Source organism: Promicromonospora sp. NPDC050880 (assembly GCF_044456525.1).
Taxonomy (GTDB): Bacteria; Actinomycetota; Actinomycetes; order Actinomycetales; family Cellulomonadaceae; genus Promicromonospora.
On the sequence record NZ_JBITFV010000003.1, the window covers coordinates 1 to 225,699 of the forward strand.

A 225,699-nucleotide genomic window follows, 5' to 3' on the forward strand; every position below is an offset into this window, starting at 1 on the left:
ACCATCCAGCAGCACGATCCGAAACAAGAGAGTCAAATAATTGGCATTGACTATCAAGCACACTGTTGAGTTCTCAAACAACCGACGCACACCGTTGCAGTCATCATCCTGTGGATGCTGACCCCATCCGGGGCAACCTCTTCAACTTACCAGGTCCGAATCCGCCTCGCAAACTCGCAGTTCCTGAAGAACTACTCGTTGCAGTAGGACCCGCATCTGATATCCCGCAGAGCAGTGTGAACTGCTCTGCATCAGAGATGGGATCCAGCCCCGGCGCGGCCACTCGGTCCGTTTCCGGCCCCTCGTGTCCGTCGGCCCGTCGGGCTGACATCCAGAACACTACGTCAGCCGCTGGGGTGCGTCAAAGCCAGGGTCCGTGACAGCGGACACAGAGGCGCTGTTCACCGGCTGTTTTTCCAAGAAGCTCTCAGGTCGGGGCGGTCCAGAGGCCTGCCGAACCGCCGTCGGCGCGCTCCGACGCGGCTCGTCGGCCTGTGATCGACCAAGAACCCTCTCGCTCGGCCATGTCTTCGTAATCTTTGATTCAGATTTCGCCAGACTCGCCCCTGAACGTCGGCTCGCACCGCAGGGCACTCACCGGGAGCCCCTGAGCACGCCGGCGATGCCTCAGCGATCACCCACCGCTCGCCCTTGCTGCGCCGATCCCCCCGGGACCAGCGCACCGATGTCGTCCGTGACGGCATCGGCACCCGCTCGCCGCAGCTCGATCCCGCGTCGTCGCGTCGTGGCGTAGCCGATGGAGCGGACGCCCGTTGCCCTAGCGACCTCGATGTCGGACACCGAGTCACCGATCAGGACCGCTCGCCGCGCGCCGGCCCCGGCGATCGTCAGCGCGCGCTCGACCGTGTGCGGATGCGGCTTCATCAGGTCCGGCCGCACGGCAGGCCGGCCGACGACGTCGCGCACCCACGAGGTCAGGCCATGCCGTTCGAGGTAGGCGTGGATCGCCGCCGCGGCGTTGTTGCTGACGACGACCACCGGGACACCGACACCGTCGAGCGCGGCGAGGAGTGCGTTCGCCCCCGACGTCGGTGCGCACGTCCGGGCCGAAGCCGTCTCCGCGGCCGCGCACGCATCGTCCACGGCGCCGAGCGCCTCACGCGCGTGCTTCCCTGTCCAGCGGATCACAGCGAGGTGGTCGGACGTCGTCGCGACGGCGGCGGGTACCGCGATACCGCAGGCCTGGAGGGCGCGGCGACCGTCATCGGCGACGTGCAGGTTGACCGGCCTGGGCAGGAGTGCGGTGACCGGGCCGTCGAAGTCGAGCAGGACGGCGGCCGAGTCGTCGAGGAGCTGGGCGGCATCGATCACCGAGGCACTGTGTCACCCGCTCGTCCGGCGAACCGTCGGACAACGACGAGGCCCCGGCCAGCGTCTCCGCCGGCCGGGGCCTCGTTCCTGATGTGCGCCCGGAGGGATTCGAACCCCCAACCTTCTGATCTGTCGCCTCTGGAGGACCTCCTGGCGATCGCCGCGGCGGCGGCCGACGAGTGCTGGTGCTCCCGCGAGGGGTGCACGGAGAACTACCTGGTCCCCTGCGCCTGCCCGTGCCACGGCGACGTCGACGCGTGGGAGCTGGCCGCATGATCCCCGCCGGATACTTCCCCGCGGCGCCCGTGACGTGCGTCCACGTCGGGTGCGCCGGCGACGTCTGCCGGTACGTCCCGCCGGCGATCGGCCCCGAACTCCCGCGGCGGATCACCACGGCCGACGGCGCGGTGTGGACGCGCCACGGGGACCTCTACTACGGGCCGAGGAACGGCGAGGGCGGGCTGGTCGCCACATGGAAGGCGGTCGCCGGCGCTGGCGCTGGGCGGCCGATCTTCGGCGCCGTGTTCCCCGCCGGGGCGTGGGAGGTGGCGGCATGAGCGCCCGCCGGAGCACGGTCGAGCGGCGCGCCGAACTCGTCGCCGAGTTGGAGCAGCTCGCGGCCGCGAAGTCGGCATGGTGGGACGCACTGCGCCAGGCCAACGCCGAGGGGGTCGACGGCCGGCGCATGAGTCGCCTGCTGGCCGAGTCGGCCGAGGTCGACGAGCGCGCCGAGCAGCTCCGCCAGCGCTACTTCCCGCGCGCCGGGAAGCTCTGCATCACGGCCGACGAGACGATCGGGCAGACCGCGAGCGCCTTCACGATGTCGCCGCGCGGCCGGAGCATCCGGACGGTGTGGACCGCCGCGGATGGGCTCGCCGCATGAGCGCCGTGCTCGACCGTGACGACGTCGTCGTGGTCGTGGCGGAGGAGCTGGCCAACGGTGCGCCGCACCCGTATGCCGGCCGCGTTGGGCTCGTGGTCGAGGTCCGCACAGCCGGGCGGTACCGGGTGCGCGTGGCGATCGACGGGCGCGAGCTCATGTTCGCGGCCGACGAGCTGGAACGTCACCCCGGCGCGGTTTCGCATGATGAAACCGCTGTCCGGGATGTCCGTTGAGCACGATATTCGCGCCCTATGACGTTTTCATGACTGAACGATGGGAATGTCACATGGCGGACTGGACTCTGTGGCTGCGCGCGGTCGGGCGTGCGTCCACGACGATCAAGACGCGGGTCGAGCACATTCGGTGGCTCGCGCGGGACACCACGGCCGACGAGCCGTGGACCCTCACGACGGGGGACCTGGTCGCATGGCTCGGCTCGCACGACTGGGCGCGTGAGACGCGCCGCAGCGTGCGGGCGAGTCTGCGCGGCTTCTGGCGCTGGGGCGTGCTCGACGGGCGCGCCGGCGAGGATCCGACGACAGCGCTGCCAGCGCCGCGTCCCAGCGTGCCCGCGCCGCATCCGACGCCGGAGCATGCCTACGCGGCCGCGCTTCACCACGCCTCGCCGGCGGCCCGGCTCATGCTGCAGCTCGCGGCCGAGTACGGGCTACGCCGCGCGGAGGTGGCACAGGTGCACGCGCGCGACGTCGTCGAGACGAACGACGGCTGGACTCTCACCGTCCACGGCAAGGGCGGCCGCGAGCGCCCGGTACCCCTCGCGCCGTCCATGGCGTGGGACCTGCGCACGAAGTGCCAGGGCTCCTTCGCGTTCCCGGGCCGGATCGATGGCCACGTGTCCGCGCGGTGGGTCGGCGTGCGGATCAGCCGGCTCCTGCCGCCCGGTCTGAGCATGCACGGGCTGCGGCATCGGTTCGCCTCGAACGCGTACCGGCTGTCCAACGACCTGCTGGGCGTGCAGAAGCTGCTGGGGCACGCGTCTCCGACCACGACCCAGGTGTACGTCCTGGTCCCCGACGAGCGTCTACGGACGATCGTCGACGCCGTCGCGGGTGAACGTGGCCGAGCACTCTCCCATCCACCTGATACGGGCCGCTACGGTGCCGCGCATGGCTGACGACGACCTGAAGCGGATCCGTGAGCTCCTCGAGGTGCAGGAGGCCCGGCGCGCTCGCGCGCGCCGGGCCTGGTTGCGGTGGTTGCCGGTGCTGCTGGTCGTGGCGGTCGTCGCTGTCTGGGGTGGGGTCGCCTGGTCGAACCACGTCGAGGACCAGCGCAAGACGGACCTGATCTCCTGCCAGTACCTCAAGTCCCTGACTGGCGGCGACATGGACGACTGCCTAGCTGACGGGCGGTAGCCGGCGCTCGACGTCGGCCTTCCAGGCGGTGTCCTGGGTGACGTGGTCCTCCAGCAGGAGCCGGACGGCGGTGATCTCGTCGCGCTGGGTGGATCCGCCGTTGTGGCGCGTCTGGCCGGCGGCCGTCGCGGCGTCCTGCCGGACACGGTGGGTCATGACGAGCTGGACGACCTGGAGCGCGGCGCCGACCAGGACGACGACGATCGCGACGGCGGCCGCGGGCCAGGACACGATCACGGTGGGGTCGATCATCGGTGGTAGACCTTCCTGGCGAGCTGGTAGGCGCGGTCGGTGGTGGTGCCCCACCTGCCGTCGACGACGACGTCCAGGGCCCGCTGGACGTCCATGACGGTGTCATCGTGGGCGCGGCGCGAGGCCAGACCCCAGACGCCGTCATCGGGCGTCCCCACGACGCGCTGGGTGTAGGCGATGCCGTACGGGAACCGGACGCCGGCGAGCACGGACGCCTGCTGGACCGCGCGGAGCCGCTTGTCGGTGTCCGGGCCCCAGAGGTTGTCCCGGCCGGCGGCCGGCGTGTGGACCGCGCCCTGCAGCTCCCACACCTTGAGGTCGCCGGCACGCCGGCGCACGTCGCCGGCACCGTAGTTGGACCACTCCCCGACGTCGACGTGGAGGTGGTTGCGGTGGTTCGCGGCCACGCCGGCGACGCCGTCGCGCGCGAAGATCAGGGCCAGGCCCATGGACTCGGCCACCTCGAGCGCGACGACCAGGTGGGCGCGCTCGCCGGGCGGGTTCCCGGTGCCCCAGTTGAGGTCCGCGGCCAGGCCGTCGTAGTGCCACGAGCCGGCCGCGTGCACCCCGCGCGTCACGCCGCCGTACGCCGGGTGCTCCCCCACGCGGTAGCCGGCCGCCTGCGCCCACGCGAGGAACCGCAGGAGCGAGCTCGTCGGGGTGACCTGCTTGGACAGTGCCATCGTCGGGTCCTCTCAGGGGGTAGCGGTCAGCTGCACGACGGAGGTCCCGTCGGTCAGGTTGTGCATCACGGACCGGACCATGTACTCGACGCCGTTCGGGTCCGGGTAGACCTGGTACGGGACCAGGCGCAGGTCCATGGGCACGGTGACGGTCTGTGCCCGACCGAGCGGCGCGCGCCGGGACAGGTAGTAGCCAGCGCGCGTGTTCCGGTCACCCTGCGACGTGTCCGGGTAGGTGCGGGTCGAGACCTGGACCTGCTTGCGCAGCGCACTCGTCGAGCCGGACAGACCCCGGTTGCTGAACTCGTAGTTGAACGTGGTGCCCGCGGTGATCAGCGTCGCCGTGCCGGTGGCCATGCGGCGCGGGAACTCGAGGTACATCGCGTTGCCCCACTCGGGCACGTCGCGGGACCGCTGAACAGTCCACGCGGTCGGCTCGACGTCTCCTGGGTCCAGGCTGGCATCAGGATCCGGGTAGGCGGGCACGACCCACGAGTGCGCGGGGGTGCGTTCGTAGGTCGGCGCCGACAACAGCCACTCCAGCGAGTCGCCGCCGGACGTGCCCCAGCCGAAGTGCTGGACGGCACCGCCCGGGGAGGTGCTCACGGTCTGCTGCACGTACTCCCAGACGTTTCCGCCCGGGACGACGAACCGGCCCTCGTACGCGGCCGGCACGCTGCCCGTGCTCGGCGCTGTCCAGCCCGCACCGACCGTCGTCCCGACCGCCGTGTTGACCAGCGACTGCACCATGGAGAGCGCCGTCGGGTAGATCGACGTGTCGGACAGGTTGATGCTGTTCTGGGTGCTCCCGTAGTCCTGCACGAGGGCCTCGTACGACGCCAGGACCAGGGTCAGGGTCTCGGCACGGGCGTCGATCGTGTACCCGCGAACGTTCAGCTCCCATAGGGCCTGCCGTCCCGTGACGGCGTCCACGAGGAACAGCTGCACGAACTGCGCGATCGACGGGTCGACGAGCTGGAGAGACGTGGCGTCGAACTCCCGGAACGGGAACACGAACTCCGCGCGGACCGCCGGCGCCCACGTACGGTCCATCGTGATCGTCCCGCGCAGCGCCGGGATGATCGCCAGAGCCGGGCCGCCGGGCACCGTCCCGGTGAGCTGCACGAAGCAGTCGAACTCACCGATCATGGGGCGACCTCCTGGACGCCGAGAACGGACACACGCCAGTAGCTCGTCGCGGTCGGGGTAGGCAGGCCGGCGCCGCCCACGGGGACGTACCAGAAGTCCAGCGCGTAGTCCGTGTCCTCCAGCCGGAGCAGGCCGCCCAGGTGTGCGTCGTAGACCGCTTCGGCGTTCGCCTTGGACGGGCACAGCAGCTCCAGGTTCCCGGCCAGGCCGCCAGGATCCTTGAGGACCACGTAGGGCAGACCGCCCGTCACGGGGTCGTGCACGATGTCGGTCCGGCGTTGCATCAGGCTCGACTCCAACAGCACCGTGAAGCCCGTGGCGATCGCGGAGTCGGCCGCGTCGTAGAGGGTCGCCATCACACGGCCGCCTGTCCGAGACGAACCTGAACCTGGATCGCGGGGAGCCGGATCCCGTTCACCGTGTTGTAGACGTCGTTGATGGACGACTGCGGCACGTACACGTTCACCGGAACGTCCCTTCCCCTGATGCGGTCCACCTCGCGTTGTGTGCGGCCAGCGGTGCCGCGGTCGTCGACGTCGACGTCGACGTCCTTGCCACGGATCCCACGCACCGCGCCATCGACCTTGTTCGCGGAGCTCACGCCCTCGCGCCCGAACTTGCGCGAGGCGCCCTCCAGAAGGTCGTACTCCCGCTCGGCGTTGGAGATCCCGTCCTGGAGGTTCCCGGTCTCGTCGGTGACTACCGAGGTCTGGTCGCGCAGCATCTTCAGCGCGGCCTGGCCGTCCAGGGTGAGCGGGCCGCCGTAGTTGTCTGCGGCGTGCTCGATCGCTTCGCTGTACGCCTCCGAGACGATGCGGGTCGACTCGGTGTCGCCGGCCATCGCGGCCAGGGCCTCCGCGGCGGTCACGCCGAGACGCTCCGCGGCAGTCTCGATCGCTTCCACCCCGTACTGGGTGAGCAGCGCCTCCGCGCGGACCTGCTGGTACGCCTCGCGGGCCTCGGCCGGGAGCTGGTCGAACGAGCCGGTGCTGTTCTCGATCAGGATGTCCCGCACTTCGGTGCCGATCGCCTCGACGGCTTCCTTGGACTGCTGCCACTGCCCGACGAACGACTGGATCAGGGTGGAAGCGACCAGGGCGCCCGCGATGCCGGCCGGCCCGCCAACGGCTCCGACGGCGACCAGGGTGTCGGTGAGCGCGTCGGTGATGGTCTCGATGTCCTCAGAGTCGAACCCGTCCTTGAACCCGCGCACGACCTCAGCGCCGGCCTCCGAGAAGTTGGACACCAGCTCGGCCTTGATCTCGGCCTTGTACAGGTCGTCCGCGTCGATCGCGTTGTCCTCGACGGCGCGCTTGATGCCGTCCAGGCCGTCCTGGACGTCGTCGCCGGCCTGCTTCCCCGCGTCGCCGGCGTCACGCAGCGCGGTGCGCATCTTCTCGATCTCGGTGGGGCCCTGCTCCCCGATGCGGCGGGCGGCCTCAAGCAGGTCGTCCCGGGCGCCGGCCTCCCGCAGCGCGTCCTCGACCTTGGCGGCGGCGGCCTCCCAGTCGCCGCCCATGCCGTCCGCTTCGCGCTTGACCTCCCGGCGCAGGTCAGAGAACTCGCGGCGGGTCGCTCTCGTGTCGGTGTCGACCTCGATCCCCAGGCGCATGTCCGCCATCAGGTGTTCCTCCCGTCCAGGGTCTCGTGGATCGTGCGGACGATCGTCTGGGCGTACGCGGACAGGACCCGGCGCACGGCCTCTTTCCCGTACCGGAACAGCACGCGGCCGGGGCGAGAGCGGGCCGGGAGCTGGCGCTGGGTGTGCCGGCGCACCGGGAACCTCGTCGAGCCTCTACGGCCCGTGTACGTGGTCACCTTCTGCCCGGTCGATCCGAACTCGACGGCCGGCCAGTCGTCGCCCAGCCGGGAGCGCGTCGCGCCCGTGAACCTCGTCGAGCGCGCCGACGCCCGCACCCGGGACCCGGACAGAGCCATGCGGTCCTGGGGTCCGGTGGCGTACTTCAGGACCGTGGAGTCCGACCAGACGGCGGACGCGATCGTGGGGACGTGGGCGCCGAGAGCCTTCGTGACCTCGGTGCCCACGTCCTCCATCTGCGCGGCCCGCTGGTAGAACGCGTCCCAGTCCCGGAGCCGGAGCTTGGACGGCATCAGGTCCGGAACCCGTCCAGCGCGGCGCGGACGGCCGCGTCCTTCGCCTCCAGGAGCTTGCGGAGCGCCGTCGACTTCTCGGCGCCGTCGGGCAGGCTGTTGTCCACCTTGATCGCGAGCACGCGGAACTCCTCCGACGTGTCGCGCATGATGCCGTACGGCAGGTGCGAGAACTCGAAGTAGCGCAGGATCGGCGCGGCCATCAGACGGCCGGCACAAGCGTGGGCTTGCCGGTGCAGGGCAGGGACACGCTCCCCGTGGCGACCGTGTTGACGGCGCCACCGATCGCACCGGGGGCGATGATCAGCGGCACGGTGAACGCGGCTCCGCCGTCGACGGGCTCCAGCTCGACGGTGATTGTCGTGCCCTCGTTCGCGTGCAGGTACTGGGACAGGCTGTTGGCCGTCTCCCAGTCCTGGGCGTACTCGATGGCACACACCCAGGTCGCGGTGCCCGCGGCGTTGAACGTGTTCCCGGCCAGGCCCGTCCAGGAGAACGTGGGCGTGGTCGGGGTGATGGTGACCGACGAGACGTGCGCGGCGTAGTTGTCCGTGGGCACGAGGAATCGGGCCTTCTTCATGACGATCGGGGCGACAGCGATATCAACCATGGCGGGGGCTCCTAGCTCTCGGTGGCGACGATGTTGGACGGGACCTGGACGGCGACCTCGAACACCGGGACGGTGTCGTTCAGGACCTTGTACGTGGCCGACGTCCACGTGACGTTGTGGAGGGTGTAGAGCGCGACCAGGACGTCGTCCAGCGCCACGTCCAGGGCGTCCAGCGCGGCGGACCCCACCTGCTTGGCCGTGGCGACGTACAGGGTGATGGTGTGCGTCATGTGCGTGTCCGGTGCCTCCGGCGTCGGGACGACGGACGAGCGGTAGAACATCACCGTTGGACCGGACGGCGTGATCGTGCTGTCGTACGTGATGAGCGTCCAGCCGTCGTCCAGCTCTGTCCTGAGCCCGGCTTCGAGCCAGGTGCGCATGTTCGTCACCAGATGCCCGCCTTCCCGGACTTGGGCTTGAGCAGCTGCTTCACGGCCCAGTCGAGCGGATGGACCGTGATGGGGAAGTCGGCGCCGATGTTCTCTGCGCCGCCGGCGACCAGGGACCGGTACCGGCCGCGGGCCTGGACGATCACGGCCTGCTTCCAGGACGTGGCCACGAACGTGTCCGTGGACAGCGCGGTGTCCGTGGGCACCTCCAGGAACGCCATGCAGTCCCGCTGGGCGGACGTGAGCAGCGCGGCCAGGACGACGTCCGACTGGGGCGCGTCAGCCCACAGGACTTCCAGCAGCTCCGCGTCGTCCGTCACGTCCACCCAGGCGGGCATCAGGCGGCCGTGTCGATCGTGACGAGCTGGAACGACTTCGCGTCGCCGGTGTGCAGCGCGTAGTACCCGAACAGGCCCGTGGACACGGAGCCGTCCCCGACGTTCACGGACTCGACGCGCAGCTCGCGCTCGCCGAACTTCTCGTGAGCGCCGGTCGCGCCGACCAGGACCTTCTTGTCGCCGGTCGCGGTCTCGATCGCCGTGTTCGTGGTCGGCACGATCTTGAACTGCTCGATCCGCCCGTCGGTCGGGTCCAGGCCCAGGGACACTGCGAGGTACCCGAGGATGTCCTGCTGGCGGAGCATGAGCAGCTCCTTGTACGCGGTCAGCGGGACGATCGCGAAGTCCGGCACGGACCGCTCCTCGATCGCGAGGATGCCGTCGACGATGCCCCCGATGACCTTGTCGACGACCGTGGTGCCCGTCACGGCCGACGCGGTCAGCGCCGTGTAGTTCGCCGCCGTGACCATGTGGGCGATGGCCGCCGCGTCCAGCTTGCGCGAGACGTTGTTCGCCTGCTCGCGGTAGTACGCCGTCCAGAACTCCGCGTTCGGGAAGTCCACGTTGATCCGGTCGACCTTGTTGCCGCCGGCGTACCGGACGGCGTCGATCTCGACCGACGTGGTCGAGAAGTCGCCGGTGGGGATGGCGGCCATCTCGCCGGCGTAGTCGTCGACGGTGCCGCGCTCGGCGTCGGTCACGACGAACCCGACGGCCTTGGGGCCGGTGAGCGGGCGGCCCGTGAACAGCGACGCGAACTTCGGGCGGTGCGTGCGCTGGGCCCACACCTCGCCCAACCAGGTCGGCTGGATCGCTGCTTCCGAGTCGGTGAGCAGGATGTCACCGGTGGCCGCGGTCAGCCGCGTTGCGGCCATCTCCTGGACCAGCTCGCGCTGGGCCTGCTCGGGGCCGACCTCGAACGCGCGAGCGGTCAGCCGCCGGGCGACGTCCTCAACGGTCCTCGGGACGCCGACGCCGGCGGCCTTCGTCCTCAGGACGTCGCCCAGCGAGCGCGGGGCCGACGCCGTCAGGTTGTCCGGTGCCGTCTCGTCGACGGCGGTGTTCTCGGGCACGGTGCCCTCCTCCTCTGCCGCCGCGGCGGCCTCGTCCTCGGCCTGGTCGGCGTCGGCAGTGTTGGGGTCCTCGGTGTCCGCGGCGACGAGCTGGGCGGACGGGAACGCGGGGTTGGTGACGAAGCCAGCGCCGTCGAGCACGCCGGCCTGTAGAGCGCCGGCCTTGATCACCGGTGCGTCGATCTCCACGGAGATCCCGGTACGCACGCCCTCGGCGGCCTCGACCAGGAGGTCATTGCCGGCCGACGTCGCCAGGACACGGACGACGGCGTCCAGGCCGTCGTCCGACTCGGTGACCGATACGAACTTCGCGACAGGCCGGGTGCGGTCGTGCTCCAGGTTCGCGGACATCGCGGTCACGTCGGCCGGGAGTTCGACGACGCCGGGGGACACGGTGACCGTGCCCAGGCTCGTGCGGCCGGGCTCGCCGAACGGGAGCAGCCGGTAGGTCAGGGTCCGGTCGTCGGTGCTCGCGGAGAGCAGCGTGCCGGCCACGCGTATGGCGGTCATCCCTCGCCCCACTGCTCACGGATGTAGTCGAGCGCGTCCCGCGGCTGGTCCGGCTCGACGTCGGGCTGCGCCTTCGGCTCGACGTCGGGCTGCGCCTTCGGCTCGACGTCGGGCTGCGCCTTCGGCTCGACGTCGGGCTGCGCCTCCGGCTCGACGTCGGGCTGCGCCTCCGGCTCGGGCGTGGTCTTCTTCGTGGCCATCAGGTGGTCTCCGTTCCTGCGGTTGGTGCCGGCCGGACGCCGGGTGCCTGCATGGCACCGCGGTAGGACAGCGCGTCGTCGAAGTTCATGCGGATGTCTGTACCGGCGGCGGCGGCGAGCGTGAACGCGTCCTCGAACCCGACGCCGTAGAGGTTCTTGATCGCGTCGACCAGGTCGATGCGGCCGGCCTCGACGGTCGAGTACTTCAGCGAGCTCGCGACCTGGGAGGCGTCCAGCTCGGAGGCGGGGATGCCGGTGTGCCGGGCGACGTCGAGGGTGACCGCGTTGCGGCCGTTCTCGAACAGGGACACCGCGGCCTCGCCGTGGGTGCGCAGCTCGACCGACGACGGCGTGACGGTGACCATGCCGCCGTCGCTGTCTCGGCGGTTGGCGACGTAGTTCGTCGCGAGCTTCTTGCGCGCCGTGGCGGCCTCCTCGTCGTCGCCGTCGTACAGCGACGAGGGGTCGGTCACGTGCAGCTCGGTGACCGGCACGGGGTTCTTCACGCGCGCCTGCCACTGGGTGTCCAGGTCGATGGCGCCGCGGATCGTGCGAGCAGCAGAGATCAGCAGCCCCTCGAACGGACCGCACACGAGGATGACCTCGCTGCGCTTCGGGGCGTACCCGTCGCCCACGATCACGTTGTTCGCGGCGTCGAACGTCCACGACTCCTTGGGCACGCGCCGCGCATCCTCGATCTCCCCGTCGGCGTCGCGCTTGGTGTGCACCAGCGCCCAGCCGTAGAAGAGCGCGTCGTCAGCGAGCGCCATCATGGAGGTGCGGCGGCCGACGTCGCCGCCCATGTTCACCAGCCAGCGCGGCGCGTCGACGTCCTGCCCGTCACGGACGCCGACGAACTTCGCCTGCGCGAGCGTCGAGCACACCAGGTGGCGCGCCTTCGCGACGGCCGGGACCTGCATGGCCATCTCGCGGGTGACCAGGAGCTGGTCCGGGCGGCCCCAGATGTCTGCGAACGCGACCTGCGCGAGGGTGTTCTCTCCCGACCACGGCGACTCGATCTGCATGGTCTGCCCGTAGGAGGGCGACGGCGGCGACGGGATGCGGCGGGTCAGCCAGTCCCCGAACCAGCTCATGCAAGCCTCCCCACACGTTCGAACATTCATCCGAACTGTAGCCGTCACACAACGGTTGGTGGAGGTTGGTGTGCAGGTGGCGGTGTGTGTAGGCGGATTACTCCTACGCGAAGGTGAGAGCGCCGGCGGTGCGGGCCGGCATCTGGTCGAACTGGTACAGGGCCAGGCTCGCGGCGACGAGCGGGGCCGTGTCCGTCGTGGCGAGCCGGCGGGCGAACAGCCGGGCGCCCTCGGTCTGCCGCCACGCCGCGCCTTCCGCGGCCGCGTTGAGGGACGACTGGTCGAAGTGCACGAGGATCCCGTCGCCCAGGTTGGACACGAGCAGCTGGGCGGCGGCCGCGGCGTCCTTGAGATACCCGGGCGCGAGGGTCACGCCTCCGCGCCGGCGGCCGATGTCGCCGGCGGGACCGTGGTTGGCGCCGATGCCGTCGTACCGGACGGGCACGCGGTACTTGCGTGCGACGCGGTGCACGACATCGGGCACCCAGGACATGCCGGCGCGGTAGTCGAGGATCGCGACGTACGCGAGACCGGCGGGGTCGCGCCATGCCGCGGCGACGGCCGCGGTGGACCCGTCCGGCGCGACGTCGTACGCGAGGCCGAACCGAGCCGGGAGCTCTTCGCGAGGAGCCGCGGCCGCGCGCCAGGCGTCCATATCGATGGCCGCGGTGGATCCGTCCGTGGGCCACAGGCACAGGTACTCGCGGGCGAAGCGGACCGGGCCGAGCCGGTAGCGGCGTTTCTCCAGGGTGGCCATGGTGACCATCCCGGACGACACGCCGGGGTGCACGCGGCGCCACACCTTGCGGTCCTCGGGGTCGTCGCCGTCGGCCGCGGAGTAGTCCAGGATGCCGGGCGCCATGGGCCCGCCTTCGCGACCCTCGGACAGCAGCTCCCAGAACATCCCGTCTCGGAACTTGCCCGGGGTCCCGGACACGACGAGCTGGGCGAGCGGGCCGCGGGTGTCCATCAGCGGGAGCACGCCGGTCAGCAGGTCCGTGCCGACGTTGCCGTCGAGCTCGCCGGCCTCGTCGATCCAGATGTCGTCCGACGCCTGGGAGCGCACGGCGCCGGCGTCCGGGGGAACGGCCCAGACCTTCGAGCCGAGACGGATCCCCCGTTCCTCCAGCTCCTCGGGGGTGACGTCGTCGAACTCCTCCTGCGACACGTCGATCACGTTCCCGTCGCGGTCCGTCGAGGGCCACTCCAGCCGTTCGCGGCCGCCGTTCGCGTAGTACACGATCCGGCCGGGCCGGCGCCGGCGGGAGCGGGACTCGACGGCGTACCCGCGCGCGAGCAGGATCTGCGCGTGCTCGCGCATGATCTGCGAGGCGATGTTGCCGGACTGGGCCGTCACGACGACGCGGTGACCCGGTCGGGTGTCCGCGCGGCCGAGCATCGTCGACATGATCGACGTGGTCTTGGTGCTGCGGCGGGGGATCTGGACGACGAGCTCCTGCCGGAGCGCCTCGTCCGGCCGGCGCCGCCGGCGGGCCTCCAGGAGCCGGGCGACGCGCTGGCCCTGGTCCTTGAGGTCGAGGCCGAGCATGGTCGCGCCGCGGAGCGCGGCGGTGATGTCGGTGTCGCGGGGGACCGGGGTCGCGTAGCGGGGCCGTGCCATGGGGCCAGTGTGCGACATCGCCGCTGGTCAGGGCCGCTGCCCACACACACGGAGGCAGGGGCATACATGCGTGGGTTGCCAGCGAAATTCAAAACGGCCGGCCCCGCGTCCCGTGAGGAGACGCGGGGCCGGCCGCGGTGCATGACGGACACCTTGGGGGTGCTGGGTTCGAGATCCCTGTGCAGGTCACCAGGCTAGCGGCCGCTCCTCCAGCTTGCGTGTCCTGGCCGTGGTGCGTCGTACATTCGTTCGAGGTGCGGCGCGGCCGCCCGACGCGTCCGAGCACCCGCGGTGGGAGACCCCCACCTCAGCCCAGGCGGGGATCACCCGGACCCCCTGGGCCCGGAACCAGCGCCGCGGTGGGTCGTGCTCGACGACCCACGCGCCGCCGGTCACCGGCCGCCCGCAGAGGTAGCACGGGAGGGGGAGCCGCGAGCGCCAGCGGTCGCGCGAGCTCGCGACCTTCCGCCCGTTCCAGTCGTCAGCCGCCATCGGGGCCCGGGATGATCCCGTCCCGCACCGCGCGGCGGAGGATCGCGTCCAGCATCCCGTGCCACGCGAGGTGACGGTGGGCCTCGTGTGCGGCGGCCCGCGCGGTGGTGTGGCCGCCCGTGCGCTCGCCACAGACCAGGCACCGCGTGCGCCAGCGCGTCCGGAGCCAGGCGCGCCACGAGCGGTAACGGATGACGTCGACGCTCATGATCTCGCTCACTGGTGGAGCCATGCGTCGAGGCCGATACCGCCCGCCACGCCGACGACGACGGCGGCGAGGTACGCGAGCGCCGTCCGGACCTCGCGGCGCCGCTGGGCCCGCGCACGGCGCGCGTCACGTGCGCGGCTCATGTGCGGATCACCCCCCGGGTGTCGCCATGCAAGATCCGGCGGATGTGGGAGAGCACCGCGCCGAGCGTGAGGAACGTGAACTCGGGACCACGGGCCACGATGCGGTTCGTTGCGGCCGCGAGCGCCCCGGCCTCGTTGAAGTCGTCGTCCGCGAGAACGAACGCGCACCCGAGGTTGACGAGCTCGCCGGCAGCGAGCTCGAAGCCGGCGGTGTCGTCGGCCGGCATGGTCGTGTGCGTCCGGACACTGAACCTCGCGCGCTCGACGGGGTCGTCCAGGTCGACGCCGGCGGCCTGGAGCGTCGCCATGCCAGCGGTGGTGCCCACGGCGCCGAGCACCTTGGCCAGGTTCGGCCCGCTGAGGGGCAGCGAGTACAGCAGGCCGAACAGCATCGGGTCCGGGTCCGGCTCGCGGAGGATGGCCAGCATCTCCTCCGTGGTGGCAAGCACCTCGGCGTCGGTCAGTTCTCGAGTCATGCCTGGACCTCCTGGTAGAGCGCGTGCGCTGTGCTCTTCGGGATGTGGAGCTCCTGGCCGATGGCCTCGAAGCTGGGAGGGGGGACCTGGGCGCGCAGCTCGCGCACCTTGGCCGCGAGCGCCTGGCGGTCGGGCGTGCGCGTCCGGCGTCGACGTGGCGGCCGCGCGTGCCGGCGGCCGGCGAGCGACTGGCGGACGGCGCCCAGGTCGACGACGCGGGACACGACGGGCGTCGGGGTCGTGGCCGTCTCGTCGACGCGCGAGACGCGCTCGGTGAGGAGCTGGGCGAGCGTGTGGGTGGCCAGGAGCATGGCGAGCGGGGCGAGGCCGACGACGGCGGTCCCGACGATGCGCTGGACGGCCTCTGAGGGCTCCCAGCCGTGCAACGTGTTGCCCAGGGTGCTCACGGCCGTGAAGAGCGCCAGCGACACCCAGGAGAGCCACACGGACTCGCGGCGGGCCCGCTGGACGAGCCAGGCCAGGGTGTAGCACAGGACGGCGGCGTCGATCATGACGGGCACGAGCCAGGCGAGCCAGAGGGGCACGCGGCCCCAGGTCGCGACGTCGCGCAGACCGTGGAACGAGAGCACGAACGACGCGGCGGCGATCGTCACGCCGAACAGGATGGTCAGGACGACGACGGGCGCGCGGTCGGCGTCGAGCCGCCGGGCCGCCATCAGAGCGCCTCGATCGCGTCGACGATCGCCTGGAGTGCCGCGAGGACCTCGTCGACGTCGGCGCCGGGCGCGCGGACGAACGGGCGGCCGTCGTGCACGCCGGCCATGAGCGAGTAGCCGGCGAGCTCGAAGGTGTGCGGCTCACCGGCGGGCGGGACGAGAGCCGCGGGGAGACGGTGCGGGAGCGGGGCGCCGAAGTCGACGTCGACGGGCGGCTGGTAGGTCGTCATCACGCACGCTCCCCGACGACGATGGCGGCGCGCACGGACTCCGCGTGGTGGCGCATCCCAGCCGCCCGGATCCGTCCGGCGTCGGACTCCTCGATGGCGAGGTTCTCGTCCAGCTCGGGGTCGTCGAGCACGTGCGCGCGGCAGTCGGTGCAGACGATGTACGGGCCGTTCTTGCTCAGGAGCGACAGCTCCCAGTTGATGCATCGGTCGAGGAGCTTGGTGAGCTCGTCGACGTCGAGCGCGGCCGCCAGGCCCGCGCGGACCGTCGCGAAGTCGCCCAGCTCGTCGTCGTGGGCCAGGTCCTTGCGGAAGTCGGCGCGCATCGCCCGCGCGGCGCGCTCGACGGCGGGTGTGGCGGTGGCGTTCAGCAGGTTCATGGGTCGTCTCCTGGTGTGTCGTGGGCCGCGAGCGCCGCGTAGTCGAGGGCGGGCGGCCGGATGTTGGCCAGAGCGTTCGTGGTACGTCGATAGGTCAGCCGGCACAGGGGGCAGAGCGGTTCGCCGGCGCGGGTGTGGCGTGTGCGGTCGTCGCCGTGTTCGCACTGGTGTTCGGGTCGCATACCTCCCAGAGTGACACCCGGTCTCACATGAGGCCGGGATTCCGGCGGAGCGGATCCCGCCGGCGGCGGGAGCTCTTCCGGAGCGGTCCCCTCCCCCAAAGCGGCCCAAGATCCATGCCCCGATATCTCGTCTCGGCCAGCACCCGTAGCGCCCTCACCGAACGTGAGCGCGCTCCTGTACTGGACCGGGACGGGATCTCGAGCTCGCGCGTGCCGGTGCCGCCGGGCCCCCACCAGCGGACTGAGGAAAGGGAGGCCGTCAGCCTGGTTTGGTACCCGGCGGGGCGACGTGAAGAGGAAACGCCGGGTGCTGGCCCGCTGGGCCAACACGGAAAGGCCGGCCCCCGGTGCGGGGGCCGGCCTGATCAGACGGCTACGTCGTCGAGCCGCTGCTGGACTCGTACGTCGTCGAGGGGCTCGGTCAGCGTGAGCTCCAGGTCGTCGTCGACGGGCGCCAGGATGGAGGTCAGGTCCATCTCCAGCGTGACGGCGGCCGCCTCGATCTCGTTGAGGCGCCAGGGGATGTGCCCGCTGGCGCGGTCGGACAGGGACTGCTGGGAGATGCCCAGCTGTGCGGCCGCCCGGCGCTGCGAGAGCCCCAGCTCTCCCATGCGGCGCTCGATGTTGCGCCGTGCGCGATCTGCGAGCGAGCCGCGCGGGACAGCAGCGTGGCGAGCGGTCGTGACTGACATGGCTGTAGTTCTAACCGACATACCCGGTCACTCGCAACAGCAGTAGGTCACCAGGTGCGGGTGAAGTCGCCGAGGGACCTTCTGTCGCCCTCTGGACACTACCGAGTTTCCCGGTAATGTTGGCGGCATGACGACACAGGAGCTGGTCGCGCCGGCCTACACGGCGCCGACGACCTACAGCGAGATCATCCGGGACGAGATCAAGGCGGAGTGCGGCCGGCGCGGCATCAGCCAGCGTCGGCTGTCACGCGTGATCGGCATTTCCCAGCAGTCGCTCTCGGACCGGTGGCGCGGACGGATCCCCTGGACCCTGGACGAAGTAGAGCGCCTCGAACCAGTCCTGGGACTGGATCGAGGCGCTCTGTTGTTCCGGTGCGCCCGAAGGGATTCGAACCCCCAACCTTCTGATCCGTAGTCAGATGCTCTATCCGTTGAGCTACGGGCGCCTGCTGTACTGCACGACTGTCGGTTCGCCGCTCGTGCGGCCGACCGACGAGAACACTACCGCCTGTTCGGCGCGGGCCCAAACTCAAACCGCGCTTCCCGGAGAGAACTCCGTCACAGACCGTCCGGAACCGCCGCCCGACGAGTCGCACGAGAGTTCCGACAGAAAAGGCCCCGGGCGTCACGCGCGGCCGGGACCTTCCTGGCGGAGACGGAGGGATTTGAACCCTCGAACGGGTTGCCCCGTTACCACCTTAGCAGGGTGGCGCACTAGACCTGACTATGCGACGTCTCCTCGCGACACCCCACGCCCAGACAGGGCGATGCCGCGCGGCCCAGGGTACCTGCCGCACGGCGGCCTGAGCAAAGCGGAGGGCCGATCAGTACTGCTGCGCGCTCCGGAACCGCGTCATCCTGCGGTTCCTCAACCGCGCGCACGCTGGAGCGACCGGCCCGCGGAGGCCGTGCGAGAACTCCCACCCGGCATATTTCACCTGGCGTCAATAGCGGGTACATTCGCGGACATGGACTACGACGTCTTGGTCATCGGATCCGGTTTCGGCGGCAGCGTCGCCGCCCTCCGGCTCACGGAGAAGGGCTACCGCGTCGGCGTGCTCGAGGCCGGCCGCAGGTTCGAGGACCACGAGTTCGCGAAGAACTCCTGGCACCTCAAGCAGTTCCTGTGGGCTCCCGCGCTCGGCTGCTACGGGATCCAGCGGGTCCGCCTGCTGCGCAACGTCCTGTGCCTCACGGGCGCAGGCGTCGGCGGTGGGTCGCTGGTGTACGCCAACACGCTCTACCGCCCCTTGGACCCGTTCTACGCCGACACCGCGTGGTCCCACATCACCGACTGGAAGTCCGAGCTCGCGCCGTACTACGACCAGGCGGAGCGCATGCTCGGCGTGGTGCGGTACCACGGGCGCTCCCCGGCCGACGAGATCGTCCGCGGCGTGGCCGACGACATGGGCGTGGGGCACACCTTCCGGCCCACCCGCGTCGGCGTCTACTTCGGGCCCGGCGGGGCCGAGGCACCGACACCGGGACGCCGGGACCCCGATCCGTTCTTCGGCGGCGTGGGTCCCGAGCGGTCCGGCTGCACGGAGTGCGGCGAGTGCATGACCGGCTGCCGTCACGGCGCCAAGAACACCCTGGTGAAGAACTATCTCTATCTCGCGGAACAGGCGGGCGCCACGGTGCACCCGCTGACCACGGCCGACGTCGTGCGGCCGCTGGACGGCGGCGGGTACGAGGTGCGCACGCACCGTACCGGGAGGCGGTGGGCCGGCGGACGACGGTTCACCGCGCGGCAGGTGGTCTTCGCGGCCGGCACGCTCGGGACGCAGCGGCTGCTGCACGCCATGAAGGACGCCGGCACGCTGCCGCGGCTGTCGGCCCGGCTCGGGCATCTCACGCGCACGAACTCCGAGGCGCTGCTGGGGGCGATGACGCACAAGGTCGGCTCGACCGACTACTCCCGCGGGGTGGCCATCACGTCGTCGTTCTACCCGAACGAGAGCACGCACATCGAGCCCGTCCGGTACGGGCACGGGTCCAACGTCATGGCGGCCCTCCAGCACATCCTCGTGGACGGCGGACCGCACCGCTTCGTGCGCTGGCTCGGCGAGATGGGCAAGAACCTGAGATGGCTGCCGGTGCTGCTGGACTGGCGCCGCTGGTCGGAGCGGACCGTCATCGCCCTGGTCATGCAGGCCCAGGACAACTCGCTCGTCACCCTGACCAGGCGGTCACCCTTCGGACGTTTCATGACGTCGCGGCAGGGCACCGGGGTGCCGAACCCGAGCTGGATCCCGGAGGGGCACGAGGCGGTGCGGCGGATGGCCGACAAGCTGGGTGACGACGGTGTCGAGGGCATCGCGGGCGGCACGATCGGCGACCCGTTCAACATCCCGCTCACCGCGCACATCCTCGGCGGCTGCGCGATCGGGTCGGACGCGGAGAGCGGCGTCGTCGACCCGTACCTGCGGGTGTTCGGGCACGAGGGGCTGCACGTGATGGACGGTTCGGCGGTGACGGCGAACCTCGGGGTGAACCCTTCGCTGACCATCACGGCGCAGGCGGAGCGCGCGTGCGCGCTGTGGCCGAACGCCGGTGAGCCGGACGCCCGGCCCGCACCGGGCGGCGCGTACGTGCCCGTCCGGCCGGTGCGACCGACGGCGCCCGTGGTACCCGAGGCGGCACCGGCCGCGCTGCGGCTCCCCATCGTCGGGATCAGCTAGATCGTCGGGACCAGCCCGCAGGAGCGGTCTGGACGACAGAGGGCGCCGGCCCGGAGGCGAGTCCCCCTGGCCGGCGCCCCGTGACGTCGACGTTCCTGAGCGGAGGGCGAGGGATTCGAACCCCCGGTGCGTTGCCGCACAACGGTTTTCAAGACCGTCACATTAGGCCGCTCTGTCAGCCCTCCTCGCGCGCCCGGCGTCCGCCGTGCAGACGACAGGACCGCGCGGCCACACAGTCTAGCGCCAGCACGGACGGCGACGGCGGGCCGCCTCGAAAGGTGGCCCGCCGTACGCGAAGTGCTGGAGAGTGACTCAGCCCTGCGCCTGTGCGCCGGACCGGAGCTGACGCATCGCGAGCTGGACCAGCGCGATGAGCGTCTGCTTGGTGGCCGCGCGCGAGCGTGCGTCGGTGTACAGCATCGGCACGTGGGAGGGGATCTGGAGCGCCTCGCGCACGTCCTCGAGCCGGTGCTTGGCCACGCCGTCGAAGCAGTTCACGCCCACGACGAACGGGATGTTGCGGGACTCGAAGTAGTCGATCGCCGGGAAGCGCTGCTCCAGGCGGTCCGTGTCCACCAGGACGACGGCGCCGATCGCGCCGCGCACCAGGTCGTCCCACATGAACAGGAAGCGGTCCTGACCCGGCGTGCCGAACAGGTACAGCCACAGGTTGCCCGGCAGCTCCACGCGGCCGAAGTCCATGGCCACCGTGGTGGTGGTCTTGCGGTCGGTGACACCACCCGCGTCGTCCACGCCGACCGAGTGCTCGGTCATGGCGGCCTCGGTGTTCAGCGGCTCGACGTCGGAGATGGAACCGATGAACGTCGTCTTGCCCACGGCGAAGCCACCGGCGACGACGATCTTGACGACCGTCGGAGCCGTGCGCTCGGACGCGGGCTGCGCGCCGGGAGCGGGCTGCGCGCCCGCGGTGCCGGCAGGTGCCTGCTGCATCACCGGCGGCGCGGGCTGGGTCTGCGCGGGCCGGGATGCCTGCGCGGTGGGCGCCGGGGCGCCGCCGCCACCACCGAGCACGCTCTGGCGCGCAGGCGTGTTCGAGGAGGCCGTCGCGGTGCCGGCGTTACCCGAGACCGGGGCCCAGTTGGGGCCGCTGCGGGCCCCGCCGTCAGAGGGCGGAAATGCCATTCAGAACACTCTCCAAGACGCTCAGCGACAGGCCCGAGTTCGAGCTGCCGTGGCCTGTGTGGACGTTAACCGGTGTCGAGGTGTGCACGGTGACGTGCCCTTCCTCCTGCATGTCCGCCACCAGGATCCGGACGACCCCCAGGGGCAGACGCAGGAGGGCCGACAGCTCGGCGATCGACACGTACGTGTGCGCGGCGTGCTGGAGGATCGCGCGCTTCTCGGGCGGCAGGCCGTAGCTGCTGACCGCGCCGGGAAGAACCTCCACGAGGGCCTCGAGCGGCAGGTCGGACAGCTCCGACCGCACCCGGCCTCCGGTGACCGCGTAGGGACGCACGGTGGACGTCTCACGGACGTCCCCCTGCCCCTGGGAACCGAAAGGTGCGTACGTCATGGTCGAGTCCTCATCCCACGCTGGCTGCTCGGGTCTGCCCATCGACCGGGAGGCTGCCCCGCATCTCCGAGATGAGCTGCGGCGTGAGCGTGGCCTCGGTGCGGGACACCAGGAGGGCCATCTCGTAGCCGATGAGGCCGATGTCGCAGGTGGCCTCCGCGACCACGCCGAGCACGGACCCGTTCGAGACGTTCATCAGGAAAAGGAACCCGTTGTCCATCTCGATGATCGCCTGACGGACATTACCGCCGTTGAGCTGCCGGGAAGCTCCACGCGTAAGACTTGACATACCCGAGACGATTGCCGCGAGCTGATCGCCGCTGGTGCGGTCGAGCTGGTCGGACATCGCCATGAGCAGGCCGTCTGCCGATACCACGAGCGTGTGCCGGCTGCCGGGAACGGTACGCACGAAGTTGTCGAGCAGCCACCCGAAATTCGTTGCTTCGGTGCTGAGGGTCACTCTCTGTTCCTCCTAGTCAGAATCCACAGACGCGTCTTGGTCACCGCGACTGCGGCGCTGAGTCAGGGACATGATTCACGGTCGAGGGTGCCCACGTCGAGTCCCCATCGCCGTTCTTGCCGTTCTCGTGCTCCGACTTGCCCTCGTCCACCGACTCCGACCGGCCACGCGCGGTGGCCGACTGGAACGCCGAGAGACGCGAGCGAAGCTGCTCGGGATCACGATCGATGCGAGCTGAGAGGCGCTCGACAGTCGGGTCCGCCCCGGTGCCGGAGGCACCACGCGTACGACGGGTCAGACCGCCGCCCACGCTCTCGGCGCTGACCGATGCCGGGCGGTACGAGTCGTTCTCCTTCACGTCATCTTCCTGGAATGCCCCCCGCCGAAGCAGGCTCGTCATCTCCTCGTAGAGAACCGCCGAGGCCGTCCACTCCGAGCGAGCCTCCACCGAGTCCCGCACGTACTCCGGGTCGAGTGGGTCCTTGCCGTCACCGTCCGTACCGGCGGCACGCTTGGCGAGCGGTGCCGGCGAACCGTACGTCGGGTCGTACACAGCGCCGGTCGGGTACGGCTCGCTGAACTCGCGGACCGGGGACTGGACGGGCTGCTGCGCGGTCGCCATCGGCACGGCCTGGGTGGCCGGCGCCGACGCGAACGAGGTGGGCGCCTGCTGGGGCGCCGGGGCCGGAGCGGCCGCGGCGCGCGGGGCCGCGTCGACGAACGGGTTCGTCCCCTGCGCCGGCGCCGCGGTCTGCGCGGTCGGCACGGGCACCGTGCCGCCCGCGGGTGCGCTGGGCACCGACGGCATCGCCGACGTCATCGACTCCTGGACCGCCCGCTGGTAGCCCTCCTGGTAGCCCCGCTGGTAGGTCGGGTCCTCCAGGGGCGGCTGAGGTGCGGCGGGGGTCTGGGCCGGGAAGGCGCCGGTCCTCGGGCCGCTCGCCTGCGGGGCGGGGGCGCCCTGCGGCTGGATCAGCGACTGGAAGTCCTGCGGCTGGTTCGGGACGTAGACGTCCTGCGCCTGGTTGGGGACGTAGAAGTCCTGCTGCTCCGGCGCCTGGAAACCCTGCGCCGGGAAGCTCTGCGTCTCCACGCCCGGGGCGCCGAAGCTCGGCACGCCGGCCACCGGACCGCTCACGGCCTGGACCGGACGCGATGCCGGACGCTCCTGCGGCTGGTAGGCACGCAGCTCGCCGGTGGCGGGCTGACCCGGCCGGCGGCCGAACAGCCCACGCTTCTGGGCGGGCTTGCCGCCCTGCGGGGACGCACCCGTCGAGCGACGGCTCGGGAGGTCCGCCATGAGCTCCTCGAACGCGGGCAGCGCCTCGAAGGACGAGTCGGGCCCTTCCGGAGCCTCGGCCCCGAAGCCCTGCGACAGCCCTCGGTCGCCCTGGTCCTGCCGGCCGAAGCTCTGGGCCGGGGCCGGCGCCTGCGGGCCGTTCGCGGCCGGGAAGCGCATCACGTCGGTGTCGGACATCCCCGGCAGCGCGGCCGGGTCCTGGGTGACCGGGTCGAGCTGCAGCGACTGGGTGCCGCCGCCGTCCGCCGGGTCGATGGTGCTCAGCGAGCGGAAGCTCGAGAAGAGGGCGCTGCGCTGGTCCACGTCCACCGCGGCGGGCGTGGTGTCCTCGAAGACCGGCGCCACCGGCTCCGCCGGCTGCGGCGCACGCTGCCGGCTGGGGAGCGAGCTGCCCTCGGAGACGTTCGACGGCGGGGCCCAGGCGTTGTCGTCACCCTGGTACTCCTGCGGGAGCGACGGCGTCTGGATCTCCGGGAGGACGATCGATCCGGTCGGTGTGGTCTCCGCGACCGGCTGCGCCGCCGTCGAGCTGCGGCGCCGGGCCAGGCCGAGCGCCGTCGTGCCGTCCGTGAGGGACTCGATGTCCACCTGCTGGGCGACGGGTGCCGGCTGGGCCGCGAACGCGGCGGCCGCGATCTGCGACGTGCCGGTCGGGACGGGCAGACCCTGCTGGGGTACGGACGTCGTAGCCGGGCCGGCCGAGGTCACGGCGGGCGAGCCGAAGCCGCTCGTCGGCGCCCCCGCGCCACGCATCGCACCCGTGCCGGGGCCGGTGGCGACCGGGCCGTTGAACTGTGAGGCGGCCTGCTGGGTGTTGGCCTCCAGCGGGTCCGTGGGCATCGGCAGCGGCATGGCGTTGTCCGGCATGAACAGCACCGCCGGGAATCGGACGGTCACCTCGGTGCCGGTACCGCCCTCGCCCGCACCGAACGCCACCTGGGCGCCGAGGCGGTCGGACAGGCGGCCCACCACGTAGAGGCCGAGCCGCTGGGCGCCGACGGCGTCGGACGCGGAGTGGCTGAGCACCTTGCGGTTCGCCTCGGCGATCTCCTCGGGGTTCATCCCGAGGCCGTGGTCGCGGACCACGACGGTGACGTACTGCTCGTCACGCGCCGTGGTGACCTCGACCGGCGTGTGCGGCTCCGAGAACATCGTCGCGTTCTCGAGGAGCTCGGCCAGCAGGTGCGCGGCGTTCAGCGCGTTGTGGCCCAGCATCATCGGGTCGACGACGAGGTTGAGTCGCACGCGGTCGTACAGCTCGATCTCGGAGGACGCGGTACGGATCACGTCGGAGACCGGCATCGGCTGGCGCACGCGACGACCGGAGTCGATGCCGGCGAGGACGAGCAGCGACTCCGCGTTGCGGCGCATCCGGGTCGCGAGGTGGTCGAGGCGGAACAGGTTCGACAGCGTCGACGGGTCCTCCTCCGACCGCTCGAGGTCGTCGAGGAAGGCGAGCTGCCGGTTCAGCAGCACCTGGTCGCGGCGGGCCACGTTGACGAACATCTCGGCGATGGAGCCACGCAGGGCGGCCTGCTCGCGGGCGACGTCGATCGTGGTGCGGTTGACGTCGTTGAACGCCGCGGCGAGCTGACCGATCTCGTCCGACGACTCGACGGTGATCGGGTCGAGGTCGATGCTCGGACCCTGGCCCGGCACCGACACCTGCTCCACCAGGGTGGGGAGGCGGTCACGGACCACGCCGGCGGCCTGCGTGAGGCGGCGCAGCGGGGAGACGAGGCGACGGGCGATGACGAGGGCCATGATGACCGAGAAGCCGAGGGCCGCGATCGCGACGCCACCGGTGAGGTACGCGCGGTTCGCGGCGACGTCGGCGCGCTCCTGGGCGAAGGCCGCCGTGTCCTCGCGGACGGCGTCGCGGACGATGCGGCCCTCCTCGACCCACTTGGCGGACTCGTCCTGGAACGCCTGCACCTGGGCCGGCTGGATGGAGGCGAGGTCGCCGCGCGCGACGTACCCGCGCACGGTGCCGTAGACGCCGTCCATCCCCGGCACCTGGTAGTCGCCGGGGATGCGGTCGAAGAGGTCCTGCGTGCTGTCCCACTCGCGGTCACCCAGGTTGACCAGGTCCGCGGCGCGCAGCGCGAGCGAACGGGAGGCGGCCTCGGCCTGGTCGTCGGGGTAGGCGTTGAAGATGCCCAGGGCCAGCGAGACGATCGGCCGCTCGTACGTGTTGGTCAGCATGAGCTGGTCGATCGCGTAGTAGGCCTCGAGGCGGGTACCCAGGTCGCGGTCCTCGGAGGTGTCCGCGATGGCGTCCATCACCTCGAGCGCACCGTCGATGTACGTACCGTAGGCGTCGGTCGCGACCTGCTCCGTGAGCCGGCCCTCGGCGACCTTCTTCTGCACGTCGGTGATGGCGGCGCGGTCCTCGATGGTCTGCGTGACGGCGTCCTTGACGCGCTGGTCGAGCATCGAGATGTCGATGTCCAGCAGCTCGTCGTCGCGGGCGTCGAGCGCCGTGATCGTCTGGGCCTGGGCCGCCGGGGCGGCCCACACCGGGTTGCCGTCCTTGTCCGTGACCGGCTTGCCGTCCTCCCCGATCTCCGGGGTTCCCTGCAGCAGGGCGAGGCGGGCACCGTCACCGGACTCGGAGTCGTCGATCATCGCGACGATGTTGTACGCGCGCTCCTGCGCGAACGCCGTGCCTGCCTGGTCCTGGTACTCGAGCGCGGCGACGAGATCAGCTGTCTGCTGCGCGCGCATCGCGTCGGCCACCGAGAGGCCGATGATGTACGCCGCTGCGATGACCAGGACGACGGCAGGCGTGACCAGAGTCGCAAGAACTTTCCCGCGCACTCCCAACCTGCGGAACATGCGTACCTCTCTCCATCACTGATCCGGAAGGGTGTGGCGTGCGTGGTGCCCGCCGCGCATCCCTCGGTGCTGCGTACAAGTTACCGGCACCCGGTTCCCGCTGACGACCCTCGTGAGGCCACGCGGAAGTAGGCTTCATCGATGTGCGAGCCGTCACGATATCCGGACCGGGGCCCTCAGGGAAACTCTCCCTCTCCTCGCTGAATCACCCGAATACTGGCCAAAGCGACGTGCTGATCGAGGTCGCCGCTGCTGGCGTCAATCGCGCTGACCTGCTCCAACGGGCCGGATACTACCCCCCTCCGCCGAATGCCCCGGACTGGCCGGGTCTGGAGATATCCGGAACAGTCAAGCGTGTCGGGCGCGGCGTGTCGCGCTGGCGGGTCGGAGACCAGGTGGTCGCGCTCCTCGAAGGGGGCGGGTACGCAGAGCTGGCGGTGGTCCGCGAGACGCAGGTGCTCCCGGTGCCCGACGGCATCGACCTGGTGGACGCCGCAGCTCTCCCCGAGGCGGCCTGCACCGTCTGGAACAACCTCGTGGACGTCGGCCGGCTGCGCGCCGGCGAGTGGGTGCTGGTCCACGGCGGGTCCGGGGGCATCGGCACCATCGCGATCCAGGTCGCCAAGGCACTGGGCGCACACGTGGTCACCACGGCGGGCGGGCCCGAGCGCACGGCCCGGTGCGCGGAGCTCGGTGCCGACGTCGTCGTCGACCACCGGACGCAGGACTTCACGCAGGAGGTGCTGCGCGCGACGGACGGGCGCGGCGCCGACGTCGTGCTCGACCTGCTCGGCGGGGGCGCGCTGGACGCCAACGTCCGCACGCTGGCCCGCGGCGGCCGCCTGGTCGTCATCGGGATGCAGCAGGGGCGGCGCGGGGAGCTCGACCTCAGCGCGCTGCTGGCCCGGCGCGGCACCGTCACCGGCACGCTGCTGCGCTCGCGCCCGCCCGAGGAGAAGGCCCGCATCGTCGCCGACACCGAACAGCACGTGTGGCCGCTGTTCGCCGACGGGCGCGTCCGGCCGGTGGTGCACGCGCGCATCCCGTTCGCCGAGGCGCAGTCGGCCCACGACCTCCTGGAGTCGGGAGAGGCCTTCGGCAAAGTGCTCCTGACTCCGTGATCAACCGATGCCTATATATAGGCATGGCCGGTAATTTCGTTCCGGCGCACAGAATGCCGTGCGGGTGTCAGCCGAATGAGGCAAGACTGGGTCCATGACCGACGAGCGAGCAAACCCCGAGACCGACGAGCGATCTGCCGGCACGCCCGGCCGCCCCGGCGGCCCGACGCCGGTGCACCCCCAGGTGGTGACCCCCGACGGCGCGGCCGTGCCGCCCGACCGTGCGGCCGAGCACGCCGAGGAGGAGAAGGTGGACGAGGCGGAGGCCGTGGTGGGCCAGGTGGAGGAGCCCGCCAAGGTCATGCGGATCGGCGGCATGATCAAGCGGCTCCTCGACGAGGTCCGCGACGCCCCGCTGGACGAGGCGGCACGCACCCGGCTCGCCGAGATCCACGAGCGCTCCATCCACGAGCTGGAGGACGGCCTCTCGCCGGACCTGGTCGACGAGCTGCACCGCATCACGCTGCCGTTCACCGACGACTCCGCGCCGTCGGACGCCGAGCTCCGCGTGGCCCAGGCACAGCTCGTGGGCTGGCTGGAGGGTCTGTTCCACGGCATCCAGACGGCCCTCGTAGCTCAGCAGATGGCCGCCCAGGCGCAGCTCTCGCAGATGCGGCGCGCACTGCCGCCCGGTACGGCCGCATTCGGCCCCGGCGGGCCGGGCGGCCCCACCCTGCCGGGTGCCCAGGACGACGAGGGCGGCGAGCGCCGGACCCCGGGCCAGTACCTCTGAACCTGTACTTCTGGACCGCTACCGCTGGACGGGGCGGTCAGAGGTCGGTGGGATCGACGAGAAACCCGTCCTCGTCGGCGATCTCGCCGCCGGCTGCGCCGTGGATCGCCGCGGCCAGCCGGGCCACCAGCTCGGCCGCGCGCTTGCGCGCGACGCGCAGCTCCATGGCGGGGAACTCGCGCTGCGACTCGACGAGGTCGTGCGGCGCCCAGTGCACCCAGTAGCGCACCGCGCCCTGCTCCGCCCACGGCAGGCCGCGCAGCAGGCGCGGCAGCTTCTCCTCACCGCTGATCTCGATCGACACGATGCCGTCGACGCCGAGCTCCACGACCAGGCCGTACCCGTCGAGCACGCGGGGGCCGGTCAGGGCCTTGATGTCGTAGTCGTCGGCGGCGTCGTGCAGCCGCTTGCGCAGGTCCGGGTCCAGCGGGTCGCCCGGGTACAGCGGCTTGTCGGCGATGCCCTTCGGCGGGCCGCCCCACTCCTGGCCCTCCATGTGGAGGCGGGCCCGCGGGTGCACCTGCTGCAGGATCGTGTGGGCGGCCTGCGGGTCCAGCCAGACGTCGGAGTACACGGTCATGTCGATGGCGGCGCCGGCGTCCGGGGTGAGGACCACTCCCGCGCCGGGCTGCGCCGTCGGGCCGCCCGGGCCGTCCCACAGGCCGCCGACGTCCAGCCGGAGCGAACCGCCCAGCCGACGCGCCACGGCGACGAGCCACTCGACCAGGCGGCGCTCCTCACGTTCGGGCATGCCGCCGGCAAAGGCCCGCCCGACGCCGTCGCGGTCGCCACCGCCCGGGAAGGGAACCTCGCCGCGCTCGCGGTGGCAGACGATGTCGAAGGCCATGGCGGCGCCCGGCGGGACGCCGAGGTCGAAGCCGTCGCCGGCGGGCTGGTACGGGCCGTTGATCACCGCGTGCCGCGAGACCCGCAGCACGCCGACCTCCTTGCCCTGTGCCCGGCGGCCCTGGGGTGCGCCGGCCACGTTGCCCGGGAGGATGCCCGCCGGGACCACGTCCCATCGGGTGGCGGAGAACCGGGAGAGCGCGAGGACCTCGATCTCGTCCAGCTCCACGTCACCCGGCACCGTCAGGACGTGCCGTGCCTGGTGTGCCTGCGCGGCCGTGCGCGGCAGGAGCGGGAGCTGGGGAGAGGCCATCGGGGTCCCTTCTGACGTCCGGATCGCCCGGTCCGTGCCGGGCACCCGGAGCCTACCTCCCGCCGCTGACCTTCCGGACGCCCCGCCCGGCCCGCGGCCGTCACACCGCCGTGCGGTGGAAGTTCTGCGCGGAGCGGGACGCCGTGGGGCCGCGCTGGCCCTGGTAGCGGGACCCGTAGAGGTCCGAACCGTAGGGGTGCTCCGAGGCCGAGGAGAGCCGGAAGAAGCAGAGCTGGCCGATCTTCATCCCGGGCCACAGCTTGATCGGCAGCGTCGCGACGTTGCTCAGCTCCAGGGTCACGTGCCCGCTGAAGCCGGGGTCGATGAACCCGGCCGTGGAGTGCGTCAGCAGGCCCAGCCGCCCGAGGGACGACTTGCCCTCCAGGCGGGCGGCGACGTCGTCGGGCAGGGTGACCGTCTCGTAGGTGCTGCCCAGCACGAACTCGCCCGGGTGCAGCACGAACGCCTCGCCGTTGTCCGCCTCCACGAGGCGCGTCAGCTCGGGCTGGTCCGCGGCGGGGTCGATGAACGGGTACTTGTGGTTGTCGAAGAGCCGGAAGAACTTGTCGAGGCGCACGTCGATGCTCGACGGCTGCAGCATCGACTCGTCGTACGGGTCGAGGACCACACGGTCGGCCTTGAGCTCGGCGAGGATGTCACGGTCGGAGAGGAGCACCCGGCTACGGTACTGGGCCTCCCCGGGCGGCGCCGCCCCGTCCCGGGGAGGCGCCGCGGGCGTCACCGGGCGCCGGTCACCACTGGAGCGGCCGGTGCTTCGCGTCGACCGACCAGTAGCCCTTGCGCATCACGAGGAACAGGACGCCCTCGATGGCACCCCAGATGGCGGGCACGAACCACGCGTTCCCGAGGGACACGGCGGTGATCAGCAGCATGACCCAGCCCAGTCCCTTGTAGCCCAGGTAGAACCGGTGCGCGCCCACCACGCCGAGCAGGATCCCGAGCAACCCTGCGGTGAGCCGGGACTTGCGCCCCGGGACGTGCGCCGGGGGCGGGGTGGGGCGGTCGTAGTCGTACTGCTGCTGGTAGTTCGCCGGGGGCTTCGAGGGCCGCATGGCACGCGTCTCGCGTGCGGGTTGCGCGGGTTCCGGCGGCTGCGGCGGCCGCGGAGGAAGGGGCTTGGTCTCCTGGTAGATCGGCTCGGTCGGCTTCTCGCTGGGGTGCTCGCTCACTGCTGCTCCGGCTGCTCGGCGACACTCGCACGGGAACCGGTTCGGGCATCCGGGCGAGGTTGGGTATGATCAGGTCGCGCGCCAGGTTCACGGGGCGCTGTTGCGGAACCCTAGCGGGATTCGCAAACAGCAGATACCCGGGCAGAACCGGACGATGCGGGTGTAGTTCAATGGTAGAACTTCAGCTTCCCAAGCTGACAGCGCGGGTTCGATTCCCGTCACCCGCTCCACAGGCTTCGCCCCAGGTCAGGATGCAGATCCGGACCTGGGGCATTCTTGTCTCCTGTCACAGGCGGGCGACGCGCCCGGTCTCCAGGGCATGAGTCGATCCACGACGCCGAAGCCCGGCATCGCCCGGGGCACCCACACCATCCCCGTCACCCACGACGGCGCGACCGTCGAGCAGCGCTACCACGTCGCCGGCACCGGACCCGTCTGCGTCGTCCACCCCGGCGGGCCGGGGATCGGCTGGGACTACCTGCGCATGCCGGCGCTCGAAGAGCACCTGACCATGGTCTACGTCGAACCCGTGGGCACCGGGTCGTCCGGCCGGCTCGCCGATCCGCGGGGGTACGACCTGGCCACCTACACGCACTTCCTGCACGCGGTGGTCGAGCACCTGGACCTGCCCTACGTCATGGTGCTCGGCCACTCGCACGGCGGGTTCGTGGCCCAGCGCTACGCCCTGGACCACCCCGACCGCGTCGCCTCGCTGATCCTGTACGACACGTCCCCGGTCACCGGCGGCGACTTCTGGCCGACGGCGGTCGCCGGCATGGAGCGGTTCGCGCGGCGCCACGCCGTCGACCACCCCGAGGTGGCCCGCTACGTCGCCGGCCTGACGGGCCGGTCCGCGCCGTCCGACGACGAGGGGGCGACCCAGGTGCTCCGCCTGATCACCCCGGCCTACTTCCACGACTACTGGGGCCGCGAGGACGAGTTCGCCGCGGGGCGTCAGGCACTGCACATGTACGCGGCACCGGCCTGGGGCGAGGGGCCTGCCTTCGACGTCCGCGCGGAGCTGCCCGGCCTGGCCGCGCCGACGCTGGTGCTGGTCGGCGACGACGACTTCATCTGCGGTCCGCGGTGGGCCCGGATGATCCACGAGGCGGTGCCGGGCTCCCGCCTCGCCGTCCTCGACCGGACCGGGCACCTGGGGCACATCGAGAGCCCCGTGCAGCACGCGGCGGCGGTGCGGGGGTTCGTCACCGCGGTGACGGGACCCGCAGCCTGAGGCGACCGGCCGACGCGGGCGCTGCCCGGCGGCAGCGCCCGCGGTCCGCTACGGCTCCTGGACCCGTTCCCCGTCGACGTAGACCTCCAGGTCCGCGTTCTTCTCGGGCCAGAAGCAGACCAGGCCCGCCACGAGCAAGCCCTCGCGCAGCGGGTTGTCGTACCCCCAGGCGACGTCCGTCAGCTCCAGGCCGCCGGCCCGCACTGTCCAGTACGCCGCCGTGCCCTTGTACGCGCAGTAGCTCACCGTGCCGGTCGGGGTCAGCAGGTCCATCCGCACGTCGACCCGCGGCAGGTAGTACCTCGGCGGCTGCCCGGACTGCACCAGGACCACCGGCCGGCTCGACTCGGCGACCACCTGCCCGCCCGCCACGACCCGCACGTGCCGGCCCGAGGGCATCGCGTCCACCCGTACGTACGGGTCACGGGCGTGGGTGTGGACCACCTCCTCCTCCGCCAGCCAGGTGTCGAGCGCGGACCAGTCGAACGTCACCGTGTCGCGCACCTCCTCGACCGGCGCCTGCGGGTACCGCCGCGCGGCGCCGTCGAGCACGGCATCGCCCACCACGACGTCGAGCATCTCGCTCGGTCCGAGGCTCGGGGACCGGGGTCCCGGCCCCGCCGGGCGCAGCTCGACCCGTACCTGCCCGGGCGAGAAGAAGTACTGGGGGTAGAAGCGGTGCTCCCACACCAGCAGGGGCGGGTCCGCGTCCGCGACCAGCACACCGGAGCGATAGCCACGCACCCGGACCGACCCGGGCTCCACCGTCCCCGGCTCGATCGTCACTGCCCTGCGTACGGCGTCAGCCATCTCTTCGTCACCTCTCGCGGTCGGACGTGGCCCGGATGTCCCGTGAGCCCCCCGTCACGACCTCGACCGGTGAGGGATGTCGCGTGTGACAGGCCGCCTCATCCCTGGCGCGGCGCGGTCACGTGCAACGAGACCGGCATCCCGCGGTCCGCCGCCGGGACCCAGCCGCACCAGCACCGCCACGCCGACCCGCCGTCGTGATGCTCCAGGCGCTCGCCCAGGTGCAGCAGGCCGGCCAGCTTCACGGCGTCCGGCACGCGCGCGGCGACGACGTCGACCGTCAGCACCCGCACCATGTCGTCCTCGAGGTCGAGGTGGTCCACGCCGGCCCGGACGTCGAGGGTCCGGATGTCGAAGACGTGCGCGATCAGCGCCGTGACCCCGACGAGCTCCGCGAGGTGCGCCCCCGGCACGACTCCGGTGACGGCGTCGTCGTGCGCGCCGCCCGTCACGTCGGCCATGCCCGGAGCGGGCGTGCGGTTCTGCGGAGCTCGCCGTAGACGAACGTCTCCATCCCCCGCCAGTAGCCGGTCCAGATCGTGAACCCCGGCCGGGTCGCGGGATAGTCGGTCGCCGACGTGATCTCGAGCTGGGCTGCGATGGCCGCTCCCTCGCTCAGCTGCTCCGGGTGCACGACCAGGTGGTCCCGGAACACCTCGACCCACTTGACGCGCGCGTCCCCGATCTCCTCCAGCAGCGCGCTCGCGCCTGCCGCCGACGCGGTCAGGCTGGCTGCGGTCGCCCCCATCTCCCCCACCTCTCTGTGCCTACCTCTGTACCTGCCTCCGCGCCCTACCTCTAGGCGCATAGACAGCCTCCGGGGCGCCGGAAGACGGCCGCAACCCGTACGCCGAAAAGTTGCGTATACGCACTGGCTGCGGGTTAGGTGGGTTCCGTGTCTAGAGAGGGACGTGTGACTGCCGCAAGCATCGCCAAGGATCTTCGTGCCGCGATCCGCTCCGGGACCTACAAACCGGGCGACCGCCTTCCGAGCGAAGCCGCGCTCATGTCGAACTACGGCGTGGCGCGCATGACCGCGCGCCACGGGCTGTCGATGCTGAAGGACGAGGGGCTCACCGTGACCCGGCACGGCTCCGGCGTCTTCGTGCGGTCCTTCGAGCCGATCGTCCGCGACACCACCGGCGCCCCGGCCGACGCGTCCACCGTGACCGCCGAGACGGACGAGACCGGGGCCGGGCTCGTCGTCCGCACCCTCGCGGTCACCGCCGAGGCCGAACCGCCCGAGAAGGTGCGCACGACGCTCGGGCTCGCCGAGGGCGACAAGGTGACCGTCCGTGAGCGCCTGCACCTGCGGGAGCGCAAGCCGGTCCTGTTCGCCACGTCGTACCTGCCGGCCTCGATCGCCGCAGGGACGCCGATCGCCGCCCAGGAGGCCGGGCCGGGTGGCACGCACGCGCGCCTGAGCGAGGCCGGGTACGCGCCGGTGCGGTTCCGCGAGGACGTGGTGGCCCGCATGCCCTCGATCGAGGAGATCGAGGAGCTGCGCATCGAACCCGGCACCCCGGTGCTGTCGGTCACGCGGACGGCGTTCGCGAAGGACGACACGCCCGTCGAGGTGAGCTACGTGGTGCTCGACGCGGGCGAGTTCATGCTCCGCTACGACATCTAGCCGGCCCGGGGCCCGCTAGGCGGGCCGCGTCCGCGGCTTGAGGCGCAGGTCCGGCAGCGCGGGCGCCCGCAGCGGCCCGCTCGGGTAGCCGAGCACCTGACCGAACCGGCGGCCGGCCGCACCGTCCGCGTACCCCGTCGACCCGTCGTCGAGCTCGGCGATCTGGGCCATCCAGTCGTCGCGGGCGCGGACGACGTCCTCGTGCGTGCGGCCCATGAAGTTCCACCACATGATGACGTCCTCGGCAAACGGCTCCCCGCCGATCAGGACGGCGCGCGCACCCGACCCCGCACCGGCCCGCACCACGAGCCGGGCGCGGCCCGGAGCCACGTAGCCCAGGGCCGACGGCGGTACCGCACTGCCCTCGAACGTCACCTCGCCGGCGTCCACGAGCAGGGCGTGCTCGTGCCCCGGTTCGACGTCGAGCGACACCTCGGCACCCGGCTCCAGGTCGATCTGCGCACCCACCAGCGGCGTGTACGTCGTCGCGGGCGAGGCCAGCTCCTCGCCTCCCGCCCGCAGCCTCCCGACGAACACCTGCACGACGACGCCGTCGTGCCCGACCGAGGGAAGGTCGCCGTGGTGCTCGAAGTGCGGGTCGACGCCGAGCGCCGAGCCGGGGAGCGCCGTCCAGAGCTGGACCCCGTGCAGGCGGGGCGGGCGGCCCTCGGCGGGCGACTCCTCGGAGTGCGAGATGCCCGCACCCGCCGTCATCAGGTTGAGCTCGCCCGGGCGGACCGTCTGGAGCGAGCCCACGGAGTCGCGGTGCAGGATCTCGCCCTCGAAGAGCCAGCTCACCGTCTGCAGGCCCGTGTGCGGGTGCGGCGGCACCTGCATGCCCTCGCTGGTGGAGACGTCGTCGGGGCCGTAGTGGTCGCTGAAGCACCAGGCGCCGACGAGCGACCGGACGCGCTGGGGGATGGTGCGGCGCACGTTCATGGCACGGGGGCCGCCCAGGGGGACGTCACGCGGTGTGAGGAGCTCGACGCCGTCGCCCCGCTCGCCCGCGGCGCAGACCTGCTCGGCCGGCCGGGTCTCCAGGTTGCTCATGCCCTGAGCCTAGGGCCCGGGAACGGGCCAGGACCCCCGGGGCAGGCCGGGGGCCCTGGCATCACCGCGCACCGTGGACCGCCGGAGCGGGACAGGGCGTCGTGTCGACGTCACGACCCCGAGGTGCCCGTCAGACCCGGGCCGCCGGGTCTGCGTCTGGGTGAGCACCTCGGACGCGGGTGGTCTTCCGGCCCCGTACAGGCACCTGTGGCGTCATCCACAGCCCGCACCGCGGTACGGGACGTCCTGTCGTTCTCCGGTTGACCATGTATCCGATGTTCGGAACCGGTCGGTACTGCTGCAGCGCACCGCGTCGATTCCGAATCGTCGAACCATTGCCACGTTTCTATCCGCGTGTCGTGCACCCGGCAACCGCTCCACGGTTGTAATTTTCACCCTTTTCTTGCCCACAGTTCTGTCCACAGGGAGAAGCCCGAGTTTCCCGTGCCACACACAGGGCTGTGGACAAAATCTGTGGATAACATTGCGGATCAGACCCAGGCCCGTGCGCCCGGTGCACCGCCCGACGTCGGGTCGTTGCGACCCTCGAGCTCCTCCGCGCCGGCGATGAAGCCGCCGTCGTCCACGATGATTCCCGCGATGCGGCTCTGGAGGCTGACCGCGAGACGCGCCAGCGAGACCCGCATGCGTGCCCGGGCGATGACGTGCAGCCCGGACGGCTGCGCCAGCTCGAGCTCGTACGGGTCCGCGGGCAGCCAGGTCATGCGGTAGGCGAACGGTCCGTAGCTGCGCCAGTCGAGCGTGCCCAGCGCGCGCGGCACGCGGTCGACCCGTTCGACGTCGATCACGATCGACCCGTCGTACGCGGTGCTGCCCATGAGCGTGTAGCGGGGCGACCCGTCGGGCGTGGGCTGGTCGGCGGTGACGTCGGCGGTGGCGATGAGCGACCGCAGCATCGGCAGTAGGTCGCCGGGCTGCAGCGGATGCGCGGAGTAGAGGCCCAGGTCGACCGAGGCGGCGGGATCCGGCACCAGGGGCTGCCGGCCGTCGGCGAGCACCCCGCCGCCGGTCTTGCGGGCGGCCGCGACCATCCACTGCACGAGGCGCAGCTCCTCCCCCTGCGGGAGCGCATGGGCGAAGGCCCGTGCGATGCCGTCCCGGTCGTCGTAGGACGTGGGGGCCGCGCCGCGGACGTCGCGCAGGCCGTCGTCACGCGTGATCGAGTACGCCTCGGCCTTCGCCGCGGGGATCTCCAGCTCGGCGAGGTGGGCCTCGCCCACCTCGAAGGGTCCGGTGGCGACATACCCCGGCCCGAGACGCAGGACACCGGGAACCAACGAGTCGGGCTGCGCCATGCCGCGGAACCGGGCCCCCGCCATCCGGCGTGCCCCCGCGGCGCGAGAAGGTTCTCGGAGCCACTCGACCTCCGGGAACCACGCGGCGGCGAGCTCGCTGACGGCCACGGGGCCGTGGGTGCTCGGCAGGATCAGAATGTGACCCGAGACGTGTTCCGCTGGAATCACGCCCGCCAGAAATGTCATGCGGGAACTTTACTGCCGGTCACTTTCCACGATGATGCAAGCATGTTACAGATCGGAAACACGCAGGTGACAGTGGGCACACACGGCTGCGCTTTCCGGTCGGCCTGTTTCTTTGCGCAGCACAAATGTATGTCTATGGATATTCATGGCGACTGAGTCTCAGCACAAGAGGCGTGAGCCCGACGGCGGATACCCGCAAAGACGGCGGGCGGCGCGGATGCCCGATCCCGGGTTCCAGTTACCTGACGGCAAGAGCATATGATGTCAGCATGCCCAAGATCATCGGCAAGAGCCTGCACGAGCACCGCCAGATGACGAGGCACAAGCTGTTCACCGCCCTGTCCACCCTCATGGCGGAGCGCGGGTTCGACACCATCACCCTGGCCGACATCGCCGCGGCGGCGAACGTCGGCCGGACCGCTGTCTACAACCACTTCCACGACAAGGAGGCGCTGCTCCTCGGGTTCATCACCCACGAGACGGAGCAGTACGCCCACACGCTGGAGCGGGCCCTCGACGGCGTGGACGACCCGGTGGAACAGCTCCGTACCTACATCCGCCAGCAGGCCCAGCTCACCCGTGTCTTCCACCTCGCCCCCGGCCCGGACCTGCGCACGGTCCTGTCCCGCGCCACGCAGCAGCGCCTGCGCGAGCACGCCGACATCGTGGAGGCGATCCTGCGCCGGATCCTGACGGCCGGGATCGAGGCCGAGACGTTCCCGCCCCAGGACATCGAACCGACCGTGCACCTCGTCAACGCGTGCCTGTCCGGTCGCCTCATCCCCGACGAACCCGTCGCCCGCGAGCGCACCATCCGCGCGGCAGAGGCGTTCGTGCTGCGCGCGGTGGGCGCCCGCGTGCCGGACCCGGTGCCGGCCTGAGCCGCGGCCCGGGCCCGGACCTGGACCTGGACCTGGACCGGGACCGGGCCTGAAGGACCTCGCCGCCGAGACGGTAGCCTCGGGCGCGTGTCTTCCGCCGCCGTGAGCCCTGGTTCCGCGCCGCTCGGGCGCGCGTTCGGCCGCGTGGTCGCCGCCAACCTGAGCTCCAGCCTGGGCGACGGCATCGCCCGGGTGGCGGCACCGCTGCTCGCCGCGCAGCTCACGGACGACCCGCTGCTCGTGTCGCTCGTCGCGGTCGCCGCGCTGCTCCCCTGGTTGCTGTTCGCGATCCCCGCGGGCGTGCTCGTGGACCGCGTCGACCGGCGCGTCGCCCTCTCCCTGGCCGGCGGCGTCCGGGCGCTCGTGGCCGGCGGCCTGCTCGCCCTGCACCTGACGGGCACGCTCACGATCTGGTGGCTCCTGCTGGTGGTGCTCCTGTACGGCGCGCTGGAGACGGTGTACGACGGTGCCATCCGCGCCGTGGTCCCGTCGATCGTCGGCAGGGGCGACCTGCCGCGGGCGAACTCCCGCATCGAGGCCACGGAGATCGTGGTGCAGCAGTTCCTGTCCCAGCCGCTGACGTCCTGGCTGCTGGCCTTCTCGGCGTTGTGGGCGCTCGGCCTGAACGCGGGGGCCTACGCCGTCGCGGGCGGGCTGGCCCTCACCCTGCCCGCCGTCGCGTCGGGCGTCGCCGCGCGGCGTTCCGGCCGACGGCCTGCCGAACCGGGTCCCACGCCGGAGGCCGCCCGCGCGGCACGACACCGCGCCGAGCTCGCCGCCGGCTTCCACTTCATCTGGTCCAGCCCGATGCTGCGCCCGCTGTGGATCGTCAGCGTGCTGATCGGCATCTGCCACGCCGCGATCACGTCCACGCTGGTGCTGTTCGTGCTGGAACGGCTCGACGTGCCGGAGGCCTGGTACGGCACCTTCATGCTGGCGGGAGCCGTGGGGTCCCTGACGGCGGCGGCCGTCACGAACCGGCTCAAGACGCGCTTCGGGACGGGGCCCGTCATGGCGGCCGTGAACGCCGCCGGGCTCGGTGCCTGGTTCCTCGCCGGTGCGTTCCCGCTGGTGTGGGTGGGGGCCGTCGCGATCTTCGTGTCGTTCGGCTGCACGACCACCTGGAACGTGCTCGTCATGTCGCTGCGGCAGGCAGCGGTGCCGAACCACCTGCTCGGCCGGGTGCACGGGACGTGGCGCACCGCGCTGTGGGGCGCGATGCCGCTGGGGTCGCTGGCCGGCGGGCTCCTGGCCCGGACCGGCTACAGCACCCCGCTGCTCGTCGGCGCCGTCGCCGGCCTGGTGGTCGCCCTCGTGGGGCACCGGTACATCGCGTCGCTGCCCGACCCCGAGACCCTCGACCCGGAGCCCGGCGACCCCGCCTGATGCGGGGCCGCCACCGGGCTCAGATCCAGCGCTTGAACCGGAAGACGCCGAAGAGCCCCACGCTCACGGCGAGCATCGCGACCAGGGCGGCCGGGTAGCCGTAGGCCCAGTCGAGCTCCGGCATGACCTCGAAGTTCATGCCGTAGACCGTGCCGACGAGGGTCGGGGCGAAGAGGATCGCCGCCCAGCCGGAGATCTTCTTGACCTCCTCGCCCTGCCGGATGCTGACCTCCGACAGGTGCTTCATCTCCTCGTTCTGCCGCTGCGCGACGAGGGTGGCGGCCACCGTCAGGATGTCCCGCAGCGCGGCGCGGAACACCTCGATGCGGTCGGCCGCCTCGGTGAGGTGGTCGGCGACGTCGCGCAGATAGGCCTGCAGCTCCGGGTCCACGCCGTACTTGTCGGCGCCCTTGGCGAGCGAGGCGCACAGTGCCTGCTCGGGGCGAACTGCGCGCTGGAAGTCGATGACCTCGCGGGACAGCTCGTAGATGCGCCGGGAGACGTCCGGGGCACCGCCCCAGACGTCGGACTCGATCTCGTCGATGTCGTGGTCCAGACCGGCGACGACGGGCGCGTACCCGTCCACGACGCTGTCGAGGATCGCGTACAGCACGGCCTCCGGACCACGGGCGAGCATCTCGCGGTCGGCCTCCAGCCGGGTGCGGACCGCGGCCAGGTCGGGCGAGGCACCGTGCCGCACGGTGACGACGAAGTCGGGGCCGACGAAGACGTGGAGCTCGCCGAACTCGACCTCCTCCGCGGCGTCCAGGTAACGGGCGGCGCGCAGCACCACGAACAGCGTGTCGCCGTACCGCTCGATCTTCGGGCGCTGGTGCGCCTGGATCGCGTCCTCGATCGCGAGGGGGTGCAGGTCGAACTCGCGGGCGAGGGACGTCAGCTCGGCCTCCTCCGGCCGCTCCAGCCCGATCCAGGCCATGCCGCCCGGCCGCGAGCGCAGCGCGCTGAAGGTCTCGGCGAGGTTGTCGTAGCCGGCGGTGCGCACGCCGTCGTCGTAGATGGCGGCGGCGACCACGGACGAGCGGGGTTCGGGGGCGGCGACGGGGCGCGGGGCGGCCTCGGGCGCGGGGCCGCCGGCGCGCCGCTGGCGCAGGGCACCGAGCAGCGGCCGGACCGGACGAGCGGGACGGGAGGGCAGGAAGGTAGCCATGGGGAAACTCCTGGGGTCGAGCGCAGGGAAAGGACTGCGAACGGACACCGCAGCAGGGACGGCCGACCGACCGGTGGATCTCACGCCCCTGGACGAAGGGGCGGAGCGCACCGGTGCGCGAGAACCCGCGGGCACGCGGGTGGGGAACCGTCAGCTCAGCTGCGGTTCGGACTACTCGGAGGCTCGCTACGGGTCATGCGCGCCACCTCCCTGGTCCGTGCGGCGGATCGCCGCTGCCGTTTCTCGACGGGGTCCAGTCTAGACCCGCCGACGGGGCCGATCGAAACCGTTCGAGACCAGGATCACACTCACCAGGCGTCGTGCGGCCGGTGGTGCGCGCCCGGCGGCGTGTGGAACTCGTGCGGGGCCGGGGACAGGTAGGCCCGCGCGAACTGGAGGGAGGCCGCCAGGTCGTCGTGCCGCTCGGCGGCGGTACGGGCCGCGCGCGTCGAGATCTCCACGCAGACGTCACCGCTCCAGCGCCGGGCGACGAGCTCCTGGAGCACCTTCTCGGCCTGCATGCTGCCGCGCCCGGGCACCAGGTGCTCGTCGCGCGCGCCGTGGTTGCCGTCCGCCAGGTGCACGTGGCGCAGGCGGTCGCCGAACGTGTGCAGCAGCACCAGGGCGTCCTGCTGCGCCACGCTCGCGTGCGACAGGTCGAGGGTCACGGCGTCGTAGTCGTGCTCCGCCGGGTCCCAGCCGGGCAGGTAGGCCTGGAACTCGCGCCGTCCGCCGCGCCACGGGTACATGTTCTCGACGGCGATGGTCACGCCCGTGGCCTCGCTCAGCGAGCGCACCTGGTCCTGGAACTGCCGCGCGTACTTGTACTGCCAGCGGAACGGCGGGTGCACCACCACGGTGCCCGCGCCGAGCTCGAGGGCCATGTCCGCCGTCCGCTCCAGCTTCGCGACCGGGGACCGGCCCCAGACCCGCTGGCTCACCAGCAGGGTCGGCGCGTGCACCGACCGCACCGGCACGCCGGTGTCGGCGGACAGCTTCGCCAGGGACCGGGGGTTCTGGGTGACCTCCTCGGACCAGACCATGACCTCGACGCCGTCGTAACCGAGCTCGGCCGCCGACTCGAACGCGAGCGGCACACGGCGGGGGAAGACCGACGCCGTCGACAGCGTCACCCGCACGTCGGGTGCTGCGGGTTCCTGCGGATCGGTCCGGATCGGTTCGGGCATGCGGGCCACCTTAGAGCGCCGACGTGACTGGGATGTGACTGGTGGGTTCAGATGACGTTCAGGGAAGAAGTCTTTCCCGTGCCACGTCGCGTGCGGCCTGCGCCGTCGGACACCCGAGGACCACGCGTGCCAGCTCCGCGCACTCGTCGCGGGACACGCGTGCCAGGGTGTCTGCGACCTCGGCCAGCGCACGCGGCGTCATGGACAGCGAGGTGACCCCGAGACCCACCAGGACGGGCGCGAGGAGCGGGTCGGCCGCCGCCTCCCCGCACACGCCCACCGGAGCACCATGCACCGCACCACCTTCGCACGCCACCCGGACGAGCTCCAGCACGGCGGGCTGCCAGGGGGTGGACAGGGCTGCCACACCGGCCAGGTCGCGGTCGGCGGCCATCGTGTACTGCGTGAGGTCGTTGGTGCCGAGGCTCGCGAACCTGACCTCGGCCAGCACGTGCCGTGCCTGGAGCGCGGCCGCGGGCGTCTCGATCATCACCCCGGGGTGGTCCAGGCCGTGCGCGGCGCACGCGGCCGCGAAGTCACGGGCCTCGTCGACGGTCGCGACCATCGGAGCCATCACCCACACCTCCGCCGTCTCGGCCGCGGCGGCCCGGGCGATCGCGTCGAGCTGGCGGTCGAGCACGTCCGGGTGCGCGACGGCGGTCCGCAGCCCGCGCACGCCCAGCGCGGGGTTGTCCTCGTGGTCCGGCGTGAGGAACCGCAGGGGCTTGTCGGCGCCGGCGTCGAGCGTGCGGACCACCACCCGGCGTCCCGGGAAGTGGGACAGTACCGCCCGGTAGGCGGTCACCTGCTCCTCCACGCTGGGCTCCTCGCCCCGGCCGAGAAAACAGAACTCGGTGCGGAACAGGCCCACCCCGCGTGCGCCCGCCGCAGCCGCGGCCTCGGCTGCCGCCGGGTCGGCGACGTTCGCCACGAGCTCCACCTCGAACCCGTCGCGCGTCGCGCCGCGGCCGTCGAAGGTGGCGGCGACGACCCGCCGCCGGGCCCGTTCCACGTCCGCCGGGGTGGGCGAGCGCAGGACGGTGCCGCCCGTGCCGTCCACCACGAGCTCCTCGCCGTCGACGAGGTCGTTCGCCTCGGGCAGCGCGACGACCGCCGGGATGCCGAGGGCCCGCGCCAGGATCGCCATGTGCGACGTCGGCCCGCCGCGGGCCGTGACGACGGCGACGACCACGGCCGGGTCGAGCATCGCCGTGTCTGCCGGGGCGAGGTCGCTCGCGACCAGCACGAACGGATGCCCCGGATCCGGTACGCCGGGCGGGGCGGCACCCGTGAGGGCGGCGACGATCCGGTCCCGGACGTCCCGGACGTCCCGGGCGCGCTCCGACATGGGCGGGCCGAGCGACTCGAGCTGGGAAGCCACCGAGCCCGCGGCGTCCCACACCGCGCGCTCGGGGGTGAGCCGGTCCTCGCGGACCCGCCGTGCGGCACCGGCGGCGAGCGTCGGGTCGGCGGCCATCGCGGCCGTCACCGCGAGCACGTCGGCGGCAGTGCCCGACGCGCGCCGCGCCCGCTCGGCCAGGTCGGCCTCCACCTGGGCCGCGGCCTCCTCGACGGCGCGGACGGCGGCGTCGGCGTCCCCGGTCAGGCGGCTCGTCCGTGGTTCGGGGACCCGGGCCGGCATCCGCACCACGATCCCGGCCGCCCGCCCCGGGCTCGCCGGGACCCCCGTGAGCCTCTCGCTCGTCATCCGTACGCTCCCCACCGGCTCGTCGTCGAGTGCGCTGGGAACGTTACACGCGAGCGCCTCAGGGGGCGAGACCCCGGGGCGGCGCCCCCTGCCCGCTGCGGGCGGTGGCACCCGGACGGGTCGTCCCACCCCGTGGCACGGCAGTCGGTCTGACAAGATGACGTCATGGCCGAGGCCCTGTTGGTCGGATCGCCCGTGGCGGGACGCGTGGTGGCGATGCGCGACGTGCCCGACCCGGTCTTCGCCGAGAGCATCGTCGGCCCGGGGCTGGCCGTCGACCCCGACCCGGAGACCGGGGGCCGTGTGGTCGCGCCGTGCGCCGGCGTCGTGGTGAAGCTGCACCCGCACGCGTTCGTCCTGCTGGCGCCGTCGACGCCGGGCGCTCCCGACGGAGCCGCGAGCTCGCCCGGCGCACCGGCTCTCGCCACCGGGCGGGGTGTGCTGGTGCACCTCGGCATCGACACGGTCCAGCTCCGGGGCGAAGGGTTCACGCTGCTGGTCGCCGAGGGCGACGCCGTCGAGGCGGGTCAGGAGCTCGTGCTCTGGAGCCCCGCCGCGGTCGCCGACGGCGGTCGCTCACCCCTGGTGCCGGTCGTCGCGCTGGACCTGAGGCCCGGGGACCTGGTCGAGCTGGCCCGGCCGGGCGACCGGGTGCAGGTCGGTGACGGGCTGCTCAGCCTCCCCTGACGCGGCGCGCGGGTCTTGTGCCGTCCAGGCTCGGTCGGATCCCGTCAAGAACGGATGCTGTTCGGTCAAGAACGGATGCTGTTCGGTCGCTTGCCTCGAGATCGGTCCGGTGATGGACCGATCTCGAGGCAGGCGACCGAACCCGCCGTTCCTGCGGTGCAATGGACCGAATCTGGAGGCATAGGGTCGGGGCCATGGTGCGCACGGTGGTGTTCGACGTCGGGGAGACGCTGGTCGACGAGTCCCGGATCTGGCTCCGGTGGGCCGAGCGGCTCGGTGTTCCTCCGCTGACGTTCCTGGGTGTGCTCGGCGGCTGTGCGGCCCTCGACCTGTCCCACCGGGAGGCGTTCGAGCTCGTGCGGCCCGGCGTGGACGTCGAGGCGGAGATCGCCCGCTGGGCCGTGGACGACCCCGACGGCCTGCGCAACGGGTTCGACGCCGACGATCTCTACCCCGACGTGCGGCCGGCCCTGGGTGCGCTGCGCGAGGCTGGGTTCGACGTCGTCGTCGCGGGGAACCAGCCACCCGAGGCGCGCGCCGCGCTGGAGGCGATGGACCTGCCGGTGAGCGCGATCCGCACCTCGGACGAGTGGGGTACGCAGAAGCCGGAGCCGGAGTTCTTCGCCCGCGTGGCGCAGCTCTCGGGCGTCGCGCCCGAGGAGATCGCGTACGTGGGCGACCGGCTGGACAACGACGTGCTCCCCGCCGCCGACGCCGGGATGCGGCCGGTGCTGCTGCGCCGCGGTCCGTGGGGGTACCTGCACGCGCGCCGTCCCGAGGCGGCCCGCACCACCGTCATCGACTCGCTGACCGAGCTGCCGGCGGTGCTGGCGGGCTGACCTGTCGGACTCTCGCGAAGGCGTCAGACGCACAGGTCACCAGAGGGACCTGTGCGTCTGACACGTCAGCCGCGCAGCGGCAGCGTGAGGCCTGCCTCGCCGTCCGGCACCACGCGGACCGGCACGCCCCAGTCCTGCTGCGCCAGGTGGCAGGCCGGGAACACGTCGGGGTCCGGCTCGCCGTTCGGCAGCAGCGGCACCTCGTCGCACGACGCCGCCTTCGCGGTCACGTGCAGCACGCCCTCGGCCACCTCCGGGTTGATCACCAGGTCGCGGAACAGGTCGGTCCCGGTCCCCGCACCCGACAGCAGCAGCTCCGGCGGGGTGGCACTGACCTGGAGCGTCGTCGACGGTCCCCAACGGTCGTCGAGCTTCTGGCCGGGCGCCGGTGCGAACGGCACGTCGAGGCGCAGCGCGCCGGAGCCCACGTCCGTGGCGGGCCGGGCGACCTTGTGCGCGCCGCCGTCGAGCACCTCGCCCGCGAGGGTGGCCGGGAGCGCCACCCGCGTGAGCCGGTGCGCGGCGGACTCGACCACGAGCAGGTGCACGGCGTCGTCCGCCACCTCGACGAGCACGTCGGACGGTTCCGCGAGGTCCTGGGCCAGGGTGGTCACCTCGCCGGAGGCCGGGTCGTACCGGCGCACCGCGCCGTTGTACGTGTCGGCGACGACGACGCTGCCGTCCGGCAGCACGGCGACGCCCAGCGGGTGCTGCAGCAGCGCCTGACCGGCGACGCCGTCGCGGTGCCCGAAGTCGAACAGCCCCTGCCCGACAACCGTCTCGACGGTCACGTCGGTCTCGTCCACCGGCACGAGGCGGCGCAGCGCCGAGGTCTCGGCGTCGACGAGCCAGAGCGCGCCATCGGCCGCCGCGGCCAGGCCGGAGGGCTGGGCGAACCAGGCGCCCTCGCCCGGGCCGTCCTCCAGACCCTCGTTCATGGTGCCCGCGAGCAGCGAGACCACGGGCAGGTGCGGGCCGGGGTGGAAGTCCCACAGCGTGTGGTTCCCGGCCATCGCCACGACGAAGGCGCCGAGCTCGGCGGACCACTCGACGTCCCACGGCGAGGAGAGCCGCACGCTCAGCGCGTCGTACGACTCGCCGGGCTCGAACGCACCGACCGTGCCCGTCACGTTCTCCTGGCCGCCCACCATGAACTGCTCGCCGGTGCCGGCCAGCGTCGTGACCACGCCGTCCGAGAGCCGCACGCCGCGCAGGGCGTGGTTGACCGTGTCGGCGACCACGACGTCGTACCCGAGACTCGCCGTCAGGTCGGAGGGCACCAGGCACAGCCCGTTCGGCTCGGAGAACCGCGCCTCGCCGGGCGCGCCGTCCACCAGCCCGCGCTCGCCCGAGCCGATGCGGCGGACCAGGGTCTCGCCGTCGGGCGCGAGCTCCGCAAGGGAGTGGTGCCCGGCGTCCGCGACCAGGAGGTTCCCGTTCGGCAGCGCGAGGGCCTTGGCCGGGAACCGCAGCGTGCCGGAGGCGGGGGCGGGCGGCACGTAGGGCCCCGAGCCGCGGTGCAGGGTGCCCTTCACGGCGTGCTCGGCGATCAGGTCGGACACGAGCGCGGCGATCGCGGAGCCGTGCCCCTCCCCCGCCATCTGCGCCACGATGTAGCCCTCGGGGTCGATGACCACGAGCGTGGGCCACGCCCGCGCGGTGTACGCGCCCCAGGTGACCAGCTCAGGGTCGTCGAGCACGGGGTGGCGCACCTCGTACCGTTCGACGGCGGCCGCGAGCGCGTCGGGGTCGGCCTCGTGCTCGAACTTGGGCGAGTGCACCCCGACGATCACGAGCTCGTCGCGGTGCTGCTCCTCGACCTCGCGCAGCTCGTCCAGGACGTGCAGGCAGTTGATGCAGCAGAACGTCCAGAAGTCGAGGACGACGACCTTGCCGCGCAGGTCGGCGAGGGTGACCTCCTGCCCGCCGGTGTTCAGCCAGCCGCGCCCGACGAGCTCGGAGGCGCGGACACGGGGAAGGTTCTGGACTCCTGTGCTCACCGGCCCATTGTCACTCGCGCGTCGCGGTGTCCTGCTCCGTGTCCGGCTTGCGGGCACGCCACTGCTCGACCAGCGCCTTGTCGGCGCGGCGACGGGTCAGGTCGCTCTTGCTGGAGTGCACGGCCGCCCGGTGCGCGAGCAGGGCGTCACGGTCCCGCTCGAGGGCCCACATGAGAGCCTCACGCACGTCCGCACGGGTCACCCGCGTGCTCCGCGTCTCGTCCATCGTCCCGATCATTCTCGCCGTTCCGTGATCACCGGCGCCCAGGTCGGACGCCGCCATCGATTCAGGAGGCAGCCTGGAGATGTTTGTGACATCCCAGGTCTTCCTGGCTTTCACCCGGCCATGGTTGGGTGTAGCAGAGGAACGTACCGCGCAAACCTGGCAGGGTGATATCCGTCTTTCGGATGACTTTGTGGGACAGACCGGCGTGTCGGTAGGGGTGTGCCGTGTCGTGTCGGTGGGTGAGGAGAGGATCAGGGCATGGACCGCGACCAGGCCAGGAAGATGAAGGAGCAGCTCGCAGCGTTCGCCCGGGAGCTCGCCGAGCGCCACGGGGTCGTGGCGACACCGCGGTCCCTGGAGGGGCACACGACCGGAGAACGGGTGTCGGAGGCGGCCGACGTCGTGCGGGCGCCCACCCTCGCGCTCGGGCTGGTGCCGCAGGGCGAGGGCGGTTTCGGCATCGCGGTCCGCTACCGGCTCGGGGTCCCCCGCGCCCGTTCGATCGTGCGCAAGGTCACGGCGGAGATCGGGCCCGACGCCGACGTCCGGCGCACCGGCCGCATCCGCCCCGTCAGCGAGCTGGGCCCGCGCCCGCCCGCACCGACGTCGCTGGCGTCCGGCGACACCGACCGCCGGCGGCCGATCCGGCCCGGCGTCTCCATCGGCCACGTCGCCGTCACGGCGGGCACCCTCGGCGCCTTCGTCACGCGCACGACACCCGGCAGCGACGGCGCGCTGTACGCCCTGTCGAACTACCACGTGCTGGCCGGGTCCCCCGAGGCCCGCCCGGGCGACGTCGTGCTCCAGCCCGGGCCCGCCGACGGCGGGCTGGCGCCCGGCGACCGGATCGGGGAGCTCACGCAGGTGGTGGACCTGGACGCGCTCGAACCGGCCGCGACGGACGCCGCGATCGCGCGCCTGGACCGGGTCCCCGTCGACTTCGACTACCCCGTGGGCCGGGTGGTGAAGACGGCCCGTGCCCTCGGCGGTGAGATCGTCGGCAAGGTCGGCCGCACGACGGCGATCACGCGAGGCCGGGTCACGGCCATCGAGCTGGACGACGTCATCGTGGGGTACGAGGACCTCGGCGCGCTGAGCTTCGACGACCAGATCGAGATCGAGAGCCTGGACGACGGCCCGTTCTCCCGGGGCGGTGACTCCGGGGCGCTCGTGTACCGGGAGGACGGCGTGGCGCTCGGCCTCCTGTTCGCCGGTTCCGAGTCCGGCGGGCGCAGCGGGAAGGGCCTCACCTACGCGAACCCGATCGACCAGGTGCTGGAGATCCTGGGGATCGAGCTGGCGCGGGAGGCGACGCACCCGTTCGGGTGACGTCCGGTGCGCGCACCAGCGTTTCCCCCGCCCGGGCGTGTCGCGGGAGACGGGGAACCTCGTGGGCGTGTCCGCACGGCGTGTCAGGCGCCGTCACCCCGCTGACCTGCGGTGCCGCGTGGCGGTCGGCGACGTGGTCCAGGACACGCCCCGGCCCGCTGGAAGGGGGTAGACACGGGGGACACAATGGATGACCAGGAGGTGATCGGGATGGCAACACTCGACGAGGCTCGGTCCGCAAAAGCCGCATTGCGGGAAAAAGTGACCGGACTGGACGGTGTCATCGGCGTCGGCGTCGCCCCTGAGTTCACGACGTCCCTCGACCAGCCACTTCGCGAGCACCGTGCGCGCAAGCACGCGGAACCCGGCACGTCGCCGGTGGAGGTGCTCACCGAGGAGGTCTCCGTGGAGCAGGTGACCGGCCCCGGCGGGAGCTGGGTGCTCCAGGTCAACGTGACAGACCCTCGCCTGGTGGACAAGGTCCCCGAGGAGATCGACGACGTGGCCGTGCGCGTCCGCGTCGTCGGCGCCGTCAAGGCAGGCTGAGCGCGACCTCCGCCGGGGTGGGACGCGAACGTCCCGCCCCGGCGGACGCGTGTCAGCCCAGGGTCGCGGGCAGCTCCGGCGTCTCGCCCAGCACCCGCTCGGCCAGGAAGGCCGAGACCACCTGGTACCAGACCTTGGCGTTCTGCGGCGTGAGCACCCAGTGGTTCTCGTCCGGGAAGTACAGGAACCGGTGCTCCGTCTCGCCGTCGTCCGAGGCGGGCAGCCCCGACCTGGTCAGCAGCTCGAACCAGAGCCGCAGCCCCTCACCGACCGGGACGCGGTAGTCCTTGTCGCCGTGGATCACGAGCATCGGCGTGCGGATCTCCCCCACCGACAGGTGCGGGCTGTTCTCCAGCGCCATCTCCGGCGTCATCTCGCGCGCCCAGTAGTAGCCCGCGTCCGTCGTGGGGCCGAACTGGTCCAGCGCCCACAGGCTCGCGTGCGTCACGACCGCCTGGAAGCGGTCCGTGTGGCCCGCCACCCAGTTCGCCATGTAGCCGCCGAACGAGCCGCCCATCGCCGCGGTGCGCGTCCCGTCGATCTCCGGCAGCGCCTCGGCGGCGTCGGTGATCGCCATGAGATCGGTGAACGGCGCCTTGCCCCACGCACCCCAGCCGCGCTGGACGAACTCCTGCCCGTACCCGGTGGACAGCGCGGGGTCCGGCAGGAGGACCGCGTAACCCTGGGCGACCATCAGCCACGGGTTCCAGCGCCAGCTCCACGCGTTCCAGGAGCCGAGCGGGCCGCCGTGGATCCACAGCAGGAGGGGTGCGGGGGCGTCCGGGCCGGCGTCGGGCGGCAGCGCGAGCCAGGCGCGCACGCGTGAGCCGTCCTCGGCCGTGGTCTCGATCTCGGTGAGGGTGCCCGGCAGCGCCGGGGCCGGGACGGGCGAGCGCAGCAGCGTCGCCGCGACCGGCGTCCGCTCCCCCGGCGCGCCCGAGGCGACGAAGCCCGCCAGGTCGATCCGGACCGGTTCGGCCGGGGCCGCGTAGGAGGACCGCAGCGCGAGCACGGCGGCCCCGTCGGGCGTCACCGACAGGTCGGAGAAGACGGCGTCGTCCGAGGTCACCTTCTCGACCACCACGTCGGTGCCCGGCAGGGCGCCGGTGAACGTGAGGAGGAAGACCGGGCCGCGCCCGTCGTCGTCCGCCTGGACCAGCAGGCCGCTGCCGTCCGGGAGCCACGTGGGCCGACCGGGCCAGCGGTCCCAGTCGTCGGCGAGGACCACGGGCTCGGCGGAGCCGTCGGCCGGCACCAGAGCCAGGCGGATCACCGGGGCCTCGTGCGGCGTCGAGATCGACTCGGTCACGTACGCGACCCAGGCGCCGTCGGGCGAGACGCGGGGCGCCGTCGCGTCGGCGTCCGGGTCGTCGACCAGCACCCGGCGGTCGCCGGTGGCGGTGTCCACGGCGACGAGCGTGCTGCGGGTGGCCGCTCCGGCGTCCGGCACCGCCCAGGTCAGCACGAGCGTGGTGCCGTCCGCGGACAGGTCGGCCGCGTGCTCCTCCAGGTGGCGGCCGGGGCCCGTGAGGTCGCGCAGGTCGAGGTGCCGGCCGTCGGCGGGCTCCGTGCCCGACGGCGTGGCAGCCGTCTCCGTGCCCGACGGCGTCGCGGCCGGCAGCGGGGACGCCGGCTCGTCGGTGAGCGCGGCGAGGTCGCCCACGAGACGCCGGTCCTGGTCGGGCCCCAGGTCGTGGTCCCAGAACCGGACCGGGTAGCCCGTGTGCAGGATCGCCGACACCTTCTGGTCTTTGCGGGCCTTGCGCAGCCCGGCGTCCTGCGTCAGGTCCTTCGCGGACGGCAGCAGGCTCGCGGCGACGCTCACGACGTCGGCGCTGCGGGCCGCGAGCGCCCCGGACACGCCACCTGGCGCCGTCGCGACCACGCGGGCCTCGCCCCCGTGCGCGGGCAGGAGCCAGAGGGCGGGCACCGGGTCGTCGCCGTCCTTGCCGTCGGGGTCGGGCCGGGCGGAGGTGAACAGGAGGTCGCCCGACCGCGTGAAGACGGCGGACGACTCCCCCTTCGCGGACCGGGTGAGCCGTCGGGCGGGGGCCGCACCGGTCGGGTCCACCTCCCACAGGGCCGTGCGGTAGGCGGTGCGCTCGCCGTCGAGCGTCTGGACGGTGGCGACGAGGCGGGTGCCGTCCTGGCTGGCCGCGAGGCCGGTCAGGCGCGGGACGGCGACGTAGTGGTCGAGGTCGTGGAACGGGGTCTGCGCGGTTTCGCTCACCGCCCACGTCTACCACGCCCGCGGCCCGTCGTGGGCCTGATTTTGGTCAGCGCTCCGTGCGCCTGGCCTGTTCCGCCTTCTCGGCCAGCATGGCGTTGTACGCCTCCAGCTCGGCGTCGCCGTCCCGCTCCGCCTTGCGGTCTGTACGCCGCGCCTCCCGGGCGTCGGACCGCGTCCAGGAGATCGCCACGCCGACGGCGAGCAGCAGCGTCGGCAGCTCCCCGATCCCCCAGGCGACGGCGCCGCCCTTCTGCTGGTCCACGATGGCGGACGGCCCCCAGGGCCGGCCCATGAGCCCGAACCAGTCGGGGACCAGCAGCGCGGTGCCCGAGGTGAGTGCGACACCGAAGAACGCGTGGAACGCCATGGTGGCGAACAGGAGCACCAGGCGCAGCGGGTACCCGGGACGGGAGGGACCGGGGTCGACGCCGATCAGGGCGTTCGCGAAGAGGTAGCCGACGAGGGTGAAGTGGGCGACCATCCACAGGTGGCCCGCGTAGGTGGTCAGGGCGAGCTCGAACAGGGGCGTGAAGTAGAAGACGATCATGCCGCCCGCGAACAGGACGGCGGCCACCACCGGGTTGGCCATGAACCGGCCCCAGGGCGAGTGCACCAGCGCGAGCACCCATTCGCGGGGACCCCACGAGTCGTCCTTGCGCGCCGGGACCGCCCGGACGAGCAGCGTGACCGGCGCGGCCAGCACGAGGAACAGCGGCACCACCATCGCGAGGATCATGTGCTGCACCATGTGCGCGCTGAACAGGACGTGCCCGTAGGTGGCGGCGCCGCCGTTCGTGGCCCAGAACAGGACCAGGATGCCGAGGCACCAGGAGATGGTGCGGCCCACGGGCCAGGCGTCGCCACGGCGACGCAGCCGCAGGGTCCACCGCACGTAGACGAACAGCGCGGCCGCGCAGGCGAAGGCGAGGACGACGTCCCACTGGAACTCGGTGAACCAGCGCACGAGCGTGGGCTCGGGCGGCAGCGGGTGACCGGTCACGAGCTCGGCCGGGGTGGGGTCGGTGATGGGCTCGTCGGGCACGGGCGGCGCCGTGGAGCCGAGGGCGACCGCCACGCCGGACACCGCGCCCATCACGCCGACCTCGACAGCGGTGAGCCGCCAGAACAGGCCGATCGCCGCCTTCCGGGTGGTGCCGGCGGAGAGCCGGGAGACGACGGTGCTGCGGTGCAGGTAGCCCAGGCTGCCGAGGACCACCAGCAGCGCGACCTTGACCACCAGGAGGATCCCGTAGTCGGTGCCCAGCCCGTCGAGGGAGCCGATGCGGATCCAGGCGCTGACCAGCCCCGAGACCGCGACCGCGACGAAGCACCAGAACGCGATCTCCGAGTAGCGCCGGATCACGTCGGGCGTCGCGGCGTACCGCAGGCCGACGAGCGCGACGGCCGCGAGGCCACCGATCCACAGGGCCGCGCCACCGAGGTGCAGGAACAGGGCCGAGATGGCCAGGTCGTGGCTCGCGGCCCCGGCCGCGTGCCCGGTGGAGGACTGCATGCCGAGCGCGACCACCGGCAGCGCCAGGGTGCACAGGGCCCCCACCGGGCCGCGCACCAGCAGGGCGACGGCCGCCGTCAGCGCGGCGACGATGACGATGCCCAGGTAGGTGCGGCCCACGGTGATGGTCGAGACGTACTCCATCAGCGCCGGACCGAACCCGCCGGCGTCCAGCGGCAGGTAGGTGGACCACGAGAAGCGCAGGACGAGCTGGACCAGGGCGGCGAGCGTCCACAGGCCCGCGGCCACGCCGGCCACGCCGAGCGCGCGGTCCACGAGCGGACCGCGCGGCAGCACGAAGGCCGCCAGCGCGAGCGCGCCCACGGTCACGGCCAGCGCGAGCTCGGTGACCACCGTCGCGACGGGTGCCCCCCAGCGCACGAGCGCGCCCGGGTCGGTGAAGTTCGTGAACGCCGTGAAGGCGCCGGAGAAGGCGCCGGCCGCGACGAGGGCCGCGAGCGCCACGAGGGCCGCCGCCGGCAGGGCGACGGCGAGCCAGGACGGGCTGGCCGGGCCGCTCGCGGTGCTCGTCCGTGCGGTTCTGCTGGTCCTGTTCCGGGCGTCGGTCGGGGTCACGCGGTCCAGCCTAGGCGTGCCACGGCGCGGTTCTGACCGTCCGCGGGTGTCCGGTTGACCACGGCGTGAGCAGGCCCGAACCGGGCATTTCGACGAAGTTCAGGAAAAGTTCGGCCGGATTATGCACCAAACCCAACCCTTTAGCCCTCTTCTGCGTTGTGACCAGTGTGGACCTCGCGAACATCATCACCGAGACCGACGACTCCGTGCCGTGCTCGGAACAGCCCGAGCTCTGGTTCGCGGAGCATCCGGCGGACCTGGAGGCGGCCAAGCGCGCCTGCGCCGAGTGCCCGCTGAAGGCGCAGTGCCTCGCGGGCGCTCTCGCCCGCCGCGAGCCCTGGGGCGTCTGGGGCGGCGAGATCGTCGTCGACGGCACCGTGCGCAGCCGCAAGCGCCGGCGCGGCCGGCCGCGGTCGATCGGCGGTATGCGCGTGGCATGACGCCACGCGGCCCGGGTGGCGGACCGCCACCGGGCACCGGACCTTGCCCGGGGCACGGCGATCGAGTCCAGTCGCCGTGAGCTGCCGGGACCGCGCGCCCTTCGCACCGGGATCTCCCAGACGGATCCGGGGGCGCACGGCCCCGGTCGCACGACACGTCAGGCCCTCAGGTCGGTGACCTGAGGGCCTGACGTGTGCGGTCGTCCGGTGGATCAGCCCCAGACGAGGCCGCGGGCCGGGTCCTCCAGCACGCGCGCGACGTCGGACAGGAACCGGGCGCCGAGCTCGCCGTCGGCCAGCCGGTGGTCGAAGCTGAAGCTGAGCGTCGTCACCCAGCGCGGCTTGACCTTGCCCTTGTGCACCCAGGGCTGCTGGCGGATCGCGCCGAAGGCGAGTATCCCCGACTCCCCCGGGTTGAGGATGGGCGTGCCGGTGTCGATGCCGAAGACGCCCAGGTTGGTGATGGTGATGGTGCCGTCGGACATGTCGGTGACCGAGGTGCGCCCCGCTCGTGCGGTCGCCGTCAGCCCGGCCAGCGCCTTCGCGATGCCGAGCAGGTCGAGCGTGTGCGCGTCCTTGATGTTCGGCACCACGAGACCCCGGGGCGTGGCCGCGGCGATGCCCAGGTTCACGTAGTGCTTGTAGACGATCTCCTGGGCCGCGTCGTCCCAGGAGGCGTTGATCTGCGGGTGGCGCTTGACGGCGAGCAGCACCGCCTTGGCCGCCACCAGCAGCGGCGTGACCTTGACGTCCGTGAAGTCGCGGTCCTCCCTGAGCGCCGCCACGAGCTTCATCGTCTTCGTGACGTCGACCGTGTGCAGGACCGTGACGTGCGGTGCGGTGAACGCGCTGGCGACCATGGCCTCCGCGGTGCGCTTGCGCACCGAGCGGACCGGCACGCGCGTCTGGCGCCCGTCCGGCGAGACCACGCCGGAGGCGAGCCAGGGCTCGTCGTCCGGGTAGTGCGTCAGGGTCGTCACCGTGGAGCGCTCGGCGTGGGCCACCACGTCCTCACGCGTCACGATGCCGCCGGGACCCGTCGCGTGGACGCCCGCCAGGTCGACCCCGAGGTCCTTGGCGAGCTTGCGGACGGGCGGCTTGGCCAGCACGCGCGCACGGGCGGCCGTGGTCACCCCGTTGTCGGACGGCGGGGTGGCCGCCCTGGGCGGTGCGGGTGCGACGGGCGGTGCCGCAGGTGCGGGGGCCGCCGGGGCGGGGGTCACCGGCGCGGGGGGCACCGGCGCCGGTGCGACGGCGACCGGGGCCGGGGCTGCCGGGGCGGAGGCCACCTGGTGGCGGCGACGCCGACCGGTCGCCTTCGCCTCGGCCGTGCCGTACCCGACGAGCACCGACCCGGAACCCTCGTCCTGCGCGCCCTCGGCCGGCACCGCGGCGCCCTCGGGCGACGCACCTGCGGGCGCACCGCCGGCGTCGGGCACCGCGATCTCGATGATCGGGGTGCCGACGTCGACCGTGGTGCCCGCCTCGACGAGCAGGGCGGCCACGGTCCCGGTCCACGGCGACGGCAGGTCGACGAGCGACTTCGCCGTCTCGATCTCGACGATCGTCTGGTTCACCTCGACGGAGTCGCCGACGGCGACGCGCCACTCGACGATCTCCGCCTCGGTGAGGCCCTCGCCGACGTCGGGGAGCGGGAACCTCTGGTTCTTCGAGCTCACTCTCGGTTCACTCCTGGCTCAGTGCGCGAAGGCACGGTCGACGGCGTCCAGCACACGGTCCACGCTCGGCAGGTACTCGTGCTCGTGCTTCGCCACGGGATACGGGGTGTGGAAGCCGCCCACGCGGAGCACCGGCGCCTCCAGGGCGTAGAAGCACTCCTCGGTGACGCGGGCCGCGATCTCGGCGCCGGCACCGAAGAACACGGGGGCCTCGTGGATCACGACGCAGCGCCCCGTCTTGCGGACGCTGGCCACGACGGCCCCGGTGTCGAGCGGCGAGATGGCGCGCAGGTCGACCACCTCGGCCGAGCGGCCCTCCTCCGCGAGCGCGGCCGCGGTCTTCAGCGCCGTCTCGACGGACGGCCCGTAGGCCACGAGCGTCACGTCGGTGCCGGACCGGACCACCTGGGCCGCGTTCAGCGTGGCCGAGCCCACCGTGACGTCGAGGTCGACCTCACCCTTGGCCCAGTAACGGCCCTTGGGCTCGAAGAAGATCACCGGGTCCGGGGAGGCGATCGCCTCCTGGATCATCGTGTAGGCGTCCTGCGGGCTGCTCGGGGAGACCACGCGCAGGCCCGCCGTGTGCGCGAACAGCGCCTCCGGGCTCTCGCTGTGGTGCTCGACGGCGCCGATGCCGCCGCCGTACGGGATGCGGATGACGACGGGCATGTCGATCGCTCCGCGCGTGCGGTTGTGGATCTTGGCGAGCTGGGTGGTGATCTGGTTGAACGCCGGGAAGACGAACCCGTCGAACTGGATCTCGCAGACCGGCCGGTAGCCGCGCATGGCCAGGCCGATGGCGGTGCCGACGATGCCGGACTCCGCCAGCGGCGTGTCCACGACCCGCTGCTCGCCGAACTCCGCCTGCAGGCCGTCGGTCACCCGGAAGACACCGCCCAGCGGGCCGATGTCCTCACCCATGAGCATGACCTTGTCGTCGTGCCGCATCGCGGCGCGCAGACCTTCGTTGACCGCCTTGCCGAGCGTCAGGGTCTTCGTGCCGGACGCACCGGACGTGGTGTGCGTACGTTCCGCCATGGTTGTCATCGTGCGCCTCCCTGGGCCGTCTCCGCGATCGCGTACTGCTCGGCCGGCGGGTCGCCGGCCTCGTATGCCTCGTACCAGGCCCGCTCGGAGGCGACGATGCCGTGCGGGGTGGCGTAGACGTCGTCGAAGGTCGAGACGGGCGCACCGCCGTCCAGGGCCCGGACGCCGGAGCGCAGGCGGACGCCGAGCTCGTCGGCGGCCGTCTGGACCTCGACCACGAACTCGTCGTCGAGCTCGCCCTCGGCCCGGAGGAGCGCGACGAGGCGGTCGATCGGGTCGCGCCGGCGCCACACCTCCTCCTGGTCGGTGGTGCGGTAGCGCGTCGGGTCGTCCGACGTCGTGTGGGCGCCCATGCGGTAGGTGAACGCCTCGATGAAGCTGGGGCCCTCGCCCGCGCGGGCCCGCTCCAGCGCCTCCTGCGTCGCGGCGTAGACGGCGAGCACGTCGTTGCCGTCGACCCGCAGGCTCGGCATGCCGAAGCCCTCGCCGCGGCGGTAGAGCGGGGTCCGCGTCTGCCGGGTGGTCGGCTCGGAGATCGCCCACTGGTTGTTCTGCAGGAAGAACACGACGGGCGCCTGGTTGACCGCGGCGTACACCATGGCCTCGTTGACGTCGCCCTGCGAGGTGGCGCCGTCGCCGAAGTAGGTGACCACGGCGGTGCCGTCGTGCTTGTCGAGCGGGGTGCCGTCGCGCTGGACGCCCATGGCGTAGCCGGTGGCGTGCAGGGTGTGCGCGCCGATGACCACGGTGTAGACGTTCGCGTTGTGCTCGTTCGGGTCCCAGCCGCCGTGGTCGGACCCGCGGAAGAACCGCAGCCGGTCGACGGTGTCCACGCCGCGGACCTGCAGCACGCCGTGCTCCCGGTACGACGGGAACACGTAGTCCTGCGGCCGCAGGGCGTAGGCGCTGCCGACCTGCGCGGCCTCCTGGCCACGAGAGGGTGCGTACAGGGCCAGCTCGCCCTGGCGCTGGAGCGACGTCGCCTCTTCGTCGAAGCGGCGGGTCAGGACCATGTCGCGGTACATGCCACGGAGGTCTTCCGCGGTCAGGTCCGCTGCGCGGTCGCGGTACCCCTTGGTGCCGCGTGTCGTGACGCGGTGCCCTTCGGGGTCGAGTAGCTGCAACGTCGGGATCGCCTCGTTGGAGCCGTTGGTCGTAGTCACGCTTTCCTCCTTCGACTGCGGACGCGAGCGCCCGCAGTTGCGGAGACGCCCGGCCCGTTCCGGGGACCTTTCCATCCTGGCACGGGTCCAGCCGGAAATATGGCCGATCCGCAACCTACGCTCTCGTAGCCTACGCAAGCGTAGGCTACGGCTCCGTAGGTTGGTCTGCCGCGATCCCGCCCAATCTCTCGCCGACGCGTTTGTCGGGTTCCGCCAACACCCGCGACGCAGTCTCGGCGCCCTGACCGGAGTCTCGCGCGGGGCTGGCCCTCCCAGGGCGAGTGGTCGGTAAGAGGTCAGGTGATCGGCACCCCGGGGTGCCGATCACCTGACCTCTTACCGACCACGCTGCCGACCACGCTGCCGGTTGCGATGTCTCACGCAGTCGTGTGGCGCACCACCCGGGAGGCCAGCAGCGCGAAGACGACGGCGCAGGCCGCCTGCGCGGTCACCGCCGTGACCAGGCCGACGGTGAGCCCCGAGCCCGGTCCCGTGGCTGCTGCCAGCGGCGTGCCGTCCGCCGCACCCGCCACCGCGTGGAAGAGCCCGCCCAGGAGCGCCACGCCCAGGCCCAGGCCCAGCTGCTGCAGCGTGGTGAGCAGTCCGCCCGCGACACCGGCCGCCCAGGTCGGCGTGCGGGAGAGCACGGTCTGCAGCGCGGGGCCGTACATCATCGCCTGGGCCGCACCCAGCGCGACCAGCAGCGGCTGCAGCACCACCGGGGCGGTCCCGCCGCCGTCGCGCCCCACCACCAGAGCGATGCCGAACAGCACCACGGCCTGCCCCGAGGCGGCGTACACCATGATCCGCGGCCCGACCCGCCGCAGGATCCGGGGCAGGGCGAGCGCCGTGACCACGAACGCCCCGCCGAACGCGAGCAGGAGCACGGCGGCGCCCCAGCCGTCGGCGCCCCACACCGTCTGCGAGTACTCCGAGATCTCGTACAGGAACGCGCCGTAGGTGACGAAGAAGAGCATCGTCATCAGCAGTCCGATCCGGACCACCGGCACGCGCAGCACGCGCGGCGGGACCACGGGCAGCAGGCCGCGGCGTTCGGCGCGGCGCTGGGTGAGCGCGAACAGGGTGAGCGTCACGGCAGCGACCACCAGCAGGCCGACCGCCCAGGCGGGCCAGCCCGCGCCGGGGCCGGTCGTGAGCGGCACGACCAGCGCCACCAGGCCACCGCCGAGCAGCGCGGCGCCCGGCAGGTCGAGCGCGAGGGGCGCCTCGGACCGGGACTCGGGCACCGCCCGCAGGCCGAGCAGGGCGCCGAGCGCGATGATCGCCGTGACGATCTGGACGGCGCGCCAGCCGAGGTGCGCGGGCAGGGCGACCACGAGAGCTCCGGCGGCCACCTGCCCCACGATGGTCGCCACCGCCCCGGCCGCCGTGAACAGGATGATCCCCCGGGACCGGAGCGCGTCGGGCGCCGTCGCCTGGATGGTCGACAGCACCTGCGGTGTGAAGAGCCCGGCGGCCAGGCCGAGGGCGGCGCGCAGCACCACGAGGTCCGTCAGGCCCTGGGCCAGTGCGGTGAGCACCGCCAGCACGCCGAAGCAGGCGAGACCGACGGCGAAGAGCCGCCGCCGGCCGTACCGGTCGCCCAGCCGGCCGGCGACGACCAGGCCGGCGGCGAACGTGGTCGTGTAGGCCGACAGCACGAGCGCGCCGCCGGCCGGGCTGACCGCCAGGTCCGCGGCGATGGCCGGGACCAGCAGGTTCACGGCACCGAACGTGAAGTTGACGGGGACGAAGCCGAGCAGCAGCACGGCCAGCCCGCCGCCGGTCAGGGCGCGGGTGGTGTCCGGGGCGGGCGATGTCGCACCGTCCGCCGGTGCGGCGACGGCCGGGCGCACGCGGGAGTCGACGGCCGTGGGGAGGGATGGCGTCATGCTCCGACCATGCGCCGTCGGTCATCCTGGTACCAGGAGCCTGTTCATACGGGTACCGGCGCCACCTGGTTGTGCGGCCGCCGCGGGGTGACACTGGTTCGGTGACCACCACCGACCCCGACCACAAGGCGCTCGGTGCCTTCCTCCGGGAGCGCCGCGGTCGCGTCACCCCGGCCGATGTCGGGCTGCCGCAGTCCGGCCGCCGGCGGACACCCGGGCTCCGCCGCGAGGAGGTGGCGCAGATCGCCGGCGTCGGCGTCACCTGGTACACGTGGCTCGAGCAGGGGCGCGCGCCCAACCCGTCCGACCAGGTGCTCGACGCCGTGGCCCGGGCACTGCGGCTGCGGCCCGAGGAGCGGCGGCACCTGATGATCCTCGCCGGGCGGGCGGCCGACACCGACGCCGGCGTGCCCAACCCGCTGATGCGGGTGCTGCCCGAGCACGTCCTGCTCCTGGAACGGCTGCTCCCGTACCCGGCGGCGATCCAGACCGCCGCCTACGACCTGGTCGCCGCCAACCGCACCTACCGGTTCCTGTTCGGCGACCTCGACGCCGTGGACCCCGCCGACCGGAACTGCGCGTGGCTGCTGTTCACGCACGACGACTGGCGTGACAGCCTCGTGGAGCCCGAGGTGGTGCTCCGCGACCTCGCCGGGCGGCTGCGTGCCCGCGAGGCCGAGTTCCGGCACCACCCGCGATGGGAGGGGCTGCTCGGCGGCCTGCGCGAGCGCTCGCCCGAGTTCGTGCGCTACTGGGGCGAGCACGAGGTGCGCGGCGACCGGCCGGGCCAGCTCCGCCGCTACCGGTCCTCCCGGGTGGGCCGGGTCGACGTCGTGTTCCAGAGCCTGTGGCTCGACCGGGACCGCGGTGAGCGCATCGTGGTGCTGACGCCGGCCGACGACATGGCCGCCCGCCGGATCGAACGGCTCGACTCGCTCGTGGGTGCGGCCCCGGCCTGGACCGCACGGGACGGCGTGCTGGCGGACGCGCTCATCGGCTGAACGTGCCCGGGCCGGCCCCGGCGTCAGGTCAGTGTCAGGTCAGCGCCAGCCCGCCGCGATCCGCAGGAACGCGTCGTTCGCCGCGACCTCGCCGATGGTCACGCGGAGCCCGTCACCCGCGAACGGACGGACCAGGACGCCGCCGGCGGTCGCCTCGGCGGCGCGCTGGACGGTCTGCTCGCCCAGCCCGAACCAGACGAAGTTGGCCTGCGTCCCGGGCAGGTCCCAGCCCTGGTCGCGCAGGGCGTCGGTGACGCGCGTGCGCTCGGTGACCAGCGCGTCGACCCGCTCCAGCAGCTCGCTCTGCGCGGCGGGCGCCAGCGACGCGAGCGCGGCGACCTGCGCCAGGTGCGAGACGCCGAACGGCGTGGACACCGACCGGATACCCGCGGCCAGCCGGGGTTCGGCGACCGCGTAGCCGACGCGGAGACCCGCCAGCCCGTACGCCTTGGACAGGGTGCGCAGCAGCACGACGTTCGGGTGCCGGCGCAGCACGTCGACGCCGTCGGGCACCTCGGGGTCACGCACGAACTCCAGGTAGGCCTCGTCCACGACCACGAGCACGTTCCGCGGCACCGCCGCGAGGAACGTCTCCAGCTCGTCCGCGTGCACCGCGGGACCGGTGGGGTTGTTGGGCGTGCAGACCAGCACCACGCGGGTGGCGGACGTGACGGCGGCCGCCATCGCAGGCAGGTCGAGGCGGCCCGTGCGCTCCTGGACCGGGACGGTCACGGCCTTGCCGCCCGCGACCGCCACCGCGATCGGGTACGCCTCGAAGGACCGCCACGGGAAGACGACCTCGTCCCCGTGCTCGACGACGGCCTGGAGCACGTGCGAGAGCACGGCCACCGAACCGTTGCCGACCACCACGTTCTCGGCCGCCACGCCGGTGTGCGCCGCGAGCACCTCGACGAGCTCGCCGGCGTACATGTCCGGGTACCGGTTCACCTCGGCCGCGCCGCGCGCTATCGCCTCCAGCACGGACGGGAGCGGCGGATAGGGGTTCTCGTTCGACGAGAGCTTCCAGGCCTGCGACCCGGTGGCGACGCGGGCGCCGGGAACGTAGGCGGGCAGGGCCGACACGGCGGCCCGGAGCGGTACGGATGCTTCTTCCACGGGGGTCAGCATGCCACGATGGCCGGATGAAGCTCGTGGCGCGCATCCTCATCACCGCACTCGCGATCGGGCTGTCGGCTCTGATCCTCGGTTCGCACATGGACGTCGTGAGCGACGGCACGACCCTGGGCACGATCCTCGCCCTGGTGGTGGTGGCCGTCGTCTACGGCCTGGTCCACATGGTCGTGAAGCCGATCGTCCAGCTCATCTCGCTCCCCCTCTACATCCTGACGCTCGGCCTCGTGTCCGTGCTGGTCAACACCCTCATGCTGTGGATCACCACTCTCATCACGAACCAGTCCTGGTTCTCGGACCAGCCCAACTGGGGGCTCGAGGTGACGGGCGGCTTCTGGTGGTACGTGCTGGCCGCGCTCGTGATCTCGGTGGTGCAGACGATCCTGCTGGCCCTGCTGCCCAACCGGGTCTCGGACTGAACCCGCGGCCGGACGGGCCGGTCACGGGCCGGCCCGTTCGACCCGGTAGTACGAGGTGGTCACGCTCTCCCCGGCCAGCCGTGGTCCGATCCGGCCGGTCACCTCGGCCACCCGCGGGTCGCCCGTCGCGAGGGCGAGGTCCAGCGTGCGGACGTGCGTGGCGACCGAGTGCGCCGCCGGCAGACTGCCCGACGCCGCGCGGTCGCCCGGGTCGGCCGAGTCCTGGAGCGACCGGACCACGGTGACCCGGTCGCGGGTGCGAGGGTTCTCCGCACCGGACCGGCCGTCGGTGTTCGAGACCAGCTCCTCCGGGGTCTCCAGGTGCAGCACCGGGACACCGGGCGGCGCCGGGATCAGCCCGGTCGGGGAACCGGCGGTGACCAGGCCACCCACGCGGTAGCGCGCCGTGAAACCCGCCCGGGACACCAGCGCCGCCGCGGCGATCCCGCCCAGGCTGTGGCCCACGAGGGTGACGGGCTCGTCGGGCCCGACGCCGGAGTCCGCGAGTGCGCGCTCGATCGCCGCCGTCGCACCGTCGGGCTGCCCGGCCATGAGCTCGACGTCGGTCCGCCCGTCCCAGGGGTGCCCCGCCGGGAGGGCCGACTGGGTGCCGGGCACCAGCACCGTCCAGGACACCGCGCCGTCCTGCCCGGTCACCCTCTGGACCGCGATCGTCGCCGGGGGCGCGCCACCCGGGCCCGGGTAGAGGTCGTCGACCCGGGCCAGTGCCTCACGGACGGAGCGCGCGCCGGTGGCGGACCAGGCGGGCACGGCGCCGGACGCGAAGTCCTCCGCGCCGAGCCGCGTGAGCCGGACCCCGGCGTCGTCGTCGCCCAGGAGGGGTACCTCGCGGGCCACGTGCGCGAGGACGCCGGCCCCGCCGGCAACCCCCGGCCGGCCCCCGGCCGGCCCCGGCTGCGCGAACGCGACGCCGCCGCCCAGCCCGGCGACCACCTCGTCCGACCACGGGGCCAGCCCGCGGGTCGCGGCACCGGCGACCGCTCCGGCCACGGGCGTCAGCGCGCCGCCCGTCGCCCCGGCGCCGCCCAGCCGGCCGGCGGCCTCCGCCGCTCCCAGCGCACCCACCCCTGCCAGGCCCAGCCACCCCAGGCTGCCGAGCGCCGCCCCCGTGCCGAAGGTGCCCGCGGTCACGAGCCCGCCGACCAGCCGCTCGGCCGTCGACTCGGCCTCCTCGTACAGGCCGGCCACGCGCAGCAGCCGCCAGGCCAGGAGGTCGCAGGCCCGGGCACGCTCCGCGAGGCAGCGGGCGACGTCGCGCGCCAGCGATGCCGGGCCCGACGCACCGATCCCGCCGGCGCCTGCCCCGGTGTCGCCAGCCCCACCGACACCCGGCAGCGCGAGGTCCCCGCTGACACCCAGGCAGCGCACCGACGCGGCCCTCAGGTCCTCGGCGACGCGCGCCAGCCGTGCCGCGGCCCCGCGCACGGAGTCCGTCTCGGCCGAGGACAGGCTCGTGCCTCCGTACACGGCCACGGTGTCCTCCGGCGCCAGGCTCACCGCGCCCACCCGCCGTAGGGCTCCCCCGGCACCGCCTGCACGCCCGGCACCGCCACCTGGGCCGCGGCCCGCACCGTCTCGTCCAGCAGCGTGCGGTCCCGGGCGAGGGCCCGGGCCTCCTCGGCCACCGCCGCGCGGTACAGGTCGGCCGCCCGCGCCCGCCACTCGACGTGGCCGGCCGCGCCCAGCTCCGCGGCCGACCGCTCCACCAGGGCCACCACCTCCGCGAGCGCCGCGGGCGCCCCTCCCGTCAGCACGCGGCGCGGCCCGTCCGTCGTGCTGTCCCGTCCACGTCGGGTACGCACGTGCCGCCTCTGCTCATCGGCTCCACTCCGTCCGGTCCTGTCGGTCAGGCCTGTCGGTCAGACCTGTCGGTCAGGTCCTGGAGACCGTAGGCCGGGACGAGGTCCGGGCACCCGGCGGTGGCAGGCTCCTGTGCACGAACGACCGTGGAGGCCACCTGTGGTCACCCTCGCGCCCGCAGTGTGCTGTCCCGAGAGGCCGTGACGCACCTGTCACAGACGCACGGCGTGCCCCGCGTGGACCAGCCCGTCCACGTGCCGCTCGATCGCGTTGAACTCCGGCGACGACGCGTCGCGGTCCGCCGGCAGGTCCACGTCCACGATCTCGCGCACGTGACCGGGCACGCCGTGCGCCGTCCCGCCCGCCATGACCAGCACGCGGTCGCCGAGGTACACGGCCTCCTCGATGCTGTGCGTCACGAACAGCACCGTGATGCCGGCCGCACGCTGGATGCGCTGCAGCTCGTGCTGCATCTCCACGCGCGTGAGGGCGTCGAGGGCACCGAAGGGCTCGTCCATCAGCAGCACCGACGGCTTGTTGGCCAGCACGCGGGCGATCGCCACGCGCTGCTGCATGCCGCCGGAGAGCTGATGGGGGAACGAGCCCGCCACCCGGGTCAGGCCCACGGCCTCCAGCGCCTGCTCGGTGCGCTCCGCGACGAGCGGACGCTGCAGCCGCGCCTGCCGGGGACCGTAGGCGATGTTCTCGGCGACGGTGAGCCAGGGGAACAGGCCGTAGTCCTGGAACACGACGCCGCGGTCGGGACCGGGGCCGGCGACCGGCTCCGTCGCGACCGTCAGCGTGCCGGAGGTGACCTCCTCGAAGCCCGCCACCATGCGCAGCACCGTCGACTTGCCGCAGCCCGACGCCCCCACGATGCACAGCACCTCCCCCGCGGCGACCGTGACGTCCACGCCCTCCACGGCGGCGACGGCGGCGCCCGGGTACTGCTTGCCGAGGCCCTTCATGACGATGTCCGCCGGGAGGTTCTCCCGGATCCGACCGATCTTCACCATGCTCCTGCCTCCTTCGGTCCAGCCATCACTTGAGGATCGGACGCCGGCCGAACGCCACGCGGAAGACCAGCCCGAGCAGGCGGTCCGCGACGAAGCCGGCCAGGCCGATGACGATCATGCCGACGATGATCAGGTCGGTGCGGGACTGCTCCCGGGCCTGCGTGATCATGGCGCCGAGTCCCGTGTCGATGCCCACCGTCTCGCCGACCACGAGGATCACCCAGGCCAGACCCATGGCGATCCGCATGCCGCCGACGATGCTCGGCGTCGCCGCGGGGATGACCACCTTGTACAGCGCCTGCGCCGGCGGGGTGCCGAGCATCGCGGCCGCCTCCAGGAGCCGCCCGGACACCTGCCGCACGCCGCTGATGGTGTTCAGCAGGATCGGGAACACCGCGGCCAGGAACACCAGGAAGACCGTCGAGCGGTCGCCGAAGCCGATGATCAGCAGCGTGAGCGGCGCCCAGGCCGTGACCGGGACCGGCCGCACGAGGTTGACGGTCGGGTCGAGCATCCGGAACACCAGCCGGGACCGGCCCATGAGCACGCCCAGCGGCACCGCCACGGCCACCGCCAGCAGGAATCCCTGGAGCACCCGTGCGGCCGACGCCCCCAGGTGCGTCCACAGCGTGCCGCTGAACGAGTCGTCGTACACACCCCCGACGGCGAGGTCCACCAGCCGCAGGCCGACGTCCGCCGGAAGGGGCAGGAACGTCATCTGGATGCCGAACGGGAGCACCCACGCGCCCTGGACGCCCACGTGCCACAGGAGCAGGCTCAGGACCGGCACCGGCAGCGCGAGCAGCCAGGCGCTCCAGGCGGAGCGACCGCGCGTCCGGGCGCTCACGGGGTGTCCACGGCGTCGACGAACGTGGTGTCCGTCAGCGCCTCGGTGTCGGCGGGCTCCGCGACCTGGTCGAAGGCGACCATCTCGTCGTTCATCGCCCGGAGCGTCTGCTCGTAGTCGGCGTCGATCTCCCAGCGCGGCCACGTGTTCTCGATCGCCGTGGCGACCACGGCACGGTCCACCGCGAACTCCTCGACCATGCGGTCGGCCCACTCGTCCGGGTGGGTGGCCAGGTGCTCGGTGGCCTGGGCGTGGGTGTCGACCACGTCCTGCACGAGCTCGGGCTCGTCCTGTGCCAGAGAGGCCGTGGTGGCGAGCACGATGTTCGTGCGGCCGATCCCGGTCTCGTACGGGGACGTCAGCTCGTGCGCGTCCTCCTGCATGGCGATCGACGGCCCCACCTCGGCCGAGATGAACGCGTCGATCTGACCGGACGAGTAGGCACCGGCCATCTCGGCGAACGGCAGGTTGACGAGCTCGACGTCCTCCTCGGGGTCGATGCCCAGGGACGCGAGGGTCTCCTTGAGCAGGATCTCCTGGGTCGCGCCCATCGGGTAGCCCACCGTGGCACCCACCAGGTCCTCGGGGGTCGCGATGTCCGGCGAGGCGACGATGCGGGTGCCGCCGTCGGCGGACGACGCGACGACGGTCACGTCCTGCTGCTGCGAGACGCCGGTGATCACCGACGCGGCGCCGGTGACGCCGAAGTCGACCGACCCGGAGACGATCGCGTTCTTGATGTCCGAGGAGGTGTCGAACAGGACGATCTCGAACTCGACGCCCTCGGGGGCGAAGTCGTCGTAGAAGTAGGGCGTGAACAGGTGCGGCTGACCGCGCAGCGTCCCGATCGTCACGGTGCCGTCGTCGGCACCGTCGGCGGCGGCCCCGGTGCAGGCGGTGAGGCCGAGGGCGAGTGCGGCGGCGCCGACGGCGGCCAGGGCAGGCTTGAGCAGGGTCATCAGGGTCTCCTCGTTCGATGTGGGGTCAGGCAGGCGTGGCGGCAGCGGTCCGGTAGGCGCGCCACCCGCCCAGGTGGGTGATGTCGGGTTCGGTGCCTGTCGGCGCCCCGGTGAAGCCGACGACGGTCGACCCGTCGGACAGCTCGACGGGGCCGAGGGCCAGGGGCGCGGCGATCGAGGTCAGGAGACGCGCGAGCGACGCGGGCGAGAGCCGCCACAGCTCGCCCGGCACCGAGGCCTCGCCCCCGCGGACGACGGCGGGACGGTCGACGGCCCCCTCCACGAGCAGCATGCGGAACGCCGGGGCCGTGGCGACGTCGCGCAGGTACCGTCCGCCGAGCGCGTCGAGCTGGGCGTTCAGGGGCTCGCCCCGCAGGTGCGCCCCGAAGACCGCGACGTCGACCCCCGGGGCTCCGAGGAGGGGCGCCTCCTCCCCCTCGCCCAGGAACCGCGCCGCGAGGTCGGCGGCCACCTGGTCGTGGAACGCCGGGACGACGAACGTCACGCCGAACTGCCCCTCGCCGTCGACCTGGCCCGCGGGGACGGCCACGGCGGCCAGGTCCATGAGGTTCACGAAGTTCGTGAAGGTGCCCACCGTCGAGTTCACGCCGATCGGGTCGGCGGCGACCTGCGCGAACGTCGGGTGGATCGGCGCGGTGGGCACGAGCAGCGCGTCGGTGCCGTCCAGGAGCCTGCGGCCCTGCCGCGTGAGCCCGGCGAGACGCTGCTGGTCGGCGACCACCCGCGTGCCCTCGACGCCGCTCGCCGCCGTGGCGATGGCGGCGACCGACGGGTCGGCCTGCTCGGGGTGGCCCGCGAGGAACTCGCCGTAGGACCAGGCGCGCTCGGCGACGAGGCCGCCGTCGTACAGCAGACGTCCGGCCGCGAGGAACGGGGTGAGGTCGATGCGCCGCACCGTGGCACCGGTGCCCTCGAGCCGGCCGATGGCGGCGGCGAAGGCCGCGCGGACGGCCGGGGAGAGCGTGCCCAGGTCCTCGTCGCGCGGCACCGCCACGACCGGGTGCGCGGGCGCGCCCTGCGGCGCGTCCGCGGGCCAGGCCCGTGCGTCCGGCGCCCGGGTCGCCCCGGCGTCCTGAGGGTCTGGCACGTCGCCGGTGGTGGGTGCCTGGCAGACGGTCAGCACGCGGGCCGCGAGCGCCACGTCCGCGGCGAAGACCGACACCGTGTCGTAGGAGGGACAGGCCGGGACCACGCCGTCGGCGGGCAGGAGCCCGACCGTCGGCTTGAGCCCGACGACGCCGTTGAACGCGGCCGGCACCCGCCCCGACCCCGCGGTGTCCGTGCCGAGCGCGAAGTCGACCAGGCCCAGCCCGACCGCGGCACCCGAGCCGGAGCTGGAGCCGCCTGCCACCCGGTCCGGGTCGACCGCGCTCGCGACGGGACCGTAGGGGCTGCGGGTGCCGACCAGGCCGGTCGCGAACTGGTCCAGGTTGGTCTTGCCCACCAGCACCGCACCGGCGGCCCGCAGGCGCTCGACGACAGGGGCGCTCGTGGCCGGTACGAAGGCGAACTCCGGGTGTGCCGCCGTGGTCGGCAGGCCGGCCACGTCGATGTTGTCCTTGACCGCGAACACGAGACCCGCGAGCGGGAGGTCCACGCCGGCCGCCGTGCGCGCCGCGACGTCCCCGGCGTCCGCCAGGGCGTCCTCCTCGGCACGCAGGTGGATCCAGACGTGGCCGGGCTCGGCGGACCGGATCCGGGCGTAGGCGGCCCGGACCGCGTCCGGTGGGCTCGTTCGGGTCATGCGGGTCTCCTCCTGGTCGGGGGCGGGACGTGGTGAGGGGCGGGGCGGGCTCCCGGGCCGGGCGGGACGGCACGGCCGCGTGGTCAGGGGGCGAGCTGCATGAGGTGCATGGCCCGGGCCGCCCGCGCGCGGACGATCGACTGGGACTGGCCCACGTGCGTGCGCAGCGAGTCGCGCGCCTCGCGCAGGCGGCCGGACAGGACCAGCTCACCGATGGCGATGTGCTCGCTGATCGTCGCGTCGACCCGGTCCTGGGTGAGGTAGTCGTGCATGCGTACCGGCCGGATGCGGCGGTTGACCCGCTGCAGCGCCCCGACCAGCTCGGCGTTGCCCGCGGCGCCCAGGAGCACGGTGTGGAACTGCTCGTCGGCCGTGACGAAGCCGGCGTCGGGCTGGATCCCGGAGTCGGCGCGCTCCTGCCACACGGTCAGCTCGGCCTCGATGGCGCCTGCGTCGTGGCGGATCGTCGGGTCGTCGATGGCCCGGTCCAGCCCGCACGTCTCCAGGAGCACGCGCAGCTCGTAGAGGTCGGTGAACTCGGTGACGGTCGGGGTGTAGCGGAAGAGGCCGCCGTCCCGCTTGACCAGGAGCCCGTCGGCCTCCAGCCGCGCCAGCGCGTCGCGGACCGGGGTGCGGGAGACCCCGAACCGCTCGGCGACGTTCTCCTCGGTGTAGCGGGCGAACGGCGACACCGCCGTGGAGAGGAGCTCACCCCGGAGCGCCTCGTACACCCGCACGCGTGCCGTCGTGCGGCGGCCTCGCTGCGTCCCGGGCTCCTGCAGCACCGGATCCTGCGTTGTATCCATAGTTGGACATCGTTCTGGATCCCCTGTGACAGCCGTGTTGCGTGGACGCCTCCGCTGTTTCCACGGCGTCACCCCCGGTGAAATGTGCGTGTCGTCCGCATTGCTCGCCGGCCGGAGGCCCTGTGGACAACCAGCCGGGGGCAGGACGCGCCCGTGGGAGAATGGAGCACGTGCCAGAGACCACCACGCCCAGCCCTGCCGCCCGCGTCACGCTCGCGGACGTGAGCCCCGCCATCGCGCTCGGCCCCCTGGACGGCCGGTACCGCAAGGCCGTCGCACCGCTCGTGGACCACCTGAGCGAGGCCGCGCTGAACCGCGAGCGCATCCACGTCGAGGTGGAGTGGCTCATCACGCTGTGCAACGGCGCGGACGGCGTCGCCGCGCCGGTGGTGCCGGGGGCACCCACGCTCACGCCGCAGGAGATCGAGTACCTGCGCGCCATCCCCGCGACGTTCGGCGCGGCCGAGATCGCCGAGCTGGCCGAGATCGAGCGCGAGACCGTGCACGACGTCAAGGCGGTCGAGTACTTCATCAAGCGGCGCATCGCGGCCGCCCCCGAGGCGCTGGGCGAGACGAGCCTGCCCGCCGCGAGCGAGCTGGTGCACTTCGCCTGCACCAGCGAGGACATCAACAACCTGTCGTACGCGCTGATGGTGCGGGGCGCGGTGCGCGAGGTGTGGCTGCCGGCCGCGACCGCCGTCGTCGACCAGCTCGCGGGCATGGCGCGCGAGCACGCCGCGGCGCCGCTGCTGTCCCGCACGCACGGCCAGCCCGCGACGCCGTCCACCCTGGGCAAGGAGCTCGCCGTGCTGGCGCACCGGCTGCGTCGTCAGCTGCGCCGCGTGGACGGCGCGGAGTACCTGGGCAAGCTGAACGGCGCCACGGGCACCTACGGTGCGCACACGGTCGCCGTCCCGTCGGCCGACTGGCCCGCGGTCTCCAAGGCGTTCGTCGAGGGTCTCGGGCTGGACTGGAACCCGCTGACCACGCAGATCGAGTCGCACGACTGGCAGGCCGAGGTCTACGCCGACGTCGCCCGGTTCAACCGGATCCTGCACAACCTCGCGACCGACGTGTGGACCTACATCTCGCTCGGCTTCTTCACGCAGATCCCGGTCGCGGGCGCCACGGGCTCGTCCACGATGCCGCACAAGGTGAACCCGATCCGGTTCGAGAACGCCGAGGCCAACCTCGAGATCTCGTGCTCGCTGCTGGACACGCTCTCGGCCACGCTCGTGACCTCGCGCCTGCAGCGCGACCTGACCGACTCGACCACGCAGCGGAACATCGGCCCCGCGTTCGGGCACAGCCTGCTCGCCATCGACAACGTGGCACGCGGCCTGGACCGCCTGGCCGTCAACGAGACGCTGCTGCGCGAGGACCTCGACGCCAACTGGGAGGTGCTGGGTGAACCGGTCCAGTCGGCGATGCGTGCCGCATCGGTCGCAGGTGTGCCCGGCATGGAGAACCCGTACGAGCGCCTCAAGGACCTGACACGCGGGCAGCGGGTGGACGGCGCGCGCATGCGCGAGTTCGTGGCGGGCCTGGGCCTGCCCGACGACGTCGCCGCGCGCCTCGCCGCCCTGACCCCGGCCACGTACACCGGGCTGGCCGAGCAGCTCGTGAAGGACTACCTCGACTGATCGGGGCAGCCGCGGCGCACCGCACCCGGTGCGCCGCGGCGCCGGTCACTCCAGGAAGATGCCGTTCCCGGGGCCGACCGGCAGGTCGAGGAAGAAGAACACCGACAGCACCGCCGCCCACACCAGCCAGAACGCGATCGTGAAGGGCAGCAGCCGAGCCATCACGGTGCCCAGGCCCGCCTTCGGCTCCCAGCGCCGCAGGAACGTGAGCAGCACGATCATGTAGGGGTTCAGCGGCGTGATGATCTGGGTCGCCGAGTCGCCCACGCGGAACGCGGCCTGCACGAAGCCGGGCTCGTACCCGATGAGCGCGAACATCGGCACGAACACCGCCGCCATGATGGTCCACAGCGACGAGCCCGAGATGATGAACAGGTTCAGCAGCGACGCGAGCACGAGGAAGCCCAGGATCGCCCCGTAGCCGGTCAGCCCGGCCGACTCGAGCCCCTCGGCGCCCGCGACGGCGATCCACTGGCCCACGCCGGACCAGTTGAAGACCGCGATGAACTGGCCCAGCACGAACGCCAGCACCAGGAACCCCGCCATGTCGCGGATGGACTGCTCCAGCAGCCGCGGCACGTCCTTCATCGAGGTCACCGACCGCGTCACCACGCCGTAGACGATCCCGGGCACCAGGAACAGCACGAAGACGACGAACGTGATCGAGCTGAGCAGCGGCGACTCCGGGAGGAACCCGCCGTCGGCGTTGCGCCAGGGCGAGCCCGGCACCACGAAGGCGACCGTCAGGACGACCGCCACCAGCAGCAGGGAGCCGACGGCGAACGCCAGTCCGCGCCGCTCGGCCCGCGAGAGGGTGGCATCCCCGGCGTGCTCGTCGATGCCCGCCGGGCCGGCGCCGGGCACCACCGCGCCTGCCTGTCGCACCTGGTCGACCGGAACGTCCTGCCGGACCAGGCGCGGCTCCAGCACCTTGTCGATGAGGAACCCGGCGAGCACGGACAGCAGCACGGCCGAGACCACGTTGAAGTACCAGTTCGACAGCGGGTTCACGGGATCGCCCGGGTTGGGCAGGATCTCCGTCACCGCCGTGGTGATCCCGGAGAACAGTGCGTCGAGGCTGGTCACGGCGATGTTCGTGGAGTATCCGGCGCCCGCCGCGGCGAACCCGCCGAGCAGACCCGCCACCGGGTGCCGGCCGGCGGCCTGGAACACCAGCGCCGCCAGCGGCGGGATGACCACGAAGGCGCTGTCCGACATCACGCTGCCCATCACGCCGACGAACCCCACGGCATACGGCAGCGCCCAGCGCGGCGCGGAGCCGAAGACAGCGCGGATGCCCGCGGCGAGCAGACCCGTCTTCTCGGCCACGCCCACGGCGAGCCAGATCGTCAGCACCGTGACCAGCGGCGGGAACCCGATGTAGTTCACCCCGATGTTCTGGGTGAACCACGTGAGCCCCTCGGGCGTGAACAGCCCCTGGATCCGGGTGACCTCCTCGGCGCCCGGGATCTGCACCGTCACGTCGGCGAGCGCCATGAACGTCGACACGAGCGCGACGGCGAGGAACAGGATCAGGAAGAGGGTGAACGGCTCGGGCAGCCGGTTGCCGACGCGCTCGACGGCGCCCAGGAACCGGTCGGCGCGGGACGGGCGAACGGGTGGTGCTGCGGTGCTCATGCGGTCTCCCTCGGCCGGGCGGTGATCGAGCGACGTCGGGCCGTAATCTAAGGGGTGAATTTTCCGGTCGTGTTACGGCTTCCATACGATGGACCGCATGAACCGCCCTACCCCGCCCAGCACCGCCTATCTCGACCATCTGGTCGCCGAGACCGCAGTGCGGCGGGAGGCGCTGACCGGCCCGTCCACGGGTGAGGACGCCGCCGGGCCGACGGGGACGGCCGGGTCCGGGGCCGGCGCCCCGGTCGCGCTGGTCGCCGCCGCCGAGCGGGCCGCCGCCCGGTTGGCGCCGGAGCTCGCGGAGATCGTGCACCGCCTGCACGAGCACCCCGAGCCGGCGTTCGAGGAGCACCGCAGCGCGGCGACCCTGGTCGAGGTCCTCGCACGGCACGGCGTCGAGGCCGAGCTGGGCGCGTACGGGGTGGACACCGCGTTCCGCGCCGAGGCCGGCGATCCGGCCGGGCCGACGATCGCGATCTGCGCGGAGTACGACGCGCTGCCCGGCATCGGCCACGCGTGCGGCCACAACGTGATCGCCGCGTCCGGCGTCGGTGCCTTCCTCGCCGCGCGCGAGGCCATGGCGTCCGGCGGCGCACCCGCCGGGCGGATCGTCCTCCTGGGGACGCCCGCCGAGGAGGGGCACTCGGGCAAGGAGGTGCTGGCCCGCAACGGGGCGCTCGAGGGCGTCGACGCCGCGATCATGGTGCACCCCTACGGGCTCGACGTCGCGGACCAGGTGTGGCTCGGGCGCCGCCTGCTGACCTGGACGTTCACGGGCCGTCCCGCGCACGCGTCCGCCCAGCCGTACATGGGGCGCAACGCCCTGGACGCGGCGACCCTGGCGTACCAGGGCATCGGCCTGCTGCGCCAGCAGATGCCCCCGGTGGACCGCGTGCACGCCACGATCGCGGAGGGCGGCACGCGGCCGAGCATCATCACGGAACGCGCCGTCGTGCACCTGTACGCGCGCTCCAAGTACCCGGACACCCTGCGCGACCTGTCCCGGCGCCTCGACGACATCGCGCGGGGCGCGGCCCTCATGACCGGCACGGACGTCGAGATCACCTGGGACGACGGCGCCCACCCGAGCCTCCCCGTCCGGACCAACCGGGTGCTCACCGACCGCTGGGTCGCGGCGCAGCGTCGTCTGGGACGCGACCCGCTGCCGGCGGGGGTGCTGTCGGAGACGCTGGCGGCGTCCACCGACTTCGGCAACGTGTCGTTCCGGGTGCCGGGCATCCACCCGCTCGTGCAGGTCGCGGACCCGGACATCGCGCTGCACACCGCGGAGTTCGCCGCCGCGGCCGCGACCCCTGCGGCGGTGACGGCCGCCGTCGACAGTGCCGCCGGTCTCGCGGCGACCGCCCTGGACTACCTGTACGACGCCGGGCTGCGCGCCGCCGTCCACGAGGAGTTCGCCGAGGAGGGCGGACCGGTGGACGTGGAGCACTACTTCGACTGATCGCCTCCGGAGGGGGCCGCAGGCGGAGGACCGGGCGACCTACGGAGGGCAGGGCCGCCGGCGGCGGACCAGGGGCCCCGGAGGGCGGCGGGCGAGGCCTGGGGCGACGGGCGCGTCGACCATGCGGTTGCTGCCACGTCCGGGCACGCCCTGGCAGCAGCCGCATGGTCGCTGTCGTAACGACCCGCACATCCGGGCGAAATCTCCGCTCCCTAGCGTCGGTCTGGCGCGGTGCCGGGCCGCGCGCGATCTCGAAGGAGCGTGGTCCTGTGACTCATGGCGGACACCGAGACGGACGTACGGCCGCCGAGACCCTGGTCTCCGCCCTCGGCCGGCGACGGTTCCTGCAGGCGGCGCTCGGCGTCGGGGCCGGGTCCGCGCTGGCGGCGGGGCCCGCGGCGGCGGCCTCGGCCGCATCCGGGACGAGCCGGGGCGCTGGCGGGGCCGGACGGTACTCCGGCGTGCTGCAACCGGGCCGTGGCCGGATCCCCGGCGACGTCTACCTGGGTTCGGACGTCGACGACGTGCTGTGGGGCTACGTCCCCTCCGTGCACGCCCGGGGCGTAGCGCGGGTGCGGTCCGGCCAGACGATCACCATCGACTCCGTCTCGCACGAGGGCATCCTGGAGGACCAGGGCCGCGATCCCGTGGCGTACTTCGCGGAGCACGGCGTACGACGCCGCGACGTGCTCGACGACGCCGTGGCCATCGCCGCCGGGTACTCCCGGACGGTGCGCAACTTCGACGTCGACGGTCCGCACGTGGTGACCGGCCCCGTCTTCGTCGAGGGCGCCGAGCCCGGTGACGTGCTCAAGATCGAGACGCTCGCAGCCACCCCGCGGGTGCCCTACGGCGTGGTCTCGTCCCGGCACGGCAAGGGCGCGCTGGGCGTCACGGCAGCGGGCGCGCCCGCCGGGATCAGCCTCGACGAGGTGATGCCGCCCGTCGGCACCGACGGGCGGGGGTCCGGCATCCCCACCGAGTACGGCAACGTGTCCGTGTTCGCCGGGGTGCGCGGAGACCACGCCGTGATGGGCTCGGGCGCGGGCCGGGTGCGGTTCCCGCTGCGGGCCTTCTTCGGGATGATGGGCGTCGCGTTCGCGGGCTCGACGGACCTGACCGCCCCGGAGGCCAACTCGATCCCGCCGACGCTCGGCGGCGGCAACATCGACATCCGGCACCTGGGCGCCGGGTCCACGTTCTACCTGCCGGTCAGCGCCGAGGGTGCACTGTTCTACGTGGGTGACCCGCACATGGCCATGGGCGACGGCGAGGTGGCGCTCACCGCCATGGAGGGCTCGCTGCGCGGCACGTTCCGGCTCACGGTCTGCAAGCCCGGCTCGGGGGACGCTCCGTCGGTCGCCTACTCCTACCCGTTCGGGGAGACGGCGGACGCCTGGATCCCCATCGGCCTGTCCGACCCGGACGGCTCCGTGGGCGGTCAGCTCAGCGACCTGGACGTCGCCATGCGGCGCGCCGTGGTCAACGCGCTCGACTTCCTCCAGCACGACCACGGGCTGGACCGGGCGGTCGCGTACGCCTACCTGTCGGCGGCGGGCGACTTCGCCGTCTCGCAGGTCGTCGACCGGACCGTCGGGGTGCACGGGCTGATCCGGAAGGCCGACCTGGGCTGAGGCCGGTACCGCTGGCCGACGTGGGCGAGCCCGGCCCGTGCCGGACGCCGGCGCGGCCACCACCGGCCCGGGCCGTGCGCCGGCCCGAAAATCCAGCAGGCCCGAGCCGGCCCGGACCGTAGGGTCAGAGCATGACGACGCCAGAGATCGCACCTGTCGACACCTGGCTCGCCGTCACGCGGGAGGACGGCGAGACCGTGGGCTACCTCGAACCCGTGACGGACGACTACTCCGATGTGATCCCCCGCAACCGGCTCGGTCATGCCGTCGGCGGTGTGCAGGACTACCACGCGGGCGAGGAGCTCGTGCTCGGCCGTGGGCTGCACGAGCTCGCCGAGCACTGGCTGCTCGACGGCGAGGGCACCGAGCTCACGATCAGCGAGCTCTCGCCCCAGGGCATCGTGCTGCGCGACGCGTTCCTGTCCAAGGCGCTGGTCCCGCTGGAGCCGACCCACGTCCCGTGGCCCGACACCGCGGAGCGCCTGCGCCGTGCGGGCGACCGCTGAGCTCAGGCGCAGCCCTTGCCGAACGATGAAGCCCCGGCTGCCGTCCTCCTGATCAGGAGGACGGCAGCCGGGGCTTCGTCGTGCCGCAGGGGCGTCAGGCCGTGCGGAGGTCGCCGATCCGGGCCGTACGCCGGCTCGCGACCACGAGGGTGCTCACCACCAGGCCCGCGAGGGCCCACAGCACGACCGAGGTGATGGCCATCCCGAGGCTCCCGGTGCCGGGCTCGACGAGCCGGCCCAGTCCGACCGTGGCGGGCCCGACCGGCAGGAACGACGTGATCCCCTCGAGGACGGCCGGCACCGTCGACACCACACCGGTGGCGATGACGAGCACCGCGATCAGCAGGCTCACTCCTCGCCCGACGTGGCCGAGCGCGGCCGCCAGCGCCTGGTTGGCCGCGACGAAGGCGACCGAGACGAGCGCACCGAAGCCCATCGTCGCGGCCCAGCCGCCGACGTCGAGCCCCTCGATACCCGCCAGGACGGCGCCGGTCGCCAGGCCCGTGACCACACCGATCGCCGCGGGGACCGCAAACGTCTCCAGCGTGAGCCGCAGCGCGCCGCGCGTCGAGCCCCGGGCGTGCAGCGGCACCGGCGGGAACACGATCATCAGGGCGAGCGCACCGAGCCAGAGCGCCAGGACCGCGAACATCGGGCCGGTGGCCCCCGTGTCGAGGTCGGTGACCTCACCGTCGGTGGCGACCGGGTCGGCCACCACGGACGCGAGCGACTTCCGCTCTTGTTCCGTGTACGCCGGGATCTCCTCGGTGGCCTGGTCCAGGCCGCTCGACAGGTCCTGGGCACCGCCGGCCAGCTCACCGACGCCGTCCGCGAGCCCGCCGACGCCGGTGGCGAGCTGGGAGGTGCCGGTGCCCAGCTCGGTGACGCCGGACGCCAGGCCGTCCACGCCGGTGGCGAGCTGGCTGGTGCCGGCCGCGAGCTGACCCGCGCCGGAGGCGAGCTGGTTTGCACCGGTGGCGATGCCGCCGGCAGCGCCCGAGAGCTCACGTGCGCCGCCCGAGAGCTGGGAGACACCGACCGCGGCCTGGTCCGCGCCGGTCTGGAGCTCGCCGAGGCCGTCGGCGAGCTGGTGGGTGCCGCCGGCGAGCTGGGTGACGCCACCAGAGACCTGGGTGGCGTAGCCGGAGAGCTCCTGAGCCCCTTGGGAGAGACCGGAGATTCCAGCGGTCAGCTCGTACAGGCCGGTCGGCTCCTTGCCTGGGGTGCCAGCGAGGCCTGTGGCGCCGGCCGCAACCTGCTCGGCGCCGGCCTGCAACGCCTCCAGCTCGGCGATCTGCTCGGGGCCGCACATGTCGGGGGGCGCCACGATGCCGAGCTCATCGCAGGTCGCTTTCAGCTCCGTCACCAGTTTGGTCACACCGCCGGACACGCCCGTAGCTCCGTCCGCGAGCTTGGTAGCAGCTGCGGCCGGTCCCGGCACACCGCCAGTTCCCTGCAGCTTGGCGGACGTCTCGGCAAGTCCGCCCGCGAGGTTCTGCGCGCCTGAGGCAACGCCTTCCGCACCGGTCGCAAGGTCGTCCGCCCCAGACGCCAGATCTCGCGCCCCCGCAGCCGACTGCCCCGCGCCAGCCGCGAGCTGGTTCACACCCGATGCCGCCTGGTCGGCACCCGCTGCCCACTGGTCGGCGCCCGCCGCCCACTGGCCCGCCCCGCCGGACAGGCTGGACACGCCGGCCTGCACCCCGGACACGCCGTCGGCGGTCTGGTGGGCTCCGGCCGCCAGCTCCTGCGCTCCCGCGCCGGCCTCGGTCGCACCGTTCGCGAGCTCGCCCGCGCCGTCCGCGAGCTGCTGTGCGCCCTCGCCCGCCTCGTTGGCACCGTCGGCGAGCTGCCCGGCGCCGTCAGCGGCCTTGCCCAGCTCCTCCGACAGCGTGGAGAAGCCGACGAGCACGTTGTCCACGTAGGTCTCGGTGAGCGTGCTGCCGAGCACGCTGGTCGCGGTCTGTGCCACGACCTGCGCGAGAGCGTCGTCGAGCACGCGGCCGTTGGTCGGCGTCGCGACGTCGATGGTGGCCTGGCGTGCCTCGGCCGGGTCGTCGCCGCTGAAGGACGTCGCCGCGGCCGAGAAGTCCTCCGGGATCGTCACGACGGCCGCGTAGGTGCCGTCGGCCAGGCCGTCGGCCGCGGCCGACTCGTCGGTGATCTCCCAGTCGTAGCTCGCGTCGGAGGCGGGGACCGCCGCAGCCTGACCGGCCTCGGCGTCGGCGGTCTCGCCGCCGCTCACGAGGCCCGCGGCGAGCTGGCGCCCGAGCGGGACGGTCTGGCCCTGGACCTCGACCGGCTCGTCGAGGTTCACGATCGCCGCCTTGACGGTGTCGAGGCGCTCCTGCGGGTTCCACAGGGCCGAGATGAGCAGCCCGAGGATCATCAGCGGGAGAAGAGCCACGGCCACGGCACGCCACGGGTTGCGGAAGGGCTCGGGCCGCAGCCATCTTGTCGCGGTGCTCATGCCCGCACCTCCTGCTCGGTCACGTCGGACTGCTGGTCACGTTCTGTTCTGGGTGAGCCGGCACGCGGCCCTGGGCTGACATCGAGCATCGGCGTGCCGGCCGGCGCCAGGTCGGTCGCCGCCACGCCGGTCGAGCCGAGCAGCACCGCGACGCCGTCGCGCTGCGCCCCGGCCAGGGCCTGCGCCAGCTCGGCGCGCGCCGCCAGGTCGCCGACCGTCTCCGTGGCGTCGACCACGAGCACCGCCGGCTTGTCCCGCAGCGCACCACGGACCGCCTCGGCGGGGTGCCCGCCCTCGGCGGCGGAGTCCACCACCGCCACCCGGTGCCGCACCGAGGACGCTCGTTCCGGCAGCACGAGACCGGTCGTCTTGGCCACGCCGCCCGTCATGGCGAGCCGGCCCGACACGGCCAGCAGGAAGGCGCTGACCGGTGCCGTGGCGTCGCCGCGGACGAGCAGCGCGCCGCCGTCGGGCACGCGCACGCTCACGGGGCCCACCACCACGCCGGACCGGCCACGCACCTCCAGGTCCTGGGCGGCCACGGCGTCGGTGGCACCCGGCTCGGGCCAGTCCGCGAGCGACAGCTCGCGCGCCAGCCCCTCACCCTCGACGTCGAACGACGGCAGCACCCGGTCGAGCCACTTCGGCATGTACCAGGCCTTCTCGCCCAGCAGTGCGAGCACCGCGGGTACGAAGACCATGCGCACCACGAAGGCGTCCACGGCCACGCCCACGGCGAGGCCGAGGGCGATGGGCTTGAGGTTCATGTCGCCGTGCGGCACGAACGCGACGAAGACCGCGATCATGATGATCGCCGCCGCGGTGACCACCTTGGCGGAACCCTGGAACCCCGTGGTGATCGCGTGCCTGGCGCTGCCCCCGTGGACGTAGTCCTCCCGCATGCGGGACACGAGGAAGACCTCGTAGTCCATCGCGAGTCCGAACAGGATGCCCATGAGGACGATCGGCATGAAGCTGATGACGGGCCCGGTGCGGGTCACGTTGAGCGCCTCGGCGAACACGCCGTGCTCGAACACGAGCGAGACGACACCGAACGCCGCGCCCACCGAGAACAGGTAGCCGATCGTCGCCTTGATCGGCACCGCGATGGACCGGAACACCATGGTGAGCAGGATCAGCGACAGACCCACCACCACGAACGCGAACGGCAGCAGGGCGTCACCGAGCTTGTCGGAGACGTCGATGCCGACCGCCGTGAAACCGGTGACGGCCAGGTCCACGCCGTACTCGTCGAGGAAGTGGTCGTGCAGCCCGCGGATCTCGCGGACCAGGTCCTCCGTCTCGGCGGAGGTGGGGCCGCCCTCCGGCACGACCTGGATGATCCCGGTGTCGGCCGTCGGGTTGGGGGTCGCCAGCGGCACGTCGGCCACGCCGGGCAGGTCGGCGATCTCGTCGCCGATCTGGTTCATCAGCTCGACCGGGTCGGTGCTGGTCACGATGGAGCCGGTCACGATGAGCGGGCCGTTGAAGCCGTCGCCGAAGTGCTCCGACACGAGGTCGTAGGTGATGCGGGCCGGGTCGTCCTCCTCCATGACGCCCGCGTCCGGCAGGGCGAGCCGCAGGTCCAGCGCGGGGTAGCTGAGCGCACCCATCGCCGCGACGACCAGGAGGACCGTCAGTGCCGGGATCTTCGTCACGGCCCGGACCCAGCCGGTGAAGAAGCGGTTCGGCCGCGGCTCCTCCGGCTCGGGTGCAGCCGGTGTGCGACGGCGTCGGGTCACCTCGGGGTCGGCGTCCGCCTCCTCGGCCGCGACGGCCTGGGCGGCCGCGCGCGCCGCGGCGCGCCGGGCCGTCCGCGACGGCCTGGGGCGCAGCCGCTCGCCCGCGAACCCGAGGAGCGCGGGGAGCAGGGTCAGCGACACCAGGACGGTGACGCCCACCGTCACGGCTGCCGCGACGCCCATGATGGTGAGGAACGGGATGCCGGCCACGCCCAGGCCCACCAGGGCGATCATCACGGTGAGGCCGGCGAACACGACGGCAGACCCCGCGGTGGCCGTGGCCCGCGCGATCGACTCCGGCACGGACAGCCCGGTGCCGAGCTGCTCGCGGTGCCGCGACACGATGAACAGGGCGTAGTCGATGCCGACCGCCAGGCCCAGCATCACCGCCAGCATCGGCGTGGTGGAGTTGATGGGGCCGAGCGCGGTGGCCGCGAACAGCAGCCCCATCGACGCACCGACGCCGAGCAGCGCGTTCAGCAGCGGCAGCCCTGCGGCCACGAGCGAGCCGAGGGTCAGGACCAGCACCACGAGCGCGACGAGCAGGCCGATGCCCTCGGTCAGCGTCATCTCGGGGAACTTCGAGGAGAAGAGCTGACCGCCCACGTGCGCCTCGGCGCCGTCGGGCAGGGCCTGCGCGAGCGCGTCCGCCTCGACGCCGAGCGCGTCCTTGGTCTCGTCCGTGATGGAGCCCTGGTCACCGTCGAGCTGGATCGTCAGCAGCGTGGCACGCTCGTCGTCGGACACCGACGCCGGCATCTGCTCGTCGTACGGGGAGGTGACGACCTCGACCTGCGAGACGTCGCCGATCTTCTCGACACCGTCCTCGATGGCCGAGCGCATCGGCTCGTCGTTGATGGTCCCGCCCTCGGGCGCGACCACGATCACCTGCGCCGAGGCGCCGCTGACCTGGGGAAACGTTGCCGCCAGGCGGTCGAGCGCCTCCTGGGACTCGGTGCCCGGGATGGACACCTGGTTGTCAAGACCTTGCTGCAGCAGGCCGGCCGCACCGCCCACGAGGACGAGTGCCACGACCCAGACGGCTACGACGAGCCGGCGGGCGCGGACGGCCCAGCGGCCGAGCGAGTAGAGGACGGAGGACACGCACACTCCTGGACGAGGCGGGGACCGATGACGGGACGTTCGATGCACCACTGTATCCGATGCACGAGTGCATCGGATACACGAGTGTATTGATAGACTGGTGACCTTCCGCCCGAAGCAGTCCCCCGAGGAGAACTCCGTGACCACTGAACCCGCCACCGACGCCGGGTCCGGGTCGTCCGCCGAGCGCGCTTTCGCCGCTGCCCTCTCCCCCCGGCGTGAGCGCACCCGCGAGCGCCTGCTCGACGCGGCCTTCACGGTCTTCGCCCAGCACGGCATCCACGGCGCCTCGATCGAGGCGGTGTGCGAGGCCGCGGGCTTCACCCGTGGCGCCTTCTACTCGAACTTCAGCAGCAAGGAGGAGCTGTTCCTGGCGCTGGCCGAGCGGGCGCAGCGCCGTCAGCTCGCCGCGCTGGAGACCGTCGTCGAGGATCTGCAGCCCGACGTCGTGCGCGACGGCTCCGTGGACCACACGGCCGTCCGCGCGATCCTCTCGGTGGTGGTCACCGACCCCGGGCAGGCCCGGACCTGGGCGCTGATGCGCGCCGAGCTCGAGCTGCTCGCGATGCGCGACCCGACGGTCGGGGCGCCCTTCCTGGCCCAGGAGCAGGCGCTCCGCCGGGAGTGCGGGGCTGCGATCGAGCGGATCCTCGCGAACCTCGGCCTCCGGTTCACGATCGACCAGGACACGGCCGTCGACCTGCTGCTCGGCACCTACGAGTCGTCCATGCGCGCCTCGATGATCGCGAACCCCGAGGTGCAGGACGGCGACGTCGCCGCCCGGTCCGAGGTCCTGACCCAGCTCGCCAACCTGCTGGTCACCAGTACGAGCTGACCTCGGGGTCACCCGTGCCCGGGCCTGGCGCCCGTTCCGGCCCGCGTCCTCGGTCGTCTGCACCGAGATCGGCCCGCGGAACGACCGATCTCGGTGCAGATGACCGAACCGCACGCCCGGCGCCGGGCTGCGGACCGCAGCGTCAGGCGAGCGCCTCCCCGACCAGCGCCTTCGCGGCGTCCTGCACCTCGGCGAGGTGGTCCGCGGAGACGAACGACTCCGCATAGATCTTGTAGACGTCCTCGGTGCCGCTCGGCCGCGCGGCGAACCACGCGTCGGCCGTCGTCACCTTGAGGCCACCGATCTTCGCGCCGTTGCCGGGGGCCTCGGTGAGCGTGGCCGTGATGTCCTGACCGGCCAGCGTCGTGGACGTGACGTCGGACGGCGACAGCGCGGCGAGCCGTGCCTTCTGCTCGCGCGTCGCGGCGGCGTCGACGCGGGCGTACCAGCTCTGCCCGTGCCGTTCCACCTGCGCCGCGTGGTGCTCGGACGGGGACCGGCCCGTGGTCGCCAGGATCTCCGAGGCGAGCAGCGCGAGCAGGATCCCGTCCTTGTCGGTCGACCAGACGCGCCCGTCCTTGCGCAGGAACGAGGCGCCCGCCGACTCCTCGCCGCCGAACCCGACCTCGCCCGAGAGCAGGCCGGGCACGAACCACTTGAACCCGACCGGTACCTCGACCAGGCGCCGGTCGAGCCCCGCGGCGACGCGGTCGATGAGCGCCGACGACACCAGTGTCTTGCCGATGGCCGCGCCGGTGGGCCAGCTCGGGCGCGCCCCGCCGAACAGGTACTCGATGGCCACGGCGAGGAAGTGGTTGGGGTTCATCAGGCCGTCGGCCGTGACGATCCCGTGCCGGTCCGAGTCGGCGTCGTTCCCGGTGGCGATGTCGAACGGTGCGCCGCCGTCGGGCCCGGTCATCTTCTCCACCAGGGAGGCCATGGCGTACGGCGAGCTGCAGTCCATGCGGATCTTGCCGTCCCAGTCGAGGGTCATGAAGGACCAGCGCGGGTCGACCTGCGGGTTGACGACGGTCAGGTCGAGGTCGTACCGCTCGGCGATCTCGCCCCAGTACTCGACGGACGCCCCGCCCAGGGGGTCGGCGCCGATCCGCACGCCGGACGCCCGGATCGCGTCGAGGTCGAGCACGCCCGCGAGGTCGTCCACGTAGCTCGACAGGTAGTCGTGGCGGTGCGTCCGGTCCGCGGCGAGCGCGGCCTCCAGCGAGACCCGCTTCACCTGCCCCACCCCGGTCCGGAGGATCTCGTTCGCCCGGTCGGCGATCCACCCGGTCGCGTCGGAGCCGGCGGGGCCGCCGTGCGGCGGGTTGTACTTGAAGCCGCCGTCACGAGGCGGGTTGTGCGACGGCGTCACGACGATCCCGTCCGCCAGGCCGGCCCCCGGGGCCGCCAGGCCCGGCGTCCCCTCCGCGAACCGCGTCTGGTTGTGCAGCAGGATCGACTGGCTGACGGCGGGCGTCGGCGTCCACGAGTCGCGCGCGTCGATCATGACGTCGACGTCGGCGGCCGCCAGCACCTCCAGGGCCGTCTGCCAGGCCGGCCGGGACAGCGCGTGCGTGTCCCGCCCGATGAACAGGGGGCCGTCGGTGCCCTGGCCGCGCCGGTACTCCACGATCGCCGCGGTGATCGCGACGATGTGCGCCTCGTTGAAGGCATGGTCCAGGCTCGAACCGCGGTGACCGGACGTGCCGAAGACGACCTGCTGGCCGGGGTCGTCCGGGTCCGGGGAGAGGTCGTAGTAGGCACCGACCACCTGGTCGACGTCGATCAGGTCGCTGGGCTGGGCGGGGGTTCCGGCACGCGCATCCATGCAGCCGATACTGCCAGGTACCGGGCGCGTGCGTCGCCGTCGGACGGGTCGCGTCGTCGTCGTAGGCTGACGGCATGTTCCCGCCCATGCAGCCCGAGGTCCCCGCGGTCCACCCCGGCGAGCTCGACCCCGCCGCCCCCGTCCCCGACGGGACGACGCTCCTCGACGTCCGTGAACAGGACGAGTGGGACGCCGGCCATGCCCCCGGCGCGGTGCACATCCCGCTCGGCGACCTGCCCGCCCGGTTCGGCGAGCTCGACGCGGACGCCCCGATCCTGGTCATGTGCCACTCGGGCGGCCGTTCGGCACGGGCCACCCAGTGGCTCAACGAGGCGGCCGGGCTCGAGGCGACCAACCTCGACGGCGGCATCGTCGCCTGGGCGGGTGCCGGACTGCCCGTCGAACGCTGACCGCCACCTGACGGCGGCGGCTACCTGACGACGCGCGGCCGGCTGGGCCCGCTCTCGTTCCAGACCCGGTCCAGCGCGGTGACCACATAGGTGTACGGCGTGCCGGCCATGGCGGTGGTGTCGAGCCACGACTGGATGCGCCCGCTCCCGGACCGGAACGTGCCGACCAGGTTCGCCGGGTCGTCGATGTCGACGGCGCCGGCGACCCCCGTCACGCGGTACACCGCGAACGAGGTGGCCCGGGCGGTCCTGGCACCGAGGTCGGCGACATGGACGCGGACGCCGCCGTCGACCCGGCGGGCGTTCGCGAGGACCGGGCTGACCACGGGGTCGGCGGGCAGGTGCGGCATCGGCGGGATCAGCGCCGGGTGCTGGTAGTGGTCGGCCACCACGCGTGACATCCCGCCCTGCGGGTCGGCGGGGACGTGCACGGCCGAGTAGTAGACGTTCCCGTGCACCGGGCCGACGTCTCGGCTGACCTCGCGGCACAGGTCGAGGTGGTTGGTCAGCTCCTCGGGGTCGGTGAACACCCCGCTCGTCATCTTGTACAGGCCCTCCCCCACGTACAGCTGGGTGCCCGACGCGGCCGCGACCTCGGCCCACCACGGGACGAGGGCCGCGTAGTCCGCGACGGCCAGGCCGATCTGCCAGTAGATCTGCGGGTTGACGTAGTCGAGCCAGCCCTCCAGGACCCACTTGCGGGTGTCGGCGTACTGGTCGTCGTACGACTGCGAGCCGGCCGTGTCCGAGCCGAGCGGGTCCGTCGAGGCGTTGCGCCAGATGCCGAACGGGCTGATCCCGAACTTCACCCAGGGCTTGACCGTCTTGATCCGCACGCTCATCGTCTCGACGAAGCGGTCGACGTTCCCGCGCCGCCAGTCCTCGATGGTGTCGAAGCCCGCGCCGTGCTCCTCGTACGTGGCCGTGTCGGGCAGCTCCTGCCCGACCACGGGGTACGGGTAGAAGTAGTCGTCGAAGTGCACGCCGTCGATGTCGTAGTTCTCGACCGCGTGCAGGATCGCCCGCTGGATGTGCTCCTGCGCCTCGGGCACGCCCGGGTCGAAGTAGAGCCGGCCGCCGTAGGCCCACACCCAGTCCGGGTGCTGCCGCGCAGGGTGCGCGGCGACGAGCTGGGCGAGGTCGGCCTGCATCGAGACGCGGTAGGGGTTGAACCACGCGTGCAGCTCGATGTTGCGCTTGTGCGCCTCCTCGACCATGAACGCGAGCGGGTCGTAGCCCGGGTCCTGCCCCTGGGTACCGGTCAGGTACTGCGACCACGGCTCGTGCGGGCTGTCCCAGAGAGCGTCGGCCGTCGGGCGCACCTGGACGAACACCGCGTTCAGCCGGTTCTCCTGCGCCACGTCCAGGTAGCGCAGGAACTCGGCCTGCTGCGTGGCGGGGTCGAGGCCGCTCGCGGACGGCCAGTCGATGTTCGCGACCGACGCGATCCACATGGCACGCAGCTCGCGCTTCAGGTTCAGGGCCGACGGCGGCTCGGGCGTCGCGTTGCCCGTCATCGCGGTGGCGCCGAGCGCAGCGGCGGGGTCGAGCGCGGCGATGGTGACGCTGATCGCGGCGGCCGCGGTGCCCGCCGCGGCCATGGTGAGGAACTCGCGGCGGCCCAGGCCGGCCATCGCGCCTCGCGGGGCGCCGCCCGGTGGAAGCGACCTCGTGCGCGCGTAGGCGGGCATGGGTGTCGCCTGATGGCGGGCAGGGTGCCTCACGTGCTCTCGACCTCCGGTGCTGTCTGCTGGGGGCTGTGCCGTGCTGCTCTGTTGTTGTGTCTGTTGTTGTGTCTGTTGTTGTGGACCCATTGCTGACCCGCACGGTCCGGGGACCGTGCGGGCGTGCCAGACAGGGCAGAGCCCCTACGACGTTGGCCGGCGTCGATCGGCGCACTGCTCGATCACGAGTGATGAACAATGCCGCCGGGCGACGCCGTGGAGAAACTCTCGCACAAGTCGCGTCGGATGTGAAGTTGCAGAGCAATCACAGTTGTGGAATCTATTTTCACGATGCGGCGGTGGGGCCGGCCCAGGTCAGGAGGCGAGGGGACCCTGGAGCAGGTCGTCGTAGTCCGGTGCGTGCTGACGCATGTAGGCCCGGATGTACGGGCACAGCGGCACGACCTTGCGGCCGGCCTCACGCGCGGCCTCCAGCGCAGACTTCGCGAGCCGACCCGCCAGGCCCCGCCCCTCGTACTCCTCGAACACCTCGGTGTGCAGGAACACGACGGCGCCCGGCTGGTTCTCGTAGACGGCGAAGCCGGCGAGCGTGCCGTCGACCGTCAGCTCGAAGCGGGACTCCTCGGGGTTGTCGGTCACCGTCACCTGCGGTTCGTCGGTCATGGGCACCATCGTGAGGCCTCCGCGCCGCCGGAGGCCACCGCACGCGTCCCACGGACCCGCGGCCGCGCGCACCGAAAAGACGAGGGCCGTGTCAGTGGTCGGTGCGACACTCGACCCGTGCCCGAGACCGTCGCAACACCCCGCACCAACCCGTACCTGGCCGTGCTCCGCACGCCCGGCGCGCTGAAGTTCTCCACGGCGGGCGCGCTCGCCCGCCTGCCGATGTCGATGGTCGGGATCGGCGCCGTGCTCATGGTGCAGGGGCTCTACGACAGCTATGCGATGGCGGGTCGAGTAGCCGCGGTGCTCGGGCTCGCGCAGGCATTCCTCGCCCCGCAGATCGCACGCTGGGTGGACCGGCACGGTCAGCGGCGCGTCCTGCTGCCGGCCCTGCTGGTCTCCGTCGCGGGGCTGGGCGGCCTCGTCACCGCCGCGGTGCTGGGCGCCCCGGAGTGGGTGCTCTGGCCCTTCGCCGCGATCACCGGCGGGAGCCAGGGGTCCTACGGCTCCATGGTCCGGGCCCGCTGGAACGGCGTGCTCGACGACCCGCGCCGCCTGCACACCGCCTATTCGCTGGAGTCGTCCGTCGACGAGCTGGTCTACATCGTCGGACCGGTGCTCGCCACGACGCTCGCGACCGCCGTGGCGGCACCGTCCGCCCTGGTGGTCGCCGGGATCGCGGCGGCCGTGGGCGGGCTGCTGTTCGTCGTGCAGCGCGCCACCGAGCCGGCCGTCGTGACGCCCGGTGCCGAGGTGCGCAGCCGCCCCGTGGTCCTCGTCCCGGGCATGCCGGTGCTGGTCCTCGTCTTCGTGGCCATGGGCGTCATCTTCGGCTCCATGGAGGTCGTCACCGTCGCGTTCGCCGAGGAGCTGGGGAGCAAGGGCGCCTCCGGCGTCGTGCTCGCGGTGTTCGCGCTCGGGTCGATGGTCGCCGGCCTCGTCTACGGGGCCCGGCACTTCACCAGCCCGGCCGTCCGCCGGTTCGTCATCGGGATGGTGGCGCTCGGACCAGGCGTGTCCCTCTTCCTGCTGGCGAACTCCCTGTGGACGCTGGCCGCCGTGATGTTCGTGGCCGGGCTCGCCATCGCCCCCACGGTCATCACGGGCAACGGGCTCGTGCAGGACATGGTGGGCAGACATCAGCTGACCGAGGCGCTCACCTGGGTGGGTACCTCGATCGGCATCGGCGCCTCGCTCGGCGCGTCGTTCGCCGGGCTGCGGGTGGACGCCGCCGGGGCCGACGCAGGGTTCCTCGTCCCCGTCGGCGCCGCGTGGTTCGCCGCGCTGCTGACGCTGGCCGCGAGCGGCACCCTGCGGCGCCAGTCGGCTGCACGGGAGTAGTTCGCACGCGAGGACGGCGCCTCCGCCGTCACCACGAACGTGGCGTCGGTGCTCGGCGAGGGGCAGGGCGTCATCAGGCAGCTCACGGGCGTGGACATCAACCAGCTCGTCACCAGCCTGGCCGCGAAGGCCGACGGGAACTCGTCGTCGGCCAACTGACCGGGTCCCGACGTGCCGGACGCCCGGGTCGCACCGCGGCGTCCGGCACCTCGGGTCAGGGTTCCGGGTGGCGGGCGTCGTACCGCCAGAAGCGTGGCGTCAGCCGGACGATCAGCCAGAGCAGCACGACGCACGTCAGGCCGCCGACGACGGCCGCCCAGCCCTCGCCGAACCACGTGGCCTCCGCGCCGAGCACCATCTCGCCCAGTCGCGGGCCACCGGCCACGACCACGATGAACACGCCCTGGAGCCGGCCGCGCATGTGGTCGGGCGTGGCGGTCTGCAGGATGCTCTGCCGGAAGACCGACGAGATGCTGTCCGACCCACCCGCGAACGCGAGCGCGATCCCGGCCGCGACCACCGCCCAGACGATCGCCCCGTCCGGCGAGTCCCTGCCCACCAGCACGAGCACCAGCCCGAAGGCCGCGATCGACAGTCCCCACGCGGTGATGGCCCAGACGATCACCTGCCCCTGCTTGCGCATGCGGGTCAGCCCGCCGGAGAAGACGCTCGCGAGCACGCCGCCGACGGCGAAGGCCGCGGCGAGCACACCGGTGGTCGACTCGCCGCCGCCCAGGTAGATCACGCCCGCCGCGGGCCACAGCACGCGCGGGAAGGCGAGCACCATCGCGCAGATGTCGACGAGGAACGTGGCGCGCACGTTCGGCTGGGTCGCGAGATACCGCAGGCCGTCGAGGACGGAGCGCAGCCCGACGGCGCCCACCCGGGCACGTCCGGGTCCGCCGCCCGCCGCCCCCTCGGGGAGCACCGGCGGAAGCCGGAACACGGCCCACAGGGCCGCGAGGAACAGCACCATGTCCAGCGTGTACGCCCAGGCATACCCGAGCCGGGCCACCAGGAGGGCACCGATCAGCGGGCCGCCGGTCAGCGCGACGTTCATCGAGAGGGTGGCCAGTGCGTTGGCCGCCGGCATGAGCTCCTTGGGGAGCAGCCGCGGGATGATCGCCGACCGGGCCGGGTTGTTGATCGCGAAGGCCGCGCTCTGCACCGCGACCAGCGCGTAGAGCAGCGGGACCGACTCCAGGCGCAGCCAGGCCTGCGCCGCGATGCCGGCCACGACGACCCACAGCACGAGCGAGGACACGAGCGACACCTTGCGGCGGTCGTAGTGGTCCACGAGCGCCCCGCCGTACAGGCCGAGGGCCACGAGCGGGACCAGCGAGAAGAGGCCCAGCACGCCGACGGCGAGCGTGGAACCGGTCAGCGCGTAGATCTGCAGGCCCACCGCGACGATGGTCACCTGCGTGCCGATGTTCGAGATCGACAGGCCCACCCAGAGCCGCCGGTAGTCCGCCGACACCTTCAGGGGCGTGGTGTCGGCGAGCAGGTGGCGCATAGTGCTCCGATCGTAGGCCCCGGTCGCGGGAGTGTCCGGGGGCCGTCCGTGTGACGTGCGCCTCCCACGACGCCCGCGAGCGGGTGGACAGCACGCGGACAGCGGAGCGGGAGCCCAGGTCACCCCCCGATGGCCTGAGCTCCCGCTCCGTTCAGTTCCGGTCCGCGGACCGGGGCGCCCCCCAGCGGCGCCCCGACCCTACGAACCTGCCGACCCGGGCCTGGGTCGGTCCTCGGTCGTGAGTCACCGTGGTGCCTCATGACCGGGGGCCGGGCCCGGATCGTTGTCGTCCGTCATGGTGTGGTCAGTGACCACACCTCAACGGCGACGTGTGCGGAGCACCGCGATCCCCAGCCCCAGCAGGAGCGAGATCAGCGAGAGCTGCCCCGTAAACATGTGGCCCGTCCGAACGGTCGTGTCACCGGGCACACGCACCGGCTCCGCCTCGTTCTCGGGCTCCGGCTCGGCCTCGGGCACCGGTTCGACCGTCGTGCCCAGGAACCCGCCGGTCAGACCGCCCGGCAGGATGTTCGTGTCGTACGACCGGGAGTCACGGGCCGGCCGCCCGTCGCCCCAGCGCAGGTCGACGCTGCCCTCGGGCAGCTCACGAGCTGCGACGGGCACGGCCACCGGGGTCACGGCGGGCATCGTGCTGTCACCGGCCACCGGTGCGCTCGGGCTGGTCATGCCGTGCCCGGGCTCCACGGGACGCACCGTCGTGAGCTCCACCTCGCCGGGGTTCCCGGCGGCCGGGTCGACGCCGTGCGTCCCCGGGCGGCTGTCGGGACGGTCGGTGTCCGGACGGTCGCTGCCGGGACGGTCCGTGCTGCTGCCAGGGGATCCCGGCGCGTGGTCACCCTCGCCGTCCCCGGGCCGTCCGGTTCCCGGACCGTGGCCGTCCGGGTGTTCGGTGCCGGGCTCCTCGGTACCGGGCTCCTCGGTACCGGGCTCCTCGGTACCGGGCTCTTCCGTCCCAGGTTCCTCGATACCCGGGCCGGTTCCCGGCTCCCCGACTCCGGGCCAGCCTGTTCCGGGATCCTCCGTACCGGGCTCCTCCGTACCGGGCTCCTCAGTTCCGGGCTCCTCAGTTCCGGGCTCCTCAGTTCCAGGCTCCTCAGTTCCAGGCTCCTCAGTTCCAGGCTCCTCGCCCGGCTCCTCGGCGCCCGGCGACGGCACGCCCGTCAGCAGATCGTCGACCAGGCCGCCCTCCCCCAGCGCGCCCTCGACGACACCGGCGACATCGCCCTCGACGAGCGACCCGACGACTCCCTCGCGTCCCACGAGGTTCTCCACGAGCCCGCCCACGACTCCGCGCTGCCCGTCTCCCTGCGTCGCACCGCCGGCCGCGTCATCAAGGCTCACGACGGCCGCACCAGCAGCAGCGTCCGCACCAGCAGCATCCGCGCCGCCGGCGTCCGCCTCCGCAGCGGCTACCGTCTCGGGGCGCGCCGGGTCCGGCCGCTCGCCGGCCGCGGCGTACGCGGCGGACGCGCCGACGACGACGAGGCCGCCCGCGACGAGTGCCGTGCACAGGGCGCGTCGGATGAATGTGTCCATGGGGGTCTCTCCTTGCCTGTCCTGGAACCGACGGCAGAGCCGCCGTCGGGTGGTACCGCACGCGTCGGCGCGGTCCAGCCAGGTCAGGCAGGAGAGACAGGGATGTCCGTGTAGCTGCTGGACAGCTTGGCGCGCGACTCGTCCACCGAGACGAGCCAGGCCCGGGCCCGGAAGACCAGGAGGGCCGCGAGCATCGCCAGGGGCTCGCCGCCCAGCGGCTTGAGCTGCGACGCGCCGCCGCTCGCGAGGCCACCGGAGCCGGCGGCGAGCGCTGCGCCCGCTCCGCCGGCCCCGAGCGGCAGGCCCGCACCCGGGCCGCCCGCGGCGGACCCGGTCAGGACGTCGTGCACGCTCACGGTGTCCGTCGCGGCGGTGTCGCCGGCAGCGGTCGCCGCCGTCGGCGCGAGCATCGCGTCCTGGACCCCTGCCGGGGTCCGGACCACGACACCCGCGGCGTCCCCGGAGGCCTGCAGCGACCCCGGGTACGCCGGCTCGGTGGGCTCCACGATCAGCCCGGCAGGAACCACGGTCGCCGGAAGGGTCGGCGCCGCGGGAACGGCCGGAAGCTCCGGCACGAGCACCTCGGGCAGGGGAGCGAGGGGCGCCACGATCGGGTCGAGCGGTTCGACGACCGGCTCGAGAACCTCGCCGACCGGGGCGACGACCTGGACCACGGGCGTGAGCACCGGGGCGAGCGCGTCGGTGATCGGCGCGGTCACGGGATCGAGCGCCCCCAGGACGGGCCCGGTCACGCCGCCCACGACGTCGGTCACCGGGGAGAGCAGCCCGGTCACGGGGGACAGGAGGCCGTCGGTCACGGGTGCCAGCGGCTCGGTCACCGTGCTCAGCACGGGCGTCAGCGGCGAGACGATCTGCCCGACGACGCCCGTCACCGGAGCGAGCTGCTCGCCGAGGGGCTCGGTCACCGGGGTCAGGATCGTGCCGACCTGCTCGGTCACGGGCCGCAGCACCGGGTCGGAGACCTGCTCGACGACGTCGGCGGTGCGGGTGACGGGCTCCTCCACGATCGAGGTGACGACCTCGCCCAGGGGCGCCGTCACCCCGGTGCGCACCGGCTCCGTCGCCGGCGTCAGCACACCCTCGGAGACCGCGGCCACCGCGCCCTCGACGGTCTCCGTGACCGGGTCCGCCGGCTCAGGAGCGGCGGTGCCGGGCGCGTCCGTCTCCGACGGCGCGGGCTTCGTGGTGCCGGACCCCGCGGGCTGCTCGGCGGCGGCGCCCGTCCCGGCCGTGCTCTGCCCCGTCGACGACGGGTCGGTGGCCGGCTCCGGTGCAGGCGGCGTCGCCTGCCCGCCAGCTGCGGCCGGCTCACCCGCCGTGCCCTCGGGCGCGGCGGCTCCGGCGTTCTCGGCGCCCGCAGCCCCGGCGTCACCGGGCTCGACGGTCCCGGCGTCCTCGGGCGCGGTCTCCGGCGCGGGCGTCAGGCCCAGCAGGCCGGTGGTCGACGTGACGAGCCGGGCGGTCGCGTCCAGCGTGTCGCCCAGGACGGAGCCGCGGACACCGGCGGCGGGGTCGGTGGCCTCACGGACCACCGAGTCGGCCGGCCCGCCCTCGGCGGCGGCGGACGGTGCCGCGAGCGTGACGCCGAGCGCGAGGCCCGCGGCACCGAGTGCGACCGTCCCGGCGGCGCGCGCGACGAGGCGACGGAGGTGCTCCCCCGTGCCCGTCAGCGCGTCCCTCGACATCGGTCTCCCGCTCTCCGGCCCGGACGGGCCGCCGGCAGATATGTATACGCATCAAATCTTCGCGGCGTCACGCATATCGGCAACTGCATACCTGCGGTTTGCGGATCGAGAATTTTGTGCTTAGGAACTGCGACATGTCGGGAGAGGCGCGTTATCTCGGGCATCTCACGGGATCGACCCCTATGCGGATCACCCGCAGAACCACTATGGGTGAACTTGTCCGGGTCGAGCAAGAGTCAGGCGACGGTGGCCCCGAAGACCAGCCCGAGCACGTAGGTGACACCCGCCGCGCCGAGACCGATGGCGATCTGGCGCAGGGCACGCGTGAGCGGCGACGTCCCCGAGAGCAGCCCGACGACCGCCCCTGTCGCCAGCAGCGCGATCCCCACGAGGGCCGTGGAGACCACCACCGCAGCGAGTCCCCCCAGACCGAACAGGTACGGCAGCACCGGGATCACCGCGCCCGACGCGAAGAAGCAGAAGGACGAGAACGCCGCGCCCCACGCCGTGCCGTGCGTCTCCAGGTCGTCACCGTCGCCGTCGGCGACGGGCTCGGCGTCGGCCGCCTGCGGGTGCAGCAGCGGGCTCCCGTGGTCGCCGGGTGTGACGGCGAGCCGGGCGAGCACGGCGTCGGCGTGCGCGGTCGCGTCGTCGACGGTCATGCCCCGCGCCCGGTACACGAGCGCGAGCTCGTTCGCGTCGACGTCGAGGTGCGGCAGCGCGGCTGCGGCATCGGGCGACGGCGACGACGCCTCCAGCAGCTCGCGCTGCGAGCGCACCGAGATGAACTCGCCGGCGCCCATCGAGAGCGCACCCGCCAGGAGACCGGCCAGACCCGACAGCAGCACGGTGCTCGTCGCCACCCCGGAGGCACCGATGCCGAGCACGAGAGCGAGGTTGGACACGAGGCCGTCGTTGGCGCCGAACACCGCCGCGCGGAACGTGCCCGACAGCCGGTTGCGACCGCGGGTGGCCAGAGCGCGCACCACCTCCTCGTGGATCTGCTCGTCGGCCGCCATCGTCACGGTGGCGTCGGCGTCGTGCGCGTAGGACGAGCGGGCCTCGGCCCGCTGGGCGAGCGCCAGGACGAACACGCCGCCGAACCGGCGGGCGAGGAAGCCGAGCGCACGCGTGCGCAGGTCGCCCGGCACCGGCGCGCCGACGTCCGGGCCCAGGAGGTCGAGCCAGTGCGACTCGTGCCGCTTCTCCGCCCGCGCGAGGGCGAGCAGGATCTCCCGCTCCTCACCCGTGCGGCGCCCGGCCAGGTCCCGGTAGACGGCAGCCTCGGCCCGCTCGTCGGCGAGCAGACGGCGCCACCGACGGATGTCCGCGCGGGTGCGGGGCCGGGAGGGGTGCTGCTCCTGCGCGCGCTCGGCGGGCGTCGGCATGCTGCCGGACGGGCGGCGGGGCGGTTCGGGCGAGGCGTGGGGCACGTCGTCATCATGCCCAGGAAACGGCGGCCATGGGTTTCGTGGCTCCGGGGTGACGGGTTCGCCGTCCCGAACTCTCGGACGGGGACACCGACATCCGGTACCCGCGCCGCCACGCCCTGGGCGCCCGCACGGGTTGCGGGCGGAAGGATGCACAATGGACGCCGTGATCATCGTCAGCACGCACGGGTCGGCCGCGCCCGGCGGCGCGATCGGATGGGCATGGATCAACCACGCGGGCGGTCAGTTCGACTCGGGCGGCGCGGCCCGGGGCAACGACCAGGTCGCGGCGCTGTCGGCCCTGCTGCGCGCGATCGAGGCGCACCCCGGCGACGAGCCCCTCCTGGTGGAGTCGAGCTCGCAGTACGCCGTCCGGTCGGTGTCCGAGTGGTCCGAGGGATGGAAGCGCAACGGCTGGCGCTCCCCGTCCGGCGACCCGGTCCCCAACGTGGAGCTGGTGCGTGACGTCGACCGGGCCGTCTCGGAGCGCACCGGACCGGTCCGGTTCCACTGGGTGCGAGGCCACGTCGGCAACCCTTACAACGAGCGGGTCGACCAGCTCGCCGGCTTCGCTGCCGAGGAGTGGGCGGCCGGGCGGGGCGGCGTCGGCGAGATGCTCGTGCCGGACGGCGGGATGATCCCCGACGCCGAGCTGCGCGGCGGGAGCGTTCCCGCGGAGCCGGCCGAGGCGCCGGCGGCACCGGCCCCGACCCCGGTCGGCACGACGGGACGCACCTGGGAGTCCCTGACCCTGTTCTGACCTGCCCGGCCTCGTCGAGTGCCGGGCACGCGCCCTCGTGACCCACCAAGGAGGGCAGATACCCGGCACCCAGCGGTCTAGAGCCCTACGAGCACGCGGTCCTGGCTGGAGGTCGTGGTGTCGGGCTCCGTCTCGCGGACGAAGAGCGGGACGGGCTTGGCCGTGCGGGCGCTGAACTCCAGCCGGTCGGCGACGGCGCGGGCGTGCTGTGCCATCTCGTGGGCGATCGTGACGCTCTCGCCGAGGTAGGCGCGGGGGTCGATCAGGCGGCTGATCTCGGCGCGGTCGAAGTAGGCGCTGACCGTCGCGTTGCGCACCAGCAGGTCCAGGAACGGAGCGTCGCCGACGGCGGACTCCTGTGCCACCTCGTACACCACCTCGTGCGCCTTCTGCCGGCCGATGCGCTCCCCCAGCTCCATCATGAGCGACTCCGAGCCGATCAGACCCTCGCTCAGGGCGAGGTTGGCGCGCATGCGCTGCTCGTCGAGCTCCAGCCCGTCGAGGATGACGTCGAGACGGGTCAGGATGTCGCCGGCCAGGACGGTGGCGCGCGCGACGGTCTCCTCCAGGAGATCGGTCATGCCGCCGTTGGCCTCGTGGTCGTGCTGCATGGACTCCAGTGCGGGCGCGGCAAGGGCGCGGAGCTGGGCACTCATGGACAGCAGGTCGAGGGCGAGCTGCGGGTTGCGCTTGTGCGGCATGGTCGAGCTGCCGACGGTGCCCTCGGGGATGGGCTCGAACGCCTCGCCGAACTCCGGCTGCATCATCGAGTAGATGTCCTTGCCGATCTTGCCGGCCGTGCCCGCGACCTGGGCGAGCGTCAGCACGAGCTCGACGATGCCGTCGTTGATCGCCCGCGACGGCACGGGCATGGTGCCCAGCCCGAGGTGGTTCGCGACCCGGCGCTCGACCTCGCGCCCGGCGGGGCCGAACGACGCGAACGTGCCGACCGCACCGCCCATGAGCACCCGGAACAGCCTGTCCTCCAGGCGCTCCAGGCGGTCGGTGTGCGCGGTGAGCTCGTCGATCCAGACGGCCACCTTGAAGCCGAACGTGACCGGCACCGCGTGCTGGCTGTGCGTGCGGCCCGCCATCGGCACGGCCGCGGACGCCTCCGCCTGCTTCGACATGCCACGCAGCACCTTGGCGAGCAGGTCCTTGATGGCGCGGTGCGCGTCCCGCAGCACGAGGACGTCGGCGGTCTGCGTGATGTTCTGCGTGGTGGCGCCCCAGTGCACCCAGCCGCCGTGCTGCCGGCCGACCACCCGGGCGAACTCCTCGATGAGCGGCATCAGGGGGTGGCTGGCGGACGCCGTCTCGGCCGCGACGCGATCGAGGTCGAGCTTGTCGATCTGGGCGTGCTGCGCGATCGCCTCGCCCGCCGGCTCCGGGATCAGGCCGGCCTCCGCCTCGGCCAGAGCGAGCGCGGCCTCGACGTCGAGGCGCGCCTGGAATCGGTTCTCGACGCTGAAGAGGTGCGCGATCCCCGCGTCGGGTACGCGTCCGTCCGTGAAGTGTCGAATCGATTCGTTGATCATCCCTGGATTCCCCGCTCAGTTTTCGCCGCACGTGACTGGTCGTGCTCCGGCACACTGCCGTACCGAATTGTGGAAGATGAAGCCGCATACAGCCTAGCGGAAATGTTTCAGCCATGTAACACGAGTGATGCCTGTCACACCCGAGGAACCCGCGTTGTGGGGTCGTACCAGCCCGTTCACCGGGGCAGGCCGGCGCCTGGGACCGAGGGGGTGAACTTTGGAACCGTCTCGCCTGGCGGACGATCCGAGAACGACAGGACGCCCACGTCCCGGGTCAGCTGCACGGAGCAGGTGACCGGGGACGCAGGCGTCCGGTCTCAGCGAAGCGGGGAAGGGCGTTACGCGGTCAGCCCGCGGACGTCTCCTCGGAAGCATCGCGTTCCTCGCGTTGCGGCGAGAACGCGTCGAGGACGCTCCGGTGCAGGAGCGTGGTCCGGCGCGGGTTGGCGATGGAGTGGTACTGAGCGTCGTCGGCGTCCGTCATGGTCCTCCTCCGGTGCAGCCAGGCGTAGCGCTGCACGTGGTTCACCGCTGATGTGCGGGTCTACCATTTTCGGCGGTACCGCGTCTCGCCGTCGACCGAAGTGGCTGTGACATCGACCTCACCACCGCGTCAGCACGCGGCGGGCCCGGTTCGCCGCCCCGTGCACGCCGGCCCCGGTCAGCCGCCCGGAGCGAGCACGACGTCGAAGCGCGTGCGTGCCCAGGTGCCGTCGACCGCGCGGCCGTCCGGTGTCGGCGTGCCGGCGGGCTGCTCGTCGAAGTCCATGACGAGCGAGTCCTTGACGCCGAACACCGAGTCCGAGGCGAGCAGCTCGTCGCCGCGCACGAAGATGTGGGTCACCAGCGTGCGCAGCCCGGGCGCCGTCACCATGAAGTGCAGGTGCGCGGCGCGCATCGGGGAGCGGCCGGACGCCGCCAGCAGCGCACCCACCGGACCGTCGTGCGGGATCGGGTACGGCGTGGGCGTGACACCCCAGAAGCGGTAGCCGCCGTCGTCGTCCGTGAAGAGGTGGGCGCGGCCCGCGGTGCGGTCGTCACCGTACTGGACGTCGTAGAAGCCGTCCTCGTCCGCCTCCCACACCTCGATGCGCGCGCCGGGCACGGGCTTGCCCGAGGTGTCGGTGACGGTGCCCTCGACCCAGCAGGGCTGGCCGGTGGCGCCGCCGGCGATGTCGCCGCCGTTCTCGATGCGCGGGGCGTCGTCCACGAAGAACGGGCCGAAGACGGTGGCCTCCGTCGCGTTCTCGTAGGCCGCGTTGTTGATGGCGATGGTCTGCATGGAGGCACCCAGCACGTCGGACAGCAGGATGAACTCCTGCCGCTTGTCGTCGGTGATGTGACCGGCGGCGGTGAGGAACGCGATGCCCTGGTTCCACTCGTCCTCGGTGAGCCGCACCTCGCGCAGGAACGCGTGCAGGTGCCGGGTCAGGGACTGCAGGACGGTCGCCAGGCGCTCGTCGTCCGCGCCCGCGAACGACGCCGCGACCCGGTCGACGAGCTCCTGCTCGCGGGCGGCCTGCTCGGCGTCGACGGGCTCGGCCGGGTGCCCGGCGGCCCCTGCGGCGTGCGGCTCAGTCATCGTGCCGTCCCCTGCCGAGGACCGAGCGCAGGGCGTCGCCCAGCGCGCCCGCCGGGTCGTCGGCCAGGGTCTGTGCCCGCCACGCGACGTGCGTGTCGGGCCGGACCAGGACGGCGCCCGACTCCTCGACCCCGCGGATCCGTGCCCAGTCGTAGTAGGTGTCGATCACCTCGCGCCCCGGTCCGATGACCACCGCCGCCAGCGGCACGCCGAGCTCGGCGGCGACCTTCGCCGCGGCGTCGGCCCAGGCCTCGCCCGCGATGCCGGTCACGAGCGTGAACCGCCCGTACGGCACCAGGTCGTGCGTCGAGCGCTTGTGCCCGTCCACGTCGGCCACCCAGACGTGCGGGAACCGCGCGCCGGGCACCGTGGACTGCTGGTAGTAGAGCTCGGGGTCGCGCTCGTCCACAGGCTGGGGAGAACCGTCGGGGACGATCGCGGCCGACTCGTAGAACTGGCCCATCTCCACGCCGTGCGCGTTGAACTCGTAGTGCTTGAGGTCCATGGCCTCCACGAGCGCCGCCCGCTTGGCCGCACCGGCCGGCGTGTTCGCCTTGCGCTCGTCGATCGCCGCCTGCATGGCCTCTGGTGTCTCGGCGTCCAGGACCCCGAGCACCTCCATGAACCGGAACTCGCCGCCCGACTTGTTGGCGCGCAGCACGATCTGCTCCGCGACCGGGGCGCGCTCGGTCGAGTACGTGTCCAGCAGCGACGGCGCGGCGTGGCCGTTCAGCACCGCGGCGATCTTCCACGCCAGGTTGTAGGAGTCCTGGACCGACGTGTTGGAGCCCAGCCCGTTGCTCGGCGGGTGCCGGTGCACGGCGTCGCCCGCGCAGAAGACCCGGCCCTTCTGGAGGTGGGTGGCGTACATCTGGTTGTTGCCCCACAGCGAGTAGCCGGTGATCTCGACGTCGAGGTCCTCCACGCCCACGAGCTGACGCACGATCTCGGTGGCCGCCGCGTCGTCGAGCTGCGGCGGGTCGCCCGCGATGTCGTAGCCCCACACGATGAGCCACTCGTTCCACGGCCGCACCATGCGGACCAGACCCGCGCCGATGCCTCCGACGTCGGAGCCCGGCTGGAGCACCCAGTACAGGACCGACGGGCGGTGGCCCACGAGGTGCGTCAGGTCGGCCTTGAAGGTGATGTTCATGGAGCCGGCGATGTCCATCGCGCCCTCCATGGGAAGGTCGATGTCCGCGGCCACCTGGGAACGGGCGCCGTCGCCGCCGATCAGGTACTTCGAGCGGATCGTGTACTCGGTGCCGGTGAGACGGTCGAGTACGCGGGTGCTGACGCCGTCGTCGTCCTGCATGTGGCCCAGGTACTCCGTGGAGAACCGCGTCTGCGCGCCCCGCTGGGCGGCGTTCTTCACCAGGATCGGCTCGAGATAGGTCTGCGGGATGTCGACGGTGAGCGACGGCGACGCGAGGCGTGCGTCCGCCTCGCGGGCCGGGTGCGTCTCCCAGGTGAGGATGCGGCCGATCTCCTCGCCCGCGATCGTCGTGCAGAACACCGTGTCGCCCACCAGCTCGTGCGGCGTGGCGTCCGCGAGCACCTGGTCCTCGATGCCCAGGTCGCGGAAGATCTCCATGGTGCGCTGGTTGGTGATGTGCGCGCGGGGCGTGTTCGCCGTCCAGCGGTACTTGGTGATCATGATGGTGCCGACCCCGAGGCTGGACAGGAACAGGGCGGCCGAGGCGCCCGCCGGTCCCGAGCCGACCACCAGCACGTCGGTCTCGACGACGACGTCGGCGGTGCCCGGTGTCCCGGTCCCGGTGCTGCGTGCGGCGGTGCTGGGCAGTGCGGTCGCGGTCTGACCGTCGTCGAACTCAGGCATGACCCCAGGATGTCGTGCGACCACCTCACAGAAAAGGGCAAACCAGTAATTTGCCTCAGGTATCCGCAGGTGGGACGGCGTGCAGGGGTGCGCGCGCCCGCCGGACGCTGGATGCTCGTCCCATGCCGCACCAGCCGCCGAACCAGCCACCGAACCAGCCCCAGCCCCTGACTCCCCCGCGCGATCCCCAGCTCGTGCTGCTCCGGCACGGCGAGACGGAGTGGAGCCGGAGCGGGCAGCACACCGGACGCACCGACATCCCGCTCACCGAGGCCGGCGAGGAGCAGGCACGGTCGGCGGGGACCACGCTGGCCCGCTACGAGTTCGCCGCCGTCCGCACCTCGCCGCTGACCCGCGCCCGGCGGACGGCGGAGCTCGCCGGGCACCCGGGCGCCGTCGTCGACGAGGACCTCGCCGAGTGGGACTACGGGCCCGTGGACGGCCGCACCTCCCGCGACGTGTCCGAGGAGCTGGGCCGCGAGTTCCAGATCTTCGAGGACGGCGTGCGCGTGCTGCCGCCCTCGCCCGAGCACGGAGGCGGACGGCCGGGCGAGACGCTGGAGCAGGTCGCCGCCCGGGCCGCCCGGGTGGTCGCCCGCGCGGAGGAGACGCTCGGGGCCGGGGGCGACGTGCTGCTCGTCGCGCACGGCCATCTGCTGCGGGTGCTCGCCACCGTCTGGCTCGGGGTGGACCCGCGGCTGGGCGCCCGGTTCGAGCTCGGCACGGCCGCCGTGTGCCTCCTCGGGTACGGGCACGACCTCCGCACCATCGAGGGATGGAACCTGGCCGCACAGTAGATCCGGTTCGCGCAGTAGGGCAGTATTCGCGGAATGAGGGAAGAGCACCTCGCCGACGGCGAGACCATCGTGATGCAGCTCCGCACCCACCCCAAGAAGATCGTCAAGCCGGTCCTGCTGCTGCTGGTGCTGGTCGTCGTCCTGGTGGCCCTGTGGGTGCTGCCCCTGCCGGTGGACCCGATCGTGCTGTGGTTCGCGACCGCCGTGCTCGTGCTCCTCGGCCTGGTCGCGGCCGCAGGGCCGTTCCTGCGCTGGCGTACCACCCGGTACATCATCACCAACCAGCGCGTCGCGCTGCGCACCGGCATCCTGACGCAGACGGGCCGTGACATCCCGCTCTACCGGATCAACAACGTCACGTTCGAGAAGCAGCTCAGCGACCGGTTCTTCGGCTGCGGCACGCTCGTGATCTCGGACGGCACCGACCAGCCGGGCATGGTGCTGGACGACGTGCCGGACGTCGAGCAGGTGCAGCGCACCCTGCAGGACCTGGTGCGGCAGGGCAAGCTGCTCAGCGACGACTGAGGCCCGCCCGGGCCGCTGACCCGGCGGGTTCGCCGGGTGTCCGGGGGTGCGCCGTCAGCCTGCCTCGATGACCGCCGCGATGTCGGCGCCCGCGCGGAGCAGGGCGATCGTGCGGGTGGCGATCCGGTCCAGGCGGTGGTCCAGGATCTGCCTGGTCTCGGCGATGCCGGCGTGCCCCCGCAGCGACGCGACGACGTCCCGCACCGCCGGGATGCCGTAGCCACCGGCGCGCAGCGCGGCCACGACGCGCGCCTCGCGGACGGCGGCGGGGCCGTACTGGCGGGCGCGGAGGCTCGTCACCCGCTGCGGGACGGCGAGGCCCTCCTGCTCCCAGAACCGGAGCGTGGACGTGCGCACGCCGAGGGCCGCGGCGAGCTGGGTGATGGTCATGACGTCGGCGTCGTGGACCTCGCCGTGCGCGGGCAGCTCGCCCTCGATGGCGTCGAGCGCCGCCCGCGCACGGAGCACCTCGTCCCGCTCCTGCGCCAGGCGGACGTGGACGGCGCCGACCGCGGCGGCGGCACCGGCGAGGTCCGCCACCTCCGCGAGCAGGCGCCGCGCGTCGACCGGGCCCGCCGCGCTCGCCAGGCCCCGGTACGCACGCAGTGCCCGGACGTGCCTGCCGGTGTAGGCGCGGTACCCGTTGGCCTCGCGGACCGCGGGCGGGATGACGCCGAGGCGTTCCAGGTCCCGGACCTGCTGCGGCGAGTAGCCGGACTCGCGGGCGACGTCGGCGGTACGCAGCCGGCCACCGGCCGTGGTTCGAGGTGTCACGGACCCAACCCCACAGAAGCACTTGAAGGTGATGCTTGAAGCATGGACCACTCGCAGAGTACCGACCCGACCACCCGACGGATCCTCGAGACGGTGCGTGCCCTCGACGGCGCGCTCGTCGTGGCCCCGACCACCGGCGATCCCGACGTGCCCGAGCTGGCCTGGGGCGACACCTTCTTCTACTACGCACCCGACGGCCGGATGCCCCGGAACGTCCAGCCCTACGCCACCATCGTCACCAAGGACTACCCGGACGACACGGCCTCCGACCTCGACCCGGCGGGGCGCCTGCGCGTCAACATCCACGTGGGACGCACCGCGCTGCACGAGCTCACGGAGCCCGGTGCCGCGCCGCCCGACACCGCCGACGTGCTGCTGCCCCACCCCGTCTACGGGTCGGCCGGCTGGGTCGCCGTGGTCAATCCCGGACCGAGCACGACGGACACGGTGCTCCGGCTCCTGCGCGAGGCGCACGAGGCCGCCCGGGCCCGGTACGAACGCCGGGCCTGACCGCGCGAACATCTCCCCGGGCGGGTGACGGACGGCAGGGCGCGACGACCCGTCAGTCGACGACGGCCCCGCCCGCCGCCTGCTCGGCGCGGCGCAGCATGTCGACGCTGAGCCGGACGTCGCCCGCCGCCTGCGCGTTCAGGAGCCGCTGCGCCAGCCGCTCCAGCGCGTCGGGGTCGGGCGCGCCCTTCTCGTCCGCACCCGGGGCGCCCGCGACCGGCACGCCGTAGCGGGCGGCGAACCAGTCGGAGATCGTCACGCCGTGCACGGGGCGCTGCACGACGTCGACGGTGTCGCCGGCGCCGAGGTCACCGTTCTCGATCACGCGGAGGTACGCCCCGGTGCGGTTGGCCTGCGCGAACCGGCGCACCCAGCGCTGCTCGCCGAGCCGGCGTCCGAAGGTCTGGCAGGGCACGCGGGGCTGGGTGACCTCCAGCAGCGCCGACCCGACCTGCCACCGTTCGCCGATCACCGCACGGTTCACGTCCAGGCCGCTGGTGCGCAGATTCTCGCCGAACAGGCCGGGTGTCACCTCACGGCCCAGCTCGGCGGACCAGTGGTCGGCGTCCTCCTGGGCGTAGGCGTAGACCGCCTGGTCGAGACCGCCGTGGTTGGCGCGGTCCGCCTGGAGGTCCGCGTACAGACCGAGGGGCCGCACCTTCACGCGGCCCTCGACGGGACGCTTGTCGATGGCCGTGACTCCGACGGGGCCGGCGTCGGGGTGCAGGACGTGGACGCGGCACACCGCGAGGAGCTCAGCCATGCACCCATTTTCTCATTCCGGACGTGTCTCCCGGCCGCCCCCGCGGGCGGCCGGGAGAACGGCCTGGACTACTTGCCCCGGGGCAGCGGCAGGGGCTCCATCCACTGGTCGTTCGCGGTGAGGTCGATGCCGAACTCCGACGCGAAGCGCATGCGTGTACCGGCCAGCACGTCGTCGACCGACTCGTCGAGGTCGTAGACCCGGGCGCCGCGCAGGCGGTTGCGCTCGGCGCCGCCGAGGCCGTACGTGCCGAACCCCGTGTTGCCCGCGTACCCGAGCAGCACGCCGTAGTAGTCGCCCGAGTAGGTGTTCACGTGGTCGTGCCCGCAGAACACGCCGCGGACGTCGCCGCGGTGCTGGATCGCCGAGAACATGCCGGAGTTGAACGGACCGGGGCACTCGTCCTCGTTCCGCTCCCCCTCGATGCGGTGGCGGACCCGGCCGCGCTCGTGGTCGGCGTCGGTACGCCCGTCCACGGAGCCGAACCACATGAACCGGTACTCCCACAGCGGGATGTGGATGAACATGAGCGACGGGATCACGCGTCCGTACCGGCGCTCGAGCTGGACCGACGTGTCGTAGTACCACTTCACCTGGTCCATGCGCAGCCAGTCCCAGTGGGGGTAGCCGTCGAAGTCCTGGCCCGCGAGGGTGTCCGGGGCGTACCGCCCGGAGTCGAGCAGCCACAGGTTGAACGCCGGGCGGCCGTCCCGGCCCTCGATCAGCACGTTCGAGTTGCCCTGGCCGGTGACGCCGGGCGCCGTCGGGCCGTTCACGTTGTGGCGGTAGGACCGGTAGAAGGCGAGCATGTCCGCCTCGTCCACGCCGCTGTCCGGCGTGGAGTCCTCGTCGTGGTTGCCGAAGGTGACGGCCCACGGGATCGCCCGCTCCTCCATCGGCTGCACCACGTTGTTCATCGCCTGGCGCATCTCCAGCGGGGTGTCGCAGCCACCGGTGATGTTGTCACCGTTGAGGACGACGAGGTCGGGGCGCTCGTCGTCGAGCACCGCCCGCATCAACTCCAGCGTGCGGCGGTCGATCTTCTCGTCGTCCTGCGTGTCGTTGAACTGGACGACCTTGAACTTCCCGTCCCGACCGAACCGCAGTCCGCGCTGCGGGTGCCGGGCGAGCTCGGCGGCGTCGGCCGGTGCGGCGGCAGTGGCCGCCACGGTCGCGACGCCCGCGGCGCCGAGGCTGCTCAGGGACAGGAACGTACGGCGGTCGACGCCGGTGGCGTCGCCCGCCGGGGTGGTCTCGGTCGGCGTGCCGCCGACGGTGTTCTCACTCATGCCGACGACGATCGGGGGCCACGCTGGCGACCGCTCGTCCGGCGGATGGACCCCCGGTGACGGTCTGCTGAACGCCTACAGCCGGGCCGGCTCCGCGGAGTCGGGCCGGGAACGGCGCACGGCCCGGGCGATCACGTAGACCACCAGGATCACGGCGACCAGGCCGGTGGTCGCGGCGATCTGCGGGCGGGCGGCGTCGTCGGACAGCATGAGGGCGACCACCGCCACGAGGGCCGCCAGCGTGGCCCAGGAGAGCCACGGGTAGCCCCATGCGCGCAGGCGCAGCGTCTCGCCCCGCTCCGCCGCCGCGGCCTCCAGCCGCGGCCGCAGCCGGAGCTGCGCCACGACCACCAGCAGCCACACCACGAGCAGCGCGGAGCCGACGGCGTTGAGCAGCACGCCGAGCAGCGACTCGGGCAGCAGGTAGTTCAGCAGCACGGCGACGACGCCGAAGAACACCGAGACCAGTACCGCCACCCACGGCACGTCGCGGCCGGACACCCGGGTCGCGAGCGCCGGTGCGTCACCGCGGCCGCCGAGCGAGAACAGCATGCGGGAGGTCGCGTAGACGTTGGCGTTGAAGGCGCTCAGCAGTGCGAGCACCACGACGACCTCCATGAGCCGCGCCGCGCCGTCGAACCCGGCCATCTCCAGCACGGAGACGAACGGCGACTCCAGGCGGGCGGCGTCGGTCCACGGGATGAGGGCGACCATGATCGCGACGGAGCCCACGTAGAAGAACAGGATGCGCCACAGGATGGTGCGGGTCGCGCTGGCGACCGCCGCCCGCGGGTCGCGGGCCTCCGCGGCCGCGATGGTGACGATCTCGATGCCGCCGAACGCGAAGACCACGGTGAGCAGGCCGGCCGCGATGCCCGCGAGGCCGGCGGGGGCGAAGCCGCCGTGCTCGGCCCAGTGACCCAGGACGCTGCCGGTCACGGGCACCACGCCCGTGACGATGAGCACGCCGAGCACCAGGAAGCCGACGATCGCCGCCACCTTGACGGTCGCGAACCAGAACTCGGCCTCGCCGAACTGCCGCACGCCGATCAGGTTGACGGCACCGAACACCGCGACCACGGCCGCCGCGACCACCCACTGCGGCACCGCGGGCCACCAGCCGTGCACGATCCCGGCCACACCGGTCACCTCGACGCCGAGCACCATGACGATGGTGAACCAGTACAGCCAGCCCAGAAGGAACCCGGCCCAGCGGCCCAGCGCGGCCTCGGCGTAGACGGAGAAGGACCCGCTCGACGGGAGCGCGGAGGCCATCTCCGCCAGCATCCGCATGACGAGCACCACGATCGCGCCGGCGATCGCGTAGCTGAGCAGCACCGCCGGACCTGCCGCGGCCACGCCCAGGCCGGAGCCCAGGAACAGGCCCGCGCCGATGGCGGACCCCAGGCCCATCATGGTCAGGTGGCGCGTGCGCAGCCCGTGCGCGAGCTGCCGGTCGGTCTCGGCGCTGCCGCTCGTCTCCTCAGTAGTGCTCACGACCGACCACGGTAACCCGACAGCGGCGTCGGCCCCGCAGCGGATGTGAGTGGTTCGGCTCCGGTGAGAGACTCGTGCCTGTGACCGATCCCGCCCTCACCCCCGCTCCCGACGAGGACCCGGACTACGGCCTGGAGACCCCACTGGCCGGCCACCCGGAGCCGTTGCCGCACGTGGTCGTGGTCGGCGGCGGGTTCGCCGGCATGGCCGTCGTGAAGGCTCTGCGGGACGCGCCGGTCCGGATCACGCTGATCGACCGCCGGGTCTACAACACGTTCCAGCCGCTGCTCTACCAGGTGGCCACGGGCGGCCTGAACCCGGGCGACGTCACCTACTTCCTGCGCGGCCTGCGGCTGAAGCAGAAGAACGTGCACGTGGTGCACGAGCACCTGGTGGAGGCGGACCACCAGGCCAGGAAGATCCGCCTGCTCAACGACCACTGGATCAGCTACGACTACCTCGTGGTGACCGCGGGCGTGACCACCAACTTCTTCGGCACGCCCGGCGCCAAGGAGTTCGCGTTCCCCATGTACTCGCGGTCCCAGGCGATGCGGATCCGCGACAACCTCTTCATCCGCCTGGAGAAGGCGGCGAAGTCCAAGCGGATCGACGACGGCCTGCGCGTCGTCGTCGTGGGCGGCGGCGCCACGGGCGTCGAGGTCGCGGGCGCGCTCGCCGAGCTGCGCACCGCCGGGCTCGCACCGGCCTACCCGGAGATCCACGGCGACGCCTTCGAGGTCAAGGTGGTGCAGCGCGGCGGCGAGATCCTCAAGTCGTTCGCGCCCGCACTGCGGTCCTACGCGGCCCGGGAGCTGCGGCACCGCGGGGTGTCGCTGCACCTGGGAGCCGGTGTCGCCGCCGTGGAACGCGACGCCGTGGTGCTCACCGACGGGACCCGCATCCACGCCGACCTCACCGTCTGGTCCGCCGGTGTACGCCCGCACGACGAGGTCGCCGGCTGGGGCCTGCCGCAGGACGAGGGCGGCCGCATCACCGTGGGCGACGACCTCCAGGTCGAAGGGCTGCCCGGCGTCTTCGCCGCCGGTGACATCGCCGTCTCGCCCGCCGACCTGCCGCAGCTCGCGCAGCCCGCCATCCAGGGCGGCGCGCTCGTCGGCCGCAACATCCGGGCCCTGGTGGAGGGCCGCCCCCTGGAGAACCTGCGCTACGTCGACAAGGGCACGATGGCGGTGATCGGCCGCCGGGCCGCCATCGCGGAGATCAACCTGCCCGGCAAGCGGCAGATCCGGCTCACCAAGGGCATCGCCTGGCTGGTCTGGCTGTTCGTGCACATCATGTCGCTGGTGGGCCCCCGCAACCGGGTCACGACGCTCGCGGGCCTGGTCACGCGCTACGGGTTCCCGTTCCACCGGCGGCCCGTGCCGATCGTCGGCGACGTGCCGACGGTGCGCCCGCCCCGGTCCGGGACGCCGACCGCGTGACGACCCCCTGCGCGCCGCCGGGCACGACGACGCGGTAGCCTCAACTCCTGGCGCTCGGCCACGCCGCCGTCTGCCAAGGAGAACCATGACCCCGGACGAGCTGCGGATCGCGCAGGACCTGACCATGGCGAACCCCGAACGGTTGCGCCTGGTGGGCCGCATGCTCACGCACCCCGCCGGCCGCTGCTCCGCGGCCGACCTGGCACCGCACCCCGGCAGCGCGGACGCCGTCGCGGACCTGGGACGCCATCTCGAGGCGCTCGCCGCCGTGGGCCTGGTGGCCGTCGTGGGCTCGACGGCCGTCGTGGGCTCGGCGGCCGCGGCGTCCGGCCCGCTGTACCGCGTGTCGTCCCGCGGGATCGCCCGGTACGGTGCGGCAGCGCTCGCGACGCCCCGGCACCCGGGCGAGCCCGCGCTCGACGTGCGCGACCACGAGGCCCTGCTCGCCCGCGTGACCGAGACGCTCTCCACGGGGTTCACCGCGACCGCCGGTGCGGGCACCGTCGAACGGCTGGTCCGTGAGTGCTACACGACCCTGGACGGGAGAACCGGGTCGCCCGCGCAGCTCCCCGCGCTGACCGCGTGGCTCGCGGCGGACCGGCTCGCCGCGATGACCGAGGTGACGCACGGCTCGGCGCGCGACGTCCTGTTCGTCTGCGTGCACAACACGGGGCGCTCCCAGATCGCGGCGGCCGTGACGCGCCGCCTCGCGGGCGACCGGGTCCGCGTCCGTACCGCGGGCAGCCGGCCCGCCGCCGAGCCCGACCGCACGACGGAGACCGTGCTGGCCCGCCGCGGGCTGGACGGCCTCATCGAGTTCCCGCGGGTGCTGACGGACGACGTCGTGCGCGCGTCCGGCGTCATCGTGACGATGGGCTGCGGGGACGCCTGCCCCGTGTACCCCGGTCGCCGCTACCTCGACTGGCCGCTCGACGACCCCGCGGGCCGGCCGATCGAGGAGGTCGAACGGATCGTCGACGACATCACGGCCCGCGTGCGGGACCTGCTCGCGGAGATCGACGCGGGGGACGGCGACGGTGCCGTCGCTGACGACGCGGCGCCCGGCGCTGCGCCGTCCTCCGACGTGGGCGCCGGGGCAGGCGGGCGGTCCGGGTGGCTGCCGCGCCCGGGTCGGGGGCAGTGGTCCGGGGCGACGCCGGACCTCGGCGCCGAGGGCCGGCGGAAGACGCGTTAGCCGGCCGGCTCGACCTCGGGGCCGGACGCGCCGGTCGTGAGCAGCGTATTCACAGGTCTGTGGACAACCCCTGTGGACAATTCAGGCGGTCGCCCGCGCCACACGGCGGCACCGGTGGGGAGTGTCAGTGGCTCGGTGCATGGTGGGGGTACGCAGAGAACGTCGCGCGACCATCCCGAGAGGACAGCACCATGAGCGATTCACCGTCCGCCGAGCCCGCCGGTGGCGTGGGAACCCTGGACTCCGTGGTCCTGGACGTCCCGAACCTGGGCGTCGAGGCGGACTTCTGGAAGGCACTGACGAGCGGCACCGTGTCCTCGGAGTCCGACGACTGGATCACCGTCGTGACGCCCGACCGGTGGGGCATCGCGTTCCAGCTCGCCCCCGACCTGGTGCCGCCGCAGTGGCCCGGCCAGGAGCACCCGCAGCAGGCCCACCTCGACCTCTACGCCTCCGACATGGCGGGCGCGAGCGCCCGCGCGGTGGAGCTGGGCGCGACCGTGCTGCGGGAGAACGAGCAGTGGATCACGCTCGCGGACCCGGCCGGGCACCCGTTCGACATCTGCGCCAAGGAGGGGGTCGACGGCGTCACCGTCATGGGCGCCACGTTCGACTGCCCGGACGCCTCGGCTCTCGCCGCGTTCTGGTCGCAGGTGATGGGCGAGCCGGTCACCTACGACGCCGACGGCGTGGCCATGCTGGGCGGCGCCCGGCCCCTGCTGTTCCAGACCGTGGAGGGCTACAACGCGCCCCGGTGGCCGGACCCGGCCTACCCGCAGCAGCTCCACCTCGACGTGGAGGTGCCGGACCTCGACGCCGGGGAGGCCGCTGTCCTGGCTGCGGGCGCCACGCGCCTGCCCGGCGGGAGCAGCGGGTTCCGGGTGTTCGCCGACCCTGCGGGCCACCCGTTCTGCCTGGTGCACTGACGTTCGCCGCTCCTCGGCCCGTCGGTCAACGGTGCACGAGGGCGGGGTGGTCCGGGTGGTCGACCCGGACCACGAGGTCCGCCTCGTGCTCCGCCTGCGCGGCGTGCCGCTCGTACGCGGGCAGCTCCCAGGCGTCCCCGGGCGCGGTACGGCGGCGGAGCGTGCCCGGCTTGAGCGCGAGGTGCACGGCGACGTCGGTGTCGAGCCCGCGGCCGACCGCGAGCGTGCCGTCGAGCACGACCACGGTTCCCGGGACGGTGGGGACGTAACCGGCGCGCGTGACCCGGTCGGTCTCCGGGTCCCGCAGGCTGGGCAGGTACTCACCGTGCTCGACGACGCGCCGCAGCACCTCGCGGTTCAGGGTCTCGACGTCGATCCATCCGTCGAGCAGGCTGTCCGGGTCGTCGCGGCCCCGTTCGAGTCGCAGGGACCGGGGACGCAGGAAGTCGCGGACCCGGACGCGGGCGACGGGCCGGCCGGCCGTCTCCAGCGACGCGACGAGCGCGTTGGCCAGCCGCTCGGGGTGGGTCGACGGGTGTCCGTCGACGAGCAGCCGCACCGGTGCGCCGGGCCGGGCGAGGACGAGATCGACGATCCGCTCGACGAGGAGCGCGGCACTGACCGGTTCGACGCGTGTGCTCATCGAGGAACGACTCTATGCCGCCCGGCCCGGGCCGCGAGCCGCCCTACCGGTCCGCCCGGCGCGAGCTGATGACGCCCGTGTCGAACCCGGCCAGGTGCAGCCCGCCGTGGAACCGCGCGTGCTCGATCTTGACGCACCGGTCCATCACGACGTTCAGCCCCGCGGCCTCGGCCGTGCGTGCCACGTCCTCGTGCCAGGAGCCGAGCTGCAGCCAGAGGGTCTTCGCCCCGACGGCCAGCGTCTCGTCGAGCACGGTGGGCAGGTCCTCGTGCCGTCGGAAGACGTCCACGAGGTCGGGCACGACGGGCAGGTCGGCCAGGCTCGGGTACACGGGGTGCCCCAGGATCTCGGTGGCCCGCGGGTTCACGAAGTACACCTCGTACGGGGAGGAGGACAGCAGGTAGGTCGCCACGAAGTAGCTCGCGCGCGCCGGGTTCGCCGAGGCACCGACGATCGCGATCGACCTCGTGGAGCGCAGGATCCGCAGGCGCTCGGGCGCGCTGGGGCCCTGCCAGGTCCGGGTGACCTCGGTCATCGGTTCGCTCCCGTCGCCTTGGTGAGCGCCTGGTCGAGGTCCCAGAGGATGTCCTCGACGTCCTCCAGGCCCACGGAGATGCGGATGAGGTCCTCGGGAACGCCGGCCGCCTCGAGCTGTTCCGCGGAGAGCTGCTGGTGGGTGGTCGACGCGGGGTGGATCACCAGGGTCCGCGCGTCGCCGACGTTCGCGAGGTGCGAGGCGAGCTGCAGCGACTCGATGAACAGCCGACCGGCCTCGCGGCCGTCCGGGACGGGCAGGTGCTCGTCCACGGGCACCGCGGCGCCGACCGGCGCGTCCGTGGCGAGGGCCAGGCTCTCGGCGTCGGGCCCGGCGCCTGCCGGAGGAACCTGCAGGCCGAACGCGAAGACCGAACCCGGCCCGAGCGGCAGGTACTTCTGCGCCCGCTCGTGGTGCGGGTGCGAGGGCAGGCCCGCCCAGAGCACGTAGGAGACGCGCGGGTCGGTGTCGAGCCACTCGGCCACGGCCCGGGCGTTCGCCAGGTGCGCGTCGAGGCGGTGCGGCAGGGTCTCGATGCCCTGCAGGAGCTGGAACGCGGACTGCGGGGAGAGCGCCGGGCCGATGTCGCGGAGCTGTTCGGAGCGCAGCTTGGTGAGGAACCCGTACTCGCCGAAGTTGCCCCACCAGCGCACGTCGCCGTAGGACGGGACAGGTTCGGTCATCTGCGGGAACTTGCCGTTGCCCCAGTCGAACCGGCCGGACTCGACCACGACGCCGCCCAGCGTGGTGCCGTGCCCGCCCAGGAACTTGGTCACGGAGTGGAGCACGATGTCCGCGCCGTGCTCGATGGGCCGCACCAGATAGGGCGTCGCGAGCGTCGCGTCCACCACCAGCGGGATGCCGGCGGCGTGGGCCACCTCCGCCAGCCCCTCCAGGTCGGCCACCTCGCCCGACGGGTTGGCCACGACCTCGGTGTAGAGCACCTTGGTCTCGGGGGTGATCGCCGCGGCGTAGTCGGCGGGGTCGGTACCGGGCACGAAGGTGGTCTCGACGCCGAACCGCCGCAGCGTCACGTCGAGCTGCGTCACCGTGCCGCCGTAGAGCTGGGCCGAGGCGACCACGTGGTCGCCCGCCCCGACGAGCGCGGCGAACGTGATGAACTCCGCCGACATGCCGGACGCCGTCGCGACGGCGCCGATGCCGCCCTCCAGGGACGCGATCCGCTCCTCCAGGGCCGCGACCGTCGGGTTGCCGATGCGCGAGTAGATGTTGCCGTACTTCTGCAGCGCGAAGAGGTTCGCGGCGTCGTCGGTGTCCTGGAACACGAACGACGTGGTCTGGTAGATCGGCACCGCCCGTGCCCCGGTCGCCGCGTCGGGGATGCCCCCGGCGTGCAGGGCCCGCGTACGGAACCCGAAGGTGTGCTCGGTCATCGTCGTCCTGCCTTCCGTCCTGAGTTCTCCCGGGCCCGTGCCCTCGCGCCCGGCGTGCCGCCCGCCATCATGCCCACTTCCGCAGGAGCCGCCGTTCACCGAGACCGATCAGCGCGTCGGTCAGCTTGCCCAGCACCGCGAGCAGCACGATCGCGAGCAGGATGCGGTCCACCCGCCCGTTCTGCTGGGAGTCGTTGAGCAGGAACCCGAGCCCCATCGACGACGCGATCAGCTCGGCCGCCACGAGGAACAGCCACGACTGCGCGAGCGCCAGCCGCAGCCCCGCCACCAGCGACGGCACGACGGCGGGGAGCTGGACCACGGACAGGAGCCGCAGGCCGCGCAGCCCGAACGCCCGGCCTACCTCCACGAGGTGCGGGTCCACGTGCCGCAGGGCCGCGGCAACGGTCGTGTACACGGGGAAGAACGCGCCGATCGCGATGAGGGTGATCTTCGACTCCTCACCGATCCGCAGCCACAGGATCAGCAGCGGCACCCAGGCGAGCGACGGCACGGCGCGGATCGCGCCGAGCGTCGGCGCGAGCAGGAGGTCGCCGAGCCGGGACAGGCCCACCAGGGCGCCGACGGCGAGACCGGCGGCGGCGCCCAGCGCGAACCCGACCAGGACACGCTGCGTCGAGATGGCCACGTGGTGCCCGAGCTGGCCACGCTCGACGAGGTCGACGGCGGCGTCCCACACGGCCACCGGCCCGGGGAGCTGGTAGGCCGGGACGAGCCCGGCCGCCGTCGTGCCCCACCACAGCCCGAGGAGGGCGACCGGCACCAGGAGGCCGACCGCCACCCGGCCGGCGCGCCCGAGGCCGCCGAGGCCGCGGTGCCCGGGGCCGTCACTCATCCGAGGCCACCGCCTCCTGCGCGAACTCCGGCGCGAACAGCTCGTCCAGCGCGGTGTCGACGTCCTCCTGCGCGGTCACGTCGCCCGACTCCACGAAGATGGGCCCCACGACCTCCAGCACGTCGCGCTGCGCGTCGCCGGGCACGGGGTCGAGGTCCAGCACCGTGCGCTCCTCGATCACGGTGGACGCGACCTCGGGGTCGATCGAGGCGACCTCGGCGAGGAGCGCGGACAGCTCCTCGGGGTGCTCCAGCGCCCAGGCCCGCGCCCGCTCGTAGGCGTCCACCACGGCCTGCGTCACGTCCGGGTGCTCGTCCACGAACTCCTCGCGGACGTTGAGGAACCCGTAGGTGTTGAAGTCGATGTTCCGGTAGATCAGCGTGTCGCCGGACTCCGCCTCGGCCGCGGCCATGATCGGGTCGAGCCCCGCCCAGGCGTCGACCGAGCCGTTGTCGAGCGCGGCGCGGCCGTCGGCGTGCTGCAGGTTCTGCACCTCGACGTCGTCCAGGGCGATCCCCGCGTCGTCGAGCGTCTGGAGCAGGAAGAAGTACGGGTCGGTGCCCTTGGTCGCCGCGACCGACGCGCCCGCCAGGTCCGCCACGTCCGTGATCTCCGAGTCGCCCGCCACCACGATCGCCGACCACTCGGGCTGGCTGTAGACGTCGACGGTCCGGATCGGTGACCCGTTCGCCCGCGCCAGCAGCGCCGCGGACCCCGCCGTCGAGCCGACGTCGATCGCCGCGGCGCGCAGGTTCTCGTTCGCCGTGTTGGAGCCGTCGGACTGCACCCAGGTCACCTCGACGCCGTCGAGCTCCTCCTCCAGCCAGCCCTGGTCGCGGACGACGAGGCTGAGGGGGTTGTAGGTGGCGAAGTCGATGTTGAGGGTGCCGGTGCTCCAGTCCCCCGCGCCGTCCGCGGCGGCCGAGCCCTCGCCCGCCACGCAGCCGGTCGTCGCCATCGCCGAGACCAGGACGAGGCCGGACGCCAGGGCGGTGTACCTACGGTGACGCATGGTTGTTTCCTCTCGCTGCCCGACGGCGGCCGGCGGGCTGGGTGGGTCGATCCGGTGGTGGCGGGCTCAGCGGGCGTGATGGGTGGCCACGCCGAGACCGTCGAGCAGCTCCGCGCGGAGCTCGGCCAGGTCGCGGGCGGCGCGGTCGCGGGGGCGGTCACCCGGCACGTCCACGATCCGGGCGATGCTCCGGGCCGCGGCGTCCGGCCCGCCGTCCGACAGGGTGCGCAGCAGCACCACCCGGTCGGCGAGGTAGAGCGCCTCCTCGACGTCGTGGGTGACCAGGAGGACCGTCGCGGGCCGCGCGGCGTGCACGTCGAGCAGCAGGTCCTGCATCCGCAGGCGGGTCAGCGCGTCCAGCGCGCCGAACGGTTCGTCGAGCAGCAGGACGCCGGGGTTGCGCGCGAGCGCCCGGGCGAGCGAGGCGCGCTGCGCCATGCCGCCCGAGACCTGCCGCGGCCGCAGCCCGGCGGACGCGGCGAGCCCCACCAGGTCGAGCAGGCGCGCGACGCGCTCGCGCCCGACGGCCTGCGCCGTGCCGGGCGGCAGGCCGAGAGCGACGTTCTGCGTGAGCGTCCGCCACGGCAGCAGGCGCGGCTCCTGGAAGGCGACGGCGGTGCGCGGGTCGGCACCCGCGACGGGCGTCCCGTCGATCGTCACGCTGCCCGACGTCGGCCTGTCCAGGCCGCTGACCTGGCGCAGCAGGGTCGACTTGCCGCAGCCGGAGGGGCCGAGCACGGCCACGATCTCGCCCCGTGCCACCTCCAGGTCGACGCCGTCGAGCACGGGACGGCCGCCCGGCCTCCGGTCGCGCGCTGCGGACGAGCGGCCCGGCGCGGCGAACACGCGGGCCACGCCGTCGAGGCGGACGGGGAGCGCGGGGCCGGCGTCCGCGCCGCCGACCGGGTCTGCCGGGTCGGCGGGCCGCGCCGCGGACGCCGTGGTGGGCAGAACCATCGTTGTCCATCCCTTGCGCTCGGTCGGTGCGGCGGACGGCTGTCGTCAGCACTGTCGATGGCCCACATAGAACAGGACGATGCGTGACCCGCAACAGACCGTTCCATGATGTGAGACCACGATGTGGACGGTGGACGTGCCGCTCAGAGCGATTTCCGATGACGGGTGTCGGACCCCCCGAGTACGTTGACGGAGTGACCCAGGCCTATCTCCGGTATCCCCACGTCCACGGCGACCAGGTCGCCTTCGTAGCCGACGACGACGTCTGGCTCGCCCCGGTCTCCGGCGGGCGGGCATGGCGCCTGACCAGCGATCACGCACCCGCGACGACCCCCCGGTTCGCGCCCGACGGCACGCGGCTCGCGTACGTGTCCCACCGGGACGGCCACCCCGAGGCCTACGTGGTCGAGCTGTCCGACGGTGCCACCCGGCGCCTGACCTGGTTCGGCGGGAACGCCATGACCGTGCTCGGCTGGGACGACGCCGGCCGGGTGCTCGTGTCGTCCAACGCCGGGACGCACGAGCGCTCGCTCACGGTGGTGCGCGCGGTCGGGCTCGACGGCACCGTCGAGACCCCGCGCTACGGCCCGGCCTGGGGCGTGGCGCAGCACGTGGGCCCGGACGGCGCCCGCACGACCGCGCTGGTCTCCGCCGGCTACCGCACGCCCGCCCTCTGGAAGCGGTACCGGGGTGGCACGGCGTCGGTGCTGTGGCTCGACCGCGGCGGGGAGGACTGGCAGCGCCCGCTGCCCGCCGAGGAGGCCGGGGTCTACGACCCGATCTGGATCGGTGACACGCTGGTGTTCACCTCGGACCGGGCCGCCACCTTCCCCGACCACGCCGACGAGCAGGCCAACCTGTGGACGCTCGACGGCCTGGCGGGCGCGACCGGCACCCCGGAACCCCGGCAGCTCACCTTCCAGACCGAGGCCGAGGGCTACGTCCGCGACGCGACGTCGGACGGGTCGCGCATCGTCTGGCACAGCCGCGGCGACCTCTGGCTGCTCGACGAGCTGGACGGCGCCCCGCGCCGGCTCGACATCACGCTCACCGGGGCACTACCCCAGCCGTACTCGACGGAACCCGGGTCGTCGCGGGTGCCGGTCGACGGCCTCGCCGTCGACCGGACGGGGGACGCGAGCGTCGTGGGCTGGTTCGGTACCGCCTACTGGGTCACCCATCGCGCGGGCCCGGCCCGTGCGCTGGTCGCCGACCCGTCGGTGCGCGTCCGTGAGCCCGTGCTGCTCGGCGACACCGGCCGCGCGGTGGTGGTGACGGACGCGCCGCGCACCACCGTGGACGGCGTGAGCAGGGAGGACGCGCTGGAGGTCCACACCCTGCCCGGGGCGTCCGGCGACGTCCCGGACACGGCGCCGCTCCGCCTCGCGGACGGCGAGCTCGGCCGGGTGCTGCACCTCGCGGCCAGCCCGGCCGGCGACCGGGTCGCGGCCGTGTCGCACGACGGCCGGATCAGCCTCGTCGCCGTCCCGGACGGCGACTCCGACGTGGCACCGGGGACCATCACCTCGCTCGGCCGGTCGGCCAACGGCGAGGCGGAGTCGCCGGTGTTCTCGCCGGACGGGCGGTACCTCGCGTGGTCGAGCCCGACGGGCAACGTGGGCGACCACCACCAGATCCTGGTGGCCGACCTGCACGCCGAGCAGCCCGTCGTGACGGCACTGACCTCCGGCCGGTTCCACGACTTCTCGCCGGCGTTCAGTGACGACGGCAAGTACCTGGTGTTCCTCTCGGACCGCACGTTCGACCCGTCCTACGACTCCCACGAGTTCGCACTGTCGTTCAGTGCCGCCACGCGGCCGTGGCTCATCCCGCTCGCGGCGACCGAGCCGGCGCCCTTCGGCCCGAGCGCCGACGGCTGGCGGCTTGCCAAGCCGGACGAGAACAAGCAGGAAGAGAAGCAGACCGACGGGAACACGGACGGCGAGCAGGGCGCCGGCCAGGCGGACGACGGCGTCGTCTCCCCCGACCTCGACGCCGACGGCGCGGAGGAGCGCGTCGTCCCGTTCCCGGTGACGTCGGGCCGCTACCGCGACCTGCTCGCCGCCAAGGGTGGCGTGCTCTGGGTGCACGAGACCGACGACGCGGGCGTGCTCGGCTCCCGGCACGCGGGGACGGACGAGGACCCGGTGCCGAACGTGCTGCAGTTCTGGTCGTTCGAGGCCCGCAAGGCCACCGACGTCGCGGAGAAGGTGCACGCCTACGCGGTGTCCGGTGACGGCGAGCGCATCGTCGTCCGGTCCGGTTCCGACCTCAGCACGCAGTCGGCGACGAGCAAGCCCGGCGACGACGACCCGACCGCGTTCGACATCGACCTGTCCCGCCTGCGCTACGAGGTGGACCCCCGCGCGCAGTGGCACCAGATGTTCGACGAGAACGCCCGGATCATGCGCGACCACTTCTGGCGCGAAGACATGGACGGCGTCGACTGGGCCGGCGTGGTGGCTCGCTGGCGGCCGCTCGTGGACCGGGTCGCGACGCACGACGACCTGGAGGACGTGCTCTGGGAGACCGTCGCGGAGCTCAACACCTCGCACGCGTACGTGCACGGCCCCGGCGAGCGCGGCGACACCTCCCGCCGGCTCGGCCTGCTCGGCGCGGACCTCGCCCGCACCGCCGAGGGCTGGCGCATCGAGCGGGTGCTGCCGAGCGAGTCGTCCGACCCGGGGGCCCGGTCGCCGCTGCGCGCGGCCGGTGTCGACGCGCGGCCGGGCGACCTGATCGTGGCCGTCGACGGGCGGCCCGTGGACCCGGTGGCCGGCCCGGCCGCGAGCCTGCTCGGCGCGGCCGAGACCCCGGTCGAGCTCACGCTGCGTCGCCCGGCGGCCGACGGTTCCGGCGACGGCACGGCCTCGCACACCGACCGCCGTGTCGTGGTGGTGCCGCTCGCCGACGAGTCCGACCTGCGCTACCAGGACTGGGTACGGTCGCGCCGCCAGTACGTGGCCGAGAAGTCGGGCGGGCGCCTCGGGTACGTGCACGTGCCGGACATGGTGAGCACGGGCTGGGCGCAGCTCCACCGCGACCTGCGGCTGGCCACCGACCGCGAGGGCGTCGTGGTGGACGTCCGGTTCAACGGGGGCGGGCACACCTCGCAGCTCGTGATCGCCCGCCTGGCGGCACGCGTCGCGGGCTGGGAGCTGAACCGGTACTACGACCGACCGGAGACCTATCCGAGCCGTGCTCCGCGCGGACCTGTCGTGCTGGTCACCAACGAGTACGCGGGGTCGGACGGCGACATCGTGAACGCCGCCGCGCAGGCGCTCGGCGTCGGTCCGGTGGTCGGGGTCCGTACCTGGGGTGGCGTGATCGGCATCGACGGCCGGTTCGGGCTGGTGGACGGCACGGGGATCACCCAGCCCCGGTACTCGTTCTGGCTGGACGGCAAGGGCTTCGGCGTGGAGAACCACGGCGTGGACCCCGATATCGAGGTGCGGCACACGCCGGCCGACTACTTCTCCGACGTCGACCCGCAGCTCGACGCGGGGATCGCCGAGGCCTTCCGCCGGCTGGAGGAGCGGCCCGCCGCCGTGGCCCCGGCACTGCCGGAGCCACGGGTCCGCCGCGCGTAGCCGGGGCTCCTGGGTGGTCGGTCACCTGCACCGTTCTTGACTGGCGAGTTCGGTCACCTGCACCACTCCGACCGGCGAATCCGGTCACCTGCACCACTCCGACCGGCAAGTTCGGTCACCTGCACCACACTCTGGCCGCAGAGTTCGGTCACCTGCACCGTTCTGGCCGCAGAGTTCGGTCAGATGCCTCGAGATCGGTCGCTCACCGGACCGATCTCGGTGCAGGCGACCGAACACAGCGTCAGCTCTGGGGCAGGTGACCGAACACCACGCTGGGCTGGGGCGGGTGACACCGCTGAGCTGAGGCAAGTGACCGAACACCACGCTGGGCTGGCGCGGGTGACACCGCTGAGCTGAGGCAAGTGACCGAACACCACGCTGGGCTGGCGCGGGTGACACCGCTGAGCTGAGGCAAGCGACCGAACACCGCGCCGGGCCGGTGCAGGCGACCGAACGCTCCGCCGGGCCGGACGGACGACCGAGCACGCGGTGCTCCTCGAAGGAACCTCAGGGGCGCGTGGCCTGCACGATCGTCAGCGGGCCGTAGCGGTGGTCGATGTGCGCCACCTCGCGGGCGTCGGTGAACCCGGCATCAGCGAGGAGGCGCACGAGGCCGCCGCCGAGGTTCCGGGCGGTGTGCGGGTTGGCAGCCACGGCCGAGTGCCCGCCGTGGCGCATCCCTCGGCGCCCGCGGACGCGGCCGTACCAGTGGGCGTCGTGCCCACCACCAGAACCGTCACCACCAAGACCATCACCACCAGAACCACCAGGACCGCCAGGACCGCCAGGACCACCACCAGGCCCCCCGGCCCCAGACATGCCCGCCTCGGCCGCGGCATCGCCGGTCGCGCCGCCGCCACGCCGCGCTCCATGCCCGACGCCGGCCGCGCCGCCCGCCCGGTCGGCACCATGCCCGTGCCCCGGCCCGTGCCCCTGCCCCTGCGCCTGCCCCTGCCCGTGCCCGTGCGCCGGACCACCGAAGTCCGCGAGGGTCACCGTCCCGCCCACCCGTAGCGCCCGGAAGGCCTCGTGCCCGAACCGGCCGCGGGCGTCGTCCGGCACGTGGTGCAGGGCGAGCGCGGACACGATGTGGTCGAGCGTCCCGTCCTCGGCGGGGAGGCGGTCCGCGAAACCCTGCACCAGGGTGAGCGGGACGCCGCGCCGGGTGGCCTTGCGCGCTGCGATGCGCAGGGCGGCCCCGTCGGGGTCGAGCCCGGTGACCCGCGCGCCGGGCTGGGCGCGGAACACTGCGAGGGACAGGTTCGCCGTGCCGCAGCCCACGTCGAGCACGGACTCGCCGGGCGCCACGTCGGCGAGCGCCGCCGTGCGGTCGTGCACCGGCCGCACCTGGGAGAAGCGCGAGAACAGGTCGTAGAGCGGCAGCAGCCAGGGCTTGCCCATGCCGGGAAGGAACTCGCGGTCACGCTCCTCCCGGGTGCGTGCGTCGCGGATCCGCCCTGCGGTGTCGTGGTCCATCCGTGTTCCTTCCACCCGTGCCGCGAGGGTGCGGCGTACCTCCCCAGCATCAGACATTCTTCGGGTGACTGACTGGACGAAAGTCGGTGCGGATCGCACGTTCCTCGGCCGGGTCGCACGTTCCCCGCGCAACCGCCGGACCGGGCGGGCGGGGCCCGGCGGCGGTAGCGTCGTACGCGCGGCGACGCCGGAACCGCCGCAGGCAGAGGGGGACGCATGGCACAGGACCGGGGTGGCTCGGGACTCACGGTGGTGATCGCGTTCGCCGCGAACTTCGCGGTGGCGACGGCCAAGACGTTCGCCGCGGTGCTGACGGGTTCGGCGTCGATGGTGGCGGAGGCGGCGCACTCCTGGGCCGACACCGGGAACGAGGTCTTCCTGCTGGTCGCGGAGCGCAAGGCGGCCCGGGCACCGGACCGGGAGCGTCCGCTCGGCTACGGCCGCGAGGCGTACGTCTGGTCCATGCTGGCCGCGCTCGGCCTCTTCGTGGCCGGTGGCGTCGTCTCGGTCTACCACGGCATCCAGGAGTTCGGGGCCGAGGGCGAGGCGACGTCGTACACGGTCGGCTACCTGGTTCTCGGCATCGCGTTCTGCCTCGAGGGCGTCTCGTTCGTGCAGGCGTACCGGCGCACCCGCGCGGAGGCCCGGGCGCTCGGGCGCGACCTCCTGGACCACGCGCTGGCGACCTCCGACCCGACGCTGCGCGCCGTGCTCGCGGAGGACTCGGCGGCCCTGGCCGGCCTGGTGATCGCCGCGGCCGGGATGGGGCTGCACCAGGTCACGGGCGACGCGCGCTACGACGCGATCGGCTCGGTCCTGGTCGGGGTGCTGCTGTGCGTCGTGGCGCTCGTGCTCTTCGACCGCAACCGGCGGTTCCTGACGGGCGAGGTGGCCGACGAGCGGATCCACCAGGCGGTGCGCGCCCGGGTCGAGGCGCTGCCCGGCGTGGACCACGTGGGCTACCTGCGGCTGGAGTTCGTGGGACCCCGGCAGATCCTGCTGGTGGCCAGCATCGACCTGCCCGGGGAGGAGTCGGAGTCCCGCGTGGCGGTGCGGCTGCGGGCGCTGGAGCGTGAGCTGGAGCAGACCCCGCAGATCGTCGACGCCGTCCTCACCCCGGCGGTGCCGGAGGACCGGGGTGACACCCGGTGACCTCGTCGTCGTCCGGCAACCGGCTGCGTACCTTCCGCCCGGACGGCACCCCGGTCTACCGGCACCCCGCGGGCCCGGGCACACCGCCCGTACGGGTCACCCGCGTCGACGCCACGGCCGACCATCCCCACCTCCCGCCCGACCACCGGCACGCGCACGACTTCCTCGTGCTGGTCTACGTCGAGCGGGGCGGGGGCACGGTCAGCCTGGGCGGACGGCCCACCCCGCTGCGCGACGGCGACGTGCACGCCGTCCCGCCCGGCCGCGCGATCGGTGCGGAACGCCTCGCGGACCTGGCGCACTGCGTCGCCTGGAGCGTCTCGTTCATGCCCGACGCCGTCCCGTCGCTGGCCTCCGTGTCCCCGCTCGCCTGGGCGCACCACCCGCTCCTGGCACTGTTCGCGGTCGGCGCCGCCGGCACCGCGGCAGGCATGGCCGGTGACGGCGCGGCCGCCGGACCGAGCGCCAACGTCCCCGCGGCCGACCGGCCTCGCTGGTCGGCCTGGCTGACGGAGCTCGCCGAGGAGCTGGCGGAACCGGGCCGGGTCGGCGCGCGCGAGGCGGCGTCGGCCCTGCTGACCCGGATCCTCGTCGGGGCGGCCCGGCTCGCGCCGTCCGCCCCCGCGTCGCCGGACCCGCTGGTCACCCGTGTCTTCGAGGAGATCGAGGCGACGTTCCGCGAGCCGGTCTCGGCGGCCGACGTCGCCCGTGCGCTGGGCTACACCCCCGGCCACCTGACCACGGTGGTCCGGGAGCGCACGGAGCGGACCCTGCTCGACTGGATCACCGAGCGACGCCTGACCGAGGTGCGCCGGCTCCTGCGCGACACCGACCTGCCGCTCGGTGTGGTGGCCGCCCGGACCGGGCTGCGGGACGCCACCTATCTGGTCCGACGCTTCAAGGACCGGTACGGGATCACGCCCGACCGCTGGCGCCGCGGTGAACGTCACGGAGGACGAGCGTGAGTTCACCCCTGCCATCGGCTAGTTTTGGGGCACACATCGGCACGACCGATATGTCACGACCATCGAACGGAGCCTTCATGTCTCGCAACCGCGCCCTCCTCTCGGCCGCCGCAGCCTCGGCTGCCCTCCTGGCCCTGACCGGCTGCGGCAGCTCCGGCGAGTCCGGCGGCGCCGGCGACGAGCTCGGCCTGTCGGGCGACACCCTGGTCGTCGCCACGGAGGGCACCTACCGCCCGTTCAGCTTCCACGACGAGTCCGGCGAGCTGGTCGGGTACGACGTCGAGATCGCCCAGGCCGTCGCCGAGAACCTGGGTCTGGAGATCGAGTTCCAGGAGACCCAGTGGGACGCGATCTTCGCGGGTCTGGACGCCGGCCGCTTCGACACCATCGCGAACCAGGTGACCATCACCCCGGAGCGCGAGGCCGACTACCTGTTCTCGGCGCCGTACACCGTGTCCACCGGCGTGCTCGTGGTGGCCGCGGACAACAACGACATCCAGGGCTTCGAGGACCTCGACGGCAAGACCAGCGCGCAGTCCCTGACGAGCAACTGGAACGAGCTCGCCGAGGAGAGCGGCGCGACCGTCGAGGCGGTCGAGGGCTGGGCCCAGGCCGTGGCGCTGCTGGAGCAGGGCCGCGTCGACGCGACGATCAACGACAGCCTGACGTACCTCGACTACGCCAACACCGAGGACGCCTCGGGCATCAAGGTCGCCGCGGAGACCGAGGAGGAGTCGCAGTCCGCGTTCGTCGTCACGCCGGAGAACGAGGCCCTCGCCGAGGCGATCGACGGCGCCCTGGCCGACCTGCGCGCCGACGGTACCCTCGCGGAGCTCGGCGAGAAGTACTTCGGCGAGGACGTGTCCGAGTAGTCCATGGACTGGCAGCTCGTCGCCGACTCCTTCTGGCCGCTCCTGAGCGGCGGCCTCACCGGCACCATCCCGCTCGCCGTCGTCTCGTTCGCGATCGGGCTGGTGCTGGCGCTCGTCGTGGCCCTGCTGCGGCTGTCACCGAACCCGGTGGTGTCGTGGATCGGCCGCGCTTACATCTCGCTGATCCGCGGCACGCCGCTCCTGGTGCAGCTCTTCATCATCTTCTACGGCCTGCCGGAGCTCGGTGTCCGGATCGAACCGTGGCCCAGCGCGATCATCGCGTTCTCCATGAACGTCGGCGGCTACGCGGCCGAGGTGGTCCGTGCCGCCATCCTGTCGGTGCCCAAGGGGCAGTGGGAGGCCGGCTGGACCGTGGGCATGTCGCCGGCCCGGACCCTCGGCCGGATCATCCTGCCGCAGGCCGCGCGGGTGTCGGTGCCACCCCTGTCCAACACGTTCATCTCGCTCGTCAAGGACACCTCGCTGGCCACGCTCATCCTGGTCACCGAGATGTTCCGCCGGGCACAGGAGATCGCGGCGTTCAGCAACGAGTTCATGGTGATCTACACCGAGGCGGCCCTGATCTACTGGATGTTCTGCACCGTGCTCTCCACCGGCCAGAACGCGCTCGAGAAGAGGCTGGACCGCTATGTCGCCCACTGACCGCCCCGCCGGCAGCCTCCTGACCGCCCGCGGCATCCACAAGTCGTTCGGCAGCAACCACGTGCTGCGCGGCGTGGACCTGGACGTGCGGCGGGGCGACGTCGTCGCGCTGATCGGCGCGTCCGGGAGCGGCAAGACCACGGTGCTGCGCTCGCTCAACGGCCTGGAGACCCCCGACGCCGGCGTGCTGGAGCTCGACGGCGGCCCGGTGGTCGACTTCGGCGCACAGGCGGCCGCGACGGGGTCCGGCTGGTTCACGGGCCGTGCCGCGCGGGCGGCAGCCAAGGCCGACCGGGCCGCGCTGCGCGACCGGTCCGCGATGGTGTTCCAGCACCACAACCTGTTCCCGCACCGCACCGTGCTGGAGAACGTGGTCGAGGGCCCCACGCAGGTCCAGCGTGTTCCGCGTGCGACGGCCGTCGGTCGCGCCGAGGAGCTGCTGGCCCGGGTGGGGCTCCTCGAGAAGCGCGACGCGTACCCGCACGAGCTGTCCGGCGGTCAGCAGCAGCGCGTCGGCATCGTCCGCGCGCTCGCCCTCCAGCCCGACCTGCTGCTGTTCGACGAGCCGACGTCGGCCCTCGACCCCGAGCTGGTGGGCGAGGTGTTGACCGTGATGAAGGAGCTCGCCGACGAGGGCTGGACCATGGTGGTGGTGACCCACGAGCTGTCCTTCGCCCGGCAGGTGGCCAGCCAGGTGCTGTTCCTCGACGGTGGCGTGGTGGTCGAGCAGGGCACGCCGGAGCAGATCTTCACCGCACCCGCCGAGGAGCGCACGCGCCGGTTCCTCGACCGGATCCTCCACCCGCTCGACTGAGCCCGCCCGACTGAGCCCGCCAGGCCGGGCGCACGGGACCACGCGGTGACCGTGCGCCCGGCCGGGGGCTAGGCGACGACCGGCGCGACGCGGCGTCGCACCACGTAGCCGAGGGCGAAGACCCCGAACGCCGCGGCGGCCGCCGCGGCACCGAGCAGGTCGAGCCACGCCGCACCGTGGGGCAGCACCGACGCCCCCACGACGGGGGCGAGCGCGATCCCGATGTACATGGCCGTGGAGTACCAGGACAGGGAGACCCCGGCGACGGCGGGATCGACGTCGACCAGCCGGTGCTGGATCGGGACGAGGGCCGCGGCGGTGGCCAGGCCCCACACGCCGAAGAGGACCGCGGTCCCCACGTACGAGCCCTCGACCGCGTAGAGCGCGGCGAGGGAGACCGCCACCCCCGCGAGGGCGGCGAGCGCCGTGGGCCGTGCCCCGAAGCGGTCGGTGAGCGACCCGCCCAGCCAGTTGCCGACCACGCCCGCCACGCCGAAGACCAGCAGGAGCGTCGCCAGCGACGTGCCGCTGCCACCGGTCACGCTCTCCGTCACGGCGGAGCTGAAGATGTACACCATGTTGAACGCGGCGGTGAACAGCAGGGTCGTCATCAGGGCGAGGCCGATCCGGACGTCGCGCAGCACCGCGAACCGGGCGGCGAGCCCGGGCACGACGCCGGTCGGTACGTCCCGCGTGAGGACCAGCACCGCCAGGGCCAGCACCGCCGCGAGCGCCGCCAGGATGCCGAGCGCGAGCCGCCAGCTTCCCAGCGCCGCGAGGGCCGTGCCCAGCGGCGAGCCGACGGCCGTCGCCAGGATGAAGCCGAACCCGACGACGCCGAGCGCACGCCCGCGCTGCTCGGCAGGCACGAGCGTGGGGGCCGCGGCCATCGCCGCGGGCACGAGCGCGGCGCCGCCCAGCGCGGCGACGACCCGGCCCGCCGTGAAGAGCGTGAGGTCGCCCGCGATCGCCGACAGGGCGATTCCTCCGGCGATGAGCCCCATGCCGGCGCCCATCAGCGCGGCACGTGACGTTCGGGCGCACAGCACGGAGACCACCGGCGCGAGGACGGCGACGATGATGGCGTACCAGGAGATGGAGTAGCTGACGGAGCTGGTGGACGCGCCGAGACCCGTCGCGATCTGCGGGAGCACGCCCGCGATGACGAAGGCGTTGGTGCCGACCACGAACAGAGCTGCGGAGATCAGGGCGATCCGGAGGTAGGCGCCACGCAGCGAGTAAGATCGTTCGATGAGCGTCATACGGTTGAGCGTAGCCAATCGTTCGACGCCTGTCGAACGATTGCGACGAGGTGCAGGTGGACGATGAGTGACTTCCCGAGTCCCGACATGGCCGAGGTCGAGCTCGTCGACGTGCTCCGCGCCCTGGCCGACCCGGCACGCCTGCAGATCGTGCGTAGGCTCGGCGACGGCCAGCCGTGCGCCAAGACGCCCGAGGTCTGGGGAGACCTGAACCTCTCGAAGTCGACGATGTCCCACCACTTCCGCACGCTGCGGGAGTCCGGGGTCACGCGCACGGTGGTGCACGGCCGCACGCACACCATCCAGCTCCGCAAGGACGAGCTGGACGAGAAGTTCCCGGGCCTGATCGAGGCGGTTCTGGGCGACGCCTGACGCCGAGATCCGGTGGCGCACCGCCAGATCTCGGCGTCCTGGGCGCGCTATTCGCCCGGGTAGGTCAGGCCGATCTGGGAGCGGATCTCGTCCAGGGTGGCCATGATGGCCACCGTCTCGGCGCGCGGGAGCAGCGGGCTGTCCAGCTCGCCGGCCGCGACCAGGCGCTCTGCCTCGGCGGCCTGGAAGTGCATGCCGCGACCGGTCACCTCGGCGGTGAAGGTCTCGGTCTCGGTGCCCGACGCGTCGTAGACGTGCACCGTGGAGGGGTTGTACCAGGTCGCGTCGATCTCGATGCGCCCCTCGGTGCCCAGGATCGAGGCCCGGTTGGGACCCCGGGTGTCGGACGCCGACACCGTGGTCGCGACCCGGGCGCCGTCGTACCCGAAGATCGTCGCGATCGTGGCGTCCGCGCCGGTCTCCTTGAACGTCGCGTGCGACTGGATCGTGAGCGGCTCGCCGAACAGGTCCCACGCGAACGAGACCGGGTAGATGCCCAGGTCGAGCAGCGAGCCGCCGCCCAGGGCCAGGTCGTTGATGCGGTGGGCCGGGTCGTCGGGCAGGTCCTGGGTGTGGTCCACCAGGAGGGTGCGCACCTCACCGAGCACGCCCGAGGCGATGATCTCGCGCACGCGTGCCATGTGCGGCAGGAACCGGGTCCACATGGCCTCCAGCGCCACCAGACCCTTGGCCTCGGCGAGCTCCGCGATCTCGCGCGCCTCCGCGGCGTTGAGCGTGAACGGCTTCTCGACAAGCACGTGCTTGCCGGCCTCCAGCACGAGCTTCGCCGCCTCGGCGTGCATCGGGTGCGGCGTGGCCACGTAGACGATGTCGACCTCGGGGTCGTCCACCAGGTTCTCGTAGGAGCCGTGCGCCGTCGGGATGCCGAACCGGTCGGCGAACGCGCGAGCCTTCTCCAGGGATCGGGACCCCACCGCCTGCACGGTGAAGCCGTTGTCGTTCAGGTCGGACGTGAAGCTCGCGGCGATCCCGCCGGCCGCCAGGATGCCCCATCGCAGGTGTGTCATGCCCCGAAGGGTAGTCCCGCACCGGCCCGACGACGCCAGAGCGCCCGCCCGGTCAGGACCGGACGGGCGCTCTCCTGGCGTGTGCTGCTCAGTGACGGATCAGTTGACCTGGATGGTCATGTGACCCGTCCGGGCGTCCTGGGTCAGCACCTTGATGGTGGTGCCCGTGCCGCCGACCTTCACCGAGTGACGCGGGTTCTCCGCGTCCCAGTAGGCCTCGGGGTCGGTGTCGTCGAAGACCCAGGCCGGGCTCTGCTTGCCCTGCCGCAGGGTCGTGAGCGACGTGGCCGACACCTCGCGGTGCAGCGAGATCGCGTCCGTCTTCTCGCGGCCGAACGTCGCGTCGAAGGACTGGATGCGGTTCCGGGCGATGGTGCCGTCCGACCACTTCAGCACCTGCGGGCGGGCGTCGACCGGCAGCGCCTGGCCGCCGCCCTCGTGCTGCGACGTGTTGTTGTCGCCGTACAGGCTGTTCACGTACCAGATCAGCAGGCCGTCCTGGTACGGGTAGTGCTCCACCTTGTTGCTGTTGGTGAAGCTCCAGCCGAAGTTGTACGGACCGGTCTTCAGCGTCTGGTCGTAGCCGCCGTAGACGCGGTTCTCGGCCACGTAGTAGTGCTGGTAGGCGACCTCGTAGGTGCCGTCGGCACCGACCGTGGTGAAGCCGTCGACGGTCCAGTCGGCGACGTCGGAGAAGTCCTCGGTCAGCGCGTCGCCCACGGCGACGTCGTCGACCAGGATGCCGGTCTCGTTGGTGCCGCCGTCGCTGGAGTAGCGGAACCGGACCTGCGCCGTCTCGCCCGCGTAGTCCGCCAGGTCCGCGGTCAGGTCCACCCACGCGCCGTCCGAGCTACCGGTGATGCCGGCGCCGGGGTTGGTGCCGTTCGGGTCCTCGTCCGTCGACAGGTTGTTCGCCAGCGCGGTCCAGGTGGAACCGCCGTCCGTCGAGACCTCGGCGAACGCGTAGTCGTAGTCCACCTCGATGTCGTACTGCACCTTGGCGGTCAGCGAGGCGCCGTCCGGCACGGTGAACGAGGGCGACGTGATCGTGTTGTTCAGGTCGTTGCCGGTACCGGAGTACACGAACTGCCCGTCGAAGGGTGCGATGCCGAGGTCGACCTGCTCGACGCCGTCCGGCAGGTTCACGATCGCGGCCTGCGCGCGCGTCGTGGCGTGGAACGACGGGCCGAGCTTGACGCGCTCGGTCTCGCCGGGCTCCACCGTCTCGTAGTCGAGCCAGCCCAGGAACAGCTTCTCCGTGGCACCCATGTGGTTCGGCGTGGTGCCGATGGTCCCGTCACCGTGGCCCATCCACGAGCCGGAGCTCATGAGGTTCCAGTACCCGGTGCCGTTCTCGCCGCCCGCGGTGTCGTAGTAGTCGGGCAGGCCGAGGTCGTGCCCGAACTCGTGCGCGAAGACGCCGAGGCCGCCGTTCTCCGGCTCCGTGGTGTAGTCGCGGATCCAGATGTCGGAGTCACCGATCTTGATGCCGCCCACCTTCGGGTAGTCGGCCGGGCCGTCCGTGCCGAAGCCGCCCTGGTTGACCGACCAGCGGTGCGACCAGATGGCCTCCTCGGGCGCACCGGCCTCCTCGCCCTCGCCGGCGTGGATCGCCTGGAAGTGGTCGATGTAGCCGTCGGGCTCGTTGGTGATGCCGTCGCCGTCCAGGTCGTAGCGGTCCCAGACGTCGAACGACTGCAGGTACGCCTCGATCTCCTCGGCGCTCTTGCCCGCCGCGACCTGCTGGTCGTACCAGGCGTCCGCGGTGTCCTGGATGAACCGCGTCATGTCCGTGCCGGACTCGGTGGTGCCGTAGGACGCCGTGCTGTAGGGCACGGTCACCCAGTCGGACACGTCGCCCTGCAGGTCGAACCGGCCTGACGACATCTCGTCGTAGATGCCCGCGAACGACTCGCCGTCCTGGTCCTCCAGGCCGGTGAAGAACATCTCCTGGTAGTGCTCGCGGGAGAAGTCGGACTCCCAGTAGGTGGAGTTGTCGTCCGCCGCCGGCTCCGGGATCGAGTTGTGCACCGGGCCCGCGGTGGCGTCCGGGTAGCGCTCGTCGACCTCGTCACCGAAGTCCACGAGGATGCTGAAGAGCTGCGCCGTCTCCTCGACCCCGTACTCCACGTACTCGCGCGGGGAGATCTCCACGACCTTGGACCGGTGCTTGCCCGTGCCGCGGGTCTCGACCTTGGCCTCGCCGGTGGCGACCATGTCGACGGCGAGCTGCCGCCGCTCGGTCTGCTTCTCGGCCAGGGCGTCCGGGCGGTTGTCCTCCTTGGCCGGGGCCGCCTGCTGCGGCGGCTCCTCGACGGGCGGTGCCGCGGAAGCGGTGATCGGTACGACGGCGGCCGAGAGCAGCAGTGCTGCTCCCGCGCCGACTGCACAGATACGAGAGTTCATCTTTCCTCCGTGAAGAGAGCCGCGTCCGGGACGAGGAGGTACGTACGGGTCGCCGGACCTGCTGGACACCTTTGTCCACGGAGGAGGAAACCAGGGAAATATTACGACAATGTTGCCTAGGACACACGCCAGGTTCACCCAGTTGTCCGGGTATGCGGGTGCCGAATCGGTTCGATCCCGCGTACCTTGGCGTTGCCGAGTGCCCACCCGTCGCCGGGTCCGGACCGGCCCGCTCTCACAGCGCCGCTCCCACTCCCCGGAGAATGCATGACCTCGAACAGGCCCACCGCCGCCGCGGAGTTCGCCGCTCCCCCGGTGGACCAGCGCCGCGCGATCGTCGCACTGGTCGCGCTCAGCGTCAGCGCCTTCACCTTCGTCACGGCGGAGAACCTCCCCGGCGGCCTGCTCACCCTCATCGCGCCCGACCTGGGCCGCAGCACCTCCGAGATCGGACTGCTCGTCACGGCGTACGCCGTCGTCGTGGTCGTGGCGTCCCTGCCGCTGACCCGCCTCACGCGGCGGTTCCAGCGCCGCTGGGTGCTCGCGGCGACCACCGCGGTCTGCGCCGTCGGCTCGCTGTGGTCGGCCTTCGCGATCGGCTACGCCGACCTCATGGCGGCACGCATGGTCACGGCGCTGGGCCAGGCGCTGTTCTGGTCCATCGTCACCCCGGCCGCCGCGAGCCTGTTCGCCCCCGCCGTGCGGGGCAAGATGATCGCGCGGCTCGCGGTCGGCAACTCGCTCGCGCCGCTGCTCGGCGTGCCGCTCGGCACCTGGGTGGGCCAGCAGACGAGCTGGCGCACGGCCTTCCTGCTGTTCTCCGCGGTCAGCCTGGTCGCGTGCGTCACCATGGCCGTCTCCATGCCGAACGTCGACGCCGAGCAGAGCGGCACCGCGCGCGGCACCCACCCGGACCTGCGCCGCTTCGTGATGCTCCTGGTCGTCACCGTGCTGCTCGTGACCGGCGGTTTCATGATGATCACGTTCGTCACGCAGTTTCTGCTGGAGACGGCGGGCTTCCCCGACCGCTACCTCAGCGCACTGCTGCTGGGCCAGGGCGCCGCGGGCCTGGCCGGCACCCTGCTCATCGGTCAGGTGCTCGACAGGCGGCCGTGGCACACCGTGGTCGTGGCACTCGTCGCGCTGACCGGCGCGCTGCTGCTGCTCCGGACCCTGGGCCACGTCCCGGCCCTCGCGCTGGTCGGGCTGGCCCTGTTCGGGCTGGCGTTCAGCGCCATCCCGCCCGCCCTGTCCTTCCTGTCGCTGCGGGTCGCCCCGGGCGCCACCGAGTCCGCGACCGCGATCTCCAGCTCGGTGTTCAACATCGGGATCGGCGCCGGGTCGGCGCTCGGCGCGCTGGTGGTCGCCACCGCCGGCGTCACGACGGTGCCCCTGGTCGGGGCCGTGTTCGTGCTCGCCGCGCTGGCGGTGCTCGGGGCGGACCTGTGGGCGGCGGCGCGCGCCGCCGCCCGCGGGGCCGCTACTTCGCGGCGCCCTTGAGGGTGCCCGTCACGGGCTCCTCGGAGCTGATGATGCACTGGAGGGTGCGGTCGTCGAGCTGCTCCCAGGTGTCCTGGGTCGGGTAGAAGCCGGTGTAGCCGTACTGCGACTCGTCGTAGGACAGCCCCACGAACTTGCCGAACTCGGCGTAGCACCACTCGTCGAACTTCTTCGACATGCCCTCGTCGCCCGGGTACTCGTCGGTGTCCATGACCAGCTCGGCGAAGACCTCGCCCGTGTGCGGCTCGGCGCACGGGACCACGGGAACCGTCTCGACCTCGTACTCCTCGCCCTCCGCGGCGTCGCCGTACCCGTCGAGCGCCTCCAGGTCGATGCAGTCGCCCTTCAGGATCTGGAACGCGTCCGCCTCGGCGGAGGCGGTGATCTCGCCGCCCGGCTCGTCACGCGGCGCGTCGCCACCCGACGTGATCTGGTCGAGCACACCGCAGCCGGTCAGCAGGGTCAGCGATACGGTGGCGGCGGCCGCGGCCACCAGCAGGCGGGCGGGACGGACAGTACGGTTCATCGACTCTTCCTCAGGATGTGCCCGACGGCGCACGCCGGCGGGGCGGCGGGACGGCCGCCCGGGAAAAGTACCGTCCGCCACTGACACACCGGCTCCGGAACGGCAACGATCCGGTCACGACCCCGCCTCGGCAGGTCCCGGTACCCCGGCACAGCGGTGTTCACGCGGTGTTCACCCCGGCGGGACGACGGCGACCTACCGTGGCTCGCGGGCACCCGGGTGGTGCCCGAGCAAGCCCCCGAAGCACGACACCCCGAAGAAGGAGCAGTCATGCGAGCCAGTACCCCCGGGCGCCTGACCGGCGCCGCCGCCGCAGCGGCCCTGCTGGCCGGCGCCGTCCTCGTCCCGGCGGCGACCGCGGCGACCGCGGCCCCGGCGTCGGCGAGCCAGCGCGACATCCCGGCGGCAGCCGGCGCGACCACGGACCGGGGCCATGCCGGCCACGGCCACCGGACGCTGCGCGCGGCCACCTACAACCTGTCGCTCAACCGGGCCACGCAGGGCGAGCTCGTCGCCGACCTGTCCACGGGCGACGACGCGCAGGCCGCGACGGTCGCCGAGGTGATCCAGCACGCGGACCCCGACGTCGTGCTGCTCAACGAGTTCGACTACTCCGGCGACGCCGACCCGTACGCCGCCGCGGACCTGTTCCGCGAGAACTACCTGGAGGTGCCGCAGGGCACCGGCGAGCCGGTGGAGTACCCCTACGCGTTCGTGGCGCCGTCGAACACGGGGATCCCCAGCGGGTTCGACCTGAACAACGACGGGACCGTCGGCGGAGGCGACGACGCGCTCGGCTTCGGCCTGTTCCCGGGGCAGTACGGCATGCTCGTGCTGTCGAAGTACCCGATCCGGCACGACCAGGTCCGCACCTTCCAGGACTTCCGGTGGGCAGACATGCCCGGCGCGCTCCTCCCGGACGACCCGGCCACCCCTGCCCCGGCCGACTGGTACTCCGCCGAGGAGCTGGCCGTGCTGCCGCTGTCGAGCAAGTCCCACTGGGACGTCCCCGTGCGCGTGGGCCGCGAGACGGTGCACGTGCTGGCGGCGCACCCGACCCCGCCGTCGTTCGACGGGGCGGAGGACCGCAACGGCCTGCGCAACCACGACGAGATCCGGTTCTGGGCCGACTACGTGCGCGGCGGTCGCAGCGCCCGGTACCAGTACGACGACGAGGGCCGCCGCGGCGGTCTGCGCCCCGGGTCCTCCTTCGTGATCGTGGGCGACTACAACGCCGACCCCGTGGACGGCGACTCCGTGGACGCGGCCATCGACCAGCTCCTGGACCACCCACGGATCACCGACCCGCAGGCCACGTCGGCGGGCGGGCCGGAGGCCGCGGCGCTCCAGGCGGGCGCCAACCTGACCCACCTCGGCGACCCGGCGCTCGATACCGCCGACTTCGCGGACACGACGCCGGGCAACCTCCGCGTCGACTACGTGCTGCCCTCGCGCGACCTGCGGGTCCGGGGCGCGGGCGTCTTCTGGCCGGCCGCCGCCGACCCCCTGTCCCGGCTCACGGGCGTCTACCCGTTCCCGAGCAGCGACCACCGCCTGACCTGGACGGACGTCACGCTCTGACGCCACCGGGCGCGGGGGTCGCGCCGTCCGGGCCTGCCCGGCAGGCGGGCTCCCGCGCCCGGCGTCAGAGAGCGCGGATAGGCTGACGCGGTGTCTGACGCACTGACATCCTTCGGGACCGAGTCCTCCGCCGACGCGCCGCCCGCCACGCCGCGCCGCCCCCACCAGCGCACCTTCCACGGCGACACCTTCGTCGACGACTACGAGTGGCTCCGTGCCAAGGAGGACCCCGAGGTCGTCGCGCACCTGGAGGCGCAGAACGCCTGGACCCTGGAGCGGCAGGAGCAACTGGCACCCCTGCGGCAGACCCTGTTCGACGAGATCAAGGGCCGCACGCTGGAGACCGACCTCTCCGTGCCGTCGCGCGACGGCGACTGGTGGTACTACGCGCGCACCGTCGAGGGTCAGCAGTACGCGATCCACGCGCGCTACCCCGCCGCCGGGCCGGACGACTGGACGCCGCGCGTGCTCGAGCCGGGGGTGCCCGTGCCGGGCGAGCAGGTGCTGCTCGACCAGAACGCGGAGGCGGAGGGGCACGACTTCTTCGCGCTGGGTTCGCTCGACGTGTCCGAGGACGGGACCCGCCTGCTCTACGCCACCGACACGGCGGGCGACGAGCGCTACACGCTGCGGGTCCGCGACCTCGCCACGGGGCAGGACCTGCCGGACGAGGTGCGGGACACCGCCCCCGGCGCCCTGTTCGCGCCGGACGGCGAGCACGTCTTCTACCTCACCGTCGACGAGGCCTGGCGCCCCTGGCGGGTGTGGCGGCACCGGCTCGGCACCCCCGGGTCCGACGACGTGGTCGTCTTCGAGGAGCCCGACGAGCGCTACTGGGTGGGCGTCGGCCTGTCCCGGTCCCGCACTTACCTGCAGATCGAGCTCGGCTCGAAGGTGACGAGCGAGTCGTGGCTGCTGGAGGCGGACGACCCCACCGGCGAGTTCCGGGTCGTGTGGCCCCGCCGCGAGGGCGTGGAGTACACGGTGGAGCACGCGGTGCTGCCGTCCGCGGACGGGCCGCGCGACACGCTCCTGATCCTGCACAACCACGACGCCCTGAACTTCGAGCTGGTCAGCTCCCCGGTTCCCGCGCCGGGCGCACCGATCGCCCCGGAGGCGGCCACCGTCGTCGTGCCGCACGACCCGGCGGTGCGCCTGGACGGCGTGAGCGCGAGCGAGCGCTACCTGGTGCTCTACTCCCGCCGCGCCGCGATCTCGCGGTCGGCGGTGCTGCAGCTCCCCGCGCAGGAGCCGGTGACCTGGGACTTCCAGGAGATCTCGTTCGGCCAGCCGCTGGAGTCGGTCGGCGCGGGCGTGGGCGTCTGGGAGCAGCCGAACCTCAAGGTCGGCTACACGTCGTTCGTGACGCCGCAGTCCCTCTACCTGTACGACGTCGCGTCCGGCGAGCGCACCCTGCTCAAGCAGCAGCCCGTGCTCGGCGGCTACGACCCGGACGACTACGACCAGCGCCGGGAGTGGGCCGTGGCCGAGGACGGCACGCGGGTGCCGGTCTCGCTGGTCTGGCGCAAGGACAAGGTCCGGTTCACCGACGCCGGTGACGCGCCCGCCGACCCCGCACCCCTGCTCCTGTACGGGTACGGCGCCTACGAGTACTCGATCGACCCGTACTTCTCCGTGCCCCGGCTGAGCCTGCTGGACCGCGGCATCGTGTTCGCCGTCGCGCACGTGCGGGGCGGTGGCGAGATGGGCCGCGCCTGGTACGACGACGGGAAGCTCGGCGCCAAGCGCAACACCTTCACCGACTTCGTGGCCTCCGGGCGGCACCTCGTCGACACCGGCTGGACCACGCCGGACCGCCTCGTGGCGGACGGCGGCAGCGCCGGCGGCCTGCTCGTCGGCGCCGCCGTCAACCTGGCGCCCGAGCTGTTCGCGGGGGTGCTGGCCGGCGTCCCGTTCGTGGACGCCCTGACCTCCATGCTCGACCCGACCCTGCCGCTCACGGTCACCGAGCGGGACGAGTGGGGCGACCCCCTGAACGACCCCGAGGTGTACGCGTACATGCGCTCGTACACCCCGTACGAGAACGTGGCGGACGACGCCACGCACTACCCGCGGATCCTCGCCACGACCAGCTTCAACGACACCCGCGTGCTGTACGTCGAGCCCGCCAAGTGGGTGGCCCGGCTCCAGGCCGCCGGGGCGCCCGCGATGCTGAAGATCGAGATGTCGGCCGGGCACGGCGGCGTCTCGGGGCGCTACTCGGCGTGGGAGCAGATCGCCTTCGAGCACGCGTGGGTGCTGGACGTGCTGGGGCTCGCGGACCGCTGATCCCGGCCCGTCAGAGCCCGGACTTCGCCGCGACCACCCGGGCCGCAGCGGCGTCGATCTTCGCGGCGAACGCGGGATCGGCGTCCGCCCGGGCGACCAGCGCGTCCACCATGGCCGGTGCGACCGACGGCTTGGCCGACGCGAGCACCAGGTCCACGCCCGCGTCGACGGCGCGCACCGCACGCTCGCCCGCGGGCACGCCGGTGACCTGCACGGCCGCGGACAGGTCGTCGGTGATGATCACGCCGTCGAAGCCCAGGTCGCGCACCAGGCCGACCGCCGCCGGGCTGAACACGGCGGGCGCGTCGGGGTCGATGCGCGTGTAGACGGCCGACGACATCATGACCAGCCCGGACCCCGCCGCGATGCCCGCGTCGAACACGTCCACCGAGGGCGCGTCGGGTCCGGTCACCGTGTCGGTCACGCCGGCCGTGGTGTCCGTGTTGGCGGTGACCCGGCCCAGACCCGGGAAGTGCTTGATCGAGGTCTGCACGCCCGCGTCCCGCTGCCCCTGCGCGAACGCGTTGCCGTGCACGATCACGGACTCGGCCGTGTACCCGTAGTTGCGGCCGAAGACGCCGATCGGCGGGTTGCTCTGCGCGGAGTCCTGCGGCACGAGGTCCAGCACGGGCGCCAGGTTGAGGTTGACGCCCGCCGCGGCGAGCTCCTGACCCCAGACCCTGGACCGGGCGCGCAGGTCGGCGGGGTCCAGCGTCGCCTGGTCGACGGCGCTCGGGATGTCGCTGAACCCCGTGCCGCGCAGCACCTGGACGGCGCCGCCCTCCTGGTCGGTCGCCACGAACAGCGGCTCCCGCTCCCCGGCGGCGGCGTCGACGGCGGCGTCCACCAGGTTCTTCACCGGCTGGCGCCCCGCCTTGGTGCGGCCGTGCAGGAAGACGCCGCCGATGTGGTCGTCCCGGACCATGTCGAACGTCGGCTGGAAGGGACCCGCCACGGGCAGGCCGACCATGACCACCTGACCGACCTTCTCCTCCACGCTCCAGCCGGCCACGAGCGACAGGTCCGGCCCTCCCGGAGCGGGCTGCTCCGTCGGGGGCAGGTTCGTGGGACCCACGGTGGGCGTGGGCGTCGCGGACGGCGTCGCGGACGTGGCGGACGGCGACGGCGTGGCGGACGGCGACGGCGACGGCGACGTCCCGCCCGGCCGGCCGGTCGACTGACCGCTCGACTGGGCGGGTCCGGGCAGCGCCGTCGGGTCGGGATCGGTCGACGGACCGGCGCAGCCGGCAGCCAGCGTCACGACGGCGAGAGCCGCTGCGGCCGCGAGGCCGAGCGGGCGAAGTCGAGTCATGAACCCCAGTGTCACCCCACCGGGGTCCGCAGGGGCAATCCGACCCACGTCGGTGGCGGTGCCGAGGTCAGAGGGCCTCGGCGAGCGCCCGCACGAATCCGTCGACGTCCTCCTCCGTGGTGTCCCACGCGCACATCCAGCGCACCTCGACGCGGTCGGCGGACTCCCCCGGCGACCAGTCGTAGAACCGCGCGTGGGCCCGCACCCGGTCGGCCGCGGCGCGCGGCAGCGTCGCGAACACGACGTTCGCCTCGGTGGGCCGGGAGATCCGTACGGAGCCCGCCGCGTCGGGCCGGTCACCGCTCCCGCCGTGGACGCCGCCGTCCGCCGTCAGCCCCGCCGCCTCGATGCCTGCGCGCAGGCGCGCGGCCATCGCGTTGGACCGCTCGGCGTTGCGCAGCCAGAGCGGCGCACCGTCCCCGCTGCCCGACGCCGGCGTACCGGGCTCGCCGAGCAGCGCCAGGAGCTGCGCGGACAGGAACCGGGTCTTCGACGCGAGCTGCATCGTGGCCTTGCGCAGGTACGGGACGGCGGCGGCCGGCCCGGTGGGGCCGTCGTCGTCCGCCAGCACCACCACCGCCTCGCCGAGCATGCCCCCGTTCTTCGCCGCGCCGAGGGACAGGATGTCCACGCCGACGTCGGTGGTGATCTCCCGCAGGCCGACACCGAGCGTGGCCGCGGCGTTCGCGAGGCGCGACCCGTCCATGTGCACGCGCAGGCCCGCGGCGTGGGCAGCGTCGGCCAGCAGCTTGAGGTCGGCCACCGGGTAGACCGTGCCGAGCTCCGTGGCCTGGGTGAGGCTGAGCACGGCAGGCTGGGCGCGGTGCACGTCGCCGAGGTCGCCGACCCAGCGGTCCACGGCCTCGGGTCCGATCCGGCCGTGCGTGCTGGGCACCGTGAGCAGCTTGAGGCCGCCCACCCGCTCCGGGGCGCCGTTCTCGTCGGTGTGCACGTGCGCGGCGTCGCTCGTGACGACCCCGCCCCAGCGCGGGGTGACGGCCATGAGGCTGACGACGTTGGCCCCGGTGCCGTTCAGCACGGGGAAGATGCGGGCGCGGTCGCCGAACACCTCGGCGGCACGCTCCTGGAGGCGCGCGGACACGGGGTCGTCGCCGTACGAGACGGCGGCGCCGTGGTTCGCCGCGCCGACCGCGGCCATGACCTCGGGGTGGACGGGTGCGTAGTTGTCGGACGCAAGGTTGAGCACGCTCCGATTCTCCCCCGCCCCGTAGACGCGTCAGACCCTCAGGTCACCGGGGTGACCTGAGGGTCTGACTTGATCCGTCAGGAGTGGTCCGTCAGGGGGCCTTGTCGACGTCCTCCGCGAGGGTGCCCAGGTACAGGGAGATCACCTTGGGGTCGGCCTGGAGCTCCCGGCCGGTCCCGGTGTGCGCGTCCTTGCCCTGGTCGAGCACGTACCCGCGGTCGCAGATCTGCAGGCAGCGCCGGGCGTTCTGCTCCACCATGACCACCGACACGCCCGCCTTGTTGATCATGCGGGTCCGCAGGAACGTCTCGTCCTGCCGCACGGGCGACAGGCCGGCCGACGGCTCGTCGAGCAGCAGCACCGACGGGTTCATCATGAGCGCACGCGCCATGGCGACCATCTGGCGCTCACCGCCGGACATGGCGCCCGCGCGCTGGGCACGTCGCTCGCCCAGCGTCGGGAACAGGTCGGTGATGAACTCGAACCGCTCGGCGAACATCTGCGGCCGCAGGTACACGCCCATGCGCAGGTTCTCCTCGACCGTGAGCGAGGGGAACACGTTGTTGTTCTGCGGCACGAACCCGACGCCCTGGGACACCAGGGTGTTCGCCTTCTGGTTCGTGATGTCCACGCCACCCAGCGTCACGGTGCCGGAACGCACGGTGACCAGGCCGAACAGGGACTTCAGCAGGGTCGACTTGCCGGCGCCGTTCGGGCCGATGATGCCGACGAGCTCGCCCTTGGCGACCTCGAGGTTGCACCCGTTCAAGATGTTCACGCCGGGCAGGTACCCGGCCACGATGTCGGTCGCCTTGAGCAGGACCTCCCGCTTCTCGGCGGTGGGTGCGGCGGCGGGCGCGGCTGTCTCGGTCATCGCTTCTCCTCCTCGGCCTCGAGCCGGGCCAGCACCGCGGGGTCGAGCAGCGAGTCGTCCCCGAGGTCGGTGTCGTGGTGGGCACCCAGGTAGGCGTCCACCACCGCCTGGTCCTGCATGACGGCGGCGGGCGGACCCTCGGCGACGATGCGGCCCTCGGCCATCACCACCACCCAGTCCGAGATGTGCCGCACGGCGTGCATGTCGTGCTCGACGAACAGCACGGTCATCCCGTCGTCGCGCAGCGCCTGGATGTGGCCCAGCAGGGACTGCACCAGGGCCGGGTTCACGCCGGCCATCGGCTCGTCGAGCATGATCATGGTCGGGTCCGTCATGAGGGCCCGGGCCATCTCCAGCAGCTTGCGCTGGCCGCCGGACAGCGAGCCCGCGAAGTCGTCCTTCTTGGTGTCGAGCTTGAACCGCGACAGGATCTCGAGCGCCTTCTCGGCGTTCTTCTTCTCCGTGCCGGACCACAGCGGCTTGACCAGGGAGGCGAACAGGTTCTCGCCGGGGTTGTCCATCGCGGCGAGCTGCATGTTCTGCAGCACCGTGAGGCGGGACAGCGCCTTGGTGAGCTGGAACGTGCGCACCATGCCGTTGCGCGCGACCTTCGCCGCGCTGATCCCGGCCAGGGACTTCCCCTCGAAGGACCACGAGCCCTGGTTGGGCTTGTCGAACCCCGTGAGCAGGTTGAAGAACGTCGTCTTGCCCGCACCGTTGGGGCCGATCAGCGCGGTGATCACGCCGCGCTGGACCTCCAGGTGCTCGACGTCGACGGCGGTCATGCCGCCGAACCGGCGCTGCACGCCGTCGGCGACCAGGATCGCGTCCGGCTTGCTCACGCCCACCGTCGGCTCGACGGCGGCCAGCACGTGCTCCGCGGCCTTGGCCGCCGCGGAGTCGCTGCGCTCGACGGCGTCCAGCGCCTCCACGGTGCTCTCGGGCTCGGTCACCTCGGTCACGTCGACCTCCGTCGTCTCAGGGGGCGTCTCGGCCGCCGTCTCGGGCGGTGTCTCTCGGGGCATCTCAACGGACATCGAAGGCGAGCTCCTTCTTGTTCCCCAATATCCCTTGCGGACGGAAGATCACCAGCAGCATCAGGGTGAGACCCACGACCAGACCACCGATGTTCTCCACCTGGTCCGGGGCGAGCGTCCCGGCCAGCCCCTCACGCATGCCGGCACGCAGCAGCATGAAGACCGCCCAGAAGATCATCGCGCCGAGCACGGGCCCGAACAGGGTGGCTGCACCACCGAGCAGCAGCACGGTCCAGACGAAGAACGTCATCGACCGGGCCATGCCGTCGGGCTGCACGGCGCGGGGCAGCACGTACACGATGCCGCCCAGCGAACCGAGCACACCGCCCAGGATCAGGGCCTGCATCTTGACGGCGTAGACGTTCTTGCCGAGGGCGCGCACGGCGTCCTCGTCCTCGCGGACGCCCTTGAGGAGGCGGCCCCACGGGCTGCGGGTGAGCAGCCAGACGAACAGGAGGGCGAGCGCGACCAGCGACCACCCGACGATCCGCACCCACCAGGAGTCCGACCCGTTGTTGAGGTACTCGAACGGGCCGATGGTGGTACGCCCGTCCGGGAGGGGCGACAGTGCGGCGAACGTGTCCTTGAACTCGTTGCCGCGCAGCCCCGCCTGACCGCCCGTCCACTCGGCGAGGCCGCTGGAGCGACCGAGCATGCGCACGATCTCGGCGGCCGCGATGGTGACGATCGCCAGGTAGTCACCCCGCAGCTTCAGCGTGGGCATACCCAGGATCAGGGCGAACAGGATGCTCGCGACCAGCGCGACGAGGAGGGCCAGCCAGAAGGGCGCCCCCGCGATCGTCGTGATCGCGAAGCCGTAGGCACCGAGCAGCATGAAGCCGGCCTGGCCCATGTTGAGCAGGCCCGTGTACCCGAAGTGCAGGTTGAGGCCGATGGCGGCCAGGACGTAGGCAGCGGTGGTCGGCGCGATCAGCTCGCCGGCCGCTTGCGTGAGGATTCGGCTCAGTTCTTCCATGGTGGTTGTCCTTTCAGCCGATCCGCTCGCGCCGGCCGAGCAGGCCCTGGGGCCGCAGCAGCAGGACGAGGATCAGGATCGCGAGCGCCGTGGCATAGCGGAGGTCGTTCGGCATGCCGGGGATGAGCGGCGACATCTCGACGACGATGCCGATGACCATCGAGCCGGCCAGTGCGCCGTACGCCGTGCCGAGGCCACCCAGGGTCACGGCCGCGAACATCAGCAGCAGCATCTGCATGCCGGTGTTCCAGCCGAAGGTGCCCACGGACAGGCCGTACATCAGTCCGGCCAGGCCGGCGAAGCCGGTGGACATGGTCCAGACGATGCGGATGATCTTGTCCGGGTTGATGCCGGTGGCCGAGGCCAGGGCCGGGTTGTCCGACACGGCGCGCGTGGCCCGGCCGATGCGGGTGCGGGTCAGGAACCAGCCGATGAACAGGATGGCGATGACGGCCACGCCCATCGAGGCCCAGGACCACGTCGAGAGCGTGATGCCGGCGATCGTCATCGACGTCGGGTTGGTGCTGAGGATGCGCTCGGACCCGTTGCCGATCATGAGCTGGATCGTGTACTGGAGGGTCAGCGAGAGACCGATGGTGATGATCATCAGCTGTGTCAGCGGCGTGCCGCGTTGGCGCAGCGGCTTCCACAGGACGACGTCCTGCAGGAACCCGGTGGCGGTGCAGATGACGACCGCGAGGATCGCCGCGGGCCAGAAGGACAGGCCCCACATGTTGATCCCGATGAAGGCGAACACCGCGCCGAGCGTGAACTGCTCGCCGTGCGCGAAGGTCGACAGACCGGTGGTTCCGTAGATCAGGCTGATCCCCACGGAGGCGAGGGCGAGCAGCAGACCGAGGCGGATGCCGAGCCCGAACTTCTGCCAGGCGTTCGCCAGGGAGAAGCCGCCGGAGGTCGCCTCCTCGGATCCCGCCTCGCCCGCGGCAGGCGTCTCGGCACCGCCGCCCGCGCTCTCGCCCGGCTCGGCCGACGGCGACGCGTCGACGGGCTGGTCGCCGAGCGTGATCGCGCCACGCGCCGTGGAGCCCGTCTGCGCCGTCACCTCGACCTGGGGCGGGTCAGGGAACAGCCCGTCGGGCAGCGACGCCTCGTCGAGCGCGATCGTGTAGATCCCGACGGTCGGCACCTCCACGGACACGGGGCCGTCCGCGGTCGTGGCGACCTCGGCCTCGAAGTCGTCGCCCGTGATCGTGACGGTGACGTCGGGGACGAAGTTGCGCTCCTCGTCCATCACGACGGCCGCGACGCAGGCAGTGGTGCTGTCGGATGTGCAGTCTGTCGCGACGGGCGCCGTGGCTGCCATGGCGGGCGCCGCGGCGAGCAGGGCCGGGAAGGCCGCTGCCGCGAGCGTGGCCACGACCCTGCGCGCGGCCGTCGCGAGGTTCGGTCGGTCGGCTGTCATCTGCCGGGTCCTCCGTCGGTTCTGGTGGGTGGTGCCCCGAGGTCTCGGTGCCGCACGACGCCACGAAGATTTAGCCCTGCTTAACCAGGCCTGCATCAAACTGATGGCATCAGCGTGCCGAGAGTGTAGCCGCACCGTGTGTCGTGGATTACACGTGCCGTGTGACACACGGTTTCGGCGGCTGTATAGGGGGCGATCGAAACGATCCGCGTCGTTGCGGACCCGCTGCCCCACGGGTGTCCGACGGCTGGCAAGAGGCGCGTTGTCCGGTTCGCACCCGCTCTTGATCGCAGTTCGGCAACGATCAGGCCCGGCCACCCGAAGGGGTGACCGGGCCTGGTCGCGGTGCGGTGCTCAGCGAGCTGTCGATCAGCCCTGGACGGAGCCCTCGACGACCTTGGTCCAGATGTTCTTGTTGGTGTCGTCGTACTCGTAGACACCGATGAACGCGGACGACGGGTCGTTGTCCTCGTTGAGCGGGCCGATGCCGGCGACGCCCGTGTAGCTGATCTCGTCGCCCGCCTCGAGCGCCTCGACGCCCTCCTCGAACGTGGAGACCTCGGTGGCACCCTCCTCCGAGCCGGAGACCGCGCGGATGTTGTCCGCGAGGGTCTGGCCGTCGGTGCCCTCGCCGCGGACGGCGGCGAGCGCGACCAGGATGGCGGCGTCGTAGGACTCAGGGGCGTAGGCGTAGTCGGACAGCTCCTCGCCGGCGTCCTCCTGGTACCACTCGTTCAGACGCTCCTTGAAGTCCTCCGGGGCGTCGGCGCCGGGGATGGTGCCCTTGACGCCCTCGAGCGTGCCCGGGTCGAAGTCCTTGGAGTAGTCGGCGGTGTTGCCGTCGCACAGGTAGGTGTTGCCGGCGAACTCCCACTTCTGGGTGACCAGCTCGGCGATGGCCGCCTTGGTCTCCTCGAAGGCGAAGATCGCGATCGCGTCCGGCTTGGCCGCCAGCGCGTCGGAGACGACGTTGGCGAAGTTGGTCTCCGCCTGCGCGAACTCGGTGCCGTCGCCGGTGCCGCCGTAGACGACCTCGCCGCCGCCGGCCTCGACCGCCTTCTGCACGTTGTCGCGCAGACCGGTGGCGTAGTCGTCCTGCATCGTCAGGAAGGCGACCTTCTGGTGGCCGTCCTCGAGCATGAGCGAACCGAGCGCCTGACCCTGCACGGTGTCCGGCGGGGCGGTGCGCGCGAACAGCGGCGAGTACCCCGACAGGGTGGTCGAGGTGTTGGCGGGCGACACCTGGAGCACGCCGGCCTCGGTGACCGAGTCCACGACGTTCAGGGTCACGGTCGAGGACGCGGCACCGATGATGGCGCTGACGTCCTGGCCCAGCAGGTCGGTGACCGAGTTGGTGGAGACGGCGAGGTTGTCGCCGTCACCCGAGTCGGCGCTGGCGATCTCGACGTCGTTGCCGAGCACGCCACCGGCCTCGTTGATGTCGGCGACAGCCAGGCCGACACCCGCGACCTCGGGCGGGCCCAGGTAGGCCAGGTTGCCGGTGAGCGGGAGCAGGGTGCCGATCTTCAGCGGGTCGGACGAGCCCGAGCCCTCGCCCTCTCCGCCGTCGGACGTGGTGGCGCAGGCCGCGAGGCCCACGCTGAGGACTGCCGCGACCGCGAGTCCGCGAGCCGCCGTGGAGCGTCGAATCATTTCTGCTGGTCCCCTTCGAGCGGGAGTGAACCTGACGTGGCGACTTGCCTCGTCGTGGCGATGAACGTAGCCACCTTGTGTGACGTTGGTGTGACTAGTTCGTCACACACCCCCGATCGTTACGAGGATGTTACCCGGGCATGCAGCGCCCATGAATCCGGATGAAATCGGGCGTGAATCGGGTCGTGATCGGCACAATCACAGTCCTCGAATGCGTTCAGCGAATGCCCGAGCGCCCGACGCGGGCGAGTTGCGCCCCCGGCGGGTAGAGTTGTCGCCGTTGCAGTGCCTCGATCGTTCTTCTTCAAGAGATGACGACGACACCGTGATTACAGCGATCCCGACGGTCGGGGTCGTCGCATCTTGCAAGGAGCAGTACATGGCATTCGGAACCGTCAAGTGGTTCAACGCCGAGAAGGGCTTCGGGTTCATTGCGCCCGAGGACGGTGGGCAGGACGTGTTCGCCCACTTCAGCGCCATCCAGTCGAGCGGCTACCGCTCGCTCGAGGAGAACCAGCGCGTCGAGTTCGACGTGAAGCAGGGCCCCAAGGGCCTGCAGGCGGAGAACATCCGCCCGCTCTGATTCCCACAGAGTCTTCGCGGCCCGCGCGCTGAGCTCCTCCCGGAGCCCGGCACCGGTCGCACGACGTCGGCCCGGTCGCCTTTCGAGGTGGCCGGGCCTTCGTGCTCTCTCCGGTTCCCACGACGCCCTGGAACCCCGGGACGGGGCCGGGCGTTCCTCTCGTGGACCGTCTCCCACGAGCCACCTACGAAGGACGAGATCATGGGCTTCCTCGACCGACTGCTCGGCCGCGAGCCGCGCGACCAGATTCCCGGTATGTACCAGGGCGGCGGCACGCCGCAGCAGCAGTACCGGCAGACGCCGGCCCCTGCGTACGGCACCGCACCGGCCTACGGCTCCGCCGCGAGCACCGGCCGCAGCGAGGACGAGGTGGCGATCGAGCGCTACCGCTACCTGCTCAAGACGGCGCCGCCGGACCGGGTCGAGGAGGCGCACGCCGAGGCGTTCGCGCAGCTCACGCCCGAGCAGCGCAGCCAGGTGCTGGCCCAGCTCAGCGAGAGCGTGCCGCCGAGCGAGCGCGCGACGTCGGACGACCCGCGCGACCTGGCCCGGATGGCCACCCGCGCGGAGATGCGCAACCCCGGGACGCTGGAGCGGAACTTCGGTCAGAGCCGGGGCCCCGGCTTCGGCTCCATGCTCGGTGCGAGCATGCTCGGCACGATCGGCGGCATGGTCATCGGCTCGGCGGTGGCCGACATGATGTTCGGCAGCTCGTTCGGCGACCCGTCCCAGGACTTCGCCGGTGGCGAGGAGGGCGGCGAGGCCGGAGGCGCCGAGGAGGCCGGTGCCGAGGGCGGCGACCCGGGTGCTGAGGCCGGCGCCGAGCCGGTCGAGGCCTCCGGGGCCGACGCGGGCGCCGACGCCGGCGGGGACGCGGGCGGCGGGTTCTTCGGTGACATGTTCGGCGGCGGCGGAGACTTCGGCGGCGGGGACTTCGGTGGGGGCGACTTCGGCGGCGGCGAGTTCTGACGCCGTCCCCCGGGCTGCTCAGCCGCCGATGAGGCGGAGGAACCCGCCCAGCTCCAGGAGGCGTCGGACACCGTCCGCCTCCAGGTCGCCCGGCAGGTAGTCGGTGAGCCGTGGTGACGAGATCACCACGGCTCGCCACTGCGCCCGGGACACCGCCACGTTGATCCGGTTGCGGGACAGCAGGAAGCCCATCCCCCGGGAGACGTTCTCGGGCGCCGAGGCGGCCAGCGTCAGAATGGCCACCACGGCCTCCCGGCCCTGGAACATGTCGACGGTGCCCACGGGCACCCCGCCGAGCCCCGCCGCACGCAGGGCCTGGCGCACCAGGTGGACCTGCGCGTTGTACGCGGCGACCACCACGACGTCGTCCTGGCCGAGCGGCCGGGGCTCGCACCCGGTGCCCGCGACCCACGCGCGCCCCAGCACCTCCTGGACCTGACGCACCACCTCCTCCGCCTCCGCGGGGGAGGACGTCGAGCGCCCCTCGTGAGCCACCGGCACGTGCACCACGCCGGGCGCCACCCCGGCCAGCGACCGGGTGGTGGCGACGGGATGGGCGGCGAGCCGGCCGGCGTAGGCGAGCTGCGACACGGCGGTGCAGACCTCGGGGTGCATCCGCCAGGACTCGGGCAGCAGGTACCCGAGCCCGTCGGGCAGCACGGAGCTGCCGGCGGCGAGCCAGGCGAGGGCCGACTCGTCGACCGGCTCGGGATGGCGCCCCTGGCTCACCTGCGGCAGCTGCTGCGGGTCGCCCAGCAGCAGCAGGCGCTGCGCGGCCCGCCCGACGGCGATGGTGTCGGCCAGCGAGAACTGTCCCGCCTCGTCCACGACCAGCAGGTCGAGCCCTTCGGCGGGCCAGCGCCCGTGCGCGAAGTCCCAGGCGGTACCGCCCACCACGCAGCCGCCGGAGCTGTTGGCGGCGAACTCCGCCAGCTTCTCGCCGTTGACCTCCTGCCAGGCCTGGGCGGCATCGCTCTCCGCGCCCTTGGCCCGCTGTTTCTTCGCCACCTGGTCGGCGGGCACCCCCGCCTTGTGGACCACCGCGCGCAGCATGTTCTCGACGGCGGCGTGCGACTGGGCGACGACCCCCACCCGCCACCCCGCGCCCACCAGCTTCGCCACGACGTGCGAGCCGACATGGGTCTTGCCGGTACCGGGCGGACCCTGCACCGCCAGGTAGGACCGGTCGAGGCGCTCGACGGCGGCGAGCACCGCGGCCTCCACGGCGGGTCCGTCCCCCGGCCCGAGGTCGGGCAGACCGCCGCCGTCGGCCATGCGGGGCGGGCGGCGGCTGAGCAGGTCGACGGCCGCGCCGTCGGGCAGGGTCCGGTCGGCGTCCCACGCCGCGAGGGCCGTGCGAGCGGCGTCCTCGACCGCCTGTTCCTGCGCGTCGTGCGCGGGCCCCGGCTGCGGTGCGAGCGCGACGGGGGGCTGGTCGTGCGGTTCCGCACCACCAGAGAGGCGCTCCCGCAGCACCACCACGTCGTAGCCGCGCGGCAGGTCGTCGTCCACGCACTCGCGGATCTCCAGGATCACCCCACCGGAGTGCTCACCCCGGACGGCCCGCGCCGTCAGCTCCTGTGCCCCCCGCGGCAGGGCGACCGGCGGCACCGGCTGGTCGTAGAGCACGTGCACCCCGTCGCCCGCACCGAGGTCGGATCCGTCGACGCGGGAACCGTCGAGCATGCGCCCCACCAGCTCGACCTCCCGCGACGCCAGCCGGTCGCGGCCCATGACGTCCCAGTCCCGGAGCACGGTCGAACGTTCCACGTGGAACGTCGACCTGCGGCCGGGCCACTCGTCCAGCGGGAGCTCCAGCCGAGCGTAGTGCTCCTGCCAGAACGGCTTCTCCTCCCGCTGGTAGTAGCCGACGGCCGCGCCGAGCAGGGCGAGAGCCTGCACCTCGAGCGACCGCACCCCGCGGTTCTCCCCCACCCGGGCGGCGATCTCCGCCCCCAGCGCCAGCCGGCGTTCGCGGGTCTCCCGGCGGGCCGCCGCCCGCTCGGACGCGGCGGCGTCCGGCTCGGCGTGCGCACCGGAGGCGGATGCCGTGTCGTCCGGGCCGGCGTCCCGCAGCGCATAGGCGCGCACGGGCGGGACGGGCGAGGTTCCGCCGACCGAGTCCCGCGCCCACCGCAACCAGTCCAGCAGCCGGAGCGTCGAGCGGCAGTCGTACTCGTTGTAGTCGAGGATCCGCTGCCTGAGCCCGGCTGCCCGCTCGTCGCCGGCGGCCGCGAGCTCCGCGTACTCGGCGTACTCCGTGACCGACGCGGTGGCGCTCGTGACTCCCTCGCGCGCCGGATCGTCCTGCATGTAGAGGGGTTCGAGCTTCTTGATCGACTTGGACCGGTTCGAGATGCGCAGGCTGGACCGCACCACCGCGTAGAGGTCCACCAGCACGCCGTCGCGCAGCAGCTGGTCCACCTCGTCCTCGTACACCCCGTGCCGGGCCGCGATCGAGAGCAGGTGCGTCTTCTCGTAGGCGGCGTAGTGGTAGACGTGCAGGTCGGGGTACATCTCCCGGCGCCGGGTGAGGTAGTCCACGAAGCGGACGAGGGCGTCGCGCTCCCCCGCCAGGTCGTCGGCCCAGAGCCCGTGGAACGGCGGGGTGCCGTCGCCCGGGCCGGGCCGCTCGACCCAGCCGAAGAGGTAGTCGAGTCCCATGGCCGGCGCCTGGTCGTCGCCCGGCAGCCGCGGGGCCTCCCACAGCGGGTCGCCCTCGAAGTCGAAGAACACGTCCCCCGGGCTCGGCGGGGGCAGGCGGTCGATGGCCTCGGTCGCGACGAGCTGCCAGCGGAGGCGCCCGTCGGGGCCGTCGGGGTCCACGCCGTCGGGCAGGTGGTCGAGCGCCACCGACCCGTCGCCGTCGTCCAGCCCGAACTGGAGGCGAGCCTGCGCGCGCAGGCCCTCGAAGCGGGCGGCGGCCATGCCGTCGGGTGGCTCCTCGGCCGTCGCGAGCGCGTCGATCGTCGAGATGCCGGCCGCTGCCAGCCGCACCCGCTGCGCCCCGTACACCCCGCCGACCAGCAGCACGTCGCGTTCCTGGGCCACGGCGTCCGCGCAGTCCGGGCAGTCGCGCAGCCGGCCGCAGGCCAGGTACCGGTCGTCGCCCCAGCGCACCGGGGCGTCGTCGGCCACGTGGGCGTCCAGGACGTCGAGCAGCCGGGCGCGCCGCCGCCGGAAGACCGGCAGCAGGTCGGCGAGCCGGTGCGACGTCGTCTCCCCCGTGCCGAGGACGAGGTGCACCTGGTCGGTCGGGTCGATCCGCGCCGCCATGAGCTGGTCCGCGTACGCGGCGAGCTGGAGCAGGGCGCGGACCTTCGTGCGGCGCGCGAGCTTGGAGTCGTGCACGGCGTACCGGAGCCGGCCCGCGAGCGGGTCCCGCAGCAGGAAGTCGGCCCGGCCGTGGAACCGGCCGTCGAAGAACGAGGCCTGGTAGACGACGTCGGCCCCCTGTTCCAGGGCAGCCAGCGTGCGGGCGTGCGCGTCGGTCAGCTCGTCGCGGGACATGCGCCGCGCCGGGGCGATCTCCAGCACACCGCCCGGCCGTCCCGCCGTGGCCGGGCCGTGGGCGCGCAGGTGCGCGTCCAGGACGCGTCGCTCGTGCTGCTCGCCGAGGGCCGCGGTGCGGGCGAGCATCGCGTCCTCCTCCCGCGGTCTGCGCGGGCTCCTGCCGAGCAGCTCGTCGAGCCGTCGCAGCAGGCGGAACTCGCACTCGCCGGCGGTCACGAGATCGCTCGCCGAGTGCACCAGGGTGCCTGCGTCGTCACGCTCCAGGAGGAACATGGACCCAGGTCTACCAGTGACCACTGACACGAGCACGCTACTGTCGGGCGCACAGGCGGTAGATATGTCCGGTTCGACCCCCGTTCTAGCGCCGACCCGCTCGGATGGCCGATAGTGGGGCCGACCGTACAGAAGGAGCAACCATGCCCGTGCGCTTCAACCCGCCTCCGGGTTGGCAGGTGCCCCCGGGATTCCGACCCGACTCCGCCTGGGCTCCGGACCCCTCGTGGCCGCCGGCCCCGCCCGGCTGGAACTACTGGGTGGACACTCCCCGGCCGGACGGTGCCGACCGCGCCGCCACGCCCCCCGCACCCCCGGCACCCCCGGTCCCGGCTCCGAGCGGCGCCGGCCCGGACAGCGGCGCCGACACGAGGACCGTCGCGATCCAGGTGATCGACGCGCCGCCCGCACCCCGCACACCCGGCCCGGCCCCGTCGCCCGGAGCGGCGGGATCCCCCGCACCGGCCCCCGCCGACGCCCTGGGGTCGACCATCACCATGGCGCCCATCAGCGCACCTCCTGCGCCTGGTCCGCCCCGGCCGGGCTCCGGCCCGCAGCCGGTGTATCCCCCGCAGCCCGGCACGGCACCGCCCCCGCCGCCGCCCGGGGCACCGCGCTCGGGTCCCACCACCGGGGTGCTCGCGGCCCTGAAGAACCTCGGCGGCAAGGGGCCGACGCCGCCGGCCCCACCGCCCTCGTCCGGCCCCGGCCCCGGCCCGCTGAGCATCGACGACGCGAACCACCACGACCCGCGCGGCCCCCTCCCCGTCGCGGCCGTGCCCCCGGGGCCCCGGCCGGGCCGGTCCGGACGGCAGCCTGGGTCGCGTGGCCCGGGTGCCGGTCTCATGGTCGCCGTCGCCGTGGCAGGTCTCGCCCTCGGCGTGATCATCGGCGTGGTGGTCACGGCGGGCCAGCAGGCCGACGCCAACCAGGCCATCGCCGACGCGCAGACCGCGCAGTCGGGGATCGACGAGCAGCAGGCCGAGATCGACACGCAGCGGGCTCAGATCGACAAGCAGCGTGACGACGTCGCGGCCCGTGAGCAGGCCCTCGGTGAGCGCGAGGCGAAGCTCGAGGAGCGGGAGAAGGCGCTCGAGCAGCAGGAGCAGCAACAGCAGCAGGAAGAGCAGGAGCAGCAGGAGGAGGACTGGGGAGACGACGGGAACAACGGGAACGGCAACAACCCCGGCACCGTCTTCTACTGGAACTGCGACGCGGTCCGCGCCGCGGGCGCCGCACCGCTCCCGGCGGGGCAGCCGGGGTATCTGCCGCACCTGGACGGCAACGGCAACGGCATCGCCTGCGAGGACGGCGAGTAGAACCGGGCAGACCGCACGCGAAAAGGAGCGGGCCGAGGCAGATCCCCAGACTCTGCCTCGGCCCGCTCGTGTGTTCCCGGCCCACGCCATCTCCCCAGACGAGACGTGGACCGGGAAGTCTTCATCCCCCGAAGAGTCCCTCCAGGAGTGCCCCGAGGCCCAGAGGATCGGAGTCCTCCTCCTCGGGCGTCTCGGACGGTGTCGGGGTGGGGCGCGCCGGGCTCGGCGACACCTCGCCGTCGGGCTGCACCTCGCCGGTCGACGCGAGCTGGAGCGCCTCGCTCAGGTCGATGAGGCACAGCCGCCACACGGCGGCGTCGACACCCTCGGGCGCCCGCCAGAACGACTTGCCGGAGAGCTCCGGCGGCGCCGTCCAGGCCGTGCCCGTGCGCTGCGCGACGCAGGACTCCATCGCGGGGACCTCGTTCGCCTCCGCGTCCTCGACCAGCATCGGGGCGAGCTCCGCGACCATGGGCGCGGGCGCCGCAGCCTTCGGCGTGGTCACCGTGTGCCCGGTGACGTCATGGATCACCGCGCACTCCGGCGACGTGGTCCGGCACCAGGAGGCGCTCCAGGTGCCTTCCTTCGCGTAGACGAAGCCGCGCGGCTCCGCCGTCTCGCGGTCCACCTGCAGCACGCGCATCCACACGCTGCCGTCGCCGAGCACGTCGAACGGCGTGACCGGGAGCGACGAACCCGCCGCCGGGGCGGCGGAGCCGGTCCCGGCCTCCGCGGACGTCCCGGCACCCGGTGACGCGGGCGCCCCCTGCGCGCCCGCGGCACCATCGGTCAGCGGGTCGTCGAAGACCAGGTGCTGCGCGCCCTCCGTCGCCGCGGAGGAGAAGCCGAACACGAGCGCCGGACCCCCGCCCGCGGGCAGGACCATCGCGTCGGACGTGACGCCGCGCCACAGCAGCGTGCCGCCGAGGTTGCCCTCGCGGAGGTTCTGCAGGGCGGTCTCCCCGCCCGCGACGAGCTCCAGGTCGGTCGCGCTGTGCCGCCCGTCGATCTTCGCCAGCGTCACCACGGCCAGGTAGCGGTCGCCGCCCCCGGCGGGCAGCCCGAGGTCGAGCACCACGGTGTCGGCGTCGACGCGGTACGTCGCAGGCTCGGCCACCGTGCGCACACCCGGTGCGAGGTAGGCGAGCTCGGCCTCCGGCTGCGGCGAGGGCAGGTCGGTGGGCGACGGCGCCGGCGGCTCGACGTCCACCTCACCTTCCTCGAGGATCGAGGGCGGTACGGCGCTCGGCGACACCTCGACCGGCGTGCTGCTCCACAGGCCCGGGATCCCGGGCAGCGCCCCGGCCGCACCGGCCCCGACCGTCGCGAGCGCCAGCGTGGAGGCCACCGTGACGCCGGCACGGCGCGCGGTGTGCTTGCGCCGGCTCGTCCGCAGCACGCTGTCGAGGTCGAGCGTCGATGCGGGGACCGCCGCGTGGGCCGAGTCGCGGAGCCGCGCGACGAAGTCGTCGTCGGTGTGGTTCGTGGTCATCGGATCCCGCCCAGGGCATCGATGTCGAGGATCGCGCGCAGGTGGGCGAGGCCGCGCGAGGCCGTGGACTTGACGGTGCCGAGCGGGATCCCGAGCTCCGTCGAGACCTCGGACTCCGACAGGTCCAGCAGGTGGCGCAGCACGACGACGCGGCGCTGCTTCAGCGGCAGCCGCAGGAGCGCACGCACGACGGCGTCCCGGTCGTCCACCGTGCGGGTGGGTGTCCGCGTGGCGGCCCGCGGGGCGACGACGTCGTCCTGCGGGAGCTCGTCGGGACCGGTCAGGATCTCGCGCCGGGTGCGGCGCCAGGTGTCGATGCGCAGGTTGGCCAGCACACGCCGGGCGTAGACCAGCGGGTCGCCCTCCCGGGCCTTGTGCCAGTGCCGGTAGCACCGCTCGAACGTCTGCTGGGTGAGCTCCTCGGCGCGGTGCGCGTCACCGCTGAGGAGGAACGCCATCCGGTGGAGGGGATCCTTGGCCTCTCGCATGAACGCGGTGAACTCTTCGTTCTTCGAGACGGCCGCGGTCCTGCGCGCGTGAGTGGCCCGAGGCCGATCTGTCCGCACGGGCAGCGAGGTTACGTCATCATCGGCCTCGCCCGCCCCACCTCGGACCACCGTGAGCGGCCGGGTGGCGGGAGCAGCCCCGGGATCCGCCGTGGCGGACCGGGCACCGGAGAGGACGGGGGGTGTCGTGGTGGATGGGGAGTCTGGGGTGTTCTGCTCGGTGGTCACGGTCTCCAGGTCGTCCGCAGAGCTGGAGTCGGCACGTACGACGCGCAGCACCACGGGCCGCTGGGCCCGGGGTTCTGGCGCGAGGACGCGCGGACTCGTGACTGTCACGAACGGAACACGGCCTGGCTACGGCGAAGGTTCCATCGAGTTTCGACTCTTTTGTCAGCGGCGGAAGTCCAGCGTCCCCAGGAAGGTGTGCAGGTCGCGCCAGCCCTGCTCGCTGCCGTCGAAGTCGGCGACGAGGAACAGGTTCTCCCCGCGGTCGGCCTGGTGCACGTAGATGCTCACCGAGTAGGTCTCGGGCTCCCCTGCCGCGTTGTAGAGCGTCGGCTGCACCTCGGCGTAGTCCGCCCCGGGGACGTCGATCACCTGGGACTCGGGCGCGGCCATGGTCCGGGTCCACCAGTTCCCGCCGGGCTTGCCGCCCTGGACGTAGACGCGTTCGCCAGGGACGCCCTCGCGCGCCGTCGTCGCGGCCCACTCCACGCCCGGCGAGAACTCGCCCTCCGTCGGTTCCGCCGTCCAGCCCTCCGGCACCCCGAACGTCAGGCCGTTGTGCTCGGTCCGCTGCCAGCCGGCGGGGATGCCGTGCTCCAGCGGTTCGAGGGTCGGGTGCTCGTAGGCGGGCGCGTACCAGTCCGGCTCGCCCGCCTCCTCCAGCCAGAGGTTGCCGACGAAGTCGCGCAGCATCGTGTCGCCCTCCGCGCCCGCCGGGAACCGGGTCTCGATGATCCAGCCCTCGGCCCCGCTGCGGATCCGGATGGTCGCGGGTGCCACCGCGCCCTCCCGCGCGTGCCGTTCGATGACGACGAGGTCCGCCCCCTCGATGTCGAGGGTGGTGGCCCCGGAGTCCCGCGCCGGCACGGTCCAGCCCGCCACGTCGGTCACGTTCCGTAGCTCGAGGGCCGCGTCGACGTCGTCGATGCTCATGTCGAGCGAACCGTTCGCCCGCGGGTCCTCCGGAGCGAGGAAGCCGGCGACGCCTCCCGCGTTGACGTCGCCCACCGCGTACCAGCCGCCCGCGGGCACCTCGTACCAGAGCCCGCCCAGGATGTACGGAGTGGCACCGTCCCCCTCGACGACACCGCGCTCCACACCCGGCAGCACGGGCAGCTCCCCGTCGCCGGTCCGCAGGTACCGGGTGGGTTCGGGCACCGGTACGGCGCTCGGGCTCGCAGACTGTCCCGACCCGCGCGACGGCGGCGCGCTCGCCGGGGTCGGCTGCGCCGTCGTCCGGTCCGTGCCGGGCACGGGCTCCTGCCGGTCCGCGAGGACGGAACCGGCCACCCCGATCCCCGCTCCCAGCACCGCGAGCGCTGCGGCCCCTGCCGTGACGGCGGTCAGGACGCGCCGGCGGCGCACGTTACGCACCGCGCGCACCGCCATGGTCGTGGGATCCAGCGACCGCGGCGGCTCGATGGTGGTGCTCGCGGCACGCAGCCCGGCGAGCATCGCCGCGTCCCGCTTGGCGTTGATGTCGTGGACGTTCACGGTCGACTCCCTTCCCCGTCGGTGGCCACCAGCGCACGCAGGCGCGCCAGGGCGCGTGAGGCCGTGGACTTGACGGTGCCCGCGGAGATCCCGAGCTCGGCGGCGGTGTCGGACTCCGACCGGTCCAGGAGGTAGCGCAGCACCACGACGCGGCGCTGCTTGACCGACAGCGCCATGAGCGCGCGGACCAGGCGGTCCCGCTCGGCCAGCTCGACGTCGGACGCCGGGGTGCTGCGCTCCCCGAGGTTGCTGCCCGGGTCGTCCGTGAGCACCTCACGGCGGGTCCGCCGCCACGTGTCGATGCGGGCCGTCGCCAGCACCCGGCGGGCGTAGGCGAACGGGTCGCCGTCGCCCACCTTGCCCCACGCCTTGAACGTGCGCTCCAGCGCGAGCTGCACCAGGTCCTGCGCGCGGTGCGGATCCCCGCACAGCAGGTAGGCGATCCGGTACAGGGCCGGTGTGCTGGTCTGGGCGAACGCCGTGAAGTCGGCGACGGGGTCCACCCCGCTCCGGATGACGGCGATCTCGCCGCTCCTCGGCTGCGTCTCCCGCCCCACCGCCACCTCGCTCATCCGCGACACCGCCCGGTGTCCCCCGGCGCTGGTAGGCGGCGCCCCGCGCGCCGCGTCGTCTGCGTCATGCACCATAGACGCAGCCGGGTACCGCCGGGGTTCCGCTTCCCGCCACCGGGTTCTTACGTGCCGCTGACGGTCCCGGCCCACGCCGGCCCGGCCGGCCCGGCGGGCCGTACCCTGAGGCGTGGCCCGAGCACTCGTGATCGACGACGACGCCACCGTCGCCCAGGTAGTCGTCGCCTACCTGGAACGTGCCGGGGTGGACGCCGAGCACGCCGCCGACGGCCCCGCGGCGCTGGCGGCGGCCGCGGCGCACCCGCCCGACGTCGTGGTGCTCGACCTCATGCTGCCCGGCGTCGACGGCCTGGAGGTCTGCCGCCGGCTGCGGCTCGCCCGCCCGGAGCTCCCGGTGCTGATGCTCACCGCCCGCGGCGAGGAGGAGGACCGCGTGCTCGGCCTGGAGACCGGCGCCGACGACTACGTGGTCAAGCCCTTCAGCCCCCGCGAGCTCGTGCTCCGGGTGCAGTCGCTGCTCCGCCGCGCCGGGACCACCCCGGCGGGCGTCCTGCAGGACGGCGACCTCCGGCTCGACCCCGCGGCCCACCGCGTCACCCGGGCGGGCGCCGACGTGCCGCTCACCGCCCGGGAGTTCGACCTGCTGCGCTGGTTCCTCGCGCACCCGGGCGAGGTGTACGACCGCGAGGCCCTGCTGCGCGGCGTCTGGGGCTGGGAGCACGGCGACCGTTCGACCGTCACGGTGCACGTGCGGCGGCTGCGCGAGAAGGTCGAGACCGACCCGTCGCGGCCCAGACGGCTGGTGACGGTGTTCGGCGTGGGCTACCGGTGGGACGCGGCACCGGGTCGCACCGGGGCTGCGGCGCCGTCCGGCAGCGGGGCGGTCGTCCGGCGCACGGTGGGTGACAGCACGGTGGGTGACAGCACGGTGGGTGACAGCACGGTGGGTGACAGCACGGCAGGGGACGGAGCGTGAACGACCTCGCCGGCATCGTCCTGTCCGGCCTCGTCGCCGCGGTGGTGGGCGCCGCGGGCGCCGTCGCCCTGTTCACCCTGGCGCGGCGCCGGGTCGCGCTCGCCGCGACCCTCGCCCCGCTCGTGGTGGTCGCGTCCGTGGCGACGGGCGTCTACGTCAGCGCGCGGGCGATGTTCCTGTCGGCCGCCGACTCGACGACCGTCCTCCTGCTGCTGGTCGCCACCGTGCCGGTGGCGCTCGCCGTCGGGCTGGTGGTGATGGCGCGGATCCGCTCCGTGACGACCACCGTCGCCGCCGAGCGGGCCGCGCGCGAGCGGGACCGGGAGGTCGAGCTGCGCCGCCGCGAGCTGGTCGCCTGGGTGTCGCACGACCTGCGCACGCCGCTGGCCGCGGTGCGCGCGCTGGCGGAGGCGCTGGAGGACGGCGTCGGGCCGGCGGACGAGCACGTGTCCCGGATCCTCGCCGAGAACCGGCGCATGACCACGATGGTCGACGACCTCCTGGCGCTGTCCCGTCTCCAGTCCCCGGCGTCGTCGCCGCACCGGGAGCCGGTGGCCGTGGCCGACCTCGCCTCTGACGCGGTGGCCGCCGCCCAGCCGCTCGCCGACGCGGGCGGCGTCGTCCTCGCCTGGGACGTCGCCGAACCCGTGGTCACGGCGCTCGACGCCCGGGACGTCGGGCGTGCGCTGGAGAACCTCCTCGTGAACGCCGTCCGGCACACGGGCCCGGGTGGCACGGTGCGCGTGACGGTGTCCCGGGTGGACGTCCGCGCCGTCGACGGGGCACCAGGCGACGCGGTGGTGATCGCCGTCGAGGACGAGTGCGGCGGCATCCCGGAGGCGGACCTCGACCGCGTGTTCGAGGCCGGGTGGCGCGGCACGGGCGCGCGCACGCCCGATCGCGCGGACACGCCCGGGAGCGGGGCGGGCCTCGGCCTGTCCATCGTGCGCGGCGTGGCCGAGGCCCACGCGGGCACCGCGACGGTCGCCAACACCCCGACGGGCTGCCGCTTCACCCTCGCCCTCCCCACATAGCCGACGAGCGCCGGACGTCCGCCCTCCCGGCATGCGAGGAAGGGCGGGCGTCCGGCACTCACCGGGGAGGGTCAGAGGACGTGGGACAGGAAGTTCTTCGTGCGGGTGTGCTGCGGGTCGTCGAGGACCTCCTGCGGCGGGCCCGACTCCACGATGACGCCGTCGTCCATGAACACGACGTGGTCGGCGACCTCGCGGGCGAACCCGATCTCGTGCGTCACCACGATCATCGTCATGCCGGACCGGGCCAGGTCCTTCATCACCGACAGCACCTCTCCCACGAGCTCGGGGTCGAGGGCCGACGTCGGCTCGTCGAACAGCATGAGCTCGGGGTCCATGGCGAGCGCCCGGGCGATGGCCACGCGCTGCTGCTGACCCCCGGAGAGCTGGGCCGGGTAGTGGTCCGCCCGGTCCGAGAGCCCCACGCGCTCGATGAGCTCGGTGGCCCGCTGCCGCGCCGCGCGCTTGGACAGCCCGCGCACCTGCACGGGCGCCTCCATGATGTTCTCCAGCGCCGTCATGTGCGGGAACAGGTGGAAGCGCTGGAAGACCATGCCGATCCGGGAGCGCTGCCGCGCGATCGCCTTCGGGTGCAGCCGGTGCAGCACACCCTTGGCGTCCTTGCGGTACCCCATCAGGTCGCCGTCGACGACGATGGAGCCGCCGGTGATCTCCTCCAGCTCGTTGATGCAGCGCAGGAGCGTGGACTTGCCGGAGCCCGACGGTCCCAGGATCACCGTGACCGAGCCGCGCGCGACGTCGAGGTCCACGCCCTTCAGCACGTGCACGGCGTCGTGGCCGTGGCCGAACACCTTGTGCACGGCACGTACGGACACCATCTCGGTGGCGTCGGCGGGCGGGTGCGCGACGGCGCTCATGGGGTCACCTCCCGGTTGACGTCTTCCTGCACGGTCCCGGCGGCCGCGATCGCCGCCTGCCTGCCGCCGGGGCCCCTGCCGCGGCCCCGGCGGCGGGTGGTGGTGCCGAACCCGCGGCCGTAGTACTGCTCCAGGTAGTGCTGGCCCACCATGAGGATCGACGTGATGAGCAGGTACCAGAGCGCCGCGATCACCAGGAACGGGATGGGCAGGAACTGCCGGTTGCCCATCGCGGAGGTCGCGTAGGTCAGCTCGAAGGTGAGCGGCACGGCGACCACCAGCGACGTCGTCTTGAGCATGGAGATCGTCTCGTTGCCGGTCGGCGGGACGATCACGCGCATGGCCTGCGGCAGGATCACGCGGCGCATGATCTTGCCGTCCTTCATGCCGAGCGCCTTGGCCGCCTCGGTCTGGCCCGGGTCCACGGAGGTCAGGCCCGCGCGCACGATCTCGGCGAGGTAGGCCGACTCGTTGAACGCCAGCCCGAACAGCGCGAGCCAGAACGCCGTGAGCACGTCGTCGGTGCGGAACGAGAAGAACTCCGGACCGAACGGGATGCCCAGCGACAGCCGCGGGTACAGCACCGCGAGGAGACCCCAGAAGATGAGCTGCGTGTAGATCGGGGTGCCACGGAAGAACCAGATCCAGGCCCAGCTCACCCAGCGCATGACCGGGTTGTCCGACCGGCGCATGATCGCGAGCGTCACGGCGAGCACCACGGCGATGGCCATCGACCCGAAGGTGAGGATCAGCGTCCACATGACGCCGCGGACGACCACCACGTCCCGCAGGTAGAGCCAGACCACGTCCCAGCGGACGTTCTGGTTGGTGACCAGCGCGTTGGCCGCCATGGCGGCCAGCACCAGCACGACGGCGGCCGCGACGAGGCGGCCGGGACGCGGCACGGGCCGCGCGTGGATGCGGTTGGGCACGGGATCGCTGCCCGACGGCGACGGCTGCGTCGTCACGTCACCCATTCCTTTCCTCGAGGGTGCCTGGAAAAGCTGGGTGCACGGTACCCGCAGTCACGCACGGAGCGGACCACGGGCGCCGTGCACCCGGCGGACGGGGTCACTCGGCCGGGTTGAGCTCCGCCTCGTCCACGACCGGGTCGGCGCTGCCCCAGGCGGCGAAGATGTCCGCGAGCGTGCCGTCGTCGATCAGCTTCTGCACCGCGGCCTGCACGGCCTCGGTCAGCTCCTCGTCGTCCTGCGCGACCACGATGCCGTAGGGCGCCGCGTCCACGATGTCGCCGATGGTCTCGACCTCGCCGCCGGTCTGCTCCACCGCGTAGGCGGTGATCGGCGAGTCGGCGTACATGGCCTGCAGCTTGCCGCCCACGAGGTTGGTCGTGACGTCCGCCTGCGACTCGTAGCGCACGACGTCGATGGCCTCCTCGCCGTCGTCCTCGCACGCCGCGGTGGCCTCGGTGAGCTCCTCGTCCTGGATGGTCGAGGTCTGCACGCCGATGGTGGCGCCGCACAGGTTCTCGGGGTCGAAGTCCTCGGGGTTGCCCGCCGCGACGCCGTACTGCGAGCCGGCGACCGCGTAGCTGATCATGTTGGCCTCGGCGGTGCGCTCGTCCGTGATGGTGAACGCGGAGATGCCCAGGTCGTACTTGGAGCCGATGGCGGGGATGATGCCGTCGAACGCGGCGGACTCGATCTCGACGTCCAGGCCGAGCACGGCGGCCACGGCGGTGACCGTGTCGATGTCGAAGCCGACCGGCGTCTTGCCGTCCGCATCGATGAACTCGGCGGGCGCGTACTCGGTGTTGGAACCGACGGTCAGCGTGCCCTTGTCGGCGATCTCCTGCGGGAGCAGCGCCGCGATCTCCTCGTCGGCCTCCACGGCCGACGGGTCGAAGGACGCCTCGGCGCTGGCCTCGTCCGAGGCGCCGTCGGAGCCGGTCGGCTGCTGCGACGCGTCGGTGCAAGCGGTCAGGACGAGGGCGGCAGCGGTCAGCGCCGTCGCAGCGGTGAGGGCGGGAAGCCTGCGCATCAGGGGTCTCCTGGGTCGATTCGATTCCGTGTCACGAGGCCCGGACGACCCGACAGATCTCTGTCGTCAGGGGAGCAGAGGACCCGACGGCGCACCTGGCGCCTCGTATGCGAGTCTCACCTAACCGTGACGACCCGCTGGCGTAAACCCGGCACTTCGAGACTGATGTCACATTGTGATGTATGACGCGTTACTGGCGCGTTTCATCCGTCTGGATAAGGTCTGACCTGCTTAAAGTACCTCGGAAAGCCGGTCACGGACCGACTTGCCGAGGCACCCCGTCAGGTGTCGTGCTCGACCGGCTCGTCAGGCCGGTCCTCAGGTCCTCCCTCGTGCTGCCAGCCGTGCGGGTAGTCGGTGCGCTCGGGCCGCCGGGCGAGGGCCACGATGCTCACCGCGAGCCCTCCCCACACGACGACGAGTGCCACGACCAGCAGGGCGATCGCCGCTCCACTCATGACTTACCTCCGAACGTGGGCCAGGCGACGAAGTCGTCGGGATCGACGCGCCAGCGGGTGCGGGTCAGCACGACGGCCGCGACGACGAACAGGGCGACGACGCCCCATCCCATGACGCCGAGGTACCACGGGGCGTAGCCCTCGTAGCCCTCCACGAGCAGGGTGACGATCCGCGAGACCAGCATCGCGGTGAGCACCACGGGGCCGAGCACCGCGATGCAGAACGACCACCACCGGCCCATCGGGATCGTGGAGACCCCGTTGAGGTGGAACCGCATCTCCTCCGTGCGCCGGAGCACCCAGCCGATGACCACCGTGGTCACGATCGCGGACGTCACGATGCCGATGTTGTTGGCCCACTGGTCCACGGTGTCCAGCGCAATCAGCCCGGTCGTGGTGGAGAACATCAGCACGGAGACCAGCGCCGCGACGACGCCGATGCGGAGCGAGGCCTGGGTGCGCGTCCAGCCGAACTTCTCCTGGAACGACGCGGACACCACCTGGAGGATGGACAGCAGCGACGTGAACCCGGCCATCACCAGCGAGCCGAAGAACAGCGCTCCGAACAGGCCACCGACCGGCATCTGCGACACCAGCGCGGGGAACGTCACGAACGCGAGGATGGGGCCGCTGATGCCCTCCAGCTCGGCCACGGCGAGGCCCTGCTCGTGGGCCAGGAAGCCGAGCGCGGCGAAGACGCCGATGCCTGCGAACAGCTCGAAGCCGGAGTTGCTGAACGCCACCACGAAGCCCGGCGACGTCAGGTTGGCGCGACGGCGGCGGTAGGAGGCGTACGTGATCATGATGCCGAACGCGATCGACAGCGAGAAGAAGATCTGGCTGTACGCGGCGATCCAGACGTTCGGGTCCGCCATCGCGCCCCAGTCCGGGGTGAACAGCGCGTTGAGGCCGTCGGCCGCACCCGGCAGGAACAGCGCCCGCACCACGAGGGTGCCGAAGGCGAGCAGCAGGAGCGGCATGAACACGAAGTTGACCTTCTCCAGGCCCCTCGCGACGCCGGCGGCCAGCACCGCGATCGTCGCCACCCACACCAGCACCAGCGGGATCAGCACCGCCGGCACGAAGTCGAGCGTGAACCACGGGTCCGCGCCGCCGGCGTCGGCGAGCTGGAGGTAGGTGCCGGTGAAGAACCCGGCCGTGTCGTCGCCCCAGCCCAGGTCGAACGAGTAGACGAAGTAGCTGAGCGCCCACGCGATGATGACCGCGTAGTAGACGGCGATCGCGAAGCAGATCGCCACCTGGAACCAGCCCAGCCCTTCCAGCCACCGCTTGATGCGGCGGAACGCCAGCGGGGCCGACCCGCGGAACCGGTGGCCGATCGCGTAGTCCAGAAAGAGGATCGGGATGCCCGCGGTGAGCAGCGCGATCAGGTAGGGCACCAGGAAGGCGCCACCACCGTTCTCGTAGGCCACTCCGGGGAACCGCCAGATGTTGCCCAGCCCCACGGCGGAGCCCACCGCGGACAGGATGAAGCCCAGCTGTCCGCTGAACTCCTCCCGCTTCGCGGGCTCCGCCGTCGTGCTCTGCGCGTCGTTCATCCCCCGATCCTCCGAGAAAATCACCCGAAACGCGAACTTGACCTCGTGCGGCAGGTCTGGTGGGGCGGCGACCGGTCAGCCGGCCAGCAGCTTCTCCACGTATCCGCCGCGGAAGACACCCTCGGGGTCGAGGCGCGCGGCCAGCGCGGCGAAGTCACCGAACCGGGGGTACAGGCCCGGCAGCTCGGCCACCGGCACCGTGAAGAGCTTGCCCCAGTGCGGCCGGGCGCCGAGGGGCAGCAGCGCCGCCTCCAGCTCGGGCAGCACCTCGCGGACGGCCGGCCAGTCCTGCCGCCACGTGAAGTGCAGCGCCAGGCTGTCCTCCGGCGTGGTGCTCAGCCACTGGTCGTCGCCGGCGACCGTGCGGATCTCCGAGGTGAGCAGCAGCGGGCCGATCCGGTCCCCGAGCGCCCGCACGGCGCGGACGGCGTCGGCACCCGCGGTGCGCGGCAGGAGGTACTCCGACTGGAGCTCCTCGCCCAGGGACGGCATGAAGTCCAGCCGGAAGTGCGGCAGGCGCTCGAACCACGGACCGGGCACCCCGCCCTGCTCGGTACAGGCCACCGCGGCGACGTCGGGCAGGGGGTGCATGGCCCGGGTCGCCGGCGCCGCCCCCAGCTCGGTGAGGAGCGCCGGGGCGGCACCCACGCCGTCGTCCACCCGGGACTTGCACCAGACCATGCGGACGTCCGGCTCGAACCAGCTGGTGAAGACGCTGACCGAGTAGGCACTGCCCATGACGGCGTCGAGGTTCTCGGTCAGCGCGTCCCAGGACAAGCCGGTGAACACGTCCTGGCGCACGTCGAACGCCGGCACCGTGGCCAGCTCGACCCGGGTGACGACGCCGAGGGCGCCGAGCGCCACCGCGGATCCCGGGAAGTCCTGGTCGCCCCGGCGCAGGGTCCGCACCTCGCCGTCGGCGGTCAGCAGCTCCACGCCGACGACGTCACCCGCCAGCGACCGCGTGCCGTCGCCCGAGCCGTGGGTGCCCGTCGCGACGGCACCGGCCACCGAGATGTGCGGCAGCGACGCCATGGCCGCCAGGGCCCGGCCGCGCGCGTGCAGCTCCGGCGCGAGCTCGCCGTACCGCAGGCCGGCACGGACCGACGCCACACCGGTGGCGGGGTCCACGACGAGGGGTGCGCGCCCGTCGTCGAGCTGGTCCAGCTGGACGTGCACGCCCGTCGTGTCGGCGACGTCGCAGAACGAGTGGCGTGACCCGAGGGCCCGGACGCGGGGCTCACCGGCGACGATGCCGGCGAGCTCCGCGAGGGTCCGGGGGCGCTCGATGCGCGCGGAGGAGTAGGTGAGGTTCGCAGCCCAGTTCTTCACCGGACCAGGGTGCCACTCCTCCGTGGTGCGCCGGACCGGGGGTCCGTCAGGCGCTGGCCGTGGCGTTGCGGACCACGGGGATCCGCTGGCTGATGCCGACCATGTCCAGGACCTCCATCACCACGGCGGACGGCTCGCGCAGCAGGACGGGCGAACCCGTCTCCTCACCGAGCACGAAGACCTGGAGGATGAAGGCGACCCCGGAGGAGTCGATGAAGGTGACGTCCCGGGCGTCGACGATGACGGGGTCGGGATCAGGCCGTGCCGCGAGCGTGGCCATCGCCGAGCTCGCGTTCTCGCGCAGCAGCGCGTCGATGTCGCCCCAGAGGGTCAGCACCGTGCCCTCGTAGGTGTTCCGGCAGGCGATACCGGATCCCGAGCGGCCGGGAACCAGGTCCTGCGCTGAGTCTGACGGGAGAGGGTCCATGGGGTCATTCGCTCCGTCCTGCATTGGTCGGGCCTCGACTTCGGTAGACAGCTTCGCTGGCTCTGACTGGCACACACGTGCTGGGGGGCGCTCACTTGGACACTTCTTGGTGTTCTCCGACCCCTCCGCGGGGAGGAGGGGCAAGAATTGCCTATGGCGAGTGTTCACCCGGCACTGGGCTTCCGTCCACCCCCCAGGCGTTACGGTCACGTTGCACCACGGAGAACTGGTGCCTCCGCGCCGCCGCGGACCTGGCCCGACAGCCCGCCCGAGACGGCTCAGGCAGGGTCGGTCACGTCCGCGACCGTGGCGTCGAGCGCCGTCGTCAGGTCGACGGCATCGACCGTGGCACCCACGCCGTGGGCACCCCCGCCGATCGACACGGGCCCCGGCTCGCTGAGCCGGGAGTCCGCGACGACGGGCCACTTGTGCAACGACCCGAACGGGGTGATGGTTCCCCGCTCGTAGCCCGTGACCTCGAACGCGACCTCCTTGCTCGGCATGGACAGGCGCGAGACGCCGAGCAGCGCACGCAGCTTGGGCCACGAGATCTGCCGGTCGCCGGGCACCAGCACGAACAGGAAGTCGTCGTCGGCACGGCGCACCACGATCGTCTTGAGCACCCGCGACGGGTCGACGCCGCGCGCCGCGGCCGCCTCCGCGAGGCTGCCGACGCGGCCGTGCCGCGTCATCTCGAACGGGATCCCCGCAGCCTCCAGCGCGGCGACGGCACGTTCTTCGCTCATGTCAGTTCCCTATCCCGAAATCACGAGTCTTCGATGTCTCAGCATATGGTCAAGACTCGTCGTACTCGGTGCGCTCCGTGCGCCAGTACTCGGCGCCGTCCCGGGTGCGCTGCACCAGACCCTGGTCCACCATCGCACGGCGTAGGCCGGCCGGGTCGAGGGTCAGCTCGCTCAGGCGGTCCGTGAGCTCCCGCTCGGTAACCGGCTCCAGGAGCACGGGCATCGCCCGGACCGCCAGGTAGCGGGTCACGGCCAGCTTGTCGCGCCACCGCCGCGGCATCGCCTCCAGGCGGCCCGAACGGAGGAAGCGCTGCGGGTCGCCGGGAAGCTGCCGGGCCGGGGTCGGTTCCATGGTCACGTGCTCGATCAGTCCTCGCTGTCAGGTGGGGTACCGCGGTGCCGTGCGCCGGAGTCCCGCCCGGCGGCGCGGGCGGAGGTCACTCCTCGGCGTCGCCGTCGACGACGCCGAGGTCCTCGTCGGGCAGCTTCGCCGCCGTGGTCGAGGTGGCCGTCGGGGTCGGGTCGGGGGTGGGCTCGTCCGTCCCGTCGTCCGGGCACGGGTCGGTGGTGCCGGGGTCGGTGGTGCCGGGGTCCTCGGAGCCCGGGTCTTCCGTGCTGTCGGGGTCGGTGCCGGTGCTCGTGCCGTCGTCCGTACCGGCGTCGGTCTCGGTCGCGCTCCCGGCCGGGTCCTCCGTGCCGGTCTCGCACTCGGCGGGGTCGGACGGGTCGTCGGACGGATCGGGGTCCGGCTCGCTCGGCGACGGGCTCGGCGACGGCTCGCTGGGCGTAGGACTGGGCGACGGCTCGCCCGGCTCCGACGGCTCCCCGCTGGGGTCACCGGGATCCGTCGGGTCACCGGGATCGGTCGGCTCGCCCGGATCGGTCGGGTCACCGGGATCCGTCGGGTCGCCGGGCGATGTCGACGGATCGCCCGGATCGCTCGGCTTCGGCGTCGGCTTGGTCGGCTTCTGCGACGGCGGGTTGCCGCCGGGCCGGTCCGAGGGCTTCTCGTCCGGCTCGTTCGCGGACCCGCCGTCGTTCGGCTTGGGCTTGAGCGGCGGCTTGTAGTGCGGGGTGGCCGAGTCGGACGGGTCGTCGGGCGACCAGGTGCCGACGTCGCCGGGATCGATGGCGCGGTTCGGGATCGAGCCCGCAGCGAAGAACTCGAAGTGCCAGGGCTCCGGCTTGACGCCGTCGAGCCGTGCCCAGGAGGGGTTGTCCCACCCGTAGTCCGGTCCGTGCAGACGCATCCAGACGTACTCGGCGGAGTGCCCGCCGGCGATCGGGTTGCCCAGGTCGACGGCCAGGCCCCAGCCGTGGTTCGAGGTACCCGGGATGGCCGCCAGGTGCGGCTTGACGCCCGCCAGCACGACCTGCATCTCGTACGACCGGTAGGAGTCGGTGATCGGGATCGGGTAGCCGAACTCCTGCTCGAACTCGGCGCTCAGCGCGGTCAGGCGCTCGGCCGCGTCGCAGCGGAGCATGTGCCCGGGAGCGAACTCCAGCGGGCACAGCACGTCGGTCGGGATCCGGCCGTTCGCGTAGCCGGTCGTGGTACCGCCGAACAGGTTCACGATGTCGAGCAGGCTCTCGCGCAGCGAGAAGCCCCCGCGCTCGGCGCCCTCCACCTCCACGAGGGCGTTCGGCACGGAGGGGTCCAGCATGTTCGCCAGCCGCACGGCGGCGATCACCACCTGGTCGTAGGTGACGTAGCCGGCCGTCGGGTCAGCGTCGTGCGGGTCGGCGACCGACGTGATCTCGTTCGAGACCTCCACCGCGGGCGCGGACTCCTCCGGCTCGGGCCGGTCGTCCCTGGTTTCGTTCCTGGCGTCGTCCTCGGCGCCGCCGGACGTGTCCCGGTCGTCGCCCTGCTCGTCGTCACCGGCCGCGCCCTTGCCGTCCTTGCCCGGGCCGGACTCCTTCGCGGCGGCGTCGTGACCGCCGCCGGACGACGCGTCGTCGTCCGAGGGGCCGGACCCGCGCGCGATCGGCGCGTCCTCGACGCGCAGGCCCTCGTTGTTCTCACCGAACGCGAGCTGCTGCATCTGGTAGGTCGTGTAGAGCATGCCGAGCTCGGCGGCGGCCTGCGCCACGGCGGGACTGAACGCCGCCCCCTGCTCCTGCGCCATCTGCTCGGCGCGCTCCAGCACCGCGACGATCTGGCCGAGCGTGACGCCCTCCGGTGCGGTGTCCGTCTCGCCGACGCTCACGCTCTCGACCGACCCGTACAGCCGGATCGGCGGGTCGCCGTCCGGCCCGGACGGCCCCAGGCCGGGCACGCTGGCGGATGCCGTGAACAGCACGGCCGCGGCGATCGCCGTCGCGACCGTCCCCGTACCGAGGGAACGGAGGAAACCCTTGGCACCGCCGCGCGAGACCACGAGCCGGTAGGCACGCGGAACCGCGTGGGTGAAGGTCCGGAGAAAGCCCGGGACGGGCGTCTTCGCCGTGTCGCTCACGCGTCATCCCCTCGGTCGGTGCGCGGCCTGGAAGGTGCGCGGTACGTGCCGTTCGGATCCTGCTACAGGACTATCACGTCCAGGTGAACTCGGAGGGAGTAATTTCCAGCCCCCGGACGAACCGCTCCCGAGAGGACGCGCGCCGCCGAAGCGGATGACGCCCGAGCGTCAAGGGTAACGATTCAGGCGTACCGCGCAATGGGGTCTTCACGCACATCACGGGATGCTTCACACTGACCCGGGTCCGTACGGGCGCACCGGCGCCCGCAGTCGAACGGCCGGAAGAGTGGCCGTGAAAGGAAGTCCCTCCATGTCCGAGACTCCGTCCGCCCCCGCCGTCCAGGGCACGGTCCAGGACCCGCAGGCCAACACGCTGGCCATCGTGGGCTTCGTGCTCGCGTTCGTCGCCCCTCCGATCGGGATCATCGTCTCGGCGATCGCCACGTCGAAGGCAGGCAAGGCCGGACTCGACAGCAAGCTCGCGAAGTGGGGCCTCGGCCTCTCGATCGTGTTCACCGTGCTCTACCTGGTGTTCGTCGGTCTGGGCGTCTGGGCGGCGCTCTCCGTGCCGACGACCATGTGACCTGCCCCGGCGCAGGACCCACCCCGTAGCAGAGGCTGCCGTCCTTCCCAGGACGGCAGCCTCTGCTGATTCACCGGTCGATACCGGTCTATCCAAGACCTTTCGGATACTCCACAATATGGCCTGACATTTCCACAAGACCTGCAACCAGGGGAGCACGACCACCATGACCACGCCCGACACCACGACACCCGCGGCTCCGACCTCCGAGGCTCCGCTCGACGAGAGCACGACCCCGGTCGCGGCCGAGGCCGTGGCGACCGAGCCCGCCGCGCCGGAGGCGACCGCGGTGACGTCCGAGGCGCAGGCAGACACCCAGGCCCTCGCGGCCGAGACCACCACCGCTCCGGCGCCCGCCGCCGAGCCCGCAGCTCCCGAGGCGGCCGCCGGGTCCGCCGTCGCCACCGCCGTGGTCACCGAGACCGCCGTCGCCGCACCGGTCGCCGAGGAGGCCGAGGAGGACCCGCAGACCACGGTCTTCAGCCTCCTCACCTTCTTCCTGGCCGCACTGCCCGTCATCGGGGTCGTGCTGAACGCGATCGCCGTCGCCCGCGCCGGCAAGGAGGGCTTCGACCTGTGGCTCGCCCGCTGGGGCCTCGCGCTCGCCATCATCGAGACGGTCGGCGCCCTCGCCCTCGTCGGCCTCGGCTACTGGCTGGGCGTCGCCACCTCCTGACCACGCTCCCGGCCGTCCACCGGCCGGCCGCGCACAGGTCCGCCTCGAGAGGACGGTCCGGCATCGCTCCACCCCGGACGCCGTGCCGCACACCCTTCTCGAGGCGGGCCTTTTCGCTCGAACAGACCGGGTGAAATTTCGGTTATCGTCACATCATGGTCATTTCGGGGTCATCACCCCGGACCACCATGAAAAGCGCCCGGTCAGTCTCGAGGAAGGTCTGTCCCATGCCGCAGCCCGCCGTCCCGCCGCACCCCGTCCGGGCGTCCCGCGCCCGCCACCTCGTCGCCTCGGTCGCGGCGCTCGCCCTCGTCGCGCTCCTGACGGTCCAGGCGCAGCCCGCCGGGGCGTATCCGCCCGACCTCCCCTCCAAGGCGGTGGCCCAGTCCGAGCTCGACGGCCTCACCGTGCAGGCCGAGGGCGCCTCCGCCCCGTACGACCGGGACCTGTTCCCGCACTGGATCACGGTCGACGGGTGCACCACCCGGGAGACCGTCCTGCAGCGGGACGGTGACGGCGTCGAGGTCGGCAGCGACTGCTACCCGACGTCAGGCAGCTGGTACAGCGAGTACGACGGTGAGACCCGCACCGCACCGGCCGACATCTCGATCGACCACGTGGTGGCGCTGGCCGAGGCCTGGTACTCGGGCGCGAGCGGGTGGACGACGGATCGCCGGCAGGACTTCGCCAACGACCTCACCGGGCCGCAGCTCATCGCGGTCACCGCCGAGGTGAACAGCTCCAAGAGCGACAAGGACCCCGCCGAGTGGGTACCGCCGCTCGCGAGCAAGCGGTGCGCGTACGCGAAGATGTGGATCCACACGAAGGCCCGCTGGGACCTCACCGTGGACGCCGCCGAGAAGTCCGCCCTCCAGCCCCTGCTGGACTCCTGCACGTACTGACGGCGCCGCGCCCCGGGCCGGCCGGGTGACTCAGACCCGCAGGCCGCCCCAGCGGCCCGAGGAGCGCACCCGCACGTGGGCGAGCGCCGCGTAGAGCGCACGCTCGGCGTCGTGCACCGCCTGGTAGGCGTCCTGGCACGCGGCATACCCGGCGCACGCCAGGTCGAGCACGTCGATGGCGGCCCGGGCCGTCGCCTCCACCGCACCGGGGACGGCGTCGTCCCGGGTCGCGTCCCGCCCTGGCGTCGCGGCCGCCGGGTCGGCTCCGGCCCCGCCGTCGGGCCGCGCCGTATCGGGACCCGTGCCCGGGGACCCGATCGCCGGCAGCCCGGCCGCACCCCGGCGTGCGGAGCGCAGGTGCGCCAGCCCCGACGCGTGCCGGACCTGACCGGCCTCCAGGGCCATCGCGTAGGTCTCCAGCACGTCGGCCACGACGGCGAAGCCCGCCACGCCCTCCCGGACGCTCCGCGCGCCGACGCGGAGCGCGACGGGGTCCCCCTCGGGCGGGCGGAAGACCACCGCGTCCCACCCGGACGCGGCCTCCCGCAGGTCGTCGACGAGCCGGCCGACCCGCTCGGGCCCCATACCCTGCTCGAACGCCAGGCGGGTGCGACTCAGCCCGTTGATCCGGTTCTCGCACAGGGCGATGAGCGCGCCGTGCGTCATGCGGGCCTGCCGACGCCGGCCGAGCCGACCACGGCACCGCCCGTCGAACTGTCAGCCATACCGCTCCCCTCCGGCACCGCGGTGCACGTCACCGGGCCCCCGAGAGCCTAGGCAGGTCAGGGCCGGTACGACATGGGGAGCGATACCCATGCCGCCACGCACCTTGACGCACCACCGGTTCCGGGTGAATCTGGTCCGGGCCGCCGCACCGTCGCCGTGGCCGACCGCTCCATCGCTCCACCTCTCCACCCCGGAATCCAGGACGAGCACAGGGAGATCGCATGACACCGCTGTCAGAACGTCGGCCGCGCTCGCGCGGCGTCACGGCCGGCGCAGTGACCAGGCCCGGCACCCGCACCCGCTCCGCGCACCGCACCGCGCGCCCGCGCCGGGCGCTCGTCGTCGGCCCGCCCGTGGCCGCGGCCCTGGCGGCGCTGCTCGCCGCCCTGCCCGTACCGCTGGCACAGGCCGCGTCCCCCGATGCCGCACCGTCCGCGAGCGCCCCCGGCTCACGGGTGCCCGGGACGCCGGCCGGTGCCCCGGACCGCACCGCGGCACCTGCCGCCGTGATCTGCGACATCTACTGCGACGCCCGCGACCCGGCGACCGCGGCGGGCGACCGGGTGCCGGTGAGCGCGGGCGTCCACGGCCGCACGCTCCGGCTGCACGTCTCCGACCCGGACGTCATGGGCTGGGGCTCGATCGACGGCGGGCAGCCGGGTGACGAGGTATGGCTCGACCGGTCCTTCGACGGCGGCAGGACGTGGGCGTCGGGCAGCAGGCTCGGCGCCACCGCGATCCCGGCGGGCTCCACGGGCTGGCGCACCCAGATGTACAACGTGGACGACTGGGGCACCGCGGGCGTCGGTGCACTGCGAGCCTGCGGCAAGGCGGCCGACCGCGCCGAGATCGCGTGCACCGGCTGGGCGCGCAACGACCGCAACGCCTGGAGCCGGTCGACCGAGGCCGCCACGGCGCTGATGATGCTCTGGGACCAGGACACCGGCCTGTTCGAGACCGACGGCTGGTGGACGGGTGCCAACGCCCTGACCGCCGTCGTCGACAACGCGCGGATCAGCGGCATGGGCAGCTACCGCTACGCGATCGGGCAGACCTACGACAAGAACGTGAACGCGCGCCAGGGCCAGTTCCGCAACGAGTACCTGGACGACACGGGCTGGTGGGGCCTGGCCTGGATCGCGGCGTACGACCTGACGGGCGAGAGCCGCTACCTGAGCACGGCCCGCGCCGACGCCGACCACATGCGGGCGTACTGGACCGGCACGTGCGGCGGCGGGGTCCAGTGGAGCACGGGCATCGCGTACAAGAACGCGATCACCAACGAGCTCTACATCCAGCTCAACGCGGCGCTGCACAACCGCATCCCGGGTGACACGACCTACCTCCAGCGAGCCCGGGAGGGCTGGGACTGGTTCCGGGCGAGCGGCATGATCAACTCCGGCAACCTGGTCAACGACGGCCTGAACGACTCGTGCGTGAACAACGGCGAGCCCACCTGGACCTACAACCAGGGGGTGATCCTGGGCGCGCTGGCCGAGCTGCACCGGGCCACGGGCGACGCGACGCTGCTGGAGACCGCGCGGGACCTGGCCGACGCCTCGACCACGTCCGCCGCCCTCAACCCGGGCGGCATCCTCCGCGAGGTCAACGAGGGCGACGACTGCACCAGCGACGGCGCGTCCTTCAAGGGTGCCTACGTGCGTGGCCTCGGCAAGCTCGACGTGGCGCTGCCCGACCGCCCGTACAGCGCCTACCTGGACCGGCAGGCCGACGCCGTCGCCGCGAACGACCGCGACGCGCTCGGCATGTACGGCCCGCACTGGGCCGGGCCGCTGGTACCGGTCACCGCGGGGCACGGCTGTCAGCACGGCGCGCTCGACCTGTTCAACGCGGCGGAAGCCGGCTGACGGCGAGCGCCGCGCCGGGTCCGCGGGCCGTCCACCGGCCCGTGGGTCCGGCGCGGTTCGGCAAATGGCCTTGCCGAGCCTGGGAGAATAGGGGGTTGTGAGCAGCGAGCCTTCTTCCACCCCGGTGTCCGACGGCGACCATGGCCGCCCGGGCGGGGGCCGGAACCGTCGCCGCGGGTCGGGCCGGCGCTCGGGCGACCAGCCGGGCCGGCAGCGTCGCCAGCCGGAGGGACAGCAGCCGGAGGGGCACCAGCCGCAACAGGATCACCAGGGCGACCGCCGGACCACGGAGCGTCAGGGCCGCAGGCCGCGCCGGACCGGGCCCCAGCGGGTCACCGCCGCACAGCTCGAGGCGGCCGCCGCCCGGCGTGCCGCCGTGGACGTACCGCCCATCACCTACCCCGAGCAGCTGCCCGTCTCGGCACGCCGGGAGGACATCGCGGCGGCCATCCGCGACCACCAGGTCGTGATCGTCGCGGGCGAGACCGGTTCCGGCAAGACCACGCAGATCCCGAAGATCGCGCTGGAGCTCGGCCGGGGCCGGCAGGGGCAGATCGGGCACACCCAGCCCCGGCGGCTCGCGGCCCGCACGGTGGCCGAGCGCATCGCCGAGGAGCTCGGCACCCCGCTCGGCGACGTGGTGGGCTACCAGGTACGGTTCACCGACCAGTCGAGCGAGCGGACGCTGGTCAAGGTCATGACCGACGGCATCCTGCTCGCGCAGATCCAGCGGGACCCGCAGCTGCTGGCCTACGACACGATCATCATCGACGAGGCGCACGAGCGGTCCCTCAACATCGACTTCCTGCTCGGCTACCTCTCGCGGCTCCTGCCCCAGCGGCCGGACCTCAAGCTGATCATCACGTCGGCGACCATCGACTCCGAGCGGTTCGCCGCGCACTTCTCCCCCGCTGCGCTCGCGCAGCGCGGTGGCGCGCCCGACTACGTCACCGACGTGCTCCCGGACCTGGCCCCGATCGTCGAGGTGTCCGGGCGCACCTACCCCGTCGAGATCCGGTACCGCCCGCTGTCCCCGGACGAGGGCGAGACCGGCGCCGGGGGCGAGCCGGCGGCGTCGGGCAAGAAGAAGGGCAAGGCGCGGGGCGCCGAGGAGAAGGACCTCGTCACCGGCATCATCGAGGCCTGCGACGAGCTCATGCGTGAGGGCAGCGGTGACATCCTCGTGTTCCTCTCGGGCGAGCGCGAGATCCACGACGCCGCCGACGGCCTGGCCGGCCACTACAAGGAACGTGCGCGGGACCCGAGGCACCCGCAGCACATCGAGATCCTGCCGCTGTACGCACGGCTCTCCAGCGCGGAGCAGCACCGGGTCTTCCAGCCGCACGCCTCGCGGCGCATCGTGCTGGCCACGAACGTCGCCGAGACGTCGCTGACCGTGCCGGGCATCCACTACGTGGTCGACCCGGGTACGGCACGCATCAGCCGCTACTCCAAGCAGACCAAGGTGCAGCGGCTGCCCATCGAGCCGGTGTCGCAGGCCTCGGCCAACCAGCGCAGCGGCCGCTCGGGCCGCGTCGCGGACGGCATCGCGATCCGCCTGTACTCCCAGGAGGACTTCGAGGGCCGCCCCGAGTTCACCGAGCCCGAGATCCTGCGCACGTCGCTGGCGTCGGTGCTGCTGCAGATGATCTCGGTCGGGGTGGTCAGCACGCCCGACGACGTGGCCCGCTTCCCGTTCGTCGAGGCCCCGGACACGCGGGCGATCCGTGACGGCGTCCAGCTCCTCACCGAGCTCGGCGCCCTGGAGGAGGTCGACGGCGGCACCCGGCTCACCGCGACCGGTCGAACGCTCGCCCAGCTCCCCATGGACCCGCGGCTGGCCCGCATGGTCATCGAGGGGGCGCGGCACGGCGTGGCGCGCGAGGTCGCCGTCGTCGCGGCGGCGCTGTCGATCCAGGACCCCCGCGAGCGCCCCGCCGAGCAGCGGGCGCAGGCCGACCAGCAGCACGCCCGGTTCGCGGACCCGCGCTCCGACTTCCTGACCTACCTCAACCTCTGGGAGTACGTGCGGGAGCAGCAGCGCCTGCTGTCGGGTTCGGCGTTCCGCCGCCTGTGCAAGGCGGAGTACCTGAACTTCCTGCGCGTCCGCGAGTGGCAGGACGTCGTGGCGCAGCTCCGGGACATGGCACGTCCCCTGGACATGGACATGTCCGTGCACCCCACGCCGCCGCTGGTCGTGGGCGCGGTCGGGTCCGCGGCGGGCGGGACGACGCCGGAGACGCAGCAGGTCTCCTACCGGTACGGGTGGGACGAGGACACGATCCACCGCTCGCTGCTGGCCGGCCTGCTGTCGCAGATCGGCATGCAGGACACCGGCGAGGTGAAGGCGTCCGCCGTCGCGCACCTGCGGGGCGAGGCGCGCGAGCGCGCGCTGAAGCGGGCCAAGAAGCAGGCCCGCAACGAGTACGTGGGTGCACGCGGTGCGCGGTTCGCGATCTTCCCGGGGTCGCCGCTGTCCAAGAAGCCACCGGTGTGGATCATGGCGGGCGAGCTCGTGGAGACGAGCCGCCTGTGGGCGCGCGACGTGGCCCGGATCCAGCCGGAGTGGGCGGAGGAGCTGGCCGGCCCGCTCGCCCGGCGCACCTATTCGGAGCCGCACTGGTCCACCAAGCAGGGTGCCGCGATGTGCACGGAGAAGGTGCTGCTGTACGGCGTGCCCATCGTGTCCGACCGGCGCGTGCTGTACGCCAAGGTGGACCCCGAGGCGGCACGCGAGATGTTCGTGCGGCACGCGCTCGTGCAGGGCGAGTGGACCACGCACCACCGGTTCTTCCACGACAACCGCGCCCTGCTGGAGGAGGCCGGCGAGCTGGAGGCCCGCTCCCGGCAGCGCGGCCTGGTCGCGGACGAGGACGACCTGTTCGCGTTCTACGACGAGCGCGTGCCCGAGTCGGTGGTCTCCGCCGCGCACTTCGACCGCTGGTGGTCGCGGGCCCGCCGGGAGACGCCCGACCTGCTCACCTTCACCATGGAGCAGCTCGTCGGCGACGCCACCGTCGACACCGCCGAGTTCCCCGAGGCGTGGCCGCAGGGCGAGCTCTCCCTGCCGCTCACCTACCAGTTCCAGCCCGGGTCGGACGCCGACGGCGTGACCGTGCACGTACCCGTCGCCGTGCTGGCGCGCGTGGTGCCGGACGGGTTCGACTGGATGGTGCCCGGGCTGCTGGAGGAGCTGACGGTGGCCACGATCAAGTCCCTGCCCAAGACGGTGCGCCGCGAGCTGGTGCCGGCGCCGGACGTGGCGCGGGAGGTGGTCGCCTGGATCCGGGAGGAGTGTCCCGCCTGGGCGGACATCGTGCGTGCGGGCGACATGGCGGAGCCCTACACGTCGGCGTTCACCCGAGCCGTGCGCGCGGTGCGCGACGTGGTGGTGCCGCCGGAGGTGTGGGACACCGCGCGGCTCGAACGCATGCCGGCGCACCTGCGGGTCACGTTCCGGGTGGTCGAGGAACGCGGTCAGGGACGGTCCGCGTCGTCGGTGGTGCTGGACGAGTCGAAGGACCTGGTGCTGCTGCAGCGCAAGCTCGCCTCGCGTGCCGAGGCGGCGGTGCGGTCGGCGGTCCGGGGCGCCGTCGGGGCCGCGCTGGCGGAGGCGCGGGCGGCAGCCGGGGCCTCGGGCGCGGCCTCCGGGCCGGGCGGGGCGGGAGCACCGTCCGGGCCCGCGGCATCACCCGCCGCGGTGGCCGGGCGCCGCACCGGCGGTTCCGAGGCCGCTCCCGGTGTCCCCGCGAGTGCCGCGAGCGTCGTCGGCGAGCGGACCGGGCTGACGTCCTGGCCCTCCGGGCTGCCCGACGGCGGGATGCTGCCGGAGTCGGTGTCCACCGACGTGGGTGCCGGCATGGTGGTGCGAGGCTTCCCCGCGCTCGTCGAGGAGGCGGCGCCGAAGGTCAAGGGCCAGGCGCGTACCGTCGGGGTGGCGCTGCGGATCCTCGCCGACGAGCAGGCCCAGGCGGCCGCGCACGCCGCCGGCGTGCGGCGGCTGCTGGTGTCCGAGGCCGCGCTGGGCACCGGGCGGATCACGTCGCGGTGGACGGGCACCCAGTCGCTGACCATGGCGGCGTCGCCGTACCCGAGCACGGAGGCCCTGGTCGCCGACCTGCAGCTCGCCGCCGTCACGGCCCTGACCTCCGGTGCGGACCAGGTCCGCTACGACACGCCGCCGGGCGGCCCGGACGCGGCGGACGTGCGGTCGGCGTCGGCCTATGCGGACGCGCTCGCGTTCGTGCGCCGGCACCTGGAGGACGAGGTGCACCGTGTGGTGGGGCACGTCGTGGCCGCGCTGTCGGCGAGCCGTGCGCTCGAGGGGGAGATCCGCGCGTCGGGCAGCCTCGCCCTGCTGACCACGCTCCAGGACCTGCGCGAGCACCGCGCGGCCCTGGTGCACGACGGGTTCGTGTCCGCGACGCCGCCCCGCCGGCTGCCGCACCTGGCCCGCTACCTGCGCGCCGACTCGCACCGGCTGGTCAAGGCCGCCGAGAACCCGGCGCGCGACGCGGACCTCGCGTGGCGGATCGGTGACGTGACCTCGGCGTACGAGAAGGCGCAGGCGGCATACGCCGCCGGTGCCCCGGACGCGGCGCGTGCGGCCGAGCTCGCCGAGGTGCGCTGGATGCTGGAGGAGCTGCGCGTCTCGCTGTTCGCGCAGCAGCTCGGCACCGACGGCCCGGTCAGCGAGAAGCGGATCCGGAAGGTGCTGACACCAGGGGGCTGGTGACGCCCCCTGACGGACATCCCCCTGGGAACCGGCGAGGCGCGATCAGGGGCGAACCCGGGGGTTACCCGATGGTCCCCGGACCGTGCCGCGCCTACCGTCGAAGACATGAGCACACCGACACTCTCCCGCCCTCGTGACGACCGCATGATCGGTGGCGTCTGCGCCGCGATCGCCCGACGTTTCGGCTGGAGCACGACGGTGGTCCGCGTGGCCACCGTCGCCTCCATCCTCATCCCCGGCCCGCAGGTGCTCGCGTACCTGATCGCCTGGGCCGTCATCCCGAACGAACGCCAGACGGCCTGACATGAGCACACAGACCCTCTCCCGCCCGCGCCAGGGGCGCATGATCGCCGGTGTCTGCGCCGGGATCGCGCGTCGGTTCGGCTGGGACCCGACGCTCGTGCGGGTCCTCGCCGTCGTCTCGGTCCTCATCCCGGGGCCGCAGTTCCTCGCGTACATCGCGTTCTGGATCCTCATGCCCACCGAGGACTGATACCTCCGACACGCCAGCCCGGGTTTTTCACCCGGGCCTCTGGCGTGTCGCCGCACGCTTCTGCAACGCTTGCAGCAAGATCCGGAAACGGCCGTGCAACGCCGCACGCGCCTCAGCCGGGACAACGCCGCAAGGAGCCGCCATGACGCGCCGTCCGAACGTGCCCCGACGCCTGTTCGCCACTCTGACGACCTTCGCCACCGCGCTCGCCGTGGGCCTGGTCGCCGCCTCGCCCGCCGTGGAGCAGGCCGACGCCGCCACCCCGCCGCACGGCGACGGCGACGTCATCCTCAACCTGTTCCAGTGGACCTGGGACTCCGTCGCCGCCGAGTGCGAGGACGTGATCGGTCCCGCTGGGTTCGGCTACGTGCAGGTGTCCCCGCCGATGGAACACATCCGGGGCACCCAGTGGTGGACCTCGTACCAGCCGGTCAGCTACCGGATCGAGTCCAAGCTGGGGACGCGTGCCGAGTTCGCGAACATGGTCGCCGCGTGCGACGCCGCCGGGGTGGGCGTGATCGCGGACGCCGTCGTGAACCACATGGCGGGCGCCGGCCAGTCCGGGACCGGCGTCGCCGGCACGCAGTTCTCGGACGACAACTTCGCCGGGACGTACAGCGCCGCTGACTTCAACGACTGCCGCAGCAACATCTCGGACTACGGCGACCGCTACCAGGTGCAGAACTGCCGCCTGGTCTCGCTGCAGGACCTGCGCACCGGCTCGGACTACGTGCGCGGCCGGCTCGCCGCGTACTTCGACGACCTGGTGTCCCTCGGCGTCGACGGGTTCCGGATCGATGCCGCGAAGCACATCCCGGCGTCGGACCTCGAGGCGATCAAGGCGCGGATGAGCAACCCGAACGTGTTCTGGGTGCACGAGGTGATCGGGGCCGCGGGCGAGCCGATCCAACCGTCCGAGTACCTGGGCAGCGGCGACTCGCACGAGTTCGACTACGCGCGACAGCTCAAGCGCGACTTCGACGGGCAGATCAAGAACCTGCGGTACATCGGCGACGGCAAGCTGCCGTACGACCGGGCGGGCGTGTTCGTGGACAACCACGACACCGAGCGCAACGGCGAGTCGATGAACTACACGTGGGGCGCCAAGTACGTCCTGGCCAACACGTTCCTGCTGTCGTGGCCGTACGGCTCCCCGTCGGTGTACTCGGGCTACGAGTTCTCGAACAACGATGCCGGCGCGCCCGGCGCCACCGAGACCGTGGTCCCGGACGCGACCTGCGGCACGGGCAGGTGGACGTGCACGCAGCGCTGGACCGAGATCCGCGGCATGGTCGGCTTCCACAACGAGGTGGCCGGCACCGAGGTCACCCACTGGTGGGACGACGGCGGCAACCTGGTCTCCTACGGGCGCGGCGCCAAGGGCTACGTGGTGCTGAACAACACGGCCTCGGCCGTGCAGCGCTCGTTCCAGACGTCGCTGCCGGCGGGCACGTACTGCGACGTGGTCGCCGCCGCGGACTGCTCGGTGAAGCGGACGGTGGACTCGGGCGGCTGGTTCACGGCCTCCGTCCCGGCCTACGGCGCCCTCGCTCTTCACACGGGCGCCCGATCCTGACCCTCTCCCAGGACGACGCTCGCTGAGTGCTGGATACTCGCCCTCTCTCGTGCGCGAGAAGGGCGAATATCCAGCACTCAGCGAGAGCGGGTCAGGGTGAGGGCGGGTCAGCGGAGGATCTTGCGGGCGGCGCCCAGGTCCAGGAACACCGTCTCGCCGGTGGCGTCCTGGACGCCGTCGTTGTCGGTGATCGCGTAGACCCGGCCGTTCCCGCCGATGGTGAGGCCCTCCAGCTTCTCCTGCGTCCAGCCGTGGGTGGCCCGGAGGGCGGGCAGCACGTCGATCGCGAGCTTCTTGCGCAGCACCGGAACGGTCCCGGGGCGCGGGTCGCGCTTCGGGAGGTCCACCGTGTAGACCGCCTTGAGGGCGGCCGCCGGGCCGTTGAGCTTGTCCCGCTCGATCACGGCGAGCGTGTCCCGGTCCACGACGGTCACCTCGGACAGGCCTATCCAGTCACCGTCGGCCGTCGGCTCGGACAGCTCGTAGCCGAACCAGGTCCACTCCTGCGTCTCGACGTCGTAGCGCCCGATCCGGGCATAGCCGCCAACCCCGTCGTCACTGGTCAAACCCCGCTGGAGGGCGACGAACAGGTGCTCGCCGGCACGGTCCACCATGCCGGTCACGCCCTCGATGCCCCACTTGCCCAGGCCCGCGGCGACATCGTCGGGCAGGCTCACCCGCTCCTGCACGCGGCCCGACGCCGACACGCGCACCAGCGCGTTCTCCGCACCGGTCGCACCCTCGACGCCGAGCCAGAAGCCGCCGGCCCGGCCGTGGACGGCCGGCCGGGCCCAGATGCCCTCGGCGTCGAGCCCCACGGGCGCCCCGTCCTCGGTCACGACGATCTCGCGGTCGATCACGGCGGGACTCTTCCTGGGGCCGCGTGGCCCGGCGGTCTCGATCGCGAGGATCGATGTCGGCGACTTCGCGGCGTCGGTCACCGTCCACAGACGGTCACGGTCCGCCGGGTCGGCGGAGAGCGCACCGAGGGCCGTCCAGCCGATCGGCCTGCGGTCACCGGTCGCCGTCCGCGCGTCGGCGGACACGATCGACGGGAACTCCGCGGCTGAGGAGTGAGCCTGCGAGCCCCGCAGAGCCGCGGCACCGAGCGGAGCCGTCCCGCCCGAGCGGGCGTAGCGCTGACCCTTGCCGAACACCGAGACCGAGGCCCGGACGCCGTCCTCGGCCGCGTCCTCCTCGGAGGAGACGACCAGCAGGTTCCGCGCCGGGACCGGCAGGATCCCCTCCGGACCGTTCGTCGTGGCCAGCACCTGCACGAACCGCGGCTCGGCCGGACGCGAGACGTCGTAGACGGCCACGAAGTTGGACCGCTCGGAGCCGACGAAGGCGTAGCGGACGCCGTCGAGGGTCGCGACGGCGAGCCCTTCCATCTCCACGCCCTTCTTGCCGGCGCGGTCCTCGTTGTGCAGACCGACGCGGACGGCGAGCTCCTCGACCGAGGACCCGGCGTCCCACACGACCTCACCGGTCGCGGCCTCGAACACCGTCCAGCCCCGCGTGCCGCCCTTCCAGTCGCCCTCGTTCGCGGTGGCGACGTGCTCGTCGTCGATCCAGCCGATCGCGTCGGGCTCACGCGGGGCGGCGGCGACGGAGCCGGTCTGGTCGATGGCCCCGTCGTCCTCGGCGTCCACGCCCTCCAGGGCGACGTCGCCCGCGGAGAACACGTTCTCGAGCTCACCCGACTCGACGTCGAGCACGGCGACGCCGTTGTTCTCCTGCAGCGTGACGGCAACCTTGGTGTCGGACGGGTTGATCGAGACGTACTCGGGCTCCGGGTCCTGCGGCGTGTCCAGGCCGACGGCCGCGAGCGCCGCCTCGTCGAGCACGACGGGGCGCGCCTGCCAGGCCGCGGGGTCGGTGCCGGGAAGGTCGACGAACTGCAGGAACCCGGCGGGCGCCTGCGGCAGGTCGCCCTCCTCCCCCGTGCCCGTGTCGGGCAGCGCATCCTCGTCGCGCTGGTTCTCCATCGCGATGACGGCGTGGGTGCCGTCGTGCGTCACGGCGATCGAGTCGGGCTGGCCGCCCAGGTCGATCGAGCGCACCCGGGTGCGGGTGGCCAGGTCCACCACGTCGAGGCGGCCGGACGGCGCGGTGAACGACGTCGAGCTGTCGACCACGACGAGCACGTGGTCCCCGACGACGGCGACCGACGTCGGCTCGTCGTGCTCGGAGCCGAGCTCGGCGAGCGAGAGCGTGCCCAGGCCCTGGGGCGCGGCCGGGTCGCTGATGTCGACGAAGCCGATGCGGCGGGCGGCGGCGTCGGTGTGGACCAGGGTTCGACCGTCCTCGCTGACGGCGGAGATCTCGGCGACCGTCTCGTCGGCGGGGTCGGTGCCGGCCGGGACGTTCTGGAAGACGGGGTAGGTGGCGAGACGGTGGAAGGTCTCGCGCGGGCTGGGCGGGGCGAACGCGCCGGTGCCGGCTGCGCTCGTTCCGCCGAGGGTGGTGCGGCTGGTGAGGCTGCTGGTGGGAACCAGCTGGCCGGCCGCATGGGCCGGGAGGGCACTCAGCCCGAGGGCGAGGACCGCGCCGGAGGCGAGGACGGCCGTGTGGCGGCTGTTGGGAGACACACAGGGCAGGCTGACGCCGACCCATGGCAGCAGGGCTGACCTCAGGTGGCGGACACGTTGCGCTCAGGTGAACTTCTCCGGAGCCCTGGGCCGGGGCGAGCCTTGCCGCCGACCTGACCGTATCTCTCCGCCTCCGCAGCGTTGTCCCGGCCGACGCTGGACAGCGTTCCCCCTACCACCGCGGTGACAACCGCCGTCGTCGCGCAGGCCGAACGGGCGGACGGGCCACTACTGTGAGCGGGTGACCGTCCTCGGCGAGCTACGCGCCCTGTTGCGCCTGCCCGGGTTCCGCAAGCTCTTCGCGGTACGGCTCGTCTCGCAGGCGGGCGACGGCATGTTCCAGGTAGGGCTCGCGAACCTGCTGTTCTTCAGCCCCGAGTCGCAGGGTTCCGCCGGAGCGATCGCCGGTGCGTTCGCCATCATGCTGGCGCCGTTCACGGTGGTGGGCCCCTTCGCGGGCGTGTTCCTGGACCGGTGGCAGAGGCGCCAGGTCCTGGTGGTGGGCAACGCGGTGCGCGTGCTCATCACCGGCACGATGGCGGTGCTCATGCTCACCCAGGGCGTCACGCCCGCGATCTACGTGCTGGGCCTCGCCGCGCTGAGCGTCAACCGGTTCCTGCTGGCGGGTCTCTCCGCCGGCCTGCCCCGCGTGGTCCAGGGCGATCTGCTGCTCACCGCCAACGCGCTCACACCGACCCTCGGTGCGGGCGCCGCCTTCCTCGGGGGCGGCGTCGGCTTCGTGCTCGGTCTCCTCATGCCGGCCGGCCGCATCCAGGACGCGACGGCTCTGGCTTGTGCGTGCGTCGTGATGGGTTGTGCGTCGCTGCTCGGGCTGCGGATGTCGCGCACCCTGCTGGGCCCGCTGCGGCCCGCCGACGGTTCCATCCGCAACGAGCTGGTCGCGGTGGCCCGCGGTCTGGCCGACGGTGCCCGGTACCTCGCCGCCCGCCGCACCCCGGGGCAGGCGCTGCTCGTGATGGCGCTGCACCGCTTCCTGTACGGGGTGGTGTTCATCGCCTCGATCCTCATGTCCCGCAACCTCCTGGCCGAACCGGGTGACCGCAGCGCGGGCCTCGCCACCTTCGCGACGGTAATCGGCGCGACCGGAGCGGGCGGCGGCCTCGCGATCCTGCTCACCGCCGTGCTGGCCCGGCGTATGGCACCGCAGACCTGGATCGCCGTGATGCTGCTGGTGGCCGGGGTGTCGCAGCTGATCCTCGTGCCCGAGCCAGGTCTCGTCACCGTAGTGGCCGCCGCCGCGCTCCTCGGGCTCGCGGCCCAGGGCGCGAAGATCGCCGTCGACACGATCGTGCAGCGCGACTCCGAGGACACCTACCGCGGCCGTGCCTTCGCCTTCTACGACGTGCTCTACAACGCGGCGTTCGTGGGTGCCGCGGCCCTCGCGGCCTTCCTGGTGCCTGACGCCGGCTGGTCGCCCGGGCTCTTCGTCGCGCTCTCCGTGGGGTACGTCACGGTCGCGATCCTGTTCGGCCTGCGAGGCTCTCGCACAGCAGCCCTGGTGAGGCAACCGGAAAGGGGGTGAATTTATGGATGAGGTCCGGTCCCCGACGCCAAAGATGCCTGTTTTGGCTGCCGAACGGTGCAAGGATTGATGCACTTACCTACAGAGGGACTGGAGGCATCTGTACATGTCCGACGCACCCGCCGTCACCCCCACACCCACCTGGGGTGAGGTGTTCCCATGGTTCCGCGAGGTCATGGCCGAGGACGACGCCTGGTACGTCGGTCAGGTCGACAGCAAGACGGACATCGGCGTCGCCCGTCTGGCGGACGCCGCGGTGACGCGACTCAAGCCCTTGCCCGTCGGCCGGCTCTTCCCCGCAGTGCGGCGGGTCGAGCGGCTCGACGAGCTCACCTGGCCCAAGCACCGGCTGCTCAACGCGCTGCACCGTGGCGGCTGCTTCACCGGTGACGACCTCTCCTACATGGTGATTGCCGAGATGCTCTCCTGGGAGTCCGTCGGCCCGGTCATCGTGAAGCAGATCCTCGAGGTCATCGCACTGGAGGAGATCCGAGCGAGCTCGGCGAGGTGACGTCCGCCGCTCGCCGGGACGCCGTCACACGGCGAGCGGCGACGACGGCGAACGGCACGACGGCGAGCAGCAGCACTCCCTGCACGATCTGCACGGCACCGTACGCACCACCGTAGACACCCATCACCCCCACAGCTCCCGCGATCCCGAGCACGCCGACGACGCCGGCCAGGACCGCACCGATCCGGCGGGTCACGGGCGAGGCCCAGCCGCACAGCACCGCGGCGGCGACGGCCAGCAGGTTCAGGAGCATGATGAGCAGGTACGAACCGATCATTCCCGGCAGCGGTCCGCCGTACGGCATCATCGCGATCACCGGCTGCAGCACGCTCGCCCACAGGATGTAGAGCAGGGCGCCCGCGAGCACGACCCAGAGGCCGGTCCGGCGCGCCGACGTCGGCTCGTGCAGCAGACGCGCGAGCAGCGCGCCGGCCAGCACGAGCACCAGCTCGAGCATCGCGAGCAGGGTGCCGAGCAGGAACTCGGGACGGGCCCCCTGGACCAGCTGCACGGTGGCGGTGCCGACCTGGACCAGCAGGTGCACCCCCACCACGACGATCACGGCCGTCAGGACCCGCCGGGCACGCAGCACCGTGGCGCCGACAGCGAGCACGATCGTCCCCGCCATCGCCGCGTTCTCGATCACGTAGACGGCGTTGGCCGTGGTGAAGCCGAGATCGAGCTCCGTCCCGGGGACGAGCAGGCGCAGCGGGACCGACATCCACACCGCGACGGCGAGGAGCAGGACGCTCAGGGCGGCGGGGCGCCGTCCGGCGTCGGGCAGACTCTTCATGCGGACACTCTCCCAGACCTCACCGACACCGTGGGGGCCGAAGCACGGGTGAAGGCAGGTTCGACGGCGCGCTGCGGTCGGCTGCGCGAGGGTGTCAGAGGGGCGTGGAACCATGAAGGGGTGTCCACGCCCGTACCCGTCCCGCGCATCCACCCGGCGGCCATCAAGCTCCTGGTGGGTAGTGGTGCGTTCCTGCGCGGTGAGGACTACCAGAAACAGGGCCGGGTCATCTCGTGGGAATGGCTTCCGGCCGAGCTGCTGCTCGTCTCGTGGGTACGCGGCAGCGGGCGCAGCACCTACTCGTGCTCCGTCGAGTTCGGGACGGCCGGGTCCGGGCCGCCGGTCGTCGTCGGGTCGAGCTGCACGTGCCCCGTGGGTTCGGACTGCAAGCACGTCGCGGCCACCCTCATCGAGGCCGGCTCCGACGGGCTGGCCTCGATGGTCCGGTCCGCGTCGTCCCTGGGGCGAGCACCGCAGGTGCCCGAGTGGAAGGCGGCGATCGAACGGCTGGTGCCCGCGACGCCGGTCGCGAGCGCCTCGGCAGGCGACCCCGCACCGCAGCTCGCGCTCCAGTTCCGGGTCGACGGCAGCACCGCCGGGGACAACCTGTCGCTGTCCGTCCGGCCGGTCGAGCGCAACGGCCGGGGCACCTGGGTCGGCGGGTCGGCGTCGTGGAACTACATCCGCAACGGCTTCCTCCGCGGCGTCGAGCCCGAGGTCCGGGAGTGGTTCACCACCCTTGACGCCCTGCGCGCCACGAGCCCGCGGGGCTACGGGTACGTGAGCGCGGGCGACTGGCTCGCCCTGGACGACGTGCTGCCACGACCGTTCTGGCGGCACCTCTCCGACGCGGCGAACCTCGGCATCGAGCTCGTCGGCAAGTCCAGGCGGGACTCCGTCCGCGTGGCCCGCGAGGCCACGGTCGCCCTCGACCTCTCCCTGCCCGACGGCGGTGCCCGGCTCGAGCGGACCGTCGCCTTCGACGGTGCGGCGACCGGCGCGACGTCCGTCGGGACGCTCGGCCGGCACGGCCTGTTCGCGATCGAGGAGTCGCCGTCGGGCCGCACGGTCGTCCTGGGTCCCACGCCGGCGCCGCTCACCGACCAGGAGCACGCCGCGGTCCAGCTGTCGGAGGTCGCGGTGCCGGCCGAGGCCCTCGACGAGTTCCTGGCGGACTACCTGCCGCTGCTGCGCCGCGAGGTACAGGTCCGGGCCGACGACGGCGTCGAGCTGCCCGACCTGCCGCGGCCGCAGCTCGTGGCGTCCGTCGAGGTGGTCTCGCCGGCGGAGATCAGCGTGACGTGGCGGTGGGCTTATCCGCCGTCGGACAAGGAGTACCCGCTGACCACGGCGCTGGAGCCGGGTTCGGAGCTCCGCGACCTGGAGGCCGAGGCGGCGACCCTGGGACGAGTGGTCACCGCCGTCCGCGAGGTGCCGGGCTTCGACCACTTCCGGGTGGCGCCCGAGGTCTTCCGTGACCTGCGGGCGATGGACTTCGCCACGCTGGTGCTGCCGGCGCTCCGGCGTGTGCCGGACGTCCGTGTCGACAGCGCACGGCTGCCCGAGTACTCCGGGCTCGAGGCCACACCCGTGGTCAGCATGCGCGCGTCCGACAGCGGCGACCTGGACTGGTTCGACCTCGGCGTCACGGTCACGGTCGACAGCCGGGAGATCCCGTTCGGCCCGGTGTTCGACGCCCTCGCCCGTGGCAAGAAGCGGTTCATGCTGACCGACGGAACCTGGCTGCGGACCGACCTGCCGGTCTTCGCCCGGCTGAAGGCACTGATCGAGGAGGCGCAACGGCTGTCGGACCGGCCGGGCGCCCTACGGGTCAGCCGGTTCAACGCCGGCCTGTGGGCGGAGCTCGAGGAGGTCGCCGACGTCGTCGAGCAGTCCGACCGGTGGCGACGCTCGGTGCGTGACCTGATCGCGCTCACCGGCGACGGGGTCGACGGGCCGGAGCCGGTGGCTCCCCCGGTCGGGCTGAAGGCCGAGCTGCGCCCGTACCAGCAGCGCGGCTTCGAGTGGCTGACGTTCCTGTGGCGGCACGGGCTCGGCGGGATCCTGGCCGACGACATGGGTCTGGGCAAGACGGTCCAGACGCTCGCGTTCCTCGCGCAGGCCCGGCAGGAGGCGTCCGACGGCGACGCGGTTCCCCGGGACGAGGGCGGCGACCCGCCGCCGTTCCTGGTGATCGCGCCCGCGTCCGTGGTGAGCAACTGGGCCGCGGAGGCCGCACGGTTCACCCCGGACCTGCGGGTGGTCGCCCTGCCGACGACCGCACGCAAGGCCGGCGTCTCGGTTGCCGAGGTGGCGGCGGGGGCCGACGTCGTCGTCACGTCGTACGCGATCTTCCGGCTGGACTTCGACGCCTTCGCCGACGTCGGCTGGAGCGGGTTGATCCTGGACGAGGCGCAGTTCGCGAAGAACCACCAGACGCGGGCCAACGAGGCCGCCCGTCGGCTGCGGGCGCCCTTCAAGCTCGCGATCACCGGCACGCCCCTCGAGAACAACCTCATGGAGCTGTGGGCGATGCTCGCGATCGTGGCCCCGGGACTGTACGGGTCAGCCACCAAGTTCCGGGAGGACTACGTCAAGCCGGTCGCCGGCGAACGCGACTCGGGGCCGCTGCTGGCCCGCCTGCGCCGTCGGATCCGACCGTTGATGCTGCGCCGCACCAAGGAGCAGGTGGCACCCGAGCTGCCCGAACGGCAGGAGCAGGTGCTGCGCGTTCCCCTGGACGCCAGGCACCGGCGCATCTACGACACGCACCTGCAGCGCGAACGGTCGCGGCTCCTGGGGCTGCTCGACTCGTTCGACGAGAACCGCGTGGCCGTGTTCCGCGCCCTGACGACGCTGCGGCGCATGGCGCTCGACGCGTCCCTGGTGGACCCGGAGTACGAGGGTGTGCCGTCGGCGAAGCTGGACCTGCTCGCCGAGCAGCTCGCGGAGGTGACCGCCGAGGGGCACCGCGCCCTGGTGTTCTCGCAGTTCACGTCGTTCCTGTCCAAGGCGGCCGAGGTCTGCGACGCCCTGGGGGTCCCGTACGAGTACCTCGACGGTTCGACCCGGCGGCGGGCGGAGGTCATCGGGCGGTTCAAGGACGGTCCGGCGCCGGTGTTCCTGATCAGCCTCAAGGCCGGCGGCTTCGGCCTGAACCTCACCGAGGCCGACTACGTCTACCTGCTCGACCCGTGGTGGAACCCGGCGACGGAGGCGCAGGCGATCGACCGGACCCACCGGATCGGGCAGACGCGCAACGTGATGGTGTTCCGGATGGTCTCGGAGAACACCATCGAGGACAAGGTGATGGCGCTCAAGGAGCGCAAGGCGCGGCTGTTCGACGCGGTGCTGAGCGATGACGCCGGAGAGTTCGCGGGAGCACTGGGAGCGGAGGACATCCGAGGGTTGTTGTCGGACTGATCTTCTGTAGGTTTGCCCCCGTGTCTCCCATTGCTGACCTGATCGCGGCGGTCGCGAGCCTGCTGTGGCCCCTGCTCGTGATCGTCGTGCTGCTGGTGTTCGGGGGGCAGCTGCTCGCGAAGCTGCGCGGATCGGATGACGTGACGCTGGAGATCGGCGGGCAGAAGCTCAGCATCCGGCAGGCCACGGATCAGCAGGCCGACCTGATCGCTGACCTGCAGCGAGAGGTCGCCGCACTGAAGCGCAAGGTGGACGCGGGCGCTGTCGTCGTGCCGGGCGACGAGCTGCCCTGGGGGTCGCAGGAGCAGGAACGGACGATCACCCGTCCAGGAGATGGCAGGCTGCCCGTGCCGGGCGCCGGGGCGCCGCACTCGATCCTCTGGGTCGACGACAACCCCGAGAACAACGCCATGCTCGCGGAGTCGTGGCGACGTGACGGCATCGACGTCGAGGTCGCCCGCTCGACCGACGAGGCCCTGCGGCTGCTGAACACACGGCCCTACGGTCTGATCATCTCGGACCTCGGCCGTCGCGAGTCCGACGTCGATGTCCCGGACGCCGGGCTCCGGCTGCTCTCCCGGGTCCGGGCGAACGACCCCGTGACGCCGTTCGTGCTGTACGGAAACACGGGCCCGTACGCCGACGACGCGCGCGCCGCCGGGGTGACGCTGATGACCGGGTCGACGTTCGATCTGGTGGAGTATGTGACTGGGCTCGGAATGATGGACGAGGTCTGACCTCCGGGGTGACGCGCTATCGGCGCGTCGCAGCCAGAGCCCACGCGACGAGCGCCGGCTGACCCAGCAGCCGCAGCGCGCGCTTCCGATCCGTGTCCAGACCAAAGGCATCACGGTGCTCCGTGAGCTGGGCGACGTTTCCCGGGAAGACCGCGACGAAGAACGCCGCCGCCAGCACTCCCAGGCGACGGCGAGCAGGCTGCCTCCAGGTGGCGACGAGCGCCGCGCCGAGACCGATCTCGACGACACCCGACCCCACCACGACCGTGTCGGGATCGATGGGGACCCACCGGGGTACCTGCGCCTGGAACTCCTTGCGCGCCGCGGTCAGGTGCCCGATGCCGGCTGTGAGAAGTGCGGCGCCCAGGGCTGCCTGAGCGAGGCCGCGGACGATGGTCGGTGTGGTCGCCATGAGCACCATCATGTTGTCTCGCCTGCGAGGTTGCGACCGCGCGCCCGGCCCATGGGTGTGGGACCAGCCCGAGGGTCGTCAGTGGCGTACGAGCGCCTGAAGCTCCCCGATCCGAATCTGCGCACTGTTGGTCGTCGACGTGAAAGGGATCTGACCGGACTCACCGTTGCTGCTCTGCCACTCGACGACCCAGTAGGACGTCCCGGCAAGAGTGAGGTTGCCCGGACTGCTGTTCAGGTCGGCACCGAATCCACAGGTGGGGGACGGTTCCGCGCTGTTCCGGCCGTCATACGGCGTCCCTGCAGCATTGGCACCATCACAGGAAATGGCGCCAACCGTGGTCCCGTTCCCATCGGCCAGTGTCCACTCGACCCGGTCAAGTGTCCCCGTCGCTGTGACCGAGAGACTGCCCCCTTCTGCGGTCCGGACGATCGGACCAGTCGTGTTCTCAGCAGGGTTGGCAATCCACAGCCAGATGGGTAGACCGATGGTGCCGACGGCACCCTGATTGCTGGTGGTCGCCGGCGGAGTCGAACCGATCTGTCCCATGGAGAGCTCCATGGCAGCTACTGCGCTTTGGGCTAGTTCTTCGGCGGTGGGGCCGACTGGTGCGGCTGGGTCGGCCGACCAGTAGTACGAGTGGCCTTCGCACTGCGTTACATCGCCACCCGCCGCCACACAGCGCGGCGGCGTGCACTCGAGGACAATCCCATCCCCTGGCTCGTGGCCTTCCCATGCGGGATCGCCGGCGGGAGGTTGCGGACTCGCATTACGCACGTAACAGTCCCCATCCCATCCCCCGTACTCGGTACTGCACGGAACCACGTCGCCAAGGTCACGGCAGACCTGCGGTCCGCCACCGTCGCTGGGGTCGTCATCTTCGCCTCCTCCCCCTGCACCGCCTCCGCCATCTTCGCAGGGAATAACCACACCATCCGGTGTGGTCGTCGGCGTGCACTCATCGGCAACTGCCGTCGACGCCTGAACAAGAACTACCAGAGACACCGCCAACGCAACGACCATTCCGATGAAAGAAAGGGAGAACGTCCAACAACCGTGCCGCGTCAACATGCCTGCTCCGGGTGAGGTATCTGCTCGTTGACCGTCCAATAGCTGCCTGCCCCTTGGTGTCGCATAACATAGTCGAATTGGTATCGACTAGGGGCACCGGCTGCGCGCGGTATTTCCTTTCCGTCGCCAGCAAAGTTGCGCACGTCACTAAAATCGACACACGCCTTCAGATGCACCTCTTCATTTCCAACGGCGGAGGTCTTGTAGTCAGTGACATTCATGGCCTCTACCGAGGCCGCACCAGTCGTGTATTCGCCCGAATTGGCTGACTCGGTGTAGACGGCCCTCAACGAAGAACGCAGCGCTGGATGGCCCCAAAACGGCCGAAGTTCCCTGTCCCAGTCCCTGTATCCATTGTTGGCGACGAGCGCTGTGGTCTGGTAGTACTCCACAAGCCGCGCCTTTGCGTCAGCGACATTCTTTGCCTTGACCTGCTCCGGCGTTGTCGGCGACGGCGATGCTGGCGTCGACGATTGAGCGGACGCGCTCACAGACACAGAAGGTGATGCCGAGGCCGACGGCGATGCTGGACCCGGGATCGCGCCCTGGACCGTCCCAGGGTCGAAAACGCCTGACCGCACCACCGCGAACCCGGCGACCGCAAGGACTGCGACCCCGATGAGGACAGCGATGGTGCGCGTGGGCGTGATGGCGGACGAGACCATCCGGGCAACTCCCTCAACTTCGGGCAGAACTCAGCGAACACGGCCGTAAGCAAGGGTGCGGCATATCCGTCTTCTCGGCAAGGCGCTTCCGTGATAATTCACAACATCCCGCCAACGAAGGACAACATCCGGCCAGCAACGCGCCATGGATCGGTCTCAGCGTCTCGCCCATCGTGGCGATTCGTTGCACATATGCAACTCGGGTCGCGGATGCTGCAATCTCTCTACAGGCTTGCGCCATGACCTTCTTCCAACGCACCGAGGACTTCGAGCCCGAAGGGTTCGAGGACGTCGTCGGCGAGCTCATCGAAGCCATCCGACGCTCGTTCACTGGCATCCTCGTCGACCACCTCGAGGACATGCTTGCCGTGCCCGACCGCCACATGTGCCTCGTCGATCGCCACCTGCACATCACGGAGGACGATCGCGACTACACAGTTGATCTTCTGCTCTTCCACGTGACCCAAATGCGCTATTTCGCCATCCAGGTGCAGGCCGGCCGATTCGATCCAGCCCTGGTTGCACGTTCTCGCTACACGCTCAGACTCGTCGACGACCTGGTCCGCGTGCCTGACGTACACGGATCCACAGTCGGGGTCCTGTTGTGCACCGATGCCGCGGCCGATCAGGAGCCAGGTCCCGTCGTCGTCACCCTGTACGAAGACCTCAGTCCTGCACAACGGTCCGAGCTCCCGTCCGGCCTGGAGTTTGCCGACCTGGTCGGCCGATGCCTTGACACCAGTGTCGTCAAGGATCAGCCAACGTGACCGCGAGTACATCGGCTCTTCGCCGGTACTCCGTTAGCGGCCATACAAGTCCTCTACCAGCCGTGCCCGGGCCTCCACGATGTCCAAGCTGCCCGACGAAGATGCAGTGGTCGCCTCTCCCGCTACGTCGCGCCATGTTGAATCACCAGCGATCCGGAACTGGCCGCGCCACGTCGTGGTGAGCGAGATCGTTGCTGACCCTTGCTTCGAGTAGGCGTGGGAAATGGTGTGCGTGGGGTACGGGGCGCCCGGGTCTGCCGTTGAGAAAGCTGGGGACCCGTCACCAAAGTTCCACGTATAGCTGCTCGGCACCGCTCGGATGTCGACGGGGATTCCGAACAGTTCGGTGCTTGTTGTTCGGGATTCACCGTCGGTGTACGCGATCGTGTCGACGTTGACCAGGGTCCAGCCGTCCGGCGGTTGCACTGTGAGCGACGACGGCTCGATCTGCATCTCCTGGAACGCTCGAGCCGCAGCGGCCGGAATGTCGATCTGCTGTCGGGCCTCTGTCAGACATGCCTCTTCCTCCACAAGTTCTGCTTCTGTCCACCCTCCGGACTCTCGACGCTGCTCGAAGAGGGCACCGACAGCCTGCTCGTCGTCCTCGCACTCGATGCCTGCGTAGGCGAGCTGATGGCCTTCATCGCATGACTCGGCAAGTACGGTGGCACCGCTGAGATCCCGCAAGAAGCAGAGCGCCGGAGTCGTCCGCCATTGCCGAAGTGGTGAAGTTACAGACGGAGGAGTACCCCGGACATCACCGTTGATGCCCTCCCTTGCATGGCCATAGAGCGGCGTAACCGCCTCAACCGAGATTTGATCATACTGCGAAGTTCCGCTGAACGTGGGCTGCTCGTCGAACTGACCAACTGCCAGCGCCAGACCGAACATGATGCTCAATCTTGATGGACTCATTGTTCGGGCCTGGGTGCGACACCAACAATCAACCAATTGCCACTTCTTCGACCGACCTCGACTCGATGTTCCGAAGTTTGCTCCTTTGCGGCCGACGCCACGGAACCATTGGCTTCTAGCGTCCGGGACGCTTCCTGCCTGACTTCAACGTCAAGCGGGTAGATTCCGGTTAATTCGTCCCGGCCGTACTGACTCAAGAGGATCGTAGTCGTAGCCCCACCTTGATAGGTCTGGCCAAGTTCCTGAATCTGATTGGCGTCCTCCAGGGCCTGCGAGCAAAACCCACAAGCCCGATGTGACAACGCCTCAAATTCCTCGACATCCCCAGTAGCCATCACATACGGATACAACTCGATGAAGTACTCAGCGGCGGCCGCAGCTCCCTCCGCGTCGTCCCGCTCCATCGCCGCCGGCCGCTCCGGCTTCACCGGCACCGACGGCGACGGTGATGCCGACGGTGAAGGGCTGGCCGAGGCAGGCGGCGCAGGCTCCTCCGCGACCCCCGTACACCCGCACAACACCAGCCCGGCTGCCACGAGCAGCCCCCGATAAGCACCACGCATCAACATCCCCCGCCCTCGGGCCGCGTCGTTGCGTATCCGCAACGGCCGGGAACGACGCTAACCAGGCCCCGCCGATCCCGAAAGTGATCACGGTGGTTCCTGTGGATAACTCGGCGTTCAACGCACATCTTGGTGCCTCCAGATGACAGATCATACTTTTGCTCTACAGGCTTGGAGCCATGACCACGTACACCGTGATCGCATACCGCGGCGAGCGCCGCTGGACACTGCGTGCCCTCGACCTACCCGGCGCCGTCGCGCAGGGTGTTCTCCTGGACGACGCCGAGACCGCACTGCGCGCGGTGATCGCGCGCCTGACCGGCGAGGACACCGACGGCATCGTCCTCGACCTCGCACCCATCCCCGGCCCTGGCGGCTTCGACTGAGCACGACGTCGACCAGGAGTGTCCTCGAGCGAACGCGGCTCGACCGGACACCGGGAACACACAGCACGGCGGGCAGCAGAACGTGTCTGCTGCCCGCCGTCCTTCAGGACCGGCGTGTCACCGCCCGGCGTCGGCCTCCCGCCGGCGCTCCTGCTCGTCCACCTGGGCCAGCAGCTCCTCGGTGTCGGGCTCGGGATCCATGGCGAGCTGCTCGAGGTGGTCGCGCAGGCGGTCCACCAGTCGGCCCACCGCATCCCGGCGTCCTGAGGCGAGCTCCGCGCGGATCGCGTTGCGCCACGAGCGTTCGTCCACCGGATCCGCGAGCCGCCCCACCTGGGAGGCGTGCCGCGCCGTGGCCACGTCGCCCTCCAGGAGCGCGCGGCGCGCAACCTCGTGCGACACGTCCACGACCCCCGACGAGATGGTGTGCATGAGCTGCTCCGCCCAGGCGTACTTGCGGAGCGGCACGCCCTCGAACGGTCGGCCGCGCACCAGGTCGAGGGCGGCCAGCAGGTCTGCCGTCGGCGTCTGGCTCAGGTCCGGGCCCACGAGGTCGCAGAAGCGGTGCCAGTCGGTCGTGACGCCGCGCAGACGGTAGCCGGCGGACTCGAGGTCGGCCTGCCCGCCGTCGTCCGCGGACCAGTAGCGGGGCAGGTACTCGTAGCCCTCGCCGTCGACGCCCAGCCAGCGGCGCGCGCGGGAGACCGCGGAGCGCCGTGTGGCCAGGTTCGGCTCGCGCGACGGCCACAGGGCCTTTGAGATGTCCGAACCGCGCGACCCCGGGTTGAACGCCAGGAACGCGATCAGCTCGGTGGCCTGCCGCTGGTGCGTGGACGGCAGCTCGACGCCCGTGGTCCCCGCGAGCTCGACACGACCCAGCACACGCACGATCGGTGGTCCGGCCTCCTCCGGCAGGTCGGTCGCCGGCGCGTCGGGCTCGACCGCGGGGCCCGGCCCCGCCACGACCGGTGTACCCAGTGGCGGCGTCGCCACGCTCACGGCTGCGGTGGCCCAGGGCGCGAAGCCGGCCGGCACCGTGCCGGACGCCGTCCCGCCGCCCACGGTCCCCGTCGCGTAGCTCGGCGACGGCGCGAGACCCGCCCCCTGGCCGACGGCGACGTCCGAGTCCGCATCGGCGCGGACAACATCCATGGGGATCTCCTCCAGCGTCGGTTCGGCGCGGTCGATCGAACGGCTCCACGAGGGGCCGGGGGCGGTCTCGGGATCGGCCAGCAGGGCCAGGGCCTGGGCGTAGGTGGCGGCGTCGAGCTGTTGCGGTCGGACGGCGATGTAGGCCGGCACGAGGATGCCGCGCGTCGTGTCGCCGCCCGTGAGGTCACCGGTCAGGTCGAGCGCCCAGTCGCCGACCTCCGCGCTGGACGTCACCGCCGCGATGCCCACCGCGGGTACCCGCTCGACCAGGCGTTCCAGCGTGGCGCGTTCCACGGGGGCGAGTCGCTCGCCGACCAGCAGGATCTCCGGCGTCCACGCGTCGGTCGCGAGGCCCCGGCCGCGGGCGTCCGCGACCGACGTGGCACCCACCTGAGCGAGCGTCCGGTCGACGTCGGCGGCGCGCGCCTCCAGCTCGCGGACGACCTCCGCCAGGCTGGGGACGTGCCGCACCCGGCCGGTGTCGACGACGCCGGGCAGCTCCCCGAGCGCACCCACCACGGTCACCTGGAGGTCGTCGGCCCAGAGGCTCGTCGCGAGCTCGATCGCGAGCGCCGCGAGCGTGGCCTGTGCGGCCTGGTCGGTGCCGCGGATGTCGAGGCACGCGAGGTTCTCCAGGTCGACCATGAGGTGGGCGTCCTCGTCGTCGTGGCCGACGGTGACGAGCGCCGGGTACGGCGCTTCCCCCTCCTCGGCCCCAGGTCCGACCTGGGACGCCGCCTCCGCGTCACTCGCCGCGAGCTGCCAGACGAACCGGTCGGTCGTGCTGGCCCAGGGTGCGGGCAGGTCGGCGGCGCCGTCGAGGTAGAGCTCGACGAACTCGCCGCTCTTCAGCCGCGCCACGCGCACGCCCGGCAGCGGCAGGTCACGTTCGCGGTGCCAGCGTGCGAGGCTGCGCAACGCCTGGTCGACCTGGCTGCGGCCGAACGGGTCCTCGACGCCGTGCAGGTCACGTTCGAGCGCGCCGGCCGGGGTCTCGGGCCTCGGCACGACGACGGTCTCGCCCGGGACCCGGCCCTTGCGTGCCCGGCGGCGCTTGACGGCGACGAGCGCGAGCAGCCCGGCGGCGAGCAGACCGCCGACGCCCGCCGCGGTGCGGACGTCCACGGTCTCGTCGAGGTCGTCGACGGCACCGGAGACGGCGTCGGCCGCGGAGCCGAGCAGGGACGTGGTGGCATCGGGTGCCGTGCCGGCTGCAGCGATGGCCGCCGTGGTCGCACCCGCGACATCGACCGGCTCGCGCCCCGGCCGGGCGCCGTCGCCGGACGCCGCCGGTGCCGGACCGCCCGCTGGCGCCGTCGCCGACGGGATGCTGTCCTCGGCGGTGGCAGCGACCGGCGGCGCGGACTCGACGGCGACCTCCGGGACGCCGTCGCCTACCACCGGGTCGTCGCCCGTCACGTCGCCGGGCAGTACCTTCTCGGTCGCCGCGCTCTCGCGCGCCGTCGCCGTGACATCCTCCGGCACCAGGGGCGCCGGCAGCTCGGCCAGGCCCTCCGTACCGTCACTGTCGACACCGGTCCCGTCGACGTCGCCCTCGACCGCATCGGTCCCGCTCCCGCTCGGGCCGTCGTCCTCCGGCGCACCGTCGGTGGCGGACTCGCCACCCCACGTCGTGCCGCTGCCCGACGTCGTCTCCCGGGCCGGCTCGTCCGGCTCGCCCTGCGGCAGGAGCTCGTCGGCGATCAGGTCTTCCCAGGGGATCGCCGGCGCTCCGTCCGGGGGCGCGGACCCATCCGGTTCGAGGTCGGGCTCGTTCTCGAGGTCCTCCGGCGTGACCCGCTCGTACCGGGGTTCCTCGGTCTCCTGCGGTGCCGGCGGCGCCTGCGGGGCGAGGTTGCCCTCGGCCGACTTCTCCGGAGCCGGCTCCTCGGTGTCGGGCCGGTCGAGGCCGGCGCTACCCGTGCCGGCGTCGGCGGGGTCGGGTGTGCCGTCCCCGGCGTCCTGACCCGGTTCGTCCTGACCCGCGGACGGGTTCTGACCGGCGTTCTGTGCCGCACGGTTCGGCTGCTCCGCAGGAGCCTCGCCCGCCGGTCGCTCTCCGGCCGGTTGCTCGTCCGACGGCGACTCCGGTTCCGCCACGTCGTTGCCCGCGCCGCCCGGTTCGGCGATGTCGTCGGGCTCGACCTCGACGGCGCCCTCGGGCGTCACCTCCGCGGACGGTGTCGTCGGGGCCGACCCCGCGTCCGCCGACTCCTCCGGCGCCGGCTGCTCCGACTCGCCCGACCCTCCGGCGGCGCCCGCCGCGGACTCGACCCCGGTCGCCTTGTCGGCCTCCGGCCGGCCGGCGAACGTCCGGCCCAGGCCGGTGGCCTGCGCCGTCTCGGCGTCCGCGTCTACCTCGGAGTCAGCCTCGGGACCTCCGGCCTCGGCCTCCGGACCGGCATCCGCACCCCCGCCGGCCTCGGCACCGGCCTCCGACCCCGCACCGTCCGCCGTGGCCGGCTCACCGGCGTCACCCGAGCCCGCGGCGTCGCCCGCACCCGCACCGTCACCGGCCGCGTCCGCGCCAGGATCCGTCTCGCCGCCACCGGGCCGGTCCGTCCCGGCACCTGTCCCGTCAGCCCCGGACCCGCCGTCCGCCGCCTCTCCCGCGCCAGGAACCGTCACGGTCCAGCCGGGGTAGATGAGGTCGGGGTCGGTGAGCCGTCCGCCGTCGGGCTGCTCCGTGGAGCGGGATGCCTCGAAGACCTCCGGGTACCGGGTCCCGTCGCCGAGCTCTTCCTCGGCGATGCCCCACAGCGTGTCACCCCGCTCGACGACGACCTGGGCGGACTCCGCACCACCGTTGCTCCGTACGTCGACGGTGCCCGGTTCCGCGGCGCCGTCGTCCGCGCTCTTCGAGGGCGCGATGCCCACGGGTTCGTCCTCGTCCGCCGCGGACGCACCCGTCGACGTCGGCGTGACCCCGGCCTCCGCCGGCAGCCGCAGCACCCAGCCGGGTTCGATCCAGTTCCCGGCGTCGAGTGCACCACCGTCGGCCTGGACCACGCCGTAGTTGAGGTCGGCGATCTGCTTGAACCGTGCGCCGTCGCCCAGGGTCTGCTCGGCGATCCGCCACAGGGAGTCACCCGGCTGCACCGTGTAGGTGGCCGGTTCGGCCTCCTCGACCGCCGCGCGCGGACCCGGCGCGGTCACGGCCCCGGCCTGTCCGACGGCGTCGGACGCCACCGGTGCGGTCGCCACCGTGCCGGTCCGGCCCGCCTCCGCGGGTGCGGGGGCAGCCATCGCGGGGGTCACGGAGGGCGCCGCGACCAGCATGGTGATCACGGCCCCGACCAGGACGGCCGCCGCGCGCTGCTGCGCCCCGAGGCCACGGACGTGCGGGGACCGGCGGCCGCGCAACGCCGCGACCACCTCGATCACCACGGCGATCGCGAAGGTCAGCCACGCCACCCAGCCCACGACCTTGACCAGCCCGATGAGCACCGAACCGGTCACGTCGGGGCTGGTGAGCATCGAGACGATCCGGTCGAGGCTGACCTGCCCCGTCCACACCGGGCCGCCGAAGATCCACAGGCCGGCCGGGATACCCACGACGAGCACGACCAGGAGCAGCGCCGCACCCAGCCCTCTGGCCACGCGTGCGCCGGTGCCCTGCCGCGGTCCGCGGGGCTCGCCCGTCACCGCACGACCCTGGACTGTCGAGGTGCTCATCAGGACTCCTCCTGTCCTATCCCGCGGACCGCTCGTGCCTCGGCGTCAGCCGTGACGGTGAGCGAGCTGATCCCGATCAACGTGAGGAACGTGGTCTCGTAGGTGACCTGCGTCCCGACCGAGACGACGGCACCGTCGACGGCGGTCACGCCGCCCTGGACGCCCAGCGCGCCGAGCGTGTCGGACGCGGCCTGTGCCGCCCGCGCCGGGTCCACCTCCGGGGGCAGCCCCAGCTGCGCGCGGTCGAACCGGATCTGCTGCGCCGCGGCGCGCGCCGCCTGGTCGGCGGCGTACTCCGCCTCGTCCTCGGCGTGCAGCCGCCCGCCGCCGTCGACGACCAGGCCGATGGCGATGATGAGCGCGGGCACCATGCCCGCGGCGAGGATGTTGATCTCGCCCCGCTCGCGCCGTGCCCGCACCCGCGCCGGCGCTACCGCCCGCCCCTGTCGCACCCTCATCCACCCAGCTCCCCTGGTCATGACCGCCCCCGGTACGCGTCGAGCACCGACGTCCCGGTCGCGCTGATCGTCCGCGAACCGGGCGCACCGGGCAGCCCGAGGTCGCTCAGCGGCACCACGCACTCCACCCGCACGGTGATGGTCCCGACGGTCCCGAGCGGGAGCGCGAACGCGTCGGTCGTCGGCCGCACCGACGTCTGCGCGCAGCGCACGCCGGAGTTCATCAGCGTCGAGGTGGCGGTGGACGTCGCCTGTACGCCGGCCACGTCCGCCGTCCGGCTGATCGACGCCGCCCGTGCCGCCTCGTTCGCCGCCGACTGCACCACGCCCTCGGCCAGCACCAACCGCCCCGCCATCACCAGCAGCAGGGCGATGAGCAGCAGCATCGGAAAGACGACGGCGGTGTTGATCGCGACGTTGCCCTGCTCCCCACGGGTCGGATGCCGGCCGTCACTCATGGCCCCACCGCCGACGTGAAGCGTTCGACGGGCCCCGTGGCCGACTGCTCCACGCGGAATCCGCGGAAGCCGGGCACGATCGACGGCGCCAGCCCCACCACGCGCGCGGTGGCCATCTCCTCGCCACGCGTCACCGCCACATCCACGGACGCGAACGCGTCGCCGCCACGCGCCAGGCGCGCGGAGGCCTCGGCGTACCCCGACTCCACGGTGCCGCCCTCGACCCGCGCGGCCTGGACCGCGCCGTTGGCCACGGACTGGGCCGTGTTCTGCGCGTGGAACCACAGCACACCCTGCACCATCCCGAAGATGAGCATCAGGACGATCGGGTAGGTGAGGACGGTCTGGATCGAGGAGGCACCGCGCTCGTCCATGTCCTAGCCACCGCCGCCGAGCTGCGCCATGTAGCGGTCGACGAGTCCCTTGATCGCGGCGCCGAGCGCGATGGCGATGCCGAGGCCCACCACCGACAGCACGACCACCTCGATGGACTCCAGGCCCGCGTCGTCCTCGCCCGCGCGGTCGGCCTCCAGCCGACGACGGAGCTCGGCCGAGCGTTCGGCGAAGCGGCCGTTGAGGGCGTCGAAGCGACCGCGTGCCGCGGCGGCCCGCAGCGATGCCCGCGCGACGGCGCGCGACGCCGCCGACCGGCCCTGGCTCAGGTGCTGGTTCATGGTGACTCCTGGGGTGTGGTCGACTTCAACAAATGGGTAAGAACCGGCTCGTGTGACACCACGGTGTCCCACGGGGGACCAGACGGTTCAGGGTGCAGTCTGAAACATAGTGACCCCGATTGGGAAGATGAGCATCAAAAAGTACACAAAGACAGTCATGGTCCCGGGCACGGTCATCCGCACCGTCGCGTCGTGCGCGATCTGCTGCTCGACGTCGAGCTGCGCGTCGCGCATCGCCGCCGCCTTCGACTGGAGCTGGTCGTGGATCGCGGAACCCTGCGTGCCCGCGAGCTCCACGATCGAGGCCACCTCGCCGAGGGCGTCCACCTCGACCTCCTCACCCAGCTCGCGCAGCGCCACCCACGGCGCCTGCCCCTCCCAGCGGCTCCGTTCGAGCGCCGCTGCGATCCGCCGGAACGGCCACGATCCGGCCACCTGGGCCGCCGCGAACGTGGCCTGCGTGGCGCCCGCGCCCGAGATCCGCTCGATGGCCAGCAGCTCCAGGTACGTGGAGACCGCCCGGGCGAACTCCTGCCGGGCCCGCTTCGCCTTGGACCGGGCGTCGAGGTCCGGCAGGAACCACGCGCCCAGGGCGAGCACCAGGGCCACGCCGAACGGCAGCGCGACCGGCAGGCCGAGGTTGAGCAGCCCCACGCACAGCCCCAGGAAAGGCACCGCCACCAGCACGATCACCGTGCCCAGCGCCTTCTCGCCGTAGTGGTCGGTGGCGGTCTTGCCGATCAGGTCCAGGTCCGCCCGGGTCGGTCCCCAGCGGCCGAGCAGTGTGACCGGCAGCCTGCGCTGCGCCCACGCCCCGAACACCTGCGTGTAGCGCTGCGTCACGGTGAGCTCGCCACCGCCGTCCGACACCGTGACGGGCTCCACCTTGTCGTCACCGCTCAGCCGGTCCAGCGCGGACTGGAGCCGCGGCGTGGACGGCAGCAGCTCGCGCACCACGAGGAACAGGCCGAGCCCGGCCACCAGACCGGTTCCCACTGCCCAGGGCCACATGTCAGACCTCCCGCTCGTCCGGCAGGAACCGCGGGATCGGCTGTCCCAGGCTGATCTTGCGCATCCACAGCAGGCAGACCACGTAGGCCGAGAACAGCACCACCGCCACGACCTGGCCCAGCGGTGAGTCGTACCCGCTGAGGTAGCCGGACATCGCCGTCGCCACCAGCACCACGAGCGTCACGATCGTCACCCAGCGCACGGTCGCGCGGCCGGTGGATCGCTCGGTCTCGATCTCGCGACGGGCCTTGGCCTGCGCGGACAGCGACTCCGCGAGCTGGCGGAGCGCGGGAGCCACGGCCCCGGTCCGGTTGTCCGACTCCAGGATCATCGCCGAGGCGATCATGTCCGCCGAGTAGTCGTCCATCTCCTCCGCCCACCGGTACAGGGCGGGCTTGATCGGCTGCCGCGCCTCCAGACGTGCCACCAGCCGGGCCAGCGACGGCCGCACGGACGGCGCCGCGCTGTGCAGGGTTGCCGCAATACCTTGCTCCAACCCGACGGCTCCGCCGGACAGCACGCCGATCAGCGACCGCACCCACGCGGTCAGGTCGGTGAGCTTCTCCACCTCGTCGGACTGCGTGGTGGTGCGGAACAGCGCCGACAGGCCCACGAGCAGCACCGGCACGATGAGCACGAGCGACCACCAGCCGGTGACGATCCCGACCACGACGCCCGCGGCCACCCCGATCGCCAGGAGCTGCCGCTGCGCGTAGAGCGGCCCGCCCTTGGTCAGGCCGAGCAGCCGGAGCAGCCCGTGGAACGGCGGTGTGGTGCGCACGGGCCGCGGCGCCGGCTCGTACTTCTGCGCACCGACGACGACGAACCACACCCCCAGGCCCAGACCGAGCCCGGTCAGCACCGCGACGAGCGTGGTCATGAGTTCCCCCACAGCCCGTCGCGGTAGTTCAGCAGGTTCGCGTCGAAGCCCACAGCCTCCAGGTCCGCGAGGAACGACGGCGTCACGTTGGGCACCGCCCGCCCGTCCGGCCCCGGCGCGAACACGTCGGTGACGGCCACCGGGTTGCCCGCCTCGCCGCGCGTCACCTCGATCACCTCGGCGACGTACCGGTCGCGCCGGCCGTCGGCCCCGGCGTCGACCCGGAGGAAGACGATGAGGTCCACCGACTGCGCCACCTGCCGGTACGCGTACGTCTCCGACAGCGTGGAGTCCTGCACGGCCATGCCGACGAGGCGTTCGACGACGTCGCGGGCGCCGTCGGCGTGCACCGTCGAGAGCGAGCCGTTGCCCATCTGCATCGCCTGGAACATGGACACGATCTCGGGCCCGCGCACCTCGCCCACGATCACGCGGGAGATGTTGTGCCGCAGGGACTCGTAGACGTTGACGTTCGTGTTGATCTCGCCGACACGGCGTCCTGCGGTGTTCATCTCGCCCGAACCCTCACGCGTGCGCAGGGCGACCACGCGCTTGTGCTTCTCGGGTTCCAGGTGCAGGTAGAGCTCGTAGTCGGTCTCGATGGTCGCGATGGACTCCCACGGATCGAGGGAGGCGCAGAGCGCCCGCAGCAGGGTCGTCTTGCCCGACCCCTGCCCCTGTCCGGACACGACGATCGACTTGCGCGCGCGAACCGCCGCCGACAGGAACTCGGCCAGCACGGCGTCCACCGTGCGGTTCTCGCGCAGCAGCTCCAGGTCCACCGACTGCAGCCGCTGCAGACGGATCGTCACGCGCGGCCAGGGCACCACCCAGCCGACGGCGGCCAGTCGCACGCGCCCCGGCAGGTCCAGGTTCAGGAACGGGTTCGCCCGCGTGAAGGACCGCTCGTTCGCGGGATCGCGCGCCGCGAGGAACTGCAGGAAGTCGATCAGCTCCGCGTCGGAGTCCGCGATGGGCTCCGCGTACGTGCGCCGGCCGTCGCCCATCAGCAGGAGCACGGGTGCCGTACCCGTGATCTCGATGTTCTCCACGTCGGGCGTGTCGATGAGCGGCTGCAGCCGGCCGAGGCGGAACAGCGCGTCGAAGAGCGCACGCGTCACCTCGACCTGGTACTCGGTGGTCCAGTTGCGCTGGCCCCCCGAGAGCAGGGCGTCGTTGTGGTCGCGCACCACCTGCTGGATCAGCTCCTGGCCCAGCGCCTCGCGCTGTTCCTCGTCCAGCTCGCGCGTCGAGAGCGCCGTCGTCAGCCGGGAGGAGACCTCGCCGCGCAGGCTGTTGACCTGGCGCCAGAACTCGGCGTCGCGCAGCCGCGGGTTACCGGGCTGTCCGTGGTACTCGCGGCCGGCCCGGGCCACGGCACCCACCCAGGGTGAGGCCCCGTTGCCCGACGACGCCCCGCCGCGCCCGGGTCCACCGGATCCCGCGGGCGAGCCCGCGCCGTTCGGCCCGCCGGGAGAGGCGGTCCCGGTCTGCATGCCGGGGCCGGGAGCCGGGGAGGCACCGCCCGCCTGGTCCACGGTGGCGGTCCAGGTGTTCTGCGGCGCCGCCGGACGTCGGTCCGGCCCGGCCCCGCCGCCGGTCCCCGGCGTCCGGCGCGGAAGCACCGGAGCGGGAGGCTCGTCGTGGAAGATCGGCAGTGAGGACAGGTCGGGGAACTCGGGTGTGCTCACGCGCCGCTCCCCTCGCCGCCACGCCACGGGGCCGCCTGCACGGCCGGGGACGCGGACTCGCCCCAGCGTTCCGGCGGGCGACGTGGCCCGGACGTGTGGCTGCCCTCACGGGGACCGGTGGAGAACCGGGCGCGCCGCTTCTCCGTCCGGTCCTGGATCCGCGAGATCACGGGCCCGGCGGATCGCACGAGCGGTGACGTCGAGTACCTGCGGCCCGCGGGCGAGCCCACCGACAGCACCTCTGCGTTGACGGGGTCCCAGGCCAGCGAGCCCACGGTGCCGAGGCCGAGCGTGCGGGCGATCTCGGTCGCGTCGTACGGGCGGCCCGGGCCGACGGTCAGCACCGCGAGGTTCGTGAGCTCGCGGGCCGCGGCGTCCACCACGGACGTGCGGGACTTGACGAGCTCCCGGGTGACCGCGATGTCGGGCAGGCGCGACCCGGTGGTGATCAGCACCTGGTCGGCGAGCCGGACGATCGGCTCGCGGTCCTCGCGCACGACGCCGCCGGTGCCGAGCCGGCCGAGGTCGACCAGCACGTCGATGCCGCCACGCTCGAGCGCGACGAGCTGGTTGGCGAGCGGCCCCCACAGGTTGGCCACCGCGGGCGCGGTGTGCGGGCTGACGATGCCGGGCAGCAGCTTCCTGTCCGGGTCGTCACGCACGAGCGGGATGGTCTGATCCCAGAACGCGGCCTCCAGGTCACCGTGCGAGTGCGCGATGGCGAGCGGCTGCAGGCCGCGGTCGTGCGGGAGCTGACCACGGAAGTAGCCGGCCAGGATCGACGCCCCGGCCAGGTCGGCCTCGACGAGGAGGACGGGACGCGGCCACTGGAGCGCGAGCACGAGCGCGGCCGTGGTGGTACCGGGTGAGCCCTTCGCGTTGGCGAGGGCGACGAGAGCCATGACTCAGCCCTGCCTGGTGGAGTCGAGCACGAGGGCCACGCGCCCGGTGGCGGCACGGGCGGCGAGCGCGGCGGCGTTGGCCGACTCGACCTGCACGTCGATGACGACCTGGTCGCCGATGGATCCGCCGGGCTGCCCCACGCGGACCACCGTGGCGGGGATGCTGAACGGCGCACCGGCGGGTGGCTCGCCGCCGGTCGCGGGCGTCTCGACCACCCGGACGACGTCGCCGGCACTGAGCCCGGTGTCGGGCCTCTGGTTGGGCGCGAGCGCGACGCCGACGATCGACTGGCCGGCGGGCGGCCGGAGCTCGTCCACCACGCTCGCGGGCGTGAGGAGCTGGCCCTTCTTGAGGTCGGTCGCGGCGATCTTGCCCTCGTACTGGCTGATCTCATCGGCGGAGATCGGGTCGAGCAGCGCCGACCCCGTGCCCAGAGGCAGCTCGACGATCCCGATGTCGGTCGGGGTGACGGCGGTGCCGCGCGGCACGTCGTTCGTGATCGCGAGCACCTCGTACGTCCGGCCGAGCGTGCTGACCAGGTACACGGACGCGAGCACGCTGAGCGCCACGAGCGCGAGGCCGAGCGCGATGAGCGCCGGACGGCGCCGGGCGCGCGTCGGCTTCAGCGGCCCGGGGGGTGCGGGTCGCTGGGGTCTTGTCGCGGACCTGACCTGCTGGTCCTGGCTCGCGACCTTCGTGCCACTGCTCACCGTGCCGTCTCCTCCGACCCCGCCGGCGGAGACCACCTCGGGTACCCCCGGGGCGGGTCCCGTCGCGGTTCCCTTGCGTGCGTCTGTCTCCACCGTGCTCCTGCCCGTGCTGGCCGAGGATCTCCTGCGGTCGTCACGATGTGACGCCGCTGGTAATCCTCGACCACGCGGGCGGACCCGGCAGGTTGAACGCTAATCAGGCTGGGTGGCGCCCGCTAGGTCAAGGAGACTTCAAAGTTGTGGAGATGACTTGAATATTGAGTGACCCTTGAACGATCCGACCCTTGCCCGCCGATACCACAGCTGTGGTGTTGACTGCGCAGGTCAGCACGTGGGAGAAGGCTCCCGCACCGCACGTGCCGCCGACAAATCACAGCGCTGACCTGGGTGTTCACCGGCTGATGGCATCGCGCGCACCAGTCCGCGGACATGACGAGAGGGCCCCGCTGGCGGTGGGGCCCTCTCGCGATGAGACGGACTTCTGACGACCTCTGGGCTTCACGCACCCCCCAGTGCTCAGCCCTTCGGCCGCCGTCGTCGCTCATCGTCCCGTTCGCCCGGCTGTCCCCCAGACAGACCACCGGACTGAACGGCTTCCGCCAGCCGTCGCACTGCGCGACTCGCCCGCTGGCGCAAGGCTGCGTGCGAGATGCCCAGCTCATGGGCCACCCGCCGCTGGTAGTTCCCGCGACCCGAGCCGAGCTCGGCGTACTCCGGGAGATCGGGGTCCGGCGCGTACAGGCGCGCCAGGAGAGCTGCCTCGTCGCGCGTCAGGGCGCCCTGGTCGAGGCCCCACGCGATGACGTCGAGCACCTCGCCGGTGGTGCCGAGCGAGAAGCTCGCGAGCGAGTACACGGCGTCGGGCCCGGGGTCGGGCGTCGCCGGCCGCTCGAGCACGGTCAGCGTGCTCGTGTCGGTGGGTATCTCCGCGACGCGGGGGCCGCGGCTGGCACGGCCACCCTGCGCGTGCGGCGCACGGTCGCCGACGACGCGCGTCAGGGTGTGCCCCTGCAGGCGCATCGCGACGCGCCCGCTGCGCTCGAGGTCGTAGTGGGTGATCGCGTCCCACATCGCCGCGGCCGCCTCCTGCTCGAGGTCCTGCACGTCCGGGTAGTGGCGGCGCGACCGGCGCACGATCGTGCGGACGGCGGGGAGCATGCACTGCAGCACCGCGCGGCCGGCGGCGAAGCTGCCGCGGGCGTGCTCGACGATGAGCGCGTACAGCACCTCGTCGGCGTCCGCGGGGGCGAGCCGCACGGAGTCACCGGTGCGCAGGCCCGCAAGCTGCGGGAAGCGCGCGACGAACCGTTCGATCTCCGCGGCGAACGACCGCGTGCGGACCAGGTCGGCCCAGTCGTGGTCAAGCTCTCGCATCAGCGTCCCTGACGCCGGTGCTGGCGTGCGTGCAGGCATGGCGGTTCCCCCCTCCGGTCAGCCCGAGTCCAGTCGGGAGGTGTTGCCCGCCACTGTTGCCCGCGGCTCCCGTGGGCATGTGACCTGCGTCACACCCGTTGAAAACCCGGACATCACCGATGTCACACGAACTCGTCACCTGCCATTTGTGATCGGCAGACACAGGAGACGGAGAAACGGGAGAGGCGAGATGAGCAAGGACGAGCTCGACCAGGCGCCCGGCGCCGGACTCGGCAGCACCGACCTCGGCGGCGCGGGCGTCCGCAGTGCGGATCCCACCCCGGACTTCGACCACACGTGGTCGCTGCTCCGGGACACCGCGGAGGTGCACGCGGCACGCGGCGAGCTGGCCCCCCTGGTGGCCGACATCGTCGCCACCCTCACCGCGGACCCGCTCGGCGACGAGGACACGACGACCCGCCTCACCGAGGCGCTCGACAGCCCCCGCGTGCGCAGCGCGCGCGAGGCCCGTGCGCGCATCCAGGCGGACCTGCAGAACGAGGTGCGGACCCGATGAGCTCGCTCCTCGTCCGCCGGCGCGGCAAGAAGGCCGCCGCACCGGCAGAGCTGCCCGCCCCGGCGGACGGCACCGGCGTCGGCGCTCCGCGCGCCGGCGGCTCCGCGCGGCCCGCGACGCCCCCCTCGTCGTCGGGCAACGGTGCGGACGGCGGGGACGCTCCCCCGCAGGTGGTCGAGTGGTCCAACGGGCCCGCTCTCGTGACCAAGGCGTGGGGCGCCCTGCTGGCCCTCGCGCTGCTGGCCGGGCCCGCCGCCCTGGCCTGGACGCTGCTGCGCCCCGAGCCTGCCCCGGTCGCCGCGAGCGCCGGACCGGCAGACACCGCGGCCCAGGCCGCGGCGAACGAGCGGGCCGTCGAGCTGGTGGAGACCTGGCTGCGGGCGGACAGCGACGACCAGCAGCTCCTCGCCTCCCTGACCAGCGCCCCGGTCGGCACTCTCCCCCAGGAGGGCCTGACCATCCGCGACTCGTCGATCGCGCAGAGCGAGGCGGCCGAGGACGACGTGTGGTCGGTGACGGTCGGCGTGGACGTCGCCGAGCCGGCTCCCGGTTCGACGCCCCCGCCCGCAGGGCAGCCCGAGGGCGAGGGGGCCGAGGTCGCACTCGTCTGGGTGCGCCGCTACTTCCAGGTTCCCGTGCTCGTCGAGCGCACCGACACCAGGTACTCGGGTCCCGACCTGGCCGTGGCCGCCCTGGCGCTGCCCGCGCCCGTGCCCGGCCCCGCGGCCGCCGAGCCGCCGGACCTGGACTACCCCGAGACCATCTCCCCGACGTCGGCGGCCGGCCAGTCCGCTGCCGGGTTCCTCGCGGCCATGGTCGCGGGCGAGGGCGAGATCACGCGCTACCTCCAGCCGGGCACCACCATCCCGGCGATCACCCCCGCGCCGTACGCGGCCGCGACCGTCACGGGCATCAAGGGATCGCACGAGATCACCGACGACCCGGCCGACGGCGACGGCACGCACGCCCTGACCACCGTCGAGCTCACCCGGCTCGACGGCCAGAAGACCACCTCCCAGTACGTCCTCACGCTCGTCGCCCGCGACGGGCGCTGGGAGGTTGCCGGCGTTGAGCCGGCCGTCCGTATCGACACGACGCCATCCGGCACGAACGGCTCCGGCACCGCCGGGGAGTAGCGAAGGAGAGAACCATGATCAACGAGATCGTTATGGCCGACGGCTTCCTCGACCTCATCACCGTCAAGTCCGAGGAGGTGAAGAGTGCCATCGAGTCGGTGACCTTCGTGGTCGTCATCCTCATGGTCGTGATCACGGCCGTGAAGACCAAGATGTCGATCGCGGCGATCCTGATGTCCGCGATCGTGGGCGGCATCGTCCTGTGGCTCGTGAACGGTGGCATCAACGTCACCTCGGAGCTGGCCCGGGACGAGTTCGACTCCGCTCCGGCGATCGTGAACACGCAGACGGTTCTCTGACCCGCGGGACGCAGCAGGACACGGGTCAGACACATGGGCATGGCGCTGGGGGCAAGGCACAGGGTTCGGCCGGGCGCTCTCGCGCGCCCGGCGCGTGGTGAGGAGGGTGTCCGGTGACCGAGACCGCGAAGTTCTACACGAAGGCCCGCCGCATTCCCATGCTCGTGGGAAAGCTGCCCAGCGGCGGGCGCATCTGGGGCGGGCCGTACACCATCACCCAGGTGGGCGCGGGCGCCGTGGTGGCGTTCGCGCTGTGGCAGACCGCTCCGCTGTGGGCCCGGCTGAGCGGCTTCATGAACATCGTGGTCGCGGTGGGCCTGGTGGTGGGCACCGTGTGGGCCACCGGGAAGCTGCCGAGCTCCGGTCGCAACCCGGTCGCGTTCGTCATGGACGCGATGAACCTGACGTCGAGCCCCGGGCGCCTGGTCGGCGGGCAGGTGGCGCTGCCCAAGCCACGGCTGATGACCCACCGGGTCATGGTCGTCGTGCCCGGGTCCGCGCTCGGCCCGGCGCGGTACGCCGAGGCACCGGGCGGCACCGCACATGCTCGGCCGGCGGTGCCCGACGCCGGGACGCACCCCGCCGTCGTCCGCCCCGTGCCGACGGAGCTGCTCCCCGAGCTGACGGCTCGTGGTCCCGCGGACGCGACCGTCGAAGGGCGCCGGCTGGACCCGCAACCCGACCCGCAACCCGCCCGGCAACCGAGCAAACGTTCACCGGCGGACTGGGCCGCAGCGGCCGCCGCGGCAGCGGCCGACCGCAGGAGGTCCGATCTCACCGGCGTCGGCGAGCTGCTCTCCGGCACGCCACGCACCCCTGACCGCACCGACCAGCCGACCCCGCGAGAGGACTGAGCCCCCATGCTGAGCCACATCTCGGCCCTGACCGACGGCCTCATGTGGACCCGCACCGGGACCGTGTGGGCGGTCTGGCGCGTGTCCCCCGTGCCCTACGCGTTCCAGCCGGACGACAAGAAGCACGCCGCAAGGCGGCACCACACCGCGCTGTACCGCGCGCTGCGGGGCGAGTCGCTGCACCTGGGTCTGACGGCGGCGACGGACCCGGCGTCCGTGGTGCTGTCCATGATCGAGGGCGTCGACCTGACCGAGCGCGAGGCATGGGCCGCGGAGTGCGAGGCCACCCTCGACTTCCTGGAGCAGATCCCGATCGGCCGGCGCGTGCACTGGATCGCCGCCCCGCTGGCCAACCCGGGCGCCAAGGCCTTCCTGGAACCGCTCCGCGCGAGCTGGACCACCCTCCAGGACACGCTGATGATGCCGCGCTCCGTGCCGGGCCGGCACGCGGTCGGCGAACGCGCCGCGCAGGCGGAGGCGCTGCGCAAGGAGATGCCCGGGGCGTTCGACCCGCGGCCGGCCACGGTGGCCGAGATGGCGTGGATGTTCGGGCACGCGATGCAGCGCGGCCTGGGGATCGACACCGCGGTGCCCGTGGACGGTTCGCTGGACGCCGAGATGCACCTGGCGGGACCGTCGGTGCTGCCGTCGGCGCTCGTGGACCCGGCGGGGCAGACCGACTCCGAGAAGCGGCTCGGCCCCCTGCAGATCCTCAAGCGGCCCTACGTGAAGGTGCTCGACCCCACCAACCCGGAGCTCGCCTCCTACCAGACGACGCTCGTGGTGAGCGACACGCCGTCGGGCGGGATCGTGTACCCGGGGTGCGAGTGGATCGGGCGCGTCGACGAGTCGGGCGTGCCCTGCGACTGGGCCATCCGTATGACGGTGCGCTCGCGCGACGAGGTGACCAACCGGAACCGCCGGGCCGTGCGCACGCTGAACGACCAGTTCGACCAGCGTTCCGAGGAGGAGCGCGCCGGCTCGTCCCTGGACACGACGGCGCGAGCCCTGGGCGAGTACCAGGCCGTGATGGACGCCGACGAGCTCGAGGTGGAGGTCGACGCCACCACGATGTTCACGGTCTCGGGGCACACCCCCGAGCAGGCGCTGGACGACGCCCGCGACCTGACCAAGTACTTCGCCGCGATGCAGTTCGCGCTGCGGACCGACCCCACGATCCAGCCCACGCTCTTCGAGGCCACCCTGCCGGGCATGCCGACACCGCGCGCCGTGCGCGAGTACTCGCAGATCACCACGGCCCGTGCGTTCTCCGCGGCGGTGCCGTTCGCGACCACCGAGCTCGGCGACACCTCCGGCTCGCTGTTCGCGCTGGAGATCTCGAACGGCGCCGCCCGGCCGAACCCCGTGTTCGTGAACCTGGCCGGGGCCACCGACAAGCTGGACGTCGCGCTCGCCATGGGCTTCGTGGGCGAGCTCGGCTCCGGCAAGTCGGTGAGCATGAAGACCGTGGCCATGGACAACGTGGACATGGGCGCCACGCTCATGGCCGTGGACCACACGGAGATGGGCGAGTGGGGCATCGCCGTCTCCGAGATCCCCGGCTCCCAGGTCGTGGAGATCTCGGAGGACGCGACGGTGTCCATGGACCCGCTGCGGATCCTGCCGCCCGCCCAGGCCCCGCGGGTCGCGCGGGCCTTCCTCACGGTGCTGCTGTCGGTGCAGACCAAGTCCGAGCAGAACGTGCTGCTGTCCAAGGTGCTCCAGACCGAGTACATGTGGCGGCACCAGATCACGTCGCTCGGCTCGCTCGCCCGCCACCTGGAGCAGGACTGCGAGTTCCCGGGCGCCCGGATGCTCGCCGACGAGATGCGCATCTTCTCCGAGCTGGACTTCGGCCGCGCCCTCTTCGACGACTCCTTGCCGCCGCTCGACCTGAGCTCACCGGCGATCGTGCTGCACACGCACAAGATGCAGCTCCCCTCGAAGGCCGACATGGAGCACGGGCACCTGTTCGCCGAGCTCAAGGCCGAGAAGGTGTTCGGCCGCGCCACGTTCGCGCTCATCGCGGCCCTGGCGCGCTACCGCTGCTTCGCGGACCGTTCCCGGCTCGACATCTTCGCCGCCGACGAGGCGTCCAAGACGATGTCGTCGCCCGAGGCGGCCGAGGAGATCGGCATGTTCATCCGCGACGGCCGCAAGCACAAGGCCGCGCTGCTGCTGGGCAGCCACGACGCCGAGGAGGACTTCGGCAACGAGGTGGTGCGCGGCCTCATCCCGTTCCGCGTGCTGCTGCGCCACCGCGACGCGAACCTCGCCCGCCGCGGCCTGCGCTGGCTGCACGGCCTGCCCGTGGACGCACCCGTCGACGACGGACTGGTCAAGCTGGTCACCGAGGGCACGGCGCCCGTGGTCGACGCCTCCGGTGTGCCCGAGGAGCGGCGCGGCGAGTGCCTGATCCGGGACTTCCAGGCCCGGTACGGCCGGGCGAAGGTCATGGCGCCCCTGGTCGAGAAGCGCGCCGAGACCGTCAAGACCACGCCGACGAGCTCGACGGGCGCGGTGATCGGGGCATGATCGGGCTGGCGCCCCTCCAGGCCGCCGACCCGCAGGGCGGGCTGAACCTGGAGGACACGCAGGGCGTGGCCGTGGACCGGTTCATGCTCCAGTGGGACACGGGCTCGCCGTGGAACCCGCTGAACGTCGACTCCGAGATCTTCTCGACCCTCGCGGGCATGTTCTGGGTCTGGTACCGGGACATGGTCGCGGTGCAGATCTGGGTGCTCGACTGGGTGCTCGGCATGGACTGGCTGGGCTACATCCTGGCGCCGCTGGCCGGGCTGAGCATCATCGTGCAGGGCATGATCGCCCAGATCGGCCTGCTCAACCTGATGCTCATCATCCTGGCGTTCGTCGTGGGGTTCTGGCTGCTGAAGGGGCGGTACGCAGGCGGCTTCATGGAGCTGCTCATCGGTTGCCTCATCGCCGCCCTCGCCACGACGTTCCTCGCCAACCCGATGGCGACCATCGGCGGCGAGCAGGGCGTCATCATGCAGTCGCGCGACGCGGGCATGGACATCGCCACCGGATTCGCGACCGACGGAGCCTCGTTCCAGCAGGACTCGACGGTGATCCGCGACGGCCTCAAGGGGCAGCTCGTGGACACCCTGCTGCGGGTCCCCCACCAGATCATCAACTACGGCAGCGTCATCGACGGCACGGGCTGCGCGGACACCTACACCGAGAGCGTCGGCCGGGAGAACGCCGTCGACGCGATCGGGGGCTGCGACGCGGCCTACAAGGAGGCGGCCTCCACGGTCGACGCCGGCACCGTCGTCTCGACGCTCAGCCTGCTCACCACGGGGTTCGTGTTCCTGCTGCTGTCCGTGGTGATCGTCGGCGGCACCATCTTCGCGGTGGTGCTGCTCGGCTGGTCGGCGATCAAGCTCCTCTGGCAGCTCCCGGTCGGCGTCATCTCCAGCGGCACGCGGGCCCAGCTCTTCCGCACGTTCGCGAGCGTGCTCTTCGGCTGCATCCTCGTCGCGATGGCCACGATGTTCCTGGTCGCGTGGATGAAGATCCTGCTCGGCTTCTACGACGCCACCAGCGGCCTGCCGTTCCTCGTGCGGCTGTACCTGTTCAACACGCTGGTGCTCGCGGGCGCCGTCTTCTACGTGCTCATGGGCGCCAGCGTGCGGCAGGCCCTGCGGGGCCTGGCCGACCGGCTCGCGGCCGCCGGCGTGCCCTCCCAGGTGGGCGAGCCTGCGGCGATGCCGTGGGACGGCAGCGCGAAGTGGCGCGAGCGCTACACCAAGGCCAAGGAGTGGGCCGGCGTGGGGCTCGGCCCGGCACCCGTCAAGCCGCAGGAGAGCGTCGTGGACACCGACAAGGTGGACTCGGGCCCGGCGGTCATCGACGGTACGCCGCCTGCCGGCTCGGTCGCCGGCGGCGCCGTCGCCGGGGGCGCGGTGGCCGCCGCCGGCCAGGCCGGTGCGGCGGGCGACGGCCGCACGCAGCCCATCCCGGTCGACGGCGCCGGCGGCCCCGGGCCGGACGGCGCCCCGGGCGGCGGCAACGCCTGGACCACCGCGGCCCGTACGGTCCAGGTCGGTTCGACCGGCGGCGGGCAGCCGGGTGGCGACCAGCCCGCCGACGGTGCCAACGCGGGCGAGAAGCCGTCGAACGAACCGGCGCCGCACCTGCCGCCCACCGCCGGTGAGCGTCTGACCGACCGGCTGAGCAGCGCCGGCCGGGCCGGCACCTCGATCGCGCTCCAGGCGGGCGCGATGGTGGCGAGCGGCGGCACGTCCGCGGCTGCGGCCGGCGCCTCCAAGGCGCTGACCGTCGTGCGTAGGACCGGTCAGGCCAAGCAGGTGCTCGCCGCGGTGCGGGGCCTGGGCCGGCGCGGGGAACGGTCGCAGAGCGCGGCGCGGCTGGCCGCGTCGCTCGACGCCGCGCGCCAGGGCGGTACGCCGCAGGCCGGTCCGCAGCCGTCGGCGATCGTGCACAACCCGGGCCGCCGGCAGATGCGAGGGCTGGGCCGCTCATGAGACGTGCAGTCGTCACGGTGGTCGTCGTGGTCGTCCTCGCGATCGGGACGTGGGTGGGCTGGCCGCGCGAGGGCGGCCCGGCCGACCCGGGCGCGCAGGCCGGCGTGGTCACGCCGCGGGACCAGGACGACTTCGGCAACCCGGAGGGAACGTCCGACGACGTCGCGAGCGGCGACCAGGCGGATGTCCCGGCGACCGGTCCGGTCGACGAGCCGGTCGACGACCAGCCTGCCGCCGGGGACCCGGCCCTCGAGGTGACGGCGGAGCCGGAGTTCGACGAGTCCGCACCGAGCGAACCGGTCGAGGCGACCTGGGACGACACGGTCCGGACGGCGGCCCTGGACGCCGCGCGCGCGACCATGACGGCGTTCGCCGCCACCGACCAGACGGCGGCCGCGTGGTGGGACGGCCTCGAACCCCTGCTCACGCCGCAGGCCAGACCGGTCTACCAGGACGTCGACCCGCGGCTGGTCCCGGTCACCCAGGTGACCGGTGACCCGGAGGTCACGGACGAGACCTCCACGCTGCTGGCCGAGGTGGCCGTGCCCACCGACATCGGCCCCTACACGGTCCTCCTGACCCGGGCCGACGGCGCGGCCCCCTGGCTGGCCGAGCAGATCAGGCCGCCGGAGGGGTCGTGAGCGGGCGGGACGCCGTCGGGCTGGCGACCCGGGTGGCCCGGACAGCGGTCCGGTCCAGGGCCCGTCCTGGCTCCGGCCCGGGACGGAAGAAGGACGACGCGACACGGCGGGCCGTCATCGTCCTGGTCGTGCTGATGGCGGCCGTCCTGGCGGTACCCGCGGCGGTCGTCGCGATGGTCGTGCTGGTCGGCGGAGCCGTGAGCGAGAGCCAGTCGCAGGACGGCTGCAGCATGTCGGCGTCGGTGGTGCCGGCCGGCGGCCAGGTCGCGGCGGCCGGCGGGTTCACGGCCGAGCAGCTCCAGAACGCGTCGGTGATCCTCCAGGTGGGTCAGGAACGCGGGGTGCCGGGACGAGCCCAGGCGATCGCGGTCATGACCGCGCTCGGCGAGTCGGGCCTGCGCAACCTGACCTACGGCGACGACCGCTTCGGCGTGCGCAACCCGGACGGCACGCTGACGTCCTCGATCGGCATGTTCCAGGAGCAGAAGTGGTACGGCACGGTCGAGGAGCGGCTCGATCCCGTGCAGTCCTCGGGCCGGTACTACGACCGGCTGCTCGCCGTCACCGGCTGGGAGACGATGGAGCCGACCATCGCCGCCCACAAGGCACAGCGCAACGCCGACCCGTACCACTACCAGAAGTACTGGGACCAGGCGCTGCAGGTCATGCAGCTCGTCAGCGGCGCGGACGAGCAGGACCTCGCGGCGCTGTCCCGGTCCATCCAGGGCGCCGCGGCCGGTGCACCCTGCATGAGCGGGTCGATCGGTCAGGCGGCGGTCGGCGCGGGCGGCTGGGCGAACCCCGCCGTCGGGACCAAGGCGTCCGGTTTCGGGCCGCGCAACACCGGGATCGCGGGGGCCTCGACCTACCACCTGGGCCAGGACATCGCGGCGTCGTGCGGCACGCAGGTGTACGCGGCAGCCGCGGGGCGGGTGGTGATCTCCGGGGCGACCGGCTGGGGCACGGGCAACACGATCCGCATCGAGCACGGGATGGGTCTCGACTCGACGTACGGGCACCTGCTCACCGGCACCAACCTGGTGCGGGTCGGCGACACGGTGCGAGCGGGGCAGCAGATCGCGTCGATGGGAGGCGACTCGCGCATCGACCCGGCGGGCGCGGGGACGTCGTCGGGCTGCCACCTGCACTACGAGGTGCGGATGAACGGGCAGGCGGTGGACCCGGAGCCGTTCATGGCGCAGCAGGGGGTGACGCTGGGCGTGGCCGCACCGGTGACCGAGTCGGTGGCGCCCGGCGACGACGCCGAGGACCCGGCGGGCCCGGCGGGCCCGGCGGACGCCGTCGGACGCTGACGCGGGGTCCGCCGAGGGGCGTGCCGATGATTTCTGCTCACCGCAGACGTCTGTGAAAACAGGTCGCGATCGTCGGCGGGAATACCTGACGATGGTCCGGCGTCGTTAGACGTAGGTCGTGTGCAATGTCGCTCTCGATCTCGGCCCGCGCGCACCGTACCGAGAGGGCATACCCATGAGTACCGACACGATCGACACGTCCGACCACCTGAGCGAACCACCGACCACGCCGGTCCGGGGTACCTCTGACCTGCCCGCTGAACAACCCGTCGACGAACCCCGCCAGGACAGGCTCGCACCCGGGGCGTTCCGTGCCATCGCCCTGCTCCTGGCGAGCGGCTTCACCGTGATCCTCAACGAGACGACCATGTCGGTGGCCCTGCCGCCCATCATGGACGAGCTGGGCATCACCGCGACGACGGGCCAGTGGCTCACCACCGCTTTCCTGCTCACGATGGCCGTCGTCATCCCGGCGACCGGGTTCCTCATCAACCGGCTGGGCACCCGCGGTGCCTACCTGACGGCGATGTCCCTGTTCACGCTGGGCACGGCCCTGGCCATGATCGCCCCGGGCTTCGGCCTCCTCGTGACCGGCCGCGTGGTCCAGGCCACCGGTACGGCGATCATGATGCCGCTGCTCATGACGACGATCATGACGATCGTGCCGCCGCACATGCGGGGGCGGGTCATGGGCAACGTCGGTCTGGTCATCGCCGCGGCGCCGGCGCTCGGCCCCACGCTGTCGGGCGCCATCCTGGAGCCGCTGGGCTGGCGCGGCGTCTTCGGCGTCGTGCTGCCGATCGCTGTGCTCGCGCTCGTCGCGGGCGTGCTGTGGATCCGCGACGTCTCCGACAAGGACGCGCACCACCTCGACCCGCTGTCCCTGCTCCTCGCGGTCGTCGCCTTCGGCGGCCTCGTGTGGGGGCTCTCGGGCCTCGGCGAGGGCGCGCACGCGGGTGCCGGTGCCATCAACCCTCTGATCCCGCTGATCACCGGCCTGGCGTTCCTCGGCCTGTTCATCTGGCGGCAGATCGTGCGCCAGCGCACCGACTCCGCGCTGCTCGACCTGCGGACCTTCCGCGAGAGCAACTTCCGCGTGGCCATCGGCATCATGGCGGTCTCGATGCTCGCGATGCTCGGCACGCTGATCGTGCTGCCGCTGGTGCTGCAGCAGGCCATGGGCCTCACGCCGCTCCAGTCGGGCCTGGTCGTGCTGCCCGGCGGTCTCGCGATGGGCCTGCTGGGTCCGGTCGTCGGCCGGTGGTACGACAGGGTGGGACCGCGTCCGCTCCTCGTTCCGGGCGCCGTGCTGGTCACGCTCGGCATCGGCATGCTGGCGTTCCTGCACCCGGGCATCTCGGTGTTCTACGTGCTCGGTGCGCACATCACGTTCAGCCTGGGGCTGGCAGCGGTGTTCACGCCGCTGTTCAGCGCGGCGCTCGGTGTGCTCAAGCCGCACCAGTACTCGCACGGCTCGGCGACCATCAACACCGTGCAGCAGGTCGCGGGCGCAGCCGGCACCGCGCTGTTCATCGCGATCATGACGCTCCGGTCCGATGCCCTGACCGCCACGGGCACCTCGGCCGCGGACGCCCTGACCAAGGGTGCGGGCCTCGCCTTCGGGATCGGTGCGGGCGTGATGGCGGTGACCATCGCGCTGGCGACGCTGATCAGGCGTCCGGAGTCCGACGGCGAGGTCCACGGGGGTCACTGACCGCGAACCGGGAACCGCCGTGGCCTCGGTCCCTTGATGGAGGGCACAGCATCACTTCGGTCCGTTGCCTCCAGTTCGGTCGCTCGATTGACCGATCTGGAGGCAACGGACCGAAGTCGTTCCAGGGCCCTATGCCATTGACCCAAGTCACGTCAGGGCTCCGTGGCAGGGACGGGAGCCAGCCCTGGGCTAGCGGCCGAAGAGCCTGCCGAGCAGCCCCTTGCGCTCCGCACGCGCCGGACGCGTCAGACGGACGACCTCGATCGGCGGCAGGCCCCGCAGCGCGAGCAGCCGGTCCGCCACGGCGAGCGCGTCGGTCAGGACCGGCGGGTTCGCGCGGTCAGGCACCAGGCCCGCGGCCTTGAGCGTGTCCGGCACGGTCCCGGCGTCGAACCGCGCCATCCAGTCCGCCGGGTCGAGCGCAAGGAACTCGACTGGCCCGTCGGCGGCACCAGGACCCGCCGGGCTCACCCCACCCGCGTCCGTCGTGCTCTCCGGTCGATCAGGCGTCGCCACCCGACCGGCCAGCAGCGCCGCGAGGCTCTCCGCCCGGTACGTCGCACCCGCCCGCACCTCATGGTCCAGCAGCACGACCTGGCCCAGGTGCCCGGCCGGCCCCGGCGCGAGGTCGACGGCGTAGACGTTCCCCGCGCCGTCGGTACCCACCGGGAACCAGAGCGGCGAGCCGATCACCGCCTGCACCCGGTCCGCCGGGTCCCGGGGTGCGACCGTGTCGGCGTCAGCGGTCCAGGTGCCGAACCGGGCAGCCGGCAGGAACGCCTCACGCAGTGCACTCCCGCTCAGCGGCACGATCTCGAACCCACCGAACCGTCCCTCCTCCGGTGCGAGCTTCAGCGCGCCGCTCCCGGCCGCGGCGTACAGGGAGCGCACCTCGGCGGGCAGGCGAGCACCGTCGGGCAGTGCCACCTCCGCGGCGTCGATCTCCTCCGGCGCGGCGCCGACGGCGTCGGGCATCCGCTCGGCGACCACCCGCGCCACGGCGTCGGGGTCGGCCGACGGGGCGGTCGCGGCATCCGGACGCGGCTCGACGGTCTCCCGGTACGACGCCGGGAGCGCCCCCGGTTCCAGCACCACCTCCAGCACCGGCGCCGTCGGACCGGAGACGACGGCGGGCGGGAGCGTGATCAGCTCGACGACGTCGCGCACGGGCGCGTCGCCGCTGGGCGAGGCCCCGCGGTCGCGGGCGTCCCCGCGGTCGCGCGCATCCCCGCCGTCGCGAGCGTCCCTCCGGTCGCGCGCACCGCCGCCGTCGCGCGCACCGCCGCCGTCACGCGCACCGCCGCCCGAGGGAGCACCGCCGCCCGAGGGAGCACCGCCGCCCAGCCGGCCCCCACCGTGCACGGCCACGACCCGCACGAGCTGCTCGCTGTCCGGCAGCAGGGCGGCCACCTCGCGCAACGCCTCGTCGAGCTCCGCCCGCGGACCCGGCCCGCCGGTCCGTGCGGCGGTGAGCGCCAGCTCCCGGTCGCGGTCGCGGCGGGCCGCGGCGTCGCCGTCGTCCAGGTATGTGCCCTGCGCACCCCCACGGCCGACGGTGCCCACGAACTCGCTGGTGTGCGTTCCCGGTGGTGCGGAGCGGCGCAGCGCGTCGACGAACGGGGCCCAGGTCTGCCAGTCGGTGACGCTCATGGCGCACATGATGCCCTCTCCAGCCTAGGCGGGCCGCCGCGACGTTCCGTAGACTCCAGCCATGGCCGAGGTGCGGGTCTTCGCTGGTACCGGTGGTCAGCGCTTCGCCCATGCGATGTGCGCTGATCTCGGCGTCGCGTTGAGCCCGGTCAAGATCCAGCGCTTCGCGAACGACTGCCTGCAGGTCCAGCTCCTGGAGAACTGCCGCGAGCGCGACGTCTACCTGGTGCAGTCGGTGGTACGCCCCGCACAGGAGAGCCTCATGGAGCTCCTGCTGATGATCGATGCGGCCAAGGGTGCTTCGGCGGCCCGGATCACCGCCGTCATGCCGCACTTCGCGTACGCGCGGTCCGACAAGAAGGACGCGCCCCGCATCTCGGTGGGCGGGCGTCTCGTCGCGGACCTCCTGGAGACGGCGGGCGTGAACCGCATCCTCACCATGACCTTGCACGCGCCGCAGGTGCACGCGTTCTTCCGCGTGCCGACCGACCAGCTCAACGCGCTGCGCGAGCTCGCGGCGTACTTCGCGCCGAGCGACCTGGCGAAGGCGACGGTGGTGTCCCCCGACCTCGGCAACGCGAAGAGCGCGTCGGCGTTCGCCAAGATGCTCGGCGTGCCGGTCGCGGCGGCGGCCAAGGAGCGGTTCGACGGCGACCGGGTCGAGATCACGTCGCTGATCGGCGACGTCACGGGCCGCGACATCATCGTGCTGGACGACGAGATCGCCAACGGTTCCACGATCGTCGCCGTCCTCGACCTGCTGCGCGAGCACGGCGCGCGCAGCGTGCGGATCGCCTGCACGCACGGCATCTTCGCCAACGACGCCGTGCACCGGATCGCGGCCGACCCCGACGTCGTCGAGATCGTCACCACCGACACGGTGCCGACCGCGGGTCTGCTGGCACACGACAAGCTGACCGTGATCAGCGTGGCGCCGGCGTTCGCCGAGGCGGTGCGCCGCATCCACAGCGGCGAGTCGGTCAGCGCGCTGTTCGACCCGACCCACGTCTAGCCCGGCACGCGGTCATCCGCGCTCGGCCCACCACTTCCGCAGCTCCTCGGTCGCGGTCTCCTCGCCCAGCGGGCCGCGCTCCATGCGCAGCGCCAGGAGATGCTTGTACGCGGCGCCCACATCGCGCGACGGCGGGATCCCGAGGATCGCCATGATCTGCGTGCCGTCGAGGTCGGGCCGGATGGCGTCGATCTCCTCCTGCTCGCGCAGTGCGGCGATGCGGTTCTCCAGGTCCGTGTACGCGTCGGAGAGGCGCTTGGCCTTGCGCTTGTTGCGTGTGGTCGAGTCGGCGCGGGTGAGGCGGTGCAGCCGTTCGAGCAGCGGGCCGGCGTCGGTCACGTAGCGGCGCACGGCGGAGTCGGTCCAGGCGCCGTCGCCGTACCCGTGGAAGCGCAGGTGCAGCTCGACGAGCCGGGAGACGTCCTTCACCACCTGCTTCTCGTACTTGAGCGCACGCAGCCGCTTGGCGGCGAGCTTGGCCCCGACCACCTCGTGGTGGTGGAAGCTCACTCCCCCGCCGGGCTCGAAGCGGCGCGTGGCGGGCTTGCCGATGTCGTGCAGCAACGAGGCGAGACGCAGCACCAGGTCGGGCGCCGGCACCGCGCCGTCGGGCCCGGTCTCCTGGGCGATGGCCTGCTCCAGCACCGTGAGCGAGTGCTGGTAGACGTCCTTGTGCCGGTGGTGCTCGTCGATCTCGAGCTGGAGGGCGGGCAGCTCCGGCAGCACGTGCTCGGCAAGTCCCGTGTCCGCGAGCACCTCGAGACCCGCGCGCGGGTTGTCGCTCAGGAGCAGCTTCGTGAGCTCGGCCTGCACCCGCTCGGCCGACACGATCTCGATGCGGTCCGCCATCGCCACGAGCGCGGCCAGCGTCCCTGGTTCCACGTGAAACGAGAGCTGCGCGGCGAACCGCGCGGCGCGCATCATGCGCAGCGGGTCGTCGTCGAACGAGCGCTCGGGCGCGATGGGTGTGCGCAGCACCCCGGCCGCCAGGTCGGTCAGCCCCTCGAACGGGTCCACGAAGGTCAGGTCGGGTACGCGCACGGCCATCGCGTTCACCGTGAAGTCGCGGCGCGACAGGTCACCGTCGAGCGTGTCGCCGAACTCCACCAGCGGCTTGCGCGACGCCGGGTCGTACTTGTCCGTCCGGTACGTCGTCACCTCGACGACGACGTCGCCCCGCCGGGCGCCGATGGTGCCGAACTCCTTGCCGATGTCCCAGTGGGCATCGCCCCAGCGCGCGAGGATCCGCTGTGTCTGGTCCGGCGTCGCCGACGTCGCGAAGTCGAGGTCGTTGCTCGCGCGGCCCAGGAAGGCGTCGCGCACCGGACCGCCGACGAGCGAGAGCTCGTGACCGGCGGCACGGAACTGCTCGCCCAGCTCGAGCGCGGCGGGGGCCATCTCGGTCAGCATGCCGAGCGCGCGCCGCAACAGGTCCTGCTCAGGGGTAGACACAGCCCAAGATTCTCCCAGACGCGGCGCGCCACCACTCACCGTGCGAAACGACGCCCGCCTGACCTGAGCAACGGTGCTCAGTCGGTAGTGTTGGGGCATGTCCACCCCTGTTCCGGCGAGCGACCGTCCTGATGGTCGCCCGGAGGTGCCCACGCCGCCCGGCGGGGCGCCGCTGCGGGTGAATCCGGCCCGGCGGGCCGCGGCCACCGCACCGGTGCACCTGCCCATCGTGGACGAGACCTCGGCCGGAGGCCTGGTGCTCCGCGCCGACCCGGACGGCAGCGGCGAGCTGAGCGCGGCCGTGCTGCTGCGCCGCAACCGCACCGGCCGGCTGGAGTGGTGCCTGCCGAAGGGCCACCTCGAGGGTCGCGAGACGCCGCAGGAGGCGGCGATCCGGGAGATCCGCGAGGAGACCGGGATCCGCGGCTCGATCCAGGCGGAGCTCGGCGTGATCGACTACTGGTTCACCGGTGAGGACCGGCGGGTGCACAAGGTCGTGCACCATTACCTCTTGCGCGCGGAGGGCGGTCGCCTGACCGTGGAGGACGATCCGGACGGCGAAGCCGAGGACGCTCTCTGGGTCAGGATCGACGAGCTCGCCGGGCGCCTGTCGTACCCGAACGAGCAGCGACTGGCCACGGCCGCCCTGGACCTCCTCGAGTCGTCGAGGCATCTCCGGGACGTGCTGCGCGCCGACGCCTTCCCCACGGAGCGCCCCGACCTGCCATGACGCAGCACCCCGACATCACCCGCAGTCCCGCCCACCGCCGGGCGGCCCGCCGCGCCGGCACGCTCAGCGCCGCGCTCCTTGCGGTCGTGGCGCTCGTGGGGTCGGCAGTCCTGCCGGCGTCCGCCGCCGGTCCGATGGCCGGGCACCCGCCCGCAGGCGCGTCCTCCGCTCCGGCGGCCGTCACCAGGACGGCGCCGGGCGACGGCGCCGTGCACGTGTCCGTCACGAGCATCTCGCACCCGATCGCCGTCCCCGGCGACACGGTGACCGTCCGGGCGAGCGTCACCAACACCACCGACGCCGTGATCGACGGCGCGGAGGCGCAGTTCACGGTCGACTACCTGGCCCTCACCTCGCGCGCCGAGATCGCCGCGTGGTCCGAGGCGGGCCTGCTCGACCCGGTCTACGGCTCCGGGAGCACCACCACGGTCCCGCGGCTGGAGCCGGGCGCCTCCACCACCGTCTCGTTCACCTACGACCCGGGTGTCCAGGCGCTCCAGGGGTTCGGTGCCCGCCGCCTCGCGATCTCCGTCGGTGATGCCTCCGGGCGCCTGGGCATCGCCCGCTCGTTCCTCATGTACGACGCCGACGGCACCGAGCGCGTGCCGATGAAGCTCAGCATCCTGGCCGCCGTGACCAGCCCGGCGACCGACCCCGCCGACCCGAGCTCGGCGGAGCTGGAGCTGGCCCAGCAGACCGCGGCGGGCCAGCGGCTCGACGGCGTGCTCCAGGTCGCGGAGCACAGCACCGTCTCGCTCGCCGTCGACCCGAACCTCATGGGCACGGCCGAGGCCTCGCAGGACCCGGAGCTGCGGGACTGGTACGACCGGATGCTCGCGGCCGCCGGGACGACGGCGACGTTCACGCTCCCGGACCACGACCCGGACCTCGCGGCACTCGCGCACGCGGGCGTGCTCTCCACGGGACCGCGCAGCTTCGTGCGCGGTCCGCGCGCCGGGGTCTGGGAGATCCCGGCCACCTGGCACACGAACTTCGCCTGGCCTGCCGACGGTACGGTGCCCGACGTCGAGACCCTCGGCCTCGCCGTCGCCAGCGGCCGGGACGATGTCGTGGTGGGCGCCGGCGGACTGGCCCACGAGGGTGTCGGCACGGTGACCGGCCGGGCGGAGGTCGCGACACCCGCGGGCACCGCGCACGCCGTCGTGACGGACGAGCCGCTGACCGAGGCGTTCCTGGCCGCCACCGACCTGTCGGGCGCCGATTCGACCGCGTCCGCCCAGGAGTCCGCCGACACGACGGCGGTCACCACGGCGTCCACCGCGACGGAGGGTGCGCAGCGCCTGCTCGCGGAGACAGCTGCCGTCGTCAGCCAGGCGCCCTACGACCCGCCGTCGCTCTCGATCGTGGCACCCCGGAGCTGGACGCCCGACACCGATGCCGCCAAGGCCGTGCTCGACACGCTCGACGAGGCCGGCTGGATCTCGCCCACGACGCTGGACGCGCTGTTCGTCCAGGACGCACCCGAGGTGGCCCGCACCCCCCTGCCGAAGCACGAGCGGGCCAAGGCGGAGCTCGCGGCGGCGGACGTCAAGGCGCTGGAGCAGGCGCGGGACGCGATCGTCACGTTCTCCTCCGTCGCGGGCGAGGAGCACCCCGTGATCTGGCGGCCCGGCGTACGGCGGCTGATCGCCCCGCTGGCGGTCGCGCGCCGCGCCGACCCCGGGCTCCGGGAACAGGTGGTGCAGCAGGTGCTCCAGGAGAACGACGAGATCACGAAGAACTCCGTGACCGTGGTGCCCCGCCAGGACATCAACTTCATCACCGACGTCGGCAACATCCCCGTGCGCGTGCGCAACGCGCTCACGGTGGACGCGACCGTCACCGTGGTGCTGCGCCCCGACCACCCCCGGCTCACGGTCGACGAGCGCACGACCGAGACCGTGCCCGCGGGTCAGGAGATGGACGTCCAGGTTCCGGTCCGGGCGATCGGGTCCGGCGACGTCGAGGTGACGGCGCAGGTGCTCACCCCCACCGGGGCGAAGATCAACGACGACTCGACGTTCCAGGTCCGGGTCCGCGCGGGCTGGGAGGAGGTCGGCACCTGGATCGCCGCAGGCCTCGTGGCCCTGCTCTTCCTGGCCGGCATCTGGCGCACGGTGCGTCGTGGGCGGTCGCCCAACCGCGCCACCCGCGAGGACGTCGAGGAGGCGACCGGGACCGCCGCCGAGGCGCCCGAGGCCGCACCGGCCACGTCGGGCACCCCGGCACGGCCGTAGCACGCCGTCGGGCGGAGTAGTGTTTCGGCCGCCGCACACGTCGGCCGGGACGGCGCCGGCCAGGGCCCCCAGACCACGGGAGTAGTCGCTTGACCCAGGAGAACACCGTGACCGCAGCAGCCGACCCCGCGTCGGAACCCGACCCCGGCGCGGCCGCGGGCTCGTCCCCCGCGCAGCCGCCGTCGCGCGGCCTGGGCCGCAACTCGATCGTCATGGCCGCCGGCACCGCGGCCTCCCGGCTGGGCGGACTGGTGCGCAACATGATGCTCGTGGCCGCCATCGGGTCGGTCGGCAGCGTCGCCATCACGTTCGACGTCGCGAACAAGCTGCCCAACGTGCTGTTCGCGATCCTCGCGGGTGGCGCTCTGAACGCCGTGCTCGTGCCGCAGATCGTCAAGGCGTTCCGTGCACGCAACGCACAGGAGCGGATCGACAAGCTGCTCACGGTCTCCGCGGTCGGCATCCTCGCCGTCACGGCCGTGCTCACGGGCGCCTCCGCCTGGGTGGTCCTGCTGTACACGCAGGGCTTGAGCGCCGAGGAGCTCGCGCTGGGCACCGTGTTCGCCTACTGGTGCATCCCGCAGCTGTTCTTCTACGGCCTCTACACGCTGCTCGGGCAGGTGCTCAACGCACGCGAGCAGTTCGGGCCGTTCATGTGGGCGCCGGTGGCCAACAACGTGGTCTCGGTCATCGGGTTCGGCGTCTTCCTGGCTGTCTTCGGCACCGCGCCCGCGCTGGGCATCAACGACCTTGACGAGTGGGACACACCGCGCACCATCCTGCTAGCCGGCACGGCCACCCTGGGCATCGTCGCGCAGGCGCTCGTGCTGCTGGTCCCGCTGCTGCGCTCAGGCTTCCGCTGGCACTTCCGGCTGGGCCTGCGGGGCATCGGCCTGCGCTCGGCCGGAACGGTGGCCACGTGGACGCTCGCCGCAGTGGTGCTCGAGCAGGCCGGCATCCTCTTCCTGACCCGGGTGGCATCGGAGGCGGGCGCCGCAGGCGCCGCGGCCACCCCGCCCGTCGCGGTGGCCGGTAACGGCTCCTACACGCAGGCACTCCTCATCTACCTGCTGCCGCACTCGCTGGTCACGGTGTCGATCGCGACCGCCCTGTTCACCGGCATCAGCAAGGCCGCCCAGGAGGGCGACACCGATCGCGTCCGCGGCGACCTCTCCCTCGGCCTGCGCACCATCGGCGTCTTCACGGTGTTCGCCACGGCGGCCCTCACGGTGCTGGCCGCGCCCGCCACGGCCTTCATCGTGCCGACCGCGGGCGAGGAGGGCACCGCCCTGATCGCTCCGGTGCTGGTGGCACTCTCGTTCGGTCTGGTGCCGCTGGGCGGCATGGCGCTCATGAAGTGGGTCTACTACGCGTACGAGGACGGTCGCTCGGTCTTCTGGATCACCGTGCCCTCGACGTCGATGCTGGTGATCGGCCTGATCGCCGCCCAGCTCTGGCTGCCGATCGAGATGTGGGTGATCGCGGCGGGCGCCAGCTACGCGCTGTCGAACTGGATCACCGTGCTGCTGCGCACGCGTGGCCTGCGGACGAAGCTGAACGGCCGGCTCGACGGCGGGCGCATCCTCACGCTGCACGCCAAGGCTCTCGTCGCTGCCGTGCTGTCCGGGCTGGCCGGGTGGGGGGTCTACCGGCTGCTGGGCGGCTTCGACGTGCTGTCCTTCGGTAACGGCTGGGTCCTGACGATGCTGAGCGGTCTGTGGGTGTCTGCCCTGTGCGGTGTGGTCATGCTCGCCGTCTACGTGCTGCTGCTGCGCCTGCTGCGCGTCCAGGAGCTCGACGGCCTGCTCCGCCCGGTCCTGGCCCGGTTCCGGCGCTGACCTTGCCGACGCACGCGGAAGCGCAGATCGCTGATCTGCGCTTTCGTTGCATTCAGGCGACGTTTCGGCGGTCCGTCAGCGGTTCCGCGTAGCATGGCGACGGCGCGTGATCCCGGACATCACGCACCTGTTACTGTCCCCCGAGCGAGCGAGGAGGTCCGCGTGAGCACCGTCGAGCCAGGGAGTGTGCTGGTCGAGAGGTACAGGCTCGTCCAGCAGGCGACGACCGATCTCGCCGCGGCGACCGCCTGGGAGGCACGTGACCTGATCCTGGAGCGCGAGGTCCGGGTCACGCTCGTGACCGGGCCCTACGCGGGCGATGCCCTCGACTCCGCGCGGCGCGCCGCGCTCGTCACGGACCCCCGCCTGGTCCGGGTGCTCGACGCCGGGACGGACGGCGACGGCCGGCGGTACGTG

202 protein-coding genes and 4 tRNA genes (1 of these 206 only partly in view) are annotated in these 225,699 nt (G+C 72.6%); 78 read left to right on the top strand and 128 right to left on the bottom strand.

Going from position 1 to position 225,699, the window contains the following annotated elements:
• Positions 1–627 precede the first annotated feature (627 nt).
• Entirely contained in the window at positions 628–1,332 is a 705-nt protein-coding gene (locus tag ACIBBF_RS06690; RefSeq protein WP_397411786.1) for an HAD family hydrolase, read from the bottom strand.
• A 272-nt stretch (positions 1,333–1,604) separates the two neighbouring features.
• Here ACIBBF_RS06690 and ACIBBF_RS06695 point away from each other — a divergent pair, with 272 nt between their 5' ends.
• The 5 genes from ACIBBF_RS06695 to ACIBBF_RS06715 are packed head-to-tail and all read left to right on the top strand — an operon-like array spanning position 1,605 to position 3,591.
• Positions 1,605–1,889 carry a hypothetical protein gene (locus ACIBBF_RS06695; RefSeq protein ID WP_397411788.1) on the top strand — a complete coding sequence of 95 codons (285 nt, stop codon included), beginning with the start codon at positions 1,605–1,607 and terminating at the stop codon, positions 1,887–1,889.
• Entirely contained in the window at positions 1,886–2,215 is a 330-nt protein-coding gene (locus tag ACIBBF_RS06700; protein WP_397411790.1) for a hypothetical protein, read from the top strand. Before ACIBBF_RS06695 ends, ACIBBF_RS06700 begins: the two co-directional genes overlap by 4 nt.
• Entirely contained in the window at positions 2,212–2,448 is a 237-nt protein-coding gene (locus ACIBBF_RS06705; protein ID WP_397411792.1) for a hypothetical protein, read from the top strand. Before ACIBBF_RS06700 ends, ACIBBF_RS06705 begins: the two co-directional genes overlap by 4 nt.
• Positions 2,449–2,501: 53 nt before the next feature.
• Entirely contained in the window at positions 2,502–3,350 is an 849-nt protein-coding gene (locus tag ACIBBF_RS06710) for a tyrosine-type recombinase/integrase (protein WP_397411794.1), read from the top strand.
• The gene (locus ACIBBF_RS06715; RefSeq protein WP_397411796.1) at positions 3,343–3,591 is read left to right on the top strand and encodes a hypothetical protein; all 249 of its coding nucleotides are present in this window, start codon (positions 3,343–3,345) and stop codon (positions 3,589–3,591) included. The genes ACIBBF_RS06710 and ACIBBF_RS06715 overlap by 8 nt, the downstream gene beginning before the upstream one ends.
• On the opposite strand, the gene ACIBBF_RS06720 is transcribed toward ACIBBF_RS06715, so the two are convergent.
• From ACIBBF_RS06720 to ACIBBF_RS06820, 21 genes are all read right to left on the bottom strand, one after another.
• A complete protein-coding gene (locus ACIBBF_RS06720) occupies positions 3,574–3,843 on the bottom strand; it encodes a hypothetical protein (protein WP_397411797.1) in 270 nt (89 codons plus the stop codon). The genes ACIBBF_RS06715 and ACIBBF_RS06720 overlap by 18 nt on opposite strands.
• Positions 3,840–4,526, bottom strand: a complete 687-nt coding sequence (locus ACIBBF_RS06725; RefSeq protein WP_397411799.1) for a hypothetical protein — start codon at positions 4,524–4,526, stop codon at positions 3,840–3,842. The genes ACIBBF_RS06720 and ACIBBF_RS06725 overlap by 4 nt, the downstream gene beginning before the upstream one ends.
• A 12-nt stretch (positions 4,527–4,538) precedes the next feature.
• On the bottom strand, positions 4,539–5,675 hold the full coding sequence (locus ACIBBF_RS06730) for a hypothetical protein (RefSeq protein ID WP_397411801.1): 1,137 nt from the start codon (positions 5,673–5,675) through the stop codon (positions 4,539–4,541).
• A complete protein-coding gene (locus ACIBBF_RS06735; RefSeq protein ID WP_397411803.1) occupies positions 5,672–6,031 on the bottom strand; it encodes a hypothetical protein in 360 nt (119 codons plus the stop codon). The genes ACIBBF_RS06730 and ACIBBF_RS06735 overlap by 4 nt, the downstream gene beginning before the upstream one ends.
• Positions 6,031–7,296 (bottom strand): hypothetical protein, encoded by a 1,266-nt coding sequence (locus tag ACIBBF_RS06740; protein WP_397411805.1) that lies wholly within the window; start codon positions 7,294–7,296, stop codon positions 6,031–6,033. The genes ACIBBF_RS06735 and ACIBBF_RS06740 overlap by 1 nt, the downstream gene beginning before the upstream one ends.
• Positions 7,296–7,787: a hypothetical protein gene (locus tag ACIBBF_RS06745; protein WP_397411807.1), complete on the bottom strand. Its 492-nt coding sequence runs from the start codon at positions 7,785–7,787 to the stop codon at positions 7,296–7,298. Before ACIBBF_RS06745 ends, ACIBBF_RS06740 begins: the two co-directional genes overlap by 1 nt.
• On the bottom strand, positions 7,787–7,990 hold the full coding sequence (locus ACIBBF_RS06750; protein WP_397411809.1) for a hypothetical protein: 204 nt from the start codon (positions 7,988–7,990) through the stop codon (positions 7,787–7,789). Before ACIBBF_RS06750 ends, ACIBBF_RS06745 begins: the two co-directional genes overlap by 1 nt.
• Positions 7,990–8,397, bottom strand: coding sequence for a hypothetical protein (locus ACIBBF_RS06755; RefSeq protein ID WP_397411811.1), 408 nt, complete (start codon positions 8,395–8,397; stop codon positions 7,990–7,992). Before ACIBBF_RS06755 ends, ACIBBF_RS06750 begins: the two co-directional genes overlap by 1 nt.
• A gap of 11 nt (positions 8,398–8,408) precedes the next feature.
• A complete protein-coding gene (locus tag ACIBBF_RS06760; protein ID WP_397411813.1) occupies positions 8,409–8,786 on the bottom strand; it encodes a hypothetical protein in 378 nt (125 codons plus the stop codon).
• On the bottom strand, positions 8,783–9,124 hold the full coding sequence (locus ACIBBF_RS06765; protein WP_397411815.1) for a hypothetical protein: 342 nt from the start codon (positions 9,122–9,124) through the stop codon (positions 8,783–8,785). Before ACIBBF_RS06765 ends, ACIBBF_RS06760 begins: the two co-directional genes overlap by 4 nt.
• On the bottom strand, positions 9,124–10,707 hold the full coding sequence (locus tag ACIBBF_RS06770) for a hypothetical protein (protein ID WP_397411817.1): 1,584 nt from the start codon (positions 10,705–10,707) through the stop codon (positions 9,124–9,126). The genes ACIBBF_RS06765 and ACIBBF_RS06770 overlap by 1 nt, the downstream gene beginning before the upstream one ends.
• The gene (locus ACIBBF_RS06775; protein WP_397411819.1) at positions 10,704–10,907 is read right to left on the bottom strand and encodes a hypothetical protein; all 204 of its coding nucleotides are present in this window, start codon (positions 10,905–10,907) and stop codon (positions 10,704–10,706) included. Before ACIBBF_RS06775 ends, ACIBBF_RS06770 begins: the two co-directional genes overlap by 4 nt.
• Positions 10,907–12,001, bottom strand: a complete 1,095-nt coding sequence (locus ACIBBF_RS06780) for a hypothetical protein (protein WP_397411821.1) — start codon at positions 11,999–12,001, stop codon at positions 10,907–10,909. The genes ACIBBF_RS06775 and ACIBBF_RS06780 overlap by 1 nt, the downstream gene beginning before the upstream one ends.
• Positions 12,002–12,104: 103 nt before the next feature.
• The gene (locus ACIBBF_RS06785; RefSeq protein ID WP_397411823.1) at positions 12,105–13,622 is read right to left on the bottom strand and encodes a hypothetical protein; all 1,518 of its coding nucleotides are present in this window, start codon (positions 13,620–13,622) and stop codon (positions 12,105–12,107) included.
• 481 nt (positions 13,623–14,103) lie between these two features.
• On the bottom strand, positions 14,104–14,334 hold the full coding sequence (locus ACIBBF_RS06790; RefSeq protein WP_397411825.1) for a hypothetical protein: 231 nt from the start codon (positions 14,332–14,334) through the stop codon (positions 14,104–14,106).
• Entirely contained in the window at positions 14,331–14,465 is a 135-nt protein-coding gene (locus ACIBBF_RS06795) for a hypothetical protein (RefSeq protein ID WP_397411827.1), read from the bottom strand. Before ACIBBF_RS06795 ends, ACIBBF_RS06790 begins: the two co-directional genes overlap by 4 nt.
• Positions 14,462–14,941 (bottom strand): hypothetical protein, encoded by a 480-nt coding sequence (locus ACIBBF_RS06800; protein ID WP_397411829.1) that lies wholly within the window; start codon positions 14,939–14,941, stop codon positions 14,462–14,464. The genes ACIBBF_RS06795 and ACIBBF_RS06800 overlap by 4 nt, the downstream gene beginning before the upstream one ends.
• Entirely contained in the window at positions 14,938–15,618 is a 681-nt protein-coding gene (locus ACIBBF_RS06805) for a DUF2637 domain-containing protein (protein ID WP_397411831.1), read from the bottom strand. The genes ACIBBF_RS06800 and ACIBBF_RS06805 overlap by 4 nt, the downstream gene beginning before the upstream one ends.
• Positions 15,618–15,848, bottom strand: a complete 231-nt coding sequence (locus ACIBBF_RS06810; protein ID WP_397411833.1) for a hypothetical protein — start codon at positions 15,846–15,848, stop codon at positions 15,618–15,620. Before ACIBBF_RS06810 ends, ACIBBF_RS06805 begins: the two co-directional genes overlap by 1 nt.
• Entirely contained in the window at positions 15,848–16,225 is a 378-nt protein-coding gene (locus tag ACIBBF_RS06815) for a hypothetical protein (RefSeq protein ID WP_397411835.1), read from the bottom strand. The genes ACIBBF_RS06810 and ACIBBF_RS06815 overlap by 1 nt, the downstream gene beginning before the upstream one ends.
• A gap of 547 nt (positions 16,226–16,772) precedes the next feature.
• Positions 16,773–17,099, bottom strand: a complete 327-nt coding sequence (locus ACIBBF_RS06820) for a helix-turn-helix domain-containing protein (protein ID WP_397411837.1) — start codon at positions 17,097–17,099, stop codon at positions 16,773–16,775.
• 127 nt (positions 17,100–17,226) lie between these two features.
• On the opposite strand from ACIBBF_RS06820, the gene ACIBBF_RS06825 reads away from it, so the two are divergent.
• On the top strand, positions 17,227–17,514 hold the full coding sequence (locus ACIBBF_RS06825; protein WP_397412674.1) for a helix-turn-helix domain-containing protein: 288 nt from the start codon (positions 17,227–17,229) through the stop codon (positions 17,512–17,514).
• Here the strand turns inward: ACIBBF_RS06825 and ACIBBF_RS06830 are convergent.
• Positions 17,473–17,545, bottom strand: a tRNA-Arg gene (locus ACIBBF_RS06830). The two genes, ACIBBF_RS06825 and ACIBBF_RS06830, sit on opposite strands and share 42 nt — an antisense overlap.
• Positions 17,546–17,746: 201 nt before the next feature.
• A tRNA-Ser gene (locus ACIBBF_RS06835) sits at positions 17,747–17,838 on the bottom strand.
• Positions 17,839–18,067: 229 nt separating this feature from the next.
• Here ACIBBF_RS06835 and ACIBBF_RS06840 point away from each other — a divergent pair.
• The gene (locus ACIBBF_RS06840) at positions 18,068–19,780 is read left to right on the top strand and encodes a GMC oxidoreductase (protein ID WP_397411839.1); all 1,713 of its coding nucleotides are present in this window, start codon (positions 18,068–18,070) and stop codon (positions 19,778–19,780) included.
• A gap of 100 nt (positions 19,781–19,880) precedes the next feature.
• On the opposite strand, the gene ACIBBF_RS06845 is transcribed toward ACIBBF_RS06840, so the two are convergent.
• The 5 genes from ACIBBF_RS06845 to ACIBBF_RS06865 form a co-directional block, all read right to left on the bottom strand.
• Positions 19,881–19,965 (bottom strand) — tRNA-Ser (locus tag ACIBBF_RS06845).
• 127 nt (positions 19,966–20,092) lie between these two features.
• A complete protein-coding gene (locus ACIBBF_RS06850; protein ID WP_397412675.1) occupies positions 20,093–20,731 on the bottom strand; it encodes a GTP-binding protein in 639 nt (212 codons plus the stop codon).
• 172 nt (positions 20,732–20,903) lie between these two features.
• Positions 20,904–21,314, bottom strand: coding sequence for a DUF742 domain-containing protein (locus ACIBBF_RS06855; RefSeq protein ID WP_119141442.1), 411 nt, complete (start codon positions 21,312–21,314; stop codon positions 20,904–20,906).
• A 10-nt stretch (positions 21,315–21,324) separates the two neighbouring features.
• On the bottom strand, positions 21,325–21,774 hold the full coding sequence (locus tag ACIBBF_RS06860) for a roadblock/LC7 domain-containing protein (protein ID WP_020017525.1): 450 nt from the start codon (positions 21,772–21,774) through the stop codon (positions 21,325–21,327).
• A gap of 40 nt (positions 21,775–21,814) precedes the next feature.
• Positions 21,815–25,912 carry an ATP-binding protein gene (locus tag ACIBBF_RS06865; protein ID WP_397411841.1) on the bottom strand — a complete coding sequence of 1,366 codons (4,098 nt, stop codon included), beginning with the start codon at positions 25,910–25,912 and terminating at the stop codon, positions 21,815–21,817.
• Positions 25,913–26,055: 143 nt separating this feature from the next.
• Between ACIBBF_RS06865 and ACIBBF_RS06870 the strand changes: the two genes are divergently transcribed.
• A complete protein-coding gene (locus tag ACIBBF_RS06870; protein WP_397411843.1) occupies positions 26,056–27,033 on the top strand; it encodes an NAD(P)H-quinone oxidoreductase in 978 nt (325 codons plus the stop codon).
• A 94-nt stretch (positions 27,034–27,127) separates the two neighbouring features.
• Positions 27,128–27,766: a bacterial proteasome activator family protein gene (locus tag ACIBBF_RS06875; RefSeq protein ID WP_397411845.1), complete on the top strand. Its 639-nt coding sequence runs from the start codon at positions 27,128–27,130 to the stop codon at positions 27,764–27,766.
• A gap of 37 nt (positions 27,767–27,803) precedes the next feature.
• Here the strand turns inward: ACIBBF_RS06875 and ACIBBF_RS06880 are convergent, their stop codons facing one another.
• From ACIBBF_RS06880 to ACIBBF_RS06890, 3 genes are all read right to left on the bottom strand, one after another.
• Entirely contained in the window at positions 27,804–28,925 is a 1,122-nt protein-coding gene (locus ACIBBF_RS06880; protein ID WP_397411847.1) for a hypothetical protein, read from the bottom strand.
• A 100-nt stretch (positions 28,926–29,025) separates the two neighbouring features.
• On the bottom strand, positions 29,026–29,601 hold the full coding sequence (gene dcd / locus ACIBBF_RS06885) for a dCTP deaminase (RefSeq protein WP_397411849.1): 576 nt from the start codon (positions 29,599–29,601) through the stop codon (positions 29,026–29,028).
• 76 nt (positions 29,602–29,677) lie between these two features.
• Positions 29,678–30,115, bottom strand: coding sequence for a TM2 domain-containing protein (locus tag ACIBBF_RS06890; RefSeq protein WP_397411851.1), 438 nt, complete (start codon positions 30,113–30,115; stop codon positions 29,678–29,680).
• Between the two features lie 156 nt (positions 30,116–30,271).
• Between ACIBBF_RS06890 and ACIBBF_RS06895 the strand changes: the two genes are divergently transcribed.
• Positions 30,272–30,345, top strand: a tRNA-Gly gene (locus ACIBBF_RS06895).
• Positions 30,346–30,434: 89 nt separating this feature from the next.
• A complete protein-coding gene (locus tag ACIBBF_RS06900; RefSeq protein ID WP_397411853.1) occupies positions 30,435–31,349 on the top strand; it encodes an alpha/beta fold hydrolase in 915 nt (304 codons plus the stop codon).
• 48 nt (positions 31,350–31,397) lie between these two features.
• Here ACIBBF_RS06900 and ACIBBF_RS06905 read toward each other — a convergent pair whose 3' ends face one another.
• The 3 genes from ACIBBF_RS06905 to ACIBBF_RS06915 all read right to left on the bottom strand — a co-directional run bounded on the left by ACIBBF_RS06905 (position 31,398) and on the right by ACIBBF_RS06915 (position 32,907).
• Positions 31,398–32,159 (bottom strand): DUF427 domain-containing protein, encoded by a 762-nt coding sequence (locus tag ACIBBF_RS06905; RefSeq protein ID WP_397411855.1) that lies wholly within the window; start codon positions 32,157–32,159, stop codon positions 31,398–31,400.
• A 98-nt stretch (positions 32,160–32,257) separates the two neighbouring features.
• A complete protein-coding gene (locus ACIBBF_RS06910) occupies positions 32,258–32,620 on the bottom strand; it encodes a hypothetical protein (RefSeq protein WP_397411857.1) in 363 nt (120 codons plus the stop codon).
• The gene (locus tag ACIBBF_RS06915; RefSeq protein WP_397411859.1) at positions 32,608–32,907 is read right to left on the bottom strand and encodes a hypothetical protein; all 300 of its coding nucleotides are present in this window, start codon (positions 32,905–32,907) and stop codon (positions 32,608–32,610) included. The genes ACIBBF_RS06910 and ACIBBF_RS06915 overlap by 13 nt, the downstream gene beginning before the upstream one ends.
• A gap of 165 nt (positions 32,908–33,072) precedes the next feature.
• On the opposite strand from ACIBBF_RS06915, the gene ACIBBF_RS06920 reads away from it, so the two are divergent.
• Positions 33,073–33,789 (top strand): GntR family transcriptional regulator, encoded by a 717-nt coding sequence (locus tag ACIBBF_RS06920; RefSeq protein WP_397411861.1) that lies wholly within the window; start codon positions 33,073–33,075, stop codon positions 33,787–33,789.
• Positions 33,790–33,804: 15 nt separating this feature from the next.
• On the opposite strand, the gene ACIBBF_RS06925 is transcribed toward ACIBBF_RS06920, so the two are convergent.
• Together ACIBBF_RS06925 and ACIBBF_RS06930 are read right to left on the bottom strand one after the other, a co-directional pair.
• A complete protein-coding gene (locus tag ACIBBF_RS06925) occupies positions 33,805–34,839 on the bottom strand; it encodes a pirin family protein (RefSeq protein WP_397411863.1) in 1,035 nt (344 codons plus the stop codon).
• 491 nt (positions 34,840–35,330) lie between these two features.
• Positions 35,331–36,341 carry a hypothetical protein gene (locus ACIBBF_RS06930; RefSeq protein WP_397411865.1) on the bottom strand — a complete coding sequence of 337 codons (1,011 nt, stop codon included), beginning with the start codon at positions 36,339–36,341 and terminating at the stop codon, positions 35,331–35,333.
• A 269-nt stretch (positions 36,342–36,610) separates the two neighbouring features.
• Here ACIBBF_RS06930 and ACIBBF_RS06935 point away from each other — a divergent pair, with 269 nt between their 5' ends.
• On the top strand, positions 36,611–37,222 hold the full coding sequence (locus tag ACIBBF_RS06935; protein WP_397411867.1) for a TetR/AcrR family transcriptional regulator: 612 nt from the start codon (positions 36,611–36,613) through the stop codon (positions 37,220–37,222).
• Between the two features lie 87 nt (positions 37,223–37,309).
• The gene (locus tag ACIBBF_RS06940) at positions 37,310–38,608 is read left to right on the top strand and encodes an MFS transporter (RefSeq protein ID WP_397411869.1); all 1,299 of its coding nucleotides are present in this window, start codon (positions 37,310–37,312) and stop codon (positions 38,606–38,608) included.
• A 19-nt stretch (positions 38,609–38,627) separates the two neighbouring features.
• On the opposite strand, the gene ACIBBF_RS06945 is transcribed toward ACIBBF_RS06940, so the two are convergent.
• From ACIBBF_RS06945 to ptsP, 3 genes are all read right to left on the bottom strand, one after another.
• Positions 38,628–39,776, bottom strand: a complete 1,149-nt coding sequence (locus ACIBBF_RS06945) for a magnesium and cobalt transport protein CorA (protein ID WP_397411871.1) — start codon at positions 39,774–39,776, stop codon at positions 38,628–38,630.
• A gap of 308 nt (positions 39,777–40,084) precedes the next feature.
• A complete protein-coding gene (locus tag ACIBBF_RS06950; protein ID WP_397411873.1) occupies positions 40,085–40,963 on the bottom strand; it encodes a sugar phosphate isomerase/epimerase family protein in 879 nt (292 codons plus the stop codon).
• A 58-nt stretch (positions 40,964–41,021) separates the two neighbouring features.
• Positions 41,022–42,671 carry a phosphoenolpyruvate--protein phosphotransferase gene (gene ptsP, locus ACIBBF_RS06955; protein ID WP_397411875.1) on the bottom strand — a complete coding sequence of 550 codons (1,650 nt, stop codon included), beginning with the start codon at positions 42,669–42,671 and terminating at the stop codon, positions 41,022–41,024.
• Between the two features lie 165 nt (positions 42,672–42,836).
• Between ptsP and ACIBBF_RS06960 the strand changes: the two genes are divergently transcribed.
• Together ACIBBF_RS06960 and ACIBBF_RS06965 are read left to right on the top strand one after the other, a co-directional pair.
• Entirely contained in the window at positions 42,837–43,358 is a 522-nt protein-coding gene (locus ACIBBF_RS06960; RefSeq protein ID WP_397411877.1) for a PTS glucose transporter subunit IIA, read from the top strand.
• A gap of 194 nt (positions 43,359–43,552) precedes the next feature.
• Positions 43,553–44,197, top strand: coding sequence for an HAD family hydrolase (locus tag ACIBBF_RS06965; RefSeq protein WP_397411879.1), 645 nt, complete (start codon positions 43,553–43,555; stop codon positions 44,195–44,197).
• 65 nt (positions 44,198–44,262) lie between these two features.
• On the opposite strand, the gene ACIBBF_RS06970 is transcribed toward ACIBBF_RS06965, so the two are convergent.
• Entirely contained in the window at positions 44,263–46,197 is a 1,935-nt protein-coding gene (locus ACIBBF_RS06970; RefSeq protein WP_397411881.1) for an NHL domain-containing thioredoxin family protein, read from the bottom strand.
• A gap of 10 nt (positions 46,198–46,207) precedes the next feature.
• On the bottom strand, positions 46,208–46,423 hold the full coding sequence (locus tag ACIBBF_RS06975; protein WP_397411883.1) for a hypothetical protein: 216 nt from the start codon (positions 46,421–46,423) through the stop codon (positions 46,208–46,210).
• 258 nt (positions 46,424–46,681) lie between these two features.
• Between ACIBBF_RS06975 and ACIBBF_RS06980 the strand changes: the two genes are divergently transcribed.
• Both ACIBBF_RS06980 and ACIBBF_RS06985 read left to right on the top strand, forming a co-directional pair.
• Positions 46,682–47,752 (top strand): hypothetical protein, encoded by a 1,071-nt coding sequence (locus ACIBBF_RS06980; protein ID WP_397411885.1) that lies wholly within the window; start codon positions 46,682–46,684, stop codon positions 47,750–47,752.
• Between the two features lie 261 nt (positions 47,753–48,013).
• Positions 48,014–48,298 carry a hypothetical protein gene (locus ACIBBF_RS06985; RefSeq protein WP_397411887.1) on the top strand — a complete coding sequence of 95 codons (285 nt, stop codon included), beginning with the start codon at positions 48,014–48,016 and terminating at the stop codon, positions 48,296–48,298.
• Positions 48,299–48,350: 52 nt separating this feature from the next.
• Here the strand turns inward: ACIBBF_RS06985 and ACIBBF_RS06990 are convergent, their stop codons facing one another.
• A complete protein-coding gene (locus tag ACIBBF_RS06990; protein WP_397411889.1) occupies positions 48,351–50,528 on the bottom strand; it encodes a S9 family peptidase in 2,178 nt (725 codons plus the stop codon).
• Positions 50,529–50,574: 46 nt separating this feature from the next.
• Positions 50,575–52,617, bottom strand: a complete 2,043-nt coding sequence (locus ACIBBF_RS06995) for a cytochrome c oxidase assembly protein (RefSeq protein ID WP_397411891.1) — start codon at positions 52,615–52,617, stop codon at positions 50,575–50,577.
• A gap of 167 nt (positions 52,618–52,784) precedes the next feature.
• Here ACIBBF_RS06995 and ACIBBF_RS07000 point away from each other — a divergent pair, with 167 nt between their 5' ends.
• Positions 52,785–53,057 (top strand): WhiB family transcriptional regulator, encoded by a 273-nt coding sequence (locus ACIBBF_RS07000; protein ID WP_397412677.1) that lies wholly within the window; start codon positions 52,785–52,787, stop codon positions 53,055–53,057.
• A gap of 212 nt (positions 53,058–53,269) precedes the next feature.
• On the opposite strand, the gene ACIBBF_RS07005 is transcribed toward ACIBBF_RS07000, so the two are convergent.
• The 4 genes from ACIBBF_RS07005 to ACIBBF_RS07020 form a co-directional block, all read right to left on the bottom strand.
• Positions 53,270–54,736: a dihydrolipoamide acetyltransferase family protein gene (locus ACIBBF_RS07005; protein WP_397411893.1), complete on the bottom strand. Its 1,467-nt coding sequence runs from the start codon at positions 54,734–54,736 to the stop codon at positions 53,270–53,272.
• Positions 54,737–54,754: 18 nt separating this feature from the next.
• Positions 54,755–55,783 (bottom strand): alpha-ketoacid dehydrogenase subunit beta, encoded by a 1,029-nt coding sequence (locus ACIBBF_RS07010; RefSeq protein WP_397411895.1) that lies wholly within the window; start codon positions 55,781–55,783, stop codon positions 54,755–54,757.
• Positions 55,780–56,946: a pyruvate dehydrogenase (acetyl-transferring) E1 component subunit alpha gene (pdhA, locus tag ACIBBF_RS07015; RefSeq protein WP_397411897.1), complete on the bottom strand. Its 1,167-nt coding sequence runs from the start codon at positions 56,944–56,946 to the stop codon at positions 55,780–55,782. Before pdhA ends, ACIBBF_RS07010 begins: the two co-directional genes overlap by 4 nt.
• A gap of 377 nt (positions 56,947–57,323) precedes the next feature.
• Complete coding sequence (locus tag ACIBBF_RS07020; RefSeq protein ID WP_397411899.1) at positions 57,324–58,838, bottom strand: MFS transporter; 1,515 nt, start codon at positions 58,836–58,838, stop codon at positions 57,324–57,326.
• 101 nt (positions 58,839–58,939) lie between these two features.
• Here ACIBBF_RS07020 and ACIBBF_RS07025 point away from each other — a divergent pair, with 101 nt between their 5' ends.
• A complete protein-coding gene (locus ACIBBF_RS07025) occupies positions 58,940–59,839 on the top strand; it encodes a helix-turn-helix transcriptional regulator (RefSeq protein ID WP_397411901.1) in 900 nt (299 codons plus the stop codon).
• Between the two features lie 39 nt (positions 59,840–59,878).
• Here the strand turns inward: ACIBBF_RS07025 and hisC are convergent, their stop codons facing one another.
• Positions 59,879–60,967 (bottom strand): histidinol-phosphate transaminase, encoded by a 1,089-nt coding sequence (hisC, locus tag ACIBBF_RS07030; RefSeq protein WP_397411903.1) that lies wholly within the window; start codon positions 60,965–60,967, stop codon positions 59,879–59,881.
• Positions 60,968–60,981: 14 nt separating this feature from the next.
• Here hisC and ACIBBF_RS07035 point away from each other — a divergent pair, with 14 nt between their 5' ends.
• A complete protein-coding gene (locus tag ACIBBF_RS07035; RefSeq protein WP_397411905.1) occupies positions 60,982–61,389 on the top strand; it encodes a phage holin family protein in 408 nt (135 codons plus the stop codon).
• A gap of 21 nt (positions 61,390–61,410) precedes the next feature.
• Here the strand turns inward: ACIBBF_RS07035 and ACIBBF_RS07040 are convergent, their stop codons facing one another.
• The 7 genes from ACIBBF_RS07040 to ACIBBF_RS07070 form a co-directional block, all read right to left on the bottom strand.
• Positions 61,411–62,907 (bottom strand): hypothetical protein, encoded by a 1,497-nt coding sequence (locus ACIBBF_RS07040; protein WP_397411907.1) that lies wholly within the window; start codon positions 62,905–62,907, stop codon positions 61,411–61,413.
• Positions 62,904–63,212: a hypothetical protein gene (locus ACIBBF_RS07045; RefSeq protein ID WP_397411909.1), complete on the bottom strand. Its 309-nt coding sequence runs from the start codon at positions 63,210–63,212 to the stop codon at positions 62,904–62,906. Before ACIBBF_RS07045 ends, ACIBBF_RS07040 begins: the two co-directional genes overlap by 4 nt.
• 210 nt (positions 63,213–63,422) lie before the next feature.
• Positions 63,423–64,226, bottom strand: coding sequence for an ABC transporter ATP-binding protein (locus tag ACIBBF_RS07050; protein WP_397411911.1), 804 nt, complete (start codon positions 64,224–64,226; stop codon positions 63,423–63,425).
• A gap of 25 nt (positions 64,227–64,251) precedes the next feature.
• Complete coding sequence (locus ACIBBF_RS07055; RefSeq protein WP_397411913.1) at positions 64,252–65,073, bottom strand: ABC transporter permease; 822 nt, start codon at positions 65,071–65,073, stop codon at positions 64,252–64,254.
• Positions 65,070–66,032 (bottom strand): ABC transporter substrate-binding protein, encoded by a 963-nt coding sequence (locus ACIBBF_RS07060; RefSeq protein ID WP_397411915.1) that lies wholly within the window; start codon positions 66,030–66,032, stop codon positions 65,070–65,072. Before ACIBBF_RS07060 ends, ACIBBF_RS07055 begins: the two co-directional genes overlap by 4 nt.
• A gap of 25 nt (positions 66,033–66,057) precedes the next feature.
• Positions 66,058–67,797 (bottom strand): allophanate hydrolase, encoded by a 1,740-nt coding sequence (gene atzF / locus ACIBBF_RS07065; protein ID WP_397411917.1) that lies wholly within the window; start codon positions 67,795–67,797, stop codon positions 66,058–66,060.
• A gap of 83 nt (positions 67,798–67,880) precedes the next feature.
• A complete protein-coding gene (locus ACIBBF_RS07070) occupies positions 67,881–68,603 on the bottom strand; it encodes a GntR family transcriptional regulator (RefSeq protein ID WP_397411919.1) in 723 nt (240 codons plus the stop codon).
• Positions 68,604–68,764: 161 nt separating this feature from the next.
• Between ACIBBF_RS07070 and purB the strand changes: the two genes are divergently transcribed.
• The gene (gene purB, locus ACIBBF_RS07075) at positions 68,765–70,246 is read left to right on the top strand and encodes an adenylosuccinate lyase (RefSeq protein ID WP_397411921.1); all 1,482 of its coding nucleotides are present in this window, start codon (positions 68,765–68,767) and stop codon (positions 70,244–70,246) included.
• 45 nt (positions 70,247–70,291) lie between these two features.
• Here the strand turns inward: purB and ACIBBF_RS07080 are convergent, their stop codons facing one another.
• On the bottom strand, positions 70,292–71,884 hold the full coding sequence (locus tag ACIBBF_RS07080) for an AbgT family transporter (protein WP_397411923.1): 1,593 nt from the start codon (positions 71,882–71,884) through the stop codon (positions 70,292–70,294).
• A gap of 88 nt (positions 71,885–71,972) precedes the next feature.
• On the opposite strand from ACIBBF_RS07080, the gene ACIBBF_RS07085 reads away from it, so the two are divergent.
• From ACIBBF_RS07085 to ACIBBF_RS07095, 3 genes are all read left to right on the top strand, one after another.
• Entirely contained in the window at positions 71,973–73,346 is a 1,374-nt protein-coding gene (locus tag ACIBBF_RS07085) for a M20 family metallopeptidase (RefSeq protein ID WP_397411925.1), read from the top strand.
• A gap of 269 nt (positions 73,347–73,615) precedes the next feature.
• Positions 73,616–74,980, top strand: coding sequence for an acetamidase/formamidase family protein (locus ACIBBF_RS07090; RefSeq protein WP_397411927.1), 1,365 nt, complete (start codon positions 73,616–73,618; stop codon positions 74,978–74,980).
• Positions 74,981–75,111: 131 nt separating this feature from the next.
• Positions 75,112–75,486 (top strand): hypothetical protein, encoded by a 375-nt coding sequence (locus tag ACIBBF_RS07095; protein ID WP_397411929.1) that lies wholly within the window; start codon positions 75,112–75,114, stop codon positions 75,484–75,486.
• A 94-nt stretch (positions 75,487–75,580) separates the two neighbouring features.
• On the opposite strand, the gene ACIBBF_RS07100 is transcribed toward ACIBBF_RS07095, so the two are convergent.
• Positions 75,581–77,956 (bottom strand): YhgE/Pip family protein, encoded by a 2,376-nt coding sequence (locus ACIBBF_RS07100; protein ID WP_397411931.1) that lies wholly within the window; start codon positions 77,954–77,956, stop codon positions 75,581–75,583.
• Positions 77,953–80,802 carry an MMPL family transporter gene (locus ACIBBF_RS07105; RefSeq protein WP_397411933.1) on the bottom strand — a complete coding sequence of 950 codons (2,850 nt, stop codon included), beginning with the start codon at positions 80,800–80,802 and terminating at the stop codon, positions 77,953–77,955. Before ACIBBF_RS07105 ends, ACIBBF_RS07100 begins: the two co-directional genes overlap by 4 nt.
• A 139-nt stretch (positions 80,803–80,941) precedes the next feature.
• Between ACIBBF_RS07105 and ACIBBF_RS07110 the strand changes: the two genes are divergently transcribed.
• A complete protein-coding gene (locus ACIBBF_RS07110) occupies positions 80,942–81,637 on the top strand; it encodes a TetR/AcrR family transcriptional regulator (RefSeq protein WP_397411935.1) in 696 nt (231 codons plus the stop codon).
• 142 nt (positions 81,638–81,779) lie between these two features.
• Here ACIBBF_RS07110 and pgm read toward each other — a convergent pair whose 3' ends face one another.
• The gene (pgm, locus tag ACIBBF_RS07115) at positions 81,780–83,465 is read right to left on the bottom strand and encodes a phosphoglucomutase (alpha-D-glucose-1,6-bisphosphate-dependent) (RefSeq protein ID WP_397411937.1); all 1,686 of its coding nucleotides are present in this window, start codon (positions 83,463–83,465) and stop codon (positions 81,780–81,782) included.
• 74 nt (positions 83,466–83,539) lie between these two features.
• On the opposite strand from pgm, the gene ACIBBF_RS07120 reads away from it, so the two are divergent.
• Complete coding sequence (locus ACIBBF_RS07120; RefSeq protein WP_397411939.1) at positions 83,540–83,875, top strand: rhodanese-like domain-containing protein; 336 nt, start codon at positions 83,540–83,542, stop codon at positions 83,873–83,875.
• Between the two features lie 20 nt (positions 83,876–83,895).
• Here the strand turns inward: ACIBBF_RS07120 and ACIBBF_RS07125 are convergent, their stop codons facing one another.
• Positions 83,896–85,566, bottom strand: coding sequence for a family 10 glycosylhydrolase (locus ACIBBF_RS07125; protein ID WP_397411941.1), 1,671 nt, complete (start codon positions 85,564–85,566; stop codon positions 83,896–83,898).
• 348 nt (positions 85,567–85,914) lie between these two features.
• Positions 85,915–86,223 carry a GNAT family N-acetyltransferase gene (locus tag ACIBBF_RS07130; protein WP_397411943.1) on the bottom strand — a complete coding sequence of 103 codons (309 nt, stop codon included), beginning with the start codon at positions 86,221–86,223 and terminating at the stop codon, positions 85,915–85,917.
• A gap of 117 nt (positions 86,224–86,340) precedes the next feature.
• Here ACIBBF_RS07130 and ACIBBF_RS07135 point away from each other — a divergent pair, with 117 nt between their 5' ends.
• On the top strand, positions 86,341–87,564 hold the full coding sequence (locus tag ACIBBF_RS07135; protein WP_397411945.1) for an MFS transporter: 1,224 nt from the start codon (positions 86,341–86,343) through the stop codon (positions 87,562–87,564).
• 214 nt (positions 87,565–87,778) lie between these two features.
• Here the strand turns inward: ACIBBF_RS07135 and ACIBBF_RS07140 are convergent, their stop codons facing one another.
• From ACIBBF_RS07140 to ACIBBF_RS07155, 4 genes are all read right to left on the bottom strand, one after another.
• Positions 87,779–89,080: an MFS transporter gene (locus tag ACIBBF_RS07140; protein WP_397411947.1), complete on the bottom strand. Its 1,302-nt coding sequence runs from the start codon at positions 89,078–89,080 to the stop codon at positions 87,779–87,781.
• Positions 89,081–89,398: 318 nt separating this feature from the next.
• Entirely contained in the window at positions 89,399–90,637 is a 1,239-nt protein-coding gene (locus ACIBBF_RS07145; RefSeq protein WP_397411949.1) for a hypothetical protein, read from the bottom strand.
• Between the two features lie 83 nt (positions 90,638–90,720).
• A complete protein-coding gene (locus ACIBBF_RS07150; RefSeq protein ID WP_397411951.1) occupies positions 90,721–92,343 on the bottom strand; it encodes a hypothetical protein in 1,623 nt (540 codons plus the stop codon).
• 236 nt (positions 92,344–92,579) lie between these two features.
• Positions 92,580–93,731 carry a VIT1/CCC1 family protein gene (locus ACIBBF_RS07155; protein ID WP_397412679.1) on the bottom strand — a complete coding sequence of 384 codons (1,152 nt, stop codon included), beginning with the start codon at positions 93,729–93,731 and terminating at the stop codon, positions 92,580–92,582.
• Between the two features lie 199 nt (positions 93,732–93,930).
• Here ACIBBF_RS07155 and ACIBBF_RS07160 point away from each other — a divergent pair, with 199 nt between their 5' ends.
• Positions 93,931–94,533 carry a ribonuclease H gene (locus ACIBBF_RS07160; RefSeq protein ID WP_397411953.1) on the top strand — a complete coding sequence of 201 codons (603 nt, stop codon included), beginning with the start codon at positions 93,931–93,933 and terminating at the stop codon, positions 94,531–94,533.
• A gap of 77 nt (positions 94,534–94,610) precedes the next feature.
• Here the strand turns inward: ACIBBF_RS07160 and ACIBBF_RS07165 are convergent, their stop codons facing one another.
• The 4 genes from ACIBBF_RS07165 to ACIBBF_RS07180 form a co-directional block, all read right to left on the bottom strand.
• Positions 94,611–96,071, bottom strand: a complete 1,461-nt coding sequence (locus ACIBBF_RS07165; RefSeq protein WP_397411955.1) for an adenylosuccinate lyase family protein — start codon at positions 96,069–96,071, stop codon at positions 94,611–94,613.
• 346 nt (positions 96,072–96,417) lie between these two features.
• Positions 96,418–96,555, bottom strand: a complete 138-nt coding sequence (locus ACIBBF_RS07170; RefSeq protein WP_397411957.1) for a hypothetical protein — start codon at positions 96,553–96,555, stop codon at positions 96,418–96,420.
• 177 nt (positions 96,556–96,732) lie between these two features.
• Positions 96,733–97,653 (bottom strand): intradiol ring-cleavage dioxygenase, encoded by a 921-nt coding sequence (locus tag ACIBBF_RS07175; RefSeq protein WP_397411959.1) that lies wholly within the window; start codon positions 97,651–97,653, stop codon positions 96,733–96,735.
• Positions 97,646–99,493, bottom strand: coding sequence for an FAD-dependent oxidoreductase (locus ACIBBF_RS07180; protein ID WP_397411961.1), 1,848 nt, complete (start codon positions 99,491–99,493; stop codon positions 97,646–97,648). Before ACIBBF_RS07180 ends, ACIBBF_RS07175 begins: the two co-directional genes overlap by 8 nt.
• A 122-nt stretch (positions 99,494–99,615) precedes the next feature.
• On the opposite strand from ACIBBF_RS07180, the gene ACIBBF_RS07185 reads away from it, so the two are divergent.
• Both ACIBBF_RS07185 and ACIBBF_RS07190 read left to right on the top strand, forming a co-directional pair.
• Positions 99,616–100,290: a histidine phosphatase family protein gene (locus tag ACIBBF_RS07185; RefSeq protein ID WP_397411963.1), complete on the top strand. Its 675-nt coding sequence runs from the start codon at positions 99,616–99,618 to the stop codon at positions 100,288–100,290.
• 33 nt (positions 100,291–100,323) lie between these two features.
• A complete protein-coding gene (locus tag ACIBBF_RS07190; protein WP_397411965.1) occupies positions 100,324–100,815 on the top strand; it encodes a PH domain-containing protein in 492 nt (163 codons plus the stop codon).
• Between the two features lie 54 nt (positions 100,816–100,869).
• Here ACIBBF_RS07190 and ACIBBF_RS07195 read toward each other — a convergent pair whose 3' ends face one another.
• Positions 100,870–101,589: a MerR family transcriptional regulator gene (locus ACIBBF_RS07195; protein ID WP_397411967.1), complete on the bottom strand. Its 720-nt coding sequence runs from the start codon at positions 101,587–101,589 to the stop codon at positions 100,870–100,872.
• Between the two features lie 42 nt (positions 101,590–101,631).
• On the opposite strand from ACIBBF_RS07195, the gene ACIBBF_RS07200 reads away from it, so the two are divergent.
• The gene (locus ACIBBF_RS07200) at positions 101,632–102,099 is read left to right on the top strand and encodes a DUF6194 family protein (protein ID WP_397411969.1); all 468 of its coding nucleotides are present in this window, start codon (positions 101,632–101,634) and stop codon (positions 102,097–102,099) included.
• A gap of 52 nt (positions 102,100–102,151) precedes the next feature.
• Here the strand turns inward: ACIBBF_RS07200 and ACIBBF_RS07205 are convergent, their stop codons facing one another.
• The 3 genes from ACIBBF_RS07205 to ACIBBF_RS07215 all read right to left on the bottom strand — a co-directional run bounded on the left by ACIBBF_RS07205 (position 102,152) and on the right by ACIBBF_RS07215 (position 105,648).
• Entirely contained in the window at positions 102,152–102,862 is a 711-nt protein-coding gene (locus ACIBBF_RS07205) for an MOSC domain-containing protein (RefSeq protein ID WP_397411971.1), read from the bottom strand.
• A 68-nt stretch (positions 102,863–102,930) separates the two neighbouring features.
• Complete coding sequence (locus tag ACIBBF_RS07210) at positions 102,931–104,151, bottom strand: metallophosphoesterase family protein (protein WP_397411973.1); 1,221 nt, start codon at positions 104,149–104,151, stop codon at positions 102,931–102,933.
• 75 nt (positions 104,152–104,226) lie between these two features.
• Entirely contained in the window at positions 104,227–105,648 is a 1,422-nt protein-coding gene (locus ACIBBF_RS07215) for an amino acid permease (RefSeq protein WP_397411975.1), read from the bottom strand.
• 173 nt (positions 105,649–105,821) lie between these two features.
• Here ACIBBF_RS07215 and ACIBBF_RS07220 point away from each other — a divergent pair, with 173 nt between their 5' ends.
• The 3 genes from ACIBBF_RS07220 (at position 105,822) to ACIBBF_RS07230 (ending at position 109,211) form a co-directional block, all read left to right on the top strand.
• Positions 105,822–107,090: an NAD(P)/FAD-dependent oxidoreductase gene (locus ACIBBF_RS07220; RefSeq protein WP_397412681.1), complete on the top strand. Its 1,269-nt coding sequence runs from the start codon at positions 105,822–105,824 to the stop codon at positions 107,088–107,090.
• 85 nt (positions 107,091–107,175) lie between these two features.
• Positions 107,176–108,285, top strand: coding sequence for a low molecular weight phosphatase family protein (locus tag ACIBBF_RS07225; RefSeq protein ID WP_397411977.1), 1,110 nt, complete (start codon positions 107,176–107,178; stop codon positions 108,283–108,285).
• Between the two features lie 191 nt (positions 108,286–108,476).
• Positions 108,477–109,211 (top strand): VOC family protein, encoded by a 735-nt coding sequence (locus tag ACIBBF_RS07230; protein WP_397411979.1) that lies wholly within the window; start codon positions 108,477–108,479, stop codon positions 109,209–109,211.
• Positions 109,212–109,236: 25 nt separating this feature from the next.
• On the opposite strand, the gene ACIBBF_RS07235 is transcribed toward ACIBBF_RS07230, so the two are convergent.
• From ACIBBF_RS07235 to ACIBBF_RS07260, 6 genes are all read right to left on the bottom strand, one after another.
• Positions 109,237–109,854, bottom strand: coding sequence for a uridine kinase (locus ACIBBF_RS07235; protein WP_397411980.1), 618 nt, complete (start codon positions 109,852–109,854; stop codon positions 109,237–109,239).
• Between the two features lie 43 nt (positions 109,855–109,897).
• Positions 109,898–110,389 (bottom strand): CoA-binding protein, encoded by a 492-nt coding sequence (locus tag ACIBBF_RS07240; RefSeq protein WP_397411982.1) that lies wholly within the window; start codon positions 110,387–110,389, stop codon positions 109,898–109,900.
• Positions 110,386–111,783 carry an O-acetylhomoserine aminocarboxypropyltransferase/cysteine synthase family protein gene (locus ACIBBF_RS07245; protein WP_397411984.1) on the bottom strand — a complete coding sequence of 466 codons (1,398 nt, stop codon included), beginning with the start codon at positions 111,781–111,783 and terminating at the stop codon, positions 110,386–110,388. The genes ACIBBF_RS07240 and ACIBBF_RS07245 overlap by 4 nt, the downstream gene beginning before the upstream one ends.
• A 67-nt stretch (positions 111,784–111,850) precedes the next feature.
• Positions 111,851–112,639, bottom strand: coding sequence for an ABC transporter permease (locus ACIBBF_RS07250; RefSeq protein ID WP_397411986.1), 789 nt, complete (start codon positions 112,637–112,639; stop codon positions 111,851–111,853).
• Positions 112,632–113,651 carry an aliphatic sulfonate ABC transporter substrate-binding protein gene (locus ACIBBF_RS07255; protein WP_397411988.1) on the bottom strand — a complete coding sequence of 340 codons (1,020 nt, stop codon included), beginning with the start codon at positions 113,649–113,651 and terminating at the stop codon, positions 112,632–112,634. The genes ACIBBF_RS07250 and ACIBBF_RS07255 overlap by 8 nt, the downstream gene beginning before the upstream one ends.
• 66 nt (positions 113,652–113,717) lie before the next feature.
• Positions 113,718–114,608: an ABC transporter ATP-binding protein gene (locus tag ACIBBF_RS07260; RefSeq protein ID WP_397411990.1), complete on the bottom strand. Its 891-nt coding sequence runs from the start codon at positions 114,606–114,608 to the stop codon at positions 113,718–113,720.
• Between the two features lie 194 nt (positions 114,609–114,802).
• Between ACIBBF_RS07260 and ACIBBF_RS07265 the strand changes: the two genes are divergently transcribed.
• Positions 114,803–118,198, top strand: a complete 3,396-nt coding sequence (locus ACIBBF_RS07265) for a S41 family peptidase (RefSeq protein ID WP_397411992.1) — start codon at positions 114,803–114,805, stop codon at positions 118,196–118,198.
• 507 nt (positions 118,199–118,705) lie between these two features.
• On the opposite strand, the gene ACIBBF_RS07270 is transcribed toward ACIBBF_RS07265, so the two are convergent.
• On the bottom strand, positions 118,706–119,674 hold the full coding sequence (locus tag ACIBBF_RS07270) for a class I SAM-dependent methyltransferase (RefSeq protein ID WP_397411994.1): 969 nt from the start codon (positions 119,672–119,674) through the stop codon (positions 118,706–118,708).
• A gap of 216 nt (positions 119,675–119,890) precedes the next feature.
• On the opposite strand from ACIBBF_RS07270, the gene ACIBBF_RS07275 reads away from it, so the two are divergent.
• From ACIBBF_RS07275 to ACIBBF_RS07295, 5 genes are all read left to right on the top strand, one after another.
• Positions 119,891–120,826 carry a cation diffusion facilitator family transporter gene (locus ACIBBF_RS07275; RefSeq protein WP_397411996.1) on the top strand — a complete coding sequence of 312 codons (936 nt, stop codon included), beginning with the start codon at positions 119,891–119,893 and terminating at the stop codon, positions 120,824–120,826.
• Positions 120,823–121,791 carry an AraC family transcriptional regulator gene (locus ACIBBF_RS07280; protein WP_397411998.1) on the top strand — a complete coding sequence of 323 codons (969 nt, stop codon included), beginning with the start codon at positions 120,823–120,825 and terminating at the stop codon, positions 121,789–121,791. The genes ACIBBF_RS07275 and ACIBBF_RS07280 overlap by 4 nt, the downstream gene beginning before the upstream one ends.
• 77 nt (positions 121,792–121,868) lie before the next feature.
• Positions 121,869–122,663: an amino acid ABC transporter substrate-binding protein gene (locus ACIBBF_RS07285; protein ID WP_397412000.1), complete on the top strand. Its 795-nt coding sequence runs from the start codon at positions 121,869–121,871 to the stop codon at positions 122,661–122,663.
• Between the two features lie 3 nt (positions 122,664–122,666).
• Positions 122,667–123,326 carry an amino acid ABC transporter permease gene (locus ACIBBF_RS07290; protein ID WP_397412001.1) on the top strand — a complete coding sequence of 220 codons (660 nt, stop codon included), beginning with the start codon at positions 122,667–122,669 and terminating at the stop codon, positions 123,324–123,326.
• On the top strand, positions 123,313–124,140 hold the full coding sequence (locus ACIBBF_RS07295; RefSeq protein ID WP_397412003.1) for an amino acid ABC transporter ATP-binding protein: 828 nt from the start codon (positions 123,313–123,315) through the stop codon (positions 124,138–124,140). Before ACIBBF_RS07290 ends, ACIBBF_RS07295 begins: the two co-directional genes overlap by 14 nt.
• A 68-nt stretch (positions 124,141–124,208) precedes the next feature.
• Here the strand turns inward: ACIBBF_RS07295 and ACIBBF_RS07300 are convergent, their stop codons facing one another.
• A complete protein-coding gene (locus tag ACIBBF_RS07300; protein ID WP_397412005.1) occupies positions 124,209–125,402 on the bottom strand; it encodes an MFS transporter in 1,194 nt (397 codons plus the stop codon).
• 63 nt (positions 125,403–125,465) lie between these two features.
• On the opposite strand from ACIBBF_RS07300, the gene ACIBBF_RS07305 reads away from it, so the two are divergent.
• Positions 125,466–125,774, top strand: a complete 309-nt coding sequence (locus ACIBBF_RS07305; protein WP_397412007.1) for an ArsR/SmtB family transcription factor — start codon at positions 125,466–125,468, stop codon at positions 125,772–125,774.
• A 47-nt stretch (positions 125,775–125,821) separates the two neighbouring features.
• On the opposite strand, the gene ACIBBF_RS07310 is transcribed toward ACIBBF_RS07305, so the two are convergent.
• Positions 125,822–126,802, bottom strand: coding sequence for a Gfo/Idh/MocA family protein (locus ACIBBF_RS07310; protein ID WP_397412009.1), 981 nt, complete (start codon positions 126,800–126,802; stop codon positions 125,822–125,824).
• A gap of 99 nt (positions 126,803–126,901) precedes the next feature.
• On the bottom strand, positions 126,902–129,208 hold the full coding sequence (locus tag ACIBBF_RS07315) for an immune inhibitor A domain-containing protein (RefSeq protein WP_397412011.1): 2,307 nt from the start codon (positions 129,206–129,208) through the stop codon (positions 126,902–126,904).
• Positions 129,209–129,475: 267 nt separating this feature from the next.
• On the opposite strand from ACIBBF_RS07315, the gene ACIBBF_RS07320 reads away from it, so the two are divergent.
• Positions 129,476–130,708, top strand: coding sequence for an MFS transporter (locus tag ACIBBF_RS07320; protein ID WP_397412013.1), 1,233 nt, complete (start codon positions 129,476–129,478; stop codon positions 130,706–130,708).
• Here ACIBBF_RS07320 and ACIBBF_RS07325 read toward each other — a convergent pair.
• Positions 130,689–131,234 carry a septum formation family protein gene (locus ACIBBF_RS07325; RefSeq protein WP_397412015.1) on the bottom strand — a complete coding sequence of 182 codons (546 nt, stop codon included), beginning with the start codon at positions 131,232–131,234 and terminating at the stop codon, positions 130,689–130,691. The two genes, ACIBBF_RS07320 and ACIBBF_RS07325, sit on opposite strands and share 20 nt — an antisense overlap.
• A 270-nt stretch (positions 131,235–131,504) precedes the next feature.
• On the opposite strand from ACIBBF_RS07325, the gene ACIBBF_RS07330 reads away from it, so the two are divergent.
• Both ACIBBF_RS07330 and ACIBBF_RS07335 read left to right on the top strand, forming a co-directional pair.
• Positions 131,505–132,815, top strand: a complete 1,311-nt coding sequence (locus tag ACIBBF_RS07330) for an endonuclease/exonuclease/phosphatase family protein (protein WP_397412017.1) — start codon at positions 131,505–131,507, stop codon at positions 132,813–132,815.
• Between the two features lie 90 nt (positions 132,816–132,905).
• A complete protein-coding gene (locus ACIBBF_RS07335) occupies positions 132,906–135,104 on the top strand; it encodes a S9 family peptidase (RefSeq protein WP_397412019.1) in 2,199 nt (732 codons plus the stop codon).
• Between the two features lie 10 nt (positions 135,105–135,114).
• Here ACIBBF_RS07335 and ACIBBF_RS07340 read toward each other — a convergent pair whose 3' ends face one another.
• The 7 genes from ACIBBF_RS07340 to ACIBBF_RS07370 all read right to left on the bottom strand — a co-directional run bounded on the left by ACIBBF_RS07340 (position 135,115) and on the right by ACIBBF_RS07370 (position 143,586).
• Positions 135,115–136,416, bottom strand: coding sequence for a glycoside hydrolase family 3 N-terminal domain-containing protein (locus ACIBBF_RS07340; protein WP_397412021.1), 1,302 nt, complete (start codon positions 136,414–136,416; stop codon positions 135,115–135,117).
• Positions 136,417–136,483: 67 nt separating this feature from the next.
• The gene (locus ACIBBF_RS07345; protein ID WP_397412023.1) at positions 136,484–137,623 is read right to left on the bottom strand and encodes a threonine aldolase family protein; all 1,140 of its coding nucleotides are present in this window, start codon (positions 137,621–137,623) and stop codon (positions 136,484–136,486) included.
• Positions 137,624–137,714: 91 nt separating this feature from the next.
• Positions 137,715–138,497: an ABC transporter ATP-binding protein gene (locus tag ACIBBF_RS07350; protein ID WP_397412025.1), complete on the bottom strand. Its 783-nt coding sequence runs from the start codon at positions 138,495–138,497 to the stop codon at positions 137,715–137,717.
• A complete protein-coding gene (locus ACIBBF_RS07355; RefSeq protein WP_397412027.1) occupies positions 138,494–139,534 on the bottom strand; it encodes an ABC transporter ATP-binding protein in 1,041 nt (346 codons plus the stop codon). Before ACIBBF_RS07355 ends, ACIBBF_RS07350 begins: the two co-directional genes overlap by 4 nt.
• Positions 139,524–140,510: a branched-chain amino acid ABC transporter permease gene (locus ACIBBF_RS07360; protein WP_397412029.1), complete on the bottom strand. Its 987-nt coding sequence runs from the start codon at positions 140,508–140,510 to the stop codon at positions 139,524–139,526. Before ACIBBF_RS07360 ends, ACIBBF_RS07355 begins: the two co-directional genes overlap by 11 nt.
• Before the next feature lie 13 nt (positions 140,511–140,523).
• Entirely contained in the window at positions 140,524–141,933 is a 1,410-nt protein-coding gene (locus ACIBBF_RS07365) for a branched-chain amino acid ABC transporter permease (protein ID WP_397412031.1), read from the bottom strand.
• A gap of 369 nt (positions 141,934–142,302) precedes the next feature.
• The gene (locus tag ACIBBF_RS07370) at positions 142,303–143,586 is read right to left on the bottom strand and encodes an ABC transporter substrate-binding protein (protein ID WP_397412033.1); all 1,284 of its coding nucleotides are present in this window, start codon (positions 143,584–143,586) and stop codon (positions 142,303–142,305) included.
• A gap of 379 nt (positions 143,587–143,965) precedes the next feature.
• Between ACIBBF_RS07370 and ACIBBF_RS07375 the strand changes: the two genes are divergently transcribed.
• Positions 143,966–144,169 (top strand): cold-shock protein, encoded by a 204-nt coding sequence (locus ACIBBF_RS07375; RefSeq protein WP_020017413.1) that lies wholly within the window; start codon positions 143,966–143,968, stop codon positions 144,167–144,169.
• Between the two features lie 201 nt (positions 144,170–144,370).
• On the top strand, positions 144,371–145,138 hold the full coding sequence (locus ACIBBF_RS07380) for a hypothetical protein (protein WP_397412036.1): 768 nt from the start codon (positions 144,371–144,373) through the stop codon (positions 145,136–145,138).
• A gap of 18 nt (positions 145,139–145,156) precedes the next feature.
• On the opposite strand, the gene ACIBBF_RS07385 is transcribed toward ACIBBF_RS07380, so the two are convergent.
• The gene (locus tag ACIBBF_RS07385; RefSeq protein WP_397412040.1) at positions 145,157–148,924 is read right to left on the bottom strand and encodes a TM0106 family RecB-like putative nuclease; all 3,768 of its coding nucleotides are present in this window, start codon (positions 148,922–148,924) and stop codon (positions 145,157–145,159) included.
• 143 nt (positions 148,925–149,067) lie between these two features.
• On the opposite strand from ACIBBF_RS07385, the gene ACIBBF_RS07390 reads away from it, so the two are divergent.
• Complete coding sequence (locus ACIBBF_RS07390; protein WP_397412042.1) at positions 149,068–150,243, top strand: excalibur calcium-binding domain-containing protein; 1,176 nt, start codon at positions 149,068–149,070, stop codon at positions 150,241–150,243.
• Between the two features lie 121 nt (positions 150,244–150,364).
• Here the strand turns inward: ACIBBF_RS07390 and ACIBBF_RS07395 are convergent, their stop codons facing one another.
• The 4 genes from ACIBBF_RS07395 to ACIBBF_RS07410 all read right to left on the bottom strand — a co-directional run bounded on the left by ACIBBF_RS07395 (position 150,365) and on the right by ACIBBF_RS07410 (position 154,532).
• Complete coding sequence (locus ACIBBF_RS07395) at positions 150,365–151,735, bottom strand: hypothetical protein (RefSeq protein ID WP_397412044.1); 1,371 nt, start codon at positions 151,733–151,735, stop codon at positions 150,365–150,367.
• Positions 151,732–152,352, bottom strand: a complete 621-nt coding sequence (locus tag ACIBBF_RS07400) for a SigE family RNA polymerase sigma factor (RefSeq protein WP_397412683.1) — start codon at positions 152,350–152,352, stop codon at positions 151,732–151,734. Before ACIBBF_RS07400 ends, ACIBBF_RS07395 begins: the two co-directional genes overlap by 4 nt.
• Positions 152,353–152,631: 279 nt before the next feature.
• Positions 152,632–153,960, bottom strand: coding sequence for a hypothetical protein (locus ACIBBF_RS07405; protein WP_397412046.1), 1,329 nt, complete (start codon positions 153,958–153,960; stop codon positions 152,632–152,634).
• Complete coding sequence (locus ACIBBF_RS07410) at positions 153,957–154,532, bottom strand: SigE family RNA polymerase sigma factor (protein ID WP_397412048.1); 576 nt, start codon at positions 154,530–154,532, stop codon at positions 153,957–153,959. The genes ACIBBF_RS07405 and ACIBBF_RS07410 overlap by 4 nt, the downstream gene beginning before the upstream one ends.
• 187 nt (positions 154,533–154,719) lie before the next feature.
• Here ACIBBF_RS07410 and ACIBBF_RS07415 point away from each other — a divergent pair, with 187 nt between their 5' ends.
• Both ACIBBF_RS07415 and ACIBBF_RS07420 read left to right on the top strand, forming a co-directional pair.
• Positions 154,720–155,526, top strand: a complete 807-nt coding sequence (locus tag ACIBBF_RS07415; protein WP_397412050.1) for a response regulator — start codon at positions 154,720–154,722, stop codon at positions 155,524–155,526.
• Complete coding sequence (locus ACIBBF_RS07420; RefSeq protein ID WP_397412052.1) at positions 155,523–156,560, top strand: sensor histidine kinase; 1,038 nt, start codon at positions 155,523–155,525, stop codon at positions 156,558–156,560. Before ACIBBF_RS07415 ends, ACIBBF_RS07420 begins: the two co-directional genes overlap by 4 nt.
• A 71-nt stretch (positions 156,561–156,631) precedes the next feature.
• On the opposite strand, the gene ACIBBF_RS07425 is transcribed toward ACIBBF_RS07420, so the two are convergent.
• From ACIBBF_RS07425 to ACIBBF_RS07470, 10 genes are all read right to left on the bottom strand, one after another.
• A complete protein-coding gene (locus ACIBBF_RS07425) occupies positions 156,632–157,438 on the bottom strand; it encodes an amino acid ABC transporter ATP-binding protein (RefSeq protein ID WP_397412054.1) in 807 nt (268 codons plus the stop codon).
• The gene (locus ACIBBF_RS07430; RefSeq protein ID WP_397412056.1) at positions 157,435–158,406 is read right to left on the bottom strand and encodes an amino acid ABC transporter permease; all 972 of its coding nucleotides are present in this window, start codon (positions 158,404–158,406) and stop codon (positions 157,435–157,437) included. Before ACIBBF_RS07430 ends, ACIBBF_RS07425 begins: the two co-directional genes overlap by 4 nt.
• 103 nt (positions 158,407–158,509) lie before the next feature.
• Positions 158,510–159,439, bottom strand: a complete 930-nt coding sequence (locus ACIBBF_RS07435; RefSeq protein ID WP_397412058.1) for an ABC transporter substrate-binding protein — start codon at positions 159,437–159,439, stop codon at positions 158,510–158,512.
• Positions 159,440–159,720: 281 nt separating this feature from the next.
• The gene (locus ACIBBF_RS07440; RefSeq protein WP_397412060.1) at positions 159,721–159,897 is read right to left on the bottom strand and encodes a methionine/alanine import family NSS transporter small subunit; all 177 of its coding nucleotides are present in this window, start codon (positions 159,895–159,897) and stop codon (positions 159,721–159,723) included.
• Complete coding sequence (locus ACIBBF_RS07445) at positions 159,894–161,456, bottom strand: sodium-dependent transporter (protein ID WP_397412062.1); 1,563 nt, start codon at positions 161,454–161,456, stop codon at positions 159,894–159,896. Before ACIBBF_RS07445 ends, ACIBBF_RS07440 begins: the two co-directional genes overlap by 4 nt.
• A 75-nt stretch (positions 161,457–161,531) precedes the next feature.
• Positions 161,532–162,788, bottom strand: coding sequence for an FAD-binding protein (locus ACIBBF_RS07450; RefSeq protein WP_397412064.1), 1,257 nt, complete (start codon positions 162,786–162,788; stop codon positions 161,532–161,534).
• 46 nt (positions 162,789–162,834) lie between these two features.
• Complete coding sequence (locus ACIBBF_RS07455; protein ID WP_397412066.1) at positions 162,835–163,215, bottom strand: STAS domain-containing protein; 381 nt, start codon at positions 163,213–163,215, stop codon at positions 162,835–162,837.
• Positions 163,216–163,493: 278 nt separating this feature from the next.
• Positions 163,494–163,961: an aminoacyl-tRNA deacylase gene (locus ACIBBF_RS07460; RefSeq protein ID WP_397412068.1), complete on the bottom strand. Its 468-nt coding sequence runs from the start codon at positions 163,959–163,961 to the stop codon at positions 163,494–163,496.
• A 49-nt stretch (positions 163,962–164,010) separates the two neighbouring features.
• Positions 164,011–164,313 carry a DUF2087 domain-containing protein gene (locus ACIBBF_RS07465; protein ID WP_397412070.1) on the bottom strand — a complete coding sequence of 101 codons (303 nt, stop codon included), beginning with the start codon at positions 164,311–164,313 and terminating at the stop codon, positions 164,011–164,013.
• Positions 164,314–164,398: 85 nt separating this feature from the next.
• Positions 164,399–166,420, bottom strand: coding sequence for a D-alanyl-D-alanine carboxypeptidase family protein (locus ACIBBF_RS07470; protein ID WP_397412072.1), 2,022 nt, complete (start codon positions 166,418–166,420; stop codon positions 164,399–164,401).
• Between the two features lie 310 nt (positions 166,421–166,730).
• Between ACIBBF_RS07470 and ACIBBF_RS07475 the strand changes: the two genes are divergently transcribed.
• The 3 genes from ACIBBF_RS07475 (at position 166,731) to ACIBBF_RS07485 (ending at position 168,581) form a co-directional block, all read left to right on the top strand.
• Positions 166,731–167,003: a hypothetical protein gene (locus ACIBBF_RS07475; protein ID WP_397412074.1), complete on the top strand. Its 273-nt coding sequence runs from the start codon at positions 166,731–166,733 to the stop codon at positions 167,001–167,003.
• Positions 167,004–167,169: 166 nt separating this feature from the next.
• Positions 167,170–167,679, top strand: a complete 510-nt coding sequence (locus ACIBBF_RS07480; RefSeq protein WP_397412076.1) for a hypothetical protein — start codon at positions 167,170–167,172, stop codon at positions 167,677–167,679.
• A 227-nt stretch (positions 167,680–167,906) separates the two neighbouring features.
• Entirely contained in the window at positions 167,907–168,581 is a 675-nt protein-coding gene (locus ACIBBF_RS07485; RefSeq protein ID WP_397412078.1) for an HNH endonuclease family protein, read from the top strand.
• A gap of 30 nt (positions 168,582–168,611) precedes the next feature.
• Here ACIBBF_RS07485 and ACIBBF_RS07490 read toward each other — a convergent pair whose 3' ends face one another.
• A complete protein-coding gene (locus ACIBBF_RS07490) occupies positions 168,612–169,247 on the bottom strand; it encodes a hypothetical protein (protein ID WP_397412080.1) in 636 nt (211 codons plus the stop codon).
• Between the two features lie 281 nt (positions 169,248–169,528).
• Here ACIBBF_RS07490 and ACIBBF_RS07495 point away from each other — a divergent pair, with 281 nt between their 5' ends.
• From ACIBBF_RS07495 to ACIBBF_RS07515, 5 genes are all read left to right on the top strand, one after another.
• Positions 169,529–171,175, top strand: a complete 1,647-nt coding sequence (locus ACIBBF_RS07495; protein ID WP_397412082.1) for a glycoside hydrolase family 76 protein — start codon at positions 169,529–169,531, stop codon at positions 171,173–171,175.
• Positions 171,176–171,272: 97 nt separating this feature from the next.
• Positions 171,273–175,910 (top strand): ATP-dependent RNA helicase HrpA, encoded by a 4,638-nt coding sequence (gene hrpA / locus ACIBBF_RS07500; protein WP_397412084.1) that lies wholly within the window; start codon positions 171,273–171,275, stop codon positions 175,908–175,910.
• A gap of 105 nt (positions 175,911–176,015) precedes the next feature.
• Complete coding sequence (locus ACIBBF_RS07505; protein WP_397412086.1) at positions 176,016–176,213, top strand: PspC domain-containing protein; 198 nt, start codon at positions 176,016–176,018, stop codon at positions 176,211–176,213.
• 1 nt (position 176,214) lies between these two features.
• Positions 176,215–176,403: a PspC domain-containing protein gene (locus ACIBBF_RS07510; protein ID WP_397412088.1), complete on the top strand. Its 189-nt coding sequence runs from the start codon at positions 176,215–176,217 to the stop codon at positions 176,401–176,403.
• Positions 176,404–176,545: 142 nt separating this feature from the next.
• Positions 176,546–177,979 carry an alpha-amylase family protein gene (locus ACIBBF_RS07515; protein ID WP_397412089.1) on the top strand — a complete coding sequence of 478 codons (1,434 nt, stop codon included), beginning with the start codon at positions 176,546–176,548 and terminating at the stop codon, positions 177,977–177,979.
• A gap of 107 nt (positions 177,980–178,086) precedes the next feature.
• Here ACIBBF_RS07515 and ACIBBF_RS07520 read toward each other — a convergent pair whose 3' ends face one another.
• Positions 178,087–180,570, bottom strand: coding sequence for an esterase-like activity of phytase family protein (locus ACIBBF_RS07520; RefSeq protein WP_397412091.1), 2,484 nt, complete (start codon positions 180,568–180,570; stop codon positions 178,087–178,089).
• A gap of 241 nt (positions 180,571–180,811) precedes the next feature.
• On the opposite strand from ACIBBF_RS07520, the gene ACIBBF_RS07525 reads away from it, so the two are divergent.
• Together ACIBBF_RS07525 and ACIBBF_RS07530 are read left to right on the top strand one after the other, a co-directional pair.
• The gene (locus ACIBBF_RS07525) at positions 180,812–182,113 is read left to right on the top strand and encodes an MFS transporter (protein WP_397412093.1); all 1,302 of its coding nucleotides are present in this window, start codon (positions 180,812–180,814) and stop codon (positions 182,111–182,113) included.
• A gap of 106 nt (positions 182,114–182,219) precedes the next feature.
• Complete coding sequence (locus ACIBBF_RS07530) at positions 182,220–182,624, top strand: hypothetical protein (protein WP_397412095.1); 405 nt, start codon at positions 182,220–182,222, stop codon at positions 182,622–182,624.
• Here the strand turns inward: ACIBBF_RS07530 and ACIBBF_RS07535 are convergent.
• Entirely contained in the window at positions 182,584–183,417 is an 834-nt protein-coding gene (locus ACIBBF_RS07535) for a hypothetical protein (RefSeq protein WP_397412097.1), read from the bottom strand. The genes ACIBBF_RS07530 and ACIBBF_RS07535 overlap by 41 nt on opposite strands.
• Before the next feature lie 120 nt (positions 183,418–183,537).
• On the opposite strand from ACIBBF_RS07535, the gene ACIBBF_RS07540 reads away from it, so the two are divergent.
• Entirely contained in the window at positions 183,538–186,840 is a 3,303-nt protein-coding gene (locus ACIBBF_RS07540; protein ID WP_397412099.1) for an SNF2-related protein, read from the top strand.
• Positions 186,841–186,860: 20 nt separating this feature from the next.
• Positions 186,861–187,577, top strand: a complete 717-nt coding sequence (locus ACIBBF_RS07545) for a response regulator (RefSeq protein ID WP_397412101.1) — start codon at positions 186,861–186,863, stop codon at positions 187,575–187,577.
• Between the two features lie 16 nt (positions 187,578–187,593).
• Here the strand turns inward: ACIBBF_RS07545 and ACIBBF_RS07550 are convergent, their stop codons facing one another.
• The 3 genes from ACIBBF_RS07550 to ACIBBF_RS07560 form a co-directional block, all read right to left on the bottom strand.
• The gene (locus ACIBBF_RS07550; protein WP_397412103.1) at positions 187,594–187,989 is read right to left on the bottom strand and encodes a hypothetical protein; all 396 of its coding nucleotides are present in this window, start codon (positions 187,987–187,989) and stop codon (positions 187,594–187,596) included.
• Between the two features lie 78 nt (positions 187,990–188,067).
• Complete coding sequence (locus ACIBBF_RS07555; RefSeq protein WP_397412105.1) at positions 188,068–188,538, bottom strand: hypothetical protein; 471 nt, start codon at positions 188,536–188,538, stop codon at positions 188,068–188,070.
• A 515-nt stretch (positions 188,539–189,053) separates the two neighbouring features.
• On the bottom strand, positions 189,054–189,452 hold the full coding sequence (locus ACIBBF_RS07560) for a hypothetical protein (protein ID WP_397412107.1): 399 nt from the start codon (positions 189,450–189,452) through the stop codon (positions 189,054–189,056).
• Positions 189,453–189,964: 512 nt separating this feature from the next.
• Between ACIBBF_RS07560 and ACIBBF_RS07565 the strand changes: the two genes are divergently transcribed.
• Entirely contained in the window at positions 189,965–190,492 is a 528-nt protein-coding gene (locus ACIBBF_RS07565) for a PDDEXK nuclease domain-containing protein (protein ID WP_397412109.1), read from the top strand.
• A gap of 33 nt (positions 190,493–190,525) precedes the next feature.
• Here the strand turns inward: ACIBBF_RS07565 and ACIBBF_RS07570 are convergent, their stop codons facing one another.
• Both ACIBBF_RS07570 and ACIBBF_RS07575 read right to left on the bottom strand, forming a co-directional pair.
• The gene (locus tag ACIBBF_RS07570) at positions 190,526–191,383 is read right to left on the bottom strand and encodes a PKD domain-containing protein (protein WP_397412111.1); all 858 of its coding nucleotides are present in this window, start codon (positions 191,381–191,383) and stop codon (positions 190,526–190,528) included.
• Between the two features lie 20 nt (positions 191,384–191,403).
• Positions 191,404–191,976, bottom strand: coding sequence for a DUF6318 family protein (locus ACIBBF_RS07575; RefSeq protein ID WP_397412113.1), 573 nt, complete (start codon positions 191,974–191,976; stop codon positions 191,404–191,406).
• Positions 191,977–192,149: 173 nt separating this feature from the next.
• Between ACIBBF_RS07575 and ACIBBF_RS07580 the strand changes: the two genes are divergently transcribed.
• Positions 192,150–192,356, top strand: a complete 207-nt coding sequence (locus ACIBBF_RS07580) for a hypothetical protein (RefSeq protein WP_397412115.1) — start codon at positions 192,150–192,152, stop codon at positions 192,354–192,356.
• A 117-nt stretch (positions 192,357–192,473) separates the two neighbouring features.
• Here the strand turns inward: ACIBBF_RS07580 and ACIBBF_RS07585 are convergent, their stop codons facing one another.
• The 11 genes from ACIBBF_RS07585 to ACIBBF_RS07635 all read right to left on the bottom strand — a co-directional run bounded on the left by ACIBBF_RS07585 (position 192,474) and on the right by ACIBBF_RS07635 (position 205,342).
• Positions 192,474–197,183, bottom strand: coding sequence for a LysM peptidoglycan-binding domain-containing protein (locus ACIBBF_RS07585; protein WP_397412117.1), 4,710 nt, complete (start codon positions 197,181–197,183; stop codon positions 192,474–192,476).
• On the bottom strand, positions 197,183–197,641 hold the full coding sequence (locus ACIBBF_RS07590) for a pilus assembly protein TadG-related protein (protein WP_397412119.1): 459 nt from the start codon (positions 197,639–197,641) through the stop codon (positions 197,183–197,185). Before ACIBBF_RS07590 ends, ACIBBF_RS07585 begins: the two co-directional genes overlap by 1 nt.
• A gap of 17 nt (positions 197,642–197,658) precedes the next feature.
• Complete coding sequence (locus ACIBBF_RS07595) at positions 197,659–198,099, bottom strand: TadE/TadG family type IV pilus assembly protein (protein WP_397412121.1); 441 nt, start codon at positions 198,097–198,099, stop codon at positions 197,659–197,661.
• Positions 198,096–198,473 carry a TadE family protein gene (locus ACIBBF_RS07600; protein ID WP_397412123.1) on the bottom strand — a complete coding sequence of 126 codons (378 nt, stop codon included), beginning with the start codon at positions 198,471–198,473 and terminating at the stop codon, positions 198,096–198,098. Before ACIBBF_RS07600 ends, ACIBBF_RS07595 begins: the two co-directional genes overlap by 4 nt.
• Before the next feature lie 3 nt (positions 198,474–198,476).
• Positions 198,477–198,773, bottom strand: coding sequence for a hypothetical protein (locus ACIBBF_RS07605; RefSeq protein ID WP_397412125.1), 297 nt, complete (start codon positions 198,771–198,773; stop codon positions 198,477–198,479).
• Positions 198,774–198,860: 87 nt separating this feature from the next.
• Positions 198,861–199,784, bottom strand: a complete 924-nt coding sequence (locus ACIBBF_RS07610) for a hypothetical protein (RefSeq protein ID WP_397412127.1) — start codon at positions 199,782–199,784, stop codon at positions 198,861–198,863.
• 1 nt (position 199,785) lies between these two features.
• The gene (locus tag ACIBBF_RS07615; protein WP_397412129.1) at positions 199,786–200,664 is read right to left on the bottom strand and encodes a type II secretion system F family protein; all 879 of its coding nucleotides are present in this window, start codon (positions 200,662–200,664) and stop codon (positions 199,786–199,788) included.
• Positions 200,661–202,355: a CpaF family protein gene (locus ACIBBF_RS07620; protein ID WP_397412131.1), complete on the bottom strand. Its 1,695-nt coding sequence runs from the start codon at positions 202,353–202,355 to the stop codon at positions 200,661–200,663. The genes ACIBBF_RS07615 and ACIBBF_RS07620 overlap by 4 nt, the downstream gene beginning before the upstream one ends.
• Complete coding sequence (locus ACIBBF_RS07625) at positions 202,352–203,257, bottom strand: hypothetical protein (RefSeq protein WP_397412133.1); 906 nt, start codon at positions 203,255–203,257, stop codon at positions 202,352–202,354. Before ACIBBF_RS07625 ends, ACIBBF_RS07620 begins: the two co-directional genes overlap by 4 nt.
• Positions 203,258–203,260: 3 nt before the next feature.
• Positions 203,261–203,968, bottom strand: coding sequence for an SAF domain-containing protein (locus ACIBBF_RS07630; RefSeq protein ID WP_397412135.1), 708 nt, complete (start codon positions 203,966–203,968; stop codon positions 203,261–203,263).
• A 516-nt stretch (positions 203,969–204,484) separates the two neighbouring features.
• A complete protein-coding gene (locus ACIBBF_RS07635) occupies positions 204,485–205,342 on the bottom strand; it encodes a hypothetical protein (RefSeq protein WP_397412137.1) in 858 nt (285 codons plus the stop codon).
• 229 nt (positions 205,343–205,571) lie between these two features.
• Here ACIBBF_RS07635 and ACIBBF_RS07640 point away from each other — a divergent pair, with 229 nt between their 5' ends.
• The 9 genes from ACIBBF_RS07640 to ACIBBF_RS07680 all read left to right on the top strand — a co-directional run bounded on the left by ACIBBF_RS07640 (position 205,572) and on the right by ACIBBF_RS07680 (position 216,363).
• Entirely contained in the window at positions 205,572–205,898 is a 327-nt protein-coding gene (locus tag ACIBBF_RS07640; protein WP_397412139.1) for a hypothetical protein, read from the top strand.
• The gene (locus ACIBBF_RS07645) at positions 205,895–207,034 is read left to right on the top strand and encodes a hypothetical protein (protein WP_397412141.1); all 1,140 of its coding nucleotides are present in this window, start codon (positions 205,895–205,897) and stop codon (positions 207,032–207,034) included. The genes ACIBBF_RS07640 and ACIBBF_RS07645 overlap by 4 nt, the downstream gene beginning before the upstream one ends.
• A gap of 14 nt (positions 207,035–207,048) precedes the next feature.
• Positions 207,049–207,333 carry a hypothetical protein gene (locus ACIBBF_RS07650; protein ID WP_253836168.1) on the top strand — a complete coding sequence of 95 codons (285 nt, stop codon included), beginning with the start codon at positions 207,049–207,051 and terminating at the stop codon, positions 207,331–207,333.
• Positions 207,334–207,446: 113 nt separating this feature from the next.
• A complete protein-coding gene (locus ACIBBF_RS07655) occupies positions 207,447–208,187 on the top strand; it encodes a hypothetical protein (protein ID WP_397412143.1) in 741 nt (246 codons plus the stop codon).
• 6 nt (positions 208,188–208,193) lie between these two features.
• On the top strand, positions 208,194–210,722 hold the full coding sequence (locus tag ACIBBF_RS07660; protein WP_397412145.1) for an ATP-binding protein: 2,529 nt from the start codon (positions 208,194–208,196) through the stop codon (positions 210,720–210,722).
• Positions 210,719–212,695, top strand: coding sequence for a hypothetical protein (locus ACIBBF_RS07665; RefSeq protein WP_397412147.1), 1,977 nt, complete (start codon positions 210,719–210,721; stop codon positions 212,693–212,695). Before ACIBBF_RS07660 ends, ACIBBF_RS07665 begins: the two co-directional genes overlap by 4 nt.
• Positions 212,692–213,336 (top strand): hypothetical protein, encoded by a 645-nt coding sequence (locus ACIBBF_RS07670; protein ID WP_397412149.1) that lies wholly within the window; start codon positions 212,692–212,694, stop codon positions 213,334–213,336. The genes ACIBBF_RS07665 and ACIBBF_RS07670 overlap by 4 nt, the downstream gene beginning before the upstream one ends.
• On the top strand, positions 213,333–214,649 hold the full coding sequence (locus ACIBBF_RS07675; protein WP_397412151.1) for a M23 family metallopeptidase: 1,317 nt from the start codon (positions 213,333–213,335) through the stop codon (positions 214,647–214,649). The genes ACIBBF_RS07670 and ACIBBF_RS07675 overlap by 4 nt, the downstream gene beginning before the upstream one ends.
• 175 nt (positions 214,650–214,824) lie before the next feature.
• Positions 214,825–216,363 (top strand): MDR family MFS transporter, encoded by a 1,539-nt coding sequence (locus ACIBBF_RS07680; protein ID WP_397412153.1) that lies wholly within the window; start codon positions 214,825–214,827, stop codon positions 216,361–216,363.
• Between the two features lie 189 nt (positions 216,364–216,552).
• Here the strand turns inward: ACIBBF_RS07680 and ACIBBF_RS07685 are convergent, their stop codons facing one another.
• Entirely contained in the window at positions 216,553–218,013 is a 1,461-nt protein-coding gene (locus ACIBBF_RS07685) for an SMI1/KNR4 family protein (RefSeq protein WP_397412155.1), read from the bottom strand.
• A 61-nt stretch (positions 218,014–218,074) separates the two neighbouring features.
• Here ACIBBF_RS07685 and ACIBBF_RS07690 point away from each other — a divergent pair, with 61 nt between their 5' ends.
• Positions 218,075–219,025 carry a ribose-phosphate diphosphokinase gene (locus ACIBBF_RS07690; protein WP_397412157.1) on the top strand — a complete coding sequence of 317 codons (951 nt, stop codon included), beginning with the start codon at positions 218,075–218,077 and terminating at the stop codon, positions 219,023–219,025.
• A gap of 12 nt (positions 219,026–219,037) precedes the next feature.
• Here ACIBBF_RS07690 and ACIBBF_RS07695 read toward each other — a convergent pair whose 3' ends face one another.
• Positions 219,038–220,477 carry a CCA tRNA nucleotidyltransferase gene (locus ACIBBF_RS07695; protein WP_397412159.1) on the bottom strand — a complete coding sequence of 480 codons (1,440 nt, stop codon included), beginning with the start codon at positions 220,475–220,477 and terminating at the stop codon, positions 219,038–219,040.
• Positions 220,478–220,574: 97 nt separating this feature from the next.
• Here ACIBBF_RS07695 and ACIBBF_RS07700 point away from each other — a divergent pair, with 97 nt between their 5' ends.
• The 4 genes from ACIBBF_RS07700 to ACIBBF_RS07715 all read left to right on the top strand — a co-directional run.
• The gene (locus tag ACIBBF_RS07700) at positions 220,575–221,207 is read left to right on the top strand and encodes an NUDIX hydrolase (RefSeq protein WP_397412161.1); all 633 of its coding nucleotides are present in this window, start codon (positions 220,575–220,577) and stop codon (positions 221,205–221,207) included.
• The gene (locus ACIBBF_RS07705) at positions 221,204–223,444 is read left to right on the top strand and encodes a DUF6049 family protein (RefSeq protein ID WP_397412163.1); all 2,241 of its coding nucleotides are present in this window, start codon (positions 221,204–221,206) and stop codon (positions 223,442–223,444) included. The genes ACIBBF_RS07700 and ACIBBF_RS07705 overlap by 4 nt, the downstream gene beginning before the upstream one ends.
• A 107-nt stretch (positions 223,445–223,551) precedes the next feature.
• Positions 223,552–225,282: a murein biosynthesis integral membrane protein MurJ gene (murJ, locus tag ACIBBF_RS07710; RefSeq protein WP_397412165.1), complete on the top strand. Its 1,731-nt coding sequence runs from the start codon at positions 223,552–223,554 to the stop codon at positions 225,280–225,282.
• Between the two features lie 162 nt (positions 225,283–225,444).
• Positions 225,445–225,699 carry the 5' portion of a hypothetical protein gene (locus tag ACIBBF_RS07715; RefSeq protein WP_397412167.1) on the top strand. It continues 1,614 nt past the right edge of the window, so 255 of the gene's 1,869 nt are visible here — the first part of the coding sequence; it begins with the start codon at positions 225,445–225,447; its stop codon lies beyond the right edge, outside the window.

Bases quoted from the DNA above. Each gene is read 5' to 3' on its own strand.
- ACIBBF_RS06695 (WP_397411788.1), top strand. From the start codon at position 1,605: ATGATCCCCGCCGGATACTTCCCCGCGGCGCCCGTGACGTGCGTCCAC.
- ACIBBF_RS06700 (WP_397411790.1), top strand. From the start codon at position 1,886: ATGAGCGCCCGCCGGAGCACGGTCGAGCGGCGCGCCGAACTCGTCGCC.
- ACIBBF_RS06705 (WP_397411792.1), top strand. From the start codon at position 2,212: ATGAGCGCCGTGCTCGACCGTGACGACGTCGTCGTGGTCGTGGCGGAG.
- ACIBBF_RS06710 (WP_397411794.1), top strand. From the start codon at position 2,502: ATGGCGGACTGGACTCTGTGGCTGCGCGCGGTCGGGCGTGCGTCCACG.
- ACIBBF_RS06715 (WP_397411796.1), top strand. From the start codon at position 3,343: ATGGCTGACGACGACCTGAAGCGGATCCGTGAGCTCCTCGAGGTGCAG.
- ACIBBF_RS06720 (WP_397411797.1), bottom strand. From the start codon at position 3,843: ATGATCGACCCCACCGTGATCGTGTCCTGGCCCGCGGCCGCCGTCGCG.
- ACIBBF_RS06725 (WP_397411799.1), bottom strand. From the start codon at position 4,526: ATGGCACTGTCCAAGCAGGTCACCCCGACGAGCTCGCTCCTGCGGTTC.
- ACIBBF_RS06730 (WP_397411801.1), bottom strand. From the start codon at position 5,675: ATGATCGGTGAGTTCGACTGCTTCGTGCAGCTCACCGGGACGGTGCCC.
- ACIBBF_RS06735 (WP_397411803.1), bottom strand. From the start codon at position 6,031: ATGGCGACCCTCTACGACGCGGCCGACTCCGCGATCGCCACGGGCTTC.
- ACIBBF_RS06740 (WP_397411805.1), bottom strand. From the start codon at position 7,296: ATGGCGGACATGCGCCTGGGGATCGAGGTCGACACCGACACGAGAGCG.
- ACIBBF_RS06745 (WP_397411807.1), bottom strand. From the start codon at position 7,787: ATGCCGTCCAAGCTCCGGCTCCGGGACTGGGACGCGTTCTACCAGCGG.
- ACIBBF_RS06750 (WP_397411809.1), bottom strand. From the start codon at position 7,990: ATGGCCGCGCCGATCCTGCGCTACTTCGAGTTCTCGCACCTGCCGTAC.
- ACIBBF_RS06755 (WP_397411811.1), bottom strand. From the start codon at position 8,397: ATGGTTGATATCGCTGTCGCCCCGATCGTCATGAAGAAGGCCCGATTC.
- ACIBBF_RS06765 (WP_397411815.1), bottom strand. From the start codon at position 9,124: ATGCCCGCCTGGGTGGACGTGACGGACGACGCGGAGCTGCTGGAAGTC.
- ACIBBF_RS06770 (WP_397411817.1), bottom strand. From the start codon at position 10,707: ATGACCGCCATACGCGTGGCCGGCACGCTGCTCTCCGCGAGCACCGAC.
- ACIBBF_RS06775 (WP_397411819.1), bottom strand. From the start codon at position 10,907: ATGGCCACGAAGAAGACCACGCCCGAGCCGGAGGCGCAGCCCGACGTC.
- ACIBBF_RS06780 (WP_397411821.1), bottom strand. From the start codon at position 12,001: ATGAGCTGGTTCGGGGACTGGCTGACCCGCCGCATCCCGTCGCCGCCG.
- ACIBBF_RS06785 (WP_397411823.1), bottom strand. From the start codon at position 13,622: ATGGCACGGCCCCGCTACGCGACCCCGGTCCCCCGCGACACCGACATC.
- ACIBBF_RS06795 (WP_397411827.1), bottom strand. From the start codon at position 14,465: ATGAGCCGCGCACGTGACGCGCGCCGTGCGCGGGCCCAGCGGCGCCGC.
- ACIBBF_RS06800 (WP_397411829.1), bottom strand. From the start codon at position 14,941: ATGACTCGAGAACTGACCGACGCCGAGGTGCTTGCCACCACGGAGGAG.
- ACIBBF_RS06805 (WP_397411831.1), bottom strand. From the start codon at position 15,618: ATGGCGGCCCGGCGGCTCGACGCCGACCGCGCGCCCGTCGTCGTCCTG.
- ACIBBF_RS06810 (WP_397411833.1), bottom strand. From the start codon at position 15,848: ATGACGACCTACCAGCCGCCCGTCGACGTCGACTTCGGCGCCCCGCTC.
- ACIBBF_RS06815 (WP_397411835.1), bottom strand. From the start codon at position 16,225: ATGAACCTGCTGAACGCCACCGCCACACCCGCCGTCGAGCGCGCCGCG.
- ACIBBF_RS06820 (WP_397411837.1), bottom strand. From the start codon at position 17,099: ATGTCAGTCACGACCGCTCGCCACGCTGCTGTCCCGCGCGGCTCGCTC.
- ACIBBF_RS06825 (WP_397412674.1), top strand. From the start codon at position 17,227: ATGACGACACAGGAGCTGGTCGCGCCGGCCTACACGGCGCCGACGACC.
- ACIBBF_RS06840 (WP_397411839.1), top strand. From the start codon at position 18,068: ATGGACTACGACGTCTTGGTCATCGGATCCGGTTTCGGCGGCAGCGTC.
- ACIBBF_RS06850 (WP_397412675.1), bottom strand. From the start codon at position 20,731: ATGCAGCAGGCACCTGCCGGCACCGCGGGCGCGCAGCCCGCTCCCGGC.
- ACIBBF_RS06855 (WP_119141442.1), bottom strand. From the start codon at position 21,314: ATGACGTACGCACCTTTCGGTTCCCAGGGGCAGGGGGACGTCCGTGAG.
- ACIBBF_RS06865 (WP_397411841.1), bottom strand. From the start codon at position 25,912: ATGTTCCGCAGGTTGGGAGTGCGCGGGAAAGTTCTTGCGACTCTGGTC.
- ACIBBF_RS06875 (WP_397411845.1), top strand. From the start codon at position 27,128: ATGACCGACGAGCGAGCAAACCCCGAGACCGACGAGCGATCTGCCGGC.
- ACIBBF_RS06880 (WP_397411847.1), bottom strand. From the start codon at position 28,925: ATGGCCTCTCCCCAGCTCCCGCTCCTGCCGCGCACGGCCGCGCAGGCA.
- ACIBBF_RS06900 (WP_397411853.1), top strand. From the start codon at position 30,435: ATGAGTCGATCCACGACGCCGAAGCCCGGCATCGCCCGGGGCACCCAC.
- ACIBBF_RS06905 (WP_397411855.1), bottom strand. From the start codon at position 32,159: ATGGCTGACGCCGTACGCAGGGCAGTGACGATCGAGCCGGGGACGGTG.
- ACIBBF_RS06910 (WP_397411857.1), bottom strand. From the start codon at position 32,620: ATGGCCGACGTGACGGGCGGCGCGCACGACGACGCCGTCACCGGAGTC.
- ACIBBF_RS06915 (WP_397411859.1), bottom strand. From the start codon at position 32,907: ATGGGGGCGACCGCAGCCAGCCTGACCGCGTCGGCGGCAGGCGCGAGC.
- ACIBBF_RS06925 (WP_397411863.1), bottom strand. From the start codon at position 34,839: ATGAGCAACCTGGAGACCCGGCCGGCCGAGCAGGTCTGCGCCGCGGGC.
- ACIBBF_RS06930 (WP_397411865.1), bottom strand. From the start codon at position 36,341: ATGACATTTCTGGCGGGCGTGATTCCAGCGGAACACGTCTCGGGTCAC.
- ACIBBF_RS06935 (WP_397411867.1), top strand. From the start codon at position 36,611: ATGCCCAAGATCATCGGCAAGAGCCTGCACGAGCACCGCCAGATGACG.
- ACIBBF_RS06945 (WP_397411871.1), bottom strand. From the start codon at position 39,776: ATGGCTACCTTCCTGCCCTCCCGTCCCGCTCGTCCGGTCCGGCCGCTG.
- ACIBBF_RS06950 (WP_397411873.1), bottom strand. From the start codon at position 40,963: ATGCCCGAACCGATCCGGACCGATCCGCAGGAACCCGCAGCACCCGAC.
- ptsP (WP_397411875.1), bottom strand. From the start codon at position 42,671: ATGACGAGCGAGAGGCTCACGGGGGTCCCGGCGAGCCCGGGGCGGGCG.
- ACIBBF_RS06960 (WP_397411877.1), top strand. From the start codon at position 42,837: ATGGCCGAGGCCCTGTTGGTCGGATCGCCCGTGGCGGGACGCGTGGTG.
- ACIBBF_RS06965 (WP_397411879.1), top strand. From the start codon at position 43,553: ATGGTGCGCACGGTGGTGTTCGACGTCGGGGAGACGCTGGTCGACGAG.
- ACIBBF_RS06975 (WP_397411883.1), bottom strand. From the start codon at position 46,423: ATGGACGAGACGCGGAGCACGCGGGTGACCCGTGCGGACGTGCGTGAG.
- ACIBBF_RS06980 (WP_397411885.1), top strand. From the start codon at position 46,682: ATGGACCGCGACCAGGCCAGGAAGATGAAGGAGCAGCTCGCAGCGTTC.
- ACIBBF_RS07010 (WP_397411895.1), bottom strand. From the start codon at position 55,783: ATGACAACCATGGCGGAACGTACGCACACCACGTCCGGTGCGTCCGGC.
- ACIBBF_RS07020 (WP_397411899.1), bottom strand. From the start codon at position 58,838: ATGACGCCATCCCTCCCCACGGCCGTCGACTCCCGCGTGCGCCCGGCC.
- hisC (WP_397411903.1), bottom strand. From the start codon at position 60,967: ATGCTGACCCCCGTGGAAGAAGCATCCGTACCGCTCCGGGCCGCCGTG.
- ACIBBF_RS07035 (WP_397411905.1), top strand. From the start codon at position 60,982: ATGAAGCTCGTGGCGCGCATCCTCATCACCGCACTCGCGATCGGGCTG.
- ACIBBF_RS07050 (WP_397411911.1), bottom strand. From the start codon at position 64,226: ATGGTGAAGATCGGTCGGATCCGGGAGAACCTCCCGGCGGACATCGTC.
- ACIBBF_RS07060 (WP_397411915.1), bottom strand. From the start codon at position 66,032: ATGACCCTGCTCAAGCCTGCCCTGGCCGCCGTCGGCGCCGCCGCACTC.
- atzF (WP_397411917.1), bottom strand. From the start codon at position 67,797: ATGACCCGAACGAGCCCACCGGACGCGGTCCGGGCCGCCTACGCCCGG.
- ACIBBF_RS07070 (WP_397411919.1), bottom strand. From the start codon at position 68,603: ATGGATACAACGCAGGATCCGGTGCTGCAGGAGCCCGGGACGCAGCGA.
- purB (WP_397411921.1), top strand. From the start codon at position 68,765: ATGGAGCACGTGCCAGAGACCACCACGCCCAGCCCTGCCGCCCGCGTC.
- ACIBBF_RS07080 (WP_397411923.1), bottom strand. From the start codon at position 71,884: ATGAGCACCGCAGCACCACCCGTTCGCCCGTCCCGCGCCGACCGGTTC.
- ACIBBF_RS07085 (WP_397411925.1), top strand. From the start codon at position 71,973: ATGGACCGCATGAACCGCCCTACCCCGCCCAGCACCGCCTATCTCGAC.
- ACIBBF_RS07095 (WP_397411929.1), top strand. From the start codon at position 75,112: ATGACGACGCCAGAGATCGCACCTGTCGACACCTGGCTCGCCGTCACG.
- ACIBBF_RS07100 (WP_397411931.1), bottom strand. From the start codon at position 77,956: ATGAGCACCGCGACAAGATGGCTGCGGCCCGAGCCCTTCCGCAACCCG.
- pgm (WP_397411937.1), bottom strand. From the start codon at position 83,465: ATGGATGCGCGTGCCGGAACCCCCGCCCAGCCCAGCGACCTGATCGAC.
- ACIBBF_RS07120 (WP_397411939.1), top strand. From the start codon at position 83,540: ATGTTCCCGCCCATGCAGCCCGAGGTCCCCGCGGTCCACCCCGGCGAG.
- ACIBBF_RS07125 (WP_397411941.1), bottom strand. From the start codon at position 85,566: ATGCCCGCCTACGCGCGCACGAGGTCGCTTCCACCGGGCGGCGCCCCG.
- ACIBBF_RS07130 (WP_397411943.1), bottom strand. From the start codon at position 86,223: ATGACCGACGAACCGCAGGTGACGGTGACCGACAACCCCGAGGAGTCC.
- ACIBBF_RS07140 (WP_397411947.1), bottom strand. From the start codon at position 89,080: ATGCGCCACCTGCTCGCCGACACCACGCCCCTGAAGGTGTCGGCGGAC.
- ACIBBF_RS07145 (WP_397411949.1), bottom strand. From the start codon at position 90,637: ATGGACACATTCATCCGACGCGCCCTGTGCACGGCACTCGTCGCGGGC.
- ACIBBF_RS07150 (WP_397411951.1), bottom strand. From the start codon at position 92,343: ATGTCGAGGGACGCGCTGACGGGCACGGGGGAGCACCTCCGTCGCCTC.
- ACIBBF_RS07155 (WP_397412679.1), bottom strand. From the start codon at position 93,731: ATGCCGACGCCCGCCGAGCGCGCGCAGGAGCAGCACCCCTCCCGGCCC.
- ACIBBF_RS07160 (WP_397411953.1), top strand. From the start codon at position 93,931: ATGGACGCCGTGATCATCGTCAGCACGCACGGGTCGGCCGCGCCCGGC.
- ACIBBF_RS07165 (WP_397411955.1), bottom strand. From the start codon at position 96,071: ATGATCAACGAATCGATTCGACACTTCACGGACGGACGCGTACCCGAC.
- ACIBBF_RS07170 (WP_397411957.1), bottom strand. From the start codon at position 96,555: ATGACGGACGCCGACGACGCTCAGTACCACTCCATCGCCAACCCGCGC.
- ACIBBF_RS07175 (WP_397411959.1), bottom strand. From the start codon at position 97,653: ATGACTGAGCCGCACGCCGCAGGGGCCGCCGGGCACCCGGCCGAGCCC.
- ACIBBF_RS07180 (WP_397411961.1), bottom strand. From the start codon at position 99,493: ATGCCTGAGTTCGACGACGGTCAGACCGCGACCGCACTGCCCAGCACC.
- ACIBBF_RS07185 (WP_397411963.1), top strand. From the start codon at position 99,616: ATGCCGCACCAGCCGCCGAACCAGCCACCGAACCAGCCCCAGCCCCTG.
- ACIBBF_RS07190 (WP_397411965.1), top strand. From the start codon at position 100,324: ATGAGGGAAGAGCACCTCGCCGACGGCGAGACCATCGTGATGCAGCTC.
- ACIBBF_RS07200 (WP_397411969.1), top strand. From the start codon at position 101,632: ATGGACCACTCGCAGAGTACCGACCCGACCACCCGACGGATCCTCGAG.
- ACIBBF_RS07205 (WP_397411971.1), bottom strand. From the start codon at position 102,862: ATGGCTGAGCTCCTCGCGGTGTGCCGCGTCCACGTCCTGCACCCCGAC.
- ACIBBF_RS07210 (WP_397411973.1), bottom strand. From the start codon at position 104,151: ATGAGTGAGAACACCGTCGGCGGCACGCCGACCGAGACCACCCCGGCG.
- ACIBBF_RS07225 (WP_397411977.1), top strand. From the start codon at position 107,176: ATGACCCCGGACGAGCTGCGGATCGCGCAGGACCTGACCATGGCGAAC.
- ACIBBF_RS07230 (WP_397411979.1), top strand. From the start codon at position 108,477: ATGAGCGATTCACCGTCCGCCGAGCCCGCCGGTGGCGTGGGAACCCTG.
- ACIBBF_RS07235 (WP_397411980.1), bottom strand. From the start codon at position 109,854: ATGAGCACACGCGTCGAACCGGTCAGTGCCGCGCTCCTCGTCGAGCGG.
- ACIBBF_RS07240 (WP_397411982.1), bottom strand. From the start codon at position 110,389: ATGACCGAGGTCACCCGGACCTGGCAGGGCCCCAGCGCGCCCGAGCGC.
- ACIBBF_RS07245 (WP_397411984.1), bottom strand. From the start codon at position 111,783: ATGACCGAGCACACCTTCGGGTTCCGTACGCGGGCCCTGCACGCCGGG.
- ACIBBF_RS07250 (WP_397411986.1), bottom strand. From the start codon at position 112,639: ATGAGTGACGGCCCCGGGCACCGCGGCCTCGGCGGCCTCGGGCGCGCC.
- ACIBBF_RS07255 (WP_397411988.1), bottom strand. From the start codon at position 113,651: ATGCGTCACCGTAGGTACACCGCCCTGGCGTCCGGCCTCGTCCTGGTC.
- ACIBBF_RS07260 (WP_397411990.1), bottom strand. From the start codon at position 114,608: ATGGTTCTGCCCACCACGGCGTCCGCGGCGCGGCCCGCCGACCCGGCA.
- ACIBBF_RS07270 (WP_397411994.1), bottom strand. From the start codon at position 119,674: ATGGACCACGACACCGCAGGGCGGATCCGCGACGCACGCACCCGGGAG.
- ACIBBF_RS07275 (WP_397411996.1), top strand. From the start codon at position 119,891: ATGGCACAGGACCGGGGTGGCTCGGGACTCACGGTGGTGATCGCGTTC.
- ACIBBF_RS07285 (WP_397412000.1), top strand. From the start codon at position 121,869: ATGTCTCGCAACCGCGCCCTCCTCTCGGCCGCCGCAGCCTCGGCTGCC.
- ACIBBF_RS07290 (WP_397412001.1), top strand. From the start codon at position 122,667: ATGGACTGGCAGCTCGTCGCCGACTCCTTCTGGCCGCTCCTGAGCGGC.
- ACIBBF_RS07295 (WP_397412003.1), top strand. From the start codon at position 123,313: ATGTCGCCCACTGACCGCCCCGCCGGCAGCCTCCTGACCGCCCGCGGC.
- ACIBBF_RS07300 (WP_397412005.1), bottom strand. From the start codon at position 125,402: ATGACGCTCATCGAACGATCTTACTCGCTGCGTGGCGCCTACCTCCGG.
- ACIBBF_RS07305 (WP_397412007.1), top strand. From the start codon at position 125,466: ATGAGTGACTTCCCGAGTCCCGACATGGCCGAGGTCGAGCTCGTCGAC.
- ACIBBF_RS07310 (WP_397412009.1), bottom strand. From the start codon at position 126,802: ATGACACACCTGCGATGGGGCATCCTGGCGGCCGGCGGGATCGCCGCG.
- ACIBBF_RS07315 (WP_397412011.1), bottom strand. From the start codon at position 129,208: ATGAACTCTCGTATCTGTGCAGTCGGCGCGGGAGCAGCACTGCTGCTC.
- ACIBBF_RS07320 (WP_397412013.1), top strand. From the start codon at position 129,476: ATGACCTCGAACAGGCCCACCGCCGCCGCGGAGTTCGCCGCTCCCCCG.
- ACIBBF_RS07325 (WP_397412015.1), bottom strand. From the start codon at position 131,234: ATGAACCGTACTGTCCGTCCCGCCCGCCTGCTGGTGGCCGCGGCCGCC.
- ACIBBF_RS07330 (WP_397412017.1), top strand. From the start codon at position 131,505: ATGCGAGCCAGTACCCCCGGGCGCCTGACCGGCGCCGCCGCCGCAGCG.
- ACIBBF_RS07340 (WP_397412021.1), bottom strand. From the start codon at position 136,416: ATGACTCGACTTCGCCCGCTCGGCCTCGCGGCCGCAGCGGCTCTCGCC.
- ACIBBF_RS07350 (WP_397412025.1), bottom strand. From the start codon at position 138,497: ATGACCGAGACAGCCGCGCCCGCCGCCGCACCCACCGCCGAGAAGCGG.
- ACIBBF_RS07355 (WP_397412027.1), bottom strand. From the start codon at position 139,534: ATGTCCGTTGAGATGCCCCGAGAGACACCGCCCGAGACGGCGGCCGAG.
- ACIBBF_RS07360 (WP_397412029.1), bottom strand. From the start codon at position 140,510: ATGGAAGAACTGAGCCGAATCCTCACGCAAGCGGCCGGCGAGCTGATC.
- ACIBBF_RS07365 (WP_397412031.1), bottom strand. From the start codon at position 141,933: ATGACAGCCGACCGACCGAACCTCGCGACGGCCGCGCGCAGGGTCGTG.
- ACIBBF_RS07370 (WP_397412033.1), bottom strand. From the start codon at position 143,586: ATGATTCGACGCTCCACGGCGGCTCGCGGACTCGCGGTCGCGGCAGTC.
- ACIBBF_RS07375 (WP_020017413.1), top strand. From the start codon at position 143,966: ATGGCATTCGGAACCGTCAAGTGGTTCAACGCCGAGAAGGGCTTCGGG.
- ACIBBF_RS07380 (WP_397412036.1), top strand. From the start codon at position 144,371: ATGGGCTTCCTCGACCGACTGCTCGGCCGCGAGCCGCGCGACCAGATT.
- ACIBBF_RS07385 (WP_397412040.1), bottom strand. From the start codon at position 148,924: ATGTTCCTCCTGGAGCGTGACGACGCAGGCACCCTGGTGCACTCGGCG.
- ACIBBF_RS07390 (WP_397412042.1), top strand. From the start codon at position 149,068: ATGCCCGTGCGCTTCAACCCGCCTCCGGGTTGGCAGGTGCCCCCGGGA.
- ACIBBF_RS07395 (WP_397412044.1), bottom strand. From the start codon at position 151,735: ATGACCACGAACCACACCGACGACGACTTCGTCGCGCGGCTCCGCGAC.
- ACIBBF_RS07410 (WP_397412048.1), bottom strand. From the start codon at position 154,532: ATGAGCGAGGTGGCGGTGGGGCGGGAGACGCAGCCGAGGAGCGGCGAG.
- ACIBBF_RS07425 (WP_397412054.1), bottom strand. From the start codon at position 157,438: ATGAGCGCCGTCGCGCACCCGCCCGCCGACGCCACCGAGATGGTGTCC.
- ACIBBF_RS07435 (WP_397412058.1), bottom strand. From the start codon at position 159,439: ATGCGCAGGCTTCCCGCCCTCACCGCTGCGACGGCGCTGACCGCTGCC.
- ACIBBF_RS07440 (WP_397412060.1), bottom strand. From the start codon at position 159,897: ATGAGTGGAGCGGCGATCGCCCTGCTGGTCGTGGCACTCGTCGTCGTG.
- ACIBBF_RS07445 (WP_397412062.1), bottom strand. From the start codon at position 161,456: ATGAACGACGCGCAGAGCACGACGGCGGAGCCCGCGAAGCGGGAGGAG.
- ACIBBF_RS07455 (WP_397412066.1), bottom strand. From the start codon at position 163,215: ATGGACCCTCTCCCGTCAGACTCAGCGCAGGACCTGGTTCCCGGCCGC.
- ACIBBF_RS07460 (WP_397412068.1), bottom strand. From the start codon at position 163,961: ATGAGCGAAGAACGTGCCGTCGCCGCGCTGGAGGCTGCGGGGATCCCG.
- ACIBBF_RS07465 (WP_397412070.1), bottom strand. From the start codon at position 164,313: ATGGAACCGACCCCGGCCCGGCAGCTTCCCGGCGACCCGCAGCGCTTC.
- ACIBBF_RS07475 (WP_397412074.1), top strand. From the start codon at position 166,731: ATGTCCGAGACTCCGTCCGCCCCCGCCGTCCAGGGCACGGTCCAGGAC.
- ACIBBF_RS07480 (WP_397412076.1), top strand. From the start codon at position 167,170: ATGACCACGCCCGACACCACGACACCCGCGGCTCCGACCTCCGAGGCT.
- ACIBBF_RS07485 (WP_397412078.1), top strand. From the start codon at position 167,907: ATGCCGCAGCCCGCCGTCCCGCCGCACCCCGTCCGGGCGTCCCGCGCC.
- ACIBBF_RS07490 (WP_397412080.1), bottom strand. From the start codon at position 169,247: ATGACGCACGGCGCGCTCATCGCCCTGTGCGAGAACCGGATCAACGGG.
- ACIBBF_RS07495 (WP_397412082.1), top strand. From the start codon at position 169,529: ATGACACCGCTGTCAGAACGTCGGCCGCGCTCGCGCGGCGTCACGGCC.
- ACIBBF_RS07505 (WP_397412086.1), top strand. From the start codon at position 176,016: ATGAGCACACCGACACTCTCCCGCCCTCGTGACGACCGCATGATCGGT.
- ACIBBF_RS07510 (WP_397412088.1), top strand. From the start codon at position 176,215: ATGAGCACACAGACCCTCTCCCGCCCGCGCCAGGGGCGCATGATCGCC.
- ACIBBF_RS07515 (WP_397412089.1), top strand. From the start codon at position 176,546: ATGACGCGCCGTCCGAACGTGCCCCGACGCCTGTTCGCCACTCTGACG.
- ACIBBF_RS07530 (WP_397412095.1), top strand. From the start codon at position 182,220: ATGTCCGACGCACCCGCCGTCACCCCCACACCCACCTGGGGTGAGGTG.
- ACIBBF_RS07535 (WP_397412097.1), bottom strand. From the start codon at position 183,417: ATGAAGAGTCTGCCCGACGCCGGACGGCGCCCCGCCGCCCTGAGCGTC.
- ACIBBF_RS07550 (WP_397412103.1), bottom strand. From the start codon at position 187,989: ATGGCGACCACACCGACCATCGTCCGCGGCCTCGCTCAGGCAGCCCTG.
- ACIBBF_RS07555 (WP_397412105.1), bottom strand. From the start codon at position 188,538: ATGGGACAGATCGGTTCGACTCCGCCGGCGACCACCAGCAATCAGGGT.
- ACIBBF_RS07565 (WP_397412109.1), top strand. From the start codon at position 189,965: ATGACCTTCTTCCAACGCACCGAGGACTTCGAGCCCGAAGGGTTCGAG.
- ACIBBF_RS07570 (WP_397412111.1), bottom strand. From the start codon at position 191,383: ATGTTCGGTCTGGCGCTGGCAGTTGGTCAGTTCGACGAGCAGCCCACG.
- ACIBBF_RS07575 (WP_397412113.1), bottom strand. From the start codon at position 191,976: ATGTTGATGCGTGGTGCTTATCGGGGGCTGCTCGTGGCAGCCGGGCTG.
- ACIBBF_RS07580 (WP_397412115.1), top strand. From the start codon at position 192,150: ATGACCACGTACACCGTGATCGCATACCGCGGCGAGCGCCGCTGGACA.
- ACIBBF_RS07585 (WP_397412117.1), bottom strand. From the start codon at position 197,183: ATGAGCACCTCGACAGTCCAGGGTCGTGCGGTGACGGGCGAGCCCCGC.
- ACIBBF_RS07590 (WP_397412119.1), bottom strand. From the start codon at position 197,641: ATGAGGGTGCGACAGGGGCGGGCGGTAGCGCCGGCGCGGGTGCGGGCA.
- ACIBBF_RS07595 (WP_397412121.1), bottom strand. From the start codon at position 198,099: ATGAGTGACGGCCGGCATCCGACCCGTGGGGAGCAGGGCAACGTCGCG.
- ACIBBF_RS07600 (WP_397412123.1), bottom strand. From the start codon at position 198,473: ATGGACGAGCGCGGTGCCTCCTCGATCCAGACCGTCCTCACCTACCCG.
- ACIBBF_RS07605 (WP_397412125.1), bottom strand. From the start codon at position 198,773: ATGAACCAGCACCTGAGCCAGGGCCGGTCGGCGGCGTCGCGCGCCGTC.
- ACIBBF_RS07610 (WP_397412127.1), bottom strand. From the start codon at position 199,784: ATGTGGCCCTGGGCAGTGGGAACCGGTCTGGTGGCCGGGCTCGGCCTG.
- ACIBBF_RS07615 (WP_397412129.1), bottom strand. From the start codon at position 200,664: ATGACCACGCTCGTCGCGGTGCTGACCGGGCTCGGTCTGGGCCTGGGG.
- ACIBBF_RS07625 (WP_397412133.1), bottom strand. From the start codon at position 203,257: ATGGCTCTCGTCGCCCTCGCCAACGCGAAGGGCTCACCCGGTACCACC.
- ACIBBF_RS07635 (WP_397412137.1), bottom strand. From the start codon at position 205,342: ATGCGAGAGCTTGACCACGACTGGGCCGACCTGGTCCGCACGCGGTCG.
- ACIBBF_RS07640 (WP_397412139.1), top strand. From the start codon at position 205,572: ATGAGCAAGGACGAGCTCGACCAGGCGCCCGGCGCCGGACTCGGCAGC.
- ACIBBF_RS07645 (WP_397412141.1), top strand. From the start codon at position 205,895: ATGAGCTCGCTCCTCGTCCGCCGGCGCGGCAAGAAGGCCGCCGCACCG.
- ACIBBF_RS07650 (WP_253836168.1), top strand. From the start codon at position 207,049: ATGATCAACGAGATCGTTATGGCCGACGGCTTCCTCGACCTCATCACC.
- ACIBBF_RS07660 (WP_397412145.1), top strand. From the start codon at position 208,194: ATGCTGAGCCACATCTCGGCCCTGACCGACGGCCTCATGTGGACCCGC.
- ACIBBF_RS07665 (WP_397412147.1), top strand. From the start codon at position 210,719: ATGATCGGGCTGGCGCCCCTCCAGGCCGCCGACCCGCAGGGCGGGCTG.
- ACIBBF_RS07670 (WP_397412149.1), top strand. From the start codon at position 212,692: ATGAGACGTGCAGTCGTCACGGTGGTCGTCGTGGTCGTCCTCGCGATC.
- ACIBBF_RS07680 (WP_397412153.1), top strand. From the start codon at position 214,825: ATGAGTACCGACACGATCGACACGTCCGACCACCTGAGCGAACCACCG.
- ACIBBF_RS07685 (WP_397412155.1), bottom strand. From the start codon at position 218,013: ATGAGCGTCACCGACTGGCAGACCTGGGCCCCGTTCGTCGACGCGCTG.
- ACIBBF_RS07690 (WP_397412157.1), top strand. From the start codon at position 218,075: ATGGCCGAGGTGCGGGTCTTCGCTGGTACCGGTGGTCAGCGCTTCGCC.
- ACIBBF_RS07700 (WP_397412161.1), top strand. From the start codon at position 220,575: ATGTCCACCCCTGTTCCGGCGAGCGACCGTCCTGATGGTCGCCCGGAG.
- ACIBBF_RS07705 (WP_397412163.1), top strand. From the start codon at position 221,204: ATGACGCAGCACCCCGACATCACCCGCAGTCCCGCCCACCGCCGGGCG.